Origin of the sequence: Hyphomonas sp. (genome assembly GCF_965284475.1) — a bacterium.
Taxonomy (GTDB): Bacteria; Pseudomonadota; Alphaproteobacteria; order Caulobacterales; family Hyphomonadaceae; genus Hyphomonas.
The window spans coordinates 115,343-346,028 of sequence record NZ_OZ260087.1; the positions used below are offsets into that span (position 1 = coordinate 115,343).

General features: G+C 59.9%; 182 protein-coding genes, 6 tRNA genes and 1 pseudogene (2 of these 189 cut by a window edge). 87 read left to right on the forward strand and 102 right to left on the reverse strand.

The window, feature by feature from the left end; all coding sequences use genetic code 11:
* The 5 genes from ACQ66M_RS00505 to mdoH all read left to right on the forward strand — a co-directional run.
* Window positions 1–470, forward strand: the 3' portion of a protein-coding gene (locus ACQ66M_RS00505; RefSeq protein ID WP_430401321.1) for a beta-ketoacyl synthase N-terminal-like domain-containing protein. Its footprint begins 3,457 nt before the window's first position; the window shows 470 of its 3,927 coding nt (coding positions 3,458–3,927); its start codon lies beyond the left edge, outside the window; the stop codon is at window positions 468–470.
* A gap of 209 nt (window positions 471–679) precedes the next feature.
* A complete protein-coding gene (locus ACQ66M_RS00510; protein WP_430401323.1) occupies window positions 680–1,924 on the forward strand; it encodes an SDR family NAD(P)-dependent oxidoreductase in 1,245 nt (414 codons plus the stop codon).
* On the forward strand, window positions 1,921–8,013 hold the full coding sequence (locus ACQ66M_RS00515; RefSeq protein ID WP_430401325.1) for a beta-ketoacyl synthase N-terminal-like domain-containing protein: 6,093 nt from the start codon (window positions 1,921–1,923) through the stop codon (window positions 8,011–8,013). Before ACQ66M_RS00510 ends, ACQ66M_RS00515 begins: the two co-directional genes overlap by 4 nt.
* A gap of 405 nt (window positions 8,014–8,418) precedes the next feature.
* Entirely contained in the window at window positions 8,419–10,140 is a 1,722-nt protein-coding gene (locus tag ACQ66M_RS00520) for a glucan biosynthesis protein G (RefSeq protein ID WP_430401327.1), read from the forward strand.
* The gene (gene mdoH, locus ACQ66M_RS00525; protein WP_430401329.1) at window positions 10,140–12,266 is read left to right on the forward strand and encodes a glucans biosynthesis glucosyltransferase MdoH; all 2,127 of its coding nucleotides are present in this window, start codon (window positions 10,140–10,142) and stop codon (window positions 12,264–12,266) included. The genes ACQ66M_RS00520 and mdoH overlap by 1 nt, the downstream gene beginning before the upstream one ends.
* Window positions 12,267–12,276: 10 nt before the next feature.
* Here mdoH and putP read toward each other — a convergent pair whose 3' ends face one another.
* Both putP and ACQ66M_RS00535 read right to left on the reverse strand, forming a co-directional pair.
* Window positions 12,277–13,821 carry a sodium/proline symporter PutP gene (gene putP, locus ACQ66M_RS00530; RefSeq protein WP_430401331.1) on the reverse strand — a complete coding sequence of 515 codons (1,545 nt, stop codon included), beginning with the start codon at window positions 13,819–13,821 and terminating at the stop codon, window positions 12,277–12,279.
* A gap of 74 nt (window positions 13,822–13,895) precedes the next feature.
* A complete protein-coding gene (locus ACQ66M_RS00535; protein WP_430401333.1) occupies window positions 13,896–14,675 on the reverse strand; it encodes a pyrroline-5-carboxylate reductase family protein in 780 nt (259 codons plus the stop codon).
* A gap of 285 nt (window positions 14,676–14,960) precedes the next feature.
* On the opposite strand from ACQ66M_RS00535, the gene proB (ACQ66M_RS00540) reads away from it, so the two are divergent.
* On the forward strand, window positions 14,961–16,121 hold the full coding sequence (gene proB, locus ACQ66M_RS00540; protein ID WP_430401335.1) for a glutamate 5-kinase: 1,161 nt from the start codon (window positions 14,961–14,963) through the stop codon (window positions 16,119–16,121).
* Here proB (ACQ66M_RS00540) and ACQ66M_RS00545 read toward each other — a convergent pair.
* Window positions 16,118–16,606, reverse strand: a complete 489-nt coding sequence (locus tag ACQ66M_RS00545; protein WP_430401337.1) for a MarR family winged helix-turn-helix transcriptional regulator — start codon at window positions 16,604–16,606, stop codon at window positions 16,118–16,120. The genes proB (ACQ66M_RS00540) and ACQ66M_RS00545 overlap by 4 nt on opposite strands.
* 220 nt (window positions 16,607–16,826) lie before the next feature.
* On the opposite strand from ACQ66M_RS00545, the gene ACQ66M_RS00550 reads away from it, so the two are divergent.
* The gene (locus ACQ66M_RS00550; protein WP_430401339.1) at window positions 16,827–19,175 is read left to right on the forward strand and encodes a TonB-dependent receptor; all 2,349 of its coding nucleotides are present in this window, start codon (window positions 16,827–16,829) and stop codon (window positions 19,173–19,175) included.
* Between the two features lie 61 nt (window positions 19,176–19,236).
* On the opposite strand, the gene ACQ66M_RS00555 is transcribed toward ACQ66M_RS00550, so the two are convergent.
* The gene (locus ACQ66M_RS00555) at window positions 19,237–19,884 is read right to left on the reverse strand and encodes a TetR/AcrR family transcriptional regulator (protein WP_430401341.1); all 648 of its coding nucleotides are present in this window, start codon (window positions 19,882–19,884) and stop codon (window positions 19,237–19,239) included.
* Window positions 19,885–20,140: 256 nt separating this feature from the next.
* Here ACQ66M_RS00555 and ACQ66M_RS00560 point away from each other — a divergent pair, with 256 nt between their 5' ends.
* The gene (locus ACQ66M_RS00560; RefSeq protein ID WP_430401343.1) at window positions 20,141–21,439 is read left to right on the forward strand and encodes a spinster family MFS transporter; all 1,299 of its coding nucleotides are present in this window, start codon (window positions 20,141–20,143) and stop codon (window positions 21,437–21,439) included.
* Window positions 21,440–21,446: 7 nt separating this feature from the next.
* Here the strand turns inward: ACQ66M_RS00560 and ACQ66M_RS00565 are convergent, their stop codons facing one another.
* The 3 genes from ACQ66M_RS00565 to ACQ66M_RS00575 are packed head-to-tail and all read right to left on the reverse strand — an operon-like array spanning window position 21,447 to window position 27,183.
* The gene (locus ACQ66M_RS00565) at window positions 21,447–22,847 is read right to left on the reverse strand and encodes an efflux transporter outer membrane subunit (protein ID WP_430401345.1); all 1,401 of its coding nucleotides are present in this window, start codon (window positions 22,845–22,847) and stop codon (window positions 21,447–21,449) included.
* Window positions 22,844–25,990, reverse strand: a complete 3,147-nt coding sequence (locus tag ACQ66M_RS00570) for an efflux RND transporter permease subunit (protein ID WP_430401347.1) — start codon at window positions 25,988–25,990, stop codon at window positions 22,844–22,846. Before ACQ66M_RS00570 ends, ACQ66M_RS00565 begins: the two co-directional genes overlap by 4 nt.
* 20 nt (window positions 25,991–26,010) lie before the next feature.
* The gene (locus ACQ66M_RS00575) at window positions 26,011–27,183 is read right to left on the reverse strand and encodes an efflux RND transporter periplasmic adaptor subunit (RefSeq protein WP_430401349.1); all 1,173 of its coding nucleotides are present in this window, start codon (window positions 27,181–27,183) and stop codon (window positions 26,011–26,013) included.
* Between the two features lie 149 nt (window positions 27,184–27,332).
* On the opposite strand from ACQ66M_RS00575, the gene ACQ66M_RS00580 reads away from it, so the two are divergent.
* Both ACQ66M_RS00580 and ACQ66M_RS00585 read left to right on the forward strand, forming a co-directional pair.
* Window positions 27,333–27,923, forward strand: a complete 591-nt coding sequence (locus ACQ66M_RS00580) for a TetR/AcrR family transcriptional regulator (RefSeq protein ID WP_430401351.1) — start codon at window positions 27,333–27,335, stop codon at window positions 27,921–27,923.
* A 55-nt stretch (window positions 27,924–27,978) separates the two neighbouring features.
* Entirely contained in the window at window positions 27,979–28,851 is an 873-nt protein-coding gene (locus ACQ66M_RS00585) for an alpha/beta fold hydrolase (RefSeq protein ID WP_350170986.1), read from the forward strand.
* Window positions 28,852–28,942: 91 nt separating this feature from the next.
* On the opposite strand, the gene ACQ66M_RS00590 is transcribed toward ACQ66M_RS00585, so the two are convergent.
* The 9 genes from ACQ66M_RS00590 to ACQ66M_RS00630 all read right to left on the reverse strand — a co-directional run bounded on the left by ACQ66M_RS00590 (window position 28,943) and on the right by ACQ66M_RS00630 (window position 41,824).
* On the reverse strand, window positions 28,943–29,734 hold the full coding sequence (locus ACQ66M_RS00590; protein WP_430401353.1) for an SDR family NAD(P)-dependent oxidoreductase: 792 nt from the start codon (window positions 29,732–29,734) through the stop codon (window positions 28,943–28,945).
* Between the two features lie 22 nt (window positions 29,735–29,756).
* A complete protein-coding gene (locus ACQ66M_RS00595; protein ID WP_350170930.1) occupies window positions 29,757–30,566 on the reverse strand; it encodes a crotonase/enoyl-CoA hydratase family protein in 810 nt (269 codons plus the stop codon).
* A gap of 83 nt (window positions 30,567–30,649) precedes the next feature.
* Complete coding sequence (locus tag ACQ66M_RS00600) at window positions 30,650–32,455, reverse strand: flavin-containing monooxygenase (protein WP_430401355.1); 1,806 nt, start codon at window positions 32,453–32,455, stop codon at window positions 30,650–30,652.
* A gap of 159 nt (window positions 32,456–32,614) precedes the next feature.
* Window positions 32,615–33,370 carry a TIGR00730 family Rossman fold protein gene (locus ACQ66M_RS00605; protein WP_350170928.1) on the reverse strand — a complete coding sequence of 252 codons (756 nt, stop codon included), beginning with the start codon at window positions 33,368–33,370 and terminating at the stop codon, window positions 32,615–32,617.
* A 67-nt stretch (window positions 33,371–33,437) separates the two neighbouring features.
* Window positions 33,438–35,642 (reverse strand): Tex family protein, encoded by a 2,205-nt coding sequence (locus tag ACQ66M_RS00610; RefSeq protein ID WP_430401357.1) that lies wholly within the window; start codon window positions 35,640–35,642, stop codon window positions 33,438–33,440.
* An 89-nt stretch (window positions 35,643–35,731) separates the two neighbouring features.
* Complete coding sequence (locus ACQ66M_RS00615) at window positions 35,732–36,628, reverse strand: SUMF1/EgtB/PvdO family nonheme iron enzyme (protein ID WP_430401359.1); 897 nt, start codon at window positions 36,626–36,628, stop codon at window positions 35,732–35,734.
* Between the two features lie 44 nt (window positions 36,629–36,672).
* Window positions 36,673–37,158 carry a MarR family winged helix-turn-helix transcriptional regulator gene (locus tag ACQ66M_RS00620; protein ID WP_350170925.1) on the reverse strand — a complete coding sequence of 162 codons (486 nt, stop codon included), beginning with the start codon at window positions 37,156–37,158 and terminating at the stop codon, window positions 36,673–36,675.
* Window positions 37,159–37,169: 11 nt separating this feature from the next.
* Entirely contained in the window at window positions 37,170–39,164 is a 1,995-nt protein-coding gene (locus ACQ66M_RS00625) for a sulfotransferase (RefSeq protein ID WP_430401361.1), read from the reverse strand.
* Window positions 39,165–39,244: 80 nt separating this feature from the next.
* Window positions 39,245–41,824 (reverse strand): TonB-dependent receptor, encoded by a 2,580-nt coding sequence (locus ACQ66M_RS00630; RefSeq protein WP_430401363.1) that lies wholly within the window; start codon window positions 41,822–41,824, stop codon window positions 39,245–39,247.
* A 265-nt stretch (window positions 41,825–42,089) separates the two neighbouring features.
* On the opposite strand from ACQ66M_RS00630, the gene ACQ66M_RS00635 reads away from it, so the two are divergent.
* A complete protein-coding gene (locus tag ACQ66M_RS00635; protein WP_350170922.1) occupies window positions 42,090–43,739 on the forward strand; it encodes a BCCT family transporter in 1,650 nt (549 codons plus the stop codon).
* 20 nt (window positions 43,740–43,759) lie between these two features.
* Here ACQ66M_RS00635 and ACQ66M_RS00640 read toward each other — a convergent pair whose 3' ends face one another.
* From ACQ66M_RS00640 to ACQ66M_RS00660, 5 genes are all read right to left on the reverse strand, one after another.
* On the reverse strand, window positions 43,760–44,197 hold the full coding sequence (locus ACQ66M_RS00640; RefSeq protein ID WP_350170921.1) for a host attachment family protein: 438 nt from the start codon (window positions 44,195–44,197) through the stop codon (window positions 43,760–43,762).
* A gap of 92 nt (window positions 44,198–44,289) precedes the next feature.
* Entirely contained in the window at window positions 44,290–45,579 is a 1,290-nt protein-coding gene (locus tag ACQ66M_RS00645; protein ID WP_430401365.1) for a 3-hydroxyacyl-CoA dehydrogenase NAD-binding domain-containing protein, read from the reverse strand.
* Between the two features lie 147 nt (window positions 45,580–45,726).
* Window positions 45,727–46,800 (reverse strand): GGDEF domain-containing protein, encoded by a 1,074-nt coding sequence (locus ACQ66M_RS00650; RefSeq protein WP_430401367.1) that lies wholly within the window; start codon window positions 46,798–46,800, stop codon window positions 45,727–45,729.
* Window positions 46,801–46,949: 149 nt separating this feature from the next.
* Window positions 46,950–48,920 carry a beta-galactosidase gene (locus ACQ66M_RS00655; protein ID WP_430401369.1) on the reverse strand — a complete coding sequence of 657 codons (1,971 nt, stop codon included), beginning with the start codon at window positions 48,918–48,920 and terminating at the stop codon, window positions 46,950–46,952.
* A complete protein-coding gene (locus tag ACQ66M_RS00660) occupies window positions 48,917–50,989 on the reverse strand; it encodes an alpha-galactosidase (RefSeq protein WP_430401371.1) in 2,073 nt (690 codons plus the stop codon). Before ACQ66M_RS00660 ends, ACQ66M_RS00655 begins: the two co-directional genes overlap by 4 nt.
* 118 nt (window positions 50,990–51,107) lie before the next feature.
* On the opposite strand from ACQ66M_RS00660, the gene ACQ66M_RS00665 reads away from it, so the two are divergent.
* The 3 genes from ACQ66M_RS00665 to ACQ66M_RS00675 are packed head-to-tail and all read left to right on the forward strand — an operon-like array spanning window position 51,108 to window position 54,112.
* Window positions 51,108–52,187, forward strand: coding sequence for a galactose-1-phosphate uridylyltransferase (locus ACQ66M_RS00665; RefSeq protein WP_430401373.1), 1,080 nt, complete (start codon window positions 51,108–51,110; stop codon window positions 52,185–52,187).
* Window positions 52,184–53,218, forward strand: a complete 1,035-nt coding sequence (gene galK / locus ACQ66M_RS00670; RefSeq protein ID WP_350170915.1) for a galactokinase — start codon at window positions 52,184–52,186, stop codon at window positions 53,216–53,218. The genes ACQ66M_RS00665 and galK overlap by 4 nt, the downstream gene beginning before the upstream one ends.
* Window positions 53,219–53,221: 3 nt before the next feature.
* Window positions 53,222–54,112 carry an aldose 1-epimerase gene (locus ACQ66M_RS00675; protein ID WP_350170914.1) on the forward strand — a complete coding sequence of 297 codons (891 nt, stop codon included), beginning with the start codon at window positions 53,222–53,224 and terminating at the stop codon, window positions 54,110–54,112.
* A gap of 113 nt (window positions 54,113–54,225) precedes the next feature.
* Here the strand turns inward: ACQ66M_RS00675 and ACQ66M_RS00680 are convergent, their stop codons facing one another.
* Window positions 54,226–55,473, reverse strand: coding sequence for a cytochrome P450 (locus ACQ66M_RS00680; RefSeq protein ID WP_350170913.1), 1,248 nt, complete (start codon window positions 55,471–55,473; stop codon window positions 54,226–54,228).
* A 224-nt stretch (window positions 55,474–55,697) separates the two neighbouring features.
* On the opposite strand from ACQ66M_RS00680, the gene ACQ66M_RS00685 reads away from it, so the two are divergent.
* Window positions 55,698–56,237 carry a MarR family winged helix-turn-helix transcriptional regulator gene (locus tag ACQ66M_RS00685; protein WP_350170912.1) on the forward strand — a complete coding sequence of 180 codons (540 nt, stop codon included), beginning with the start codon at window positions 55,698–55,700 and terminating at the stop codon, window positions 56,235–56,237.
* Between the two features lie 46 nt (window positions 56,238–56,283).
* On the opposite strand, the gene ACQ66M_RS00690 is transcribed toward ACQ66M_RS00685, so the two are convergent.
* A complete protein-coding gene (locus tag ACQ66M_RS00690; RefSeq protein WP_350170911.1) occupies window positions 56,284–56,700 on the reverse strand; it encodes a nuclear transport factor 2 family protein in 417 nt (138 codons plus the stop codon).
* Window positions 56,701–56,725: 25 nt separating this feature from the next.
* Window positions 56,726–59,173: a TonB-dependent receptor gene (locus ACQ66M_RS00695; protein WP_430401375.1), complete on the reverse strand. Its 2,448-nt coding sequence runs from the start codon at window positions 59,171–59,173 to the stop codon at window positions 56,726–56,728.
* Between the two features lie 289 nt (window positions 59,174–59,462).
* On the opposite strand from ACQ66M_RS00695, the gene ACQ66M_RS00700 reads away from it, so the two are divergent.
* The 3 genes from ACQ66M_RS00700 (at window position 59,463) to ACQ66M_RS00710 (ending at window position 62,186) form a co-directional block, all read left to right on the forward strand.
* Window positions 59,463–60,287: an enoyl-CoA hydratase-related protein gene (locus ACQ66M_RS00700; protein WP_430401377.1), complete on the forward strand. Its 825-nt coding sequence runs from the start codon at window positions 59,463–59,465 to the stop codon at window positions 60,285–60,287.
* A gap of 190 nt (window positions 60,288–60,477) precedes the next feature.
* On the forward strand, window positions 60,478–62,007 hold the full coding sequence (locus ACQ66M_RS00705; protein WP_430401379.1) for a cryptochrome/photolyase family protein: 1,530 nt from the start codon (window positions 60,478–60,480) through the stop codon (window positions 62,005–62,007).
* Window positions 62,004–62,186, forward strand: coding sequence for a DUF2256 domain-containing protein (locus tag ACQ66M_RS00710; protein WP_430401380.1), 183 nt, complete (start codon window positions 62,004–62,006; stop codon window positions 62,184–62,186). Before ACQ66M_RS00705 ends, ACQ66M_RS00710 begins: the two co-directional genes overlap by 4 nt.
* Window positions 62,187–62,732: 546 nt before the next feature.
* On the opposite strand, the gene ACQ66M_RS00715 is transcribed toward ACQ66M_RS00710, so the two are convergent.
* Window positions 62,733–62,879, reverse strand: a complete 147-nt coding sequence (locus tag ACQ66M_RS00715) for a hypothetical protein (RefSeq protein WP_430401381.1) — start codon at window positions 62,877–62,879, stop codon at window positions 62,733–62,735.
* 331 nt (window positions 62,880–63,210) lie between these two features.
* On the opposite strand from ACQ66M_RS00715, the gene ACQ66M_RS00720 reads away from it, so the two are divergent.
* Window positions 63,211–64,053 carry a helix-turn-helix domain-containing protein gene (locus ACQ66M_RS00720; RefSeq protein WP_430405104.1) on the forward strand — a complete coding sequence of 281 codons (843 nt, stop codon included), beginning with the start codon at window positions 63,211–63,213 and terminating at the stop codon, window positions 64,051–64,053.
* A 125-nt stretch (window positions 64,054–64,178) separates the two neighbouring features.
* Window positions 64,179–65,873 carry a hybrid sensor histidine kinase/response regulator gene (locus tag ACQ66M_RS00725; RefSeq protein ID WP_430401382.1) on the forward strand — a complete coding sequence of 565 codons (1,695 nt, stop codon included), beginning with the start codon at window positions 64,179–64,181 and terminating at the stop codon, window positions 65,871–65,873.
* Here ACQ66M_RS00725 and ACQ66M_RS00730 read toward each other — a convergent pair.
* The gene (locus tag ACQ66M_RS00730; protein WP_350170904.1) at window positions 65,847–66,506 is read right to left on the reverse strand and encodes a response regulator transcription factor; all 660 of its coding nucleotides are present in this window, start codon (window positions 66,504–66,506) and stop codon (window positions 65,847–65,849) included. The two genes, ACQ66M_RS00725 and ACQ66M_RS00730, sit on opposite strands and share 27 nt — an antisense overlap.
* 112 nt (window positions 66,507–66,618) lie before the next feature.
* Here ACQ66M_RS00730 and ACQ66M_RS00735 point away from each other — a divergent pair, with 112 nt between their 5' ends.
* Window positions 66,619–67,629 (forward strand): hypothetical protein, encoded by a 1,011-nt coding sequence (locus ACQ66M_RS00735; protein ID WP_430401383.1) that lies wholly within the window; start codon window positions 66,619–66,621, stop codon window positions 67,627–67,629.
* A 4-nt stretch (window positions 67,630–67,633) separates the two neighbouring features.
* On the opposite strand, the gene ACQ66M_RS00740 is transcribed toward ACQ66M_RS00735, so the two are convergent.
* Genes ACQ66M_RS00740 through ACQ66M_RS00750 form a run of 3 tightly spaced genes read right to left on the reverse strand, consistent with a single transcriptional unit; the run spans window position 67,634 to window position 70,258 of the window.
* On the reverse strand, window positions 67,634–68,581 hold the full coding sequence (locus ACQ66M_RS00740; protein ID WP_430401384.1) for a hypothetical protein: 948 nt from the start codon (window positions 68,579–68,581) through the stop codon (window positions 67,634–67,636).
* Window positions 68,568–69,635, reverse strand: a complete 1,068-nt coding sequence (locus tag ACQ66M_RS00745) for a hypothetical protein (RefSeq protein WP_430401385.1) — start codon at window positions 69,633–69,635, stop codon at window positions 68,568–68,570. The genes ACQ66M_RS00740 and ACQ66M_RS00745 overlap by 14 nt, the downstream gene beginning before the upstream one ends.
* Complete coding sequence (locus ACQ66M_RS00750) at window positions 69,632–70,258, reverse strand: hypothetical protein (RefSeq protein ID WP_430401386.1); 627 nt, start codon at window positions 70,256–70,258, stop codon at window positions 69,632–69,634. Before ACQ66M_RS00750 ends, ACQ66M_RS00745 begins: the two co-directional genes overlap by 4 nt.
* 153 nt (window positions 70,259–70,411) lie before the next feature.
* On the opposite strand from ACQ66M_RS00750, the gene ACQ66M_RS00755 reads away from it, so the two are divergent.
* Window positions 70,412–70,684: a hypothetical protein gene (locus ACQ66M_RS00755; RefSeq protein WP_350170898.1), complete on the forward strand. Its 273-nt coding sequence runs from the start codon at window positions 70,412–70,414 to the stop codon at window positions 70,682–70,684.
* An 11-nt stretch (window positions 70,685–70,695) separates the two neighbouring features.
* Window positions 70,696–71,208, forward strand: a complete 513-nt coding sequence (locus ACQ66M_RS00760) for a hypothetical protein (protein WP_350170897.1) — start codon at window positions 70,696–70,698, stop codon at window positions 71,206–71,208.
* 441 nt (window positions 71,209–71,649) lie between these two features.
* Here the strand turns inward: ACQ66M_RS00760 and ACQ66M_RS00765 are convergent, their stop codons facing one another.
* From ACQ66M_RS00765 to ACQ66M_RS00805, 9 genes are all read right to left on the reverse strand, one after another.
* Entirely contained in the window at window positions 71,650–73,023 is a 1,374-nt protein-coding gene (locus ACQ66M_RS00765) for a hypothetical protein (protein WP_430401387.1), read from the reverse strand.
* Between the two features lie 9 nt (window positions 73,024–73,032).
* Complete coding sequence (locus tag ACQ66M_RS00770; RefSeq protein WP_430401388.1) at window positions 73,033–73,350, reverse strand: hypothetical protein; 318 nt, start codon at window positions 73,348–73,350, stop codon at window positions 73,033–73,035.
* A gap of 240 nt (window positions 73,351–73,590) precedes the next feature.
* Window positions 73,591–74,082 carry a tellurite resistance TerB family protein gene (locus ACQ66M_RS00775; protein WP_350170894.1) on the reverse strand — a complete coding sequence of 164 codons (492 nt, stop codon included), beginning with the start codon at window positions 74,080–74,082 and terminating at the stop codon, window positions 73,591–73,593.
* Window positions 74,083–74,147: 65 nt separating this feature from the next.
* A complete protein-coding gene (locus ACQ66M_RS00780; protein WP_430401389.1) occupies window positions 74,148–74,768 on the reverse strand; it encodes a hypothetical protein in 621 nt (206 codons plus the stop codon).
* A 27-nt stretch (window positions 74,769–74,795) separates the two neighbouring features.
* Complete coding sequence (locus ACQ66M_RS00785) at window positions 74,796–76,922, reverse strand: hypothetical protein (protein ID WP_350170892.1); 2,127 nt, start codon at window positions 76,920–76,922, stop codon at window positions 74,796–74,798.
* Between the two features lie 330 nt (window positions 76,923–77,252).
* Complete coding sequence (locus ACQ66M_RS00790; protein WP_430401390.1) at window positions 77,253–78,008, reverse strand: helix-turn-helix domain-containing protein; 756 nt, start codon at window positions 78,006–78,008, stop codon at window positions 77,253–77,255.
* A gap of 189 nt (window positions 78,009–78,197) precedes the next feature.
* Entirely contained in the window at window positions 78,198–78,923 is a 726-nt protein-coding gene (locus ACQ66M_RS00795; RefSeq protein WP_430401391.1) for a hypothetical protein, read from the reverse strand.
* A 53-nt stretch (window positions 78,924–78,976) separates the two neighbouring features.
* A complete protein-coding gene (locus ACQ66M_RS00800; RefSeq protein ID WP_430401392.1) occupies window positions 78,977–82,147 on the reverse strand; it encodes an amidohydrolase family protein in 3,171 nt (1,056 codons plus the stop codon).
* Between the two features lie 143 nt (window positions 82,148–82,290).
* Window positions 82,291–84,471: a TonB-dependent siderophore receptor gene (locus ACQ66M_RS00805; RefSeq protein ID WP_430401393.1), complete on the reverse strand. Its 2,181-nt coding sequence runs from the start codon at window positions 84,469–84,471 to the stop codon at window positions 82,291–82,293.
* Between the two features lie 242 nt (window positions 84,472–84,713).
* On the opposite strand from ACQ66M_RS00805, the gene ACQ66M_RS00810 reads away from it, so the two are divergent.
* The 7 genes from ACQ66M_RS00810 to ACQ66M_RS00840 all read left to right on the forward strand — a co-directional run bounded on the left by ACQ66M_RS00810 (window position 84,714) and on the right by ACQ66M_RS00840 (window position 92,931).
* On the forward strand, window positions 84,714–85,913 hold the full coding sequence (locus tag ACQ66M_RS00810; protein ID WP_430401394.1) for a PepSY-associated TM helix domain-containing protein: 1,200 nt from the start codon (window positions 84,714–84,716) through the stop codon (window positions 85,911–85,913).
* A gap of 61 nt (window positions 85,914–85,974) precedes the next feature.
* Complete coding sequence (locus ACQ66M_RS00815; RefSeq protein WP_430401395.1) at window positions 85,975–86,934, forward strand: alpha/beta hydrolase; 960 nt, start codon at window positions 85,975–85,977, stop codon at window positions 86,932–86,934.
* Window positions 86,931–87,515 (forward strand): FMN-binding negative transcriptional regulator, encoded by a 585-nt coding sequence (locus ACQ66M_RS00820; protein WP_430401396.1) that lies wholly within the window; start codon window positions 86,931–86,933, stop codon window positions 87,513–87,515. Before ACQ66M_RS00815 ends, ACQ66M_RS00820 begins: the two co-directional genes overlap by 4 nt.
* A gap of 309 nt (window positions 87,516–87,824) precedes the next feature.
* Window positions 87,825–89,225 carry an alanine/glycine:cation symporter family protein gene (locus tag ACQ66M_RS00825; RefSeq protein WP_430405106.1) on the forward strand — a complete coding sequence of 467 codons (1,401 nt, stop codon included), beginning with the start codon at window positions 87,825–87,827 and terminating at the stop codon, window positions 89,223–89,225.
* Window positions 89,226–89,834: 609 nt separating this feature from the next.
* Entirely contained in the window at window positions 89,835–90,584 is a 750-nt protein-coding gene (locus ACQ66M_RS00830; protein ID WP_430401397.1) for a delta-class carbonic anhydrase, read from the forward strand.
* 151 nt (window positions 90,585–90,735) lie between these two features.
* Window positions 90,736–91,479: a hypothetical protein gene (locus tag ACQ66M_RS00835; protein ID WP_430401398.1), complete on the forward strand. Its 744-nt coding sequence runs from the start codon at window positions 90,736–90,738 to the stop codon at window positions 91,477–91,479.
* Between the two features lie 522 nt (window positions 91,480–92,001).
* On the forward strand, window positions 92,002–92,931 hold the full coding sequence (locus ACQ66M_RS00840; RefSeq protein ID WP_350170882.1) for a hydrogen peroxide-inducible genes activator: 930 nt from the start codon (window positions 92,002–92,004) through the stop codon (window positions 92,929–92,931).
* A 380-nt stretch (window positions 92,932–93,311) separates the two neighbouring features.
* On the opposite strand, the gene ACQ66M_RS00845 is transcribed toward ACQ66M_RS00840, so the two are convergent.
* From ACQ66M_RS00845 to ACQ66M_RS00860, 4 genes and pseudogenes are all read right to left on the reverse strand, one after another.
* Window positions 93,312–98,450 carry an SDR family NAD(P)-dependent oxidoreductase gene (locus ACQ66M_RS00845; RefSeq protein ID WP_430405108.1) on the reverse strand — a complete coding sequence of 1,713 codons (5,139 nt, stop codon included), beginning with the start codon at window positions 98,448–98,450 and terminating at the stop codon, window positions 93,312–93,314.
* 18 nt (window positions 98,451–98,468) lie between these two features.
* Window positions 98,469–99,575: pseudogene (locus tag ACQ66M_RS00850) on the reverse strand (beta-ketoacyl synthase N-terminal-like domain-containing protein); the annotation flags it as partial.
* 1 nt (window position 99,576) lies between these two features.
* Window positions 99,577–105,393, reverse strand: coding sequence for a MupA/Atu3671 family FMN-dependent luciferase-like monooxygenase (locus ACQ66M_RS00855; protein WP_430401399.1), 5,817 nt, complete (start codon window positions 105,391–105,393; stop codon window positions 99,577–99,579).
* Between the two features lie 230 nt (window positions 105,394–105,623).
* On the reverse strand, window positions 105,624–107,111 hold the full coding sequence (locus tag ACQ66M_RS00860) for a lipopolysaccharide biosynthesis protein (RefSeq protein ID WP_430401400.1): 1,488 nt from the start codon (window positions 107,109–107,111) through the stop codon (window positions 105,624–105,626).
* Between the two features lie 893 nt (window positions 107,112–108,004).
* On the opposite strand from ACQ66M_RS00860, the gene ACQ66M_RS00865 reads away from it, so the two are divergent.
* From ACQ66M_RS00865 to ACQ66M_RS00875, 3 genes are all read left to right on the forward strand, one after another.
* Window positions 108,005–108,409, forward strand: a complete 405-nt coding sequence (locus tag ACQ66M_RS00865; protein ID WP_350170878.1) for a YidH family protein — start codon at window positions 108,005–108,007, stop codon at window positions 108,407–108,409.
* A gap of 169 nt (window positions 108,410–108,578) precedes the next feature.
* On the forward strand, window positions 108,579–109,025 hold the full coding sequence (locus ACQ66M_RS00870; protein WP_350170877.1) for a hypothetical protein: 447 nt from the start codon (window positions 108,579–108,581) through the stop codon (window positions 109,023–109,025).
* A gap of 61 nt (window positions 109,026–109,086) precedes the next feature.
* A complete protein-coding gene (locus ACQ66M_RS00875) occupies window positions 109,087–109,803 on the forward strand; it encodes a hypothetical protein (RefSeq protein ID WP_430401401.1) in 717 nt (238 codons plus the stop codon).
* 13 nt (window positions 109,804–109,816) lie between these two features.
* On the opposite strand, the gene ACQ66M_RS00880 is transcribed toward ACQ66M_RS00875, so the two are convergent.
* From ACQ66M_RS00880 to ACQ66M_RS00910, 7 genes are all read right to left on the reverse strand, one after another.
* A complete protein-coding gene (locus ACQ66M_RS00880; protein WP_430401402.1) occupies window positions 109,817–112,192 on the reverse strand; it encodes a protein kinase domain-containing protein in 2,376 nt (791 codons plus the stop codon).
* A gap of 330 nt (window positions 112,193–112,522) precedes the next feature.
* Window positions 112,523–113,485, reverse strand: coding sequence for a C1 family peptidase (locus tag ACQ66M_RS00885; RefSeq protein WP_350170874.1), 963 nt, complete (start codon window positions 113,483–113,485; stop codon window positions 112,523–112,525).
* Between the two features lie 2 nt (window positions 113,486–113,487).
* Window positions 113,488–114,000, reverse strand: coding sequence for a hypothetical protein (locus ACQ66M_RS00890; RefSeq protein ID WP_430401403.1), 513 nt, complete (start codon window positions 113,998–114,000; stop codon window positions 113,488–113,490).
* Entirely contained in the window at window positions 113,997–115,547 is a 1,551-nt protein-coding gene (locus tag ACQ66M_RS00895) for a serine/threonine-protein kinase (protein ID WP_430401404.1), read from the reverse strand. The genes ACQ66M_RS00890 and ACQ66M_RS00895 overlap by 4 nt, the downstream gene beginning before the upstream one ends.
* Window positions 115,544–116,581: an FHA domain-containing protein gene (locus tag ACQ66M_RS00900; protein WP_430401405.1), complete on the reverse strand. Its 1,038-nt coding sequence runs from the start codon at window positions 116,579–116,581 to the stop codon at window positions 115,544–115,546. Before ACQ66M_RS00900 ends, ACQ66M_RS00895 begins: the two co-directional genes overlap by 4 nt.
* 116 nt (window positions 116,582–116,697) lie before the next feature.
* Window positions 116,698–118,323, reverse strand: a complete 1,626-nt coding sequence (locus ACQ66M_RS00905; protein ID WP_430401406.1) for a hypothetical protein — start codon at window positions 118,321–118,323, stop codon at window positions 116,698–116,700.
* A 2-nt stretch (window positions 118,324–118,325) separates the two neighbouring features.
* Window positions 118,326–118,877, reverse strand: coding sequence for a hypothetical protein (locus ACQ66M_RS00910; RefSeq protein WP_430401407.1), 552 nt, complete (start codon window positions 118,875–118,877; stop codon window positions 118,326–118,328).
* Between the two features lie 144 nt (window positions 118,878–119,021).
* Between ACQ66M_RS00910 and ACQ66M_RS00915 the strand changes: the two genes are divergently transcribed.
* On the forward strand, window positions 119,022–119,591 hold the full coding sequence (locus tag ACQ66M_RS00915) for an ECF-type sigma factor (RefSeq protein ID WP_430401408.1): 570 nt from the start codon (window positions 119,022–119,024) through the stop codon (window positions 119,589–119,591).
* Between the two features lie 148 nt (window positions 119,592–119,739).
* Here ACQ66M_RS00915 and ACQ66M_RS00920 read toward each other — a convergent pair whose 3' ends face one another.
* Window positions 119,740–120,033, reverse strand: coding sequence for a hypothetical protein (locus ACQ66M_RS00920; RefSeq protein ID WP_430401409.1), 294 nt, complete (start codon window positions 120,031–120,033; stop codon window positions 119,740–119,742).
* Window positions 120,034–120,455: 422 nt separating this feature from the next.
* Between ACQ66M_RS00920 and ACQ66M_RS00925 the strand changes: the two genes are divergently transcribed.
* A complete protein-coding gene (locus ACQ66M_RS00925) occupies window positions 120,456–121,691 on the forward strand; it encodes an APC family permease (protein ID WP_430401410.1) in 1,236 nt (411 codons plus the stop codon).
* 234 nt (window positions 121,692–121,925) lie between these two features.
* Here the strand turns inward: ACQ66M_RS00925 and ACQ66M_RS00930 are convergent, their stop codons facing one another.
* The 9 genes from ACQ66M_RS00930 to ACQ66M_RS00970 all read right to left on the reverse strand — a co-directional run bounded on the left by ACQ66M_RS00930 (window position 121,926) and on the right by ACQ66M_RS00970 (window position 130,890).
* Window positions 121,926–122,324 (reverse strand): Coq4 family protein, encoded by a 399-nt coding sequence (locus ACQ66M_RS00930; protein ID WP_430401411.1) that lies wholly within the window; start codon window positions 122,322–122,324, stop codon window positions 121,926–121,928.
* 24 nt (window positions 122,325–122,348) lie between these two features.
* On the reverse strand, window positions 122,349–122,654 hold the full coding sequence (locus tag ACQ66M_RS00935) for a DUF190 domain-containing protein (protein ID WP_430401412.1): 306 nt from the start codon (window positions 122,652–122,654) through the stop codon (window positions 122,349–122,351).
* A gap of 10 nt (window positions 122,655–122,664) precedes the next feature.
* Entirely contained in the window at window positions 122,665–123,642 is a 978-nt protein-coding gene (locus ACQ66M_RS00940) for a sodium-dependent bicarbonate transport family permease (protein WP_430401413.1), read from the reverse strand.
* Window positions 123,643–125,039: 1,397 nt separating this feature from the next.
* Window positions 125,040–125,558, reverse strand: coding sequence for a UGSC family (seleno)protein (locus ACQ66M_RS00945; RefSeq protein WP_430401414.1), 519 nt, complete (start codon window positions 125,556–125,558; stop codon window positions 125,040–125,042).
* A 57-nt stretch (window positions 125,559–125,615) separates the two neighbouring features.
* Window positions 125,616–127,205: a peroxiredoxin family protein gene (locus tag ACQ66M_RS00950; protein WP_430401415.1), complete on the reverse strand. Its 1,590-nt coding sequence runs from the start codon at window positions 127,203–127,205 to the stop codon at window positions 125,616–125,618.
* A 71-nt stretch (window positions 127,206–127,276) separates the two neighbouring features.
* Window positions 127,277–127,371, reverse strand: a tRNA-Sec gene (locus ACQ66M_RS00955).
* 35 nt (window positions 127,372–127,406) lie between these two features.
* A complete protein-coding gene (gene selB / locus ACQ66M_RS00960) occupies window positions 127,407–129,287 on the reverse strand; it encodes a selenocysteine-specific translation elongation factor (RefSeq protein ID WP_430401416.1) in 1,881 nt (626 codons plus the stop codon).
* Window positions 129,284–130,729, reverse strand: a complete 1,446-nt coding sequence (gene selA, locus ACQ66M_RS00965; RefSeq protein ID WP_430401417.1) for an L-seryl-tRNA(Sec) selenium transferase — start codon at window positions 130,727–130,729, stop codon at window positions 129,284–129,286. The genes selB and selA overlap by 4 nt, the downstream gene beginning before the upstream one ends.
* Window positions 130,730–130,800: 71 nt before the next feature.
* Window positions 130,801–130,890: transfer RNA gene (locus ACQ66M_RS00970), tRNA-Ser, on the reverse strand.
* A gap of 181 nt (window positions 130,891–131,071) precedes the next feature.
* Between ACQ66M_RS00970 and ACQ66M_RS00975 the strand changes: the two genes are divergently transcribed.
* The 8 genes from ACQ66M_RS00975 (at window position 131,072) to ACQ66M_RS01010 (ending at window position 137,114) form a co-directional block, all read left to right on the forward strand.
* Window positions 131,072–131,704: a 50S ribosomal protein L21 gene (locus ACQ66M_RS00975; protein ID WP_430401418.1), complete on the forward strand. Its 633-nt coding sequence runs from the start codon at window positions 131,072–131,074 to the stop codon at window positions 131,702–131,704.
* A gap of 39 nt (window positions 131,705–131,743) precedes the next feature.
* Complete coding sequence (gene rpmA, locus ACQ66M_RS00980) at window positions 131,744–132,013, forward strand: 50S ribosomal protein L27 (protein WP_045693686.1); 270 nt, start codon at window positions 131,744–131,746, stop codon at window positions 132,011–132,013.
* Window positions 132,014–132,141: 128 nt separating this feature from the next.
* Window positions 132,142–132,666: a GNAT family N-acetyltransferase gene (locus ACQ66M_RS00985; protein ID WP_350170289.1), complete on the forward strand. Its 525-nt coding sequence runs from the start codon at window positions 132,142–132,144 to the stop codon at window positions 132,664–132,666.
* Window positions 132,667–132,675: 9 nt separating this feature from the next.
* Window positions 132,676–133,716: a GTPase ObgE gene (obgE, locus tag ACQ66M_RS00990; protein ID WP_350170290.1), complete on the forward strand. Its 1,041-nt coding sequence runs from the start codon at window positions 132,676–132,678 to the stop codon at window positions 133,714–133,716.
* Window positions 133,704–134,060 (forward strand): hypothetical protein, encoded by a 357-nt coding sequence (locus ACQ66M_RS00995; RefSeq protein ID WP_430401419.1) that lies wholly within the window; start codon window positions 133,704–133,706, stop codon window positions 134,058–134,060. The genes obgE and ACQ66M_RS00995 overlap by 13 nt, the downstream gene beginning before the upstream one ends.
* Window positions 134,057–135,172, forward strand: a complete 1,116-nt coding sequence (proB, locus tag ACQ66M_RS01000) for a glutamate 5-kinase (protein ID WP_430401420.1) — start codon at window positions 134,057–134,059, stop codon at window positions 135,170–135,172. The genes ACQ66M_RS00995 and proB (ACQ66M_RS01000) overlap by 4 nt, the downstream gene beginning before the upstream one ends.
* Window positions 135,169–135,648, forward strand: coding sequence for a GNAT family N-acetyltransferase (locus ACQ66M_RS01005; protein WP_430401421.1), 480 nt, complete (start codon window positions 135,169–135,171; stop codon window positions 135,646–135,648). Before proB (ACQ66M_RS01000) ends, ACQ66M_RS01005 begins: the two co-directional genes overlap by 4 nt.
* Complete coding sequence (locus ACQ66M_RS01010) at window positions 135,645–137,114, forward strand: RimK family protein (protein ID WP_430401422.1); 1,470 nt, start codon at window positions 135,645–135,647, stop codon at window positions 137,112–137,114. Before ACQ66M_RS01005 ends, ACQ66M_RS01010 begins: the two co-directional genes overlap by 4 nt.
* Before the next feature lie 3 nt (window positions 137,115–137,117).
* Here ACQ66M_RS01010 and ACQ66M_RS01015 read toward each other — a convergent pair whose 3' ends face one another.
* Window positions 137,118–138,905 (reverse strand): long-chain-acyl-CoA synthetase, encoded by a 1,788-nt coding sequence (locus ACQ66M_RS01015; RefSeq protein ID WP_350170295.1) that lies wholly within the window; start codon window positions 138,903–138,905, stop codon window positions 137,118–137,120.
* 176 nt (window positions 138,906–139,081) lie between these two features.
* Between ACQ66M_RS01015 and tesB the strand changes: the two genes are divergently transcribed.
* The 4 genes from tesB to ACQ66M_RS01035 all read left to right on the forward strand — a co-directional run bounded on the left by tesB (window position 139,082) and on the right by ACQ66M_RS01035 (window position 140,587).
* A complete protein-coding gene (gene tesB / locus ACQ66M_RS01020; RefSeq protein WP_350170296.1) occupies window positions 139,082–139,951 on the forward strand; it encodes an acyl-CoA thioesterase II in 870 nt (289 codons plus the stop codon).
* 127 nt (window positions 139,952–140,078) lie between these two features.
* Window positions 140,079–140,155, forward strand: a tRNA-Pro gene (locus tag ACQ66M_RS01025).
* A 29-nt stretch (window positions 140,156–140,184) separates the two neighbouring features.
* Window positions 140,185–140,493 carry an ETC complex I subunit gene (locus ACQ66M_RS01030; protein WP_350170299.1) on the forward strand — a complete coding sequence of 103 codons (309 nt, stop codon included), beginning with the start codon at window positions 140,185–140,187 and terminating at the stop codon, window positions 140,491–140,493.
* Between the two features lie 17 nt (window positions 140,494–140,510).
* Window positions 140,511–140,587, forward strand: a tRNA-Arg gene (locus ACQ66M_RS01035).
* A 44-nt stretch (window positions 140,588–140,631) separates the two neighbouring features.
* On the opposite strand, the gene ACQ66M_RS01040 is transcribed toward ACQ66M_RS01035, so the two are convergent.
* The 3 genes from ACQ66M_RS01040 to ACQ66M_RS01050 form a co-directional block, all read right to left on the reverse strand.
* Window positions 140,632–143,760: an efflux RND transporter permease subunit gene (locus ACQ66M_RS01040; protein ID WP_430401423.1), complete on the reverse strand. Its 3,129-nt coding sequence runs from the start codon at window positions 143,758–143,760 to the stop codon at window positions 140,632–140,634.
* Between the two features lie 5 nt (window positions 143,761–143,765).
* On the reverse strand, window positions 143,766–144,851 hold the full coding sequence (locus ACQ66M_RS01045) for an efflux RND transporter periplasmic adaptor subunit (protein WP_430401424.1): 1,086 nt from the start codon (window positions 144,849–144,851) through the stop codon (window positions 143,766–143,768).
* Window positions 144,852–145,070: 219 nt separating this feature from the next.
* Complete coding sequence (locus ACQ66M_RS01050; RefSeq protein ID WP_430401425.1) at window positions 145,071–146,258, reverse strand: CaiB/BaiF CoA transferase family protein; 1,188 nt, start codon at window positions 146,256–146,258, stop codon at window positions 145,071–145,073.
* Between the two features lie 247 nt (window positions 146,259–146,505).
* On the opposite strand from ACQ66M_RS01050, the gene ACQ66M_RS01055 reads away from it, so the two are divergent.
* The 4 genes from ACQ66M_RS01055 to ACQ66M_RS01070 all read left to right on the forward strand — a co-directional run bounded on the left by ACQ66M_RS01055 (window position 146,506) and on the right by ACQ66M_RS01070 (window position 150,842).
* Window positions 146,506–147,486, forward strand: coding sequence for an LLM class flavin-dependent oxidoreductase (locus tag ACQ66M_RS01055; RefSeq protein ID WP_430401426.1), 981 nt, complete (start codon window positions 146,506–146,508; stop codon window positions 147,484–147,486).
* A 28-nt stretch (window positions 147,487–147,514) separates the two neighbouring features.
* Complete coding sequence (locus tag ACQ66M_RS01060) at window positions 147,515–148,255, forward strand: SDR family NAD(P)-dependent oxidoreductase (RefSeq protein WP_430401427.1); 741 nt, start codon at window positions 147,515–147,517, stop codon at window positions 148,253–148,255.
* Between the two features lie 234 nt (window positions 148,256–148,489).
* Window positions 148,490–149,980 carry a SulP family inorganic anion transporter gene (locus ACQ66M_RS01065; RefSeq protein ID WP_430401428.1) on the forward strand — a complete coding sequence of 497 codons (1,491 nt, stop codon included), beginning with the start codon at window positions 148,490–148,492 and terminating at the stop codon, window positions 149,978–149,980.
* Window positions 149,981–149,993: 13 nt separating this feature from the next.
* Window positions 149,994–150,842 carry a universal stress protein gene (locus ACQ66M_RS01070; protein WP_430401429.1) on the forward strand — a complete coding sequence of 283 codons (849 nt, stop codon included), beginning with the start codon at window positions 149,994–149,996 and terminating at the stop codon, window positions 150,840–150,842.
* Window positions 150,843–151,106: 264 nt separating this feature from the next.
* Here the strand turns inward: ACQ66M_RS01070 and ACQ66M_RS01075 are convergent, their stop codons facing one another.
* The 5 genes from ACQ66M_RS01075 to ACQ66M_RS01095 form a co-directional block, all read right to left on the reverse strand.
* On the reverse strand, window positions 151,107–151,493 hold the full coding sequence (locus tag ACQ66M_RS01075) for a type II toxin-antitoxin system VapC family toxin (RefSeq protein WP_430401430.1): 387 nt from the start codon (window positions 151,491–151,493) through the stop codon (window positions 151,107–151,109).
* Window positions 151,490–151,738 (reverse strand): type II toxin-antitoxin system Phd/YefM family antitoxin, encoded by a 249-nt coding sequence (locus ACQ66M_RS01080; protein WP_045695538.1) that lies wholly within the window; start codon window positions 151,736–151,738, stop codon window positions 151,490–151,492. Before ACQ66M_RS01080 ends, ACQ66M_RS01075 begins: the two co-directional genes overlap by 4 nt.
* Before the next feature lie 56 nt (window positions 151,739–151,794).
* Window positions 151,795–151,947 carry a hypothetical protein gene (locus ACQ66M_RS01085; protein ID WP_430405201.1) on the reverse strand — a complete coding sequence of 51 codons (153 nt, stop codon included), beginning with the start codon at window positions 151,945–151,947 and terminating at the stop codon, window positions 151,795–151,797.
* A 23-nt stretch (window positions 151,948–151,970) separates the two neighbouring features.
* Window positions 151,971–152,669, reverse strand: a complete 699-nt coding sequence (locus tag ACQ66M_RS01090; RefSeq protein ID WP_430405203.1) for a tyrosine-type recombinase/integrase — start codon at window positions 152,667–152,669, stop codon at window positions 151,971–151,973.
* A gap of 91 nt (window positions 152,670–152,760) precedes the next feature.
* Window positions 152,761–152,837: transfer RNA gene (locus ACQ66M_RS01095), tRNA-Asp, on the reverse strand.
* Between the two features lie 162 nt (window positions 152,838–152,999).
* Here ACQ66M_RS01095 and ACQ66M_RS01100 point away from each other — a divergent pair.
* Window positions 153,000–155,552, forward strand: a complete 2,553-nt coding sequence (locus tag ACQ66M_RS01100) for an AsmA family protein (protein WP_430401431.1) — start codon at window positions 153,000–153,002, stop codon at window positions 155,550–155,552.
* 15 nt (window positions 155,553–155,567) lie between these two features.
* Here the strand turns inward: ACQ66M_RS01100 and ACQ66M_RS01105 are convergent, their stop codons facing one another.
* Window positions 155,568–156,263, reverse strand: coding sequence for a DUF6134 family protein (locus tag ACQ66M_RS01105; protein WP_430401432.1), 696 nt, complete (start codon window positions 156,261–156,263; stop codon window positions 155,568–155,570).
* Window positions 156,260–156,787, reverse strand: a complete 528-nt coding sequence (locus ACQ66M_RS01110) for a cupin domain-containing protein (RefSeq protein WP_430401433.1) — start codon at window positions 156,785–156,787, stop codon at window positions 156,260–156,262. Before ACQ66M_RS01110 ends, ACQ66M_RS01105 begins: the two co-directional genes overlap by 4 nt.
* A 179-nt stretch (window positions 156,788–156,966) precedes the next feature.
* Here ACQ66M_RS01110 and ACQ66M_RS01115 point away from each other — a divergent pair, with 179 nt between their 5' ends.
* From ACQ66M_RS01115 to ACQ66M_RS01130, 4 genes are read left to right on the forward strand one after another with little or no spacing between them, the layout of a single operon-like run.
* Window positions 156,967–157,971, forward strand: a complete 1,005-nt coding sequence (locus ACQ66M_RS01115) for a cysteine synthase A (protein ID WP_430401434.1) — start codon at window positions 156,967–156,969, stop codon at window positions 157,969–157,971.
* Between the two features lie 4 nt (window positions 157,972–157,975).
* Complete coding sequence (locus tag ACQ66M_RS01120; protein ID WP_430401435.1) at window positions 157,976–158,818, forward strand: sulfurtransferase; 843 nt, start codon at window positions 157,976–157,978, stop codon at window positions 158,816–158,818.
* The gene (gene metC / locus ACQ66M_RS01125) at window positions 158,818–159,972 is read left to right on the forward strand and encodes a cystathionine beta-lyase (RefSeq protein WP_430401436.1); all 1,155 of its coding nucleotides are present in this window, start codon (window positions 158,818–158,820) and stop codon (window positions 159,970–159,972) included. The genes ACQ66M_RS01120 and metC overlap by 1 nt, the downstream gene beginning before the upstream one ends.
* A gap of 7 nt (window positions 159,973–159,979) precedes the next feature.
* Window positions 159,980–161,416 carry an SLC13 family permease gene (locus tag ACQ66M_RS01130; protein WP_430401437.1) on the forward strand — a complete coding sequence of 479 codons (1,437 nt, stop codon included), beginning with the start codon at window positions 159,980–159,982 and terminating at the stop codon, window positions 161,414–161,416.
* Window positions 161,417–161,677: 261 nt separating this feature from the next.
* Here ACQ66M_RS01130 and ACQ66M_RS01135 read toward each other — a convergent pair whose 3' ends face one another.
* Together ACQ66M_RS01135 and ACQ66M_RS01140 are read right to left on the reverse strand one after the other, a co-directional pair.
* Complete coding sequence (locus tag ACQ66M_RS01135; RefSeq protein WP_430405110.1) at window positions 161,678–162,691, reverse strand: NADP-dependent oxidoreductase; 1,014 nt, start codon at window positions 162,689–162,691, stop codon at window positions 161,678–161,680.
* A 49-nt stretch (window positions 162,692–162,740) separates the two neighbouring features.
* A complete protein-coding gene (locus tag ACQ66M_RS01140; RefSeq protein ID WP_430401438.1) occupies window positions 162,741–163,181 on the reverse strand; it encodes a hypothetical protein in 441 nt (146 codons plus the stop codon).
* A gap of 343 nt (window positions 163,182–163,524) precedes the next feature.
* On the opposite strand from ACQ66M_RS01140, the gene polA reads away from it, so the two are divergent.
* The 3 genes from polA to ACQ66M_RS01155 all read left to right on the forward strand — a co-directional run bounded on the left by polA (window position 163,525) and on the right by ACQ66M_RS01155 (window position 168,048).
* Window positions 163,525–166,314 carry a DNA polymerase I gene (polA, locus tag ACQ66M_RS01145; RefSeq protein ID WP_430401439.1) on the forward strand — a complete coding sequence of 930 codons (2,790 nt, stop codon included), beginning with the start codon at window positions 163,525–163,527 and terminating at the stop codon, window positions 166,312–166,314.
* A gap of 434 nt (window positions 166,315–166,748) precedes the next feature.
* The gene (locus ACQ66M_RS01150; protein ID WP_034738323.1) at window positions 166,749–167,441 is read left to right on the forward strand and encodes a response regulator transcription factor; all 693 of its coding nucleotides are present in this window, start codon (window positions 166,749–166,751) and stop codon (window positions 167,439–167,441) included.
* Window positions 167,442–167,547: 106 nt separating this feature from the next.
* On the forward strand, window positions 167,548–168,048 hold the full coding sequence (locus ACQ66M_RS01155) for a hypothetical protein (protein WP_430401440.1): 501 nt from the start codon (window positions 167,548–167,550) through the stop codon (window positions 168,046–168,048).
* Here the strand turns inward: ACQ66M_RS01155 and ACQ66M_RS01160 are convergent.
* Complete coding sequence (locus tag ACQ66M_RS01160; protein WP_430401441.1) at window positions 168,032–168,502, reverse strand: DUF3995 domain-containing protein; 471 nt, start codon at window positions 168,500–168,502, stop codon at window positions 168,032–168,034. The genes ACQ66M_RS01155 and ACQ66M_RS01160 overlap by 17 nt on opposite strands.
* A gap of 113 nt (window positions 168,503–168,615) precedes the next feature.
* Here ACQ66M_RS01160 and ACQ66M_RS01165 point away from each other — a divergent pair, with 113 nt between their 5' ends.
* Entirely contained in the window at window positions 168,616–169,080 is a 465-nt protein-coding gene (locus ACQ66M_RS01165) for a peptidylprolyl isomerase (protein ID WP_430401442.1), read from the forward strand.
* Window positions 169,081–169,161: 81 nt separating this feature from the next.
* Window positions 169,162–170,718, forward strand: a complete 1,557-nt coding sequence (locus ACQ66M_RS01170) for a stimulus-sensing domain-containing protein (RefSeq protein WP_430401443.1) — start codon at window positions 169,162–169,164, stop codon at window positions 170,716–170,718.
* On the opposite strand, the gene acs is transcribed toward ACQ66M_RS01170, so the two are convergent.
* From acs to ACQ66M_RS01185, 3 genes are all read right to left on the reverse strand, one after another.
* On the reverse strand, window positions 170,715–172,661 hold the full coding sequence (acs, locus tag ACQ66M_RS01175) for an acetate--CoA ligase (RefSeq protein ID WP_430401444.1): 1,947 nt from the start codon (window positions 172,659–172,661) through the stop codon (window positions 170,715–170,717). The two genes, ACQ66M_RS01170 and acs, sit on opposite strands and share 4 nt — an antisense overlap.
* Window positions 172,662–172,851: 190 nt before the next feature.
* Window positions 172,852–174,630, reverse strand: a complete 1,779-nt coding sequence (locus ACQ66M_RS01180; RefSeq protein WP_350174823.1) for a sodium:solute symporter family protein — start codon at window positions 174,628–174,630, stop codon at window positions 172,852–172,854.
* A gap of 9 nt (window positions 174,631–174,639) precedes the next feature.
* Window positions 174,640–174,906: a DUF4212 domain-containing protein gene (locus ACQ66M_RS01185; protein WP_430401445.1), complete on the reverse strand. Its 267-nt coding sequence runs from the start codon at window positions 174,904–174,906 to the stop codon at window positions 174,640–174,642.
* Window positions 174,907–175,119: 213 nt separating this feature from the next.
* On the opposite strand from ACQ66M_RS01185, the gene ACQ66M_RS01190 reads away from it, so the two are divergent.
* Together ACQ66M_RS01190 and pth are read left to right on the forward strand one after the other, a co-directional pair.
* The gene (locus ACQ66M_RS01190) at window positions 175,120–175,773 is read left to right on the forward strand and encodes a 50S ribosomal protein L25/general stress protein Ctc (protein ID WP_350174827.1); all 654 of its coding nucleotides are present in this window, start codon (window positions 175,120–175,122) and stop codon (window positions 175,771–175,773) included.
* 86 nt (window positions 175,774–175,859) lie between these two features.
* On the forward strand, window positions 175,860–176,474 hold the full coding sequence (gene pth, locus ACQ66M_RS01195; RefSeq protein WP_430401446.1) for an aminoacyl-tRNA hydrolase: 615 nt from the start codon (window positions 175,860–175,862) through the stop codon (window positions 176,472–176,474).
* A gap of 1 nt (window position 176,475) precedes the next feature.
* On the opposite strand, the gene ACQ66M_RS01200 is transcribed toward pth, so the two are convergent.
* Window positions 176,476–177,399, reverse strand: coding sequence for a Gfo/Idh/MocA family protein (locus tag ACQ66M_RS01200; RefSeq protein ID WP_350174831.1), 924 nt, complete (start codon window positions 177,397–177,399; stop codon window positions 176,476–176,478).
* Window positions 177,400–177,576: 177 nt separating this feature from the next.
* On the opposite strand from ACQ66M_RS01200, the gene ACQ66M_RS01205 reads away from it, so the two are divergent.
* The 3 genes from ACQ66M_RS01205 to ACQ66M_RS01215 all read left to right on the forward strand — a co-directional run bounded on the left by ACQ66M_RS01205 (window position 177,577) and on the right by ACQ66M_RS01215 (window position 179,934).
* Complete coding sequence (locus ACQ66M_RS01205) at window positions 177,577–178,599, forward strand: NADP-dependent oxidoreductase (RefSeq protein ID WP_350174833.1); 1,023 nt, start codon at window positions 177,577–177,579, stop codon at window positions 178,597–178,599.
* 57 nt (window positions 178,600–178,656) lie between these two features.
* Window positions 178,657–179,568, forward strand: coding sequence for a hypothetical protein (locus tag ACQ66M_RS01210; protein WP_350174835.1), 912 nt, complete (start codon window positions 178,657–178,659; stop codon window positions 179,566–179,568).
* Between the two features lie 99 nt (window positions 179,569–179,667).
* The gene (locus ACQ66M_RS01215; RefSeq protein ID WP_034738305.1) at window positions 179,668–179,934 is read left to right on the forward strand and encodes an HU family DNA-binding protein; all 267 of its coding nucleotides are present in this window, start codon (window positions 179,668–179,670) and stop codon (window positions 179,932–179,934) included.
* 36 nt (window positions 179,935–179,970) lie between these two features.
* Here ACQ66M_RS01215 and ACQ66M_RS01220 read toward each other — a convergent pair whose 3' ends face one another.
* Together ACQ66M_RS01220 and ACQ66M_RS01225 are read right to left on the reverse strand one after the other, a co-directional pair.
* Window positions 179,971–181,383, reverse strand: a complete 1,413-nt coding sequence (locus ACQ66M_RS01220; protein ID WP_350174837.1) for an MATE family efflux transporter — start codon at window positions 181,381–181,383, stop codon at window positions 179,971–179,973.
* 18 nt (window positions 181,384–181,401) lie between these two features.
* Window positions 181,402–182,781 carry a class II 3-deoxy-7-phosphoheptulonate synthase gene (locus tag ACQ66M_RS01225; protein WP_350174839.1) on the reverse strand — a complete coding sequence of 460 codons (1,380 nt, stop codon included), beginning with the start codon at window positions 182,779–182,781 and terminating at the stop codon, window positions 181,402–181,404.
* Between the two features lie 151 nt (window positions 182,782–182,932).
* Here ACQ66M_RS01225 and ACQ66M_RS01230 point away from each other — a divergent pair, with 151 nt between their 5' ends.
* Complete coding sequence (locus tag ACQ66M_RS01230; RefSeq protein ID WP_350174841.1) at window positions 182,933–184,231, forward strand: AAA family ATPase; 1,299 nt, start codon at window positions 182,933–182,935, stop codon at window positions 184,229–184,231.
* A gap of 10 nt (window positions 184,232–184,241) precedes the next feature.
* On the opposite strand, the gene gor is transcribed toward ACQ66M_RS01230, so the two are convergent.
* From gor to glmU, 3 genes are all read right to left on the reverse strand, one after another.
* Complete coding sequence (gene gor, locus ACQ66M_RS01235) at window positions 184,242–185,636, reverse strand: glutathione-disulfide reductase (protein ID WP_350174843.1); 1,395 nt, start codon at window positions 185,634–185,636, stop codon at window positions 184,242–184,244.
* 96 nt (window positions 185,637–185,732) lie between these two features.
* Window positions 185,733–186,434 (reverse strand): ribose-5-phosphate isomerase RpiA, encoded by a 702-nt coding sequence (rpiA, locus tag ACQ66M_RS01240; protein WP_350174845.1) that lies wholly within the window; start codon window positions 186,432–186,434, stop codon window positions 185,733–185,735.
* Between the two features lie 6 nt (window positions 186,435–186,440).
* Window positions 186,441–187,814 (reverse strand): bifunctional UDP-N-acetylglucosamine diphosphorylase/glucosamine-1-phosphate N-acetyltransferase GlmU, encoded by a 1,374-nt coding sequence (gene glmU / locus ACQ66M_RS01245; RefSeq protein ID WP_350174847.1) that lies wholly within the window; start codon window positions 187,812–187,814, stop codon window positions 186,441–186,443.
* Between the two features lie 86 nt (window positions 187,815–187,900).
* On the opposite strand from glmU, the gene gph reads away from it, so the two are divergent.
* Complete coding sequence (gph, locus tag ACQ66M_RS01250; protein ID WP_350174849.1) at window positions 187,901–188,581, forward strand: phosphoglycolate phosphatase; 681 nt, start codon at window positions 187,901–187,903, stop codon at window positions 188,579–188,581.
* Here gph and ACQ66M_RS01255 read toward each other — a convergent pair.
* Entirely contained in the window at window positions 188,578–188,820 is a 243-nt protein-coding gene (locus tag ACQ66M_RS01255) for a hypothetical protein (protein ID WP_350174851.1), read from the reverse strand. The two genes, gph and ACQ66M_RS01255, sit on opposite strands and share 4 nt — an antisense overlap.
* 484 nt (window positions 188,821–189,304) lie before the next feature.
* Between ACQ66M_RS01255 and ACQ66M_RS01260 the strand changes: the two genes are divergently transcribed.
* From ACQ66M_RS01260 to ACQ66M_RS01280, 5 genes are all read left to right on the forward strand, one after another.
* Window positions 189,305–189,379 (forward strand) — tRNA-Val (locus tag ACQ66M_RS01260).
* Between the two features lie 15 nt (window positions 189,380–189,394).
* A complete protein-coding gene (locus ACQ66M_RS01265; protein WP_430401447.1) occupies window positions 189,395–190,189 on the forward strand; it encodes a lysophospholipid acyltransferase family protein in 795 nt (264 codons plus the stop codon).
* Window positions 190,186–191,445 (forward strand): 3-deoxy-D-manno-octulosonic acid transferase, encoded by a 1,260-nt coding sequence (locus ACQ66M_RS01270; protein WP_430401448.1) that lies wholly within the window; start codon window positions 190,186–190,188, stop codon window positions 191,443–191,445. The genes ACQ66M_RS01265 and ACQ66M_RS01270 overlap by 4 nt, the downstream gene beginning before the upstream one ends.
* A 56-nt stretch (window positions 191,446–191,501) precedes the next feature.
* Complete coding sequence (lpxK, locus tag ACQ66M_RS01275) at window positions 191,502–192,437, forward strand: tetraacyldisaccharide 4'-kinase (protein WP_430401449.1); 936 nt, start codon at window positions 191,502–191,504, stop codon at window positions 192,435–192,437.
* Window positions 192,434–193,393, forward strand: a complete 960-nt coding sequence (locus ACQ66M_RS01280; protein ID WP_350174859.1) for a lysophospholipid acyltransferase family protein — start codon at window positions 192,434–192,436, stop codon at window positions 193,391–193,393. The genes lpxK and ACQ66M_RS01280 overlap by 4 nt, the downstream gene beginning before the upstream one ends.
* Window positions 193,394–193,452: 59 nt before the next feature.
* On the opposite strand, the gene ACQ66M_RS01285 is transcribed toward ACQ66M_RS01280, so the two are convergent.
* Window positions 193,453–194,667: a potassium/proton antiporter gene (locus ACQ66M_RS01285; protein WP_430401450.1), complete on the reverse strand. Its 1,215-nt coding sequence runs from the start codon at window positions 194,665–194,667 to the stop codon at window positions 193,453–193,455.
* Between the two features lie 222 nt (window positions 194,668–194,889).
* On the opposite strand from ACQ66M_RS01285, the gene ACQ66M_RS01290 reads away from it, so the two are divergent.
* The 6 genes from ACQ66M_RS01290 to ACQ66M_RS01315 are packed head-to-tail and all read left to right on the forward strand — an operon-like array spanning window position 194,890 to window position 200,844.
* Window positions 194,890–195,306 carry a hypothetical protein gene (locus ACQ66M_RS01290; protein ID WP_350174863.1) on the forward strand — a complete coding sequence of 139 codons (417 nt, stop codon included), beginning with the start codon at window positions 194,890–194,892 and terminating at the stop codon, window positions 195,304–195,306.
* Between the two features lie 34 nt (window positions 195,307–195,340).
* Window positions 195,341–196,330 carry a pseudouridine synthase gene (locus tag ACQ66M_RS01295; RefSeq protein WP_430401451.1) on the forward strand — a complete coding sequence of 330 codons (990 nt, stop codon included), beginning with the start codon at window positions 195,341–195,343 and terminating at the stop codon, window positions 196,328–196,330.
* A 14-nt stretch (window positions 196,331–196,344) separates the two neighbouring features.
* Window positions 196,345–197,679: a cytochrome P450 gene (locus ACQ66M_RS01300; protein WP_430401452.1), complete on the forward strand. Its 1,335-nt coding sequence runs from the start codon at window positions 196,345–196,347 to the stop codon at window positions 197,677–197,679.
* A 9-nt stretch (window positions 197,680–197,688) separates the two neighbouring features.
* A complete protein-coding gene (locus tag ACQ66M_RS01305) occupies window positions 197,689–199,026 on the forward strand; it encodes a cytochrome P450 (protein WP_430401453.1) in 1,338 nt (445 codons plus the stop codon).
* Window positions 199,023–199,763: an enoyl-CoA hydratase/isomerase family protein gene (locus ACQ66M_RS01310; protein WP_430401454.1), complete on the forward strand. Its 741-nt coding sequence runs from the start codon at window positions 199,023–199,025 to the stop codon at window positions 199,761–199,763. Before ACQ66M_RS01305 ends, ACQ66M_RS01310 begins: the two co-directional genes overlap by 4 nt.
* A 13-nt stretch (window positions 199,764–199,776) precedes the next feature.
* Window positions 199,777–200,844 (forward strand): DUF2855 family protein, encoded by a 1,068-nt coding sequence (locus ACQ66M_RS01315; RefSeq protein WP_430401455.1) that lies wholly within the window; start codon window positions 199,777–199,779, stop codon window positions 200,842–200,844.
* Window positions 200,845–200,847: 3 nt separating this feature from the next.
* On the opposite strand, the gene ACQ66M_RS01320 is transcribed toward ACQ66M_RS01315, so the two are convergent.
* The 6 genes from ACQ66M_RS01320 to ACQ66M_RS01345 all read right to left on the reverse strand — a co-directional run bounded on the left by ACQ66M_RS01320 (window position 200,848) and on the right by ACQ66M_RS01345 (window position 207,548).
* Window positions 200,848–201,717, reverse strand: coding sequence for an OmpA family protein (locus ACQ66M_RS01320; protein ID WP_430401456.1), 870 nt, complete (start codon window positions 201,715–201,717; stop codon window positions 200,848–200,850).
* Between the two features lie 148 nt (window positions 201,718–201,865).
* Window positions 201,866–203,158 (reverse strand): amidohydrolase family protein, encoded by a 1,293-nt coding sequence (locus ACQ66M_RS01325; protein WP_430401457.1) that lies wholly within the window; start codon window positions 203,156–203,158, stop codon window positions 201,866–201,868.
* A gap of 14 nt (window positions 203,159–203,172) precedes the next feature.
* A complete protein-coding gene (locus ACQ66M_RS01330) occupies window positions 203,173–204,210 on the reverse strand; it encodes an alcohol dehydrogenase family protein (protein ID WP_430401458.1) in 1,038 nt (345 codons plus the stop codon).
* A gap of 31 nt (window positions 204,211–204,241) precedes the next feature.
* The gene (locus ACQ66M_RS01335; RefSeq protein WP_430401459.1) at window positions 204,242–205,153 is read right to left on the reverse strand and encodes a hypothetical protein; all 912 of its coding nucleotides are present in this window, start codon (window positions 205,151–205,153) and stop codon (window positions 204,242–204,244) included.
* A gap of 72 nt (window positions 205,154–205,225) precedes the next feature.
* Window positions 205,226–206,425 carry a serine hydrolase domain-containing protein gene (locus tag ACQ66M_RS01340; RefSeq protein ID WP_430401460.1) on the reverse strand — a complete coding sequence of 400 codons (1,200 nt, stop codon included), beginning with the start codon at window positions 206,423–206,425 and terminating at the stop codon, window positions 205,226–205,228.
* A gap of 34 nt (window positions 206,426–206,459) precedes the next feature.
* Window positions 206,460–207,548 carry a phosphotransferase family protein gene (locus ACQ66M_RS01345; protein WP_430401461.1) on the reverse strand — a complete coding sequence of 363 codons (1,089 nt, stop codon included), beginning with the start codon at window positions 207,546–207,548 and terminating at the stop codon, window positions 206,460–206,462.
* A gap of 107 nt (window positions 207,549–207,655) precedes the next feature.
* Here ACQ66M_RS01345 and ACQ66M_RS01350 point away from each other — a divergent pair, with 107 nt between their 5' ends.
* Complete coding sequence (locus tag ACQ66M_RS01350) at window positions 207,656–208,243, forward strand: murein L,D-transpeptidase catalytic domain family protein (protein WP_430401462.1); 588 nt, start codon at window positions 207,656–207,658, stop codon at window positions 208,241–208,243.
* A gap of 5 nt (window positions 208,244–208,248) precedes the next feature.
* Here ACQ66M_RS01350 and purD read toward each other — a convergent pair whose 3' ends face one another.
* The gene (gene purD / locus ACQ66M_RS01355) at window positions 208,249–209,535 is read right to left on the reverse strand and encodes a phosphoribosylamine--glycine ligase (protein ID WP_430401463.1); all 1,287 of its coding nucleotides are present in this window, start codon (window positions 209,533–209,535) and stop codon (window positions 208,249–208,251) included.
* A gap of 47 nt (window positions 209,536–209,582) precedes the next feature.
* On the opposite strand from purD, the gene xseA reads away from it, so the two are divergent.
* Window positions 209,583–210,986 (forward strand): exodeoxyribonuclease VII large subunit, encoded by a 1,404-nt coding sequence (gene xseA / locus ACQ66M_RS01360; protein ID WP_430401464.1) that lies wholly within the window; start codon window positions 209,583–209,585, stop codon window positions 210,984–210,986.
* A gap of 13 nt (window positions 210,987–210,999) precedes the next feature.
* Here xseA and ACQ66M_RS01365 read toward each other — a convergent pair whose 3' ends face one another.
* The 5 genes from ACQ66M_RS01365 to ACQ66M_RS01385 all read right to left on the reverse strand — a co-directional run bounded on the left by ACQ66M_RS01365 (window position 211,000) and on the right by ACQ66M_RS01385 (window position 217,226).
* Complete coding sequence (locus ACQ66M_RS01365; protein ID WP_350174894.1) at window positions 211,000–211,212, reverse strand: DUF3126 family protein; 213 nt, start codon at window positions 211,210–211,212, stop codon at window positions 211,000–211,002.
* 98 nt (window positions 211,213–211,310) lie between these two features.
* Window positions 211,311–212,123, reverse strand: a complete 813-nt coding sequence (cysE, locus tag ACQ66M_RS01370; protein WP_430401465.1) for a serine O-acetyltransferase — start codon at window positions 212,121–212,123, stop codon at window positions 211,311–211,313.
* An 82-nt stretch (window positions 212,124–212,205) separates the two neighbouring features.
* The gene (locus tag ACQ66M_RS01375; RefSeq protein ID WP_430401466.1) at window positions 212,206–215,319 is read right to left on the reverse strand and encodes an efflux RND transporter permease subunit; all 3,114 of its coding nucleotides are present in this window, start codon (window positions 215,317–215,319) and stop codon (window positions 212,206–212,208) included.
* Between the two features lie 13 nt (window positions 215,320–215,332).
* Window positions 215,333–216,517: an efflux RND transporter periplasmic adaptor subunit gene (locus tag ACQ66M_RS01380; protein ID WP_350174900.1), complete on the reverse strand. Its 1,185-nt coding sequence runs from the start codon at window positions 216,515–216,517 to the stop codon at window positions 215,333–215,335.
* Window positions 216,518–216,521: 4 nt separating this feature from the next.
* Window positions 216,522–217,226 (reverse strand): TetR/AcrR family transcriptional regulator, encoded by a 705-nt coding sequence (locus ACQ66M_RS01385; protein ID WP_350174902.1) that lies wholly within the window; start codon window positions 217,224–217,226, stop codon window positions 216,522–216,524.
* Window positions 217,227–217,362: 136 nt separating this feature from the next.
* Between ACQ66M_RS01385 and ACQ66M_RS01390 the strand changes: the two genes are divergently transcribed.
* A complete protein-coding gene (locus ACQ66M_RS01390) occupies window positions 217,363–217,998 on the forward strand; it encodes a nitroreductase family protein (protein WP_350174904.1) in 636 nt (211 codons plus the stop codon).
* 2 nt (window positions 217,999–218,000) lie between these two features.
* Here the strand turns inward: ACQ66M_RS01390 and queF are convergent, their stop codons facing one another.
* Both queF and ACQ66M_RS01400 read right to left on the reverse strand, forming a co-directional pair.
* A complete protein-coding gene (queF, locus tag ACQ66M_RS01395) occupies window positions 218,001–218,468 on the reverse strand; it encodes a preQ(1) synthase (protein WP_430401467.1) in 468 nt (155 codons plus the stop codon).
* Window positions 218,461–219,480: a calcium/sodium antiporter gene (locus tag ACQ66M_RS01400; protein ID WP_430401468.1), complete on the reverse strand. Its 1,020-nt coding sequence runs from the start codon at window positions 219,478–219,480 to the stop codon at window positions 218,461–218,463. The genes queF and ACQ66M_RS01400 overlap by 8 nt, the downstream gene beginning before the upstream one ends.
* Window positions 219,481–219,815: 335 nt before the next feature.
* Here ACQ66M_RS01400 and ACQ66M_RS01405 point away from each other — a divergent pair, with 335 nt between their 5' ends.
* The 3 genes from ACQ66M_RS01405 to ACQ66M_RS01415 all read left to right on the forward strand — a co-directional run bounded on the left by ACQ66M_RS01405 (window position 219,816) and on the right by ACQ66M_RS01415 (window position 226,246).
* Window positions 219,816–221,570, forward strand: coding sequence for an autotransporter assembly complex protein TamA (locus ACQ66M_RS01405; RefSeq protein WP_430401469.1), 1,755 nt, complete (start codon window positions 219,816–219,818; stop codon window positions 221,568–221,570).
* 89 nt (window positions 221,571–221,659) lie between these two features.
* Window positions 221,660–225,676, forward strand: coding sequence for a translocation/assembly module TamB domain-containing protein (locus tag ACQ66M_RS01410; protein WP_430401470.1), 4,017 nt, complete (start codon window positions 221,660–221,662; stop codon window positions 225,674–225,676).
* 189 nt (window positions 225,677–225,865) lie between these two features.
* Entirely contained in the window at window positions 225,866–226,246 is a 381-nt protein-coding gene (locus tag ACQ66M_RS01415) for a helix-turn-helix domain-containing protein (protein WP_350174914.1), read from the forward strand.
* Here the strand turns inward: ACQ66M_RS01415 and ACQ66M_RS01420 are convergent.
* Entirely contained in the window at window positions 226,235–227,218 is a 984-nt protein-coding gene (locus ACQ66M_RS01420; RefSeq protein WP_430401471.1) for a LysR family transcriptional regulator, read from the reverse strand. The genes ACQ66M_RS01415 and ACQ66M_RS01420 overlap by 12 nt on opposite strands.
* A 128-nt stretch (window positions 227,219–227,346) precedes the next feature.
* The gene (locus ACQ66M_RS01425; RefSeq protein ID WP_430401472.1) at window positions 227,347–227,730 is read right to left on the reverse strand and encodes a hypothetical protein; all 384 of its coding nucleotides are present in this window, start codon (window positions 227,728–227,730) and stop codon (window positions 227,347–227,349) included.
* Between the two features lie 554 nt (window positions 227,731–228,284).
* Between ACQ66M_RS01425 and ACQ66M_RS01430 the strand changes: the two genes are divergently transcribed.
* Together ACQ66M_RS01430 and ACQ66M_RS01435 are read left to right on the forward strand one after the other, a co-directional pair.
* On the forward strand, window positions 228,285–228,527 hold the full coding sequence (locus ACQ66M_RS01430; protein ID WP_350216518.1) for a hypothetical protein: 243 nt from the start codon (window positions 228,285–228,287) through the stop codon (window positions 228,525–228,527).
* A 3-nt stretch (window positions 228,528–228,530) separates the two neighbouring features.
* Window positions 228,531–229,004 carry a universal stress protein gene (locus ACQ66M_RS01435; protein WP_430401473.1) on the forward strand — a complete coding sequence of 158 codons (474 nt, stop codon included), beginning with the start codon at window positions 228,531–228,533 and terminating at the stop codon, window positions 229,002–229,004.
* Between the two features lie 133 nt (window positions 229,005–229,137).
* On the opposite strand, the gene ACQ66M_RS01440 is transcribed toward ACQ66M_RS01435, so the two are convergent.
* Complete coding sequence (locus ACQ66M_RS01440; protein ID WP_350174922.1) at window positions 229,138–229,860, reverse strand: TetR/AcrR family transcriptional regulator; 723 nt, start codon at window positions 229,858–229,860, stop codon at window positions 229,138–229,140.
* Window positions 229,861–229,866: 6 nt separating this feature from the next.
* Window positions 229,867–230,686, reverse strand: the 3' portion of a protein-coding gene (locus ACQ66M_RS01445; RefSeq protein WP_430401474.1) for an NAD(P)/FAD-dependent oxidoreductase. Its footprint extends 689 nt past the window's final position; only the last 820 of its 1,509 coding nucleotides appear in the window; its start codon lies beyond the right edge, outside the window; the stop codon is at window positions 229,867–229,869.

A 230,686-nucleotide genomic window follows, 5' to 3' on the forward strand; every position in this document is an offset into this window, starting at 1 on the left:
TCGACTCGATCAAGCAGGTGGAAATCCTCTCCACCCTGCGTGAGCGCCTGCCGCACCTGCCGGAAATCGATCCCGAACATCTGGTTGAACTCCGCACAATCAACGCCATCGCCGCCATGATCAACGGATCCGCCCCACCGCCCGCAGCCGCCGCCCCAGCGCCTGCGCCGGTCGCAGCAGCGCCAGCCCCTGCCGCCCCACCTGCTGGCCTGACCGCCCCCGCACCTGCCGCAAATGGCGACGGCATCACGCCGGACGTGATCCGCGCCCTCGTCGCTGACAAAACCGGCTATCCGTCCGCCATGCTGGAAGACGACATGGACCTTGAAGGCGAACTCGGCGTCGACTCGATCAAGCAGGTGGAAATCCTCTCTGCCCTGCGCGACCAGCACCCCTCGCTGCCGGAAGTTGACCCGGAAGCCATCGCCGAACTCCGCACGATCCGGAAGATTGCCGATTTTTTCAGCTAGGGGCCGGTGAGGATACGTCCTCAGCTCACCGTCCCCCGCCCACGGATCAAGAGATCGCCGCCTATGGCAGCGATGTCCGCCCGGTCAGCCTTGGCGCACCCGTCGCGCTGCCGCCATGGTCCGGAAAAATTGATCTGGGCCGCGTCGAGATCACGCTGGCCGAGCCGGTACTAGCCGAAACCATCGCTGCGGCACTGAACGCGAACGGCGTGCACGCCACCAGCGTCGCCATCCCCACCGGATCGGCCCATACGGTGATCGTCACCGAAGGCCTCTCATCCGCTGCCCCCGCTGATCGCCACTGGCAGGCCCTCGCCCAGGCCCGCGCGGCGCGCGCACCCGGTGCCCGCATCATTCTGCTGCAGTCAGCCGCCCCCCAAAGCCATGCCGCAATCTCCGGCATGCCCGGCCTTTCCCGCACGCTACAAAAGGAATGGATCGATGCGACCATCGCCGCATGGTCACTCACCACGCCAGACGCCACCATCCGCGTACTCCACATCCTCTCCGCCCTCGGCGCCACGCTGGGCGACGCCGTCCTCACATCAGACGGACAGGCCCGGCAGACCCATGTCGCAGCCTCCCTCACCCCGCCCGCCACACGCGCAGCCTCTGGTCCTGCGCTCTGGCTCGTCACCGGCGGTGGACGCGGTGTCACCGCCACCTGCGCCATCGAACTCGCCCGGCGCACGGGCGGCACGTTCCTTCTCGCCGGCCGCTCCGCCCTCAGCCCGTGGCCGCATGGCATAGATCGCGCGACAGACCTCAGGATCCTCCGCGCCGCCCTCGCCCAGAATGCCGTCGCCAGCGGCCAGAAGGTCAAACCCGCCGATATTGACCGCACGGCCCGCGCCGCCCTCGCTGGACAGGAGATCGAACACACGCTCGCCGCCCTCGCCGCGACAGGCGCGACCGCTCATTATGTCCAGCTCGACCTCTCCGACACTGCCACGCTCGCTACAGCCATCGCTGCCATCCAGAGCCAGCACGGCGCCATTACCGGACTCGTGCACGGTGCCGGCGTTCTGGCTGACAGGCTGGCCATGGAGAAAACAGAAGCCGAAGTCCGCAAGGTCTTTGGCCCCAAGGTGAACGGCATCCTCGCTTTGCTCGGCGCCATCAATGTGAGTCAGCTGACCCATGTCGGCCTGTTCTCGTCGGCCTCAGCCCTGTTCGGCAATACCGGCCAGGCTGACTATGCGATGGCGAATGAAAGCCTCAACCAGCTCGCCCGCCAGCTGCATGCACAGCTTCCCCACGCGCAGGTCAAATCCTTCAACTGGGGCCCATGGGACGGCGGCATGGTCGATGCGGGCCTTGCCGCCCATTTCGCCCAGCAGGGCATCGCCCTCATCAATCAGGCCGATGGCGCACGCATCTTCACTGACCAGTTGCTCGACGGCGACCGCACCCTTGTCGAACTCCTCGTCGGGGATGAGTGGAGCGGCGAATGACACGCTTCGAACCGATTGCCATTGTCGGCCAGGGCTGCGTGCTGCCCGGCGCCCTCTCGCCCGATGCACTGTGGCAGGCCGTGGCCGGAAATGCCTGCCTCATAACTCCCCCGGCAAAAGGCGCCTTCGGCCTGACCGACGCCGAACAGGCCGCGCTGCCATACGTGTCGGGCTTCGTCTCCGATTTCGATGCCGTCTTCGACCCAAAGCGCGCTGCGCTTCCCGGCCTCAACATAGCGACGCTCGACCCGGTCTGCCAATGGCCCCTCCACGCCGCACTCGAAGCCTGGAACGAGGCCGGCAACGTCAGCATCCCATCAGACCGGCGCGGTGTCTTCCTCGCCAACCTCTCCTATCCGAGCCGCGCTAAATCCGCTTACGCAGCCGATATCTGGACCCGTGGAAAATCCGCGCGCCCCGCAACGGATGCCTTCAATTCCGGCTTCCCGGCCCACGTTCTCGCGCAGGCTATCGGCGCGACCGGGTCAGTCCTCGCGCTGGACGCCGCCTGCGCCTCTTCGCTCTACGCGCTCGAAATCGCCTGCCGGAAACTCCAGACACGGCAGATCGATGTCGCTCTAGTCGGCGCGGTCAACGCCGCTGACAACCTGATCCTCCATATCGGCTTCGATGCGCTGCAGGCGCTCAGCCCGTCCGGCCGCTCCCGTCCCTTCATCAAGGGGGCCGATGGCCTCGTGCCCGCCGAAGGTGCTGTCGCTGTCGTGCTGAAACGCCTGAGTGACGTAACAACCAAAGACATGGTCCACGGCGTTATTCGCGCTATCGGCCTGTCGAATGACGGCAAGCGAAAGGGCCTCCTTGCGCCTGACAGTGAAGGCCAGGCGGAGGCCATGCGCCGCGCCTATGTCGAGACGGGCCTCGCGCCGGATAGCATCGACTTCCTGGAATGCCACGCCACCGGCACATCCGTCGGCGACAGTGTCGAAATCACCGCTGCAGCAAGCGTGTTTGGCACAGACCGGCATCTTCCCATCGGGTCGCTCAAGGCCAATACCGGCCACCTGATCACAGCCGCAGGCCTCGCCAGCCTGCTCAAGCTGACGCAGGCCATGGCGCACGAAACCCTCCCCTCCATGCCGCTCGACGGTGACCTGATCGACGCGGTGAAATCACCCGCCCTTCATCCGCTCGCCAGACCTGCCGACTGGACATCCGGCGAAACGCCCCGCCGCGCCGCAATTAGCAATTTCGGCTTTGGCGGCAACAATGCCCACCTCATCCTTGATCAGCACCAGCCTGCAAAAGGCGCCGTACAGGTCAAACTCCCGGACACTTTCGAAGACGAGATCGTCATATGCAGCGCCCGCCTCCTGGGTGGAAGCGATCAGGGTGAACGCGACGTACTCCGTCGCCTGATGAATTCTCCTGTCAGCCCGGCCCGGCCTGCACAAACCATAGGCGCGGACCCCCGCTATGCCCGCACTCCGCCGAATGACCTGTTGCAGGCCGAAGCCCAGCAACTCGCGGTGCTCTCGCTCACACGCTCAGCCCTGGGCGGTATAACGCGGCCTGATGCCGAACGCTGCGGCGTCTTCGTCGGCATGGGCTGCGCCGCTGACTCCGCACGCTGGCTCTTGCGCGAACGCGTGGCAAAACGCTTCGGCCTGACGCCCGGCTCACCCGAACACGCCGCTGCGCAGGACGGCATCGCGCCGCCCCTGCAGGCTGCCACCGTGCTCGGTGCCATGGCCAACATGACGGCCAACCGCATCACCTCGGCGGAAGACCTGCGCGGACAGGGCTTTGCCATCTCTTCCGAAGGCGTCTCCAGTCTGGCGGCCCTCGATGTCGCCTGCGACGCCCTTCGCGCCGGGCGTCTCGATATGGCCATCGTCGCCGCCGCAGACTTCGCGACTGAACCGGTCGCCGCCGCTGCGCTCGCAGAACTCGGTACGCCTCACACAGGCGACTCGGCCGCCGCCCTCGTCCTCAAACGCCGCGCAGATGCCGAAGCGGCAGGTGACCCGATCCTCGCCTCCCTGGGCCGAGTGCAATGGGGCAGTACCGGTGAAGCCTCGCCCCTCTTCGTCAAAACTTACGGCGCCTCCCCGGCTGCCTCGCCTCTGTTTGAGCTTGCGGCAGCAGCGCTGCTCATGTCGCGCGACCAGGTCATCGCCGCAGACTGCGCAACCCCCAACCTGACAGGCGAATACGCCCGGCACACCGTCACCACTCCCGCCAATGCGCTGTCGAAAGGCGCGAGCGTTCAACTGACCGCCCACCCCGCCCAGCCAAGTCCCGATCCGCTCCGCCCGCCGCCTCACCTTTTCTGGGCGGCAGGCGCCAACCGTGCCTCCCTCGCCAAGAAGCTTAGCAGCGGCAAGACCGGTGGTAAGGGCAGATGCCGCATCGCCCTGACTGCGGCCAATGAAATAGCCTTCGCAGACCTCATCAACACCTCCGCCATGACGCTTGAACGCGACGCGGCACCCTCCGGCGATCATGTTTATTACGGCGAAGGCGCGCCCGAAGGTGAACTTGCTTTCGTCTTTACCGGTTCGGCGGCTGTCTATGCCCGCATGTCGCGCGGCCTCTTCATGGCCTTCCCTGAACTCGGCAAAGCCCTGTCCGGCATGTCGCGGGCAACGGACATGGCCCACCTGCTCACGCACTCAGATCTGTCCGAATACGAACAGCTCTGCGCCGGAACGCTGGTCAGCCAGGCCCATGCCATCCTGCTGCGCGATGTCCTTGGTGTCTCGCCCACTGCTGCCATCGGTCTCTCGCTCGGCGAAAGCAATGCCCTCTTCGCGTTCGGCTTCTGGAAAGACCCCGGCAAACTGCTCGACGAGATCGACGACGCGGCCATGTATGAACGCCACCTCGGTGGCGAGTTTGAAACGGCGCACGCGGCCTGGGGGCCGAACGTGCCGACTGACTGGGCCAACTGGCATATCAAGGCGCCCCTGGCACGGCTTCGCGCAGCAATGGCCAGCCACCCGAAGGTCGAAATCACGATCATCTATTCGCAGGAAGACTGTCTGATCGGCGGACCGGCATCGGCCTGCCGCGCCGTGGCCGAAACACTCGGCCCTGGCTCCGGCGCCGCCATGAACCAGCATCTCATCGTGCATGCCAAGGCCATGAAGCCCTTCGAGGACACCTGGCGTAAATTGCACACTCGCCCGGTCTCCAAAGTGCCTGGCATCCGACTCTACGCCAATGCCATCAATGCCAGCTATACGCCGACTAAAGCCAGCGTTGCTGACATGCTGACACGGCAAGCCGTCGACACGGTCGATTTCCCGGCAACGGTCCGTCAGGCCTATGAGGATGGCGTGCGCACCTTCGTCGAAGTCGGCCCCCGCGCCACGCTCTCGCGCGCCATTACGAGCGTGCTGGGCGACAAGCCGCATGTCGCCGTCGCCACCGACCGGATCGTCGCGTCCGATCTCGGCCAGATCGCCCACCTCACCGCCACGCTCTTTGCCGATGGCCGGGGCATCAATATTGCCTGCGTGGCGCACCGTCTGGACGCCGCCCGAAACAATCCCTGGACAGGAACCGACCCCATGCCCCTCACCAAGCCGGTTCACTACCCCACGCCCCGGATCCCCGAAGCGCGCACCGCTGGCGGCCTGTCACCCGCCCCGCACCTGCCACCCCCTCACTACACCCCCAGCCACGCAGCACCGACGCCTGCCGCCCCCCTCAAGCCAGCGGCCGTGGCGACGCCCCGCACCTCCACCCCGCCTCGCAAGGTCGTCGCGGGCGCCACACCGCTCATGCCGCGCGCGCCCAGCGGCCCCAACTGGACCCGCCTGGCCATAGAGGCGTCCACGCGCGGGCTGATGTCGAATTTCTTCGGCCCGGCCTTCACCGGACAGGACGGCTTTGACCGCCAGGTCCGGCTGCCAGCCCCGCCGCTCCTGCTGGTTGACCGCATCACCGGCATTGATGCCGAAGCCGGCGTCGAGAGCACCGGCGTCATCTGGACCGAAACCGATCTCAAGGCCGACGACTGGCACGTCCGAAACGGGCGTGTGCGCCCCGGCCCGCTGATCGAGTGCGGACAGGCCGATCTCACCCTGATCGGCTGGATGGGCGCAGACCTGAAAAACCGCAACGAACGCGTCTACCGTCTGCTCGGCTGTGAAATCACCTTCCACGATGGCGGCCTGCCCGGGCCGGGCGACACGCTCGCCTTCCAGATCGAAATTACGGGCCACGCCACCCTCGCGGGCGTGCGCATGTTCTTCTTCCAGTATGACTGCTTGGTCGCAGACCGGAAGGTCTTCTCGGTCCGCAACGGTCAGGCCGGCTTCTTCACCGATGATGAACTGGCTACCGGCAAGGGCGTCATCTGGGACGCCGCAACCGACGCCCCGCCTACATCCTCGCCGCACCCTTTCGACACCTCACGCGCCAGCGCCAAGCGCGCCTTTACCGCACCAGACGTCGCCGCCTTCCGCGCCGGGGATGCGCTCGCCTGCTTCGGCAAGGGCTTCGAGTTCTGCGCCGCCCATTCCCGCCCGGCCCACCTGCCTGATGACAAGTTGGCCTTCTTTGACGAAGTGGTCGCCTTCGACCCTGCCGGCGGCCCGTGGGGGCGTGGCTACCTGAAAGCCCGCGCCCATGTGCCGACCGATGCCTGGTTCTACTCAGGCCACTTCCACGAAGACCCCTGCATGCCCGGCACATTGATGGCCGAGGCCGCCGTGCAGGCCTTGGAATTCTACGCCGCCGCAGCAGGGCTCACCATCGAACGCGACGGCTATGTCTTCGAACCCATGCCCGGCGAAACTGCGAAATTCGTCTGCCGGGGCCAGGTCATCCCGGACCGTGATCACGAAGTGACCTATGAAGTCTTCATCGACGACATCATTGATGGCGAGAGCCCGGTCCTTTACGCCTCGCTGCTCGCCTGCTCCGACGGAAAGAAAGTGTTCCACTGCCCGCGCTTTGCCATCCGCCTGCGCAAGGACTGGCCAACACCTCACACAACGGACACCCCGCTCCGCGTCGGCCCGATGGGCGAAAGCCGGGGCGACCATGCCGCCCTGCTGAACTGCGCCGCCAGCGCCCCCTCCGCCGCCTTCGGAGACCTCTACCTCCCCTTCGATACGGCTGGCCGCGCCCCGCGCCTGCCCCAGCCGCCCTATCACATGATGACGCGCGTCATCCATGTCTCGACCCGTCCCGGCGTCAAGGAGACCGGCGCCCGTGTCACCGCCGAATACGATATCCCCGCTGACGCGTGGTACTTCCGCGACAATGCCAATGGCCACATGCCCTTTGCCGTGCTCTCCGAAATCGTGCTCCAGCCCTGCGGATGGCTCGCCAGCCATTGCGGCTTTGCCCTTGAAGGCGGCGAACGCTTCCGCAATCTCGATGGCGACGGTCAGGTCTTCATGGAAATCGGCCCGCACGATGGCACAATCACCGTCGACACCACGCTTTCCTCCTTCTCCAAGGTCGGCCCGATGACGATTGTCGCATTCGAGCTGAAGGCGACGCTCGCTGACGGCCGCCCGGTCATGACCCTCAAGACCCAGTTCGGATTCTTCCCGGCGGCCGCCCTCGTGCGTCAGGCTGGCCTCCCCACGAAGGATGAACACCGTGCTCTGCTCGCCCTCGCGCCAAACCGTTCCGGCACGACATTGCCAACAGCGCCCACCGCCACCGGCGACCTCGTCATGCTCGACCGCATCGACTATTTCGATCCAGCAGGCGGCTCTGCGGGCCTCGGCCTCGCGCGCGGGCGCCAGTTGGTCGATCCGCACGCCTGGTATTTCAAAGCACACTTCTTCCAGGATCCGGTCCAGCCCGGCTCGCTCGGCCTCGATGCCCTCGTCCAGCTCCTGTCGCACGCCGCCTGCCTGAAAGGCTTCGCCAACGGCATGGCCAACCCGCAATTTGAAACCATCGCCGCAGGCGCACCCGTCAAATGGGCTTATCGCGGCCAGGTGACGCCGGACAAGCAGGAAGTCACAACGGTCATGGAGATCATGGAAGTCGTCCAGTGCAGTGACCGGCTGCTCATTACGGGCAAGGGAACACTCTGGTGTGACGGCTTGCGTATCTACGAGGCAAGCCCGCTGACAATCGCCCTGTCGGACCGCACCTAAGCGCAGGTCACCCCTTGCACGTAAGGCATCGGGTTCGGGCCGAACGCAATCCCTGCCTATGAAGAGGATTGTTTTCCGGGCGATTTTTCCGGAAACGCGCCCAATTGCGGCTACCGGCTCATCGAGACAAAGCCGACATATTCGCGATCTGATACAACGCACTTGCAACATTTCATTTTCTACAGCATTCAGCGCAGATACGGGGTTTGGGTCAGGTTATTGCAGCTTGGTAATGCTGCGCCGCAAAATAACCTGATTTCTCAGCGAAACGACTGTGCTGGTGAGGCGTACTGGTCAGAACGAAGGCGCTTTTAGCGGTGCCGCGCGTCTGCGCAGTAATTTTGTTGCCTCGGGAAAATCTAAACGCTTTCAAAGACCGTGGCTTGATGGCTCGACGAGGTTGCATTGAAACTGACACAGCGCCCCTACTTCATTCCTGCCGCCGCGCTTGGCGCAGCGGCCGCCGCTTTCCTTGCCGGTGTCATCATCGTCGTTACCGGGTCGTCCGGCACGACCGAGGCCACCGTTGCAAGCGTGACTGGTGATGCGGACATCATCGTGGCTGACGTCGAACCAGCCCCCGTCCCGGTCGCACCGATCATAGAACCTCTCGACTCTGTTGCCGACTACACGCCGGAAGCATTGGAAACCGGCGATGCGGCGCCTGATGCGGTCACCCCTGACACTGCGACGCCGTCCAGGGCGCCATTTGCGTTCGATCAGGTGATCAACAAGGCGCAGGCGCTGTCAGAGCATGCATTTCAGGAATCGCGCCCGGTCCCTGCCGCCGCAGCGGCCTTCGATTACGATCAGTACCGCCGCCTCGAGTTCAAGCGCGAGTCCGCAGAGTGGACCGACGACACCTCGATCCCGTTCCGCGTCCACTATGATCCACGCGGCTACCTGTTCAACGAGGAGGTCAAGCTCAACATCATCGACAAAGGCGTATCAACGCCCAAAGCCTGGGCCGAGGCCGACTTCAACTTCTTCGACCTGCCGCTCTCGGAAGATGACAAGAAGGCCCTCGGCTATGCGGGCTTCCACGTCACCGCACCGCTGAACTCCTCCGGCAAGTTCGACGATCTCATCAGTTTCAAGGGCGCCAGCTTCTTCCGCGTGCTCAGCGCCGGCACGGTGTACGGCGCATCCGCCCGTGGCATGGCAATATCGACCGCGTCGCCTGCGGGTGAAGAGTTTCCGTCATTCCGCGAGTTCTGGCTCGTAAAGCCTGAACCCGGCGCCAAGTCGATGACTGTCTACGCCTTGCTGAACGGTATCAGCACGACCGGTGCCTTCCAGTTCGTCATCACGCCGGGATCGACGACGAATGTCGATGTCGAGGCCGTGTTTTTCCCGCGCCGCAAGCTGACTGAAGTCGGCGTCGCGCCGATCACATCCATGTACTATTTCTCGCCCCACAGCCTCAATCGTGGCAACCGCGACTACCGCGTCGCCGTGCACGATTCCGAAGGCCTGATGATGGAATTGCACAATGGCGAATGGGTATGGCGCCCCCTGGCCAACCCGAACCAGCTCGAAATCTCCAGCTTCGCGACCCAGCCGCCTCTCGGTTTCGGCCTGGTCCAGCGCAAGCGCGACTTCGAAGCCTATGATGATCTCGAAGCCAATTACGAACTCCGCCCAAACGTATGGATTGCTCCCAAGGATGGCTGGGGACCGGGCAATCTGACCCTCGTGGAAATTCCGACCACCAATGAATACAACGACAATATCGTTGTCTCCTGGCGTCCGGCCGACGCGTGGGAGGCCGGCAAGCCGGTTCGCCTCTCCTATGAGATGATCTGGAGCCTACCGCAGCCGGTCGTTGCACCTGTCGCCAAGGTGACCGCCACGAAGGTGGGCATTTCCCCCGCTACCAAGCGGCCAATGTTCATTATCGATTTTGACTCCGACAATGGCGAATTGCTGCGCGATGCCTTGCCGCAGGTCTCGACCTCGGCCGGCACGATTATCGCCCCTGTTGTCCAGCCCAATCCCAAGACAGGCGGCGTGCGTCTCAGCTTCGAGCTCGACACAAAGGATGCCGGCCTTTGCGAATTGCGGGCGTTGCTGACCAAGGCCGACCACTCCGTTTCTGAAACCTGGCTCTACCGCTGGAGATCATGATGATCACATCACGTGCCCGCCCTGCAGAATTGCCGATTTCGATGCCTGACCAGGCCTTCGACACCGGTCCGACTCAAAACGCCAGGGCTCCGAAATCCTTCCTGTGGCGCAAGATCATGGTCTTTTCGCTGGCGCTCGCCCTGGCCGCCTGGGCCACTGTCGAGATGTACCATGTGCTCAACGTTTCCGGCGTCACCACGCTGGAGAAAATGCTGCTCGGCGTTTTCAGCCTGAATATCAGCTGGATCGCCTACGCCTTCGTCAGCAGCACGATCGGCTTTCTTGCCGCGCTGACCGGCCTGTTCAATGCGCACCGCTCACGGCCAGTATCCGGCTCTGCACTGATTTCCGGCCGCACCGTTGTCGTCTTCCCGATCTATAATGAGGAAGTCGAGCGCGTGTTCGCCACCGTCGAATCGACAGCAAAATCGCTTGCCAACGCGCCCGGCCGCTTTGAATGCTTCATCCTCAGCGACACGAATGATCCCGAGGTTGCGCTTCAGGAAGAAGCCGCTTTTGAACGCCTGCGCTCCCGTCTCGCGCCCGGCACGGCCGTCCATTATCGCCGCCGCACGATGAACCTGCATCGCAAGGCCGGCAATATCCGCGATTTCATCTCGCGCTGGGGTGGCCGCTACGACTACATGATCGTGTTTGATGCCGACAGCTTCATGGAAAGCGACACGCTGATTGAACTGGCCCGCCGCATGGATGCATCGCCCGAAACCGGTCTCATCCAGACCATTCCGCAACTGGTGGGCGGGCGCACCCTGTTTGCCCGCACCCAGCAATTCGCCGCCGCGCTCTATGGCCCTGTCCTTGGCAGCGGTCTCGCCTGGTGGGCCCAGAACGAGGGCAACTTCTGGGGCCATAACGCCATCCTCCGCATCTCGGCGCTCGCCAACGCCGCCGGCCTGCCTGAAATTCCGGGCCGGGCACCTTTCGGCGGATCGATCCTCAGCCATGACTTTGTCGAGGCCGCCCTGCTCCGGCGCGCTGGCTGGAACGTCCAGATCGCCCCCGAACTCGGCGGCTCGTTCGAACAGGGCCCGCCATCCATCATCGACCTGTCCATCCGCGACCGTCGCTGGTGCCAGGGCAATATGCAGCACATGGCCGTCCTGCTTAAGACGCGCGGACTGACCTTCACCAGCCGCATGCACCTCATCATCGGCATTTTCTCCTATCTCGCATCGCCGCTCTGGCTGCTGTTCATCACGGTCGGCATGCTGCTATCGCTGCAGAACATGTTCCTGAAGCCCCAGTATTTCGGCGATGCAGCATCCCTCTTCCCGTCCTGGCCGGTCATCGACTCCGAACGCTCGCTGAACCTGTTCATCATCACGATGGCCATTCTGTTTGCGCCGAAACTCTACGGCCTCATCTATGGGCTCGCTGCGCCGCGCTGGCGCCGCACGGTCGGCCCGGTCAAGACCTTCATGAGCGTCCTCGCCGAAACGGTGATCTCGGTCCTGATCGCGCCCGTCATGCTGGTCGAACAGACGATAGCAGTTTACCGTGTGTTCTCGGGCCGTGACGGCGGCTGGAACCCGCAGGCGCGCGATTCGAACGAATACTCGCTACACGACACGTTCCGCCACCATGCCCCGGCCATCGTGCTCGGCACCGTGCTCAATGTCTCCGCTTTCGCCATCTCGCCCATTTTCGCCGCATGGCTTGCGCCTGCCACCATAGGCATGCTGCTCGCGGCAACCCTGTCCTACTGGACCGGCCGCACGAAAAGCGGCGACTTTGCCCGCCGGATGAACCTGCTCGAAAGTCCTGAGGAAATCGACCCGCCGCAATCCTATCTGGACTCTGTGGCCGATCGCGCCGCCTACGAAAACCTCGGCGCACCAAGCCTGAACCACCTGTTTACCGACCGCAACCTGCGCAACCGCCGCACGCATATCGTCGATACGCACTGGCCGCTGGCCCACAGCGAAGTCCACACGCCGCTCGCCCTTGCCCGCGCCCGTGCGAACCGCCTTGCGACAATTGACGAGTATCTCAGCGCGCTAGAGCCGAAGGAAAAGCTGGCCCTCCTCAACTCACCCGGCGACCTTGATGCGGTCATCGACCAGTACGGCATGCGCGGCCTGCACTTTTCCACGGGAACGACCTGAGGCTAGAGCTCTAGATCAGCGGCTGCTTCACCGCCGTCATGGCCTCAATCATCTCGTCGAACTCTTCCTGCACCTTCGGGTCAGGCGAACCGCGCATCAGGCTGACCAGAACGGTGACCACGAGGCTGAACACAAAGCCCGGCACGATGGCATAAATCGTGTCGGAGAGCGGCATGCCGCCAACCGTGATTGGCGCATAAAGCCATACCAGAACGGTCACCGCACCCGTGATCATGCCTGCGAGCGCACCATTGCGCGAAATGCCCCGCCAGAAAAGGCTCAGCAGGATCAGCGGACCGAACGCCGCACCGAAACCGGCCCACGCATAGCTGACCAGCGACAGGATATTGCTCGACCGGTCAAACGCCAGGAAAATGGCAACGAGCGACACGGCCAGCACTGACAGGCGCCCGATCAGCACCAGCTCTTTCTGGCTCGCTTCCTTGCGCAGGAACGTCTTGTAGAAATCTTCGGTGAGGGAGCTCGACGAGACAAGCAGCTGTGACGAGATCGTGCTCATGATCGCCGCCAGGATTGCCGCCAGAAGGAAGCCGCTTATCAGCGGATGGAACAGCACCTGCGAGAACAGGATGAAGATCGTTTCCGGGTCAGTCAGTTCGCTATTGAGATTGTTCCCGTTGACATAGGCAACCCCGGCAATACCGACAGCTACAGCGCCGGTAACCGTCACAATCATCCAGCTCATGCCGATATAGCGGGCCGCGGCGATGTCCTTGAGCGAGCGGATCGCCATGAACCGCACAATGATGTGTGGCTGGCCGAAATAGCCGAGGCCCCAGCTTGCGGCGGAGATGATCCCGATCAGCGTCATACCCTGGAACCAGCTGAAGAAATTCACGCGGCTCGGGGCGTCCGCCACGCTCGCCGGTGGCGACGCCATGACGGCAGAATGCGTGGCATCAAACCCGCCGAGTGACGTGATCGCAACGACCGGCACAAGGACCAGCGCGATGAACATGATGCACCCCTGCACGAAGTCGGTCAGGCTGACCGCCAGGAAGCCGCCGAACAGCGTATAGGCCACAACAACACCCGCGGTCACGAACAGGCCAAGCGTATAGTCCAGCCCGAACGAAGCCTCGAACAGCTTGCCTCCCGCAACGACACCGGACGACGTATAAAGCGTGAAGAAAATGACGATCACGACGGAAGACAGGATCCGCAGGGCTCGTGTCTTGTCCTTGAACCGCTTCTCGAAAAAGTCCGGAATGGTGATCGCATCCTCGGCAAGCTCGGTATAGACGCGCAGCCGGGGTGCCACGAGGCGGTAATTGAAGTACGCGCCGATCACCAGACCGACAGCAATCCACGCTGCGCTGAAGCCCGACACGAACACCGCGCCCGGCAGGCCCATCAGCATCCAGCCACTCATGTCTGACGCGCCTGCTGACAGGGCACCAACGGCGGGATGCAGATTGCGGCCGCCCAGCATGTATTCGGATACATCACTCGTCGATTTGCGATAGGCGTACAGCCCGATCAGCATCATGAGGATGAAATAGGCACCAAGCGAAACGAAGGCTGCTGTATTCATGTAATATTCTTCCCTGTCGTCTGTGTGTCCGTGAAGGATGTGTCGGCAGTCATGCCAGAAACGGCGCGAAACGCCTAACGCAGCTCCACGGCCCTGTCATAGGCCGCCTGTGTGGTTCGGCGCATCAGCTCGGTCAGGGTGCCATCTGCATTCAGGGCCTCGAGGCCTGCCTGCGTCGTGCCATTCTTGCTGGTCACCGAGTTGCGCAGGCTCTCGACGGGCTCATCCGATTGCCGCGCCATCTCCACTGCGCCCGCCATCGTGCCCAGCACGAGTTCGCGGGCCTGGCTATTGGTGAAACCCAGGTCTTCAGCCGCCGCGATATAGGTCCGCGCAATCTCGAAGACATAGCCAGGGCCGCTTCCCGCCACCGCCGTCACACGGTCCAGCGCGTCTTCATCATCCACCCAGACCGTCGTGCCGGCCCGCTGCATCAGGGCCTCCACGGCGGCTTTCTGGTCTGCCGAACAGTCAGGGCTCGCATACAGCCCGCTTACGCTTTGCGCTATCAGGGCTGGCAAGTTCGGCATGATGCGGATGACCGCTGATGCACCGGAAACGGCCTTCAGCCGGTCCACCGAACACCCTGCTGCGATTGAGGCGACAAGTCCGGAAGGCGCCAGAGTTTCCTGATAGGCAGGAATGATCTCGTCGATCATTTGCGGCTTTACGGCTACGATTATCAGGTCAAACAAGGATTTCGGCAGGCTGTCGCGATCCTTGAACAGGTTTACGCCATCAGGGACTGTCTCGGTGAACGGGTCGACAACGGTAAATGTCCAGTCTTCAGACTTGGCCCACTGCTCGAGCAGTGCGCCACCCATTTTTCCGCAACCAATCAAAAGTGCATCCATTGTGATATAAGCTTCCTTATGGGCGTGAGTTTCGGGAATCGCCGATATCCCTGTATGAGGCCTTGGTAGACATTTTTGCTTTGAGTTCAAATTTTTTTCCCAGAACACACACCTTGGGCTTTTCACTTATTTTTCAAGGCAAGCGCACAGGACTTTGCTTTTGTTACCATTATTCAGGCATGGTTCGCCTGCCAGACGAAAAACATCAGACGTTTTGTCCGCCAGTGAGTTGTTTCCGCCTCAAAACACTCCTAGTTCGGGCAATCAGATTAATGGAGTTGGAAATTGACGCAAACAAAACGCATCGTCGTGAAAGTCGGATCGAGCCTTCTGGCCAATCCTGACCTGCTCACCCCACGGTGGGCGTTCATACAGCGGCTCCTCGAAGATATCGCCCTGCTGCGCAACGAAGGCTATGAAGTCGTGCTGACCTCGTCCGGCGCCGTCGCGCTTGGCCTGAATACGCTCAAGGTGAAGCCGGAAGATGCCGGCCTGCGTGACAAGCAGGCAGCGGCAGCCTGTGGCATGCCCATCGTGCTGAACGCCTACAAGCAGGTCGCTCACGAATTCAATTTCGACATCGCGCAAGTGCTCGTTACGCGCGGCGACCTTGAAGAGCGCCGTCGCTTCCTCAATACAAAGAACACGGTCCACCGCCTGCTCAACGGCAATGTCATGCCGATCGTCAACGAGAATGACACGATCACGACCGAGGAAATCCGCGTCGGCGACAATGACCGGCTCGCTGCCCGCATTGCCCAGATGATCCAGGCCCAGCAACTGATCATCCTGACCAGTGTCGACGGCCTTTACGACAAGGACCCGTCAGAGCCCGGCGCCAAACTGGTCGAAGAACTTCACGATGTCTCCGAATACCTTTCCGTGACAGAGGGCACGAGCGCGCTCGGCAGTGGCGGCATGCTCACCAAGATGCAAGCGGCCAACATGGCCCAGCATGCAGGCTGCACCACGCTCATCGCCAATGGCGAAGCCGACAATCCGGTTTCCTCCGTGCTCAAGGGCCAGCGTGCTCACACCAAGTGTATTGCCAACACTGAGCCCGCCTCCGCCTGGGCCGCATGGCTTACCGACCGCCTCCAGATGGCTGGCAGCATCGTCATCACCCAGCAGGCGGCCGACCAGCTTGAAGCTGGCAAGCGCGGCGTCGAACGCGCTGATGTCATCTCGATCCACGGGCCCTATGTCCGCAGCGATGTCATCCATGTCTATGACGAGGAGGGCATCGAACGCGCCCGCGGCCTGTCGAACTTCTCATCTGAGGAAACCATGCTGCTCGCGCGCAACCTCGGCGATCCGACCACGAAGCTTCTCGGCTACCACACACAGGCCACGATCATTTCGCGTGACAACCTGGTCGTGCTCGACGAGCGTCACCTGCCGTGGGACAGCCCGGCCGAAGACCAGATGGAACAGGTCGAACGCTAGGCTGGGTCCGGCGCGCCGGGCGACAGATCGCCAATCTCCAGAATCGGTGCCGCCTCCAGCCCGTCGGCCTGCATCATCGCGGCAATGCGCTGCAGCGACGAGACAAGCAGCGTCTTCTCCCATTCATCCAGCGCGCCAAATCGCTTGAGGAAGTCGTGCTGCAGGGGCGCCGGCGCGTCCTTCAGGCGCGCCCGTCCGGCATCGGTCACGACAACTTCTATCACGCGCTTGTCCTCGGCATTGCGTTCACGGTCCACCAGTCCGGCCCGCGCCAGCCGGTCAACAATCGACGTAATCGTCCCCTGGGAGAGATTCACCGACCGCGCGATTTCCGATGGTTTCCGCCGGCCATGTACACTGACGGCCTGCAGGACAAGAAGCTGCGGCGAGGTTAACCCTGTCTCCTTCAGCAGGTGTCTGGAATACAGGTCGATCGCCTGCGTGATCTGCCTCAGCGATTTCAGAAGGTCATTGTGATCTGCCATGTGTCTGTCTCGTAAGGGCTGAATTGCAGGCTCGCAAGCAAGCGCCTCACAAGGCCCCCAACGGACGCACGCGATCAGCGTGACGATAAAGTCACGGCCACCGGGAAAGCGGCAAGTCCCAGTCAAAGCGATTGACAAAGCGTCCGATTTGAGGCGTTTTTCAACAAATGTTGAATTTGAGAGTCGAAGCATGTTGCATTCGACCCCATGGAGGAACGGCATGAATAAGCACACATCCCGCGTCGCGTTGATCGCCCTGGCCGCCAGCGCGCTGACGCCACTGACACCCGCTTTCGCGCAGGTTGACGATGAAACGGCCACACAGGCTGAACGCCGCTTTGGTGCCGTCGTGGTCACCGCCCAGCGCCGCGAACAGAACCTGATTGACGTTCCATTGTCCGTATCCGCCTTTGACGGCGAACTGCTCTCCCAGCTCGGCGTCTCCGACATTACCGAAGTCGCCAAAGTCGCGCCAAACGTGACCCTTGAAGTGTCGCGCGGCACCAACTCGACTCTCACTGCCTTCATCCGTGGCGTTGGCCAGCAGGATCCGGTCGCCGGTTTCGAAGCCGGTGTCGGCATCTATGTCGACGATGTCTATCTCAACCGTCCACAGTCCGCCGTTCTTGATGTCTTTGATGTGGAGCGCATCGAGGTCCTTCGCGGTCCGCAGGGCACGCTCTACGGTCGCAACACAATCGGCGGCGCAGTGAAATATGTCACCAGGTCACTCTCGAATGAGCCAACCCTGAATGCGCGTGCTGCACTTGGCACCTATGGTCAGCGGGAAGTCGTTGTGTCCGGCAGCGCGCCGCTGTCCGACACGTTCCGCGTCGGTGCCGCGGTTGCCGCCCTCTATCGCGACGGTTTCGGTGACAACATCATCACCGGCCAGGACAATTACAACAAGGACGTTGGCTCGGCCCGCCTGTCGGCAGAATGGGACGTAACGCCTGACTTCCAGCTGCGTTTCGCCGGCGACTTTACCCGCGACGAATCGAATGCTCGTCAGGGTCACCGTCTGATCCCGGACCAGTTCCCGCCATTTACCTACCCCGTTCTGGACGACGAGTATGACACGCGCGCCGGCCTCAATGTCGTCGGCCAGGAATCAGAAGCCTGGGGTGGTTCGATCACTGCTGAATACGTCGTGTCCGACACGATCACAATCAAGAACATCCTCGCCTACCGCGAAGACGACAGCACTTCGCCCATCGACTTTGACAGCCTTCCGGAAGCTGACCTCGACGTCCCCGCGAACTATGCGAACGACCAGTTGTCGGAAGAATTCCAGGTCCTGTATTCCGGTGATCGCTTGAATGGCATCGTCGGCGTCTACTATCTCGATGCCAACGCTTCGACGGTGTTTGACGTTCTGCTCGGCACCACTGGCGACCTGCTCTCCCTGCCCGGCCTGAACGCCCAGACCTTCGGCGATGTCGGCACCAAGACATGGTCAATCTTCGGCGACTTCACCTACGACCTGACCGATCAACTCAGCATCGCGCTTGGTGCGCGCTACACCGAAGACGAACGCAGCTCGCAAGTCCTGCGTCGCACCTATATCGGCGGCTTCTCCGAATATTTCGGCGGCAACCCGACACTCATCGCGACCACGTCGGACTTCAACGGTTCGGCCACGTTCGACGATTTCAGCCCGCGCGTTTCGATCAGCTACAAGCCGACCGATTCAAGCAATATCTACGCGACCTATTCCCAGGGCTTCAAAGGCGGCTCCTTTGACCCGCGCGGCCAGACATCGGCTGCGCCGGATCTTGACCTCGACGGCACGGTAACAGCAGACGAAGTCTTCGAATTCATGCAGTTCGATCCGGAAGAAGTCGACAGCTACGAAATCGGCTACAAGGGCAGCCAGAATGGCGGCGACCTTACCTACAGCATCGCTGGATTCTACTCTGACTATAAAGATATCCAGGTGCCAGGATCGATTGGTGTTGACACGGACAATGACGGCGTCAACGACACCTTCACCGGCGTAACGACCAATGCCGGCGCGGCCACCATCTGGGGCGTCGAATTCGAAGGCAACGCGATGCTCGCAGAGCAGGTCTTCAACCAGTCCGACCTCTTCAATTTCGGCTGGTCGATCGGCTATGTCGATGCGCAATATGATGAATACGTTGATGCCTTTGGCAATGACGTGTCCGACCAGCGCGTCATCCAGAACACGCCTGACTGGACCGCAAGTGGCCGCCTGTCCTATGACACGCCACTGACGATCCTCGAAAACAATGGCCGCCTTCTGGTCAACACCCTGATCTCGTACCGTGGCGACTCAAGCCAGTTCGAAGCCCCGAACCCATTCCTCGACCAGGAGGCCTTCACGCTGATTGATGCGGGCCTGCGCTGGGAGACGGAAGGCGGCCGCTGGGGCTTCAGCCTGAATGGCAAGAACCTCACCGACGAACGCTATATCGTCGCTGGCTACAATTTCGTCACGATCAACCCGAACGGCACGTTCACGCCAACGCTCGGTCTCGAAGGCACGCTGACGGCCTTTTATGGTGATCCGCGTACGGTCACGATGGGCGTAGACTACAAGTTCTAGTCTCCGGAAACTGCTTCTCATCAATGGCGGCGTGGCAACACGCCGCCATTTTTCTTGGACATCACTTGCACGGGCGGATCGACTCAAATCCCGCCGTGATGAAGCGCACGACATGCTCATACGCTCCGTCCAGGTCATCCGAACGGCAAAGCCCCTTGGACAGCTGGTCAATACGGCCGGTCTCGGCAAAGGTCAGCGTCAGGGCACCCGAGAAGCAATGGTATGACCAGAACAGGGCCTTCTCGTCGACATCACCAAGGCTCAGCCGCAGGGCATCGATGAACTGGTTGATCAGCGGGTCGAAGAACTGGGTCATCAGCTTGCCGCCCCATTCGGGCGAGTTGTTCACATAGGCGATCAGCGCATAATAATGCTTCCAGCCGGGCTCGCTTACGTGAGATCCTGTCAGCAGCGGGCGCAGATAGGCCCGCACGATCGCTTCGACACTCGCCGGATTGGGGCGCGCCTCCGACAGCGCATCTTCCAGGGCTTTCAGGCGCCACGCGTTCAGCACTTCAGCCCGGCGCATCAGCACGGCATCGAACAGATCGCGCTTTTTCCCGAAATGATAATTCGCAAGCGCAACGTCCACTCCGGCCTCGCGGGCAATTGCTCTCAGGTTCACGCCATCATAGCCGTGCTGGGCAAATTGCGCCTCGGCAGCATCAAGAATCGCGGTTCGGCGAAGGGGCTTTGAATCGTCGGGCATTACTCGGGCCATGTCTTGTTTCCGTTCGAGCGCATTCGCGCTGATTCATGGATACTACCGCCACAGACGCATTTGTCTTGCCCCTAGTGGAAAAGCAGGCCATATTTCAACACTTGTTGAAGTGGGGATCAACCTCGCTCGTTTCGCTTAAAGGGGAGCCGATAGCTGATCGTCGCGAGACTGTAAGTGTCTCCCATGCCTCCCCGGCTCTTCCTCTTCCTCCGCCAGCTGCGCGCCAGAATACAGGTTCCGACCCATGCCCACTGCTACGCCCCTCGTCCCTGTAAAAGCCGCCAATACGGGGCGTCTCTGGGTTCTGCTGGTTCTGACGCTGGTCTACACGTTCAACCATGTCGACCGGCAGATCCTCGTCATCCTGCTCGAGCCGATCAAGACGGAGCTCGGCCTCAAGGACAGCCAACTCGGCATGCTCACCGGAATTGCATTTGCCGCCTTCTACGCCACGCTGGGCATCCCGGTCGCCATGTGGGCCGACCGCGGCAACCGTCGCAACATCATCGCCCTCGCCCTGACCATCTGGTCGGGCATGACCGCCCTGTCCGGTCTGTCGCAATCCTATTGGCACCTCCTCGTCGCCCGCATGGGCGTTGGCGTTGGCGAGGCCGGCGGCACGCCCCCCGCCACCAGCATGATCGCAGACCTCTACCCCCCGCAAGAACGCGCCACAGCCCTCGGCGTCTACACCACAGGCATCGGCCTCGGCGTCATGCTCGGCTTCGCGCTCGGCGGCCTTGTCTACGAGGCCTATGGCTGGCGCATGGCCTTCTTCGTCGCTGGTGTGCCCGGACTGCTCCTGGCGCTGGTCGTGCGCTTCACGGTGCGCGAGCCTGTACGTGGCCAGTCCGAAGCGCGCCAGGATGATCGCGCCGCGCCCTCCCTGAAGGAAACCCTCTCCTTCATCTCCGGCCAGTCATCCTATCTCTGGCTGCTCGCGGGCTGCCTCCTCATCTGCATCTCGGCCAACGCCTTCCTCGTCTTCACCTCCAGCCACCTCCAGCGCACCTACGGCCTCAGCCCTGGCCAGGTCTCGTGGCCGCTCGGCATTCTCATTGGCGGCGTCGGCAGCGTCGGCGCCGTGGTCATCGGCCTCATTTGCGACCGCCTGTCGAAAAAGGATCTGCGCTGGCGTCCGCTCATCATCGCGCTCTGCGCTGCGATCTCCCTGCCCTTTGCCTTCATGTTCCTGCGCGCCGAGACCGTGGGCATGGCCTATGCCTGGAACGTGGTGCCAAGCTTTGTCGGCCTCATCTATGCCAGTATCGCCTACACGGCCTCACAGGAACTGGTCCAGCTGCGCATGCGGGCCTTCGCCTCGGCCTTCATGCTGTTCTGCCTCACGCTGATCGGCATTGGCTGCGGCCCGTGGATCGCCGGCATGCTCAGCGACTATTTCACTGCACAGGGCGAAGCCCAACCGCTCGCGCGCGCACTGGAACTGATCCTCATTTTCAACGCGGTCAGCATTCTCTGCCTGCTGATGTCCAGCCGCAACTACCGGGCCGACGCGCTGCGCGCCGCCCGGCTCGACAGCTAGCCGTTCGCTACTCGGTCTCACCACTCACCAGGCCGCCACCCAGCGCCCGGAACAGGGCCACCACGTTCAGCGCCCGGTCGCGTTCGGCATCGATCAGGGTCTGGCGCGACTGGTAATCATTGCGCTGGGCATCCAGCACCGAAAAATAGTCGTCGATGCCGACACGGAACCGCTCCTGCGACAGGTTCAGCGTCACCGACGTATCCTCGACCAGCCGCCGCAGCGCCCCAATCCGGTCATCCACCGTCTGCACCACGGCCAGCGCATCCGCGGTCTCGCGGAAGGCCGTCTGGATCGACTGCTCATACTGGGCCAGCGCCAGGTCGCGGTTCGCCTTTGACACACCGAGATTGGCCTTGCGGCTGCCGCCATCGAAGATCGGCAATGACACTTGCGGGCCAACGCTCCACGTCCCGCTGCCATCGAACAGATCGTCCAGGCCTGTGCTGCTGTATCCGGCGCTGCCGGTCAGCGAGATCACGGGGAAATACGCTGCGCGCGCAGCACCGATATTGGCATTGGCCGCCTGCAGCTGGCGCTCTGCCGCCAGAACATCCGGCCGCGACAGAAGGACATCCGACGAGGCCCCCACAGGCAGATGGTCCATCAGCGGAGACGGGCTGAGAGCCGCCGCCTCTGCGATGCCCGCCGGCAGGTCCGCGCCCACGACAAAACGCAGCGCGTTCAAGTCCTGCCGCACCAGCCCGGTAAACTGCGCCACCTGCGCCTTCGCCGTCTCCACGCTGGCTGAGGCCCGACGTACATCAATCTCCGTCACCACGCCGGAATCAAACAATTCCCGAGTCAGCGACAGCGACGCGCCCTGGCTCTCGACCGTCTCCTGCGCCAATCGCAGGCGCTCCCGGTCGGCCGCGAGGGTCAGCCAGGCCTGCGCAACGGACGAGATCAGTGAAATCTTCACGCTGCGCTCGCCTTCCACTGTCGAGAGGTAGGACTGCAGCGCCGCATCATTCAGACTCGCCACCCGTCCGAACAGGTCAAGCTCGTAGGCCGTCACGCCCAGTTGCGCCCGCGCACTATCCATCAGCAAGGGCGAACCATTGTCACCGTCGAATGATCCGGTCTCTGTCACCGACCCTGATGCTGACACGCCCGGCAGGCGCGCTGCCCGCGAAATGCCGTACTGCGCTTCGGCAATCGCGATGCGCGCCGTGGCCGCCCGCAAATCCCGGTTATTCTCCAACGCCAGCGCAATCAGGCCTTCAAGCGCCTCCGATTGCACGAGCGCCTGCCATCCGATCACAGGCGCGGCGACCGTTTCGGTGTCACTCACCGGCAAGGTGTCCGGCACAGGCGCTCCGGCACGTTCATAGGTCGGCGCCAAGTTGACACAGCCAGCCAGCGCTACTGACAGCATCAGCGGGGCAAAGCGTAGGGAAGGCGTCATGATACAGCTCCATCAACAGTGTTGCGCGCTTTCGGCGTGCGGGTCGTCAGCTTGCGGACCACGACATAGAAAAGCGGCGCCGCAAACACGCCAATAAATGTCACGGCGATCATCCCGCTCAGGACAATTGTCCCCAATGCCGCACGCGACGCTGCCCCCGCACTGGAACTCAGCACAAGCGGCGTAATGCCAAATCCGAAGGCTAGCGACGTCATCAGGATCGGCCGGAAACGCAGCCGCACCGATTCCATCGTTGCCTCGATCAGCTCCTTGCCTTCGGCCTCCAGGGCACGGGCAAACTCGACGATCAGGATGGCATTCTTCGACGCAAGGCCAACCGTGGTCAGCAGTCCCACCTGGAAGAAGACGTCATTGTCATATCCGCCCAGATGCGCGCCAATCACCGCACCAAGCATGCCGACAGGCGCCACCAGCAAGACGGATACTGGTACTGTCCAGCTCTCGTACAGTGCCGCAAGGCAGAGGAAGACGAACAGTCCGGACAAGAGGTACAGCAGCGTGCTCTGGTTACCGGAGCTGCGCTCCTGCGCACTGATGCCCGTCCATTCCAGGCTCGTGCCCCTTGGCAGCTGCGACACCAGTTCCTCCATCCTGTCCATGGCAACGCCGGAGCTTTCGCCCGACGAGGGCTGACCCTGGATGTTGAGCGCCGGTGAACCATTATAGCGCTGCAACAGGGACGCGCCGTAATTCCAGTCTGACGTAACGATTTCCGAAATCGGCGTCATGTCTCCTGTGGAATTGCGGACACGCCAGTCGCCAATGTCATCCGGCTGCATCCGGAACGGGGCATCGCCCTGCACATAGACGCGTTTGATCCGTCCCCGGTCGATAAAGTCATTCACATAGGTTCCGCCAAGGCCAACCGACAGCAGGCTCGTTGCGTCTGCCAGATTGATACCCAGCGCCTGCGCCTTCTGGTAGTCGAGGTTCAGCTTGAATTGCGGGCTGTCTTCCTGGCCATTAGGGCGCACACCCGTCAGGGCGGGTTCCTGCGCAGCCATGCCCAGCAACTGGTTGCGTGCGTTCACGAGGGCGTCATGGCCAATGCCGCCTGTATCCTTCAGAAAAAAGTCAAAGCCGCTCGCATTGCCCAGTTCCCGGATCGGCGGCGGGATGACAGCGAAGATCATGGCATCCGTGCGCTGGCTGAACGCGGCCGAGGCACGCCCCGCAATCGCCGATGATTCCTGCGCCTTGCCGGTCCGTTCCGTCCAGTCCTTGAGCGGGGTGAAGGACAGGCCAACATTCTGCCCCTGCCCGGCAAAGCCGAAACCGGCAATTGCCATCACACCCTCGACATTATCAGTCTCATTCTCGCGATAATGCAGCGAAACGGCATCCATCACTTCCGTCGTCCGCTCCAGCGACGCGCCTGTCGGCAGCTGGACAATCGTCATAACCGCGCCCTGGTCTTCATCCGGCAGGAAGGATGTCGGCAGGCTGCGGAAACCCAGTCCCAGCAGCACCAGCATCACCCCAAACACACCAACGAAAATCCAGCGGCGGCGCAGCACACGCGCCACCGTCGCAGCGTAGCCGTCCCGCAGGCGCGAGAACCCGCGCTCGAACAGGGCGCCGCCACGCTCCGCCAGGTTCTTCTTCTCGGACACGTTATGCCCGTTCGCCTTCAGCAGCGTCACACACAAGGCGGGCGACAGGATGATCGCCACGAGCACGGACAGGGTCATCGCCGTGACAATCGTGATCGAGAACTGGCGATAGATCACGCCCGCAGAACCCGGAAAAAAGGCCATCGGAATGAACACAGCTGACAGGACAACTGCGATGCCCACAAGCGCGCCGGTGATCTGCTGCATCGACTTGCGGGTCGCATCACGCGGCGACAGGCCCTCTTCCGCCATCACGCGTTCCACGTTCTCGACCACGACTATGGCATCATCGACCAGCAGGCCGATGGCCAGAACCATGGCGAACATGGTCAGCGTATTGATGGAATAGCCAAACATCAGCAGCACAGCGAACGTGCCGAGCAGAACCACCGGAACGGCAATCATCGGAATGAAGCTCGCCCGGAAACTTTGCAGGAAGACGAGGATCACGAGGAAGACCAGCACAACCGCCTCGATCAGCGTCTTCTGCACTTCGTGGATCGACGTACTGATGAACGGTGTGGAATCATAAGGATAGACAACCGAAATATCGTCGGGAAACTGTTCCGACAGTCGCTCCATCGCCCCACGGACACCTTCAGCCGTTTCCAGCGCGTTCGCGCCCGAAGCCAGCGAAACCGCCATGCCGGCGGCTGGCTGGCCATTATACTTGGCCACCGTCGAATAGTTCTCGGCGCCCATCTCGACCCGCGCAACATCGCCAAGGCGCACGGATGCCCCCTCGCCCGTCGTCAGGATCAAGAGGTCGCGGAACTCGTCAGGCGTCGACAGCAGCGTCTGCAGTGAAATCGTTGCCGTAATCTCCTGGCCTTCAATCGCTGGGCTGCCGCCCAGTGCACCGGTCGAAACCTGGGCGTTCTGGGCACGGATGGCGGCGATCACGTCACTCGGCATCAGGCGATACTGGTTCAGCTTGCCCGGATCGAGCCATATCCGCATCGCATAGGGCGAGCCGAACAGCTGCACGCTGCCCACGCCATCGACCCGGCTCAGCACATCGGTCACATTCGAGCGCGCATAGTCGCCCAGATCGGTCTGGTCAAAGGTACCGTTCGGCGAAATCAGCGCCGTCACCATCAGGAAGCCGGAAGACGCCTTGCTCACTGTCACGCCCTGACGTTGCACCTGCTCGGGCAGTAATGGGGTCGCCAGCGCCAGCTTGTTCTGCACCTGTACTTGTGCGATGTCCGGGTCCGTCCCGGTCTTGAAGGTCAGCGTGATTGAGGCTGCGCCCTGCGAGCTTGACGAGGACGAGATGTAATCGAGGCCATCCAGCCCCGTCATCTGCTGCTCGATCACCTGCGTGACTGTGTCCTCGACCGCCTTGGCGGACGCGCCCGGATAGACGGCATTGATCGACACGGTCGTCGGCGCAATGTCAGGGTACTGGGCAACCGGCAGGGTTCTCAGCGCGATTCCGCCTGCGATCATGACAATGATCGCCAGCACCCATGCAAAGATGGGCCGGTCAATGAAGAAATTAGCCATGGGGGTTCAGCTCGGTTGGATTACTGTTTGACGACGGGTGTCGCCCCGTCGTTAGGCTGGGCCGCCGCCGTCATCGGGGGAACAGGCGCCACGGGCGCGCCTGGGCGCACCATCTGAAGCCCGCCAATGATCAGCCTGTCACCGTCTTCGAGGCCCTCAGACACGATCCAGTCATTGCCGCTTGCCTCGATAATCGTCAGGTTGCGTACCTCAGCCGTGCCATTCGCGCCGACCACCATCGCCGTCGGGTCGCCCTTGACCGTCCGGGTGACAGCGCCCTGCGGCACGAGAAACACATTGTCATAAGTGCCCGCGCTGAAGCTTGCATTCACATACATGCCCGGCAGCAGGAAACCGTCAGGGTTGGGAACAACTGCGCGCAGGATCACCGATCCGGCACTCTCGTCCACGTTCACTTCGCTGAATTCCAGCCTGCCCGGCTCGGAATAGGTGCTGCCGTCTTCCAGCTTGATCGACACGTCCACGCTCTCGCCGTCCGCAGACTGGATGCGACCTGCTGCAATATCCCGTTTCCATCCGAGAATCTTCGAACTGCCCGCCGTCAGGTCCAGGTAGATCGGGTCCAGTTGCTGCACAATGGCCAACGCCGCGGCCTGGTTCTGCGTCACCAGCGCACCCGGCGTCACACTCGACCGGCCAATCTGGCCTTCGATAGGCGAGGTGACCTTCGTTCGTGCAAGGTCGATATTGGCGCGCTGCAGCGCCGCATTCTGAATGGCCACATCGGCCTCGGCCTGGCGCTGCGCAGCAACGGCCTGGTCATAGTCTTCGCGGCTCACCGCGTTGATTTCGGCGAGGCGCTCAAACCGGCCGGCCGTCTGGCGCGCCGCATCAGCTGTCGCCTCTGCGCGCTGAACGGCGGCTTTCGCGCTGTTCACAGCGGCGGCATATTCGGAAGCATCAATCTGGTAGAGCGCTTGTCCCTGGCTGACCAGTTCGCCTTCCGTGAACAGGCGCGACTTGACCAGCCCCGTCACCTGGGGGCGAATCTCGGCCTCCCGGAATGCGCGGGCACGGCCCGGCAATTCGCGTGTACTCTCGATCCGCGTCTTGTGCACGACCATAACGTCAACCGGCGCCGCGGCGGGCGCTGCTGCTACGGCCCCTGCAGGCGCGGCTGGCTCGGACGCCCCACACGCCGCTGCCGCGCCGATCAGGGTGCTGGCGATCAAAACTCTGAAACTGTTTGATATTCTTGGCATTAATGTCACCTTGATCAATCGCGCCTATGTGTGTTCAACAGGTTGAAAAGTTAGAATGAACGTTCGAAATAATGTTGCAGCGCAACAAATCAAGAGTGAAGAGCAGAAATTTTGAAAAAATGACCCCAGCGATTGAGAAAAATTCGCCCCGCGCCCGGGCACGGTGCGAGCAGATACTTGACGCAGCGACTGCCTGCTTTGTGGAACAGGGCTTTCATGGCACCGGCATGGCGCGCATCGCCGAACAGGCCGGCATGAGCGCCGGTCACATCTACCACTATTTTGATGGCAAGGACGCCATCATCGCCGCCATCGTTGACCGTGAAAACCGCCTCCAGACCGACAAACTGTCCAATTTCGAGGAATTTCCGTCGGACCAGTTGCTCAATGCGCTTGTCGAACGGGCAGAAGAAGGCGTGCGAAGCCTGACGGATCCGTTCAAGTCGGCCCTCAGCCTTGAAATCATCGCCGAAGCCCAGCGCAATCCCGCCATCGCCGAGCGTATGAGGGTCCATGACGCGAAAGTCCGGGCCCACTTCGCAAAGCTTCTGCGCGACAAGCTCCAGCTCGAAGACACTGATGGCCGCGTCGACATGCTGTTCACCCTGTTCGACGGGCTGGCCATCCGGATGCTCCGCCACCCCGATCTTGATCCGGTCACGATGCTGCCCTTCATGCGCGCCTCCATCATGTCCATCCTGGAAGCATGACACGCCGCCCTCACCGCTCTGGACAGCATGGGGCAAAGCCGGGCAAATCATGCGTATGACAAAATTCTCCGGCCCGACCTCGAACAGTTTCATCTCCCAGCGCCTGCGCCTCCATTATGTTGACTGGGGCAATCCGGATGCCCCCCCGCTCGTCCTTGTCCATGGCGGTCGCGATCATTGCCGCAGCTGGGACTGGGTGGCCGAGGAACTCAGCAAGGACTGGCACGTCGTCGCGCCGGACCTGCGCGGCCATGGCGACAGCGCCTGGTCGGAAGATGGCGAATATTCCGTCCGCGCCTGCGTCTACGATCTGGCCCAGCTGATCCACCAGCAGAAATTCGATCCCGTCACCCTCGTCTCCCATTCCTATGGCGGGGCGATATCCCTGCGATACGCCGGCATCTATCCCGAAACTGTCCGCAAGATTGTCGCCATTGAGGGGCTCGGCCCCTCACCGAAAGTCATCCGGGAGCGCTTCAGCGGCCCGCCCGGCGAACGGATGCGCGAATGGATCGAATCCAAGCGCGCCGCCGCCGGCCGCACCTCGAAAAAGTATGCCACGCTCGAAGACGCCTATACGCGCATGAAAACCGAGAACAGCTATCTCACGGACGAACAGGCCCGCCACCTCACCATTCACGGCATCAGCCAGAATGAAGACGGCACCTATTCCTGGAAATTCGACAATTATTTCCGCGTCATGACACCCTATGACATCCCCTATGAGGATATCGAGAAGCTGTGGGAAGCCATCACCTGCCCCACGCTCCTGCTGTATGGCGAAAAGAGTTGGGCTTCGAACCCGGCCGAGGACGGACGCCTCAAACATTTCCAGAATGCCGAAGTGAAACTGTACGAGAATGCCGGCCACTGGCTCCACCACGACCAATTCGACCGCTTCATGGCCGACATGAAAGCCTTCCTGTAGCGTCAGTCCTATCCCCCTTGAACGCCCGTCCTGAGCGAAGGCTTGTCCCTGCGGAGGCAGGGATCAAAGGACGCACGCGGGCGACACCTGCTCAGCTCAGCCCCAGCGCCTCCACCGCTTCGGCCACACCCCGCATGCGCGGCTGCATGTCGCCCGCAAGGTGCGCGTGCGTCGGAATATAGAACAGGCCCAGATCCAGGCCTTTCAGGGCAATCTCCGCGCAGCGTTCAGGCATGATCAGGTTGAGCTCCGGCGGGGCCTTGCTCGGGTCGGGCATATGCTTCGCGATCAGCGCCGTATAGACAGCGCCCGGCATCAGCACATGCACGTCCACCGGCACATTGCCCGCCTCGAATTCCAGCTTCATCCACTCGGCCATGACCAGCACGCCATGCTTGGTCGCCGCGTACAGGGCCAGCCCGCTGCCTCTCACGGCGGCAGGCACGCTGAGCGAATTTTCGGATCCGGTGATCATCAGCCGCCCCCGGCTGCCCTGCGCCTCCGTCCAGCGCGCATAGGCCTGTGCCATCCGCAGGTTCGCGAACAGGTTCACCTCGAACAACCGCTCGGCCCGCTCATCCAGTTCCTGCTTGATGACACGGCGGTTGAGGCCGATCCCGGCATTCGAGCACACCAGGTCCAGCCGCCCCTGCCAAGTGCCCGCATCATGCACCAGCGTCACCGCCACTTCATGATCGGCCATGTCGCACACGATGGGCAGCGCACGCTCGCCCAGGCCCGCCGCCGTCTCATGCACGCCGTCCGCATCAATATCCGCGCAGACCACTCTGGAACCCCGGGCAGCCAGCGCCTGCGCCAGCGCCCGTCCGATGCCGGATCCCGCGCCGGTCACCAGCGCCACCTTGCCATCATGGTCGATCATGTGCGCCCTCCTCAGGGGTCAGTCAGTCGACGAAATTGCCTGCCCGTTTCTGCAGGCCCGCCATCACCGCCTCGATCTGGTTCTTGCTGCCCATCAGTTCGTCCTGGAGAACGGATTCCGTCAGCAGCGCCTCACCATCATCCTTGTCGGCGATGTGATTGTACAGCTTCTTCGCGGTCTGCACCGCGCTCGGACTTTTCGATGCAATCTCGCGCGCCAGCGCCATCGCGTCCTCATACGGCGTTTCTGACAGGTGCGTCACGAAACCATATTCCTTGCCTTCTACGCCAGAGAACATTCGCCCGGTATATGTCAGCTCCCGAATGATATCTTCACGCACCAGCCGCCGCATGATCGCGGTCGAGCTCATGTCCGGCACAAGGCCCCACTTCACTTCGAGGATCGACAGTTTCGTGTCCGGGTGCACGATACGGATATCGGCGCCCAGCATCACCTGGAACCCGCCGCCCAACGCCACGCCGTGCACCGCCGCGATCACCGGCACGCGCAGGCTGCGCCAGCCCCAGACGGCCTGCTGCGCCCGGTTGGCAATGCCATAGGTCCGCTCTGCCAGCCCGCCGCCGGCAACGCTGTTCTCACTGCGCTTGCCGTCCGCCATCTTCGCGAAATTGCCCATGTCCAGGCCAGCGCAGAATGCCCGTCCCAGTCCCGACATCACAACACACCGGATGGATGTGTCCGCATTGATCTCCTCGGCCGCCGAGATCAACCGCGCAAACATCGCATCGTCCAGCGCGTTCATCTTGTCTTCGCGCACCAGGCGCACATCGGCGACGCCGTCTTCGACCTTGATTGTAATTCGCTCGCTCACTTGATCCGTCCTGTTCTGTGTTTCCTGAAAGTCACCCTAGGCGCAGCCCGCTCCGCGCTCAATATCAGCGCCCTGCGCTGGCCTCAGGCCTGGAATTCCAGGCCCTCCATCGCGCCCGCGCTGCGCCAGCCATCGAGGATCGCGAAATAGGCGTTCGACCCCGCCCCATAGGACGTGTTCTGCCGCGCCAGCCTGCTCAGCTTGCCCTCATTATTGTAATAGCCCGGCGTGCATTCCTCGAGGAATTTCTCACGCATCATCGCCTTGCTGATGATCTCGCTCACCCAGGCCGTCTCGGCCTCTTCAGTCACTTCGAACACCTTCGCCTGACGCTTCTCGGCCTCGGTCACCAGGTAGGCGATCTGCTTGGCCTGCTCGTCCAGAAGGTGCGGATAGTTCGCGGTGAAGCCCGCCTGCACCGTGCCCATCACGATCAGGTTCGGAAAGCCGTTCACCAGCATCCCGTGCAGGCTGCGATAGCCCTCGGCCCAGTGCTCGGACAGCTTGCGCCCGTCGCGCCCGCCCACATCATACCCGGCGCGCCGCGTGTATTCCGTGCCGACCTCGAATCCCGTGGCATAGATCAGGCAGTCGATCTCATAGGTCTTGCCATTGGCAATGATCGCATTCTCGGTAATCCGCTCCACGCCCTGTCCGTCGGTATGGACCAGTTCCACATTCGACCGGTTGAACGTAGGCAGATAGCCGTCATGGAAGCACGGCCGCTTGCAGAACTGGCGATACCAGGGCTTCAGCGCCTCAGCCGTCGCCTTGTCCGCGACGATCTCGTCCACCCGCGCACGCACCTGTTCCATCTTCTGGAAATCGGCAATCTCCGCCAGTTCGGCCAGGTGTTCCGGGCTGAGGTCCTTGTTGCCCTCCTGCTGTGCAATGAAAAGCAGGTTGCGGATGATATGCGTCCAGCCATCCATCACAAGGTCCTGCGCGGCAAAACCCCCGGACACCAGCGTATTGAAATTCTCCATACGGTCCTTGTGCCAGCCAGGCTCCAGGCTTTTCGCCCAGTCCGGATCGGTCGGCCGGTTGTCACGCACATCTATCGAGGATGGCGTGCGCTGGAACACATAGAGATGCTTGGCGGCTTCACCGATATGCGGTACGCACTGCACGGCCGTCGCGCCTGTCCCGATAATGCCGACCCGCTTGCCCTTCAGGCCCGTCAGCCCGCCCGAGGAATCCCCGCCCGTATAGTCATAGTCCCAGCGGCTCGTATGGAAGCTGTGCCCTTCGAAACTTTCCACCCCCGGAATGCCCGGCAGCTTTGGCCGATTCAGCGGCCCGTTCGACATCACGACATGGTCGGCCGTCATCCGGTCTCCCCGGTCCGTCTCGATCACCCAGACATTCGCGTCATCATCCCAGTTCAGTCCGGCAATCTCGGTCTGCAGGCAGGCCTTGTCATACAGGTTGTAATGCTCGGCAATCCGCCGGCTATGCGCCAGGATTTCCGGTGCGCGCGAATATTTTTCGACCGGCATGTAGCCCGTCTCTTCCAGCAGCGGCAGGTAGATATAGCTCTCAATATCGCAGGCCGCGCCGGGATAGCGGTTCCAGTACCAGGTGCCGCCAAAATCGCCGCCCTTCTCGATCACGCGGATATCCCTGACGCCCGCATCACGCAGCCGCGCGCCAGCCAACAGGCCGCCAAACCCTCCGCCAATGATGACAACATGCGTATGATCGGTCAGAGGCGCCCGCTCGACTCGCTTGATATAGGGGTCTTCAATATAGTGCGCGAACTCACCCACCATGTTGACATATTGTTCATTGCCGTCGCTGCGCAGGCGCTTGTCGCGCTCTTCACGATATTTCGACCGCAATTCATCGGGATCGAGTCCCAGCTCTTCAATTACGTCGCCTGAGGCCATTGCGTGTCACTCCCGTTATCAGCATAAGCAGGCATGATAGCCCGCGCACCTGCGGAGGCTTGCGCACACGGGCGTCCCCCTCTGGAAGAACAGTCTAGCTCGCTAATCGGTCCTGAAAATCTGTTCCCTTGCGGCACCTGCCCGGTAGAGGTCCATTGGCTAAGCGTCAGCAGGCCAGATTGCCAGTCCCCGCGACACCAGGCTTTCCCACACTTCCTCCGCGCTGTCGGCGAATTCGAAGATGCCGAGATCCTTTTCCGCAATCATGCCCGCCTCGAACAGGGCGTCGAAATTGATCACCTTTGACCAGAACGCCCGGCCGCAGAGCACGACCGGGATGGGCGGGGCCTTGCCGGTCTGGGTCAAAGTCAGCAGCTCGAACAGCTCATCCATCGTGCCGAAGCCGCCCGGATAGATGACCAGCGCCCGCGCACGCATCGCAAGGTGCATCTTGCGCATGGCGAAATAGTGAAACTGGAAACACAGGTCCGGCGTAATGTAAGGGTTCGGCTCCTGCTCGAACGGCAAGGCGATATTGAAGCCGATCGTCACCGCGCCAGCCTCCATCGCGCCCCGATTGGCGGCTTCCATGACGCCCGGCCCGCCACCGGTGGCGATGACGTTTTCCCGCAGGCCGCCATTATGGCAAAGCGCGCCGCCGCGCTCCGATGCGATCCGGCCGAACTCACGGGCGGACGCATAGATTGCTGCCTGCTTTTCGTCGCCGTCCTCGCGAACCCTTGCGCTGCCGAACACGACAATGGTCGAGACAATCTTCTTCGCCCGCAGATGCTCTTCGGCCTTGGAATATTCCATCATGAAGCGCGCGCCGCGCATCGAGTCGCCAAGGATGAAATCGGTATCCAGCGCCGCGAGCTTGTAGGTCTCTTCCCGGTCGTATTTTCCGTCAGGCATCATCGTCCCTCCTTCACATGGAGAACCGTGTTAACCCCGCATGCGCTCATCCGGCAATGCGCCGGGGTCACGTGCGCTCCGGGCGCTTCATGCTGAGGGCGATCCGCTTACGGCTGACATCAACCTCCTTGACCAGAACACGCACGACCTGACCGGCCTTCACCACGTCATGCGGGTCTTTGACAAATGTGTCGGCCAGCTCGGAAATGTGCACCAGCCCATCCTGATGAACGCCCACGTCCACGAAGGCGCCAAATGCAGTGACATTCGTGACCACGCCTTCCAGACGCATGCCCGGCTTCAGGTCAGATATTTCCTCAACCCCGTCCTGGAACGTGGCCGTCTTGAATTGCGGTCGCGGGTCACGCCCCGGCTTTTCCAGTTCGGCCAGGATGTCTGTGACGGTCGGCACACCGAAATCGGCATCCGCAAATGCCGCAGGCTTCAGCGTCGACAGGAACGCCTTGTCGCCAATGATGCCCTTCACCGGACGCCCGGTCTTTTCCGAAATGCGGGTCACGACCGGATAGGCTTCCGGGTGCACGGCCGAGGCATCCAGCGGGTTCGTGCCGTCCATGATGCGCAGGAATCCGGCGGCGAGTTCGTACGTCTTCGGCCCCATGCGCGGCACTTTCTTCAAGGCCGCCCGCGTCTTGAACGGGCCGTTCTTGTCGCGATAGGCGACGATATTGGCCGCAATCGTCGGATTGAGGCCCGACACGCGCGCCAGCAGCGGCGCCGACGCCGTATTGACGTCCACGCCGACGGCATTGACGCAATCCTCCACCACGGCATCCAGCGAGCGCGCAAGCGCCGCCTGGTCCACATCATGCTGATACTGGCCGACGCCAATCGCCTTCGGCTCGATCTTCACCAGTTCCGCCAGCGGGTCTTGAAGACGCCTTGCGATCGATACAGCGCCCCGCAGGCTGACATCCAGCCCAGGAAATTCCTTCGCCGCCAGTTCCGACGCCGAATACACCGACGCCCCGGCTTCGGACACCATGATCCGGGTCAGTTTGAGCTCCGGCATCCTGGCGGCGAGTTCAGCGACCAGCTTGTCCGTCTCGCGGCCCGCCGTACCGTTGCCAACGCTGACCAGTTCCACCTTGTGCCGCTTGCTCAACTCCGCCAGTTTCGCCATTGCGCCCTGCCAGTCCTTGCGCGGTTCGTGCGGGTAGATCGTCACGGTCTCCAGCAGCTTGCCCGTGGCATCGACCACCGCCACCTTGCAGCCGGTGCGAATGCCCGGATCAATCCCCATGACCACCCGTGGCCCCGCAGGCGCGGCCAGAAGCAGGTCATGCATGTTACGGGAAAACACGCGGATGGCCTCGGAATCGGCGCGCGCCTTCAGGCGAGCAATCAGGTCGCTCGCGCTGGACGCGGCCAGCTTGGCTTTCCACGCCATGCGGGCCGTATCGGCCAGCCAGTCATCCCCTGCCCGGCCCTTCTTCGCGATGCCGAATTCGGACATGATCATGCCCACAGCCGGGTGGTCGCCCTTGGGCTCATGCGGCACGTCCAGCTTGACCTTCAGCACGCCTTCCTTCTCGCCACGCAGCAGGGCCAGCGCCCGGTGCGACGGCATCTCCCTGATCGGTTCATCGAACTTGAAATAGTCGGCAAACTTGGCGCCTTCCGCCTCCTTCCCCTTGACCATGCTCGAGCCAAGCCGCCCCCCGGTCCAAACATTCTCGCGAATGGCGCCGACAAGGCGCGGGGTCTCGGCCATGCGCTCGATCAGTATCTGGCGCGCCCCTTCGAGCGCTGCCTCCGTATCGGCGACCCCCTTCTTGCCCGACACGAAGGCGCCCGCTTCCTTGCCCGGCACAAGCGCCGGATTGGCGAGTAAACGGTCGGCCAGCGGTTCAAGGCCGGCTTCACGGGCTATCATCGCCTTGGTCCGCCGCTTCGGCTTGTAGGGCGTGTAAATGTCCTCGAGCGCCACCTTGGTCTCCGCACCGGCAATCTGGCGTTCCAGGTCGGGCGTCAGCTTGCCTTGTTCTGTAATGGATTTGAGCACGGTCTGCCGGCGCTCATCCAGTTCACGCAGATAGGCCAGGCGCTCGGCGAGGTCGCGCAGCTGCGTATCGTCCAGCCCGCCCGTGCGCTCCTTGCGATACCGCGCAATGAACGGCACCGTCGCCCCCTCATCGATCAGCGCAATGGTCGCGACGACCTGCGCCTCTGCAACGCCCAGTTCACGGGCGATGATGCGGCTGATCGGGGCAGCTGAGATGGCTTTGGGACGCGCAGTGACAGTGGACATGTGAGGGCCTTGTGCAGTTTCGGAGGGGCATGGAACGGCGCGTAAAAACGCCAGACCTCCGTTTGCCCGCCAATTCCTTCACAGCGCGTTTACTTTACCGGTTCGCCCCCGATTTCGCTGTCATACGCGACCCGAAAGCCGATATGCGACGCGGAAAAGCCAACATCCTGCACCTGCCGCCCGAACGGATTGGCATTGCGGCAGAAATTCTCCGCGCAAAGGTAGGATCCGCCAACGAGCAGCCCCTTGCCCGCCCGGTCCCGGCGCGCATCGGGCTGCACCCATTCCCACGCATTCCCGCTCATGTCCCTCAGGCCATATCCGTTGGCGGGAAAGCAGCCGACCGGTGCCAGCCCGGGATAGCCATCGCGCGACAGGTTCTCCACAGGAAAAATACCCTGCCATGAGTTGGCATTGGATGCGTTGTGACGCCCTTCCGCCCCCACTTCAGGCGCCTCATCACCCCCATGCGCCGCATGTTCCCACTCCGCCTCCGTCGGCAACCGCCCTCCGGCCCACGCCGCAAAAGCCTCCGCATCGGCCTGCGCAATATGCGTCACCGGCTCCAGCGGCCCCGGCTCATGGTGTCCCGCCTCGCCGTCAGGGTCTTTCCAGCTGGCCGCGCCATCAAACACCCACCAGTTCATTGCCCCCACCGCAGCGGGCGGGCGGAACACGGCCGACCCGTTGCGCTGCCCATCCTCCAGCACCCGCTCAGCCATGGTGACATAGCCCGTTTCCGCAACAAATTCAGCAAACCGCGCCATCGTTACTTCGGTCACGTCCAGCCTGAAAGCGGCGATCTCATGCGTGTTCCCGCGCAGCGTCAGCGTCCCCGCCGGAACCTCCACAATGCCTGCCGCACTGTCGCACACATCGCTCGCACCTGCTGGCGCAGCAGTGATCACTTCACGCTGAGGCCCGGTGTCGGCATTCCCGCAAGCGGACAGGGCGACCAGCGCAAACGCCAGTAACGCAAATCCCAAACGCCCTGAGACGCAGCGCCTTCCAGCAGGGTTTCCCACCGGCTTCAACCGGTTACAGCCTCGTCGAGCTCGCCGATATCCAGCGCGGGCGCCGCATCGAGATCATCGGCATCCAGCAGGCCGGACACCTGCTCCAGCGCCGCCACGATCAGGGATTGCTGCCAGTCAGGCAAGTCATTGAAGCGGTCCGAAAAAGTCTCCTGAAGCAGATCAGGCGCGTCGGCCAGAATTGCGACACCCGCCGGCAAAAGCCGCAGCCAGACGCGCCGCCTGTCCTCATCACAGCGGCGCCGCGCAATCAACTCGCGCGCCTCCAGCTTGTCGGCCAGACTCGTAATCGTGGCCTGCTTCAGCAGCGTGGCTTCCGAAATCCGCCCTGATGACAATTCGCCCGACTTATCCAGCAATCGCAGCACAGCCAGTTGGGAGGGCGTCAGACCGGCGGTCGCCGCAAGGCGCCGGGAGGCAAGCTCGGTCACACGCTGTATCTTGCGCAAGGCAATGAGGGCATCGACTGACCGCTGGTTCACTGGACCTGACCTTATTCGGACGCGGGGCCTGCTGGCCCCAACGCAAGTTTCAACGCTGTCAGATGTGCCTCATAGGGCCGCCATTGTTCAAGCCCGTTCTTGTTGATCGGCTGGCGCACCTGTTCGGAACTGGCCGTCCGCACGGCGCGTCTTGTCTGGTGGAAGTCCACGCAGCGCTGGTCGAACGGCAGGCCGCAATAGTCCAGAATACGCCGTACCTGCCCTTCGATATCGTCCAGCACATCCTCGTGCTGGACACGCAGGATTCGCCCTTCCGGCAAGACGCTGTCCCAATGGTCCATCAGGTCAACATAGGCGCGATAATACTGCCCGATCGTATCAAGGCCGTAAGTGAACTCCTGGCCTTCCGCGAACAGCTGCTTGTAAGCGGACCAGCAGCAATCCATCGGATTGCGACGCGCATCAATGATCCGGGCATTCGGCAGGATCAGGTGAATCAGGCCGATATGCCGAAAATTGTTCGGCATCTTGTCCGTGAAAAAAGGTGCGGCCTGACGATGAATCCGCGTTGTCTCGATATATTCCTGCCCCAACGCTGACAGGTCCCCATCCGGCATCTCCTGCAGGACACGCGGATAGCGCTCGCGATCCGAAAGGTTCTGGCGTCCGCGCAGCCGGTGGGACAGGGCCAGGATGTTCGGCAGCTCAAGCGTGCCATCCACATCAGGATGCGAGGCGAGTATCTGTTCGATCAGCGTCGAACCGGCGCGTGGCAGCCCCACGATGAAGATCGGGTCCGGCGCGGCGCAGCCCTTCCCGCTACGTACATCGAACAGGTCTGACGTGCAGATGGACTTCTGCGCCGCGAACTCGTCCAGCATCTGCTCGGTCGTATAGCGCGTTGTCTGCTGCTTCAGCGCATTGCCCTCGGCAAAATGCGCGAAGGCTGCATCATATTCTTCCCTGTCCTCCAGCGCTTTTCCCAGGGCAAAGGCAATATGGATGCGGGACATGTGGTCCAGTTCGCCGGAAGCCACAGCAACCGACATGCTGTCCAGTTCACCATCGCTGAAACGGTATGTCTTCAGGTTGGCCAGCCCATACCACGCATCCCCCAGCTGAGGGGCCACGCGGGTCGCCGCCTGGTAGGATGCAATGGCCTCGGGCGTCTTGCCATAAGTCTTCAGGGCATGCCCGCGTGACGTCAAGGTCGCCGGGTCATCGGGAACCAGCACAAGGACTTTTTCGAATGTCTCAAGCGCCGTTTCATAATCTCCCGCCTGCATGCTCTCAATCGCCAAATGCGACAGGAAGACCGGGTTGTCCGGCTCCCTCGCCGTCAGCCAACGAGCCTGTTCAAGAGCGTCCGCGAACCTTTGCTGCTTTCTCAGCACCTGTATGAAATCGAGGCGCAGCTGGATGTTTTCCGGGTCGAGCTCAATGGCACTCTCCAGAAGGAAATGTGCATCCTCCTGCACGCCGAGCCGCCCGCCAATGTCCGCCAGCAGGCGCATGGCCTCGACATGGGTGGGGTGGCGCTTGAGGAATGCCCTGACCATTTCTTCCGCCCGGAAGGTGCGGCCCTCATGGATATGGTTCGTCACAGCCAGCAGTTCGCGCGGCAAGGCGCTGAGCCGCTGCGCCTGGGCACGGGCGGCCGTTGCGGCAGTGGCATGTCCCTGCGCTGCCAGAAGCTCAGCCTGCGCGTTCCAGCTTGCGATCAGGGCCGGATTGTATCGGGTCGCCCTCTGATAGGCTGCCAGGGCGGCAAGATTGTTCTCCGTCTTGCGCCGTAAATGTCCCTCTTCCTGATAGGCGCGGCCAAAGTCTGGAATGACCGCCTTCAGGCGCGCCAGATGGCGAAGCGCATCATCGTCGCGATTGTCATACCGGGCACATACGGCAGCGATGTAGAGCGCATCGCGATTGTCCGGATCCTGCGACAGTGCCACCTGAACCGCACCGGTCGCGCTGTCCAGATCCCCGGCCTGCAAGGCCTTCTGGGCCTGTTTGATCGTGTCGTCGATGTCAGCAAGACTGGGCATGAAGAATTCTGGTACTCCAAAAAAGACCGGCGCCCTGAAGGTGTCAGGGCGCCGGGATCAATTCAAGTCGGATCGTGTGCCTAGTATGAGAAGGACACGCGAACGCCGACCGTGCGTGGCCGCACGGGCGTCACCCGCTCGCGGTCAAACACGAAATTGTTCGCAAGTTCCGCGTACTCGTTCGTCAGGTTCGACCCGAACAGCTCTGCCGTCCACTTGTCGGCACTCACCCCGAGCGTTCCGCCCAGCGTCACCCAGCCATCGATCTCTGCCTTGTTGATTTCGATAATGTCGCTGAACGAACTGTCTGAGAACACGATCTGCGGCATAACATGCGCCCGCAGGGACGAACCCGCCAGGCGACGTTCCAGATCCCATTCATACCGTGCACGAAGATTGCCCTGATAGGCTGGTGCAAAGGCCAGTTCGGATCCAAGCAGGACGTCATCCGTCGGCGTAATGACTTCCGTCACCTCCGTGTCGAGGAACGAGAACGCACCAGCAAGCGTCAAGCCGTCGACCGACGCGGGAGCCCAGGTGAACTCACCCTCAAGGCCCTGGATTTCGGCATTCGCCGCATTGTCGGAGAAGAACAGGTTGACGATCGAAGGGTCGAAAATTGTCGTCTGCAGGTTTTCGATTTCGACAAAGAAGGCCGAACCGTTCAGCCGGAGAGAATTGTCGAACAGTTCGGTTTTCCAGCCGAGTTCATAATTCTTCACTTCATCAGTATCGAGGGCATAGGGGACCGTATATCCGTTCGGGCCGGGTGCGCCGCCTGGGCGGTTGAGCAAGCCGGGCCGGAAGCCTTCCGAATAGGTCGCAAAGAAAAGCATGTCGTCCGTTGGCGTCCATTCACCGGTGAGCTTGTAGATAAAGCCGTCTGTCGCGGCCTTGTCCGGCGCACCCACGGCATTGCCCGGAGCGAATTGCGCCGAGATGTTCGTGCCGAACGCCTGTGCGTCATCGGTCTGGCCGAGATTGAAGAAAGATGAGTTCGCGCTGCCTTCGAGGTCGACTTCGATATCGTACCAGCGCGCGCCCACCGTCAGTGCGAACTGGTCGGTTAGGTCAAATGTCGCTTCACCGAAGAGGCCGAGCTGCTTGTCCGTACGCTTCACGTCATTGCGGAAGATGACGCCCGCCGGAAACGGACCGGGTTCACTGAAATAGCCTGGTGATGCGTTCCCGACAGCCCCGGTGACCGCCGTGTTGGTCAGCGGATAGTTTGGAGCAAAGCCAACCTCACCGTTGAAGCCAAGGATCTGTGTCGAGCCAGGATAAGTGAAGTCATTCAGTTCGCGCAGTTCCAGGTCGCTGAAGAAGCCGCCAAAAGTCGCGCGGATGCGATACGCGTCCGGCGTGTTGAAACGGAGTTCATGCGTCTGAATTTCGGTTTCGGTGCTCGACTTCACGAACAGGTTCGGGGCGTAGCATGTACCGCTGGGCGCGGCCGCGCCCGGATAGCTGACAGAGCCGTCGCAGATATAGTATGGCAGGTATTGAGCGACGAACAGATAGTCGGAATAGTCGACAATCTGGTCCGTCGTCCGTTCCGTGTAGGCGCCGGTATAAACCGCCTCGAGCGCGCCCAGCCGGCCATCCAGTGTCCAGCTCGTATTGTGGTAGCTGTCCTCGATCTTGTCTTCGCTGAACCGTACGACATCATAATCGTCGAGCTCGGGATCGGCAAAGAAGACGCCGTCCGCATCAAGCCTCTGCTGCGCATGGGCCACATTGAGCCGCCAGTCGGCATTGAATTCATAGAGGCCGCTCAGGCGGAAACCCTGATAGCTGGTATCATTGATATTCTTGTCGGCAATCGACGCGTTGTTGGCCGAGATGAAGTTTACATCCGACAGGTCTGCGCCCGCCTGGAAGCCGGCACGATTGGGCTGAACAACCGTACCGTTTTCGCGGACCGTTCCGGCAGGCCGGAAGCGCGCCGACTGCGACGCGTCCAGCACGCCGCCGACATTGTCGATATAGCCCCCCTGATTGTCGGTATAGATGACGCCGCGCACGGCAAAATTATCCGTGACGGGCAGGTTCATGACCGCCTCGACACTGTTGCTCATGTCGCCACCTTCGGTGAACGAGGTCGACGCCTTCACCTTTGCCTCGAACCGGCCGAGCTGCGGCTTGTTCGTGATCAGGCGAACCGTGCCGGCCTGCGAGCTGGCACCGAACAGGGTGCCCTGAGGACCGGAAAGCACTTCGACGCGCTCAAGGTCTGCGGCATAGACGTCGAGATTGCGCCCGGGCTGCGAGACAGGCTGCTCGTCAAGGTACAGCGCCACATTGGGCGCCAGGCCGGCAACGCCTGCGGTGGTCAGGTTCGGCGTGGTTGATGCAATACCGCGAATATAGATCGTGCTCTGTCCCGGTCCGGAACCGCCCGCCGTGACGCCGGGAAGCTGGACGAGGTAATCGGTAAAGTTCTTGACCCCCAGATTGTCGAGCTCGGTTTCTCCCAGTGCGACCACAGCAACCGGAATGCTCTGGGCTGTCTCGCTGCGCTTTGTCGCCGTAACCGTGACCGCCTTGAGGCGGCGGGTTTCCTGTTTCGGCGCCTTTGGCGCGGGCTCTTGCGCAACGGCTATCGGGGTAAGAAGGCCGGCCATTGCGACCAGCGAAGCGCCATACATCAACTTGTTCATTTGTCGTCCTTTTAGGTCAGCTCCAGTCGTCACCCGCGCCATTTTGAGGCGCGCCACGTGAAACGACGACTGATCGATAGGTCTTTGGAGCTACCATAAACTTCGACAATAAAAAGGTTTTTGCCGTGCACTTGCCCGGAGAACCTGCGAACTGTTGCATTTTAGCCCCATTTTACAAAGAATTTCCGCCATGTGCGCTGGCGGGCGCTGTCATCCACGCAGCATTTTACTTTAATAATTGAATTTTTTCCTGCAAAACCCGGCCATGACCATCGAATCAACGACTCCAGAGCCTGATGCCCCGATCACCGGTGAAGAACCGCTGTTTGAGTATGAGACCAATTACGAAGTCGGCCAGGATAATGTCGCCGTGCTGGGCTTCGACATTCACAATCCCGTCTTCTTCCTCAGCGCCGGCCTTGTCCTGCTCTTCTCGGCGGCCACACTGATATTCCCCGAATCCTCCACCCAGACACTCATGGCGGCCAGGACGTGGACCCTGCAGAGCGCTGACTGGCTGTTCGCCATCACGCCCATCATTGTCCTTCTCTTTGTTGTCTCGCTTTGTGTGAGCCCCCTTGGACGCATTCGCCTAGGTGGCCCGGACGCCCGACCGGACTTCAAGATTCACTCATGGATCGCGATGCTCTTCGCATCAGGCGTCGGCATCGGCTTCATGTTTTACGGCGCCGCAGAACCCTTAGCCTATTACACTGACTGGTTTGGCACGCCGCTGGGCGTTGAACCCGGTACGCCCGCGGCCGAGCGCCTCGCCTTCAGCGCCACGATATTCCACTGGGGCCTCTTCCCCTGGGCCATCTACGCGACTGTCGGCCTGTCCCTCGGATTCTTCGCCCACAATAAGGGATTGCCACTGAGCATTCGCTCGACATTCTACCCCATACTGGGTGAGCGGGTCTGGGGCTGGCCCGGCCACATCATCGACCTGTTTGCGGTCGTGTCGACCATTTTCGGCCTCGCAACGACGATAGGGATCGGCGCGACGCAGGCGACGAGCGGCCTCGCCTACCTCTTTGGATTCGAGCCCAACACGGCGGTGCAGATCGCCCTGATCGCCGCCATGACCGGTCTGGCCGTCCTGTCTGTCCTGCGGGGGCTGGATGGCGGCGTGAAGCTGCTCAGCAACATAAACATGGGCCTGGCCTTTGCCTTGCTGATGTTTGTCATCATTGCCGGCCCAACCATCGCGATCTTCACGGGCATCGGCCAGAATTTCATGTCCTATGTCACCGACACACCGGCGCTGACCGGCTGGATCGACCGAACGGACATTCTCTGGTTCCACGACTGGACGATATTCTACTGGGCCTGGTGGATTTCCTGGTCGCCCTTTGTCGGCATGTTCATTGCCCGGATTTCCCGCGGCCGCACCGTCAGGCAGTATTTCGCAGTCGTCCTGCTCGCGCCGTTCACGATCTGCGTGATCTGGTTCTCCGCCTTCGGCAAAACAGCGCTGGCGCAGCACCAGTCCGGCACAGGTGAACTGGCAGGCGACATGACCAGCGCATCCCTCGTCCTGTTCGAAATGCTGGCGGGAATGCCATTCCCCGAAATCACCTCGGCCGTGGCCATCATGCTGCTGATTATATTCATCGTGACATCGGCTGACTCAGGTGCACTGGTCGTCGACACGATCACGAGCGGCGGCAAGACGGATTCGCCCGTCGGACAACGCGTATTCTGGGCCACGGCGCTTGGACTTACAGCCTCGGCATTGCTGTATGGCGGCGGCACGGATGTTCTCCAGTCACTCCAGGCCGGCACGATCACGGCAGCCCTGCCATTCACGGTCATCCTGCTCGTCTGCTGCCTCAGCCTCTATATGGGCATGCGGGACGACCACAAGCAGATGAATGCCAGCGCTCCGGACGAAGAAGTGGCGGAGCCTGCCTGATCCTGGCGTGGTACGCGCCCCTACGCTTTCGCGAGTGCCGCCTCGATGAAGTCTATGGTGCGATGTGCGTAGTCTTTCTGGACTTCCGCGAAAACGCGCGTCTTCACCTGGGCTGACAAGGCGCTGCGTAAAACGCCCAGTGTCCGACTGTCCGCCACGATGACAAGCCCGTCGAACCTGTCCTGGCTTGCCCATTGATCCAACCGATCCGCAAGATCTTCTGCAAACCGGGTTTCTCCGAGCGCATGCCAGTCGGTTTCCACAGTGCTGCCGCGTCGGTCCGAGGTCTTCTGGAACCTGCCCGGCCGGGCCGTTCCCTGCTCGCTCGTCTTGGGATTCTCCATTGCTTCATGGTCCACCACACGCAGGTCCATCACATCCTGATCGCCATTGTTCTCGAGCAGTAGGAACTTGCCGGCGTCGCAAACAATTACCCAGGTTCCGTTCTTGAGTTTCATCAATTCGTCCTCCCGCTTTCGGACAAATTATTTACGGGCAGCCGTAAGGCGTCACTACGTAATGCTCCGCAGACGCCCAAGGCCCTTGTCCGCTAGCCGGCCGGCACCTCGGTGAACCGCCCGCCATCCCGCGCCAGACGCTTCAGCGATTCTGCGGGCGCGAATCGGTCATCGTCTGCGCCCAGCCGTTCCATGGTCGCAAGCACCGTCTCGGCGCCCACCATGTCTCCATACAGCATCGGGCCGCCCTTGTCGGCAGGCCAGCCATAACCGTTGAGCCAGACAATATCGATGTCCGACGCGCGCTGGGCCTTTTTCTCTTCGAGGATTTTCAGCCCCTCATTGATCATCGGGTGTATGCAGGTCGCGATCATCGTCTCGACCGATGGCGCGGACGCGGAATCGACCCCTGTAATGTCGCGAATGATTTCGGCAGTGACGCTGGACGGGACGGGGTTCCGGCTCTCGTCATAATCGTAATAGCCCGCGCCGGTCTTCTGGCCGCGCCGGTCGATTTCGCACAAGGCATCCCGGATGGGATTGGCCGTCTTGGCGCCCTTTTTCCAGCCAATGTCGAGACCGGCCAGATCGGACATCTGGTAAGGCCCCATCCGGAAACCGAACGCGTTCAAAGCCGCATCCACATCCCAAGGCATGGCGCCCTTATAGACGAGCTTCTGAGCCTGTGCCTGCCGCGCGGCAAGGATCCGGTTCCCGACAAATCCGGGGCAAACCCCGACCAGAACCGCAACCTTGTTGATCTTTTTCGCAAGGTCCATGCAGGTTGCGATCACGTCATCCGCCGTGTGGTCGGCGCGAACGATTTCCAGTAGTTTCATCACATTGGCCGGCGAGAAGAAGTGTAGGCCGATCACGTCCTCCGGCCGCCTGGTGGCACTGGCAATGGCGTCAATATTCAGCGCGGACGTGTTCGTCGCGAGGATGGCGCCGGGCTTCATGATCCGGTCCAGGTCGGTGAAAATCTTCTTCTTCAGGTCCATGTCCTCAAACACGGCTTCGATGACGAGATCGCAGTCGGCAAATGATTCCATGTCGAGCGTTCCGGTAAGGAGGCCCATGCGAAGGTCAACGTCCTCTTGCGGGAAACGGCCCTTGTCGGCACTGCGCTGGTAGTGGCCGCGCACGACACTCAGCCCGCGATCAAGCGCCTCCTGCTTCGTTTCAAGGATGCGAACCGGAATGCCGGCGGTCGCAAAATTCATGGAGATGCCGCCGCCCATGGTCCCGGCACCGATCACGCCGACCGACCTGATCTCGCGCAGCGGTGTATCAGAAGGAAGGCCCGGAACCTTCCAGGCATCGCGCCCGGCCTGGGCAATATAGGCGGAAACCTGTTCCGGGGACATGGTGATTGATGGCATCGTCGCTGGCTTTCAGATTATTGTTCAACACGTTGGGGTGCGCATGAATTGCGCGGGCCGGCCCACGCTACGCGCCCCCGCCCCCGACCTCAAGAGTTGTAAATAATGCACCGCCGGAGCCATCGAGACGGCGACACCACCAGGCGGTTAGGCAAACCCGATCGCCTTCACACGATTGCGACCGGCCTTTTTTGCTTCGAACAGGTAAGTGTCAGCCTGATTGATCAGGTCGCTCACCGTCATGCCCATCTCGAAACGCGCAACGCCGAACGAAGCCGTCGACGTTGTAAACGTCCCCTCCTGATCGTCGACAGGCGTCTTCAACTCTTCAAACTGGTGCTTGATCTTCACAAGGAGATTGTAGGCTGACAGGACGCTGGTTTTCGGGAAGATTATCGCGAACTCTTCTCCACCATATCGCGCGACCATATCCTGGCCCTTGATATTGTCACCGATCAGTGACGCAAACCTGCGCAGCACGGTATCGCCGTGCTGGTGTCCGTATGTGTCATTCACGGCCTTGAACGCATCAAGGTCTGCCATGGCGAGGCACAATTGCTGGCCAGAAGCTTCGGCCTCCATAACCTCTTCTATGATCCGCTTGTCGAACGCCCTCCGGTTCCAGAGGGACGTGAGCGGATCACGCAGGCTTTGAATACGGGCGCTGGCCAGTTCCTGGTTCAATGTCTGGATCTGGCTTTGGGATGCGACGAGGCTATCGTTCATCTGCCGGGTCGCGTCGGCCATGCGCTGGTTTTCCTGCACAAGCTGCGACACGATTGCATCGAGGGCTTCGCTGGTCTTCGGCCCCGGCAGGCTCTTCTGAACATCGCTCAAAGTGTTGCTGAAACTGTCGCTTCGCTCGGCCCCCGCCGCGATGACCTTCAGTATGCCTTCAAGTTCCTCTTCGACGGCCTTCCCGACATTGTGGGCAGCATTTTCGCGGGCGCCCGGCGCCTCCAGCGACTGACAAAGCTGTTCGATATCATAGGGGTTCAAGCCGCCATTCTTCGCCAGAAATTCGTCGATCCGTTTGACCAGTTCGCTATCGAGGCCGGATACATAGGCGTACCAGAGGGCATAGGTTCCGGGAAAAGGCGGCGTCCGGTAGCGTTCAATCAAGCCGAATGCCTTGCCGGCATTCTTGTACACTTCGACAAAGTCGAGTGATGGCGTGCTGTGGGTGCTCATAACCTCGTCATCGCGCAATGCCGCCCGCATGAATCCACTCCAGTCCGTTACCATTTCATTTCCAATATAGAATCAAATACTGGAGCATGTTTTCCCACTCGTTAACGCTGCGGTATAGGCTTGCGCGCGGAGCTTTTCTTCGAAAGGTCACCGCACGCTCGGAGAGCTTTACGCGCCCATCACGGCTCGAGCCGATTCAGTGGCAGGCGCCATGCTGATACCCCCGCACACGGGATCTGCGCGCCGCCGATCAGGAAGGCGCCTTCATCGGCCGGGGCACATATCGACCTCAAATCGCATGCTTCCGGGCCATAATTGAAAGCAAACTGCACGTTTCCGGCGCGTCGCAGCCGAAGCCCCGGTCCAAGGTCGCATATCGACAGGCGAGCGTCCTCACACAGACGGCGCAGGACATGATCCAACAGGTCATCGCCGGGCCAGCATGCCAGGTAGTGACAGCGCTTATGCTGCAGCCATGCCGGTTCACCATCGGGAAAGTGCGCGCGCACATCTGCCGGACTGGTCACGGACTCGCGCCAGAGACGGGCATCGTACACCTTACCTTCCACCTCGACATCCAGCTGGATGAAAGGCGCAATGCTTTCGAACCGATCCACGCGCATGGGAATCAATTCCGCAAAGGTTCCCGGCGCCAGTCCATCGGGAATATGCCCCTCTCCGGTTCGCGAGCCGGTCAAGGAGGTTGCTAGCACGGTCGCACCGGACTCCGTTAGCCGTCTGACAAGATCCTCATTCATGATCGTCAGGCTCGGCAGCAGGATCAGTCTGTACCCTTCTAGGTCGGAACGCGGCGGCACGACATCCACGTCCAGTCCGAGACGACGACAGGCAGAATAGATGGCCCGGCTCATTTCGAGCACGGACCCTGCCCGCCCTTGCGGCTGAATCTCATGCTGCCACAGGCTCGGATAGTCGTGGAGGATCGCGACAGGCGCGCGCACCCGATCCTGCGCGCCGATCCGTTCCATTTCGTCTTTGACCTGCCGGATTTCGGCTATGACTGGCGTATCGCGGCGGTCGGGCATCAACAGGCCCGCATGTGTCTGCTCCTGTCCAAAAGGCGCCTGCCGCCAGCGGAAATAGCTGACGAAATCCGCGCCATGGGCAAAGGCCTCCCATGTCCACAAGCGGACCATGCCCTGCGCGGGCGCGCAATTGTGCGTGGCCCAGTTTACCGGTCCCGGTTGCTGTTCCATCACGCCCCATTTCGGCGAACAGTGGCGGACAACGTCGTGATTGAAGGCGGCAAAGTCCGGGTGACCATTGCGCAGCCAGCGGGCTTTGTCCGCATTGCTGTGATCGCCTTCGCTGAGCAGGCCGATGGGGTAGCTGTCCCAGGTAGCATAATCCAACGCCGCGCTGACATCATGATGGTCGAACAGCGTGAAGTCACCGATATAGTTGTGCGCGATGGGCCGCCCGGGACTGAGTTCGCGCAGGATATCGACTTGCATCTGATTGTACGCACAGATCTCGTCGCTGGAGAATCGCCGGTAGTCGAGCCGGTGCGACGGGTTGGCCTCTGTTACTGTGGCGTTGGGTGGGTCGATCTCATCGAACGAACGATATGTCTGCGACCAGAACGCCGTTCCCCACGCCGCATTAAGGGCGCTGATCGTCTTGTAACGATCCTCCAGCCACATGCGAAACGCCCGGGCTGCATCTGGCGAGAAGCTCTCATGCGTACCATGGTGGCCATACTCATTATCGGTCTGCCACATGATGACAGCCGGGTGGTCGCCATAGCGGCTGGCCAACGCAGTCACGATCCGCGCGCTCTCGCGCCGGTATGTCCCGGAGGAGAAGCAGTAGTGCCGGCGCGAGCCGAATTTCTTGGGGTGGCCATGCTTGTCGCAGGGCAGGATATCCGGATGCCGGTCTACCAGCCATTTTGGCGGCGTTGCGGTCGGCGTACAGAGAATGATGCCAAGGCCTTCGCCATGAAGCACTTCAATCGCCCGATCGAGCCAGGCCCAGTCAAACTGTCCGGGCGCTGGTTCCATTCTGCTCCAGGCGAATTCGCCGATCCGCACCCGGTCCAGGCCCAGGCGCTTCATGCGACGCGCATCGTCCGCCCAGTCCTCTTCGGGCCAGTGTTCCGGATAGTAGCAAACACCCAGACTCGTCATGCATGCTCCATGATGCGCTTGAGGTAAAACAGCCTGCCCTGGTTGGGTTTGACAGGGTCCATGGCAAGGCCGGTCCAGGCAAGCCCTTCGGCAGATGCGATCCCGAGGTCTGTATCGGCGCCTCCGTCGAACGAGACTTCCGAGACCGCGAATGATGCGCCCCGGTCCAGTCCCGGAACGGCGATTTTCGGATGCAGCGAATAGGGGGCCATATCTGTCCTGAGCACCCTGACAAGGGAATGGTCACCATCGGCGGAACCGATCAGAGTGATATCCAGATTCGAGTCTGCGTTGGAAATTGTCCGGACATGCCCCGAATGCATCCATGGCCGGAATCGCTTATGTACCGCGATCGCATGAGAGAGCGCTGTCCTGTCGGACGCTGACAGCTTGTCAGGGTCGAGTTCAAGACCGAAATGCCCGAACATGGCGACCAGCGCCCGGAAGCGGACTGAAAATACCCTGCCCGTGATCGGGTTGGGCGCCGGCCCGACATGGCAGCCGATCATCTCCATCGGAATATAGGTCGAGAGCGAACGCTGAATGCGTAACCGGTCGAGCGCGTCAGTTGCATCACTCGCCCAGAACCGCGTCACGCGCGGCAGTATCCCGAAGTCTATCCGGCCGCCACCGCTCGCACAGCTTTCGATCTCAAGCTGTGGATATCGCGCCTGAAGCCGGTCCATCAGACTGTAAACGCCCAGTACGTGACGCGTGGCGCGGGCAACGCCATCAACCGTAGCCGGATAGATCTCGCGGTTGCAGTCCCATTTCAAGTATTCGATGGGCGCAGCATCGAGGCAGGCGGATAACTGCGCGAACAAGTGATCCTGAACATTCCTGTTGGAAAGATCCAGAACCAGTTGGTTCCGTCCGGTCGGCGCATCAAAATCAGGGTAGCCCAGAACCCAGTCCGGGTGCTGCTGGTAAAGCCGGCTCTCGCGACTGACCATTTCAGGTTCGACCCACAGTCCGAACGACATGTCCAGCTCGCGTATCCTGTTGGCCAATGGCGCAAGGCCCTGCGGAAAGATGTCCGGGTCCGGCTCCCAGTCGCCAAGACTGGTCGTGTCATTCCGGCGCCCGACAAACCATCCATCGTCCAGCACGAAACGTTCCGCACCAAGCGCAGCCGCGCCTTTGGCCAGCGCGACAAGCGCGTCCTCGTTCAGGTCGAAATAGCGCGCTTCCCACGTATTGAAGTGGACCGGCCTGAAGACGTCTCTCGATTGCCTGCGTGCGAGGCGGTGCAGACGGGCGCGCAATTCATCAAACCCATGCGTTCCGATCACGACGATGAATTCGGGTGTCTCCAGTTGCTCCTTCGGCGCGAGCCTGATTTCGCCGGGCTCATACAGTGCTTCGGCGCAGATTTCGCCAGAGCCGTCAGGCAGGCGTTCCACGCTGAGGGAATGACTTCCGCTCCAGGCGAGGTGCAAGGCCATTGCGCGTCCACTGCGTGTGCCAGCGGCTCGTTCGCAAACAGTCAACGCGGGTGAACCATCAAAGCCGCTTCGCCCCAGACGCCCCACGCGTTGCACCCTTCCAGCCCCCAGCGAACGCCGTGACTCATGCCCTTCACGCGCCCATCCGCCATGCGTCATGACGACATCATCGGCCCAATCCGGCAAGGGGATCACGCCAGCAGCGCATCGGTGAACGTCGATTGCCTCGCTTCCTGCGTTTCGGACAATGGTGCGGACTTTCAGGACGCCGCCTTCGAGGCTAAGCGTGGTTTCCGCCTCGACACCGCAGGAGTCATCTCCGGCCTGCAGGACCAGTTCGGCTTCAGACACCAGCGTCATGCCCTTCGGCGACAGAATGATCCGCCGGGCCGATGGCTGGCAAACCGCGTCAATCAAGCCTGTCCCCGCATATCCGGCGCCCCTCGCCGCCATCAAGCTGGGACCGGGAACATGATCGGGGCTGGCAGGTAAAATGGCCGGCAGCACATTGTTCTGCAGGTCCGATCCGGCTGCCGGACCCAGATAGGCCAGTTTGAACCCGGATCCGGGAACAAGGGTGACTGTGCAGCTGACGCCGTCACCGCTGAGAGAATATGACTGCACCCCGTTTCCCTTTATCCCATGTGGCAATCCCCGCAAACGTGGCGCGGAGAATCCTGTCGCAATCCTTCCTGTATGCGTTAGGTACATGCAAATCAGAATTGCATAAGTGGTCTACGTCATGTCCGACGATTCATGTCCCGTGAAATTGCAGGGCCGGTCACGGCCTCTGTTCCGTCGCCAGCACACGAAAGCCGATGGACGCTCGGTCTCGCTCTACGGCTTCAAGCCGCATATGGGTCAAGCGGGCGTGGAGCTTGTCAGGACCGCAGGCCACCATTCGGAACTCCGGCGCGACCCGTTGCGCGGCACATGGGCGATTTACTCTCCCCATCGGCAGACACGCACGTTTCTTCCTTCGGCTGCGGCCGATCCGCTTGCGCCATTTCGCGATGGCGCAGCGCCGACTGAAATCGCCTTTTCGGATTTTGAACTGGCCGTGTTCGACAATCAGTTCTCCAGCCTTCAGCCCGAGACCGGACCGACGGGGCACAGCCAATGGGCCAGCGGCCCTGCGACCGGGCAGTGTGAAGTTGTCGTTTATTCGTCCGAACCGGAGGGCAGTCTTTACTCCGTCGGCCAGGATCGCCGCGTACTGCTTCTCGAAGCGCTGATTGATCGATACGAGACCCTGTTCCAGAAGGGAGCCGCCTACGTCCTGCCCTTTGAAAACAGGGGCGAGCAAGTAGGAGTCACGCTCGCCCATCCCCACGGCCAGATCTACGCCTTTCCCTTTGTCCCCGCGCCACAGGCGGCGGCGGCCAAGGCGTTCGAGGACGGCTATGATCTTGTTTCGGACCATGCGACCTGGGACGGGCACTTCAATGTTGCGACCGACGGAGGACTCACCGCTTTCTGTCCGCCCTTTGGGCGTTTTCCTTATGAAACTTGGATCATGCCGAAACGGCCCTGCCGCGGGCCATGGGACCTGAACGCTTCCGAAATCGAGGAATTGGCGAGACTGTTGGGCGATATCCCACGGCGACTGGATGCCCTTTTCGGCGCACCGATGCCCTACATGATGAGCTTTCAGGCGTCCCCTCGTGAGGCAGGCCCTGACTTCCAGTTTACCGTACAATTTTATCCCATCATGCGAGATGCCGGACGCCTCAAATACCTCGCCGGTGTCGAACAATTCACGAGTGTGTTCACGGTCGACATTGTGCCGGAGACGGCTGCTGAAAGGCTGCGCGGCCTATGACCAGTCCCCAGAATGCCATCATGCATTCCGCCACGGTGCCTTGCCGGGTCAACCTGATTGGCGAGTGGATCGACTTCAATGGCGGAACAGTCCTGCCCATGGCCCTGGCACCCTCGGTCACGGTCGACATCCAGGCCAACCAGACGACCAGCGATCGCATTTCCTCGGCCCAGTTTGAAGGCGCTCAGCACGTCGCCATTGATGCGCCCGCCACCCACCACTGGGCCGACTATGTTCGCGGCGCGCTTCAATATGCCCGCAAACAGGCATGGATATCGACCGGGCAGGATGTTCACGTCGAAAGCGCGATTCCGGTCGGCGCGGGGCTTTCCTCCTCAGCGGCGATCATCGTCGCCACACTCAAAGCGGTAAGACCTCCGTCCGCTTCTGTGACGGATACCGATCTGGCCTTTGCTGCCAAGGACATCGAGAACACGTTCATCGGAGTTCCGTGCGGCATCATGGATCAGATGGCAGTCGCGCTGGGAAAGCCTGGCACAGCCTTGGCGCTGGATACACGCGATTGCTCCTATGAACTTCTGGATATGCCTGCTTCGTGGACGATTGTTGTTGCTCATTCCGGTCTCCAGCGGGCCCTGTCGGATGGCCGCTATCGCATGCGACGGGATGAATGCCTGGAAGCGGCGCGCCAAATCGGAACCGAATTCCTTTGCGACGCGAACCCCGATAAGCTGGGCGGGCTGGATCAGGCACTCGCAAGCCGCGCCCGACATGTCATCAGTGAAGGGAAGAGATCTCAGGAAGCGGTCGTGGCTTTGCGCGCTGAAGATCGTGCCCGCTTTGGTCATTTGATGATTGAAAGCCATAACTCCCTGCGCGACGATATGGATGTATCCGTTCCCGGCATTGACCAGCTTGTGGCCGACGCAGTTGACCTCGGAGCAAACGGCGCGCGCATCACAGGCGCAGGTTTTGGCGGCTGTATTGTAGCCTTGGTTGATCCCGCGATTCTTGAGGAATGGTGGAGGGATCTGAAGGCCCGCCATCCGAAGATTGCACGCATTGCCTAAGTCATGAATACACCGCTTGTCGAAATCAATGCGCTCGGATGGCAGATAGGCTTCGATCCTGCGCGTGGCGGTCAAATCATCCGGTGTGACCTGGAAGGCGAGCCAATACTGAAGCCGGGTATTGCGGGACGCTGGCCGGAAATGCAAGATGCTGGCTGCTTTCCCCTGCTGCCGTTCTCGAACCGCATTTTCGATGGCGCCTTCGATTTTGCAGGCAAAAGTATCCGACTGACGGAACCTTATTTTGCGATGCCGTATGCCTTGCATGGCCATGGCTGGCGTCACGCCTGGCGTGTCGCGGAGTCACGTGCGGACGCGGTGAAAATGGTTCTGGATCACGATGCCGGGAACTGGTTCTGGACCTATCGTGCTGAGCAGTGCTTTTGCGTGGGGCCAGAAGGTTTAACGCTTTCACTCAGCGTGGAGAATTTGAGCGCGGACGCCATGCCGGTCGGCATCGGCTTTCATCCCTACTTTCCGCGCCGGAGCGACACACGCATCAACGCCGATTGCGAAGGCTACTGGATAGCGGACCCGACCGAACCAGGGCTTCCCGTCAGCTGGAGACCGATTTCACCGGCTGCGGGCTTCAGTAAATCCAGACCGGTTTTGGATGTCGACCTCGACAATTGTTTCACGGGCTGGAACCGACATCTCCAGATCGAATATCCGGACACATCCCTTTTGATTTCACTGCGCGCGAGTGAAACGCTCGGCAATCTGGTCATATACTGCCCTGCCATGCGCAGCGATATCCTTTGCCTTGAGCCCGTATCGCACGCGACGAATGCCATAAATCTGCAAGATCTGCCTGCAGGACAGGCCATGGATCAACTGGCACCGGGCGAGCGTATCAGCGGAGAGATTCTAATTTCAGCGCGATATACGCGTTGATATTCCGACAGGCGTGTCTTGCTGAAGGATGCGGGCGGGAACGGGGCTAGAGAAAATGGCGGCGAGAGCCGGGACGGCACGCCCTCACCCGTTCCCCAACCCGGCTGATACGTTCATTCAACCAGATTGATGGGGCATGTCTCCAGGCCATAGTTCAGCAGGCCGCCGCGCTGACGCACGCGCTCGCCGGCAGGCTCCAGGCGGCTGTACCGGTTGAGCAGGCTGTTGATCATTTGCGCCGCTTCATTGCGAGCGATCCCTGCCCCCATACAGTGATGGATACCATGCCCGAACGTGGCCTGCTTGATCATGTTGGGACGCTTGAGGATGAACGCGTTCGGGCGTTCAAAGACAGCGGGATCCCGGTTGGCAGAGGCATGGAAGATCGCAACCCAGTCGCCTTCCCTGATCAGCGCCCCGCCCAATTCATAATCCTGCGTGCAGACCCGGTGAAGCCGCTGGACAGGGCCGTCACGGCGCAGGCTCTCCTCAATAAAGGCGCGGACCAGCGACCGGTCGGCGCGCAGTGTTGCGTACATGTCGGGATCATCCGCCAGCACGTCAATGAGATTGCCGAGCAGATAGCCTGTTGTCTCGGCGCCGGCCACGACGAGTGTCAGGCAGAAGCGCACAACTTCGTCATTGGTCAGCCTGTTGCCCTCGGACTCGGCCTGGATGAAGGCCGACATGAGGTCATCCGGCACCGCCCTGCCCGAAGCAATGTCGGCGTAACGCTGATCGACCGCTGACTGGTAATAATGCCAGAGCTCGACATTACATTGCTGGCGTTCGGCAATGGTGAAATCAGACGTCACCATGAAGGCATTGGCCCATCGCCGGAGCCGGACATAGTCCTCTTCCGGTGTGCCGATCAGTTTGGTCATAACCAGGGCCGGCAGGTTGGGCGCGAGATCACGCATGAAATCCACTTTGCCGGCGCCAACCATGTCGAGCTGTGCCTCGACCGCGGCTTCCATCCAGGGAGCAACATCGCTCATCACCCGTTTCGGGGAAAAGGCCATCTGGGCGATCTTGCGAAGCTCGGCGTGGCGCGGATCGTCATGATTGACCAGCATCAGCGTCGGCGCTTCGGATTTTTCCTGCATGATGTCGCGCGACGAGAAGACGTCGGAACGGCGGCAGACCTCCTGCACGTCGGCGTGCCGCAGCACGACCCAGGCCGGGAACGGCTTGTCCATTCCGGGGATCGTGCCGGGCGGGTAGTCTTCAAGACCGAACTGGATAGGCTTGTCGCGCAGGTGATCGTAGTAGGGATACGGATTCGCCATGACATCCGGGGAATAGAGATCGCGGACATGGAAATCATCGGGAATATTCGGTTTGGCAGTGGTGAGTGTCATCAGTTCTTCTCCCGGGCGAAGTGGCCCAGCCTTGCGCTGGCAACCGGCATGAATGCTGGTGGTTTGGCGTCTGCAGGAATTTGTTGCTTTTGAATTATTGTGTCCTTAGGACCTTTTTGTCACATGGTGGATTTCCTACGTGTTTGGCTTGATGGATTATCGGTGTTTGAAGCCCGATCCGACTTCGCTTATTGTCGAGCGCGTAACAAAGAACCGGAGATCGAATGGACATCTCGAGGCGTAAACAGGCGAGTAATGACTTCCTCGACCTGTTCTTTCCGATCCACTATCTGGTGGGCATGCAGATTGAAGACGCCCTGAAATGCGGTGTGCTTACGCGGCAGCAGGCGTGCCTCCTGTGGACAATCCATACGCGCGGCGTCGATGGACGGAAAATGCGCCGCAAGGACATCGCCAGTGCGCTGGCCTCTTGGTACGAGGTGACGAGTTCGGCGATTTCGAAATCCCTCCGCGCCCTGTCCAAGGCGCCCCTGAACCTGATCACGATGACCGAAGACCCCGAGAATGGCCGGGAAAAATTCGTGACACTCACGCCTCGCGGCGTTCAGTTTGTCGAAAGCATGATGCGCAATGGCAGCGCCTTCCTGGATACGATGGTCGAGCGACTCAGCGATGAAGAGATCAAGGCCGGCGTTCACTTCCTGGCGCGCGTAACAGAAATCCATCACGAGCTGGCTGCAGAGGCGGCGGCCAGGCAGAAACCGAAGCCACGCCGCGCGGCCAAGCCGAAGGAACTGGCCTGAGAATCGGGAGCGGATATCGGCTGCTATTATCATGGCATGACGCTCCCTAGCGCTCAGGCGTGATAAGATTGAAGGCCACATGTGCGGCCTGGGCAGTGTCCTGGAAATCGCGGAACCTGACGACCTGGCCATCCCGAATGGTGAGGATGTGGGCATAGTCCGCAGCATAAAGCCGGCCGGTTGCCTTCAGCACCATGCGCAGGTGACCTGTGACTGCGACTTTGTCGCGCTCAGCGATGAACTCGTCCTGCCTGAATTCCTCGATGTCCACGTCATTGCCGACATGCCCGAAGAAGATCTTGCACTTCTCCTTACCGCGAAAGATTCCGGCAAACGGGATTACGTCCGGCCCGTAGAATTCAATCGTGCAATCATCCGCCATGACGCCGAACAATTTGTCGAAATCGCCTTCGTGCACACCGGCATACCAGGCCTGAGCCGTTTCCAGTGGTGTCCTTGTCATCCTTGATCTCCTCTGGCTGCCACCACTAGAACCGGGTCGACAATTCGATGCCGTATGTGCGCGGCGCCCCTAGGGAGCCGACGAACTCGGCGCCATAGGTCGTCCCGGTCAGGATCTGGTTAGTGAAATAGCTCTCGTCGGAAAGGTTTTCGCCGAACAGCGCGACCTGGTAGCGACCACCGGCAGGTGCATATGTTGCCCGTGCACGGACGACACCGTAGCTGTCCTGCGACGCCGCACTGATATTGAACACAGTGAAGAATATCTCGTCCTGCCAGGCGTAATCCGCCCGTAGCGTGACATCGCCGCCAAAGGCTGCAAAGTCCGCTTGCGCGCCGATATTCATTTTCCATTCCGGGGCGCGTGGCAGTCTCAGGCCAGCGAGGTTGCGCAGGACGGATCCAGGCGCCTGCGTCAGGGGCGCGGGACGGAGCGGCTCTGCCAGTTCGCCTTCGGTGAAGACCGCATCAAGATAGGTCACCGAGCCGTCGATCTGGAACATGTCGCTGAGCAGCGCCGCAAATTCGAGTTCGGCTCCTTTGACTTCTGCCTTGCCGACATTCCGAATGATCGGCTGGTTGGCGATCGAGTCTTGGGCCTGCAGGTTCGTGTAGTCATACATGAAGGCAGCCGCGTTGAGGCGGAAGCGGTTATCGAGCAGCCCGGCCTTGACGCCGCCTTCATAGGCCCAGATTTCCTCAGGCTCATAGGGCGTGCGCTGGCTGGACCCGATATTGTAGCCGCCGCTCTTGAACCCGCGTTGGGCACTGGCATAGAGAAGCAGATCGTCCGCAGGTGCCCATTCCAGCGCGACTTTTGGCGTGGTGGCGTCAAAGGTGGCTGGACCTTCAACCGGGGCGACCACAAAGCCGAACGGGTCTGGCTGAACGCCATCGCGGCTGTCGCTCACGGCATTCGGGAAGAACAGGATTTCCGGTGCGAAGCGTATGAGTGCGCCGCCCGGCATGGCCGGCAGGAAAGCAAGATCGAAGTTCTGGAACCCGTCGCGCTCTTCCTCTGAATAGCGCACACCGGCCTTCAGCGTCAGCGTGTCGGTCAGGTCGAAGCTGGTATCAATGAAGATGTTGAATGCTTCTGTTTCCTGACGTCCGTTCAGGTGAAGCTCGCAGCATAATGTGCTTTCCGGGATGTTCACCGGGAAAGGCGGCAGCACACCCGCCGTCTGCAGGTCCAGCAGGCCCTGGGTGAGGATCGGCTCCCAGAAATCGCCAAAGATATTGTTCTGGATGGCGTTTTCCTCGGAGAAATAGCCACCGCCGGCGATCCAGCTGAACCGGGCATTCGACGGGGAGGATATCTGGAAGTCGGCATTCCATTGCTCATGGTCTTCGGCACGATGGATGTAGGTGTTGAACGTGTCACCAAGATCAAAGGAGTTCTGGAAATCGGGATTGGAATTCTTGTAACCAGTGATGATCTGAACGTCATGGTCGCCAAGCGCCCAGTCAAGTCGGCCGGTCAGGCCCCACACGGTTGTGGTGTTGAAATAGTCAACAGCCGAATAGATGTCACGTGACCCGGGCGCCGAGACGCGGCCGCTGTTCTTGATGCCGAAATAGGGCAGAGTCTGAGAGCCCTCGCGCGAGGCGAGCCAGCCGGGCACTTCTTCCTGGTAGCCCAGACTAGCGAAGTGAAAGACATTCGCCCGGTCATCGGCTTCGTAATAGTCGCCTGTCAGCGTGAGCATAACGGTTGGCGCCAGATCGAATTCCACCGTGGCGCGGGCCGTGACGTCATGCTTGTCCTCGGCATCGAACGTGCGGTCCGGTTGCGATGGCGGCAGCGCACCGCGCGGCAGGTGGACCGTGGTGAAGCCGCTACTGTCTTCCTTCTGGACGGCGAGGCGCGCCCGGACAGCATCATTGAGCGGCCCACTTAGCGCGGCAAACACCTGCATACGGTCAAAATTGCCGACGATGAGGCGCGCATCGCCCGAAAATTCATCGGTTGGCCGCTTGGTGATGATGTTCACGGCGCCGCCGGTGGCGTTGCGCCCATAAAGCGTCCCTTGCGGCCCTCGCAGCACTTCGATCCGTTCCACGTCAAAAAAGCCGGGCCCTATGGCAGCAGCGCGCGACAGGTAGACCCCGTCGAGATAGGTTGCTGTGGAACTGTCGGCGCCGGCGACAATGACGGGAGTTCCAATACCGCGAATGAAGATGGATGTATCGCCCTGGTAACTGGAGACCTGAAGACCCGGAACCAGGTCTGCTACATCTTCAACGGACTGGACCGACCGCGCCCGAAGGGCATCATTGTCGAGCGCCGAAACGGACGCGCCGGTATCCTGAATGCTCTCCTCCCGGCGGGTGGCCGTGACCGTAACGGTATTCAGCATACGTGATTCCGACTCTGCTTCCGACGGAGCGGTCGCATCCTGCGCAGCAGCTGAATTCATGACCATGGCAAAGGCACACACCGACACGGTGGCGCAAAGAGCGCGTTTCAACATTATTTCCTCCCGTCCCCCGCGACGCAGGGGTTCATTATCATTGCGCTTAGTTGCCTTTCGTTGATAGTTGTCGTCAAGACCCTTTTTGGAGCGCCAGATTTTCCATTGCGAAAAACGTGAGGGACGGCACACCTGACCGGCATGTCGAACTGTGTTATTTACATTGTTTTTGTTATTTTTATTATCATTCGTCAGCGCCATCTATGCGCGCCAACCCGACCTGTTGCCAATTTGCCGATAATACTTAAAAGGGTCTTTGAGACCACTTTACTGCCAAAGGAACCAGATCATGTCGGGATATGCCATCAGCGTGAATGCCGGAATCGCCCATCTCGTGCTCACACGACCAGAGGCAGGCAACGCGCTTGTTGCCGAATTCTGGAACCGACTGGCTCCCGAAATTGCCGCACTCGACCGAACCGGAAATGTCCGGGCGATGGTTCTGTCATCAGAAGGATCCATTTTCTGCGCAGGTATGGACCTCGGCGAGTTTGCTGGCGGCATCCCCGATCCAGACTCCCCAGCCGCGCGCGAAAGCTTCTACCATCTCGCCTTGTCCCTTCAGGAGACTTTTTCCTGCCTAGAGCGCGCCCGCTTCCCCGTATTTGCAGCCATACAGGGTGCCTGCCTTGGCGCAGGCCTGGAACTCGCCGCAGCATGCGACCTGAGATATGCATCCAGCGATGCCTATTTCCGGATTGAGGAAGTCAATACCGGTATCATGGCCGATGTCGGCGCCTTGCAACGCCTTCCCAAGATCCTCCCAGAACCTGTCGTCAAGGAAATGGCCTTCCTTGGGCGCTCACTTGGGTCAATAGAGGCCGCAAAGCATGGTTTCGTAGCTGACGTAGCCGATGACGCTGCAGGTGCGCTTCATATGGCCATGACAGCAGCGCAACGAGTCTGCGAAATGGCGCCCGTCGCCATTGCAGGATCCAAGGCGGCCCTGCGATGGGCGCGCGACCATTCTGTTCCGGACGCGCTTGAATGGTCCGCCCGCACCCAATCAGCCCTCTGGAGCACGCAGGATATCGCCGCGTCGCTGCAGGCGCGACGATCAGGCACCTTACCTGAGCACGAACCCCTTTTGCCCAAAGCCAGTATCGGTTTGTGACGGACCGGAATCCCCGGCCCGAACAGATTCCGGGGCGTGACATCCTGCGCATCGACAGGCCTCTGAGCCACGCCTATGTACATAGCAAGCCCGAGACGAATGCCTGCCTGAACCGGATATAGTTACCCATGCCTTTGTCCACGAATCCTGACTCTGGCATGACGTTCGCGCCACTGGCTCCTGACCTGAAATGAGCGGCACCCGTCACCTCATTCTCGTTCTCGGCGACCAGCTCACGCCCACCTTGTCCAGCCTCGCCACCGGGGACCCAAAATACGACCGTGTGCTGATGGCAGAGCTTCATGACGAGGCAACCTATGTACGCCATCACAAGAAAAAGATCGCCTTTATCTTTTCCGCGATGCGCCATTTCGCTGAAGAGCTGCGCACAGCTGGCTGGACAGTCGACTATGTCAAGCTGGATGCGCGCGAGAGCCAGGGCAGCTTTTCAGCCCAGGTGACGCAGGCCGTTGCCGAACACCAGCCTGAGCGTATCATCGTCACCGAAGCCGCCGAGTGGCGCGTTTCGCAAGTACTGGCAGGCTGGCAGACGCAGCTATCTGTGCCGGTCGACATATTACCGGACGACCGCTTCCTTTGCACGCCGTCCGCATTCAGGGATTGGGCGGAGGGCCGCAAGCAACTACGCATGGAGTATTTCTACCGCGACATGCGTCGCAAGACCGGACTGCTGATGGATGGTGACAAGCCAGCGGGGGGCAAATGGAATTTCGATGCTGAAAACCGCAAGGCGGCAGATGCCAACCTGTTCATGCCCCGCCCCAGCGCTTTTCCGCCCGACGCGATCACACAGGATGTGCAGGCATTGACCGAAGCCCGCTTCGGCAATCATTTCGGCGACCTTGCGCCTTTCTGGTTCGCGGTCACCCGCACCGATGCCGAGGCGGCCTTTAAGGCATTCGTGGAACATGCCTTGCCGCATTTCGGGGATTACCAGGATGCGATGGTGGAGGGGGAACCCTTCCTCTATCATTCGGTCATTGCCCAGTACCTGAACTGCGGATTACTGGATCCGCTGCGCGTATGCCGCCAGGTCGAAGCCGCCTACCGCTCGGGCAAGGCGCCGCTTAACGCAGCCGAAGGGTTTATCCGTCAGGTCATTGGCTGGCGCGAATATGTGCGCGGTATCTACTGGCTAAAAATGCCCGGCTATGACCGCAGCAATTTCCTTGGCCACACACGGCCCCTCCCTGAATTCTACTGGACGGCTGAGACCGGCATGGCCTGCGTCAAAGCCGCTGTGACCCAGACGAGGGATGAGGCCTACGCCCACCATATCCAGCGCCTGATGATCACAGGCAATTTCGCGATGCTGGCCGGTATTGATCCGCATACGTTGCATAAATGGTATCTGAGCGTTTATGCCGACGCTTATGAATGGGTCGAGTTACCCAACACAGTGGGCATGAGCCAGTTTGCCGATGGCGGCCTGCTGGCCTCGAAACCTTATGCAGCCAGCGGCGCCTATATCAACCGCATGTCCAATTACTGCAAGTCCTGCCAGTATGACGTGAAGCAAAGAACCGGAAAGGATGCCTGTCCTTTCAATGCGCTCTATTGGGACTTCATTTCGCGCCATCGCGACAAGATCAGCACCAATCCACGGATGGCTCAGACTGTGCGCACCTATGACAAGTTCAACGCAGCGGAGCAGCAACGCATCCGTGACAGTGCTGCAGACTTTCTGGCAAGCCTGTGACAGACAAACGCCACTCCAAGTCGAATCTGCCTGAGAAGACCTGCGCGGCCTGCGGAAGGCCTTTTGCTTGGCGCAAGAAGTGGGCGCGAGACTGGGACAATGTCAAAACCTGCTCGGAACGCTGCAAAGGTGAGTTACGGCGAAAGACCCGTAAGGGCGAAGAACAGACATGGTCTTGAGGCATTTCAGGCTGGGACGCACCCAGGATTCCTTCAATTTTCGGATAACACGATAAAGCAGTGGCAGGCTGTGGACCCTTTCCAGCTTGGTATACAGGTAACACCGTGCGCACTGTCTATTGGTTCGCCAAAGTTGCGGGCATGCGATGCAAATTGTCCAATATCGATATACACAAACCTGTATGCGGATATGACGGGTTGCGCCGCTCGATAGATGCCGCAGGCGTTTCCTTGTGGGCGTGGAACGTCGATACCGATGATTTTGCCATGGACCCGCACGGCTTCAAGCTCTGGGATCTATCCCCTGGCCATGACATCACTTCGAGCGCCTGTCCGAAAAGATCCACCCCGCGGACCGGGACCGGGTGAGAGCCGCCGTCTCAGTCACCAGGGCGACTGTCGGCTCACATGAAATCGGCTTCCGCACCATGGTCGGACCGGACGTCAGGTGGATTTCCGTGCACGGATAATGAGATGATCCCGGAATGGGGAAAGGCGTGGTCCCGGGCATCTTTCCCGACATCACGGGCCGCAAGCAGGCGATTGTCAGGCCGAGCCGAGTTCCGTGCACAGCCGGCCATTGCCAGCCAAGCAGCCTGTATCGGCGCGGGATATTAGCTCCGCGTGGAACTCCTCAGGCGTCTTTGCTTTGGCGACGTTATTGTTCTTCTTGCGTTTCTTGCCGTCTGCCACCGAGAATTTCCTCGGCGGCTATCCTTTCGGCGTCCAGATAATCATGGGACCGTTCGCATGTATTATAGTCACTTTACTGCCGACCGGCAGCAATAACAGCCGTAGACTTAGCCCTTGCTGCCGGATTTGCAGCCATAAGCAAGACCACAAGCACAAAGCCGATTCTTGCCATAAATGCCTTCTGCCAACTCTCTCCGGCGTGCGTCCCGTCACTTCACTTGAAGTCCCACCCACAAGTTCAGCCACATTGTGTCGTCAGTTGGCGCGCAGGGATTGTATAAACTCGCCATTCCCGCCAAGCTGGCGGAAAATCGGGAGTATGTCGGCCGTGATGCAATTTCAGTATTTCCGCCCGAACGAAACGATCCGCTCGCTGGTCGGAAGCTATTACAACCTGACCATCATGAACGACCTGGCTGATGTCATGCGGGCTGAAATTGCGAATGTCCGGTTCATCATTCGCGGCAATGTTCACTCGGATTTGGGCGGTACCGAAGTGAAGGTTCCGGCTGGCAGCGCCGTATTGTGCGGACCGACCTTTCGCTGGAGCAACGTTCGCTTTGAAGCCGGCACTGTGATCTTCGGCGCGGCGATCACCCCCCTCGGGTGGTCGCGCATGCTGAAGGTTTCAGCAGAAACCTATGCTGATAAGCTTGTCCCGCTGGACAACCTTGTCGATAGCAACAACCGCGATCAGATCCGCGCAGTCACGCAAGCGCCTGACGCGGAATCCCGCGTCGTAGCGGCCAATCGCTTGTTCGCATCACTTAACGACCCTGACATATCGGTGAACGAGCGGTTCCTGATGCAAGCAACGCGCTGGATTGTGGATCCGGAACCGAACGAGCTTGACGACCTGCTGTCGGCAACAGACTTGTCAGCGCGCCAGGTTGAGCGGCTGTGCAAGATCTATTTTGGCAGTGCACCCAAGCGGCTTCACCGTAAATTCCGGGCCTTGCACTCGGCTAATCGCCTGACCTGGAAACAGCTCACCGACTGGCGCGACATCGCCACGACGGCCTATTTCGACCAGTCACACTTCATCCGCGAGTTCAGGCAGTTCAACGGGCGAACCCCCAGCGAGTTCATCAAGGGCGCGCATCTGCTCGTGCGCATGACGCTTCAGGAGCGCCTGCAGATTGATCATGAGTCGCCGTTCAGCCTCGTTGGATAGGGGCCATGACCACTGGCTGCAAGGTGGTCTGCTCCGGGATTAGCCTGTATTGAACACATAGCGTAAGACGAGACCCGGAGTCTGGGGGACGGGCCATGCAGGCAGATCAGTCACAACGAACTTTTGTGACCTATCACAGCAACGCACTGCTACTGAAGCTCGGCCGCTTCGTCTGGCAGATGCATATCCTGTCGGCCATATTGCTAACCTACGTCCTGAACTCCGTCGTCGTCCCGCAACTGCTTTGGCCATGGGCCGGCTGGATGACTGTGTTCGGGCTTGCGCAGGCCTATATATGTTTTCATGGCGCCGCGCGTGCCGATGCCAATGCGCCTCTCGACCGTATCTCTACCGCCTTTGATGCGACGGCGATACTGCTGGCGCTGGGCTGGGGCTGGTTGGGGTTTATGCTGTTGCCAACCGACGATACAGAACTGCGCACCTTTGTCGGTTTCATCATCAGCGGCGGCGTACTGACCGGAACGGGCACGCACAACATGCGCTACCCGATTCTTGTCCTTACCCTGAGTATTATCATGTTTGCGCAGGCAGCGCGGACCTATCTCGACAATCCGGATGGGCAAAGGGTGATTGCTGCCGGGATGCTGGTCCTGTTCCTACTCTTGATGTTGGGACTAGGCTGGGTGCTCCGGGGTTTCACACGCCGTGGCTTCGTGCTGCAATGGGAAAAGATGCAGCTTGCGGACGCACTCGAAACCGCGCGTGCCGAAGCCGAGAATGCGAATAGAGCCAAGTCGCGCTTCCTCGCACAAGCAAGTCACGATCTGCGCCAGCCCATTCATGCGATGGGACTTCTGCTTGCGTCGCAATCCGAAACGCAACTCACGCCTGAAACGCATCATGTTTTCGAACGGTTGAAACAGTCCGTCGAGATACTGTCAAAACTGTTCACTTCGCTACTCGACGTCACCCTGCTGGATACACAGCAAATTCGGCCTAACTTTCACACCTTCAGCCTGGGAGACCTGATCAACGACATCATCACGGAGTTTTCTCCGGCAGCCATTGCGGCCGGCTGTAGCCTGCGGGCGGAAGCTGGCAACACGATGATAGAAAGCGACCCGTTGATCGTGCGACGTATCCTGCAAAACCTTGTCTCCAACGCCATCCGTCACGGCGAAGGAACGGACATACTGGTGACTACGGAACAGTCTGGCAGGCAGTTCACCTTGCTGGTGCGCGACTGGGGGCCCGGCATCCACAAGGAGGAACAGGCCCGGATATTCGAGGCCTTCCAGAAAGGCAGTGAGCTAACCGATGCCAGCGAAGGCGTGGGACTCGGACTGGCTATTGTCCAGCGCCTCGCCGAGCTTGCAGGGGCACGCGTATCGGTTGCGTCAAAGGCGGGCGAAGGTGCCACTTTCCGGGTCGGGCCGTTTGATATGTCAGATCGTGCCGCAGCCGTGCCCGAGAGTGACCCGGAAAAGCTCAAGATGCAGGACCAGCCCGGCAGGGCGCTCATCATTGACGACGATCGCTCAACCCTGGAGGCGACAGGCGATTTATTGTCCAGCTGGGGCTGGAGCGTTGATCTACGCGACTCCCTGTCCAGCGACGAGATGGAGAGCCTGTTCAGGCCAGACCTGATCATCTGCGACTATGACCTGCGTCGCAATCAGACGGGGCTACAGCTAATCAAGGTCTTGCAGGAAAAGTTCCCGGGTACGCCTGCATTGATCATGACAGGCAGTTCGTCACCGGAGACAGCGAAACAGATCAGGCAGACCGGCCTGCTGGTTCTGCTGAAACCGGTCCGCCCGGTCCAGCTGAGGTCAGCGCTGATCAGTCTCGCGGGGTGAGTGAAGCGCACCGTGATTGAGGCCAAAGGTGGCAGCAGCGGTGCGGTTGGTCACACCGAGCTTCTGGAACAGGGCCGACACATGGGCCCGCACGGTGGACACGGAAAGGTCGAGCTCCTTGGCGATTTCCTTGTTGGACAGGCCGAGGCAAATCAGTTTCAGCACGTCACTCTGCCGCGGCGGAAGGGCATGAACGGGATCGTCCGCTGTCGAAATGGGTCGGCCAGGCCCGCTCGGCGGCAGATAGACAGGGCGTCCACCCTGCATGACTTCCCGGATGCCTTTCAGCATGCTGTCAGGTGGCGAACGCTTGGAGACAAAGCCATTGGCACCGGCCCGCATCAGCCGCTCGACGGCTCCGCGTTCCGTCAGCATGGATACGACGAGTATCGCCATCAGCGGATGCGCTAGACGAAACCTGCGAATGTCGCTTTCTGGTTCCAGCCCCGGGAAAAAGATATCGAGGATCAGCAGGTCTGCTGGTGCAGTGTCGAGTTCCCGCCTCAGAACCGTGGCCGTTCCTGCTTCCCGCAGCCGAGCATCTCCCAGAGCCGAGCGAACGATGCTCAAAATACCGGCCCTGAACACCGGATGATCGTCAGCGATTATCAGTTCAAGCGCATGCGTCCCCATGCCTGAAAGCTATACCGACACGCTGATGGGAAATAAACTAGGACATTCGTACTGGTTGATATTGTGCAGTATTTTCCTGAACATTGCGCCTCATCTTGAAGGGACGCACGCGATGAACAGGACCATTTTCGGATATGCGGCGACAGCGCTGGCGCTAACGTTCGCCTCTCAGGCTGGCGCGCAGGGGCTGGGCGGGTCACAAGCCGACAGGTTCGAACAGCGCATCAAGGATGCGGTGCAGCTAATTGAGCAGATGGACCCTCAGGAACTTGTCATGCCCGTGTCGGACGAGACGCGGCACTTTGCGATTTCCGATGGCGGCCTTGGCAAGATGGCGAAATCGCAGACTGATTCTCGTAGCTTCATGCTGGAAGCAACGAGTGGTGCAGCCCTGATCCAGAACTACAGCCCCGCAGGCGGACCCGACTGTGACCCTGAAACCGAAGAACCGCTGATCATCTATTATGGCTTCTTCGCGGATGCAGATGCGAGCGTGATGTCTATGAACGAAGCAGCCCGCCTCGGCGCCATCCTGGCCACCGGCCATGCCGTCAGGTACCGGCCCGGGCCCACTTTTTGCGAGGATCAAACTTATATCAGCGATCCGGAACAACCCGCATTTCTGCACGTGCCTTTCTCCCTCTTCGGCCAGAGCCCCCGGAATTTCCAGGCCATGCTGGCTGAACAGCGCGGATTGCCGGTACAGGCCATGTTCGGAACGTCCGGCTTGTCGGCACGCATGACGGGATATTCCGACGCTCGCAGTTTCGGGCAGTCATCCGCGATGAGCGAACTCGGCACTGGAGGCGCTCTTGGACAGTCCATGCTCAACGACGTGCTCGCGAATAATCCGGAAGCAGCTGCGGCACTGTCACAGATCCCGGGTGGGGTCGGGAGTGTTGGCGGAGACGGGTCGATCCAGATGGACCTGTCCACGAAACCCATGTCAGAAATCGGCGGTAATAATGCGGCCTACACCTACGCACAAATTCGATTCGCGCATCAGGGACACGCCCTCATACCGGGACGCTGGCTCGACGACCTTCAACAGGCAATCCGTATAGACGGCGCGATTGTCGACGGCGCACCCGCCACCCCGAACGGCGGGGCGCTGGAGGACTGACCTGTCAGTCCACAGCCCAACGGCTCATAAGTGTGCCCGCCTGGTCCAGATAGACAATCTGGCTCGCCGCGCCTTCAATTCCGATCACGACGGTGCGGCCATCAATCAACCACCAATCGACCTCTGCCAGAAAGTCGCTCGATAGCGGCGCGGAATCCGTCCCGGAAGTGAAACCCACCAATGTCAACGTCTTCTGCGCCTGCTGGCAGACCACAAGACCGGACTGATTGCCTTCCGGCCGGTCCACCAGCGCGACAAGATCATGGCGTCCGTCGCCGTCGAGGTCCGGCTCAAGCCAGGCCCGCTGGCGGGAACCGGGGCGCGGCATACGCCCGGACAACAACATCGTCTCGGGAAGGCCGCAATCCTCGAAAGCCGTGACGACCCAATCCGGGAAATTCGCGAGGTCTTCTGGTGTTGGATAATGAGATGTGACGGGTTCACGCGGCCCGTCATTCCATGCAACGCAGCCCTCGAAGGCCATATACACCTTGCGCGACGCCTCACCTTCCGCAAACGCCTGGTCTGTGACAGCAAGCCAGCCCTGCCCCTGCTTTCCCGGAGACGGCTCGACCGTCGCTGCATTATGCGGGTTGCCAGGCACGGTCAGTTCCCGATTGTGGGCCGGTTCAAACACATCTGGCCCAAAGATGAAGCTTTCCGTCGGATTGTTTTCGCCCCGGACCGGCGGAATACCGCGCGCAACGGGCCGAGACGGGATGACTTCACCGCCTTGACCCCTCATTTCGACATGCCAGCCCGACTCATCCGGTTGAAGCGTGAAGGAAAGCCCCTCTGCAAGTTCTGCGCGGAAAAGATTGGTGCCAAAGACAACACCTTCGATGGGCGTAGCGGTAAACATCCAGTCCGACTGGCACGCAGGCGCGGCGTAAGCGCTGTCTGCAAATGCGCAAACCGAGAAAACGACGAACAGGCCCCTAAGGCTCGACATGATGGTAGAGCCTCTCCATCTTCATTTGTCCGTATTGCCAGTAGACCAGCACCGCCTCCTTTTCGATCCGCTCGAGGACGAGCATATCTCCGTCTGCCTCGGGAAGGTCGTAGCCGGTAATGTGGAGCGGCACGCTCCCACCAGGCGATATCCATTGCCAGGCCTCGGCCTGACCAGCATATCCTGTCCGTACATCACCCCTCGGGGAGCTTTCGAAACCCAGGACCTCCAGCCTTGTGCCGGAGCGACAAATCGCTATCCCGCGCTGGTCGTCGGAGATGCGACGCACTTGTGCGGCTTCATCCAGCACGCCGTCGCTATCCAGATCTCCGCCCAGCGTGCGCGGCAGGAACCGGGCACTGAGATCGTATGTCTCAAGGTCGAGGCCGCAACTACCGAATGCCTCCTTCTCCTCATCGACAAAGTCGAGGCTCGCCCGGTCCACCAGGTGAGCTGCCTCATCATCTGTTCGCGGCCATGACAGACAGGCATCGAACTTCAACCAGTTCATGCTGGCTGGCGTGCCCGTCACGGGATTCGCCAGCCCGAAATCGATCACTTTCAACCAGCCAATACCGTCTTCAGGGCCAGGCATTTGCACACCATCCGACGCGCGCAACCCGGCGGTTCCCTGCAGGCCCGGCGAAATGACAAATGCGCGCAACTCTTGTGGCGCGTTGACATCGCCTGTGTTGGGCGCGGTATTAGCCTTGTTCCGGAAGTGCCAGCCCAGGATATCCCGAGGGTTTGCCGCACCGCGAAGGGGCGGGGTGAGAGATGTAAGATCAACAGCGGAACCGACAGGTTCTTTCTCATAGAGTCTTATCGACCAGCCGTTCTCAACCCGCATCAAAGCGAACACCCAGCCATTGCCAAGCGTCTGGTAAAAGCTCCTGTCGCCCGCCACTTCCGGAAAGTCCGCCACCGACGCGCCTTGCCTGTCCTGCCCAACGATCCGCACAGCATGACTTTCCGCAGTCGGTTCGCAGACCTGGCCGAAAGCGGGCAGCGAAGTCAAAATCGCTAGCAATAAAGCAAAGGCGAGCGGCCTCATCGGATCTCCTCCTCATACCATGTCTCGACGATCCGCGCCGACTGCGCAATCCAGGCTGCAGCCTGATCGCCACCTTCGCCTTCCAGCTGTTGCGTGAGTTTCAGTATGGCCTCGCCTGTGTACTCGATATAGTCCGGCCAAGTCTTGCCGCCCTCCGCAGGCCGTCCGGTTGCCGCGAGTTCAGCCAGCTTTGCGTCAATGACGGATATGACTGGCTCCTTGTCCAGACGCAGGGCGACTGCAGAAAATGCGTGGGGTGGATCTTTCATCCTGCTGAGTGTCTTGTAGGCAACCAGATAGGGTGGCAGCATTTCTATGTCGAAACCCTTTCGGGCCCCCTCTATCCAGAGTGTCAGCATCTCAGCGTCGCATTCTGTTTCAGCGACACGTTTCGCAGTCTCTGTCTTCAGTGATTCGACATGCGCCTGCGACCACCCTTCGCGATCCTGCAAGGCCATTGCCCGCAGGGACAGGCTTTCCCATTGACTTAAATGCCCACACTCAACACCACGCTGCGCGATCATTTCGATATAGGCACCGGAACGGACCTTCGATGGCAGCTGATCGGCCGAACCAGTCGCGCCAACCATGAAAGCAAGTGAAAGGCATGCCAGGTATTTCATGAATAGTTCCTCTTACCATCCCCAATCCAGTCCTCACACTACCACCTATTGACGAGGAAAATACTGGGTCATCTGTACCAGTTGACCATTGCCGCCGGCGACCGAATGCTTAAACTTGTCTGGGGACAGAAATAAACGTGAGGGCACGGATCAATGGCGCTAATCAAAATGCTCGCGGCTAGTGGAGTGCTTGCGGCTGGCCTTTGCCTTTCGGCCATTGCCGACGATGCGACACCACTGGATGACACGATCCTCATTCTTGATGCATCCGGTTCGATGTGGGGACAAATCGACGGTACCAACAAAATCGTCATTGCCAAGGATACTGTCGAGGGCCTTGTGCGCGGCCTGCACGAAGACCAACGCCACCGGCCTGCAGCATCAGGTATTGGCGCGCGATACGTTCACTGTTGTCGATTAGGATAAGGGAAAGACGAATGAAAACCGGAACAGGAATACTTGCCATCGCACTGGCGACTGGTCTCATGGCTGCATGCGGTGGAGGTGACAGCAACAGGAGCCAGGAGAAAGCGATGGAGGACGCCGCTGCCCGCCACGGGATCGATGCGGATGTCTCGCTGAATGGCGAAGGCGAAACTGAGCAGATCGTCATCAATGCGGGCGGCGGCCAGGTTGGACGCAACCTCGATCTGCCGTCAGGCTTTCCAGACGACATCGAGCTTCCTGCCGCCTGGGATATCATTGCCACAGGCTCCCCCCTGCCCGGTAGCCACAGTGTGCAGGCCCTGTCGGAATCTTCAAAAGAGGACATTATCTCAAATATCCGCGACCGTCTGACAGCGGATGGATGGACCGTGATGGATTCGGACTCATCAATGCCACACATGGCCCGGATCAGCTTGGAAAAGGACGACAGAATGGCGAGTTTCAGCGTCATGGAAAATGGCGATACGCGCGCCGTCCAGATACTCACCATGCCAAAGCCTTGAGATCACCAGGAAGGATCCATACGAAAGGTGGTGAAAGTGATCTGGGCATTGCATTTAGTTTCTTGTCCGCGCTGGGACTTAACACCTGGCCGCCTTGGCACTCAGGGTGGTCACGCAGGCATCAGAAGTGACTGAAGGCCAATGGCAGGTCTGGTCCCAGCGTACGCATAATGATCGTGGAGCGGATTCCCATGTAGCTATGTTGGAGTACCGCTTCTTGGCTATTTCGCCGCCAAGGACAGACCCCTTAGCCGATCACCGCCAATCGGTGTTGGTTCAGGAACGTCGAGGCCCCCAAGCGCAGCTCATGCCCTGAATGGATCCGGGAAGGGCAATCGATAAGTCCGTCTGAGGGAGTCTGGTGCTCTCACGGAATACAAGCTACCGGGGACGACCATCGCGGGTCCCTGAGAGCCGTGCGCCTGACGCACTAGTGACCTTCTAATCACACGCGACGACAAAGCCCTCGTGCTCACTCGAAATCAGAGCGCGCGCATTTTCGTAGACTTCCGGGGTCATCAATGCCCGCAATTCGCAGACATTGAAGCTTTCGGGTGCAAACATGGATACGTTTCGCCTGGCCTCGCGCGCCACATCCTCGTCTCCGACGGCTTCGGCCGACAGAGCGCGGACCAGCTCATTCCAGGCAAACAATCCTGTCTTTTCTATTTGCTTCGAGTGCGCCAATGCCCCTTGAAAGTCGCCGTCACGCAGGTAGGTGAAGCTAATGTTTTCAGCCGATCCGCTCTGCTGGTTTTCGGTCTGGCCGAGCGCAATTCTCAATGCGATCGCCTTGTCGAGGCAGGCGCGCGTGAGCTTCATCAAGGTCGATCCGTCTCCAGCATCGCCCGAACCGCATACCCGTTCTGCGAGCGCGCGGGCCGCGTCGACCTCTGCATCAGGCGGCAGGTCTGCGGTCGTGATCAAGACAGTGCCCAGACCGTGAAAGGCATTCATCTGGATCAGCTGTTCAGCAGGATCCGGTGCGTCTTCTGCTGCTGGATCCACCCGGTTGAGGGCGAGGGAATAGTCGCTGAGTGCTTCCCGCGTCCGCCCAAGCTTGCGGTTACACTGAGCTCGCCAGTAAAGCGGCTGGAGGCCAAGCGCATCGTCAGTTCCAATCTGCCCCACAGACGCGTCCACCGCCTGGCAGTCCGCCAACGCGTAACTCGAGCGCAGGGATGAGGCTTCCATGAAGCTGATCCAGGCGAGGCCCGTCTGCGCAAGTGATCGCAATGCCGGGTCAGTCAGGGCCGCATTGAAGGACTCCTGCGCGAGTTTGAGTTGCTCCGGCAATCCGGCGTCATCTTTCTTGATTTGCGCACCGCTGCGTTCCCAGCCCAGAAGACCGGCGGCGCCTTTCAGCAGGGCTCCCTCGGAGCCACCACCCGGTTTGGCTGACTGTATCTCGATCAATCGCTCATCGGCGAGAGAGTGACGCCCGCGTTCGAGGTAGTCTGCAACCACCGGCAGCGCCCGGTCGAGCGCCTGCTCCCCCACGGACCCCGCATACATCTGGCGCATTTCATCATACGCCCGGCGGATGGCGGCTTCCTGGGCGGCGACACGATTGTTCTGTTGATCGATATCGCGCCTCATCGTGAATGCATGCCGCTCGAGCCGGTCAGAGTCGGCCGTCAGGCGTTCTGATTTGACCGAAAGATCTTTGGCAACAACATAATAATAGACGCCAAGCCCCGCCGACATCATGACGACGAGAACAAGCGTCGTAATGCCGGCAACAAGTATATGCCTGAGGCCACGTTGCTCGCGCGATACGAGTTCGATCAATTGCCGATCAGCTGAGTCCGACATGGTTCCGTCCTATGCTACGATTGACCCAACCATGTCCAACAGGAGACTTCGCTTCTTCTTGCTCGCGCACTGGAGTTCACGGACAAAACCTTCGAAGAGCTTGTAGCGCTTAGCCTGCGCAGCATAGAGCGAGCGATCAATCGAGTTGATGCAATTGTGTGCCGCACACCAGCTGGCGAAAAAACCAATCATCGCAGCGGACAGCGGCGCGAGCACCTGCAGGATCATGGGAGAGGCCCGGTCATCTCCACCCGGCGTGCTGGCGATAAAGGAAAAACCAATAACGCCCATCGCGCAGAGCAGGAGCACAAAGCTGAAGACGAACATGCCAAAGCATAGCGACCGAATATGACAATGACCCTTGCGCTCCTGCTGAAGGATCGCTGCGAGGACTGCGATATCCCCTTCTTCCGCCTCTTGTCCATTCGACGCTGGTATCATCCTCGTTTACCCAATCAGATACACTTCATCCCGCTTCAGCCTCAAAACTTTAAGTCCAAATACTGGACAGAAAGCCTAATCTCTCTCCATGCTCAGTCCTGCCAACCCGGCGGCGCTGATGCTGCATCAATAACGGTTTTTCAGCATTATGACGGTTAGCACCTGCTTTGCCTTCTCGGCATCGAGGCGCATCAATGCCGTTACTTGATTGAGAAAGTCAGCCTCAGCCTGACGAAGTTCGCCATCCGCCAGCACAATGTCAACGCAGTGAGCGAATACAGACAGACGCATTTCGTTTGGCAGGGAACCGCAGGCTTCCTTGAGACCTTCTGGGCGAGCCTGCAACCGTTCATTCACGATCGCATTGACCTTCGCGAGTTCAGCCTGATCGAGGCGTTTCATTGTGCGCGAACGCATGACCAGCGCAGCGATTTCCTGACGCTCTTCAGGGGCTAATTCGCCATCGGCAAAGGCTGCCGACAGAATGAGGGCCATGTAGGCTTCCGGAATGCTCCAGTCGGTGTCCGGCGGGAACCCCTCGCCCCAGATGTCATTGAGATCAAGGGGCTTTTCCTTCTCTGTCGTTGTCGGCGCGAAGATGATTTGTACGTCGCTCATGTCGGTCTTCCTGGTTGTTGTATCTCAGCCGTCGCCAAGCTGCGACACACTGATTGGTCTGTATTCTATTGCGGCGTTCCGGAAATCGTACCCTCGACCGGCTTCGGCTTGACCGGGCGCGGGCCAATGACTTTTACCTTGTGTGCCCTGAGGGCGTCGACGTGTTTCTGAAGAATCTCGATGGCCGCATCGTCCCATGTTTCCGGGATCGTCTTCAACTCGGCAGGTATTGGTGCACCGCCCCTGCGCTGATCCGCCAGTAACTCTTCGATTTCCGTAATCAGCGCAGCACTCTCCCCTACGAGCCGGCCAATATTTTCATTAAACATTTCCTGGCTATCGCCAATTGTCTCGACCTCGACACGCAGTGCATCGCGGTCAGCGGTAAGCGCTGCGATCTGAGAGTTAAAGTCGGCCGTCATCGCCTCGCCGCTCTTCGCTTCGATCGTATCAAGCTGGGTCTGCAATTGTTGCACCTGGCCGGTACTCTGCCAAACAAGGTAGCCAAGCCCGGCGCAAGGCACGAGCATAAAGAGGAAAATCAGAATGGGTACGACAGACCCGCTCCGGTTCTTTGAAAACTGTGCATCAATGACCGGCGCCTGTGGCGGGGGGAAAAGTGTCCGCTCCTCGAACACTGTTGGCATGCTTCCACGTGGAAGCCCCTCAGACCTGACGATGTTCATTTTTGTTCACTCCTGAAATATCTTGCACTAACGCGTGCATGCTCCAACCTGGAAAAAATCAAACTGACTTGCAGCGGCATTCACATCGGCTGGCGGCAAAGCAAGGTTCACTGACGCGCCGTTGCACGCAATCGCCTTCGCCCTGCCAAACTCAAGCAAGGTCGCGATCGACATTGCTGTTGGCGCTCTGGGCCAATCGCTCTCGAAAACCGTTACAGGTGTACCAGCCGCAGGCTGGCCAATGAGGCCCTTGCCCTGAATGAATGCGCTCTGGGCTTCATCGCGCAAGGCGTTCCGCCGTGACATTGGTGCCGTTTGCGCGATCCGCAGATAATACATTCCAAGAAGAAACTGGCCATCCGCGCCGCCAATACCTGAACACCAGCTTGCATTGCCCGGATCTGCTGCAGTTGGCTTGAAGGTCACAATATAGGACAGGCACGCCGCCTTTTTGTAGCGAATCTCGGAACCATCCAGTGAAACTGCATCCCGGGCGTATTTGATGCCGGCTGCGCTGGTCTGCGCACGTGTGCCTGAGCTTGCTTTCAATGCCTCTGCGCGGCCAAGTTCGTAGAAGGCTTCGGCACGCTCTTTCTCGCGGCCAACGGATGGGGGGCCATTTGGCCCGCCAGTGGCGTTCACCACGTTCAGGAACGCCGTGTTTGCCCCCGCCCAGTTCGCGGGCGGTGCAAGATGAAGCCGCCCAGCTTTCAGCGAGGCCTCAATCAGCGACGGCTGGGCGGCCAGTGCCGCATTCAAAAGACTGAGCGCAATGTCCTTACGCAACCCGCTTGTCGCAGATCGCGTTTCGTAAAGAGCCATGATCGCCTCAGCGACGTTGCGCCGATCTTCCATCGTAGGCAGCGCATTCGTCTTCTGCAGAAACAGAGGCCCAACCGGCGACTGCCAGTCCGCAGCAATCCAGTCCGTATAGGCCAGCTTCATCGCGACATATTGCCGGTAAGCCTCGCTCGCCCGGTCAGGCTGGGTTGCTTTCAGTGCGTTCGCCAGCAGCAACTGCGCATTTGCATTACCACCGCTTCCACTTGCAGCCTGCGCGTAGGCGTCAACAGAGCCCTGTTTGTAGAGCAGTATGTTGCTGTCTCCCGGATTTACCTTGGCCAGTTCCGTAGCTGCCACAGAGAGCGATTCCCCAAGCCCAAGGAAGACAAGGGTCTGGTCCGCCCCAGTGAGCCCCTTGGCCGTCTCAAATGCGTTGCGCGCAGACAAGCAATCAGTCACTCGTTGCGCTGGCGTTGTCGTCGCATCACGGCAAAGCTGCAAATAGGATTGGCCCAGACCCATGTGCGCCCGCCCGCTGTCGGGCTTGGCGACAAGGGCAACAGTATAATATTTGACTGCCTGGGCGAGAGACATGCCGCCCCGCGCACGATTTTCATCTGCAATGCTCAGTGCCAGCGCTTCGAGCGCCGTTGCAGCATTTGCCTTGCGTTCAGCGCGTCGGCTGCTGAGCACCGTCTTGTAGTCTTCGATGGCCATATCGGTATCGGCCAATTGTCCCCGAGACTGATAAAGCGCGCCACGGCGGAAATAGAATTCATTGTACCGCCAGTCGCCCTGTGCAGACCCGCGGGAGGCGAAAGGCGCCGCAATGTCTTCGCTTGCCAGCTGCGTCAGTGCCTTGCTGCGGCAATCCTGCTGGCTTGAGCACACATTGGTCGCGATGAAAGGCACAGCATTTGCGAGCCCCTCCAGTGCGCTTGCATAGGCAAGCGACCGTTCAAAGCGAAACCCCGTAAGGGGCGCCTTTTGCCACTTCCTCCATTCCTTCTTGCTGAATCCCAGTGTCGCCCGGTCAGGGCTCAGCAGAGCTGCGTCAGTCAACCTGTTGAAGGACGTATTCAAAAGCTCAGCCGCTTTGGCGAAATGACTGGCGGAATTGCTCGCGCCGTGAGCCTGGCTCAGATAGGCACGCGCGGCATTGAATGACGCAATGCCCGCCTCATAACCCTTCAAACTGGGGCTCGCTGCCACCCCCTCGCACTGCAGGCTGATTGACGATTCAGGGGCAGCGATCTCGAGGCAACCTGCCGTTGACGGCGCAGCATAGGCAGGCATCGCAAGCGCGAACAAAAGTCCGAGCATCGCAATCCCGATATGCACTTGTCCCACGTCTCGTTCGCACTTGGTCACCGGAATTCCCCCTCTGGCTACCTTGCGCTAACCATAATGGCTGAGTGCGCACCAAGGTCAACGCAAAACTCCAAATGCGACAAAAACCAGCTCAGAATGCCTCTTCAGGGTCTATCCGAAGCAGGCTCGACTGATCCTGCTACGCTAATGTGACGCCATTTTTCGCCGCCAGCAGGCAATGGCGAGAAAGCCATCAAGCTGAAATTGACTGAATATCGTACGGTCTGGCGCGGCCTGAAGGGAGATAAAGAATTGCAAGCGAGAAGTACAAGTAACTCGTTCCCGACAATCGACGGCACGCGTTTGACCCGCCGCGCCAGACGTAGAGTTTCAGAACGAATACCGGCTAGGAGACACTCCAAAGGCCCTCTGGAACATCGCGCAGAATGCGCTCGCGCTATCATAGCCCACATCCATTGCGACACTGGTGACGCTAGCCCCTGTCGAGAGCAGTGACAACGCCTCGAGCAGACGCACCTGCTGGCGCCAAAGCGCCACGCCCATGCCCGTTTCCCGTTTGAAGGCGCGCGTGAAGCTGCGCCGGCTCATGCCCGCAATATCAGCCCATTGGTCAATGTCGCGCTGGTCAGCTGGATGCTCGATGATCTCCCTGCATACCCGGACGAGGCGCGGGTCCATCGGCATTGGTGCCGCATAAGGGACTTTTGGGGACGCCAACAGCTCGCTGAAAAGGAGACTGACAATCTGCCCCTCCCGGCCGTGAAGGTCGTACTCATGTTCGAACTGGGTAACCTCAAGGATCAGGGCCCGGAGCAGCTGGCCAACCTCAACAATATGACAGTCCGGATCGTCTCGCTCGTACCTTGGATCAATATAGAGCGTGCGCAGCGATACCGCCCCACGGCAGGATACTTCATGCTCCACCAGGCTTGGAATCCACACGGCGCGTTGAGGCGGAATGACGAAGCTCGTCTTGTCCGTGACAACAGACATCACACCAGAGCACGCATAGAGCAGCTGAATACGCTCGTGAGAATGCGCCGCATCGACGAATCCAGACGGATATTCATCCGCCAGGGCCACAACGGGACGACGGCCGAGATCGAGCTGATGGGTGCTTTTCATCCTGTCCTTTCGGGACTGCATAACACCCGTTGATGATGTCACCGTCCCTTCCTGTGACAAGATTATGACTGATTTAGTGGCCCAAATCAGCAAAAATATGACCTGCATGAACGCCGTGGGCCAATATTAAGGCAGCCAATGCTCGAAGCCTGACCGAAACGATCACCCCAGCGGTGTGAAACGATACCGTCAGTGGGTCAATGAGAAGCTGACCCCTGCCGCAATCCCTGAAGTGGTGAAGGAGGTGACACTACCGCGCTCGATGCGGCGCGCGAAGGCGTCTTCATCCGCAACATCCGCACGCGCGAACAATCCCAATTCAATAAAGTTCGACACCGGACGCGTAGCGCCGAGCTCAACCCCGCCATAGGAGCGATGGGCAGACCCGTCACCCGGATGAACAAAACCCGCGCGGCCAATCGCGTAGAGGCTCCATGAACCAGCATCCCATTCGGGTCCTGCGGACAATTCCAGCCCCCGGTCTTCGATGTCGACGTCATAAAAGCCAATCAGTGTGGGTACCAATGGCACATCAAGTGTCACAGCACCCGCGAGCTCCACGCTCGACTCGGCATCTTCCCCCGGAAATGTCAGCAAATTGACCGAAGCATCAGCGCTATAACCGCGCCCCTCCCAGGCAACGCCCAGTGTATAGTCTGCTTCGTCATCAAAAGCTTCCTGTTCACCGCCAAAGGGAAGCAAACGATAGAACGCGCCGTAAACAGTCGCTTCCTGCACGTCCATCTCAACGCCAGCACCAAATTCCAGAACCTCACGCCCGATCTGCTCACCCCGATCATGCAGCGCCGAAACGGTGCCCACATCCACAAACACACGTCTCTCGCTTGCTTCGGCGACGAGCGGCGGAAAAGTCAGGAGGGTCGTCGCAGACAATAGGGTTCGTGTAAGGGTCACTTTCGTTACTCCTGAAGGCATTTGTTGAAATTTCATTTGCGGTGGCAACCGCGTTACTGGCTCGCCGCCCCATCCGCTTCAGCGAGTGTCTCTGGCTGATAAAGCCGTCCGTTTTTCATTACATACCGGATATCGAGCGTGTTCCTTATATCCGCCAACGGATTTGTATTGAGGATCACGAGATCGGCGAATTTTCCTGTTTCGAGACTGCCAAGTGCGGTATCGCGCGCAATCGTCCTGGCGCTGCCCATGGTCGCCGCCCAGAGAGCTTCGCCAGGCGTCCACCCGCTCTCAACGTAGGCCTGAATCTCCCATTGAGTGCCCAGGCCGGGAACGTCTCCATGCGCGCCAAGACCGACCAGCCCACCGGCGCGATGAACCGTCAGGCTGCTGGCACCTACTTTGCCGAACGTATAGTCACAGAGCGGCGCCGCCGGTACATTCCGGAACCGCATCTCACGAAACCATTCGGGAACAAAACTGGCATACTTTTCATTATTAAATGCATCTTCGCGCGCGATGAAAACACGGTCTGCTGGCAACCCGCCATGCGTGATCATCAGTGTCAGGGTACTGCTGGTTCCGCTCCGGGCCAGAAGTTCCACGAAATCCCTGTGCTGGTCTATCGGCGGAATACCGTGTTCAACGCCCGAAAACCCATCCAGAATAGCCGTCAGGCCAAACCGGTAGGAAAGCGCGCCTTCTGTTGTTGCTGAAAGCCCAATTTCATTGGCCGCCTCAGCCACCCACTGGCGCACCCGGCGATTGCCTGTGCGATACTGTTTGAGATTCGAAACCCGGTAATAGTCACGGTAGCGGCGAAGGACCGCGACAACTTCATCCTTTGACCGGAAGTCGTTGAAGTCAAAGATCGCAGGGCCGGTTGTAAAGAGACGCGATCCAACTACATCACCGGCCTCAATCAGATCCTGATAGGTAAGCATGTCGATAGAAAGCGACGAAGGATCAAACAAGGTCGTCACCCCGAAAGCCAGATTGGCCTTCAATCCCCATACATCGAAATCGAGAACATCCCGGCGAATGTCCGCGACATGGTAATGCGCGTCGATCAAACCTGGAATGACATAAGCGCCAGATACATCGACGACCAGGACATTATCCTCAGCCCCAATCTCTCCGGCCTGCGCGATCCTGGCGATGCGGCCATTCTCGATGAGGATGTCATGATTTACCAGGACTGTTCCGGGTGCCGCGCGGTCACTCATCGGCACGACATTTGCGCCGATCAGAAGCACGCGGCCCTTCGGCCGATCGCGCTCTGCCATTATCGCAATATCGACGCGGCTGGCCCCCGTCTCCGCGCTACCTCGCTCAAAAGCTACATCCTCCAGGCGTATGCGGCGCAGCGTAGCGCCAAGCGACCAGTAGATGTCCTGCCCGTCTTCACTCCATCCAAAATAATCCGCACCGATATTCGTCAACTGAACATGCATCCCGGTAGGGTTAGACAGGTCAAACACCTCTCCGGGGATGGCGATGCGATAGAGATGCAGCTGCTGGGCAATCTGCGCCAGTGCCCACTGACCATCGGGTGAAACACGCAGATCATCGGCGGCCGCTGATCCTTCAGAAAAGTACCAGCCCGGCCCGACAGCTTGCGTCACCACACGGCGCGCGCCATCAGCCAAAGAAATGGCCTCAACACCGTCGCCAGTGTTGATCAGAACCTCATCGGGATTTGAAGCGAAATGCGGCGTACCACCCATACGGCCAGTGGCAAACACGCGCGCCCCCGATCCATCGAGCGGCATCAGCACCAACTCGGCCTCGCGCCACTGACCATATTCCATATAGGTCCGCCGTCGCGTTTCAGCTGGCGAGCGCACGACCACAATCGAACGCCCATCAGGCGTGAAAACAGGGTGCGTATAAAAGGCAGAATCGGAACTTAGCGTGCGCGCGAAACGTCCATCAGGTGTCGCGATCCAGACATCGCCACCGGCTTCCTTCGACCAGCTCACAAAGGCGAGCGCAGACCCATCCTCAGACCAGGAAGGATGGTAGCCTGTGACGCCTGGCGGACGCACAGGCTGCGGCTGGCCGCCATCGAGCGCCTTCAAGAACAACCGCCCCAGCGCGGTGAAGGCGAGGGTCTTGCCATCAGGCGAGAGTTCCGGCGACTGGATCAGTCGCGCGCGGACTGGCCCTTCTTCGATGATTGCCGGATGCCGCCCCAGCGGCCCGAGCTTCTGCGATACATCGGCCGTGAACGGAACTGTTTGAGCCTCTCCGCTCTTCAGCATCACACGGTCAATTCGCCCCTGCCGGTTGACATATATGGCCTTCCCGTCTGACGAAAAATCATAACGCGCAATGGCATCATTCGTCAGCCCCGCAAGGATCATGTCCGGGTCAATTTCAGCGAGCGTACGCAACACACTGCTTCCCAGATGCTTCACTTTGAGCTGAGTCACGCCCTCGCGGCGCTCTCCAAACACGAGATATTGGCCATCCGGTGAGATGGCCGGCCGGAAGTTCGGCACTGTGCTTTCACCTTCCACGCCTGCAGGCACGATAACCGTCTCTTCACCCGTCTCCGGATCAAACCGTGTAATGCCCCAGGCCGATAGTGCATTGAATTCCGGGTCACCCTCAGAAAGCGAGGCCAGATAAATGGTGTTTCCATCCGGTGAAAATCGAGCACCCAGCGAGTTAATACTCGTATCGCTGCCGTTCTCGGCCCGCGTAGAGCGCAGAACTTCGCCCATATCGCCAACTATGGGCAGGAACTGCCACAACTCATAGGCATTTCGATCCGCCCAATAGCGCGTAACGATGATGCTTTGCCCATCCGGTGCCCATTCCGGTGATATGAATACAGGATTGTCGTCATACAGACTTATCTGGCGACGATTGTTGCCATCCGCGTCCATAAGCCAGAGATTCTCAGCGCCGGAGCGGTCACTGACAAACAGGATCGTCTCACCATCGGGCGACCAGACCGGCTGGCCATCGAACGCCATGCCCGAAGTAAGCCTCATCGACTTGCCACCCGTCACTGGCAGCGTGTAGATATCCCCCAGCATATCGAACACCAGCATGTCGCCCTTTGGAGACACATCCAGTGACAACAGAGAGCCTTCATCTGTGTCGAAGGAGATCGCGCGCACCGGCTGCATCGGCAGCGCCTGACCGGGCTTACCCAAAAGCTTGTCCCGTTTGCCTGTGATGCCAGCTGTAGCAGAAGGAGCGTCTTCAAACATCGGATCTGCCTCCTGCGTCGGCGTAGCGCAGGAGGACAGACCTATGAAGAGTGCCGCAGCCATCAGGCTCGCACGGAACGAAGCGACGCTTCGGCACCCTCCTGGCTTTATACGAAACATTCGGTATCCATACCGTTTGCAGATCAAAACTTGCGCGTTACCGTCGCAATAACCTGGCGACCGGCACCATAGGTGCAACCAGCCGGGCCAGAGCAACGCGCCACATACTCTTCATCGAAAATGTTCGAGCCGTTGATAGCAAAGCGCCAATCCTGAGTGTCATAGCGGATGATTGCATCGAACAGCGTCGACGCTTCGCCCGTATAGATCACCGGCGCGAACGGGCCGGGCAAACCACCCTGGCTTTCGCTTGTGTAGCGCACGCCACCGCCAATACCGAAGCCGGCAAACATGCCGCTCTTGACTGTGTAATCCACAAAGAGCGAGGCTTTCTGCTCAGGTGTCACTGGCAGTTCGGCCCCCACTTCCTGAGGCGTGGAGCTTTCGACCACTTCGCTATCGGTGAGGCTGAGCGACGCATTGATCGAGAGCTGGTCATTGATCCGGCTGACGAGCTCAAACTCGACCCCATTGACCTCGACCTCGCCCGTCTGCGTACCAAACACAGGCGTGACAGAAGGCGCCGTGCTGACGACATTCTGCTGCTTGATCTGGTAGGCTGCTGCCGTAAGGAACAGTTTGTAACCATCCGGCAGACCGCGCGCGTCATACTTTACACCCGCCTCGACCTGTTCGCCTTCGCTCGGCTCAAATTCCTGACTGGTGACCGAGTCGATGCCCAGAACAGGCTCGAACGATGTCGCATAGCTGATATAGGGCGCGACGCCATTGTCAAAAATGTAATTGCCGCCAATCCGGTAGGTTAGCGCATCCTGTTCCTGCTCCGCACTCGTCGTGTTATTCTCAACGGTTACCCAATCCTGCCGCGCACTGGCGGTCAGGAAGAATTTCCCAAAGCCAATATGGTCCTGAACGTAGATGCCCGTCTGCTTCAAGGTCTGGTTGTTGAAGGCAGACGGATATCCAGGCTCCAGCGTCGCCTGTACCGGATAGACAGGATTGAACAGATCGATCTGACCCGCAAAGATAAACCCGAAATCCGCCTTGTTCTCCACACGCCGGTAATCAATACCGCCAATGATATCATGCGTAATGCCGCCTGAATCGAGCGAAATGTCGAACCGGTTGTCCGTCGTCAGGCTTTCAACCGATTCCCTGTAGGAGAAGTTGTACTGCTGAACCGTGCGGTAGTCGTCCGGGGTGCCATCGAAATCAGCATCGACCAGCCCGCCGCCACCATAAATTCCGGTGGGGGTCTCTTCTTCATACTCGCTGACTTTCAGGTTCGAGATGAAAGTCACCCCATCAGAGAGCGCGTGAGAAAATTCGTAGCCCGCACCCCATTGATCACGCTCGAAAAGGTTGTTCGGGTCGCCAAGATTGGTCGAAGGGTCAATCTTTCCCAGAGGGTTGGGCAGCAATGTACCGTAAACGGGCAAGAAGCCGTTGGTGTCACCCCGGACTTCATCAGACTGGAAATAGCCAAGCCCGGTCAGCTTGGTCGCCGGGCTAATCTCCCAGGCGACCGCCGGGGCCACGAGAAGGCGTTCGGCAGACACATCATCGCGCTCCGCACCGCGATCAAGATACAACCCGGTCAGCGAGTAGCTTACCGTTTCACTCAGCGGACCATGAACCGTTCCTGCGACCTGCTTGTAATCTTCTGTACCGAGTTTCGCCTGCACTTCACCGCCAAACGCGTCACTCGGGCGCCGAGAAATCTGGTTATAGAGGCCGCCTGGAGGAGAGCTACCATATAGCGCTGAAGCTGGCCCTTTGAGCACATCAAAGGAGTCAAAGGCGTAAAGGTCGAGACCAACGCTCTGGATGGAGGTCGAAACAGGTGCAGCCAGACCATCAATATACTGTTTCGGCGTAAAGCCGCGCACGGTCACGAAGTCAAAGCGCAGGTCCGGGCCATAATTCTCGCCGAATGCCCCTGCGGTGTAGCGCACCGCCTGCTGGGCATCGATGAAGGCCAGCAGGTCTATCTGGTCGCGCGTGATGATGGACACCGACTGGGGTGTCTCGATCAGCGGAATGTTGGCTTTATTGGCCGTCCCACCATCTTCCGCAACATATTCAGGCGCAATAACAATGATGGTTTCCTGAATACTCGCTGCATCTTCATCTGCTTCCTGGGCAAGCGCCGTGGGCGCAAGTGCCGAGAGGCTTGCTGCCGCGCCGAGAAGCGTGGCCTTGAAAAATTTTCCATTTGCCGATTGGCGTTGTCTTGGCACCATGACTTGCACCCCTGCTGCGTCTTGGTTCGCCCAATGCGAACCATGTATCGAATAGCATTTCATGGAAAGTTTGTATTTCGGCTTTGGGTCTGGAACTGTCCCTAATTGGCCAAACTGTGCCTTCCAGCAGTTCAAATAGCGCTGGCGGACCCGATTGAGGCAATTTTAGACCCGGCACGTTATGGCTGTTTCCCGCAGACCCACCTATCGTCCCTATTGGAAGAGTGCGGGAGAGGCTACCCATGGCGAGCGTGGCAACCAAGAATACGTGGCTGATACTGCATCGCTGGTTCGGCATTATAACGGCGCTGTTCCTCTTCGTCGCCGCCGTTACTGGCAGCGTGCTAACCGCGCGCGCCACAATTGACCGGTGGGCCAATGACGACCTTTTCACCTACACTGGCGAGGCCTCAGACCGTCTCGCCCCCATCGATGCGGTCGCCCTCTATGAAGCGGCTAACCCTGGCATCCAGGTCACGGGTTTCCCACTGAGTTCTGATGACACGGAAAACATTGTCATCACCGTCGCTCCCAAGCCGGGGGAAGCCGCGCTGGCCTATGACGAAGTGTTTTTGAACCCGGCCAGCGGCGAGGCTACCGGCACGCGAAGCACTGATCCCGGCCTATCGAATCGCCAGATCATTCCCTTGATACTTGAACTCCATTATAACCTTCTGGTCGGTGATGTCGGCCGCATATTCATGGGCTTTGTGGCTATCGGCTGGCTGATCAGCTCGGGTATCGGCCTCTATCTCACTCTTCCCCGCAAAGGTCCCTTCTTCAAGAATTGGCGGCCAGCATGGACCTACAGCCCAAAGCGCAGCCTTGCGCGCCAGATGCTCGACATCCACCGCGCCAGCGCGCTCTGGCTATTCCCGTTCCTGTTCATCCTCGCCTTTACATCCGTAACATTGAACTTCTTCAGCGAATTCTGGGACCCGTTCGCCACCACGATCGCTCCGCTTGAAAAGTCGTTGTTCCATCTTGATGCGCCCTATCCGGAAGGCGCTGTTCCCGTGCTGACTTATGCCGATGCCTTGGCCCTCGCCGAATCGCAAGCAGCTGCCGTGGGCAGCGAGTGGAAACCCGCAACCATGCTGTATTACCAGAACTGGAACCTCTACGGCACGACCTTCAGTGATACGGGGGACCTGAACTACAAGTATCTTGGACCGATTTATCATTACTTCGACGCCGTCAGTGGCGACTGGGTTCATGAAGTCAATCCCTATACGGATAGTGCGGGCCTGGTCATGATCCGGTCCGTCTATCCGCTTCACTCCGGTGAAATCGGCGGCTGGCTCACTGTCTTTTTTGTGTTTGTTCTCGGTCTTGCGACGGCAGAGCAGTGCTTCACGGGCATCTGGCTCTGGCTAAAGAGGCGCGGACCGCGTGTGGCAGCCAAAAAGAAAACTCACAGCTCCGCCTCGGGCAAAGCCTGATCCGCCTTTCATCCTGGGCGGGAACGCCCAGCAGCCTACATCCACAGAAGAGCATTTTCATATGAGCGTTTCGCCTTTGTCCCGCGCAGATGACATAGATCCCGACGTGCGCAGCTTTATCGAGCGCACGAGCGCGGACTTTGCTGCCCTGTCCACTGTCGCCCCGCCCACCAACATTACCCGCCAGCGGGAAATTGCCGAACAAGTGCGTGCTCCATGGGCGAGCGGAGGACCGGACATGGCGGAAACCCGCATGGTTCAGGTCGCCCCCGATGGCGTGCGCGCCCGCATTTACATTCCGGCCGCTGGTGCGGGCAAAGGCACGCTGATCTACCTTCATGGAGGCGGCTGGACCTTGTTCAGTATCGACACCCATGACCGGCTGATGCGCGAATATGCCGAGCGAATAGGCTGCGCTGTTGTCGGGCTTGATTACTCCCTCTCACCCGAACACCGCTTTCCTCGTGCGCTGGACGATGTTGATGCCTGTATCCACTGGCTACGCAGAAATGGCACCGTGTACGGCCTCTCGGTTGACCGCATAGCGATCGGCGGGGATTCTGCGGGCGGAAACCTCGCGCTTTCGACCGCGCTGCGTCTGCGGGATCGCGGCGAGAATCTCCCTGCCGCCCTTCTCCTCAATTATGCCGCCCTAGATACCGAACCGCGTCCGTCCTACACGCGCTATGATGGCGAACCCTACATGCTCAACATTGATGAGATGCTCGACTTCTGGATCAATTATCTTGGTAAGCCGACGATTGACGATCCTTATGCTCGCCCTCTGCTGGCTGATTTCACAGGCCTTCCGCCGGTGCATCTCTGCGTTGCTGAATGCGATATTCTCGCCGACCAGAACATCGAACTCGCTGATCGCCTCAAAACTGCCGGAGTCGAGGTTTCCTCCGTCGTTTACCGGGGGGCAACCCATTCCTTCCTCGAAGCTGTCAGTATTTCGGAATGCGCAAGCCGCGCGATCCAGGATGCGTCCGACTGGCTGGCAAGATTCCTTCGCGCATGAGCGCTCGGTTCGCAGACGTCCCTAACGCTGACATCCTCCGCTTCACGGCAGAGAACCCGCTCGCATGGATCGTACCCCATTCAGAGCCGGCCGACGCGATCCTGATGCCGCTTCTGGTGGAGACAGACAGTGCGGACCTGCCCAAGACACTGCTTGGTCACCTGCCGCGCTCAGGCCGCCTGGTCTCTCAGCTTTCAAAAGACCCGCGCACCACCTGCCTTTTTCTCGGGCCCCACGCTTACATTCCTCCCGGCTGGATATCCAAATCGGGATGGGCGCCCACCTGGAATTTCGTCTCCCTGAAGATTACCGGCACGACTGTCCTCGACGACACCCTCACCGAAGACGCTGTCCGAGCGCTTGTCGCGCATATGGAAACCTCCTCCGGATCAAGATGGACCGTCGACCGGGTCGGTCCGCGTTTCGAAACGCTCCTTCAGGGCATCATCGGTTTTCGAATCCAGATTGACACGCTCGTGCCTCGCTTCAAGACCGCACAGGACGAGTCCGATACATCCCGGACCGAAATCCACGCCCGCCTAGAAGGCCACCCCCTCCAATCCTGGATGGACAATATTTGACCTGGCACGTGCAATGGATTGCTCCCAATTGTCCCTGCCTGTCCGGACACAGAAGCTAATTTGGCCCAATCACGCAACTCACCGTCCCTGCATGGATCGCCTGTCGCCGCAATCGCTGCTAGTCTCCTCTGAGAAGAGGGAGACACCCATGACCCTTCCCAAGACGCTGTTTGACGATGGAATTGTCCACTGCTCGCTCGAAGACAACGCAGGTGGCACGTCGGGCCTATTGTGCTGGTCTCCCTCATGTACAGCGACGCAGATTAGCTTTCCGCCTGCGCGCCACACCCAACCGCACCCGACAATATGATGGACGCCCTCCGCGATGTCCTTTCGATTTTTGGAGAGTGGCTGATCGGCGTGGTCTTCACTGCGATCCCTGTCTTCGGGGTCGAGGTAAACCTGATCGTCCTCTGGCTATTTGCGGGCATGGTGTTCTTCACGCTCCGGCTAGGCTTCCTCAACCTGCGCGGCTTTGGCACATCCCTCTCCATTCTCCGGGGCCGGAATTACGACCCCACTGCGCCGGGTGAAATGACGCCTTTCCAGGCGCTCTCCACGGCGCTTTCAGGCACGGTTGGTCTCGGCAACATAGCGGGCGTTGCTATTGCAATCGCCATGGGCGGGCCTGGCGCGGCCTTCTGGATGGTCGTGGTCGGCTTCTTCGCCATGAGCCTCAAATTCGCGGAAGTCGTCCTTGCCGTGCGCTATCGCACAATCGACGAGACAGGGCGCGTTTCAGGTGGCCCGATGTGGTATCTTAGCCGCGGCCTTGCCGAGAAAGGTCTGCCTCGCCTCGGCAAGGTACTTGGCACGCTCTATGCCGTCTTTGCCCTGGTCGCTTTCATCCAGATCGTGCAGGTCAACCAGTCCTATTCCCAGGTCAGCACTGTGCTTGGCCTGGAGCAAAATACGTCCGCCGCTCTCGGCTATGGCGTGCTGATTGCGTTCCTTGCGGCCATTGTCCTCCTTGGCGGCGCTGCCTCCCTGGCGCGGATCACTTCAAGGCTAACGCCCCTTATGTGCGGGCTCTATCTCGCCGGTGCGCTCATCGTGCTGGCGGCCAACCTCACCGCCATACCAGCTGCACTGGAAACGATTATAATCGAGGCCTTCACGCCTGATGCTGCTGTTGGCGGCCTGATGGGGGCCTTCGTCGCGGGCATGCGCCGCGCAGTCTTCTCAAATGAGGCCGGCATCGGCGCCGCCTCTATCGCCCACGCCGCCGCCAGGACACGCCACCCAGCATCGGAGGGATTCGTCGCCCTGCTGGAGCCCTTCATCGACACGGTGATCGTCTGCTCCGCCACCGCACTCGTTATCGTCACTACCGGCGTCTGGCAGGATGGCCACACGGATATTGCCATGACTTCGGCAGCCTTCGGCACGGTGTCACCCTGGTTCCCGGTGATTCTCGCTGTCGCCGTTTGCCTCTTTGCTTTTTCCACCATACTGGCTGTCGGCTATTACGGCCTTCAGATCTGTGCCTATCTCTTCGGCCCGCGCCCGCTCATCCGTCGGATCTACCTCACCCTATTCTGCGTCCTACTGCCTCTCGGCACGATCGCAGACGTCACGACGGTGCTCAACATCATTGATAGCCTTTTCTTCCTCCTCTCGGTGCCAAACCTCATCGGGCTCTACATCCTCTCTGGTGTTGTCTGCGCTGAGCTGCGCGCCTTTCGCGAGGCACAGTTGGCGAACCGTTGACACAGTACGGTTCCTGGTCGGCACCCCTGTCTATCTGCGCAAAGAAGAAGCGAAACTATAATCCGTACACTTGTCTCCAAGTCAGGTCTCATGATCTCTCGCGAGATTGCTTTTCAAGCTGCTGACCAGACTTTGAACAATGGTCGAGGCCAAATGCCTCACCTGTTCTACGCCACCGGACCGCCTGAGCATATGACTTGCAAAGCTGGAGCGATAACCTGCTCTATCGACCGATTGGCACTCTGAATAAGGCACATGCTGCCCGATTCTGCGAGGTCGCTTCGCTGCAAATTTTGCCTGCACATCCGGAGAAATCCGAATGCAATTGCGCGCTGAAATCATGGCTATAGCATAGTTTTTTTATATCAATATGATTGAATTATACGATTGGAACTATAGCGGCCCCGCATCCAGATCTTGACGATCAATAACGAGCGGCTCGACCGCTCATAAAGGGTAGTTCCAATGATTTCTTCGACACCTCGTTCAATCTATCTGGCGGGAGCTGCGAGCCTTATTGCGCTATCAGCGGCTGGCTGCACGACACCAGATCCTCAGAGCGCGGATACGCCAAGACCCGAGGCGGCCGAAGCGGGCGCTCAGACGGTCATGGCCGATAATTATTCTCCAAAGCCGGATCTGTGCGTTGGGTCGGGGCCGCAAACGCCTCGAGACATTTCGAGCGCCGACGGTCTCAACCCAATCAAGTTCGCAATCGCGCCGGAGCCGGAAACGCTCAATCTCTGCAATATTCACTCTCACACAAATGCCGAACACAAGGCACCAGGCTTTAGCGTTTACGCCGGTGACGGAGCATATGGTGGCTACCAATGCAATGAAACCGCCGAACTGACTGAAGCCGAACTGGCCGATCCAGCCAATGGTGAAGGCGCCTTCAAGGGCGTCAAGCCAGGTGACACGATCGAAGTGCACTGGGTCTACTCGTCATGTGATGTTTCGCCGGGAGAGGGACTCGGTTCCTGCCTGAATGATGCGTGCGAAAATCCGACGCTGCGTGTCGAAGCACAAGCATTTCTCGTGGTGAATGACACTTCGGCGATCAATTTCAATGACTATGTGTACGAGAATACCGTCATCAATGGAGTACACCAGCCAAAGGCCTTGCCGTCAGGAACCGGAACACCCGTGGTCTTCCGCGGATCGACGACCGGTCCAAGTTTTGACCAGTCAACATGTTCACCACTGCAGGTGACCTGGAGCGTTCGGCCCATGTGTGCCCGTCTCGACATAAACTCTCTCAATGAGTGGGCGGCCAATGGCAACACATTCAATGAAACGACCTCTTATGGCGTACGCGCACTCGTGACAGCACCGGAGCTGTTGTCGCCCATAGAATAGGCGCCCTCATCATCGACCAATCACGGACAGGTCGTTTGACCTGTCCGCACATTTTCTTGGCGTAAAGCCGCGGGGTGAGCCAGGTGACGGTTCAGAACCGATCGCCTGGCGAAGGCAGCAGGCCCTGTTTCAAAGGAATGAGATTCAAATAATGTCCCTTGCACCGAAACTGATCTTTTGTTGTTCCTCAATTGTCGTGATGACTGGAATTGCAAGCGCACAGTCCCTCACGGGCAATGTCGGCTCAGCAGGCGTGACTTCGGGCGAACAGGCCGCCGAGTTCCGCGTTGGTATTGATGACACAGGTCTGGCACAGAGCCGAATTCACTACGAACAGGCTTTTTCTGATTGGTACCAGTTGCGAGCAATTGTGTTGCTCAGGCGAGATGACGGCGAAGCATGGGATTATTCTGGATTCACAGTCGAAAACTGGTTCCAATGGGCTGAGGAACAAAGTGATGGAGCAGGCTTTCATGGCGGCCTGCGTCTTGCCTACACATTCGCCGATGGCACCGCCGACGACGAGTTCAATGTTCGCCTGGCGCTGACTGACCGGTTCGCAAGCAGCTGGGAGTGGCGGGCAAACATCATCGCGGGGTTTGAGACAGGTAATCAGAGAACTGACGGAGCGGACCTTCAAAGCCGTCTCCAGATTACAAAGGCTGTGCCACTTACGCTATTCAACGCCGACAAGTGGCGATTTGGAGCAGAGCTGTTCAGTGAATATGGAAACTCCGAAAACTTCCTGAGCCTGGAAGACCAGGCGCACCAGATTGGTCCTGTCGTCAAGACGACATGGCGCAACGGCATCTACATGCAAGTTGGATTCAGATCTGGTCTCACCGATGGATCCGACGATTACATGGGAAAATTTTTTGTCGGCCGCGAATTCTAGTTCACCCTCGCGATCCAAGTCACAAAGGAGCCCCCGCCCGGCAGCACATTAAGCGAACGCCAGGCGGGGGGAGGTAGAGATCGCTGCACCTAACGATGCAGGGTCCCGTGCGATCGCGCAGGCGCATGCTGTGAAACAGCGTTGGACCGGGTCTGGGGGAGCTTGGCCCTGCGCTGCGGTTTCGCTTGAGGGAGACAGGGAAACAACATCACAAAGTCTGCGGCAGAAATCATGAGACTATTCTTACACGCAAAGCTGCTTGGCGTACCGCCGGTCTCGCCTCTTGCGCCATTGACGCCGATCAGCGACTTTCGGGCAGTCTTCATTTCTGGCGAGCGCTGAGTTCATAAGAAAATTCTCAGTGTGGCCACCTTGCCCATTCATCCGGGATGGAGGCACTCGGGTTGTCATTTCAGTCTCCTTTTTAACGAGCCATTCATCTGGCTCAGACTTGAAATACATCCAGAGATGCCATAGTTCCAATATTCATATTATCTCAAAACCATAGAAAAAAACTATTTCATGAGACCGACACTCAGACAGATGCAGTACCTGGTGGCGATTGCTGATACAGGAAAATTTGGCGAAGCCGCCAAGGTGACGAATGTCAGCCAACCGAGCATGTCGGCACAGATCGCCGAGATGGAGGCGCAGCTTGGCGCCGTGCTGATCGAGCGCGGTCGCCAACGGGCATTTTTGACACCCATTGGTGAAGAAGTGGTCCGCCGAGCCCGTCTGATCTTGAGGGATGCAGAAGACCTCAAAGCTGTGGTACGCGCCGACGCGCAAGACTTGACGGGCCGTATCACGCTAGGGGTTCTGCCGACAATTGGTGCATATCTTCTTCCCTCTGTCACGCGTCACCTTCATTTGGATCATCCGGACTTGCGGCTGATCGTGCGGGAAGAGCGCACGATCGATCTTGAGCGCCATCTTCACGATGGACTTTTCGATACGGTTATCTCCACAATTGAAGATCACGCTGATGTAGACCATGAATTTCTGTTCCAGGAAGACCTTTGGATCTGCGCTGCTCCCGATGATCCACTGGCACAGAAGGTGGGCGATATCTCACTGGCTGACCTGCGTGAGCGGACTCTTCTTACACTGGGCTATGGGCATCGCCTCAATCTTATTATCCAGTCGCTGGCTGAGGTATCAGGCGCTTATGTGAATTCCGAATATGAAGGCACAAGCCTGGACGCAATCCGACAGATGGCCGAGATGGGTGTTGGAATTGCCGTATTTCCAAGCCTGTATGCCCTGACGGAAGCACGACGGGATCCTGATCTCATTGTCAGACGCATCAACGATCCTCGCGCAAGTCGTCAAATTTCCCTGATCTGGCGCTCCACATCCCCCTTGTCGGCCCGGTTGCGTTTACTGGCTACGGAACTTCGCGAGACCGCAGGAACCATACTCCATAAGGTAGACGCTCGGCCTAAACGCTAGAGAATTGCCAGCTGCGCAAGGGACGTTCGGCTCCGGAAAAAGATAGCCTGACCGGATCGATATCCGGCAGACTGTGAATTTGAGATGATCGCATGCGCGCGCTAGCCTGATGGGGAGCAAAAGCAATGACTGAAATGAGTATGTTGCTCGACATGCTTTCGGAAATTTCGGATGCGATATCGGACAATGCCAAGAGACAGGCTTCCCAGACCATCCGGTCAGACGCACGACGGTAATGGATGCATGACGACGACACCTTGTCCACAATATCCAGGAACTCGAAATCGCGCAGCCGCCGGCAATCTGACTTTCTTGATTGGGACTCATTCCACCTACCGCTCATGTTGAAATGGCGGGTATGCAATCGGGATCGTCCTTGCTTATTCTGACAAGACCAACCGGACTTTTTCTGCCATGTCGGACACAGCTGGTTCATCGAAAATGGTGGCATGGGTCGCATCAACCTCCATTTCGATGAAGGGTTTGGAGAGATGCTGTTCCCAACCGAGAGACCGGCCGAGCTGAAGGAAACGCAGATTGGTCCGGCGTGCACGCACAATAACAAGCTGACCATCGTAGGGCTGCGGGAAATAAGCGTCTTGCGCCCGGTGATAGGCATCGCTTACGCGCCAGCTGGCAGCTTCGAGCTCGGTTTCCTCGTGCAGTGGCCCGCTATGCTTTGGAATCAGGGATCCAATCACCGGCAGCTTCTCAAGGCGGGTTTCGATTGCCTCCCGAACGATGCTGGGATGCAGGCGTGGAAGGTTCTTCAAACGGTCTGACAGGCGGAAAGGAATATCGCCCGCGCGCGGGTGGATCGTATCAAACATAATCACCAGGTCAGCGGTCTCGCCTGCTTGTTTGAGCTGTTGCGCCATCTCAAACGCAATTACACCGCCGCCTGAGTAGCCTGCCAATGTGTAGGGGCCGTTCGATTGAACGGTCTTGATGATTTCGACATAACGCCGGGCCATCTCAGGGATCGAATCCAGCGGTTGCTGAACGCCGTCCGTACCATACGCCTGAATTCCATAGACCGGACGGGTGTCCGGCAAACGGTCTGACAGGGACTTGAACTTCATGATGTTTCCCTGCGCGCCATGAATGGCGAAAATACCACGCAGGCCCGGCAAGCCTTTTTTCATCGGCACCAGAGGCGACCATTCCGTCGGTACCACCGAACTAGTGGCCTGGTCAGCGGCTGATAGAGACTCACCTATCCCGCGCTGAGCCAGCAGGGATGAAAGCTCTCGAATGGTTGGTGTTTCAAACAGGGTCGCGAGTGGCAAGGACAGGCCATGCTTCCTGCGAATTGCCGCGAATAGCCGGACCCCGATCAGGGAGTTGCCGCCCAGATCAAAGAAGTCGTCTCTGATGCCGACCTTTTTCACACCGAGCAATTCTGACCAGATTGCTGCCAGCTCGATTTCAGCAGGAGACTGAGGGGCCTCGAAATCAGCGGAGAGCTGTGGACGCTCGAAAGTGTCCGGCGTGTCGTCATTACCAGATTCATTCTTGCGTTCATCATCGAGCTGGCAGCGCCAGAGCCTGGCATCGACCGAGGAAGCGATGGTTTGCACAAGTCCCTCTTGCGCCATGATACGGTTAAATGCTTCGACGCCCTCATGCGGAAGTATGGCTTGCTCAAGAATTGCATCCAGCCTGCCTGCCCGCAACGCGTGAGCCGCGCCATGCGATGGCTTTGCCTCAGAGGCAAAGGCATCGTCTGATGCCAGTCGCTTCATCGTAAAGCGTGCGATTTCCGCGAAAACGATGCCGGAACCATCCGTCAAGGTGATGTTGAAATAGGCTAAACCATCACCACTCCCAGGCAAGCACTTCACATGGCTAAAGACGTGCGCGGGCATCTGGCCATAAATCTGTACGCTGTCATAGCTCAACGGCACATAAAATTCCCTGGATAGGTCTACGCCGGGAATGAGTTTTTGAACTCCGCCAGTTGCCATGTCGAGCAACGCCGGATGCAAGCCGTATGTATCGAGGTCACTGGAAAATTGTGAATGCAATTCCAGTTCCACCAGAGCTTCCCCCTGACCAAACGCAGCGCATTTCATGTTTGCCCAGCGTTGCCCGAAATCCATGAAGTCCTGCTCAAGGAAGCCGTCAGGCGAATGCCATCTGTCCTGATCACATCGTGCAGCAACCTGCGAGAGATCAAGGTGTTCAGGCGGTTTTGTTCTGAGCATGGCAGCATCGCAAATCACAAGGGGCGTGCTGTCGAGATTCGATCCATCGCGGATTGCGATTTGGATACTGCCGTGACCATTTGGTATCGTCTGGAGGCTGAGACGGCGGGGATTATCATCTGCCACAATGAATGGCGCGAGGAATGTGAGGTTGGAGAGCTTGATGGGTTCTCCGGGGTAAAGATCAGCAAAGGCGGCACGGGCGAGCTCAAGCATGCTTGTGCCCGACAGGAGCGCCTGCCCGTTCTTGACCACATGCTCATTCAGGACCCAGTCATCAGCCCGCTTGAAATCGCGAACATAAAGCCGGTTGGTCCCGATTTCGGTGTAGCCATCCCAGACTGGGCTGGCGCTCGGCATGCTGGCAAGCGCCTCGCCTGTCTGACGAAGGTGGACGGCCGCAGCCATGCCGACATTGCGCCAGGCATTCCAGTTGATCACGATCGAGCGACCGGCCGCGCGTTGGTTGCGGGCGTGAGCAAACGCATCAAGAAAGGCATTCGCTGCCGTGTAGTCCACCTGCCCAGGCAGGCCGAGGAAAGAGGCCACAGAAGAGAAGAGCACAAAGACATCCAGCTGCTCCTGGATGATGTTGTCCAGATTGATTGTCCCAATCACTTTGGGCCCGAGCAGTCGACGCATCATTGCGGTGTCTTTTGACATGACTGGGGCATCATCCATTTCGCCCGCAGCGTGGATCACGCCGTTGAGAGGACCAAATGCCGATCTTATCTCACCGATAGCCGCCGAAAGACTTCTGGTATCGGTGACATCGCCAGCCAAGACCATCACGTCCGCGCCAGCGGACCGGAGGGCACGGACAGCTTTGATCCGCTGCGCAGTCTGGCTCTCGATTTTTGCAGAAACAATCTCGTCCCAGGCGCTCTCAGGTGGCAGGCCAGTCCGTGCAAGCAAGGCGAGTTTTACTGGCTTCAGGGAAGCCAGGTGCTGCGCCATTTGCAAGCCGATGCCACCGAGACCGCCCGTAATCAGATAAGCCCCGTTCTCACGCAGCCAGTCTGCAGGCGTCATGTCCTGGTCTTCTGGTCCTGCGATCGGACTAGGTGCGATGTCGCGCACCCAACGCCCCGTCGAACGGAGCAGTACAACTGGGTCTTCAGCCTCGCACAGCAGCTCGTCTTTCAGTCGATCGAGGACAGAACGATCCCATCTCCCAAGCCGTGACTGTCGGGGCAAGTCAATGCAACGCGCATAGAGATGCGTGAGCTCTCGTGGGGCGGCAAGTACAGGTCCGAGGGCAAGCGATTGATAAGGGTCAATTTTCTCACCGCAGATGCTCGCAAGCCCTGTGGTTACAATAGACACTTGCACTGGGTTCGAAGACCCACCAAGAGCCTGAAGCAGATAGGTGGGCTGCATGAATAGCCGGTCCTGTCGCGCCGAGTGACTGCGCGCATTCCTGCGATTATCCTGCGCCAGGAAGACAATATGCTCGGGCGGTCCGCCCTGCTCGTCGATGTCTTGCAAAAGGCTGGTATACTGTTCTGGATCGTTGAAATCGAAAACCCACTCGCGGTCGGCCGTGCATCTGAGCGATCGGCCGGGAGTGGCCACAATCACATCTTCGTCAGCGAGTTCGCGTTTGATCTCGCTAGCGAGCGATGGCGTATGACTGAGAACAAGCCATCTGCGCGGGAGACCCGTTTGACGGCGGCGCACAAGGGGCGATTCCCGGTAAGTGAGCTGCGCGAACCAGTCGGTTACGTCCTCACGCTTGAGCAACTCCCGCGAAGAAGGATCCTTGCTGGTTCGTCCTGGTTCAACCCAATAGGAGTCACGCGCAAAGGGATAGGTTGGCAATGGAATACGATTGCGCAACTGCGCACTGTAGAATTCCGGCCAGTCAACTTGTGCGCCGGCAGCCCAGATCTTGCCAAAGCTGGTAAGTGCATATTCCAGATCACGTGCCGGTTCCTGTGGATGGCGAACGGTATTGAAAGCGCTGCGATAGGGTTTTTCCTGCGCCTTCGCCAACATGGAGAGGGTGCGCCCCGGACCCATTTCAACCAGGATCGGCTCCCCGAGCGCACGAAGCGTAGCCAGTCCATCTGCGAACCGTACTGTCGAACGCAAATGATTGACCCAGTATTCTGGATCGCACGCCTGATCCGGCCTGATCCAGTCGCCTGTCAGATTGGAAACGAAGGGCAGCCTTGGCGGCTGGAAACGGATCGTTCGACAGGCCTGCCTGAACCGGTCAAGGATCGGGTCCAGCATGCGCGAATGGGCAGCCACATCAATCCGGATCGGTGTGAAGTCGATTTCGCGCTCCGTCAGTGTTTGTTGAAACGCGGCAATCTCGTCTCGCGGGCCGGATGCGACACACAGATCGGGTGCGTTGACAGCTGCGATATCGAGTGCCGCAGGGGCGAGCGCGCGAACGTCTTGCTCTGATAGTGGAACACTTAGCATGCTGCCCTGGTCGATGCACTCAAACAGCTCACCGCGCAGCATCACAAGTGTGAGCGCCTCTTCCAGCGTAAAGACCCCGGCTTTACATGCGGCGACATACTCTCCCATGCTGTGCCCAATGAAGGCGTCTGGCTGCAGCCCCCAGGATTCATAGAGGCATGAGAGCGCATAGGATGTCGTAAAGAGCGCAGGGAGCGTCAGGGATGGCTGCTCAAGTATGCGGGTCGCCTTCTCGACATCATCTGCCTGCGGATACAAAAGCTGTTCGAACTCGCGGCCAAGCTTTGGCGTTATAATGTCCAGGCATTGCTTTACCGCATCGCGATAGACCTCTTCCTGCATGTAAAGGTCATGCCCCATGCCAGCATACTGCGCGCCGCCACCGGGAAACATGAAAACAACATTGGGTCGGTTATCATCTGCCCTGGCGGTGGCAGTGAGCTTGTGTTGGGTGTCGCGCAAGCGGGCAATGGCGTCCTCGCGGTCACCTGCGACAACAATGCGCCTATGTGGCATCTCGCGGCGCCCTACAGCGAGTGTGTAGGCGGCATCGGCAAGCTCTATATCGGGGGCCTGCTCCAAGGCCATTGCCAGATTACCGGCCGCTTCCTGTAGCGCTGTTTCAGTCTTGGCCGAGAGGACAAAAAGCTGCTGGCTTCGTTCATTTTCGCCGGGTAGGGCAAGCGGTGCCTCCTGCAATATGACGTGACAATTGGTACCGCCGGCGCCGAGCGCGGTGACGCCGCATCGCCGAGGGCCGTCCGTTTGCCAATCCTGCAGTGTGTCATTCACATAGAAGGGGCTGTCCTCCAGGTTCATGGCTGGATTGGGAGCTTCAAACCCCAGGCTGGGTGGTAATTGACGGTTCTTGAGCGCCATTATGGCTTTGATCAGCGCTGCAACCGCCGCCGTCTCTCCGAGATGGCCAATATTGGATTTAACCGAGCCGATGCCGCAATAGCCGCGCTTGTTGGTGTGGCGACTATAGGCCTCGTTGAGAGCCTCCACTTCGATCGGATCACCAACAAGGGTCCCGGTCCCATGTGTTTCTATATAAGTTATACTTTCAGCCGAGACATTCGCGGCTACAAGGGCAGCGGAGATCACATCAGCCTGCCCTTCAACGCCCGGGGCAAGATAGCCGACCTTCATTGCACCATCATTATTGATGGCCGACCCCTTCACAACGGCATGAATTGTATCGCCATCATCAAGCGCGTCGTCCAGACGTTTCAGAATAAGTGCGCCTGCGCCGCTACCAAACACTGTTCCGGCGCTGTTGGCATCGAAGGGACGACAATGGCCATCAGGTGAGAGAATCTCACCTTCCTTGTACAAATATCCCTGGCCATGTGGGACAAGAATTGTAGAGCCCCCGATCAGGGCCATGTCACATTCTTTCTGGTTCAGGCTCTGGGCTGCCATATGCAACGCGACAAGCGCCGATGAACAGGCGGTCTGAATATTTATACTCGGACCCCGCAGGTCCATTTCATAGGACACGCGTGTCGCCAGAAAGTTCATGTCGTTGCCAGTATGGCGGAGGAGAAAATCGCCCATGGAGCGCACCAGATCCGGACGGGTCTTGACATTTTCCATCAGGTAGAGCGGCGCGCCTGACGTGGCCCAGACCCCGACCGAACCATCTCCTGGCAAAGCCGAATAGCCGGCATTCTCAAACGCCGCCCAGGCGATTTCCAGAAATATGCGATGCGCAGGGTCCATGACCGAAGCTTCGCGCGGATTAAAGCCAAAGAACCCCGCATCAAACTTGTCGATGTCATCGAGGAGTGGGCAGACCTTTACATAGTCAGGATCATTTATCTCGGCCCGGCTCACACCCGCTGCAAGCAGCGTCTCATCATCCAAACTGACAATGGACTCCACGCCGTCACGGACATTCCGCCAAAACGCCTCCACGTTCGGTGCGCCCGGCAAGCGCGCGGCCATACCAATTATCGCGATGTCGTTCGAACAAACAGATGCAGTCGTGGTATCCGGCATCTCAGTTCACTTTCTCTTCGCGAAGCGCCCGACGTCTCGCGGCAGCTTCCTCGCGCCGATTAACACGCTGCTCAGGTTCATCCGTCGCAGGAGAGCCGACTTGAAACGCTGCGCCAAGATGGGCAGCCAGTGTTTCCACAGTCGGGTAGCGGAACATGGAAACCAGCGAGACTCGCTTGCCGAGTTTTTTGGACAAACGCTGGTTGGCTTGTGCCGTCAAAAGTGAATTGGCACCGATATCAAAGATCCTGTCGGTACGCCCGACCTGCGGGATGTTGAGGATCTCCTTCCAGACGTCTGCGATAGTCTCTTCAAGGGCGCTGGTTGGTGGCACATAGGCAGTTGTCACCGGCAGGGAGACTTGCTTGGGAGCAGGAAGTGCCTTGCGGTCGATCTTGCCATTGGGAGTGAGCGGGAAGGATTCCAAGGCGACAAAGGCCGATGGAATCATGTATTCCGGCAGGTGTTCACGCAAATGCGTGCGCAGCTCCTCAATCAGTTGGCTCTGGTCCTTCCCCTGCCCTGCTGGTGAATTTGCGTAGGCGTTTGCCGGTTTGAGAGAGGTCCGATCCGGATACGGCAAGATACCAACGGGCGCACGACTCTTGTGACGGAAAACAACATCGAAGGTCGATGGTTCTTCAGAGCCGGAATATGTCACATCGGCGCGATAATCCGGGTGAATGTCGAACAGGGCACCGGGATTGATGCCGTCTGCCGCCTCGGCCTCGATCAATGAACGAAGTGTGCTGACGTCGGCGTCTCCTGCCCCGGACAGGGCCTCACGAACCTTGTAAACATTGGCAAGCCGTGCATTTTTGATCCCCCGAAGGTAGACCATATCTTCTCCGGTCTTCAGCAGGGATGAGATTTCATCCAGGGTTTCAGCAGTCTTTGGCGCGGGCAGTGTAATCGTCGCTGGCTGCGCTTGCCCCACATGCAGGACGACATCGTAGCGGAATGCCGTCATCTCATTGGTGTGCAGGCCGCGTTTCAAACTGATGCTCACGCCGTTCAGCTTTGGTATGTCGCAAACCAGCGCCTGAAAATATTCCTCGGCCAGCACCAGTTCGCTATCGCGAGCAGTGCGCGCATCAATTCGGCTGTTGAGGGCGAGTTTCTCGACATGACCGGGCGCCTGATTTAGTTCCACCATGGTGTGGAAAGCTACAAGCTGATCCAGGCTGCGCACATCACCCACAAAAATCTGTCCGCCATCAGCGACCAACTCGCTGGCTGATCTCAGGACGCCCGTTAAATATTCTGCACTCGGAAAATATTGCGCGACAGAGTTGATGATAACAGTATCGAAGGCGCCCTTTTCGAAATCCTCAATTAGATGGGCAGGACGTTGAAGCAATGTAACCTTCTGCTTCTCGTCTGCGGTAAGTTCGCTGTCGATTTGTTCGAGAGCGCTGGGCGATATATCTGTGCCGGTATAGTGCTCGACCTCCGGAGCAACAGAAAACAAAACCATGCCGGTGCCGCACCCGATCTCAAGTACTCGGCGTGGATTAAGGTCAAGAATATTGCGCTGCGTTGCATCGCGCCATTCGCGCATGTGTTCTTCAGGAATGGGCGCGCCGGTATAGCTGTCATTCCAGCCAGAAAAATTGAATCGCGGATCGATATCGCTTTCACTCTGCTTGTAGGCCGCATCCCAAAGAACTTTCCACTGATCAACAACGTCAGTGCTGTCAGACTGACCATGGGATGAATTGTAGTAAGCGACGAGCTGGGAAATGCCATTCTCGGTATAGGTTGAAACGACGCTCTGCCAGACATCAGGATGGCGGCTGAGTTGGGTTTCAATCTCGCCAAGCTCGATGCGGTAGCCATTGATTTTGACCTGTTGGTCAAGGCGGCCGAGAAACTCAATCTCTCCGGATTCCGTGTAGCGAGCCAGATCGCCGGTCTTATACAGGCGTTCACCAGGCGCAAATGGATCGAGTATAAACCGTTCGGCGGTTAAGTCATCGCGACCAAGGTAACCTGGCACGACGCCGTCACCACCAATGCACAGTTCTCCAGCCGCGCCTTGCGCTACCAGTTGATGGTTCCGATCCAGCAAACGAATGGTGGTATTGGCGATCGGTCGCCCGATGGTGATCGGCTCGCCTTTGCGGATTGCTGAAGTGGTCGACCAGATTGTTGTTTCCGTCGGGCCGTACATATTGGTGAATTGACCAGTCAGGTGCTTGTGCAAGGTGTCAGCGAGGTCATGCGCAAGGGCTTCCCCCCCGAGCATGAGATGCTTGAGCCTGCCCAAATGACCCAACACATCGGGATCATCGATCAGCATACGCGCCATGGACGGTGTACACTGCAAGTGGGTGACCGCGTGCGCCTTCAATGTTTCTGAGACTGTATGATCGTCATTCTCTTCCTGTGTGGTTGTGCTGGCCGAATTGGCAAGTTCCCGCAGGCGATTGAGATGAGCCAGGTTTTCAAGCACGACGCCCGAATCAATTCCGAAATCGACAAGACAGGCGATCTCATTGACGCCGATCAGCTTTAGCTTTTCGACCATGCCGATGGCATGCTCTGGCGAGCCGAACAGTCCTCCGGTCTCAAAATACCGGTCAAACGCATATTCCAGGAGCGCAGCAAGGTCTTCGTCAGTAAACTGCGTTGTATCGAGTTGCGCGTCGTCGCCGTCCAGTGACGGACGCTTGAAAGCCGGAAACATCCAGGGCGCGGCTTTGACCAGGTCAAAGGAGCTTTTCAGATAGTTGCAGAAAGGCTCGCGGGCGATCTCGCGTGCCGCTTCTGTATCATCGCATACAAAGGTGTGCAGCATGAGCGAGACATGACCCGGTCCCTCATGGCCGCTTTGTGTGCGGGCTTCGCGATAAGCAGAAAGCTTGGTGCGCAGGTCATCAATATCCTGGCCGAGCATATTGGTGAGGACATTGGCCCCGAGCCGGCCGGCCGCCCTGAACGTCTCAATATTCCCGGCGGACGCAATCCAGATTGGCGGACGCTTCTGGATCGGGCGCGGAAAGGATTTTACCTTGATCGTCTGGCCTTCGCCATTTTCGACATCAATTTCTTCGCCAGCCCAGAGTTTGAACACCGTCTCAATATTCTCGACCATCAGCTCGCGGCGACGTTCATAATTTTGTGGCATCAGAGCGAAATCGTTTGCGTGCCAGCCTGAGGCAAAGGAGAGCCCCACACGGCCATTTGAGAGCTGGTCGATAACCGACCAGTCTTCAGCAACACGCACAGGATTGTGCAAAGGCAGCACGACACTGCCGGCGCGCAGATCGACGTTTTTGGTGATGGTTGCAATCGCAGCTGTCGTGACTGCCGGGTTGGGATAGATTCCGCCAAATTCATGAAAGTGACGCTCTGGCGTCCAGACTGACTGGAAGCCGTTCGCGTCGGCAAACTTCGCCCCTTCGATCAGTAGCTTGTAGGTCTCGCCGGGCCGCGTGTCGCCTTGCGATGCGGAGAAATAGAACAAGCCAAAATCCATCGGGGTGCTGGAAACTTCTACCCTATCGGTAGCGGCCAGCGAGGTGCGATCGCTCTCGCCCTGGATAATCACCTCGAATCCGCGCGACAGGGTCCAGAAAATCTCCAGAACAGAAATGTCAAAGCTCATGCTGGTCACCGCAAGCCAGACCCCTGGATCAGTACCAATCACATCGTCCATGCCAGCAAAAAAGTTAGAGACATTGCGATGGGCGACTTTCACCCCCTTGGGGCGCCCCGTCGAGCCGGACGTAAATATGACGTAAGCAAGGTTGTCTGCAGTCACATCACTCTTTGCCGGCGTTTGCGGTCCATCTCGATCGATCGACTCCAGGGTGAGGATGTCGGCACCCTCCAAAGCGAGGGCTTCCGCAAGCGCAGTCTGGGTCAGCAATACCTTTGCGTTTGAATCTTCAAACATGATTCCCAATCGGTCACGCGGATAGACAGGATCCATCGGAACATAGGCGCCCCCGGCCTTCATGACCCCGAGAAGGGCTGCGACAAGCTCTGTTGACCGCTTCAGACATACGGCAACGAAATCACCCGGGCCGACGCCCCTGGCGACCAGTCTGTGTGCGATCTGATTGGCTCGAGCGTCCAGCTCGCGATAGGTGAGCTTCTGGTTGCGAAAGACCAGTGCGGTTGCGTCCGGTGTGCGGCGGACTTGCGCTTCAAAGTGCTGGTGAACGCATAAATCGCTGGCATAGGACTTCACTGGCCCCTGAGCGAGTTCCAGCAAGCTGCGCTTTTTGGCCTCGGAGAGCAGGTTGATGGCCGCGACGGGGAGGCCGGAACGTTCATTGGCATCCGCCAAGAGTGTTTCCATCCGCTCAGAAATGTCCTCGACTGCGACTTGCGACATCGCATTCTTGTCGTAGCTCAGGACGTATTCGTCGGAAGCCTCATCAACAAAAAGGGTAACGGCAGTGCCGGGAACAAGTCCAGCCTCACCGCCCAGCGCCAGACCGATCGGAAGCTTGCTGGCGTTTGGCGCGGCGCTGCGCAATGCGCTATAGCGGGTCACGATATCGCTTGCATACGTGCCGCGCCTGGCCTGTTCAGAGAGTTCGCGCTCAACAGCCATCAACAGGGTGGCAAATGGAGCGTCAAGATCAACCGATATCCGCATGGGAGCTGCCGACGCGTAGATGCCTGCACCTTCGACCGGAAGGGACTTCGCGAGCGCCAGGTCAAAAGGCTCATTCTCGCCGGAACGGGCGATAGAGGCTGCAAGCGCTGCTATGTAGGCAGCGGCAGGATAATTGCGCTCATGACGCACAAAGCTGACCTCAGCGTCGCCCCCATGCGCATAAATCTGCCCAAGGGCGGGGCCGCGTTGGCTAGACAGCCTGCGCACCCAGAATCTCTCATGTTTGGTCAGCTTGGCATCCAGGGCACCAAGAGCCACGCTCGTTTCTGCCGAGGAGGGGACAAAATCGCCGACTTTCATCCCCAGGCGAACGGGATCAATGTGTGCGCCGTCAGCAGTTGCCAGCCGACCAAAACGCACCACCCCGTCAGAAGCTGCTATGTCGATACGATCGGCATCAACAGCCATAACCTGCCCCGGCATGCCGGGGTTGGCGTCTACAAGTAGCTCTGCCTGCTCCACCAGGAAGGCTTTATCCCCAATGAGCAATTTGGGCCGGCACATCCAGTTGTCTTCGTTTCCCAGATCAAGACCGCGTACCAGGCGGTCAATCTGTGATGCGGAATGTTGGAAATCGATCAGCCCTGGACCTGGGCGATCCGAACGCAGATGAAACTGATCTGTCGGACCTTGCGGCGTTACCGATATGGGGACACCGCTTTCCGCTTCTGATTCAAATGCGGCCAGCAGCTCAACAAAGGTTTCCCGGCAAGCCGAAGCGCATTTCACGCCGACCGAAAAACCAGTATCTTCTGACGATATTTCGAATGTCTTTTGTAGTAGAATGTCACCGGAATCGACATTTCCGGTCATGCTGTGCCAGGTCACACCGTGCACCGCTTCGCCGCCCATAATGGCCCAGGAGGTCGCATTGAACCCTGCATATTTAGGGAGGGCTGAGTCATGGAAATTGACAGCGCGCCTGGTTGGAAGGGTTAGAACCTCATCCGGCAGGATTGCGTGATTAACAATTGAAAAGAGATAGTCGAAAACCTTGCCGTTCAAATGTCCTGCGAGGTCACCTTTAGCCGACACGACCGGACAGTTGGAGATGGCTGCCCATTCGCCTACTTCCGGGCAGTCACTGATGATCGATACCAGCTTGTGTCCCGCATCAACCCAATGCTGCATGCACCCGACAAGAATCTGACCCTTGCCAACAAAAATGCCTTTAAATTGCGTCATGCGCATATCCCCCCAACCCTTTAATATTAATGAACTCTTGCGCGTCTTCCGGCAAGCTCACCTATCCCGACCATTGAAAAAGCAAGAATCGTTCCAGACGCGAATTCCATTCAGACATCGTCGTCCTATGACCGGTAACGCGGAACTCTTGCAGGTTTTTCCTAGCGTCATGGAAACACCAGGACAGTTAACAAAGGGGTTAACCCATGCAGCGCGCGACGGGCTGCAGCTTAGGCATTTGTTGACGCGGCAGGGCGGTCTTTGGACCGAAGGGCATGAAAATCATTCAATATTCCCCGAACGAATCGACGGAAAAACAGACCCATGGACAGCGCATACGCCGCAGCCCCAATGGACACCAGTATCAGCAACTGGAGTGGACTCGGCAGTGCTTGCAGGCCAGGAACCACCGCCCCGACACTCAGCAGGCCACCTGACATGATGAGGGTTGATACGAATTGTGGGGCAAGGGATTTCAGGAAGCGTAACGCAGACAGGTTCAGCTCCTTCAACACCCCAAGCTGGAAGGGAACCAGCAAGACGATGTTCGCAATCAGATAGGCCGTGGCCATTGCAGTAAGCTCGCCGAAATAGATGCCTATTGAAAAGGCTGTCACGAAACCAACGGTACGGATCATCGCCCATCGCAACAAGAGTCCGGAACGACCTCTGGCTTTCCATATATCGTTGGCAACAGAGCCAACACATTGGAGCAGGCCAACGAAAGCAAGAATTTGCACGATAGGCGCAACAGGTCCCCATTGTGCCCCGAACAAGACATCAATGAATGGCACCGCGACAATCGCAAGTCCCGTCAACATGGGAAACACGATGACGCTCAGCATTGAAACCGCTCTGACGTATGCTCGCCCCAATCTGGCCGTATCTGTGTTAACGGCCGACAGAGCCGGATAAAGCGCAAAGCTTAGCCCTCCGCCAAGTGTCGTCACAGGTATCATCATCACTTGGTAGGCGCGGGAGTAGAATCCCAGGGCATCAGCCCCGAGATACCGACCAATCAGCAGATTGTCCGTATTGCGGTTGATGAACCCGACGAAAGCCGTGCCCGTCAGTCCCATTGAGAAAGAGAAGACCTGTTTGATTTCCTCAATGTCGAAAGTGACTTTCAAAGGGGCTTTGTGAGCGAGCAACCCTGCAAGGGCCTTCACGGCATACATGATTATCTGCTGCCAGACCAAGGCCCACACGCCATAACCGTTGAGCGCAAGAACGACAGCCGCAACTGACGAGAGAACGATCCCAGACAGATCGATTATAGCAATGGTTTGAAACTTGTAGTTCCGCTGCAGCCACGCCATCGGAACCAGAAATGCGCAATGCAGAAGCAATATGATAGACAAGGCCCGAACCAGGTCCGCAGCGACAGGTTCCTTGAAAAAGGCGGCAACAAGGGGTGCGGTAAAGTAGGCCAGCAGCGTAAGGGAAATGCCGAACGCCAGATTGATCCAGAAGGCACTTGACCAGAACGCGGCTGAGGGCTTCTCCGCGCGAACCAAAGCTGCCGAAATGCCGAGATCATTGAACATCGTGAAGAAGCCGACAAACGTCATCGCCATCGCCACCTGTCCGAATTGTTCAGGTGTGAGGATCCGAGCCAGGATGGGAATGATGATAAGGAACTGACCGACATTCTTCGCGACGGTCACACCGATGTTCATCGCAGCTCCACCAGCCGTCTTTTTTGCCAGCTGGCTCATTCAGCCCCCCGTTCCTTGGTTCGACGCCCACTCTGGAGGCACTTTGACAGTCATACAGATATCAAATTTCACGAGCTCGCGTACCGTTCGCACTCAGTCAACGCTCGAGTCAAGCTGAACCACCCGCCCGAGCACGCCGCCATGTGCGGACAAGGCCAATCATACAAAAAGAGTGCCAACAGACGAGAGCAAACGAGGTGCTCAGGCAATCGACAGGGAGCTGGTCACTCTCACAGCAGATGGGCATAACTCGCTCATGAAGAGATTCTTGCCCATTTCGAAGCGAGATCTGAAGCCGAAAATGTAGCCTCAAGTCTGGTTCCAAGTGAGAACAGTTCAGTCCCGCACCTGCCCGGCCGGTGTGAGACAGCAGCCATGGCGCGAGCGATCGCTTCTGCACGGCGCCGAAGACGCGCTGACGGATTCGATGATAATGTTTCGTATGAGACTGAAGAGCGACAAGCGGCTGATGGCGCTGACTGTCAGCCCGACTGGCTCTACGAGGGCGACCGCAGCCGATTTGTTGCGCAGGAATGAGACTCTCCCTGCCCGGGCGATGTGCAACTCCACCTTTTTGGCACAGCAACGCTCAGCATTGCCGACGGGATCGAGACGAGACAGAGTGACACGATCGAGATTGAGGCGCTCTTTTTTTTAGCCTCCCCTCAGAAACCGGATGGCGACCCTCGCCGCCCGCGGAAAGGCCTGCAAAGCAATTTTTCCAGCCACTGGCGACAGACCAAAGCACAGATGCAAAATTCTCAAGCGGCGCGAAGGGTTGGTGAGCCAGCGCGCGAGGTCAGGCCTTCAAAAGGGTCACGAGAGACGTGGCTTCTTTAAGGATCCTAGCTCCTCACAAGGAACTTTCGCTGAACCAGCCGCGTTTGAACAGAATGCCAAAGACACCGGATGGAACAGGCCGAAATGGCGACAATAGCGGTTCGACGAACGCGCTCGCGGAAGATCGTACCGACTGGGCGGAAGACAGAACCCTTCTGGCGAACGAGCGCACGTTTGCCAGCTGGATGCGAACGGGCCTCACATCTGCCGCATTGGGGCTCGGCTTTCATGCAGTTTTCAAGGCTGTAGATCCCACATGGCTGGCCAGATCCGTAGCCACGCTCTTTGTCATCACCGCACTCATTATCTACGCGCTTGCTTATCAAAAAGCGCGAAGCGTTGGGCAGCGTATGAATTGCCATTCAGTGGAACCACTCAGCCAGCGATCACTTCTAGCCATCGCCCTCATTCTCAGTGCGGCAACAACCGCGCTCGGCCTTGTTCTCTGGATTGTTTAGCGGCGCCAGCCTGACCGCGCACCTTGAGGCGACGTACCGCCCCCCCGGCCGCCTCAAGGTCGGCTCAGGTGATGCTGTCTGACAGTTAGATTGACCCGTTTCGTCTGAAGTTTGCGCTTGTTCCAGTGACCATAATGATCTGCCGATCAGAGAGACGAGGACGTTCGCCATGAGAAAACTCTTCACCGCAATGCCATTGATGTTTGTTCCGATACTTCTCTACACGAGTGTGGCCATTACCACGGGCAGACCAGAGGATGCATCGGCCGCGCCGATTATGAGCGCGCTAAGTACAACAATCTTCCAGATGCCAATGGTGTCCGGCGGCAAATGGGTTTTTGAAACGGGCGACGGCATCCTGTTTGCAGGTATGATCATGTTGTTCATCGAAATCATCAAGTCGACTAACTCAAAGACATTCTCCCTGATCAATCATGGCTTGTCGATGGCGATTTTTGTGCTGTCGCTTGTCGCTTTCCTGTTGGTCAGGAATTTTGCGACGTCGGTTTTCTTCTTGTTGTTATTGATGATGCTGCTTGATGTCATTGCCGGATTCCTGGTGACGATCGTAACTGCCCGTCGCGATTTCGGCGTCGGATCGGGACTGCTCGATTAATTCAGATGAGCCTTAGTCAGCAGGAAGCGATTTTCCCGGCGAACAAGCGAGCAAGGCACAAATGGAAAACACGGTTGATGGAAAGACAGTGCTTTGCCGGTCTCATACCGGCAGGCCCAGGAGGCCCATCTTAGCGCTTTGCCTGTATTTGCTCGCGTTCAGCCTTACCATTCTTTCGGCTGCGTTTGTGTTTTTTGACGGCCTGCGACTGGGGCTCATTGTCTTTGTTCTGGCGGTATGCATCTTTCTTCTTGGAAGGTTTACTTGGCGTAATTACCAGTCCGCGCGTCGCTGGCGAATCGAAATTGAGCCCGGCGAAATACTCATAGACTTACCCGTTGAGCGGTCAGTGACTGAGCCGCAGCAACGTATTCGGCAGTTGATGGAGTTATCGCATATCGCATGTGTTGAGACGCGTCTGGAAGTCTATCAATCCTTCGGCGTGACAAACATGCAGCGAAGCTACGCATTTCGCATGAGGTCTGGCGAATTGATTATGCTTGGCAAGGACCGGGCGCTGACAACGCCACCGGTTGATCACACGATGGGCCAGACCGTGGAAACGATTAGTCTCAAGACCGGGTTGGCGTTACGTGACCTTGGTATGGTCGCAAGCAAGGCTGGACTCTTGGGTGGCTTATTCACTGCGATACCGCCATGGGATTCTCACGATACTCGAATAATGCGCACGGTCGACTTGTGGCGTGGGGCGGTACTGACAGTCGGAACGACGGGAATTGCCATAATCATCGGATTGATCCTGGCCGCAATGTTCTGAACACTTCGTCACACTACTCTTTGCAAAGGGGATATTGCTCAAGATAGGCAGCTATTTCAGGACGATCGCTTTCTAGCATTGTGCCTGAGGACTCCATGATGTCGGCATAGCGCTTGATTTCCTCAAGGTGGCCACAACGCTTGGATTCATCAGTGCCCCAGCCTTTGTAGAACTCGTGTAGCTGGACGTGCTGAACTAGCATATTGCGCTGGTAAGCGCCGCGCTCAGGCGACCGTTCGTAGCGCTCACGAAACCATTGGGTCGCCGAAAGAAGGCTCTGCTCGGCTTCGTCCATACGCTTAAGATCAAGCAGGGCGTAGGCCATTTCTCCGTTATATGTTGCCCTGTTCTGTCGGGCATCCTCATCATCGGCGTCGAGCGCAATACGCCGTTCGGAGATTTCCAGTGCGTCCTTGTAGTCCGCAACAGCCAATTCAGGTTCGCTGATTTTATAGTATGCATAAGCACGACGCCACAGGCTGAAGCTGCGCGCGCGCCAGAATGAGACGGTCTCTGCTGGAATAAGATGGCGGATCTTCTCGAGCGTCACCAGTGAGGCAGTGGCTGCAGCGACGCCTTCGGTCGCACGATTAGAATTTGTGAGGACTTCCGACTGAATGCGCTGGGTCCTCGCAAGACCGTATAGAAGGTCGACGCTGTCGGGATATGCAGCGAGCAGTGGTTCGAAAGCTGCGAGCACACCACCAAGTGTTTTGAGCGACGCCTCCCTGTCATTGTTGCGAAATTCCATGATTCCCTGGTTGCCCTGCATGGCGAGGAGCTGAAAGCGCTGATGCAGATCATCCTGATGACGCTCAATGTAAGAGGAATAATAAGCCTGTGCCTTGGCGTTCTGAGCAAACGCTTTTTCCATGTCGACATCGACATAGAGGGAAGCATCGGCCAATTCAGCATAGAGATCCCCAAGGGCGATGAGTAGTTCGCTGGACTTTGGTTCGACGTCTTCAAGCGGCTGGAGTATGCCTTTGGCGCGTACAAGGTTGTCTTCGGCCAGACCGACTTCCTGCAAAGAGCTGAATCCCGGTGTGCCCTGAATTTCGCTAAGGCGAACAAGACCTCGGCCAGTTTCGATACGCAGTTCGTCGGAGGCGCGCGCATCGCTGGCCAGAGAGTCGAGATAGGCCTGGGCAGCCTCAGCGAGTTCGACCTTGGCACGGGTAGAACCCGGCACGAGATCGATCTTGTCGTAGACATCGAACATGAGTGAATTGGCGAGTGTGCGGACCTGCTGGAAGCGGTAGTCACTTTCCATTCGGGCCGCCTCAGCGCGCTGGTATTGCCAGAAGGTTATGGTGAGCGCAGTGGCGAGGCCGACAAAGGCCAGGCTTGTGCCGACCACGACGAAGCGCCGCCGCTTCATGAATTTACTCAGGAGGTAGAGGGAGCCGCCTTCACGAGCGTCGACTGGTTTGTCCGCACGGAGATTGTTTATGTCGTCCATCAGCGCATCGACGGACGCATATCGCTTTTCCGGCTCTATCATCGTGGCTCGGGCAATGATTGCGGAAATATCGTCAGAATGCGGCAAATCTTCGGTCAGGGCGTCAAGCAGCTTGCCGAGTGAGTAAATGTCGGACAGCGTGTTCGTGCCAACCCCTTGGGCGCGTTCCGGCGCGGCGAAACCTGGCGTGAAGCTGAGGCTGACGAGTGAGCTGGAGCTGGATTCTTCCGGGGAGACGTCAATGTCGTTCGGCTTTGCAATGCCAAAATCAATCAGTTTTACCTGCCCAGCCTGCGTAACCAGGACATTGGAGGGAGTGATGTCGCGGTGGACGATCAGGTTCTGGTGTGCAAAGCGCACGGCACTGCAGGCATCGGTAAAAAGCCAGAGCCGGTCGTCGAGTCCGAGTCCGTGTTGGTCGGCCCAGACCGTCATTGGCTGGCCGTCGATATATTCCATAATGATATAGGGCGACCCGTCATCGAGTTCTCCGCCGTCAAGCAGGCGAGCAATATGGGCGTGGCCAAGATCGGCGAGTATTTGCCGTTCACGGCGGAAACGCGCGATCAGGGCGTCAGACAGGACACCCGGTCGTATGATCTTGATCGCGACCTTGTGCGCAAAGTCGCCAGAATCCCGCTCGCCTTTGAAGACGGCACCCATGCCTCCCTGACCGATCAGGCCGGTGATGCGGTAAGCGCCAATCCTCTCAGGGGCGGGATGCGGGATGGTGTCGGCGCTCGCTCCACCGGTCTTGAGCGAATTGCTATCCGACCCATCTGCGGCAAGCAGTTCGAGCGCCCGCCTGCGCAGGGAAAGATTGTCGCCGGCTTGCTGTTCGATCCACTCCCGACGCGTTTCGGACGGCTGATCAAGTGCATCGGAAAAAAGCTCAACCGCGAGTTTTTCAAGGTCCGGCGTATCCATTGACATGTCCCCACATGTGCGATGTCCAGCCTTCAGCCATGCAACATATGCGCCGAACCTGCGCGGTCGCCTTCCGGTGGCTGAATGGATGTGGACCCGTTTCTGATGCAAGTGTGGCCGATCCAGCGGTGAGGATCAACGGTCCACGCAAAATTGAAATTTATTTGGGCCGGTGTGACCCCGATCACACGAACTCTGCGCCTTTCCTAATGAAGCCCCAACGAAACTGTCAGGGCTTCCTTTGCCGGGTGGGGGACGCCCGCGAGGACTGCCACCCAGATTTCCAAACGGGCGCTGGGTGGCGGTCCGTTTCCGTTTGGGTGCCTCAAGTCAATATCCGCCACCCGCACCCGGACCGCGCAGGCGTTCACGGATACCTCGCTTTGACTGTTCCAGGCTCGATTCCAGATCAGCGCCTAGATTACGCTTGAGGCGAGAGAGTGCACTGCTCATCTGAGCTGGCGCCTCGGCCCGAACGGCCGAGAGGGCCTGCTGCTGGGACGGTCCACTCACCGCGAGGTTTGCTTTGCTCTCAATCGCGCCGATGGTCCAGAAGGCGTGCGGGTGACTGTAGCGCTCCATCACGTCATAGGCGATCCAGAGGTGCCCGCCCTCGCCCCACTCCGGTCCCCAGGAGTTGCGAACAAGCCATGCACCGCGGGCATCATCATAGCCGACGATCAGCATGGCATGGCCACCCGACGGCTGAGGCCAGCCCCCGCGCGGACTGGCAATTTGGCCGGTGTCGCGCGCCTCGATCATTAGCATTTCGTGGGGAAGACTTGTTCCGAAAACGACCGGCAAACCGTTAGCAACGGCGGCCTTGGAGCCAAGACCGACCCCGGTGCGCGCATAGGAGATCGCCCCGAATTGCTCGGCCCCCTGGTAGCATGCCTTGATTGGCTCGGTAGGCCACATGGCCTGCTGGTAGGGCCACATGCGCTCAGGGCATGCACCGAATGCCATTACAGAGGCCATGACATGGTGAATGAATGTGCCGCTGTCGGTGTCAGTCGTACCACCAATCTTGCGAGCGTTGTAATACACAAAGAGCCGCGACAGATCGGTCACGGCCTGCCCAGAGAGGCGTTGATGATATTCCAGAGCCCCAACGACCGCATTGGCTGCGCAGGAGCCGACAACGCCCTGGTCCTCGACCGGTGAGCACAGGCCGCGCAGGTCTATCCGATCCGGCAATTGTCCTGCATGGTCGGCTTTCAGCGTCGGGGCCGCGCTGGGTGTTTCTTCCAGCAGGCAGCCATCGGTCCGATACTTCGAATAATCCTGGGCCATTCTCAGTTTCCTTCTGTGCGTGTGTCGGGGGCATCGGCCTGCGGGCGCAGGTCAATGGGCTGGCCTGCAGCAACGAAGGCCGGGTGATTGAAATGGAGCAGCCCATGGGCGTTGAGCGAGCCGTCCATGTTCCGGGTCTCAAACAGAGCGTGGGCGTCATCGAGGAGCCGGGCACCGCCGGTGGCGATGGGGGGATTGGCCGGTGGGGCGATTTCATAGGACAGCATGGAATCCTGAATGGCGCCGACCATCACCAGGCCTGTCATGGGACCAGACGTGAGCGGGCCGGTCAGGCTGTCGCCAGATACGCTGATGTCCCAAGTATTGCCAAGACCATCCTCCCAGCTACCGGAAGGGAAATACAGCGGTTGAGGGGCTGGCGTGCCTGCGTCTGGCACAGAGGCGTCCCCGCCGAGCAGTTCTTCCTTGTGGCTGCCGGGACCGAACACGGCGCTGGGCTTGCAGCCGGTCAATGCGAGTACGAGTGCAGCAATCAGCAGAGGGCGCAGTTTCATGGGCATGGCGCTCCGGGTTCATGATTGACGTGGAAAGTTCCCGAAAGGTTGATGTTCCCGTAGACATCGAATGTCTGGAAGTTGAAGTGACACTGGTCGGTCTGCATGCCCCGCCCGCTGGCCACGTCATTGCCCCGCACATTGAGAACGTATTGGAGGTTTTGCCCACTGATGCCGCCGCGGATATTGAGGGGCGTGCCATCGGCCCCGCGGCCGGAACCGGTAAAGGCGCCGTTGCGGTTGAACTGTAGGTTGTAATAGCCGCCTATGCCGTCTGCCCATGTACCGGAATAATAGGCGAAAGGGGATGGAGGAGCCTTTGGCGTCGGTGTAACGGGCTCTTCGAGATCGTCCAGGACATCATAGCCATCGTTGTCATACGGGAAGGGATCGTCAATTTTCGGCGGATCATAAGTGCCGCCGGTATCCATAGTGCCAATGGCGACCCCGGCGATCACGAGCGTTACAAAGGCGGCCGATCCTGCGGCGATCCAGATGAGGGGCTTTGCGGAGACTTTCGGCGTGTCGCTATCCACGTTGCCGCCGTTCACCGGGAGGCGGTTGACGGCGCCGATCAGGGACTGGCGATACTCCGCCGCCGATTGCGGGCGGGAGTTGCGATTGTCCGACAGGCCCTTGAGAATGAGGGCGTCGACTTCGGGCGGCACGTCTGAGCGCCCTCCCGAGGGCGGCTGCCAGTGGCGGCCAGGGACGACGCCGACGAGGAGTTCGTAGAGCATGACCGATATGGAATAAAGATCAGCTGACGGACCGGCGGCATCCGGATTGGTGCGCTGTTCGGGCGCCATGTAATCCGGCGTGCCGAGACCTGTGCCGCTGGAGGCGCTGGCGAGGTTGCCGGCCGCGCGGGCAATGCCGAAGTCGAGCAGTTTCAGCGGCGCGGACCTGTCGGTGGGCTCGTGCAAGAGAATGATGTTCTCGGGCTTGAGGTCGCGGTGGATGACGCCGGCATCATGCGCGGCGCGCAGGCCATCGAGTATTTCGACCACGATGCGGGCCGCGACGCGCAGCGGGACGGATTCGCCGCGCTGCACAATGCGGCCATGCCAGCTGCGCAGGGAAATGCCGTCGAGATACTCCATCGCGACAAAGGGCTGGCCGGCCGCAAGGCCGACATCATAGACGGCGACGACATTCGGGTGACGGATGTCGCGTGCGGTGACGCCCTCCTCGATCAGGCGCTTGACAGCGCGTTCCCCGCCGAGATGGGCGGCGTTGATGAGCTTGAGCGCGACGGGCTTGGCTGAGACCGTGTCAGTGGACTTGTAAACCACACCCATGCCGCCGCGCCCGATGACGCTGTCGATCGTGTAGCGGCCAGCGAAGACCTGGCCTGGGGCGAGGGTGGGCGAGGATTTCGATTCCATGCTGGTCGGATTGTCGGGATCCGGCGTGATCAGCCCGGTCATTGGCGTGACCTGGTCGACGGCGCCCGATGGATCGCTATCGTGCACCGGCTTGCCACATTCGGTGCAGAAGGCGGAATCCCCTGGCAGCTCTGCGCTGCATTTGTCACAGGTTATCATGGCTTTTCTCCCACCAGACGCGTGAAGATGATCCGGTCGACTTCATCGTGCCGGGTTTCGAACTGGACTTTGAGGGCGATCAGGCCGGGATTGCGCACGAGGGGCGCGATCAGGTCACCCTCATTGAGCGCCACCATCTTGCCGCGACGCAGGGCGGTGTCGTTCACCAGGAGGCCATTCTGGCTCTCTACGCGAAGCATGAGACGATCATTTTCTATGAATAGCTGGAAGTGGCGCCGGGAGATGTGAACAGACGCCTCCTCATCCAACTTGCCCTTGCGCGTGATCAGCAGGCGCACGTCATTGAGGCCGCCTTCGGGCGCATTGGAGGCGCGGCCAAAGCCAAGCACGCCGGCATGGGTACGGATCGGGCCATCAAGCGGGGCGTGGCCCTTGTCGAAGCCTTGCCAAACAAGAGACGTGGACTTGGTGACCGCAAGATTGCCTGTGTAACCGCGATGGCCAAGCGTACGCTCCAGCGTATCGGCGCGCCGCAGCGTGAGACGGATCGGTTCGGCATGGGTGGCGATGCCGGCCTCGCGTTCCTTCTGGATGCGCGTGGGGTTGTAGATGGTCATGCCAGCGCCGATGGCATCAGCCTGGATATTGTAGTTCTGCACGATTTCCGACGGGCCTTCCGGATCGACCGGAATGGCGATGGCGGTGGTGAAGACGTAGCGCTCTTCACGCCAGAGATACCGTGTAGCGACCGTGATGTGCACATCGAACCGGTGAAGACCGGCAGTTTCGAGCACGCCGGTATGCAGGCCGACTTCGGCGGAGGCGGCCGAGTTCAGACGCTGGAAGGTGAGGTCTACCTGGCGAGACTCGCCATCGCCGCCGCGTATCCACATTTCCTCCACGAAAAGCGGGCGGCCAACAGGCGAATTGTTCGACACGACCAGCGGCAGAGCAAGTGTACCACCGACCTTGATGCTGGAGGCCGAGCCCGCATCAAGGCTCAGCTCCGGCGCGACACAGACCGGGCAGCAGCCGGCCGCATCGAGCAGGCCCCCACACTCGTCAGTGGCCATACAGCGCTGCAGCGGCAAGCCGCATTCGTCGCAAAAGGTCGCATCACGGTCTAGCGATGCCCGAAAACAGCACTTGCCCGGATGGGACATGGTAGATGGAGACGGAGCCATCAGCGTCATGTCCGCAGCTTGTGACCGCACTGCTTGCAAAAGTTTGCCTTGGCAAGGTTTACGGCGGAGCACTTGGCACATTCGACGCTGGCGGTTGCTGCAGCTGCGGGGGTGGTACCGCCAGGCGCGCCGCCTTCCTTGCCGCCCGCACCATGGGCGACGCCAACCGCGCCGTCCATGCCCATGCGGAACATGTCGCGCGCCTGCTCCTCTGACCGGATCTGGGCGGCGGTGGCGGCTTCGACCATGTCGCGCATGGCCTGCATGGTTTCACCAGAGGAGCTGCCCTTGGCACGAGCCTGCTCGGCCAGCACCATGGCAACATCGCTGGAGAGCCCCGCATTGATCGCGAGAATCTGTTCCGGTGACATGGTCTTGAAGGCATTGATCTCATTGGCCTTGGCCCGCGCCTTGGCGTCGAGGAGGGAGATTTCGTTACCCGCTTTCGAGTCGGCGAGCCGAATGGCGAGATTGGCTTCGGCCTCATTCGCCTGAATTTCGATTTGCTGCAGGCGGGCGATGTGATCAGCCTGCTGCTTTTGCACGGCGGCAGTGATCTCCACATCCGTGAAGGCACCGGACTTGCGCATCTGGTCAGCCTGGCTCTGCTGGACAAGTGCGATGTCGCGTTCGACACCGGCCTGGCGCTTGCGGATTTCAAGCAGCTCCACATCGTTGCGCGCGGTGGCAAGCGAGTCGTCGAACCGTGCCTTGCGCTCGATTTCAAGCGTGTTGATTTCATGGCCCAGCGCTTCCAGTTCCTGACGGCGCTTGGCGCCTTCGCGCGCATCAAGAAACTCAATCTCGCTATTAAGTGCCATGTGCTTCAGTTCATCTTCCGAAGCGCTTTGCAGCTTGGCCTGATCGACTTGGGATTTCAGCGTGATTTCTGTTGCGTCATTCTCGCGTTCGATTTCGCGCTTGATGAGTTCGAGCTGGTGGTCGAGCGCGTCCTGCCTCCGGTCGGCATCTGCGCGTTCCATGGCTGCGACTTCCTCGGTATTGATCGCCCATTCGATAGACACAGCCCGGACGATGAGGCCGAGATCACCAACAATGCGCTCGACCTCAAGCATGATGTCGGCCTGGACCTTGTCCTGCAGGGCGGTCTCACCGCGAATCTCTGCGGCGTTCATGCGTCCGATGGCAGATTCGAAGACGCGGTCTGTCAGATGGGGGCGGATGCGGTCCAGAACATCGGCCTTCGAGAGCGCCTTTCGACCGGGTGTTTCGGGATCACTGCCAGAGCGCGTGACACCGTGCATCATGCCGAGAATATTGGATGGCTTGTCGGGGTCGACCTGCAGTTCGAGTGTGGCGACGCCAACGATCTCCACCTTGTCCTTAGACATCGCCTTGAGGGTTGTCTGAACCGAGAAGGGTTTCAGGTCCGCGATCATCATTCCGATATGCGTGGAGCCGCCAACTAACCCCTTGATCTTGTCGACAACGCCGCCAACCGAAAAATGACCGCCCTTGAAGGCATCGATCAGCTGGCCGTTCTTGAACAGGAGGGCTGCATAGTCCGGCGGAACGGCGAAGCGCTTCTCGAAGAACGCCTTGAATTCGGACTGGCGCATGAATTCGGCGAGCATGCGTGGATCGCTGAGAATGACAGGTTCGGATGCCATGGCTATTTCTCCTCCCATTTACGGTTGGTGACGAAGGTGACGAGGTTGTAGAGAATGACGAGGACCGTGACGCCGACGCCGATCGGATGGGCGGTGACAACGCCCCAGAGACGTTCGCTTGCGGAATACTGCTCCATGATCCGCCCCATGAAGGTGACCTGAAACACGGTTCCGGAAATCATCGTGGCAAGCGAAAAGAGGGCCATGAACAGTGAGATAAGCCGGGCGACGCGACTGATACGCGTTTCCTTGGAGCGGGCTATGCGGCGAGCGTGCTGTTCCTCTTCGCGCTCGCGCTTGTCAAGTTCCTTGTCGAAACTCTCGCCGCGTTTGATCGCCTGCTCGCGGGCTTTCCGGTCAACGGAAAGGAAGTCCGGCTGTGCCTTTCGATTGGGGCTGCTCGAACTGGCCGTCGTGAGGTTGGATGCCGATCGGCGCCAGAGCACGAACACTGTCCAGGCCAGCCAGACGGCTGTAACCACGCAGGTGGCATTGAAGAGGATGTCGATCAGGGGCCATGCTTCGGCCGGTATTGATTGCAGGGTCTCGTCCATGGCTTGCTCCTTGCATCGGGGTTCCAATTACAGAGGCGCAGGACTTGGGCGTTTCGGTTCAGGCCGAGCATAAATATTTTTTGCTGGGTGTCGTTTGACCTTCTTTTGTGATCCTATTCTCAAGGGATTATACAGGATCAGGGTGTGGCGGATACAGACGGAACAGAAGCCAAGCAATTGCTGGACGCGTGGCGTGCAGGAGACACGCTCGCGCGTGATAGGCTCTTTACGCTTCTGTACAGCGAGTTGCGACAGGTGTCGGCGGCTCTGCTCCGGGCAGAGCGTAACAGTTCATTGTCGACGGGAGATCTCGTGAACGAGGCGGTTATGCGTCTGGTACAGCTGGATCAGATAGAATGGGCCGACAAATCCCATTTTCTCGCATTGTCGGCGCGCGCCATGCGGCGCATTCTGATCGACAATGCCCGGAAAAAGCGATCCGATAAGCGCCACCATCACAAGGTAACCCTGGTCACTCGCCTCTCCGGAATGCCAAGTGATCGCATCGATCTTGATGTACTTGAAAAGGCATTGATCCGCCTGGCTGCGATTGACAAGGAGAAAGCTGAGATTGTCGAAATGCGCTACTTTGGCGGGATGAGCCATCAGGAGATTGCGGAAGTCACCGGCACATCGGAATCCACCGTCAAGCGCGGCTGGCGGACCGCCAGGGCCTGGTTGTTGAGCGCGTTAAGCGAGGAGCGCGCAGAGTGAACAATGGCGCCTGCCGCAGCGCGCTGTCAATTGTGTGCGAACGCTTTGTCCCAGCTCTCGAACCTGCTTGTGCTTGCATGAAATTGCCGGGGCGACAAGGACCCCGGCGACCATAGTACTAGCCCGCAATCCTGTTACGGGCATGTGCTCACTTCCTGACCATCGCCAGAGCAGCACCGGCACCAAAAGCGACGCCAAACGCGATACCGACCGACGAAAGCGGATTGTTCCTGACGCGAGTGGTCAGCTTGGCGCGGGCGTCTTTTGCCTGCGCGCCTGCGACTGTCGCAAGCTGCCTGCCTTTATCGAGGGCGGTTTTGGCCGCTTCTGTCGCACCGTCCGCGACGCGGGAGGTTGTGTTCTCAGGTTCCTGGTTGAACGAATTTTTCTCAAATCCAGATTGTGTCCGGCCAGAGGAGTTCTGTGTTGCGATATCGGTCATTCTCATGTGTTCCTTTCACGGTTACGCATAAGGTTAAGACGCTGCGCCAACGCGGACGTTCCCAGCATGCTGCATGAAGTTTGCGCAACCTCCGTGTAATATCAGCCATTCAGCGAGGCACCTGGCTACAAGCGTTTAGTCAGGTGTCTCGCTGAATTTGTACAGATCTACATACCTGACATTTCCACTGTTTTTTCTAAGACGGCTAAAGTGAAGGTCGACTGATGAATGGCTCGAAACGAATTTCGGCAGGCTTCGCATACGCCAGAATCGAGACATCGTCCGCTCTCGCCTCCGGCACGGCAAGTTAGCGTCCTCAGACCGATGAATGAGATGCTTTCCGTGTCAGGAAGTGCGTCAGAAATCCAGGGGAGGCAGCCGTTTCCACGCAACTTCTTCATCACTCAGTCGTTGCAGGGTGCATGACGGCGGGCTCAGACCAATCTAAAAAAAGGCTTACACGGACAATTTCCTTACCAAGCCTCGTGTTCTACGGCGTTGGCACCATTCTCGGCGCCGGGGTCTTCGTCGTTATCGGCGAGGTCATTGGCGAAGCCGGTCGGCTTGCACCCTTGGCTTACATATTTGCGGGTCTCGTGGCGTTAGCGACGGCCCTTTCCTACGCAGAAATCGCCGCTAGGGTCCCCACCGCTGGTGGGCCTATTGATTACGTCGAAATCGCCACTGGAAATCGACATGCCGGGTCTATGGCCGGATGGATGCTGATGACCGCCAATACGGTCTCAGCCGCGACGATTGTCAGCGGTTTCATCGGTTACCTTAGTGTTTTCGCTGAACTTCCAGATTGGGTTGTGGCGATAAGCATTGTTTTCTTACTCGGTCTGATTGCTGCTGTAGGCATGAAGATGAGCACGGGCTTCATGACTGTGACGACATCCATCGGCATCTTCACCCTCCTGGCTGTGCTCTGGGCCGCGCGCCACGGACTGGCAGTCACGCCGGAGCAGACTGTAAACGGGCTTGCCAGTCTATCAACGGTGACAGCTGCGGGTCTCTTCGCGGGGTCTTTTCTTGCGCTCTATTCGTTTATCGGCTTTGGCGACATGGCACTGACAGCGGAGGAAGTGAAAGATGTCGAAAAGACAATGCCACGTGCGATTATCATCGCCTTCATCATCGTTTTTGCGTTCTACGCACTCGTTTCTGCAGCTGTCGTCGGCGCAGGATCCACTGGTCACATCGCCGAGGCCGACGCACCTCTGGTCGCAGCCGTGGTGCGTGAAGGCTGGCCAGCCTGGCCCGTGGGTCTGGCCAGCCTCGGTGTGATCGTAAATGGCGCGCTGACGCAGACGATTGGAGCCTCACGTTTGCTCATGGATATAGGGCGAGATGGCCGGGGCGCTCCTCAAGTTTTCGGACGGATCAACGACACGACCGGGACACCGCTTGCCGCGACAGGGATCATTGCAATGACGGTCATGGTTCTCGCCACACTGGTTTCTCTGAAATTCCTGGCCGAAGCCACCAGCCTCATTATCCTCCTCGTCTTCGTGGCCGTAAATACATCACTGGTATTCCTGAAACGGAAAAGTCAGCCAGCCGATGTTCCCAATATGTGGATTGGCGTTCCGGTCATTGGCGCCGTCACGTGCACAGCCGCCGCATGTGCGCAAGTCGCCCGATGGGTCGCAGGCTAAGCTGACCTGCGATTAGACAATACCATGTATCGAGGACGATAATGGGACGCTCTGCGACGCGAAGCGCGAGCATGGCGGTTTGGTTGTGTTTCCAATCCGGCTTTTCAAGCGGCTTCGCGGTTAAACGTCCCTGATAGCCCGCCTCCAAGGCGCCGGAAGATGCCGGTCAGCAACTGGCCCCATTGATTAATGGTCTGGCTGCGTTCGATGAGGGCTGTTATACGACTCAAGCTGTTATGTATTGCGGCTTGTCTGTACGGGCTGATGCCATACATTTTCCCATGAAATGAGCATCAGGGTCGGCGATTGGCGGCCAATGATCCAGGCGCTGGTAATCGTATCCATCAGAACGCGGTAAGCTTGTCCGGGTGCCGCAGCGCCAAGCACAGCCGTGATCGAGAGAAACGAGGCAGAATAGTTGTGGCCGAACTGAGCCATCTGGAAAGCCGAGTTGGCTATCTCGCGAAGCGCAATCGTCTCATAGCCGGCCGTGATGTGCCAGAGATCATGGGCCTGCAGCAGGAAACCACTCGGCCGGCCTGCGAGAATCACCTGTAGCAGCAGGTGCGGTTCGATGACTTCACCAGGGAATGCAACACAGAAGTATTCCGCTCGCAAAAATGTCTGCGTCAAACCGGCACCCGGAGCAGAAGCCGTCTAAAAGCGATCAGGCCTCAGGACCTCAACCCGAGATGTATTCAGGATGCCGATATGCTGATCGAGCAGTTCGTGAAGTTCCAACAAGACATTCCGGATCGGTGATTCATCGCTAATGGAAATGATCACGACCATGTCCTGACTGGCCGACAAATCCCTGTCACGTTGCCATCGGCTTCCTCGGCCATAACCGGAAAGTGCTGGCAGCACAGTATAACCAGAGACGCCTGCCGTTTCGAGAATGCGGCAAGCTCGCTTCAGCGCCATGCGCTCTATGATCAATTCCAGTCGGATTTTTTCGTGCACGTTTTCATCCTCAACCTTGAATCAGATTCGCGAAATAGAGGTAGAGCGGTATCCCGACCGCCAGATTGAATGGAAAGGTCACCCCAAGCGACAGTGTAAGATAAATCGATGGTTTGGCCTTGGGCATCGCAAGCCGCATCGCGGCCGGAACCGCGATATAGGACGCAGAGGCCGCGAGCACCATGAGCAGCGCCGTGTCGCCGGCCTGTATTCCGAGGCTCCAGGCGATCGCTCCGCCAAGGGCCGCTGACACAAGTGGCATATACAAACCGAATGCAACTGCGCTGAAATCCAACTGGCGCCAGCCCTGCCGCAGTCCTCTGCCTGCAGACAGCCCCATGTCCAGAAGGAAGAGGCAGAGAACGCCCTGAAAGGGATCAACAAAGAAGGGTGAAATCCGCTCCATGCCTGAGTCTCCCGTAACCCATCCTATGGCCAGCGCACCAACCAGAACCACAATAGACGCATTGAGGAGGACTTCACGATAAAGCTCGCCCGATTCCGAGCCCGCCACCGACGGCGCCTTCTTCTGGCCCCGCTGCGCCAGAATCAACGCTGTGATGATCGCGGGCGCCTCCATGAGTGCAGCAACTGCAACCATGTACCCCGAACTCTCGAGCCCCGCAGACCTGATAAATTGTGTCGCCGCGACAAACGTGACGATCGAAATGGACCCATAATGAGCAGCGGTTGCAGCAGCATCAATCCTGTCCATCCTGCTGGTCCGGCGCAAGAACGCAAAGGCAATGACAGGCAAGCAGAAGGACAGGATTATGCCCGCAGCCAGGACGGCCCAAACCTGAAGAGAGAAGTCGCTCCTTGACATCTCTACGCCTCCTTTGAGGCCAATCGCCATCATCAGATAGATCGCCAGCCCCTTTGCAAAGGCTTCAGGAATTGTCATCTGTGATCGGAGCAGGGCTGCTGAAAGCCCTAGCACAAAGAACAGCACCATTGGCGACAGCAAGGTAGCCAGAATCAGGTCCATTGGGTTTTCATGCTCCAGTGTGCGCTTGAAAAATGACCTCGCCTGGCAGCGCGCCAAGTGAGGCCAATGACTCTTTTCAAGTTGGGTGTTTCGTGTCCCTGTCTCGGGTCTGCATTCATTCTTACCCTGCAGGTGCTCATATCAGGTTAGATCGGAGTCGACCTCGTGCGACGGTCTCAGAATATGTACAAATCTGTCAGGCGGGCGACAGAAACAAGAATGATGCGAACAAGACTTTCCCATTCGGCCTCAGGACCGAAACACCTGAACCTGCAAGCCTCCAGTCAATGGTCGCGCGCATCTACATAACGACTCTGAAATAGCGGTGAGTTCGAACGGACCCCAGCTTATCGACGACCCGATATGATACTGCAGGGCCTCGTTGGAGCCGTCCCACGCGGCAATCATGTCCCGTACGTTGGAGCCCCCAAGCCGATCGACTCTCACGCGGCAGCTCCTTTTTAATCCGGACCGGCCGCGCTCCTGATCACGGACGTCCCGGATCGGAAACCTAACGGGGCGCGGACCCGGCGAGGCCTGGCAAGCTGCTCTTGCGGAGGCAACTGGAATACATCTGTAGCAAGTATCGTCATGAATGGATCTCCTGTTCGACTCCCTCAGCGAACAGGATATCCAGAAATACCGATAACAATATTCGAATTATAGTGTGGCCTTCATAGGTTTTTCTTATATCAGTGTGGCGCATTTGGGCTACCAACCTCCAGAACAAACGTTTGTGCACCGTTCTCCGGATCGCGCAGCACAGGAATAATATTCTCACCCGGCAATATTGCGTTTCAACAATTTCAACACGGCAACATCTCGCAGTGCCCGAGGCAGATGCAAATTGCTGTTCGGTTTTTCGCGCGAATACCACTTCATGTCGCACCGAACGCAGGACACCTTTTTCCTATCAGCTCGAGATATTTATCCAATTTGAAAAATGGTTTCGTCGCCCTCAACTCAATTTGGTAATCGCCATCGGAGGAGCAGATGTCCCGCTTTGAAAAGCAACGTGAATCAAGCCGATTTCTACAGACCTGGATCGGTGGCTTCCGCGTACCGGGCCTTGTCGTACAGCTCAACGCAAAGCCTCAGAATCCACCAGCAACTTTTGCAAATCCGAAACGCGATCTCGCACAATGCCGCGAAACGGGTTCTTGACCCTTTCTTGAGTCTAAACTCCCCTGCCCTGCGCCCCAAGGCCAGTTGCCCCGACACTGCCAGCGTACCCGTATTCATCGTTTGCCATTGAGCGATTCCTTGGTTGGTAGATCAGATGCGCGCGAGTGGGGATCAAGCAGCGAAACGGCTTTTGCGTTAACCGCCTGAACTAATCACCGCCATCTCGGTTCACCTTTAAAATGCCGCTCAGAGTGCGTTTCCAGCCCACTTTGTTACTTTGTGAGCGCGTCGATGATGCTGGTGAGCGCATTTTTTGCTTTGGTTCGCATTTCATCATCCGTAGCATCCTGAATAGGATGTGGGACGAGGACAAAGCGTGCGTCTTCCATGCCAAGAGCACTTCGCTGAAAATTGGCAGCTTCCTCGAACTCGGACGAAGCGATGGAGACCGATGGGATTCCCTGGATTTCAAACCAGACTGTGTCGTGCAGACTGCACGTCGTACAGGAACCTCAATCGGCCAGTGCCTCGACCAGATAGTCCACTTCGCTTGCAATTTCGCGCCGCAGGTCATCCGGACACGGCTTGGTGAAGGTTGGCTTCGAATAGCGCTTCACCGTAATGCCGGTCACGGTCGTCGTAAGCTGGCGCTCAAGCTCATCGAGCAAGACATTGCCGCGGGGCTTGCGGATGTCGAGCAGACCGACCGTACCGGTGAGCACCCCAGCTCTCGGCGTGACCTGGCGCACGACCGGCTTGCGCTCGTCAGTGGGATCAAGAATTGTTGTCATTTTCAGTCCTTCTTCTGCTCGCTTGTCTATTGAGCATAGCTGTTTGGGAGTCTGTTTCTAACCTAAATCGATCTTGCGCGACACAGATTGCGAACCGATTTCGCCGGTCGCCCACCCATGGAAAGCAGAGCTGAACTTGCCTGCATCAGATCCCGCCACAACAATATGGATATATTCCGGACCCGCGAATTTCGGCACTTCAGTCTTGAGCTTCCCCCCGCCCATTTTTTCGGCGGTTGCCTTGGGGATTCCTGCGCCTGACATTTCGTCGGCAACCATCTCGCTCAAGGGGCGCCGGGTCACTTCCTGGATTCGGGCGCGTAGCCGATCCTTGGTGTAATCTCCTTCACTCATCAGCGTGTCGATGTGCTCCGGGCAGACAACGAGAAGTGCGTCTATTGGCAGGTTTCTCAATTTCGGCAGAAACACCCCCTCCAGTCCCAATCCGATAGATCCGGCGACCTGTTCGGGCTTGCGCGATTCCTGGTCAACGATATGGACCGGGCCGCCTGTCATGGCGAAGACCGTAACGACCGAATCCTCTTTCTTGAACCCGCGCTCAACGTGAAGCGGCGGCCACGGAGAGCGTTCTTCGTTTTCTGCAAAGCACATCGTGTATTTCATCGGATTGCCAAGCGTAGAACGCTCGACACCACCGGGCTTTCCGCCACCCACATTGCCGACGATGAGGCGCAAGGCACGGCCGATCGTTGCGTTGGCGCGATTGCCAGACCCGAGCGCACCCAGACCCTTGTTCATGCCGATCCTGTCACGGATGGGACCATTGACCACGATCACTGGCGCTGCGCCCATGGTGGTGGCCGTGACACCATGAATATTGAAGGCATCGGTACAGACGGCCTCCAGGGCGGCGATGATAACGGGCATGTATTCCGGCTTGCATCCCGCCATGACCGCATTGATGGCAATCTTTTCGACGGTCGCTTCACCCATATTGGGAGGGACGGTGGCGACAAGGTCTTGCGCAGGGCGATGCGTGCCCTCGAGCATTCGCAGGACCCGTTCGGGTGTTGGCGGCACGAGCGGCAGACCATCGGAAAATCCTTGGTCGAACATGAACTCGTTTACGTCGTCCGCAGGGGCAATATCGATACGTCGCGCCTGAATCACACTTCCCTCTGCGCTTGCGCGGAGCTTGTCGTAAACTTCAGGATAAAGATGTCTGGAACCACATCCGGGACGCCACGCCGGGAGGCTTGCCCAGTCGATCTGGGCTTGCGGCACATCCAGGCTCCGGGCCAGGTCTGCACTGAGGCGTTCCCATTCTTCACGAACGAAACCCTCGAATTGCGACCTCACCCTGCCATTAGCGTCTATCCAGAACACCGAAGGCACGATCTCGATGTCCCAGTCGAAGGAGGCCTTGCAGGATGTGTCATCGAGGATCGGGAACATGAGACCGTGCCGTTCCTTGAGGGTAGCGTTGTCAGCGCCCGATTGCCCCGGCATCAATACGCGCAGCTGTTCACCGTAAGCCTTGTGAAAGGCTTCCACGACAGGCGCGGCCGTGTTGCACGTTTCACAGTCTTCCTTAACGAACACAACGAGGTGCGGGCCGTCGCCCGGAAACGTATGAGTGTCGCCGGATAGAGACTTCAGAGAGAAACTCGGTTTGGTTTCCGTCACGGGCTGACTCCTCATTGCTACATGCCATACTGGGGAGGAGAGACAAGTTTTGTCTAGGGTGACGCCGGGGCTGGCGGAGGTGGATGGGAATCGAACCCACCACACGTCTTGTCGACGCGTCCATGGTTTTGAAGACCAGGGAAGCCACCAGACTCCAGTCACCTCCACGAACAGCAGACAGTAGCTGCAGCCAGCTGTACGTCAAACGTCAGCCATATATCGCGTGTCGCCAGTACGGACTGTCGTGCCTCGTGAATCGAGATGCTCAAGAATGGGTACAATAAACTTGCGGGTTGTGTTCAGGGTCGAACGCGCCTCCCCGGTCGTAAAGGAGGTCTGCCCCGGATAGGCGGACCTGAGTGTTCTGGCCGCAGCGGCAATGGCGTCAGCGTGAAACGCGAGAGATTGCCTTAGTGAGACATTGTTCAGGCGAATGGCCGTTCCTTCGTGAATGAGCAGGGCAAGGAGGTCGGCGTCGTCAGGGCCTGTAATGAATGAATCTGGCGAAGGAGGCGCAAGACCCGATTCCTTCAGTTTTGCGGCCATGCAGGCCATGCGCTCTTGTTGCTGCACTGTCAGGTAGTGGAGGGGAGCGTGAGTTGGCAAAGCCACATCAGTACCGGAAATAACCAGCTTTCCCTCCAAGACGAGCATCGCCTCGACAAGCTCGATCAGCGCCTGTGCTGTGTGCGGGACATGCATGTGAGCACGCGGTGCGAGTGGCTTGAGCAGGCACGTCGCATGATAGGATTGAAGTCGCGCAATATATGCTTCTTTGACCTCTTCAACAGTGGATGACTCCGCGACAAGAGTGTCCGTGACGTCTATAAACATCGCTGCCAACTCCTCGCGCACGCTTGCAGCAGGACTGCGTGCAAGGCGGCAGATGTCGGCGATACGCGCAATCCCCATATGTTCTCGAGCGAGAGCTGCCGCGATCCCACGAGTGTCGCCAAGCTGTGCCGCTTTCAGGGTCTCGAGCCGTTGCTTTTTGCTGGCCTTGTTCGAGGCCGCAAAGGGATCGAGTATTATCGCTCCGCCGATCGTCTCAGCTGGTGAAAGGCAGCGGATGATTGCATGCTGGCCGGCAAAGTTGGTGATGGCCGCAGGGAAGCGAAGCCGGGCAAAGGCCGATGCGCCTGGGCTTAATTGCTCTCCCTCAAAGAGGCGGAGGCTCGCGACAGAATGGGCGGTGCCATGCATGACCCGGACCTGCTGCATGTGCTTGAGGGGACGGCGGGCGCTGGGGGACAGGCTGATAGAAACATCACATTGACTGGAAGGAGCGAATGTGTCCGGGGCATGCACAATGTCACCGGGCTTGATTTCAATGGCCGCGATGCCTCGCAGGTTAAGCGCGACGCGCTCGCCGGGATTGGCCTGAGATGTTTCCTGACCGCGCACCTGTATCCCGCGGATGGTTGTGGATCGCTGTTTGGAGGCAAGGACAAGGGCATCATCTACCCGTATCGATCCACCACGCAGCGTCCCCGTGACAACGGTGCCACGCCCTTGCGCAACGAAGACACGGTCGACAGGAAGAAAGGCCGCAGAAACTGGTTCGGTGCCGGTTGGCCCGAGGCCAAGGTGGCCCAGTGCATCGCCAAGCGCTCCTATTCCCTGCCCCGTTGTGGACGAGCAGAAAATGATTTGTGCGTCGTGATATCGAGTGCCTGACAACGCGGCGCGCAGCTCGGCTTCCCGGGTAGCGTGTTCAGTATTGGGCACCCGATCTGACTTGGTGACGGCAACAATTGCCTCATGGATGCCGAGCGATTCCACAATTTGAAGGTGCTCCAGAGTTTGTGCCTGGACGCCATCTGCTGCGGATATGACAAGAAGCGCTGCGCGGGCACCAGATGCGCCGGAGACCATGGCGCGGACGAAGTCTTCATGACCGGGGGCGTCGATGAAGTCGACCATGACATCGCCGCACTGTCGGTAGGCAAAGCCTGGCGTGATCGAGAGCCCACGTGCCTTTTCCTCCGGCAACCTGTCGGTTTCCATACCCGTAAGCGCGCGCACCAATGAGGTTTTCCCGTGATCAACGTGCCCTATGACAATGACCGGACAAGTCTTCATCGTGCGCGGACACCGCGAAACGCATGCATGACAATGGGCAGATCTTCATCGTTGAGGGTGCGGGCGTCCATCACGAAGCGGTCACCCCTGATGAGACCTATGATTGGAATTTCGTTGGAGCGCAGGGCAGCAACAAGCGCATCCGCGGTATAAGACGGTGCAGACAGAGAGACGGCATAGCTTTCCAGATCTTGCTGGGGGAGAGAACCTCCGCCGACATAGGCTGCGCTCTTGGCAACGGTTACGTCTTCCAGACCAGACGCGATGAGCGCGTCGGCAAGCCAGTCGGCTCGCGCGCGAACTTCACCGACGGTTTGTGCGATGGCCCGAAGGACAGGCACGCTTTGGAGAGGATTGTGAGGTTCCCGGTAGAGCCGGAGTGTTGCCTCGAGCGCCGCGAGCGAGAGCTTGTCAATTCGCACAGCCCGGCAGAGCGGGTGAGCCTTCAGGCTACCCACCAGATCGGCGCGTCCGGCAATAATACCTGACTGGGGACCGCCGAGCAGTTTGTCACCCGAAAACATGACAAGATCGACCCCCGACCTCAGGATGTCAGACACGACAGGTTCATCGCGCAAACCATAGGCGGACAGGTCGATCAGGACGCCACTGCCGAGGTCTTCCATGAGGATGGTGTCTGTATTGCGCGCAAGCAGGGCGAGATCTTCTCGCTTGGGTGCTGACGTAAATCCGACGACGCGGAAATTACTCGTGTGACTTTTTAGGATGACAGCCGTCTCGCTGTCTATGGCGCGCTCATAGTCCGAGGCACGGGTTTTATTTGTCGAGCCGACTTCTTTGAGGATCGCACCACTTTGCTCGATGACGTCAGGCAGCCGAAAAGCACCACCAATTTCGATCAGTTCACCACGTGACGCGATGACTTTCTTACCCTGCGCAGTTGCCATCAGGCTGAGCAAAACAGCCGCAGCGCAATTGTTCACGACGAGGGCGGCTTCAGCACCCGTCAGGTCGCAGATGAGATCTTCGACATGGGCGTAGCGGGAGCCTCGCTTTCCGGTATTGAGGTCGACCTCAAGGTTTGAATAGTTTGCCCCAACTTCCTGCATAGCGGCTATCGCTTCAGGCGCGAGACGCGCCCGGCCGAGATTGGTATGGATGATAATGCCCGTCGCATTGATGACCGAGCGCATACTCGGCCGACGCCGCGCTTCGATCGAACTGGCAAGGCTGGTGGCAAAGGTTTCGCTCTCGAAATCAGGGAGGCTGGTCCTGGCGCCCGACCGCACGCTGCCACGCAGGGCTTCAAGCATAGAACGAAGAGCCCGCGTAACCTCCGGGCGTGTGTAAGTCTGAAGTAACGCCCGGATGTGCGCTTTTTCCAGGAGCGCTTGCATCTGCGGCAATTGTCTCAATAGATTATCCAAGTGTTTTGACCCTATCGCCTCGCGCCAGTGTAGGCATGCACTGAGGCCGTTCAAGTTGAAACACCAGGTGCGAATCCTGGGACATTGCCAATGAGATGCTGTGTCCGGGTCGGACAAAGACTGGCTGGCGGAGAGACAGGGATTCGAACCCTGGGTACCCTTGCGAGCACATTAGTTTTCGAGACTAACCTATTCAACCACTCTAGCACCTCTCCGCGCCCCGGTGGGAAGGGAGGTGACCTATACTGACTGCAAGAAGATTTCAACCACCTGAAATCGCCTGAAGATGACATTTGACAGCAGGTCCGGTTTGGTGTTTACCCCCCGCTTCAGGCGCGGACCGGCAACGGTTTCGCGCGTATTCCATTTTGATTTCATGCCGGAAGGATGAGACCCATGTTCGCGGTCATCAAGACAGGTGGCAAGCAGTACAAAGTTTCCGAGGGCGACACGATCGTCATTGAGAAACTGGATACTGAAGCCGGTAAAGACGTGACGTTCGACAACGTCCTGATGCTCGGAAGCGGTGAGTCCGTTACGGTTGGCGCGCCTCTCGTGGCTGGCGCGACTGTTTCCGGCGAAATCGCAGAGCACATGCGCGGTCCCAAGCTGATCACGCGCAAGAAGCGCCAGCGCCAGACTTATCGCCGCACAATCGGCCACAAGCAGCACCTGACGACCGTGACGATCACGTCGATCAATGCTGACGGCGCCAAGCCTGCGAAAAAGCCTGCTGCCAAGAAAGAAGCCGCCCCAAAGGCTGAAACGGCCGCCGCTGAGGCTCCGAAGCCTGCAGCAGCAGGCGCGCCGGCCGCAGAAGGCACTTCCGCCGACAATCTGAAAAAGATGACCGGTGTCGGCCCCGCGCTCGAGAAAAAGCTGAACGCTGCCGGAATTACGACATTCTCGCAGATCGCTGCCCTCACCGAGCCGCAGATTGCCGAACTCGAAGAACAGCTGAGCCTGACTGGCCGTTTTGAAAAAGACGGCTGGGTCGCACAGGCTCAAGAATTCGCCAAGGACGCATAAGGGCGCTATAAGCCCCTTCAGACAGGACAGGAGCAGAGTATGGCTCACAAAAAATCAGGCGGCTCGTCACGTAACGGTCGCGATTCGAACCCGAAATACCTTGGCGTCAAGAAGTATGGCGGCGAGCACGTCGTTCCGGGAAATATCATCGTGCGCCAGCGCGGTACGCAGAAATATCCGGGCAAGGGCGTCGGCATGGGCCGCGACCACACCCTGTTTGCGCTGACCGAAGGCAAGATCGAGTTTGCCAAGAAGACCGGCGGCCGCATGTACGTAAATATTGTACCGCTCGCGAACGCAGCAGAATAGCGGCTGACAGCGCGGCCGCGGGAACGTGGCCGGATCGCGAAAGTCGATCATTCCGAAGGGGAGGCAGGCCACTGCTTCCCCTTTTTCTTTGCCCTCCCCTGCCCTTGTCCTGCCCTGAGGAGGCGAAGATGAGTGACGAAATGAGGACGCAGCGGCTGCTGTTAAGGCCGGTCGGGCCTGTTGATGCCGGCCCGATCACGCAGGTGGTGCAGAATCCCGGCGTCTACCGCATGCTTGCCAGCGTGGCGCCTGGCCAGTGCAAGGCCCAGACACTGGGCTGGATTGCCGGTCATGGCGCCGCCGCAACGTCAGACCGTGAACATGTCAGGGCGATGATCCTGGACGGCGAACTTGTCGGGGTCATTGGGGCGAACCGGAAGGTGGCCGGCTTGCCTTTCACGATCGGCTACTGGCTCTCGCCCTCAGCTTGGGGCAAGGGCCTGACCACGGAAGCGGCAGCGGCCCTGCTCTCATGGCTGGAACGGCGGGGCGAGACTGCCTTTCTGTCGGGCCACTTTGCGGACAATCCGGCATCAGGGCGGGTCTTGCAAAAGCTCGGCTTCATGCGGGCCGGCCGCAGCAAACTGTTTTCCCTCGGCAGGGGCGAAGCGGTTGATCACTTCGACATGGCGCGGATCGCGCGAAACGCGTAAGAGGACCCGATGAAATTTCTTGATCAGGCCAAAGTCTATATCAAATCCGGCGGCGGCGGAGCGGGGTGCGTCTCGTTCCGGCGCGAGAAGTATGTCGAGTATGGCGGTCCTGACGGGGGCGATGGGGGGCGTGGAGGTGATGTGTGGGCCGAGGCAGTCGACGGCCTCAACACGCTGATCGACTATCGCTATCAGCAACATCACAAGGCCAAGCGTGGCGGTCACGGCATGGGCAAGCAGCGCACCGGCGCCAAGGGTGATGACGTCACGCTGAAACTGCCGATCGGGACCCAGATTTTCGAGGATGACCAGGAAACGCTGATTGCAGACCTGACGGAAGTGGGACAGCGTGTCCTGCTGGCCACCGGCGGCAATGGCGGCTGGGGCAATCTTCGCTTCAAGTCATCGACAAACCAGGCGCCGCGCCGGGCCAATGCCGGCGAAGAAGGCGAGGAGCGCTGGTTGTGGCTGCGCCTGAAACTGATCGCAGACGCCGGGCTTGTCGGACTGCCGAATGCCGGCAAATCGACCTTCCTGAGCGCCGTAACGGCCGCAAATCCCAAGATCGCCGACTATCCTTTCACCACGCTTGATCCTGGCCTGGGCGTGGTCGACCTTGGTCCGAACACGCGTTTCGTGCTGGCAGATATTCCGGGCCTGATCGAAGGCGCCGCCGAAGGCGCCGGTCTCGGCCATCGTTTTCTCGGGCATATCGAGCGCTGCAAGGTGCTGCTGCATCTGATCGACTGCACCCAGGACAACCCGGCTGAGGCATATCGCACGATCCGCAAGGAGCTGGAGGATTACAGCCCGGAACTGGCCGAGCGACCCGAAATCGTCGGCCTGAACAAGATTGATGCGCTGAACCCGGAACTTGTCGCCGAGCAGGTCAAGCAGCTTAAGAAAGCCTATAAGGGCAAGCCGCTTCTTATCTCAGGTGTCACCGGGACCGGCGTTCGCGAGGCGCTCTTTGCGATTGTAAAACATCTGGGACTGCAGGCTGAAGCTGAGGCAGATGGCGCGGACGAGGACGGGTCATGGTCCCCCTGAGCGCCGCGCGGCGCGCGCTAGTGATGATGATGGTGCGGCTCTGTATTGAGGCGCCCGCACTTGCCGCATTTGATCACAACGCCATGCGCGTCGTGATGGCCGACATTCACAAGAAGCGTGGTCTTGCAGGATCCGCAGCGATAGGTCTCGTCGCCGCCGCCTTCACGCACGGGGCTGCCAGCGGTGTGCTCAAGGATATCCGCTCCGGCAGCAGCCTCAGGCGTGAGAAGAATCATGTCGAATTGGGGCATCGGTTCGGCCTTGTCGAAAGTGGATCGGGATTAGCAGTCCACACAGCACAGGGCTGGCCAAATTTCCAGTACCGGATGAGTGTTTGCACATGACACGGGATGTGTTCCAGAATGCAAAGCGGATCGTTGTAAAGACAGGCTCCGCACTGATGGCCGACCGCGGGGCTGCGCGTACCGACTGGCTGGCGCGACTGGCAACCGACATTGCTGATCTGCGCGCACGGGGCAAGGAGGTTATCCTTGTGTCGTCTGGCGCAGTGGCGCTGGGACGGGTTGACCTCGGTTCACCCTCCCCTGCCCGATTGGACCAGAAACAGGCGGCAGCGGCGATCGGGCAGCCGCGCCTGATGGCTGCGCTTGCAGGGGCCTTCGCCCCGCATGGCGTGACCGTCGGACAGGCGCTGCTCACATTGAGCGACACCGAAATACGCCGGCGCTGGCTGAATGCTCGGGCAACGCTGGATACGTTGCTCGACGCGGGCATTGTGCCGGTGATCAATGAGAATGACACGGTTGCGACGGATGAAATCCGTTATGGAGACAATGACCGTCTGGCGGCGCGGGTGGCGCAGATGATGGGCGCGGATCTGCTGGTCCTCTTGTCTGACATTGACGGATTGTACACGGCAGACCCGAATACGGACCCGAACGCGACACACATCCCTGTTCTTAAAGAACTTTCTGCCGAGCACGATGCCATGGCAACGGGCGCCAATGTGGCGTCTGGTGTGGGGTCTGGCGGCATGGTAACCAAGCTGGCAGCGGCCAGGATAGCGCATGCTGCGGGGTGTTCGACGATTATCACGCGGGGCAACCGGGACCAGCCGCTCCGAGCCATCGAGAACGGCGCGCTGTCGACGCTGATTGTCGCCAACATTACACCAGCCACGGCACGCGAAGCCTGGTTGATGGGCCATTTGAAGCCCGAAGGCACGCTGATCGTGGACGCGGGCGCTGCACGGGCCCTGCAGGCGGGAGCGAGCCTGCTGGCCGTGGGGGTGACGGGGGTGGACGGGGTGTTCGAGCGGGGAGCTGCAGTGGCGGTCAGGTTGGCTGACGGCAAGACGATCGCCAAGGGCGTGACATCCTATGGTTCAGCCGACATCCTGCGCATACTCGGCCTGCAAAGCGACGAAGTTGAAGCCGCCCTCGGCTATCGCGGCCGCCCCGCCATTATTCACCGGGATGACATGGTGCGCGCATGAGCGATGCCGGCGCGGTGCAAATTCGACTGGCTTCGGCAGCTGATCTGGATGCGCTGGTCGGCATTGAAGACTCCTTTCCTGACGAAGACCGCTTCGCGAAACGGACCTGGAAACGCCTTCTGATTGGACACACGGTCGCGCATGTCGCGGTTCTGGACGGAACCGTCGTGGGGGCAGCCGTGTTGCTTTTTCGACGAGGCAGCCGGGCGGCACGACTGTACACACTGTCTGTCGCGCCGGAATTGCGGGGCAAGGGTATTGCCCGGCAGCTCCTGGCGGCTGGCGAGGCTGCGGCCAAACAAAAAGGATGCGAACGCATGCGTCTGGAAGCGCGCGAATCAAACCAGAATGCTATTCTGCTTTACGAGCGCAGCGGTTATCGCGTAATTGCGCGCGTGCCTGGCTATTACCCGAATGGAGAGACCGCGGTGCGGATGGAGAAGCCTCTGGGCAGTTCCGAAAGTTCGAGCCGATGACCGACTGGGTGATCCTCGTCGAATCAGCGAGCGATATTTCACAAGCCGAAACACCTCACAAGGTTCTGCGGGTCAGTGACTACATCTCCAAACCGGCTTTGTTCGCCGGACGCCGACCCTATGTCCTGAACCTGTCGCGGTCATACGCCTACCAGTCGGAAGGTTATTATGCGTCCCTCTTAGGCGAAGCCCGCGGGCACCGCGTCAGTCCCAGTGTGCAGACCATGGTCGAACTGTCGGCCAAGGGACTCTATGCCCACGCCCTGCCCGACCTGGGCGAGCGGGTGCGCGAGGCCCGGGCCAAGGGCGCGCCTGAAATTTCCAGCCTGTTTGTGGCCTTCTCGAAATCGGAAGTTCCCGGTTACGAAAAGCTTGCCAGGGAAGTGTCAGACTGGTTCCGGACGCCTGCGTTGGAAGTCGAGTTCGACGAGAGTGCACCAAGCGGCATTGCTCGGGTTCGCATGATGTCACCGCACAAATTGAAGGACGCAAGGCGCACCTTTTTCCTCGAGGCGATGGCGACCTATACGAGCGGCCGGATCAGCGCGCCAAAAACCCGCACGCCGGCCAAGTGGTCGCTGGCCGTTCTGGTCGATCCGAAGGAACAGCATGCGCCGTCCAAGCCCGCCTCTATCAAGCGCCTCGCCGATGTCGCCGCCAAGATGGGCGTGGAAGTCGAGCTGATCGAGCCGTCGGACCTGACCAGCCTGGCCGAATTTGACGCGCTGTTCATTCGCGCGACGACCTCCATCGACAATTTCACTTATCGGTTCGCGCGCCGAGCCGAGCAGGAAGGCATGCCGGTTATCGACGATACGCATTCGATGATCCGCTGCACCAACAAAGTCTACCTGAAGGAAATCCTGGAGAAGGCGGGCCTGCCAATTCCCCGGACCGAAATCCTTGACGAGAAGTCAGACCTGGCCGCCGCGTTTGCCGTGCTTGGATCCCCCGTCATCCTGAAGACACCGGACGGGTCGTTCGGGAACCATATGGTCAAGGCGACGACGCTGGAGGAACTGAAAACGGCCGTCAAAGGCATGTTCAACGACACCGCGCTGGTGATTGCCCAGGAATTCATGCCGACCAAGTTCGACTGGCGTATCGGCGTACTGAACGGCGAACCGCTCTATGCCTGCCAGTACCGGATGGCCCGTGGCCACTGGCAGATCGTCAAGCACGCCCCCGGCGGCAAGACAACCGAAGGCGGCTTCACGACGATGCCGGTCGAGGATGCCCCGCCGGATGTTGTCGACGTCGCTGTGCGTGCGGCGCGCCTGATCGGCGACGGCCTTTACGGCGTGGACCTGAAAGAAACCGACAAGGGCGTCGTGATCATTGAGATCAATGACAATCCGAGCATCGACCATGATGTCGAAGGCGCCGTGATGAAGGACGAGATCTGGCGCCGGATCATCTCGTGGTTTTCAACGCGCCTGGAACAGCGGATGGCGCGTTCAGGCTAGACGCTAGAACTTGAAGGCGCCGGACCGGAGCGAGTCAAAGCGATCTTGCGTGAACGGCACATATTCCTTGCGTTCAGGATGATACATCCAGATCGGATCTGTCACGTCATCCACGTTGAAGCCGTCCTGGACCAGCTCCACCTTGCGATACTTGAACGTGCCGGTCGTCTCGGCATCACGCTGGATCCGGATGAAGATTGGGATGGCATAGGGCGGCAGCTTCTCGTCCAGCGCCTTGTAGAGCCCTTCAAAATCAACGTCGTCATCCGTCGTCACAGCCGCCATGCCCGCCTTGCCGTCATAGCCCGGAAGCGGAACCCCATAGACATTGGCCGTGGCGATGCCCGGAATGCTGGATAGCGCTTCACCGACCTCATTCGTGGAAACGTTCTCGCCCTTCCACCGGAACGTGTCCCCGATCCGGTCGACAAAGTAGATATAACCATCCTTGTCCTTGCGCATGAGGTCGCCGGTGCGGAACCACATGTCGCCCTTCTCGAACACGTCCTTGAGGATCTTCTTCTTGGTGGCCTGTTCGTCATTATAGCCTTCGAAACGGTGGCGGACATCTTCTCCGATGAGGCCGAGCGCCTCGCCAGCCTCATCGACATCCGTGCGGATGCAAAAGCCTTCAGCATTGCGCACAGGCTCTTCTGTCTCGATGTCAAACTTCACAAAGGCAATATTCGCGAACTGCTTCTCCAGCCAGCCCGGAATGCGGCCCACTGCGCCGACCTTGCCGTCAAAGTTGAGGAAGCTGACATTGCCTTCGGTCGAACCATAGAATTCGCAAAGGTGAGGGATCTTGAAGCGTTCGAGAAACTCCGCCCAGACTTCCGGTCGCAGGCCGTTGCCGAAACCGGTGCGGATCTTGTGCGCCCGCTCCTTCGGGTGCGGCGACTGGTTCAGCAGGTAGCGGCACAACTCGCCGATATAGACGATGGACGTGGCGCCCTGGTCGGTTGCCTCGTCCCAGAAGGCACTCGCCGAAAACTTGCGGCGAAGGATGATCGACGCTCCGGTCATCACCGCCTGGCCAACACCGCAGAGGCCACCCGTGCCATGATAGAGCGGCAGTGTCAGATAGATGCGATCCCGCTCGGTGATGTTGCAGGGCGCAATGAAGCTGCGCATCATGCCTTGCGTGCGGGCATAGGTAAGCTTGGCGGCTTTCGGCAGGCCCGTCGTGCCGGATGTATAGACATAGAGGCAGAGGTCGCGGCCAAAAAGCGCCGCGCGGTGTTCGCGGGACGGCCGCGCGGCGGAGACGCCCGCCATCGCGGCCTCAAGGTCAGCCCCCTCGGTCCCGCCAAGTGTCCAGACCGGTGGGCTGGCGGTGAACAGGCCCTGCGAACCGCGGATCACATTGTCTTGCTCGGTTCCGGTGATGACATGCTTTGCTCCGGAAATATTGATGCAGTGCGCGAGCGAATCGCCCTCGAGATTCGAGTTGATCAGCGCGGTGACGACGCCGATCTTGGACATGCCGTACCATACCGCGACATAGTCGGGCCGGTTTTCCATGAACAGGGCAACGCAGTCTCCCGCCTTGAGCCCCTGCTCCAGCGCCCAGTTGGCGATACGGTTGGCGCGCGCGTCGAACTCGTCATACGTGGTCAGCGTCCCTTCGAAGCGGAACGCGACATTGGCCCCATGCCTGTCGACCACGCCCTCGATGTCATCGGGGACAAGGTTTTGCGAATCCGGGCTGATATCACCGGTCCATTTCGTGAGGGCACGTACTGAGAGGAAGTATTTGACTTCGCGGACAAGAATGGAAACGAAATTCATATAGACATTATCCTGCAGGCGGACGGGCGCATTTCGGCCCGAAATCACTATTCTCGACAAGGTGAACGCGGGATTGGCTGAATTGTCAAAGGGGTGCAGCCATCGGCCCGCAATGACGGGTTTGCAGGCGCAGGCGTCTCTGATAGGTCCGGTCGATGCGAAACGGAGTGCGCGCGATGTCTGATCCTGTCGGAAACCTCTTGGAATTGCTGGATATCGAGCGGCTGGAGCTCGACCTCTTTCGCGGCCAGAGCCCGGACGAGCGTGCCAACCAGCGCGTGTTCGGCGGTCAGGTGATTGCGCAAGCGCTTGTCGCTGCCCAGCGCACGGTAACTGACCGGATGTGCCACTCCCTCCACGCCTATTTCATCCGGCCTGGCGACCCGAAAGTTCCGATCATCTACCAGGTCGACCACGCGCGGGACGGCGGCAGCTTCACCACGCGGCGGGTCGTTGCGATTCAGCACGGCAAGCAGATATTCAACCTCGCGGCCAGCTTCCAGGTGGCCGAAGACAGCTGGGAACACCAGCACGACATGCCCGACGTGCCGCCCCCTGAGTCGCTCAAGGAACTGCGCGAGCGGCGCCTGGAAATTGTCGACAAGGTGCCGGACCGCCTGCGTGAGGAATTCACGCGCGAACGCGATATCGAAATGCGCGATGTTTCGCCGCTCGACCTGTTCCATCCGGAACCGTCAAGCGACGTGCATCAGGTCTGGTTCCGGGTGGCCCGTGAGGTGGGCGACGATCCGGCACTTCACCAGTGCCTGCTCGCCTATGCCTCCGACATGAGCCTGCTTGGCACAGGCAACCGGCCGCACGGACTGACCTGGTTTGATCCGAAGCTGATGTCTGCGAGCCTCGACCATGCCATCTGGTTCCATGCACCGGTTACATTCTCCGACTGGCACCTATACGCGATGGACAGCCCGTTTGCCGGCAGCGGCCGCAGTTTCAACCGGGGCAGCATATATAACCGACAGGGCAAGCTGGTTGCCAGTGTTGCGCAAGAGGGCCTGATGCGCATGAAGAAGCCCAAGACCTGACCTTCTTCAGCCGAACAGCGTGAATAGAGCCTTGTTTGGCCGGATTTTTTCAGCTGTCCGCAAAACTGTTGAAAATAACAGACAAAAGGGGCTTGCGCGCGCCAGCACGCTCATTATTACGGGACTCCGGAGCGTAGCGCAGCCTGGTAGCGCATCTGGTTTGGGACCAGAGGGTCGGAGGTTCGAATCCTCTCGCTCCGACCAAAACCTTCTCGAAGACATGAGGCTGGCAGATGGAAGCGCGGATCTACAGACCCACCAAGAGCGCGATGACGTCCGGCCGGGGAAAGACCAGGGCCTGGGTGCTAGAATTCGTCAAACCCGGTGTCCGCCGCAGCGCAGATCCGCTGATGGGATGGACCAGCATCGACGATACGTCGGGCCAGGTTCGCCTCGAATTCGACACGCAGGAACAAGCCGTTGAATACGCCCAGCGCGAAGGCATGACATTCCGGGTTGAAGAAGCCCGCGAGCGCAAGCGGCTGGTCAAGACGTACAGCGAGAATTTCTCGTTTGACCGCAAGCAGCCCTGGACGCACTAAGGGCGCGTCACTGACCCGACCCCTTAGCTCAACTGGATAGAGCACCGGACTTCTAATCCGACGGTTGCAGGTTCAAGTCCTGCAGGGGTCGCCATCAGTTTGCCCGCTTTATCGTGCCGACTCCAGCTGAAAAGCCCCCTATTCGGCAGGAGCGCCAGCAAGATCAGCCTCTTCCGCTTCCTGCTCAAGCTTGCGTGCGACATCGCCGGGCGAGCCGGACCGGCGCGCAAGGAGCGCATAGGTGGTCGGCACGAACAGGACGGTGATGACGACCGCCGTGATGACGCCAAACAGGATGACGACACCGATCGCCTGACGGGTTTCCGCGCCAGCGCCGGCAGACAGGATGAGTGGAAGCGAACCGGCGGCCGTCGTCAGGCCGGTCATCACGATGGGCCGGAACCGTGCCAGTGCGGCCTCACGCAGCGCCTTGTCGAATTCCATGCCCTGGTCACGCAACTGGTTGGCAAACTCCACGATGAGAATGCCATTCTTGGCTGACAGGCCGACCAGCATGATGAGGCCGATCTGCGTATAGATGTTGATCGTGTTACCTGTCAGCCAGAGGCCAAGCAGGCCCCCTGCAATGGTCGCAGGCACGCAGAGCATGATGATGATGGGGTGTCGGTAGCTTTCGAACTGGGCGGCCAGCACAAGAAAGACGATCACCAGTCCGATCGCAAACACGAACATGATCGAGCTGCCGGATTCCCTGAATTCCAGTGACTGTCCCTTGAAGTCAATCTGCGCCTCGGCAGGCAGCACGTCCCGGGCGATGCGCTCCATGCCATCCAGCGCCTCGCCAAGCGATACGCCGGGCGCGAGCCCTGCTTCGATCGTGATCGACCTTACCCTGTTATAGCGATTGAGACTGGGGCTGTCGGCAATCGACTGGATCGTGGTCAGGCTGGACAGCGGTATCAACTCGCCGGATCGCGTTGACCGCACATAGATGTTCTGAATGTCGGTCGGAGAGTTCTGTTCGGAGCGCAGCCCTTCGAGGATGACATCATATTCTTCGCCATTGTCGGTATACGTCGTGACGCGGCGTGAGCCGAGCATGGTCTGCAATGTCGTACCAACCTCCGCCACGGTGACGCCGAGATCAGCGGCGCGTTCATAGTCGATGGCCACGCGGAACTGGGGCTGGGTCTCCTTGTAGTCCCAGTCGATATCGACCAGCCCGGGATTGTCGGCCTCCAGCGCCGCAACCAGCGTATCGCGCCATTCGGTCAACTGGTCATAGGACGGCCCGCCTATCACGAACTGGATTGGCTTTCCGCTGCCGCCTCCCAGCCCCTGCCGCATGATCGCAAAGGCGCGTATGCCTGGCAGATCCGAGAGATTTCCATTGATCTCGTTGATGATCGTGTCAGCCGGGCGCCGTTCGGCCCAGTCATTCAGCACAACGATGACAAAGCCCTCATTGAACCCGGCTGAGCCAAAGCCGGGCGCGCGGACGAGAAGGCGCTGCGCCTCACCCGACTCCGCATAGGGCAGCAACCTGCGCTCAATCTCGTCCATATAGGTGGACATGTATTCAAAGGACGCGCCCTCTTCACCCCTCACACTGATGAAGAAGCTGCCGCGATCCTCTCGCGGCACGTATTCCTCATTGATGTTCTGGAACAGCACGACTGCACCGCCAAATATGCCGATAAGGAAGACCGATACCAGGATCGGCCGATAGATGAGCCGGTCAAGTATCCACCCGTAGCCGGCCTTCAGGCGGGAAAACGCGCCGTCGATCACATAGGGCACGATCCGCAGGATGCCGGACGTCGCCTTTGGCTTGAGAAGCTTGGACGACAGCATTGGCACGAGCGTCAGCGACAGAAGACTCGAGAAGGCGACGGCCGCTGACATGGTCAGGGCAAACTCGGTGAACAGGCGCCCGACATTGCCCTCAAGGAATGTGATGGGGATGAAGACCGAGATCAGGACGAGCGTCGTCGCGATGACGGCAAAGCCGACCTGGCGCGCACCGCGATAGGACGCGACCAGAGGGGACTCGCCCAGCTCGTCCATGCGCCGATAGATATTCTCCAGAACCACAATGGCGTCATCGACCACCAGACCGATGGCGAGGACGAGGGCCAACAGGGTTAAAAGGTTGATCGAAAGACCGAGCGCAAACAGGACGATGAACGTCGAAAAGATGGAGATCGGAACGGTAATGGCCGGAACGATCGTCGAACGCAGGCTGCCGAGGAACAGGAAGATCACAAGCGTCACCAGCCCAACGGCGATGAACAGCGTATTGAAAACCTCGCGAATGGACGCGTCAATAAAGACGGATGAATCATAGCTGCGCGCGATGACCATTCCTTCGGGCAGCGTCTCGTTCAATCGGTCTGCGAGTTCGCGTGCCGCCTGCGCGACATCGACCGTATTCGCCGTTGACTGCTTGCTGATGCCCATCCCGACCATGGGAACACCATTGCCACGGAAAATATTGCGGTCTTCAGCGGTGCCCCGCTCCACGCGCGCAACATCCCCCAGCCGCACGAGGTAGCCGTCATCGCCCTGCGCGATGACCAGTCCGGCAAAATCCTGTGGTGTCCGGAAGGCCCGTTCAATGCGCACCGTATAGGTGCGCGTGTCTGATTCCAGGCTGCCGGCCGGGGCCTCGATATTCTCACTTCGCAAGGCGCGCTCGATGTCACTGATCGCGAGATTGCGCGATGCCAGGGCGCGCCGGTTGATCCAGACGCGCAATGCATAGTCGCGCGAACCGCCAACACGCACCCGCGCAACACCGTCGAGCGCCGAGAACCTGTCCACGAGATACCGGTCAGCATAATCCGAGAGTTCAGGCGTGGTCATATTTTCGCTGGCAAGATTCAGCCAGATGATAACGTCATCATTGGCATCCGCCTTCTCGATCTCGGGCGGGTCAGCTTCGGGAGGTAACTGATCGAGAACCCCGGAAACCCGGTCGCGAATGTCATTGGCTGCGGAATCAATATCCTGATCGATGCTGAATTCGATGCTGATACGTGATCGCCCATCGGTCGAATTGGAGTTTATGAACCTGATGCCTGAGACGCCGGCGATACGGTCCTCGATGACACGGGTGATGCGGCTCTCGATAACGTCAGCCGAGGCGCCGGGGTAACGCGTGTCGACGGACACGATTGGCGCGTCAATATCGGGATATTCCCGCAGGGGCAGGCGCTCATAAGCGACCAGCCCGAAAATGATCAGGATCAGGGACAGGACCGAAGCGAAGACTGGCCGCTTTACCGAGATGTCAGATAGCAGCATCCGGGCTACTGTGCATTCGCTGCGGCGCCGTTGCCGGATGATCCGCGCAACACGGCCGAGCGGTCACGCACGATCACCTCGGCCCCCTCGCGCACGCGAATGGCACCTTCGGTAATAATGCGGTCACCAGCCTGGAGGCCCGACAGGACCTCAACGCTGGCGTTCTGGCGAAGGCCGATCTGGATCTTGTGCTGGCGCGCAACAATCTTGCCGCCTTCCTCTTCCGCCAGGAACACGAAATTATCGGGGCCTAATGGCTGGATGGCGCCTTCAGGAATGGCCAGCGCCGTACGCGGATCGGCCATAATGGTCACCCGCATGAACATGCCCGCTTTCAGGGTCTGGTCGGGATTCGGCAGGATTGCGCGCACACGAACCGACCGCGTGACGGGGTCGATCGTATTGTCGACGCTGTCGATGACACCGGAGAAGGTCATGCCCTCGATGTCTGCGGTTGACGCCGTGACTTTGACGCCCGGTTTCAGCGAAGCCAGGAATGTCGATGGCACCGAAAAGTCGAGTTTCATTTCACTGTCATCGACCAGGGTGGCAACAACGTCTCCCGGGCGCACATAGGTGCCGACGCTGACCATGCGAAAGCCAAGGACACCTGCAAATGGCGCGATGAGAACGCGGTCTTTCTGGCGAACCTGAACAGCCCGCAACTGGGCCGTGGCATTGTCGAGATCGCGCCGTGCCGCATCAAGCACCGTCTGCGCGACGGCATCCTGCGCTGAAAGCTGCTGTGCGCGCTCAAACTGGCGCCGGGCCTCATCGGCATTGGCTTCGGCCGCTTCGACCAAGGCCACCTGTTCACGCTGCGCCAGCGACAGAAGCGTCTTGCCGGCAGGCACACGCTCACCATCATCAAAATAGATGGCGGTCACCCTGTCGGCGACATTCAGCGTCAGTTCGACGCGTTCATTGGCCATGAGTGTGCCGAGGGCTTCGATGCGCATTGCGAAATCCTGTTCGGCGACCTCGGCGACAAACACGCTCGCAGGCGCCCGGCCCTGCGCTGCAGACGGCAAAGCGACGCCCAGCATGGCTGCCAGCCCGGCGACCAAGGCGAGAAGTCGGAAACGTTTCAAGCCTGTCGCAGGATTTGCCATACAAGAGCCTTCTGGTGTTACGGAAACACCCGTTCAACCAAGACGAATGCCGTGCCGATGCGTGTCAGGAAATAACCCTGCTTTTCCAGATAGGTCGGTTTGCAGGAAAGCCAATTCTGATCTCAGGCGCAAGTATAGCAAGAAAATGCCAACGCCCTTATAACGATGACGATAAGTTTACCTGAAAATTGGTGCGGATCAGGCCTTTTGGCCGGATCTGGTCATGCTGGGCAGGCCCAGTTCCGCAAGAACCGCGTCGGTTTGCTCTCCTATGAGCGGCGCGGGGGATATTGCGCGAGCATCCTGGCCTCGAAATATGACGGGCGGTTGTGTTTCCCAATAGTCGCCTTCCGTCGGATGCGTTCGCTTCTGAAAGAAACCGACGGCCTGAAGATGGGGATCGTCGCGCAATTCACCGATATCGTTGACACGCGCAGCGGGAATGTCTGCCTCGGTGAAGGCATCCAGCCAGAATTGGGTCGGCTTCCGGACCAGATAGGCCTGAACGCGCTCCATCATATAGGGCATGTTGTGATAGCGGCCACGACGGTCGTTCAAACGCTCATCCTGCAGCTCCTGCGGGGCTTCCAGCACGTCGAAAAGCCGAATCCAGCGCGCATCGACATAAGGTGCAATGGTCATCCAGCCATCGGCCGTCTGCAGGGGCTGCCGGGATGGATCAACCTGGCGCTGGTAGCAGACTGGGCCGTTGGGCGGATCGAAAGTCTCACCGTAAAGATGCTCTTCGAGCAGGAAGTGCGTGACGCATTCCAGCATGGGCACTTCCACATGCACGGCCTCACCCGTCCGGTCGCGCTGGCGCAAGGCTGCCAGTGTCGCGTACACGGCATGCAGGCCTGACACCTTGTCCGCGATCGCCATGGGCAGGAAACGCGGCGCAGGATTTCCATCCACACGCGGCAGCAGGCTGGCTGTGCCGGACAGACCCTGGATCAGATCATCATAGGCTGGCCGACCGGCATAGGGGCCACCGGACCCGAAGCCCGTGCAGTGGACGTAGACAATGTCAGGCTTGATCGCCTTGACCTCGTCAAAGGTAAGACCGATGCGGGCGACGGCATCTTCCCGCACATTATGAATAAAGACGTCACTTTTCTGAATCAGCTTTGTGATGGCCGTCTTGCCCTCATCTGTTTTCAGGTCCCATACGACCGACCGCTTGCCCCGGTTGATCGTCAGGTGGCACGGGCCCATGCCGCGCGTGTTCACAGGCTTGCCGACATTGCGGAAATCATCGCCTGCCGCAGGCTCAACCTTGATGACATCGGCCCCCATGTCCGCAAGCGTTTGCGTGCAATAGGGACCAAAAATCACCGTCGTCATGTCGGCGATACGGATGTCGGAAAGCACGTTTGTGCCGGGCATGGCGGGCTCCGCTTCATTAGCTCTTGTGGCGCCTCGCAAGGCAGAATGGCCCTTTGGTAAGGGGTTCCAAAATTCATATCAATGTGAATTGGCGGCGTCCCGACGTTGGCCCCGCGTCAACAAAGAAGGTTCCGCAGGGTCAATTTACCGGGGCTTTTGACTTCGCCTGAATTGATGCCCAAGTGGTAAGAGAGCGTGCACCCGAACCGAACATGCGGATCGCGGCCACGCAGCCCTGGAGCCGCACATGCCATTATTGTCCATTCTCGATCTTGTCCGCGTCACACAGGACGCGGATGCGCGCACGGCCATGGACAATGCGCGTGACCTGGCCGCCCATGCCGAAACCTGGGACTATAATCGCATCTGGATTGCCGAGCACCACAACATGGCCGGCATCGCCAGCGCCGCGACATCACTGGTGATCGCCCACATTGCGGCGGGATCGAAAAAGATCCGGGTCGGCGCCGGCGGCATCATGTTGCCCAACCATTCCCCCATCGTGATTGCCGAGCAGTTCGGAACCCTGGAGCGGCTGTTTCCCGGAAGGATCGACCTCGGGCTCGGCCGTGCGCCCGGCACGGACCAGATCACCATCCGCGCGCTGCGGACAACGGCCGAGGCCTCCGAACGGTTTCCGCAGGACGTCATGGAGCTTCAGGCTTTCCTTGGCCCTCTCCAGCCCGGCCAGCGTGTCCAGGCCGTGCCGGCTGCCGGTACAAATGTGCCGCTATGGATTCTCGGCTCCAGCCATTTTGGCGCGATGCTCGCGGCTGAACTGGGCCTGCCCTACGCGTTCGCTTCGCATTTCGCCCCGGCTCACCTGATGTCGGCGCTGCAGATCTATCGCAGCCGGTTCAAGCCATCGGAGCAATTGACAAAGCCTTACGCGATGGTCGGCGTGAACATCATCGCAGCGGATACGGACGCAGAAGCCGAAAGGCTGGCGACGACGCAGAAGATGTCCTTTGCCAATCTGCTGCGCGGCACACGCATGCTCAGCCAGCCACCCATTGACGATATCGACACCTATTGGAGCGCTTCGGAAAAAGCGCAGGCACAGAACATGCTGGCCCGGTCGATTGTCGGATCACCGGACACCGTACGCGCCGGGATCGCGGCCCTGACGGAAGAAACCGGGGCCGACGAACTGATCATTGTGTCTGATGTCTATGATCACAAGGCACGGCTTCGCTCGTTCGAGCTCATAGCCTCAACGCAACACTAGCAAAACAAGAACAAGATGAGGGAACAGGATGGCACAGAATGATACCGACTTCAGCGGGAAACGCGTCCTGGTGGTCGGCGGATCCAGCGGCATCGGCAATGGCATCGCCCATGGGTTCCGCACGCGCGGAGCTGAGGTGCATGTCTGGGGCACACGCGCCAAGGCGAGCGACTATGACCCAGCAGATGGCAGCGACCTCGACGGCCTGACATACCAGCAAGTGGATGTCGGCGACCCGGACGCCATCGCGGCGGCACACGCCGGCTTCGACGCGCTCGACACGCTCGTGCTCTGCCAGGGTACGGTTGTCTACAAACGTGGTGAGTTCGAGCGCGAAGGCTGGGACCGCGTGATGGCCGTCAATCTCGACAGCCTGATGCACTGTGCCCGGAGGATGAAGCCGATGCTCGCAAAGGCTCAGGGGTCCGTCATCATCGTCAGTTCGATTTCGGGATATTCGGCCAATGTCGGCAATCCGGCCTATGCCGCATCAAAAGCAGGCGCCATCAGCCTGACCAAGACGCTCGGCCAGGCCTGGGCGTCGGAAGGCATTCGCGTGAACGGTCTCGCACCAGGACTGGTCGACACCAAGCTGACAAAGGTGACGACGGAGAACCCCAAGCGGCTGGAAGGCGCGCTGCGGGCGATTCCGGTCGGACGCATGGGCCTGCCCGGCGATATGGCCGGTGCCGCAATCTTCCTGGCGAGCCCTCTGGCGTCCTATGTATGCGGGCAGACACTCATCGTGGACGGCGGCCTCTCGCTTTAGGCCCGCGCCGGGAAAACCTGTCTTACGCAGGCTGGCCAGAGCGGCCTCCTTGCGGACCAGCCATGCCGCATGTTTTGCCTTGCCATCTGCGGCAGCCCACATTACCACGCCCTCGTGCTGCGCTGCAGCATGCTGCTGGACGTGTCCGGTCTAATTCACCGAAAACTGGTTGTGTTTACAGGCGAGGCGCGTCGAGCGGGCCGCGGACACGCATTGCACGAGGATCCTGTCGCGATGGCGATTCCAACACTGACATCCTTGCGAGAGACCTGGGCCTTCAACATCCGTGGCGACCTGCTCGCCGGACTTGTCGTCGCGCTTGCGCTCATCCCCGAAGCGATTGCTTTCTCGATCATTGCGGGCGTCGACCCCAAGGTCGGGCTCTATGCTTCCTTCTCCATTGCTGTCATCACAGCGTTCGCTGGCGGCCGGCCGGGCATGATCTCGGCGGCGACCGCAGCAACCGCCGTTCTGATGGTCACCCTGGTCAAGGATCATGGCCTGCAATACCTGCTGGCAACGACGGTTCTGGCGGGCCTTTTACAGATCGGCGCGGGCTATCTGAAACTCGGACGGCTGATGCGCTTTGTGTCGCGCTCGGTGCTGACAGGTTTCGTCAACGCGCTCGCCATCCTGATCTTCATGGCGCAGATACCGGAACTGATCGGCGTGCCCTGGCTCACCTATCCGATGGTCGCTGCGGGCCTCGCAATCATCTACCTATTCCCTTACATCACGAAGGCCATCCCATCGCCACTGATCTGCATCATTGCACTGACAGCCGTGGCCATTGGCTTCGGGCTTGATGTTCGAACGGTCGGCGACATGGGCGCGCTGCCCGATACGCTGCCGGTCTTTCTCCTGCCCGACATTCCGCTGACCTTTGAAACCCTGCAGATCATTTTCCCCTATGCGCTGGCTGTCGCCATCGTCGGTCTGCTTGAATCGCTGATGACGGCGTCGATTGTTGACGAACTCACCGACACGCCGAGCGACCGCAACCGTGAATGCATCGGCCAGGGTGTCGCCAATACCGTCACGGGCTTCTTCGGCGGCATGGCAGGCTGCGCGATGATCGGCCAGTCGATCATCAACATCAAGTCCGGTGGACGCGGACGCCTGTCGACCCTGTCGGCCGGCGTCTTCCTGCTGGCAATGATCCTTCTGATCGGTGACTGGGTGAGCCGCATCCCGATGGCCGCGCTCGTCGCGATCATGATCATGGTGTCAATCGGCACATTCAGCTGGTCGTCGATCAAGGCGCTGCGCGTGCATCCGCGTAGTTCCTCGCTTGTCATGCTGGCAACCGTTGCCGGCGTGATCATCAGCCACAATCTCGCCATCGGCGTCCTGATCGGGGTCCTGCTCTCGGGTGTTTTCTTTGCCGGAAAGATCTCGCAGATTTTCCGGATCACATCCGAGCTCACGGAGGATGGCCGCAAGCGCATCTACCGGATCGAAGGCCAGCTGTTCTTTGCATCCGTGGAAGCGTTCAATGCAGCCTTTGACCTGAAAGAGGCACTTGATGAGGTCGTGATCGATGTCAGCGCCGCCCATATCTGGGATATATCCAGTGTGGCCGCGCTCGACATGATCGTGCTGAAGTTCCGACGGGAAGGTGCCAGGGTCGAACTCATCGGCCTCAACGAGGCGAGCGAGACCATCGTTGACAAGCTTGCCCTGCATGACAAGCCGGGCGCACTCGACAAATTGCTGTCGCATTAGGGAGACTGACCAGATGACCCATATACTCGCCCTGATCGACGGATCGGTCTACACGCACAGCGTTTGCGACCATGCTGCCTGGGCAGCCCGCCAGTATGGCGGCGACATCGAATTGCTTCACGTCCTCAGCCAGAAGAGATCAGGCTCACTGCCGTCTGACCTGTCCGGCGCGATCGGCCTTGGTGCGCGCTCGACGTTGCTGGCAGACCTCGCCAGCCATGATGCGGCGACTGCACGCCTGGCCAAGGAACGCGGCCGCGCCATTCTGGATGCCGCGCAGTCACGCCTGGAAGAAGAGGGCATCACCGATGTCAGCCTCGCCCTGCGCCACGGGGAAATCGCCGAAACGCTGACCAAGCGCGCGGGCGATCTCGTCATCATGGGCAAGCGTGGTGAAGGCGCCGATTTCGACAGGCTGCACCTCGGCTCGAACCTCGAACGCGTCGTCCGCTCGGTCAACCGCCCGGTCCTCGTGGCAAGCCGCGCCTTCAAGCCCATCGAGACCGCTGTCTTCGCCTTCGATGATGGCGTCAGCGCACGCAAGGCCCTGGCCAGCCTGACCACGAATCCCCTGACGGATCGTCTGAAAATAATCGTCCTGACAATTGGTGCGGAAGAGTCCGAACACGCCGGCGCTGCCCAGAAGGCCGCAGACGCCCTTGTCGCGGCTGGCTACAAGGCTGAGACACGGATCCGGCAGGGGCACGCCGAAAAGGTCATTACAGAGGAAGTCGAGTCATCGGGCGCAGACCTGCTCATCATGGGCGCCTATGGCCATTCCCGCATCCGCTCCATGATCATCGGGTCGACCACCACGTCGATGATCCGGTCCTGCCTGATCCCGCTATTGCTGTTCCGGTAATACGATCTGGGGCTGTTCGGTTGAGGTCCTGCAGCGAAGCTGGTTACCTTTAGCGATTCAAAATCATTGGTCGAGGCTTCCACCGAAGGAATGATCCTGACCGGCTGTTTAGGGGGCGAATCCTTTCTTTCCGCCGGCCGAAAGTTGAGTTCTGGCCAGCCCGAAGGCGCGCCTTTTGAGGCGCGATCGATAATTTCTATGAAGGACGGCGTGCAAATCCGCTCGGTCTGGATCTGAAAAAAATAAGCCCCGCCGGGATGCGCTCTAGACCTTCCGGACCGATCCGGGATAGGAGGCGACGAAATCGTCCGATGTCAGGAGCAATAGCCCTTCTTCGTTCGCCTGCGCCACAAGAAGGCGGTCGAAGGGGTCCTTGTGGATCGCTGGCAAGGCCGCGACAGCAATCGCATGGTCGCTGGTGATAACGAGTTCGTGCCAATCATTGTCGAGGAGCCCGCGGCGCAGCAAGCGCGGGTCAACGATGAAGTCGTCGCGCCCCAGAGAGCCCTTGATCGTAATCTCCCACAGGCTCGCAGCGCTGAAATAAACGGTGTTTTTCTCGTCTTCCAGATAGCGCCGCGCATCCGGAGAGAGCCGGTCTGGCTCCCCCGCAGCCCACAGAATCAGATGGGTGTCGACAAGCAGGTTCATTGCGCGCCGCCGAAGAGGGTTTCAATCTCTTCCCGGCCCATGTCGTCGAAATCGTCAGGAACCTTGATGGCGCCCGACAGGAATCCAAGCCGCTTCCGGTCTGCGCCAAGCGGTGCATCGAGCGCAACCACCTTGACCAGAGCCTTGCCTGCTTTGGCGATGATGAAACTTTCGCCTTTAGCGGCGGCGTCGACAAGCCGCGACAGATGCGTCTTGGCTTCGTGAATATTCACAGTTACGGTCATTTTTCACCAATCCTATAGACTTAGTTTACAGAACTTAGTCTATCGTTCGCCGATATTCAAGCAGAATCCTTCCACGGATCAGCCTTTTCCGTCTGCGCCCGCCAGAGTTCGGCGATCCAGCTCCGATCGAGACCGCGCTCGCCAAAGAGGGCGTCGCACAGCCTTCGCCATCTTGCCCGTGAGGGCGTCTCTTTGAATTCGCCGGCCATGGATGCATTTTGGGATTGGCGCGTCACTCAATGTCTTGCGCCCCAGGCTGACGCTGGAGGTTGTGTATACAGCCTCCGGAACCCAGCCATAATGTGGCAATGCGGTTTCGAACGACACATAGCTCTCCGGCATGAGGGCCTGCCCGTCTGGCCGCCTCAAGAGAGATGCCCACCAGGGGGATATCCCGCTCAGACGTATCCGCTTTCACTTCCCGGTCCGTGCGGGCCCTGATCGAGATGTAGGGCACGGGCCCGTCGATATGGAAGTCTTCGACACGCAGGTTGATGATCTCGCTGGGCCTGCACCCTGTCTCGATCAGCATCATTGTGATGAGCTGCAATTCCGGGCGCCATTTGCGTGTTGCCCCAGGCGCAATAACTTTTGTCCTGACCCATTCACTTGAATAGGGTGGCACTTCGGTGCGCGCCTTTGCTTTGAAATGCATGTTCCGGAATGGATTTGACCGCTCCTCTTCTCCAACATGTTTGAAATAGTCGGCATAAAGCGAGCGGATGTTTCCGATGTGGCGATTGGCCGTGTTGGGCGCGACGGGCGAGACGTTCCCGTCTCTGGGTTTGACCTGCTTTGCCCAGTGCTGCTGGTATTTCAGCGCGATCTCGCGCGTGATGTCTTCCAGGGCGATGTCGCCGGCAAAATCGATGAAGTACTGGATCGATGTCCGCTTGGTCTTCTCCCACAAATTGGTCCCAATCTGGTCCACAATTTCCGGCCATTTCAGGCAAAGAAAAGCAAGCGAATCCGAAAAATTCGTTTGTTTTCAATGTCTTGTGTGAAGTCCATTTCATAGGAAATGGCGCGAGTGACGGGACTTGAACCCGCGACCTCCGGCGTGACAGGCCGGCACTCTAACCGACTGAGCTACACCCGCGTATTTCTTCTGCCGCATCGCGGCGAGCCGTCTCCTTAGTCAAGCGGACAAAGGCGGTCAAGCGAGGAACGTCAGGCCAGACGCGATTATATGCTTTTCAAGCGTCATTCATCGGTCACAATGTCGAATTACGAGTGGAATCGACGGAATCTGGACCATCTCATGAAACGCATACTTCTCATCCTCGCTGGTATCTTTGGCTTGCTCGTGGTGGCGGCACTGGTCGTGCCCTTCCTCGTGCCCAAGGATGTCTACAAGGCCCAGATCGAGAAGGCCGCAACCGGGGCCCTACAGCGAGACGTGACACTCACCGGTGCAGTGAAGATTTCCGTGTTTCCCCGCATTGCAGCGAGCGTCGGCGGCGTGACCGTGGCCAATCCTGAAGGGTTTGACCGACCTTACATGATAGAGGCCGGTGAATTGCGCGGATCGGTCAAATGGCTGCCGCTGCTGTCAGGGCGCGTCGACGTGCAGGAAATTTCCTTCGTTGATGCAAAGGTTGACCTGCACAAGCTGGCCGATGGCACGTCGAACTGGGAATTTGGCGCGAAGAAGTCGGAGCCTGATGCGGATACAGGCGAGGCTGGCGTCGGCTTTGATGCGGGTGTCGCGTCTGCAAGGCTGAGGAATGCCAGCCTGACCTATCGCGATGACGCCTCGGGCGCGTCTTATGACCTCAAGGAACTGGACATGCAGGCGTCCCTGCAGTCGCTTGACCAGCCTCTGGATCTGGAAGCATCCGGCCTGATTCAGGGTGAGACCTTCGACATGGTTCTTCGGCTTGATTCACCCAATGCCCTGTCCGCTGGCGCACCAGCCAATGCGAATTTCGCGCTGGAATCATCGCTCGGCGATGCCAGCTATGAAGGCGGCGTGACGCTGGGTGACGCACCCTCCCTCTCCGGCGCGTTTACGGCGGGGTCAGACGCCCTCGGGAAATTGGTGGCGTTCACTGGCACTGAGCTGGCAATGGACGTCACCCAGCTCGGCAAACTGGACACCAGGGGCACCGTCTCCGGTGATCTGACAGCACCCGCAATCACATTCGAGACGCTGACGCTGAAGGGCGCTTTGATCGACGCCAATTATACCGGCGGCGTAAAGATCGGCGAGGCGATCAGCCTAGACGGCAGTTTTGCGGCGACCCTTCCGCTGGCGGGTGACCTGGCAACACAGTTGGGCATCGACCTCCCGGCCAGTGACGCGCTGGAACGCGTGGAAATCAAGGGCGCGCTGAACGGTGCACTGGACGCCTTGAAACTCAGCGCACTCGACGTGAAACACACGGGCGCGCTGCTGAACGCGACATATGCCGGTGAGGTTGGGCTTGGCGGTGACGGGCGCGTCAATGGCCGTCTGACGGCCTCCAGCGATGAACTGCGCGCCTTGCTGAAGGCAGCAGATGTCGAAATGGCGCCCGGCGAAACGCTCAAGGCATTCGACGTCAAAAGCGCAGTTGCCGGCAGCTTCAAGACGCTGTCCCTGACTGACCTGACGATGACCCTGGACGGCATCACCGGCGCGGGTACAGCCGGCGTGGACCTTTCGGGCGAGCGACCAAAGCTGACGGGAAACCTTGCAATGGGCCCGCTCGACCTGTCGCCATTCCTTGGCGAAGGCAACCAGGCCGAAAAACCGAAACAGGCGGGCACGGGCTGGAGCAAGGAACCACTTGATCTTGGCGGCCTGAACGCCCTCGACGCCGATGTGCAGATCACGACCAGCGCTCTGACAATCGGCAAGGTGAAGCTCACAGATGCGGCCTTGTCGACCCGGCTGGACAAGGGCGTTCTTGCGGCGGACCTGTCACGTTTCAAGGCGTTCGGAGGCGATTGGAACGGCAAGCTGGGTGTCAATGCGCGAGGCGAGACGCCTGCCCTGGATTTCACGATGAATGGCAGCGGGGTGGGCATGTCGAGCCTGCTGGGCACGCTTGCCGGTTTTGACAAGCTCACCGGCACAGGTGGTTTCACGGTGACGGGTGCCGCGTCGGGCAACTCAATGAATGACATCATGAATGCACTGGACGGCAAGGTGACGACGAACCTGTCCGATGGCGCGCTGAAAGGGCTGAACGTGGCGCAGCTGGTCCGGAGCGCGTCGTCTCTCCAGCAGGCGCTGACATCCGGAAATCTGGCCAGCCTCGATGTCTCGCAGGCCCTGTCGCCATCGGCAGAAACCGACTTTTCGCGTTTCGACACGGTTCTCACCATTACTGATGGTGTGGCCAATGTGGACCTGATGAAGCTGATCAACCCGGTGCTGGGCATTGACGGTTCGGGCAAGATCAATCTCGGCGGTCAGGCGCTGGACCTCCGGCTGGCAACCAGTATCGACAAGGCTGGCACAGGGTCGGGAAGCGTTGTTCAATTGAACGGAATCCCGGTACCGGTGCGTGTTTCGGGGACGTGGAGCAATCTGAAAGTGTCGCCGGATACGTCAGGTATTCAGGCCGCGCTGAAGGCCGAACTGGGCAACAAGCTGAAGGACCAGCTTGGTGGTGAAGCCGGCGCCATTCTCGGGAATGTGCTGGGTGTTCCAGCGACACCGGACAAGACGGGCGCGCCGGACAGTGCGGACCCTGCGACCGCGCAGCCGGAGGAGACGGCACCCGTCACGCTGGAGGATGCAGCCGAGGAAGCCGCCCGCAATGCGCTCGGCGACCTGTTTGGCAACAAGAAGAAGAAAGAACCGGCGCCCGCCGAACCGGAATAGAGCCGGGAACGCCCCCTAGTAGTATTGGGTTAGCGCGTATTCGATCTGCTGGCCGCGGGCCTCGAAGGCGAGTTTGACCCAGCGCCCCTGGTCATCGTACCAGAGGTCTACATCTATATCCGAATCCATCATATAGCGGCGGGCATCGACTGCCTGGCCGCCAACCATGACTGTGTCAGCGCCCTTGTCCTCGACATTGACCTTGATCAATTCACCATCCTCGGTGGAGAGCAATTGCGTCGCTTCCGTCTGGGCAATGTTCCAGTGGCTGGATGGCAGTATGCCCAGGGGCACGGCGCCTGAATATTCGGTCCCCTTTACCTGAAGCGTCTCGCCATCGCGCGACGCCTCAACGGATCCGTCCTTGCCGCTATCATCGACAGCGCCTGTCAGGCCAACCAGCTGGCCCTGTTTCCAGGTTTCAGTGGCATCCAGCTCATACTTGAACACGGTGATTGGCCCCAGGCCGGCCTTCAATCGCACGCCGGTCGTCGCGGTCAGCGTGCCGTCTGCGGCGAGATCGAATGCTACGGAATGGCTGCCAAAAGGTTTGCCATTGCGCAGGACATCGAAGCGGATCTCGTCACCGTCTTTCGGTGTCCAGACCGGCGGCGGCGGCGCAGAGGCAGCATTTGGGGTCGGCGCCGTATCGGCAAGCGCCGGAATGGCGAGAAGGGCCAGCGAGAGGGTTGTCAGCGTGTGGCGGATCATCGGAACAGGTTCCAGAGTGGGTGGCTGGTTTCAGCGACGAAACAGATACAGGTCTCATCACCAACGGCGGCTGGCTTGTGGCGCTTGCCGGGCTCTCCCAGAACGATATCACCGCGGGAATACACGCCATGTCCATCACTGAAACGCCCCTGGAGCACAACGGTTGCCTCCAGTGCACCGTGACCGTGGGCGGGGGCGGACTGCCCGGGGTCCAGACGCATGAATTTTGCCCCGCGCGTCCGGGTGTTTGCGTAGGAAACGCCCGAGATCCCCCGCTTCCAGTCAATCGCGCCATCCGCCATCGAGACCAGGTCCTCGGCAGTCTCCTTCAACCGTTCCTGCCGGCGACGCCGGGCAACACGGGCGCTGACTGTTGCGACCTGTCGCGGGTCACGCTCAAGGAACGCACCGCCGACAATCGACCATATCTGGTCTTGTTCTGCCCCTGAAGGGCTGAGCATCAGGTGCATGTCTGCTGCCAGCGCCAGCGCGTCCGCGTGGTTGCCGGCGGCATGGTCCATCATGAAGGATGCGTAGGATTCCTGCCTATTCAAACGGTGATTCCAGTTCGGTCTTCGTGTTACATCACCTCGTCTACGGTTCACGGTTTCATCTGGATCACTTTGGATGTGGCTGTTGTGCATTGGCGCGCCGCACCCTAGCTTGGCCTGATCCGCTCCCCCAACTGAACCGGACTGACTGCATGACCATTCACCGCTCCGTCATTGACCTGATCGGCAATACTCCCCTCCTCCGCCTCAACGCCATATCGGATGAAACCGGATGTGAAATCCTCGGCAAGTGCGAGTTCCTGAACCCCGGACAGTCGGTCAAGGACCGGCCAGCCCTGGGCATTGTGCGCGATGCCGAGGCCGCAGGCCTGCTGAAGCCGGGCGGCACGATTGTCGAGGGCACGGCGGGCAATACGGGGATCGGCCTGGCCCTTGTCGGCGCCGCGCTTGGCTATCGCGTGGTCATCGTCATGCCGCGCACACAGAGCCCGGAGAAGAAGGACGCCATCCGCCTGCTGGGCGCAGAGCTGATCGAAGTTGACGCGGTGCCCTACGCCAATTCCAACAATTACATCAAGTTTTCCGGTCGCCTCGCGGAAGACCTCGCCAAGTCGGAAGCGAATGGCGCGATCTGGGCGAACCAGTTCGACAATACGTCAAACCGCAAGGCCCATTTTGATACGACCGGACAGGAAATCTGGAACCAGACGGATGGCAAGCTGGACGGTTTCATTTGCGCTGTCGGGTCGGGCGGCACGCTCGGGGGCGTTTCGATGGCCCTGAAGGAAAAGCGCAAATCCATTCAGATCGGTCTCGCTGACCCCGGCGGCGCCGCGATGTACGAATACTTCAAGAATGGTGAATTGAAATCAGAGGGCACGTCGATCACCGAAGGCATCGGACAGGGACGCATTACGGCGAACCTTGAGGGCATCGAGGTCGACCGTGCCTATCGGTGCACCGATACCGAAGCGCTCAATGTCCTGTTCGACCTCGTCCAGAAGGAAGGCCTCTGTCTTGGCGGATCGGCCGGGATCAATGTGGCTGGCGCCGCCAAGATGGCACGCGACATGGGGCCGGGCCACACAATCGTGACGATTCTGTGCGATTATGGCAATCGTTACCAATCGAAACTGTACAATCCGGAATTCCTGAAATCGAAGGATCTGCCGGTGCCGCCGTGGATGGAGACATAACCAGATGGAATCGGGTGACCCGCTCGTCAGTGCAGACTGGCTGATCAACAATATCGTCGCGCCGGATGTCCGCATCCTGGATGCGACCTATTTTGCCGATTTCACCAATCCGCCGGAAACCGGTCGCCAGGCATGGTCGCGCGGCCACATTCCCGGCGCCGTGCATTTCGATATCGACGAGATCGCAGATACGTCCTCTGACCTGCCGCACATGCTGCCGGACTCCGTCAAGTTCTCGGCCCGTATCCGCAAGCTGGGCGTGGGGGATGGCAACCGGATCATCGTATATGACCAGAACCGGTTTTTCGCGTCGGCCCGCGTCTGGTGGATGCTGCGAGTGATGGGACATACCGACGTGCGCGTGCTCGATGGCGGGCTGCATGCCTGGGTCGCGGCCGGCGGAGAGCTGGAAGACCTGCCGCCGGTGGTGAGCGAGCGCCACTTCACGCCGCGGGTGCGCACCGATCTGGTCATGGATGCCGACGGACTGGAAAAGCTGGTCGGAACGGCGCGTATGACTATCGTGGATTCCCGGCCTGATGGACGCTTTTTCGGCCGTGATCCCGAACCGCGCAAAGGGCTGGCGTCGGGGCATATACCCGGCAGCGTCAACCTGCCGGGCAGTGCATTGATCACGGAAGACGGCCACATGAAAACTGCCGACAAGCTGGCCCGGCTGTTCAAGGATCCGAAAGCCCCAACCGTGACGACGTGCGGCTCTGGCGTCACCGCAGCGATTGCGGCGCTGGCGCTGGCGCGCCTCGGCAACTGGGACGTGGCAGTCTATGACGGCTCGTGGACCGAATGGGCGTCCGATCCATCCCGCCCGGTTGCGACGAGCGCCTGATGAAACAGAAGGAAACCCGCCTGATTCATACCCGCAAGGAGCGGCTTGGACGGGTGACGGTGAACCCACCGGTTGAACGTGCATCCACCGTGCTGTTTTCGACCGAAGAAGCGCTCTACGGCCCGAAGCCGACCTATGGCCGGATGGGACTGACGGTACACCGCGAGCTGGAAGCGGCCATGTGCGAGCTGGAGGGCGCGACCTATACGCGCCTCGCGGCCAATGGGCTGCAGGCCTGCGCGCTGGCCATCGCAAGCACGGTGCGCGCGGGCGACCATTTGCTGTTCCCCGACTGTTCGTATGGCCCCACGGCCCGGTTCTGCGAGCGGCGGCTGCCGGCGATGGGGGTCAAGACATCGCGCTTTGATCCGCGCATCGGCGCAGGCATTGGGGACCTGGTTCAGGACAATACGAAAGCCATCTTCCTGGAATCGCCCGGCTCTCTCACATTCGAAGTCTGCGACACACCGGCCATTGTTGAGATTGCAAAGGCGCGCGGCATTCACACGATCATGGACAATACCTGGGGTGCGGGCCTGCATCACCAGCCGCTGGCGCTTGGCGTTGACCTGTCCGTGCAGGCGCTGACGAAATATGTATCGGGGCATTCCGATGCGTTTGGCGGCGCGGTGATGACCGGCACGCCGGGCATGGCCGGGCGTCTTGAGGCTGTGTCCGAAGACTGGGGCATCGGCCTGTCTCCGGACGATGCCTTTCTGTGCCTGCGCGGCCTGCGGACCCTGAAGACCAGGCTAAAGGCGCACGAAGCGGCAGGGCTGGCCGTGTCGGAATGGCTGGCGGCGCGGGACGAAGTGGCCGAGGTGCTGAACCCGGCTTTGCCCACCCATCCGGACCACGCACTGTGGGCGCGCGACTTCAGCGGATCGAACGGCTTGTTCGGTATCGTGCTCAATCCTGTGGATGATGAAGCCTTCGCGCGCTTTCTGGACGCATTGCACCTTTTTGCCATGGGCTTTTCCTGGGGCGGCTTTGAAAGCCTGATCATTCCATGCGACCCGCAGCTGACGCGCACGAAGGGCAGCTGGACCGACAGCAAGGCGGGCCGCCTGTTGCGCGTGCATGTGGGACTGGAGGCGGTGGACGATCTTGTTGCCGATCTCGCGAACGGGTTTGCGGCCATGACGGGGAAATGAACGAAGCATGGGGGTGAAACAAGTCGGACTGGTTCTGGGCCCTGCCCTGGCGGGACTCATGCTGCTGGTCGGTGTGCCGGACGGATTAAGCTTCGCCGCCTGGGCCACCGGGGCGCTGATGGTGCTGATGGCGACCTGGTGGGCGACCGAGGCGATACCGATCCCGGCCACATCGCTGCTGCCGCTGGTCGTGCTGCCCCTCATCGACGCCGGTACACCGCGACAGGTCGGCGCAGACTATGCGAACTATATCGTCCTGCTTCTGCTGGGCGGCTTCATCATCGCGATGGGGATCGAACGCTGGGACCTGCACAAGCGTATCGCGCTGAATGTGATTTCCCGCGTGGGTGCGCAGCCGAAGGCGCTGATCTTCGGCTTCATGCTGGCCACCGCCCTTCTGTCCATGTGGATTTCGAATTCCGCAACGACCCTGATGATGATGCCGATTGCCTTGTCGGCCGCCCAGACGCTGGACGACAGGAGCGGGCGCTTTGCGACCGCGCTGCTGCTGGGCATCTGTTACGCCGCATCCATTGGCGGTGTGGCAACGCCGATCGGAACGCCGACCAACCTGATCGCGATCAACTGGTTGCAGGTCGAGGCTGGCGGCAATATCGGCTTCCCGCAATGGATGGCCTTTGGTGTGCCGGCCGCGGCCGTCCTGGTGCCGGTGGCCTGGTGGTCACTCACGCGCACCTTGCCGAAAATGGGTGGCGGACAGGATGTGCTCGATCGGGTGCGGCATGACAAGCACGCGCTGGGCCGCATGACGCCGCCGGAAAAGCGGGCCGCAATCGTGTTCGGATGCGTCGCCCTGCTCTGGGTTTCGCGGCTGTGGACGGTGGACCTGCTGGAAAGCGCAGGCTGGGGAACGCTTGGCGCGTATGGCGGCGCCGAGGTGGATATGATGATTGCCATGGCGGGCGCGGTCGTGATGTTCCTGGTGCCCGCTGGCGGCGGCGAGAAGCGCATGCTGCTGACATGGGACGAGGCCGAGCGGCTGCCCTGGGGCGTTCTGGTGCTGTTTGGTGGCGGCATCGCGCTGGGCAATGCCATTTCGCGCACGGGCCTGTCGGAATGGCTGGGGCAGCAATTGTCAATCCTGTCGACCTTCCCGCCGATCCTGTTCATTGCCGTGGTTGCGGCACTGGTGATTTTCCTGACCGAGCTGACCAGCAATGTCGCAACCATGACGACACTTGCCCCCATTCTGGGCGCACTGGCGGTCGCGGTGGGCATGGCACCTGAAAGCCTGCTCGGGCCGGCAGCCGTGGCAGCCTCCTGCGCATTCATGCTGCCCGTAGCGACCGCGCCGAACGCGATTGTTTATTCGACGGGGCACGTGCCGATCCAGGACATGATCCGCCGCGGCCTGCGGGTGAACCTTATCGGCATCGTTGTGATTACGCTGATCGGCTACTTCATCGCACCTCTGGTGCTCTGACCGCGCGCAGTCCCCCCACTCGAGGGGTGAGAAGAGTGGGGGGACACCGCTGCGGGCCAGGGGGAGGGTTTGGAGGTACCAACAGCGGGAACGCAAACAGTCCGTGATGCCGGACAGGCGGGAAGTCCTGACCGGAATCACTTGGGTTCAACGCGCATCTGGGCATGACCCGTCGCGGAACAAGCGATGTTTAGGATGACATTTTCGTCATTTACCAGCCGCCGCGTCCTGCTGCGGCTGCAACAGGACGCGGCGAGAAGCTCAGTTCGGCTCGTCCGAGACCTGGACGACCAGCTTTCCGAGATTCTTGCCTTCGAACAGGCGCGACAGGCTGGAGGGCGCGTTCTCGAGGCCGCGCACCACGTCTGTCTCGAACTTCAGCTTTCCCTCCATCAGCCACTGGGCCATCTGCTGGATGCCTTCGGCAAAGCGTGGGTAATAGTCGATGACGATGAAGCCCTTCACCAGTGTCCGGCGCATCAGCAGATTGTCGAAATTGTACGGCCCCGGCACAGGCTCTGTGGCGTTATAGGTCGAGATCAGTCCGCATAGCGGCATGCGCGAGAAATCGTTCAGGCGGGCGATGACGGTGTCCATGATCTTGCCGCCAACGTTTTCAAAGTTGATGTCGATACCGTCGGGGCAATGCCTGTCGAGCGCGGCGCCGAGATCTTCGGTCTTGTAATTGATGGCCGCATCAAAGCCGGCCGTCTCGACCAGCCATTTGCACTTCTCGTCCGAGCCAGCAATGCCGACGACGCGGCAGCCCTGGATCTTGGCGATCTGGCCGACCATGGAACCGACGGCACCAGCGGCAGCGGACACGACGACGGTTTCGCCCGCCTTCGGCTTGGCAATGTCCATCAGGCCGAAATAGGCCGTCATGCCGGTTGCCCCGAGGGGGCCCATGAAAGCAGTGAGGGGTACGCCGGGAAGCTGGGGCATCTTTGCGAGGCTCGCGCCGGGCAGCGTATTGTAGAGCGACCAGTGGGCGAGGCCGGTATTGACGATATCGCCGGCCGCAAGCCCGTCAAAGCGGCTTTCGGTCACGAGGCTGAGGCCGCCGCCCCGCATGGGTTCGCCAAGGCCGACCGGCGGGAGATAGGCATCCTTGTCGCTCATCCATATCCGGTTGGTCGGGTCGAGCGAGAGATAGATGGTGCGTGCGCGCACCTCGCCATCCTTCAGGGGCGCGAGCGGCGCCTCGACCAGTTCAAGGTCGCTCTCTTTCACATCTCCGACGGGCCGCGCGCGCAGCACCCAGGTCTTGTTCATCTCTGTCATCGCTTTCTCCCGTTTTCAAGGAAGCTACGACGAAACAGGTTCAGCGCAAGACATCCCGCCGCGACATCCACCCGGCGTAGACCGCCAGCAGCAGTGCGATCAGGATGATAATGGCGCTCATAACGCCGGCGCCTTCCATGCGGGGGGCGTCGGCGTCGAGCATTCCGACAAGCATGCTGATTGCGGCGGCAAGGAAGGATGCGCCGAACAGCGGGACTGCGAGTTTCCTGCGGAGCAACAAGAGGACGCTGCCGAAGAATCCGCCGAACACGCCAATCACCCACAGCGCCCAGACCCACATTGGCATGGCGAACCAGTAATCGAGCATTTCCTGCGGATAGGGCTCAAGATAGGCGGCATTGCGGGTGGCCGTCATCGTGAAGTCGAAACAGCCAAACCCGTTCCAGAGCAGGCTGAGGACGCCAACCACCCACAGGTGCCAGGGCGTTTTTGTTTGGGTTTGGTCTGAAGTGTCTGTCATGTCTGAGCCCTCCCAAGCTTCGCTTGGGCGAGAATACTCCAAAATGGGACACGGGGGAACGCCTGCACCGGAAACAGGATCGCGGGGGGGGACGCGTCCGGTTGCCTTTACGGATCGGGCGGGCAGGAAGCAGACCGCGTTGACATGGGCTGGTGTAACAGGGTTTGGGGTCGCGATTACCCGTCCTGCCCGAAAGCCTGCGCCGCGCATGCTGGCCATGACTCTTCGCCACTATTCAGACGACCGGCATATAATTCACCGGTTTGACCTGTGTCGGATAAGCAGCGGGTGACGGGCCCGCCGCGAGGCGCTAAACCTGCGGCCTGCAAAGGATTCCCTGCTCATGGCCACTGCCCCCGTTACCAAGGACAGCCACCTCTATCTGGTGGACGCGAGCGCCTATATCTTCCGCGCCTTCCATGCCCTGCCCCCGCTTACGCGCGCGTCTGACGGCCTGCCCATCGGCGCCGTGTCCGGCTTCTGCAACATGCTGTTCAAGCTGCTGGAGGAAGTAAAGGGGCCCCAACGGCCGACGCATTTTGCCTGCATCTTCGACGCGTCGTCCCACACGTTCCGCAATGAGATGTACGACCTCTACAAGGCGAACCGGTCCGAGCCGCCCGAAGAGCTGCGCCCACAATTTCCACTGGTGCGGCGCGCCGCGATTGCCTTTGCCGCCCATGCGCTGGAGCTGGAGGGCTATGAGGCCGATGACCTTATCGCCACCTATGCGCGCCAGGCCGAGGCCAAGGGCGCGCGCGTGACCATCGTTTCGTCGGACAAGGACCTGATGCAGCTCGTGTCGGACCGCGTCGTGATGCTCGACACGATGAAGAACAAGACAATGGGCATAGACGCGGTGTTCGAGAAGTTCGGCGTGGCACCTGACCGCGTGGTCGACGTGCAGTCACTCGCCGGTGACAGCGTCGACAATGTGCCGGGCGCGCCGGGCATCGGCATCAAGACAGCCGCGCAGCTGATCAATGAGTATGGCGACGTCGAAACGCTGCTGGAACGCGCGGGCGAGATCAAGCAGCCGAAGCGGCGCGAGAGCCTGATCGAAAATGCCGATCAGGTGCGCCTGTCGAAACAGCTGGTGATGCTGAAGGATGATGTGCCAGTGACGCTGGAACTGGAAGGGCTGGCCGTGGCCGATCCGGACCCGGACACGCTGATCGCCTTCCTTGAGGAAATGGAGTTCCGGACGATTACGCGGCGTGTGCGAGAAATGATGGAACTTGAAGGCGCCATTGAGGCCGCCTCGCCCGCCGAAGCGCCGATTGACCGGACGCAATATGAGTGCGTTCGCGATTTCGAGCGGCTGGAGGAATGGGTCGCGCGGGCCACGGCGCAGGGCCATGTCGCGGTGGATACCGAGACCGACAGCCTCGATTCCGTGGCCGCCAATCTTGTCGGCGTTTCGCTGGCACTTTCGCCCGGCGAGGCGTGCTACATTCCGCTGGCGCATAAAGACCCGAACGGCGCGGGCGATGGCGACATGTTCGGCGCCGATCCGCCACGCCAGATACGGATGAAGGATGCGATGCGCGCGCTGAAGCCGATGCTGGAGGATCCGTCGGTCCTCAAGATCGGCCAGAACATCAAGTATGATGACAGTGTCTTCGCAACGCAGGGCATTCGCGTGACGCCGATTGATGACACGATGCTGCTGTCCTATGTGCTGAATGCCGGCAGGCATGGCCATGGCATGGACACGCTGTCGGAGCGCTATCTCGGCCATTCGCCGATTGCGTTCAAGGAGGTCGCCGGCACCGGCAAGCAACAGGTCAGCTTTGACCGCGTGGCGCTGGACAAGGCCACCGAGTATGCTGCCGAAGACGCCGATGTGACACTGCGCCTGTGGCAGACATTCAAGCCAAAACTGCATGCGGAGAAAGTGACGACCGTTTATGAAACGCTGGAGCGGCCACTGGTGCCTGTTCTGGCCGAGATGGAGCGGCACGGCATCAAGGTGGACCGGGACCAGCTCTCGCGCCTGTCGGCAGACTTCTCGCAACGCATGGCCGCGCTGGAATCCGAGGCCGAGGAACAGGCGGGGCGCGCCTTCAATATCGGGAGCCCGAAACAGCTTGGCGAGATCCTGTTCGACGAGATGGCCCTGCCCGGCGGCAAGAAGACCAAGACCGGCGCCTGGGTGACCGACGCCGATGTGCTGGAAGGCCTAGCGGCGGAAGGCCACCCGCTGCCCCGCACGATTGTCGACTGGCGCACGCTGTCCAAGCTACGGTCGACCTATACCGAGGCGCTCCAGGCGGCGATCAACCCGAAGACGGGCCGCGTTCACACGAGCTTTGCCATGGCTGTCGCGCAGACGGGGCGGCTCTCATCATCCGACCCGAACCTGCAGAACATCCCGGTGCGGACGGAAGAGGGCCGCAAGATAAGGCAGGCCTTCATTGCCGACGAAGGCAATGTTCTGGTGAGTGCGGACTATAGCCAGATCGAGCTGCGCATCCTGGCGCACATTGCCGATATTCCGGCGCTGAAAGAAGCGTTCCGCGAGGGCCTCGACATTCACGCCATGACGGCCAGCGAGATGTTCGGCGTGCCGATCGAGGGCATGGACCCGATGGTCCGCCGGCAGGCCAAGGCGATCAATTTCGGCATCATCTATGGCATTTCCGGCTTCGGCCTCGCGCGCCAGCTCGGCATCCCGCAGGGCGAGGCATCCGAGTATATCAAGACCTATTTCAAGCGCTTTCCCGGCATCCGCGCCTATATGGACGCGACCAAGGATTTCGCGAAGGAAACCGGCTACGTGCAGACCGCGTTCGGGCGGAAGATCCATCTCGAAGCGATCAAGTCCAAGGGTCCGGCCAAGGCCTTTGCCGAGCGCCAGGCGATCAATGCGCCGATCCAGGGTAGCGCGGCGGACGTGATCAAGCGTGCAATGATCCGCATGCCGGAGGCGCTGGCCAGGACGGGCCTGAAGGCGCGCATGCTGCTGCAGGTGCATGACGAACTTGTGTTCGAATGCCCGGAGGCCGAGGCCGATACACTGATCAGGGTGGCGCAGGACACGATGCAGGGCGCGGCCATGCCGGCCCTGAACCTGTCTGTGCCGCTGGTGGTGGAGGCGCGCGCGGCGAAGAACTGGGCCGAGGCGCACTAGGGCAGGTCGGGGTGGTCCCTGCGAAGCGATAACCCACTACAAGCCCTCGCCCCACACACCGAACTCATGCTGTGCGAGGTCGAAGGATGGAGGAGGCAGCACACGCCCGGCCCGCCCGCGACCGTATTTCGACTTCGCTTAGCATGAGCGCTCCAAAAGGTCCGGGCGCCGGGCAGGACGCACTTCTGCGGGATCCAGAGGCAACCCGCCCGCCCGCTACGGAAATGTCAGACCGTCTTTCGTAATCATGGCCACCCGCCATCTTGTTTCCTTAAATCGCCGTAATGTGAGCGTTTGCTTGCCCTAGTCTGCTGTTTTCATTGGGACAGCACCGAAGGAGGGCTTTTGTCATGTCGCGAACCGTGGTTGAACACCATTATGCAAAACGGCCAGACCCCGCGCTGGGGTACACTCTGGTTGAGAAGGATCGAGCGATGACGACTTTGGCACTGGTGGATGACGACGAGAACATCGTCGCCTCGCTGAAAATGTTCTTTGAGGCGGAGGGCTATAATGTCCGCACCTATCATGATGGCGAGTCCGCGCTGCCGGCCCTGACCGAAACGCCGCCGGACATTGCCATTCTCGACGTGAAGATGCCCAAGATGGACGGCATGGAACTGCTTCGCCGCCTGCGCCAGACCAGCGAGCTGCCGGTGATCTTCCTGACCTCGAAGGACGAAGAGATCGACGAGGTGATCGGCTTCAATATCGGCGCCGACGATTTCGTGCGCAAGCCCTGTTCCAACCGGCTGCTGGCCGAGCGCGTGAAGGCCGTGCTGCGGCGCGCGCGCGGCGGCGTGGCGGGGCCGGAAGAGGGCGACCACAAGCCGATCGTTCGCGGCAAGCTGACGCTGGACCCGAACCGCCATGCCTGTACTTGGGATGGCCACCCCGTGCGCCTGACGGTTACCGAATTCCTGATCCTGCAGGCGCTGGCCTCGCGCCCCGGATATGTGAAGAGCCGCGACCAGTTGATGGACGCGGCCTATGATGACCAGATCTATGTCGACGACCGGACCATTGACAGCCACATCAAGCGGCTGCGCAAGAAGTTCCGCGAAGTGACGGACGAGTTCGATGCGATCGAAACACTCTATGGCGTCGGCTACCGCTATACCGAGTAGACATTCGCCCGACAGCCGGGGCGTTGCCGAGATCTATATCGGCGGCGCCGCGGACGGGCAGTCGCGGATTGTCGCAAGCTTCGCACAGGCACGCCGACGCGCGATCATGAGCAGCCACGAGCCGCGCGACCGGACGGCTGACTGGTTTGCCCATTATGACACTGATGCCGCCGCCGCGCATTGCCAGACAGCCCTGACCACGGGCCGGGAACTGGTTCTGATTGGCCATAGCTGGGGCAGCGACGCGGCGCTGCGCGTTACCCATCAGTTGAACGGGCCTGTTGCCTTGCTGGCAGGTGTCGATCCTGTGATGCGGCCGGGAAGCGCGTTTTCGCGGGTCAGCCACAGGCCCGGCAACGCTGTTCTGGTGGTGCATGTGGATGCCCGCCCGCGACGGATGGATCGTTCCGACCTGGTCAAGGCGACGGGCGTGATGCTGGGCGGCGGCGCGGCGCAGGCCTATCGGCGCGCAGACGTAACGATCCGGGCGGAACTGAACCACTGGGCCTTTGCTGACATGATGGCCGCGCCGGGCAGGGATGGCGTATCGCTGAACGACCACATCCGGAACACCGGCCGGCCCCGGCCAACTAGCCAAACAGGCTGAGGCGCCAGCTCCAGTTCGGCATCATCAGAGTGAGGCCGAAGAACGCTAAGCCGATGAAAACACAGAGCGGCGAATAGAAAATGCGGTTGAGGCGGAGGAATGGCTGCTCGGGCAAGGCCCGCTCAAAAGTGGGCAGAACGCCGATCACACCGCGGATCAGGAATACGGCCGCAAGGACCAGGCCGCCCGGGGCGATCAGCCAGTCTGACACCGGCGCCTCCACAAGACGTCCGAGCAGGAGCGCCCATAGCGATGCCGCAAACAGGCAGAGCGCCACGAAGCCCGACGCCGCCATTGACGGCATGCGCGTAATGCCCCGGCGCCCGACGACGGCGCGCGCGAGCGCCTGCTGATTGGCGTAGGGAAATGTGCTGCCGAAGGCCCAGGCCAGATGTACCAGACCTGCAATGCCCAGTACGGAAGACAGCAGGATCGAGAGGAAATGCGCAATCATGAGCTGACGTGTCCTGATGTGAGACAAGCATGATAACATGCCTGTTGGGCTTGCCGCCATCGCCTTCATTCAATAGCCAGTCATAAACTCGCGCCACACATAAGGACATTTCCATGAGCGACCTTGAAAATACACTCCTTCTCGAAACCTCCAAAGGATCCGTGAAGATCGAACTGCGCCCTGATCTTGCGCCCGGACACGTTGAGCGCATCAAGGAACTGGCCCGTGAGGAATTTTATGACGGGATCGTCTTCCACCGCGTGATCGACGGTTTCATGGCGCAGGTCGGTTGCCCGAAGGGCAATGGCACTGGCGGCTCCAGCAAGCCTGACATCAAGGCAGAGTTCAATGCCGAGCCCCATGTGCGCGGCACCTGCTCGATGGCGCGGACCGCCGCGCCGAACTCCGCCAACAGCCAGTTCTTCATCTGCTTCGATGATGCCAGCTTCCTGAACCGCCAATATACCGTGTGGGGCAAGGTGACCGAGGGCATGGATGTGATCGACCAGCTTGCGAAAGGCGAGCCGCCGCGCAATCCTGACAAGATTGTAACCATGCGCGTTGCGGCCGACGCCTAAGATTCGCCGCAGCCCGGAATCAGGGTGAACGGGATGGGCGATTCAAAACGCATCAGATTGCCAGGCTCAAGGCGCGGATCCATGTTTCTGGGTTCGCGCATTGCCCGGCTGATCTTTGCGTCCAACCTCGCCGGTCTCGCCATCCTGATTATCGGCGCGATGGTTCTGAACGAAATGCGCGCCGGTTTCGTCGTGTCGAAAAAGCAGGACCTGGTCGCGCAGGCGCAGATTTTCACCAGCTTGCTGGGCGAAGATGCCACGACGCCTGAGCCGAGCCTGGATGTCGATGCGGCGCGGCAGACCATTGTTCGCCTGAACCTGCCAGAGCGCGTTCGCGCGCGCATCTATTCTCCGGACGGTGAACTGATTGGCGACAGCTTCTACCTGTCGGAACGGGTCGATATTGACGCCCTGCCTCCCCTGAAAGAACCGAGCCGCATCGCTCGCACCGGGGCGGCCCTTTCGGAATGGGCTGGCCGCGTGTTCGGACCCATCATGCCCCGGCGCAGCTCCGAAGCAGTACGTACACAAAGCTTCGATGAGGAGTTCGACAGCGCCGTTCTGGGTGATATTGCCGCCAGCCAGCGTTTCTCTGATCGCGGCCAGCGCATTATCTCCGTATCGATGCCTATACAGCGGGTCTCTGCCGTCGTCGGCGTGCTGACGCTGGAGGCCAGCGACATTGACGAAATCATCCAGTCGGAACGCGCCGCGCTCGTGCCCTTCATCGGCGTGGCCGTGATGGTGGCGTTTATCACGTCATTCCTGCTGACGCTGGGCATTGCCCGCCCAATGCGGCGGCTGTCGCTGGCGGCGGACCGCATCCGTTCCGGGGCCTCCGACAGGATCGACATTCCGGCGCTCACCCGCCGCAAGGACGAGATCGGCAATCTAGCCTCCTCCATGCAGGGCATGACCGAGGCGCTGCTGGAGCGGATCGAGGCGAACGAACAGTTTGCAGCGGATGTCGCGCACGAACTGAAGAACCCGCTGACATCGATCCGCTCGGCCATTGAAACGGCTGAACGTGTTCAGGATGACCCGGTTGCCAGCGAACGCCTGCGGGCCGTCATCGCATCCGATGTGAAGCGGCTCGATCGTCTCATCACGGATATTTCGAACGCCTCGCGGATCGAAGCTGAGATGACCCGTGTTCCAAGCGAGCAAATCGATATTGCACGTTTTGCGCGCGACGTGGTGCGCACCTATGAATCGATGAGTAACGGCGAAGAGGCGGTCACGGTCGTGTTCGAAGACGCGACGATGGGCGCCCGGCTGCTGGTGCGCGCGCGTGAAGGCCCGCTTGGGCAGGTGATCCGCAACCTTGTCGACAATGCCCGCTCCTTCTCGCCGCCGGGCAGCAGTGTGCATGTGACGCTGGAGCAGACCAATAGCGGTCCGCAGACAGTGGCCCGGCTGCGCGTTGAGGATTCCGGTCCCGGCATCCCGACCGACAAGCTGGAAGAGATTTTCAACCGCTTCTATACTGACCGCCCGAAGGGTACGGCCTTTGGCAACAATTCCGGCCTGGGCCTCTCCATCGTGAAACAGATCATTGCCACGCATCGCGGCATTGTGTTTGCCGAAAACCGCGAAGAGGGCGGTGCCCGGTTCATCGTGGACCTGCCCGCGATCTAGCGGTTCTGGCGGTTTTCGATCAGGTCGTGCACGACTTCCGGTTCTGCCAGCGTGCTCGTGTCTCCCAGATTGGAAAACTCGTTCTCGGCGATCTTGCGCAGGATGCGGCGCATGATCTTGCCGGAGCGCGTCTTGGGCAGGCCGGGAGAGAACTGGATCAGGTCTGGCGAGGCAATCGGTCCGATCTCATTGCGCACATGCTGGACAAGATTCTTGCGCAGCGCGTCGTCCACCTCAACGCCCTGGCGGAGCGTGACATAGGCATAGATGCCCTGCCCCTTGATATCGTGGGGATAGCCGACGACGGCGGCCTCTGCGACGGCATCGTGGCTGACCAGCGCGCTTTCAACTTCGGCCGTTCCCATGCGGTGGCCTGATACGTTGATCACATCATCCACGCGGCCGGTGATCCAATAGAAGCCCTCCTCGTCGCGGCGGCATCCGTCGCCGGTGAAGTAATTGCCCGGATAGGCAGTGAAATAGGTGTCCACGAAACGCTGATGGTCGCCATAGACGGTGCGCATCTGGCCCGGCCAGCTATCGGTGATCAGCAGGTTGCCGTCGGCCGCGCCTTCAAGGATCTGGCCTTCCGCATCGACCAGCGCCGGCTTCACGCCAAAGAAGGGGTGGCTGCCAGCGCCGGGTTTCATGTCGGTTGTGCCAGGAAGCGGCACAATCATCGTGCCGCCGGTTTCGGTCTGCCACCATGTGTCGATGATCGGGCAACGCCCCTCGCCGACAGTGTGATAATACCATTCCCAGGCTTCGGGGTTGATCGGCTCTCCGACGGTACCGAGGAGGCGGATGGATTTGCGGGACGTCTTGTTCACCGGGCCTTCGCCCTCGCGCATCAGGGCGCGGATGGCCGTGGGCGCGGTGTAGAATATGGTGACCTTGTGCTCGTCGCAGGCCTGCCAGAAGCGGCTGGCATCAGGATAGGTCGGGATGCCCTCGAACACGACACTCGTGGCCCCGTTCGCAAGCGGGCCATACACGATGTAGGTGTGGCCGGTCACCCAACCGACATCCGCCGAACACCAGAAGACATCGTCTTCCTTCAGGTCGAAAACGTATTCATGCGTCATGGACGCCCAGACGAGATAGCCGCCGGTCGTGTGCAGCACGCCCTTCGGCTTGCCGGTGGACCCGGACGTATAGAGGATGAAGAGCGGGTCTTCGGCATTCATCGGTTCAGGCGGGCAATCTGCCGACACGCTGGCGCCGATCTCGTGGAGCCAATGGTCCCGGCCCTCGGTCATGCTGACTTCAGAGCCTGTCCGGCGGACGACCAGCATCTTCTTGACCATGCCATTAGCGATCTTCGCGGCCGCATCGGCATTCACTTTCAGCGGCACCTTGCGCCCGCCGCGCACGCCCTCATCAGCGGTAATCAGCACTTCGGATTCACAATCGACGATGCGACCCGCAAGCGCCTCGGGCGAGAACCCGCCAAACACGATCGAATGTACCGCGCCGATGCGGGCACACGCGAGCATGGCATAGGTCGCCTCCAGGATCATGGGCATGTAGATCGTGACGCGATCACCCTTCTTGACGCCAAGTTCCTTCAGGACGTTCGCAAACTTGCTGACGGCAACATGGAGCTGCTTGTAGGTTACCGTGAAGGAATCGTTCGGGTCATCGCCTTCCCAGATAAAGGCCGCCTTGTCGCCGCGCGTCGCAAGATGGCGGTCGATACAATTGGCCGACACGTTCAGCACGCCGTCCGAATACCATTTCACATGCAGGTCGCCGGTTTCCCACGACACATCCTTCACAACGGAATAAGGCGTCATCCAGTCGAGGCGCTTGCCATGTTCGCCCCAGAAGGCATCTGGGTCGGCAATCGAGGCCGCATACATTTCCCGGTACTTTTCAGGCGTCAGGTTTGCCTTCGCCGCAAAATCGGCTGGAACGGGATATGTCTTGGTGGCGTCGCTCATGTCGGGCCTCTCCTTTGGATCGTTTCTGACTGTTGCTTATAGGGAAGTCCGCAACTTGAGAAGTTTTCTAGCCAATTACCGGCCGGATTAAAGAAAGTGCAGCGGTTCGGCACAAACCTGACCCATTGGACTGTATCAGAAACGAGACAGTCCGATGGGGCAAATTCGGGCTCGGATAACCATCAAGACCTCAATCAACAGGCAGCATGCCCGCGTCCGCCACGCCATGCGGCGATCGCGTGCCTGGCACCCGTATATCCTCGACCAGATCCTGAATGTCCTGTGGCGGCGCCTTGGTCATCAGCGAGACGATGATGCCGATGACGAGGGCCACGAACATGAAGACAAATCCGATGCCTTCCGGCGATACGCCAAGGAACCAGTCCGACGCGGTCGATGCCTTCCCGGCGCCAAGCTTGAAGTGCCAGATATAGGCGAAGGTCGGCACGAGGCCCGTCAGCATCGCGGCGATGGCGCCTTCACGGTTCATGCGTTTCCAGAAGATGCCGAGGAATATGACCGGAAATAGCGAGGCCGCCGCAAGGCCGAACGCGAAGGCGACGACCTGCGCCACAAAGGCGAGCTTGGCCGAATAGATGCCCATGAAGCCGGCGGCGACAACCGCCCCCGCCGCCGCAACCCGGGCGATGCGCAGCTCTGTCGTATCAGACATGCCCTTGAAGAAGGTGCGCCGGCAAAGGTCATGGCTGATCGCGGACGAGATGACCATTAGCAGGCCTGCCGCCGTGGACAGGGCCGCCGCGAGGCCGCCCGCGACAACGAGGCCGATCACCCAGTCCGGCAGCCGTGCGATTTCCGGGTTCGCCAGAACATAGATGTCATTGTTGATGGTCACTTCATTTGCGAGACCATCCGGCGCGGCCGGGCCACGTATCTGCATGCGGCCGTCGCCATTGATGTCGTCAAAGCCGACAAGACCGGTCTTTTCCCAGTTTGCAAACCAGGCCGGGCTGGGCGTGTCGCCGCGCTCGGTGATCGCCGCCGCTTCGTCGTCATAAGCGGCAGCGGGCACATAGGTCGTCTCATTGACCGAACTGATGACGTTGAGGCGCGCGAAAGACCCGACGGCTGGGGCAACCGTGTAGAGCAGCGCGATGAAGACGAGCGCCCAGCCAGCCGAGAGGCGGGCATCGGCCGCGCGCGGCACGGTAAAAAAGCGCACGATGACATGCGGCAGTCCCGCCGTGCCAAACATCAAGGCCGCCGTGATGCAGAAGATATCGAACATGGTCTTGTTGGTGCTGGTATATTCCGCAAAGCCGAGACCGGTGACCGTCTCGTTCAGCTTCTGAAGCATCGAGACGCCTTCACCCTTGATGTCGGAGATGAAACCGAGCTGGGGCACGGGATTGCCTGTCAGCATCAGCGAGATGAAGATGGCGGGCACGGTATAGGCGAAGATCAGCACGCAATACTGAGCTACCTGCGTATAGGTGACGCCCTTCATGCCGCCCAGAACGGCATAGACGAACACAATGCCCATGCCGACGAAAATGCCCGTATTGAAATCGACGCCCAGGAAGCGCGAGAAGGCAAGGCCGACACCGGACATCTGGCCTGCAATGTAGGTGAACGACACGAACAGGGCGCAGATCACGGCGACGACGCGGGCGGCGTCACTGTAGTAACGGTCACCGACAAAATCCGGCACCGTGAATTTGCCGAACTCGCGCAGGAAGGGTGCGAGCAGGAGCGCGAGAAGCACATAGCCGCCGGTCCAGCCCATCAAATAGACAGATCCGCCATAGCCAAGCCCGGCAATCAGGCCCGCCATGGACAGGAAGGAGGCCGCTGACATCCAGTCCGCTGCCGTGGCCATGCCATTGACGACCGGATGGACGCCGTGCCCCGCAACATAGAAATCATTGGTCGAGCCGGCGCGGGCCCAGACTGCGATGCCGATATAGAGCGCGAAGGTCGCGAAGACCCATGCAAGTGTCCAGTCCATGGTCCGCTCCTAGCCCTTCACGCCGAATTTGCGTTCGAGACGCCGCATAGCGACGCAATAATAGAAGATCAGGCCGACAAAGACGTAGATGGACCCCTGCTGGGCAAACCAGAAACCGAGAGGCGCCCCCCCGATGTGAAACTGGTCCAGCCAGTCCCGCAGCAGTATGCCCGCGCCGAACGACACCGCAAACCAGATGACCAGCAAGCTGATTGTCAGGCGTATAACCGCCTTCCAATAGGCCTTTGCGTCAATTCCAACCGTCTTTTCCGTCATTGTCGCGCACGCTCCCCGTCGTTTTTGTTTTCCCAGTCATCCCGCAGAACCGCGCGATAGGCAAACAGGACTTGCGAAGGCTGCCGGCCCTGCTTGCCAGCTGATGCCTGATCGCCTATAGGCGCCGACTGGAAACGACGGCGCAAGGCCGTACGTGTCAGGCTGTCACCGTCCGGGCGTCCGGCGGCGGACTTCAGGGCGAAAGGAAAACACATGTCCAAGAAACAGATTTCATTCAATGTCGAAGTGCGTGAGCGCACCGGCACCGGCGGCGCACGTGAAGCACGCAACAATGGCTTCGTACCCGGCGTCCTGTATGGCGGCGACGACAAGCCGGTTGCCATCAACCTGCGCCTCGCAGAAGTGCTGAAAGCCATTGAAACCGGCCACTTCCTGTCTTCGACAGCGACGCTGGTCCACAAGGGTGAGAAGCAGCTCGTGATCCCGCAGGCGATCCAGATGCACCCGATCACCGACCGCCCGGTCCACGTCGACCTGTTCCGCGTCACCGCCAACCAGAAGATCAAGGTCGAAGTGCCTGTGCACTTCAAGGGCGAAGACGTCTCGCCAGGCCTGAAAAAGGGCGGCACGCTCAACGTCGTGCGCCACACGGTGGAGCTGCTTGTGCCAGCCGGCCATATCCCGGAATACCTCGAAGCCGACGTTTCGGCGCTCGAAGTGGGCGACAATATCAAGATTTCCGACATCAAGCTGCCATCGGACGCTGAACCCACGATCAATGATCGCGACTTCACGATCGCAACGATTGCCGGCCGTGTGGCTGTTGCCGACACGGAAGAAACCGGAGACGAAGATGCTGCTGAAGCCGAAGGCGAAGAGGCAGCTGAAGAAGGCGGTGAAGACTGATCCGTTCGGTCTGGCGCAGCGTGCTTGGCCTGTTCGGGCCAGGCACGCGGCCATCCCCTGCCCGGTCGCACGAGGGAGACTGCCCCATGCTGATCCTCGCGGGACAAGGTAATCCAGGCGCAAAATATGAGGGCAATCGCCACAATGCCGGGTTCATGATTCTGGACCGGATTCATACAGAATTCGGTTTCCAGCCGTGGCGCTCCAAATTCGAGAGCCAGATTTCCGAAGGCACGATTGAAACCTCCGCCGGCCGGATCAAGACGCTACTGGTGAAGCCCGAAACCTTTTACAATGAATCAGGCCGGGCCCTGTCCAAGGCAGCGAGCTTTTACAAACTGCCTGCCGAGGACGTGGTCGTGTTTCACGACGAGATCGACCTGGCACCCGGCCGCGTGCGCATGAAACAGGGCGGCGGCCATTCTGGCAATAATGGCATCCGGTCGATGATTGCGCATCTGGGCGAGAATGTCCGGCGCGTGCGCGTTGGTGTCGGCCATCCTGGCGACAAGTCGCAGGTCATGCCTTATGTCCTGTCGGACTTTTCCAAGGCGGACCAGGACTGGTTCGAGCCGCTGCTGAAGGCGGTTACGGGCGCCCTGCCTTTTCTCGCGGCGGGAGATGACGAGCGCTTCCAGACGGAAGTCATGCGCCTGGCACCCGCTCCGAAGAACGATCCCAAGCAATCGCAACGCAGCTAGGTCAGGCGTCCAGCTTGGCCAGTGCAGCGGCTTCGGCGGCCTCTGCCATTGCGACCGCCGCGACGGCCCCGTGGGCTGGCACCGGACTGCGAGCCAGACCGAGACAGGCCGCGTAGAAACCCTCATCAGCCGCGCCGAGCGGGTCTGGCAGGTCAGCCGCAATATCCACGCGCACTTCATAGGGTGTCGAATTGTCGAGCTTGCGCGTAAGAAAGTCGATCGCGATTTCGCCTGACGGGTAGACCACCCGCATGGTGCGTTCGCGCTCTTCAGCAGCCCGGCTGGCACGCAGCCGCGCCACACCGCCACTCGCATAGGTAAACTGGGCGCTGGCCTCGTCAAGATGTGGTGAATGCACCCGTTTGCCCGTAGCCATGACGCCGGTGAATTCCGTACCAAGCATCATAGCCGCCAGGTCGAGATCGTGGATCATGAGATCCCAGATCACCGAGACATCACCCGCCCGGTTTTCCGGTGCAGGCGGCCCGGCGCGAACCGATTCGATCAGCAAGGGTGTTTCCTCAATCGAGAGGACGCCCATAGCGCGCGCCACAAAGCGCTCCTGATGGCCAACCTGGAGGATTCGGCCACGGGCGGCCGCTTCGTCTGCAAGGCTGCGGGCAGATTTGCCTGATAGCGCCAGCGGCTTCTCGACCAGCACATGACAATGCGCCTCAATGGCTTCGCGCGCCAGCGGTTCGTGGAAGGTCGCCGGAACGGCAATCACGATGGCATCGCACATCTCGAGAAAGGCGCGATAGTCCGACATGCCGGGCGCACCGAAAGTGCTTGCCACGCGTTCGGCCCGCGCCTTGTCGATATCGTACACACCCATGAAATCGGTCCGCGCCGACGCCGCAGCCTTTTGCGCGTGGTAATTTCCGAACACGCCCGCGCCCGCGACGCCCACTTTCAATTTGCTCATCTATCAGGCCCTCGTTCCAGGGGACATGACACCGCATCGCGTCCTGCTGCAAGGGCTGCGGGCAGCATAGATTGCCACATGCCACAACAGGCGTGACCGAAGATAATCGGCGCGCCCCCCTTCACAGCCGCTGTGTCACGCGCCACTTAAGCGGCAACGAAACAGGAGGAAATCACAATGGCTAAACTGAATTCAACGGAATGGGCCCTCGCATCTCGCCCCGAAGGCATGCCCAAGCCTGCCAACTTCGCGAAAAAGACCGTCGAGATTGCCGAACCGAAGGATGGCGAAATCCAGGTCCAGAATGAATGGATGTCGGTTGACCCCTACATGCGTGGCCGCATGTATGACCGCGAGAGCTATGTGCCGCCCTTCCAGATCGGCGAAACCATGCAGGGCGGCGCTGTCGGTCGTGTGACCGCGTCTGCGCACCCCGACTACAAGGCCGGCGACCTGGTCTCCTCCATGCTTGGCTGGCGCACGGCCTGGGTGGCGAAGCCCGAAGCGGCCATGGTGCAGAAACTGCCGGACGTGGGCCTGCCCGAAAGCGCCTTCCTCGGCGTTGCCGGTATGCCCGGCCTGACGGCCTATGCTGGCCTTCTGCGCGTCGCAGAGCTGAAGGAAGGCGATGTGGTTTTCGTCTCCGGCGCGGCGGGCGCCGTCGGCTCGACCGTGGTCCAGATCGCCAAGAATAAGGGTTGCACCGTGATCGGCTCTGCCGGCGGACCCGACAAGTGCGCCTTCGTGAAATCGATCGGGGCCGATCATGTCATTGACTACAAGAAGGCCGATGGTTTCGAAGGCCTTGTAAAGGCGCTCAAGGAGGCATCGCCCAAGGGGATTGACGTGTATTTCGACAATGTCGGCGGCGATCACCTGACCGCGGCAATCGAAGCGGCACGTCCGATGGCACGCATGGCGCTGTGCGGAATGATCGCGCAGTATAACGAAACCGGCACGCCCGTGGGACCGCACAACCTGATCCAGGCGGTTGGCAAGCAACTCAAACTGCAGGGCTTCATCGTGTCGACGCATGCCGACATGCAGCCGGCATTCTTTGCGGACATGGCGAAGTGGATACCGGCCGGAAAGATGAAGTTCGAGCAAACTGTGATGGAAGGGATCGACAAGGCGCCCGAAGCCTTTATGGGCCTCTTCACAGGCGCCAACACCGGCAAGATGTTGGTCAAACTTACCTAACTCAAATACGCCGCATCGCGTCCAACGGGCCGCGGTGCGGCCACGGAGACGCAAAAAATGGCACGGCTGTTCGATGCCTATATCATGGTCGACTGGAGCGCGGCGACGAAGCCGACGCTCGGTGCGAATTCAATCTGGATCGGTATCCTGGCAAAGGATGCCCGGCTGAAGCTGCAGTTCAAGGCGGTCAATATCGACACACGCCTGAAGGCGCGCGAATTCCTGGAGGACATGGTGGCCAAGCTGACGCGGCGCGGCGACCGTGTCCTGCTGGGCTTTGACTTTTCGCTCGGCTATCCGGCCGGCACGGCTGAGGCACTTGGACTCGATGTGGCGTCGCAGCCAGCCTGGGCCGCAATGCACGCGCACCTCGCGAAAAAGCTGAAGGACAAGCCGGACAATTCGAACGCGCGCTACGCCATCGCCGCCGGGATGAATTACGCGATTTCGAAAGGCCCCTACCCGTTCTGGGGCGCTCCGGCGCGTGACGTTGTTTCGACACTGTCATCGACGAAGCCGGACTATGCAGCACAGCCTTTGCCCGAATTCCGCATTGTCGAATCCTATCTTCGCGACAACAAGCTGGGCCAGCCCAAGTCTGTCTGGCAACTTGCCTATACCGGAAGCGTCGGCAGCCAGTCGCTGACAGGCATTCCACATGTTCACGCGTTGAGAGCGACCTGGACGAACGCGCGGATCTGGCCTTTTGAAACCGGAGCGGGTGAAATGACCGCGCAAGACCTCGAGGGTATCGAGGTCGTCATGGCGGAGATTTATCCTTCGCAGGTCAAGGTAAAAGCCGAAAAAGGCGAGACTCTCGACGAGGCGCAGGTTCGCGAGATCGCCCGTCATTATTCGCAACTTGACGAAAAAGGTCTACTTGGAGGTGCGTTTTCCACAGGCAAATCGCTTGACGCGGGAAAAATTGAGCAGATTCAGGCCGAAGAGGGCTGGATTCTAGGCATATAGCCCGTGTTTACTGGCGTTTCGGCGTATTCACATAAAACGAATCGTGGGCATGTCGACGCAACGGCGGGGGATCGCCGTTTAACTTAGAGGAGAACCCCTATGAACAAGGGTGAACTTACAAAGGCAGTTGCTGCCGAATCCGGCCTCTCGCAAAGCGAAGCTGGCAAGGCTGTTGACGCTGTTTTCGACACAATCGCTGCTGCAGCGAAGTCGCGTCAGCAAGTTGCAATCGCCGGCTTTGGTACGTTTGCGGCGAAGACCCGCAACGCGCGTGAAGGCCGTAACCCGGCAACTGGTGACAAGATCAAGATCCCGGAAAAGACGTCCCTGGCTTTCAAACCAGCCACGGCTCTGAAAGACCTCTAGGGCTTCGGCCTCCTTTACGGAGGCCAGCCTCGACATTCAGGCGGCGCGTTTGCTTTGCAGGCGCGCCGTTTTAAATTCCAGAAGCAATGTCTGACTGACGCCGGCAACCGCCATGCCGATGAACGCACCTTCCATCATGCCCTGCGCCCCCCTGCCTGCCACAAGTCCGAGCATGTAGCAGGCCGGGATCATCACGATGAAAAATGAGCCAATATGGATGATGCCGGGCGACCAGACGATTTCCTGCGCCCGCAGCGCCATGGACGCCGTTGCCTGAAGCCCGTCGAATATTGAAGCCGCCGCTGCGAGAAAGAGGAGGCTTGCGATAGCCGGTGCCAGGACAATGCCGTTCAGCACAGCGTCCGGCCGCACCAGGATGCGTGAAATCGGCCCGTGGAAAAGCACGAGAATAATCCCGAGGATGATGCCCATAATGATCGTCGCCGCGACGCCAAGGCGGCTGGCATTGCGGATCTGGTCAGCATTGCCACGTCCGAACGCCTCTGCCACCCGCACGCTCGTGGCCGACCCAATGCCCAGATAGAACATGAAGCAGAGACCGACGATCTGGATCGCATAGCCATAGATCGAGTTGGCCGCGAGGCTGATCCATGTCGCGATGATATAGGTCATGTTGAAGCCGCCCCATTCAGCAACATTGCTTATGGCGGTGCCGATGCCGACATTGAACTGGCGGCGCGCCTCGCCCAGCGGCCCCGCGACCGACTTGCGGAATGCTGGCGTCATCACGACGACGAGGATAAACATTGCGATTGTCAGCAGCCAGCGTGAGCCTGTCGTCGCCCAGGCGACGCCTTCAGCCCCCATCGGGGTGACGCCCCACCAGCCGCCGACAAAAGCCAGGTCCAGCACGAGGTTGATCACCACGCCGACATACATCACCACCGTAACGAGCAGCGGCCGGCGCAGGGCTTCGAGATAGAAGCTGCACACCTGCGACACCATGAAGGCCAGCAGGCCGCTGGAGAGGATGCGCGTCACCTTGGCGGTTTCTGTCGCGATGAATTCAGGCGCCAGCTTGTCAGCGGCGTCAGACACGGGCGCGATGGTCACGAATATCCAGTGAAACAGCGGTTCTGCACCGTAAAAGACCAATGCGGTCAAGACGACACCGAGCCCGAGCGCTACCCACAATCCCCGCCGGAATATCCTGCCCGTCTCAGCCTTGTGTCCTATGCCCAGCAATTCGGATGTCAGCACCTGCGTGCCGAGCAGCAGCCCCATGCCAAAGCCGAGGGAGACACCCATCGGCAGCCAGGAATTCAGGATGAAGGGCAACTCTCCGGGCGCATACTGGCCAAGCACAATCGCATCGGTGATGCCCATCAGCATCATCGACATGCGCGAAATCGCAATCGGTACGGACAGCCGAAGCAAATCCGAAATGTCGGAGGCCCGCGCCCAGGCGGGCCAGCCTGCGCGAGCCATTGGTTGTTTCGTCCCTGATTATCCGGCCTTCAGGGAAACATTCGTCTCCCCCCGGCTTACTCCCTGCAGCTTTTCGGCGATCATGAACGCGAGTTCAAGCGCCTGTTCGCCATTCAGGCGAGGATCACAGTGAGTGTGGTATCGAGACGACAGGTCCCCTTCCGAGATTGCCTGAGCACCACCGATGCATTCGGTAACATTCTGGCCGGTCATCTCGAAATGAACGCCGCCGGGATAGCAGCCTTCCGTCGACAGGACATCGATAAACTGGCGCACTTCCGACAGGATACGGTCAACAGGACGCGTCTTGAAACCGCTCTCTGTTTTCAGCGTGTTGCCATGCATCGGATCACACGACCAGACGACCGTGCGGCCACTCTTCTTGATGGCGCGTGCCAGCGGCGGGAGACCCTTTTCAACGCCTTCGGAGCCGAAGCGCGAGATCAGGGTAATGCGACCCGCCTCGTCCGTCGGGTTGAGCGCATCAATGAGGCGCAACAGCTCATCGGTTTCCATGCCAGGACCGCACTTGATGCCGATCGGGTTTTTGACGCCCTTGCAGAAATTGACATGGGCGTGATCGACCTGACGCGTGCGGTGGCCAATCCAGAGCATATGGGCAGACGTGTCGTACCAGTCTCCGGACGTGGAATCGATACGGGTCATCGCTTCTTCGTAGCCGAGAAGCAGCGCTTCGTGGCTGGTGTAGAATTCGACCTGCGCCATTTGCGGCACGCTGTTCGACGTCACACCGCACGCCGCCATGAAGTCCATTGATTTGGTGATCTGGTCGGCCAGGGCTTCATACCGCTCGCCCTGGGGGCTGCGATCGACGAAGCCGAGCATCCAGCGGTGGACGTTGGACAGGTCAGCATACCCGCCCTGGCTGAAGGCCCGCAGCAGGTTCAGCGTGGCGGCCGATTGCGAATAGGCCTGCATCAGCCGCTCCGGATCGGGGATGCGCGCTTCGGCGGTGAAATCCATGCCGTTGATGTTGTCGCCCCGGTAGGATGGCAGCGTGACCCCATCAATGGTTTCGATGGGTTCCGAGCGCGGCTTGGCGAACTGGCCCGCTATGCGGCCCACTTTGACGACCGGTTTGGCCGCCGCGAAGGTCAGCACGACCGCCATCTGCAGGATGACGCGGAACGTGTCGCGGATATTGTCCGGGTGGAACTCCTTGAAGCTCTCGGCGCAATCGCCGCCCTGAAGCAGGAATGCCTCGCCCGCAGCAACCTCTGCGAGGCGCTTTTTCAGGCGCCGCGCTTCGCCGGCAAATACGAGCGGTGGATAGCCTTTCAGGCGCGTCTCAACTGCAGTAAGGGCTGCAGCGTCGGGATAGTCCGACGGGATGTGCTTGGCAGGCAATTTCCGCCAATCTGAAGGTGTCCAGGTCATGTTCCATTGCTCCGTTGGAATGCTGCATAAATCACATGGACGTCCCTTGCTCAAGTTTCACCACAATTTCACAGCACAAAGGTGGCGGAATCAGCGCTAAGCCCTTTAGAAACGGGATCACAGCCGCCACCTGAAGGACCGTTCAAACCGCATGTCGCATGTCTACATTAGCCATTCATCCCAGGATCTGGACGCGCTGCTCGAAATTCACGAAGCGCTGCGCATGGCCGCGATTCCTGATTGGTACGCGCCAAACGAGAGCCAGGACCGCCCGAAAGCCGACCAGGCCATCGATGACGCCTTCGCGATGATCGTTCTGGTCTCGGCCAGCGCCGTCAGGTCGAAGTCCGTTCGCCAGGATGTGGAACGCGCCAAGGCGCGCAATGTGCGGCTCATTCCCTATCAGATCGACAAGGCGCGCCTGAACGGCTTTTTCAAGCACGAAGTCCTGCCGCACCTGAAACTGTCTTCCACGCTGGCCGACGGGACCGTGCAACTCGTGAATGAGGTGCAGAAGGCCTACAAGCGCAAATGCCCCGTTCTGGCGGTAATGAACCTGAAGGGCGGCGTCGGCAAGACCACGGTGACGAGCCAGGTATTCGGCGCGTGGCAGGGGGCGCTGGGCGGACGCGTGCTGCTCGTCGATCTAGATCCGCAATACAATCTGACGCAGACATTCTTTGACATGGAATATGCCGATGCGAGCGCGGCGGCGGACCGGTCCGTGATTTCCCTGTTCGAACGGTCGCGCCTGCATTCAAAGGACGCCGTCAGCCCGGGCGAGAGCTGGCTGACATTGTCGACCGAACCGTTCGCGGCTGCGCCGCGCAAGGATCTCGTCCACGACCTGATGGGCGAAGGCAGCCCCGGTGGCAGGCTGGACCTTATTTCCGGTCAGTTCGAGATTTCGAAATACGCGTTCGCGAATGATTCCGAGGCGCTCTTGAAGGTGAAGTCCCAGTTCCTTCGCATGGTCGACAACTATCGCAGCGAGTATGACCTGATCGTCTTCGACACCAATCCGAATGCAACTTTCCTGACGCGTTGCGCCCTGGAAGTCGCTGACCGGGTGCTGGCGCCCATGCACGCTGATGTCTATTCGCTTCGCGGCGTGCGCCTGCTGAACCAGGTGATTTCCGAACAGGTTGAAGAGAGCCGTCGGCCGGCGCTTTCCGTCTTGTTCAATGCAGTCGGGCGCAGCGAGCAATCGACGTTCGAAGCCGATGCGCGCAATGGGGCATTCGATGCGAAAGCCGGTTTCCCGCTGTCCAGGGCACTGCTGAAGTCAGCCCTGCCCCGCTCTGGCCACCTTGTGGTGAAGGCGCCGAAGGACGGCCAGCCACCCTGGCGGCAACTGCTGATCCACTCCGGCAGGGGCGGCGGATTGAAATCAGTCCGCGAGAGCCTGAAGACCGTGGGCATGGAGTTGCAGGCCCTGCTTGAGAGTTAAGTGGGCGAAGTCAGGCGGTCACTTCGGGCACCCATTTCTGGCGCATTGTGACCAGCTCCTCGGCGACGCTCGGATGAAGGGCGCATGTCCGGTCGAAGTCAGGCTTGGTGACGCCCATCTTGATCGCGATGCCGATGGCCTGGATCATTTCGGCCGCATCATCGCCGACGATATGGACGCCAAGGACGCGCTCGTCGTCCGGTTTGACGACCAGTTTCATGAGCACGCGGCTGGTGTCACCATTGAGCATGTTTTTCATCGGCCGGAACCGGGTCTTGTAGATGTCGACATTCCCGTACTTTTTTCGCGCATCGGCCTCTGACATTCCCACGGTTCCGACTTCGGGCTGCGTGAATACGGCCGTCGGGATATCTGAATGGTCGAAGTGCCAGGGCTTGTCGTAGAATTCGGTCTCGGCGAAGGCGTGGCCTTCCCGAATGGCGACAGGTGTCAGCGCGACACGATCGGTCACGTCGCCGACAGCCCAGACGCTCGGGACATTCGTCTTCGACCATTCATCCACAATGACAGCGCCATTATCGTCAAGCGCTATACCGGCCGCTTCACAGCCGAGCCCGTCCGTATTCGGGTATCGTCCAACGGCCATCATGATGACGTCCGCCTCCAGGTGGTGACCATTCTTGAGCTGGATATGAAGCGGAAGCTCGCCGTCAGTCTTTTCGATTTTCTCGAACACTGTCTGCGTAATGACGCGCACGCCAGCCTCTTTCAGACCTTCATGCACTGCCATGCGAACGTCTTCATCAAACCCGCGCAGCACTGTATCGCCGCGATAGACGAGGCATGTCTTCACGCCCAGCCCGGCGAAGACGTGAGCGAACTCTACGGCGATATAGCCGCCGCCCGCGATGACGAGGTGTTTGGGCAGGGTTTCGAGATGGAAGATCTCGTTCGAGGTGATGGCGTGCTCGACGCCCGGCAGCTCCTCAGCCGGAGGCATCCACGGACGGCCACCAACGGCAATCAGGATCTTGCGGGCCGTCACCGTCGTTCCGCTGGCCTTCAGGCGCAGCGTGTTGGCATCGATAAATTCCGCGCGCTCTTCGATGACTTCAACGCCCGCATTCACAAGGTTTCGGTGATAGATGCCGGACAAGCGGTCGACTTCGGCATGCATCGCTGTCGCGAAGACCTCGTGGTCGTAGGACACTTGGCCGACGCTCCAGCCATACCCCTCGGCATGCTTGATGTGCTTTCCGTAGCCGCTGGCATAGACCATGAACTTCTTCGGCACGCAGCCACGGATGACGCACGTGCCACCCATCCGGTATTCCTCCGCCACTGCGACTTTGGCCCCTGAGAGCGCAGCCAGGCGCGCGGCGCGCACGCCGCCGGAACCGCCTCCGATGACAAATAGATCAAAGTCGTAGGTCGTGTCGGCCATCGGGCAGTCCTTGTGTGCGGCCCGTATGGTTCGACGCACCTTGTGGCGCGGCTGCGGGCAATCCGTTGATTCTTCTGCAGATGTAAGAGGCGCAGCCTAGAATTCAAACACGGTTGCGCCGTTTTCGTTACCGATGATCACGGTGCGCGCGATATTGATGAACAGGCCATGCTCGACTACGCCGGGCACATTGGAGAGGCGCGCAGCCAGCGCTTCGGCGTCCGGAATCCGGCCGCAATGGCAGTCGAGAATGTGGTTGCCGCCATCGGTGACCAGGAGATCCAAACTGCCCGCCTGCTTGCGCAATTCGACCCTTGGGCGGTCGATACCCGCAGCGCACAGGACGTCATAAACCTTCTTGGCGGTGATCGTGTATCCGAACGGCGTGACTTCGACCGGCAAGGGAAAAGCGCCAAGTCGCTCGACCTGTTTCGAAGGGTCGGCGATCACCACCATGTGATCGCTGGCGCTGGCAATGATTTTCTCGCGCAGGAGCGCTGCTCCGCCGCCCTTGATGAGATAGCCATTGCTGTCGACCTCGTCGGCGCCGTCCACGGTCAGGTGGATACGGTCGACCTGCTCGAACGGAACCAGCGGTACGCCGAGGCTGGTCGCGAGGGCCCGCGTCTGCTCGCTTGTCTCGATGCAGCGAACGAGCAAGCCATCCGCAACCTCGTCTGCCAGCATCTCGACAAAGTATTTCGCCGTTGAACCGGTGCCGAGACCAATGGTCATGCCATCTTCGACATACTCCATCGCCGCCTGCGCCGCGTTTTCCTTCTCATGCTCGTTTGCCATCGTGGCCTAGTCCTTCTTGCCAGCTGCGGCCTTTTCGGCGCTCTTACGGGTTCGGAAACTGATCGCCCAGCCCTCGCGCTGGACGAGGTGTCCGCGCGCGACGGCGAGCGCATCGGCTTCGACATTTTTGGTGATGACACTGCCGGATCCGACAATCGCGCCCTTGCCGATATCGACCGGTGCGACGAGCGCGGAATTAGAGCCGATGAAGGCCTGTTCCCCCACATTTGTCATGTGTTTCATGAAGCCATCATAATTGCAGAAAATGGTTCCGGCACCGATATTCGCCTGCGCTCCAATGCGGCCATCCCCAAGATAGGCCAGATGGTTTGCCTTGGCCCCTTCGCCCATATGCGTATTCTTGGTTTCGACGAAGTTGCCGACATGAACACCCGCTTCGAGAACCGTGCCGGGGCGGAGCCTTGCATAAGGGCCAATCTCGCATCCCGCGGCGACAATGGCGCCCTCAAGGTGGCTGAACGCCCGGATGCGCGCGCCCGTTTTGACCTGAACGCCCGGGCCGAAGACGACGTTGGGCTCCACCAGCACATCGGCCTCCAGAACGGTGTCGTGACAGAAGTACACAGTTTCCGGCGCAACCAGCGTGACGCCCGATGCCATGGCATCGGCGCGTCGGCGTGACTGGAAAATGGCTTCAGCCTCGGCAAGGTCTGACTTGCTGTCGCAACCGATCAGGTCTGTTTCGGCGCAGCGCACGGCCTTGCAGATGGCGCCCTCGGCGCGCGCGAACCCGACCAGGTCTGTCAGGTAATACTCCCCTTTGGCGTTCTGGTTGGTCACGTTTCCAAGAAGCCGGAACATGGTTTCGGCGCGGCCCGCCATGACGCCTGAATTGCAAAGGTGAACGGCAAGCTGTTCAGGAGTAGCTTCGCGCGCTTCGATGATGGCATCAAGGTCGCCATCGTGCGCGAGAATCAGACGCCCATAGAGACCGGGTTCAGCCGCCTCGAAACCCAGAACGCCAAGCGCAGCGCCGGTTTCGAGCGCGGCAAAGAGGTCTTCAATGGCGCTGGCCGGCACAAGGGGACTGTCGCCATAAAGGACGACAAGGTCGCCATCAAACCCGTCGAGCGCGGCTTGCGCACATCGGACAGCGTGACCCGTGCCCTGGGGCGGATCCTGAAAGGCAATCGCATCGCGGCCCAGACTGGCGGTAACATGGTCGATAAGGACGGTTTGCGATGGATGGGCGATGACGACAATACGCGCGCAACCGACCTCATGCGCGAGGTTGATCGACCAGTCGATCATCGGGCGGCCGCCCACAGCATGCATGACCTTTGGCAGGTCGGACTTCATGCGCGTGCCCTTGCCAGCGGCAAGGATAATGGCAGCGCGGTCTCTGGCGATGTTTGTCACGGGCGGGCCCTCTCGCTTTCCCCAGACCTTTCGCCTAGACCAAAGGCCGATTCAAGGCGAGTGGCGAGAAAGGAATTCATAGAGGGATGAATGGCGTGTTTGACGGCTGGACGATTGTTTTCGATCTCGACGGGACGCTCGTGGATACGGCGCCGGACCTGTTGGGGGCGCTGAACCATGTTCTGGTCGAGGCAGGATTACAGCCTGTCGGGCTTGGGACGATTGCTACAATGATCGGCCACGGGGCCAAGGCGATGATCATCAAGGGCATGGCCGCGCAGGGCGTGGAGCCCGAAAGCCACCGGATGGACGGCCTGTTCAATCAGTTCCTGGCCTATTATGAGGCCAATATCGCGCTGGGATCGCGCCCTTTCCAGAATATGGTCCCGGCCCTGGACGCGCTGGCGGCGGCGGGTGCGACGCTGGCCGTGTGCACGAACAAGCGACAGAGTTCGACCGACCGGCTGCTGGCGGCGCTTGAACTGACAGACCGGTTCGCGGCGATTGTCGGTGCAGACAGTGTGCCCGACCGCAAGCCGCATGGGGACCACATCCTGCTCACGGTGGACCGCGCAGGCGGCGACCGGTCGCGCGCCATCATGGTGGGCGACAGCCGCACGGACGAAAGGGCAGCCCGGAATGCCGGGCTGCCCTTCATTTTCGTTCCGTTTGGATACGAGACCGAAACTCAAGAAGAAATCGGTGCCGACGCAGTTGTCAGCAACTATTCAGAACTGGTTTCGGTTTTACTTGGATTTGTCAGCTAAGCTGACGCCTCGGCGCGCGGACGATAGCTGGGGCGTGCTGCACCAGCTTCACCTGCCGCACGGCGGCGAGGCATTCCGTTTACCATATTGCTGCGAACATCCGTGCGGGCACTGCGCATTGCGGGGACGAAGCCTGCGTCGATCAGGTCGACATCAACTTCATAGCCACGCTCGGCCCAGTACGCATTGATCTTCTCACAGAGGCGCTTTGCGCCGTCTTCGTCACACCAGTCTTTCATTGTCTCTCTCTCCAGGCTTCTTGTCTATATTGGCGAATTACTTCGCCAAGGCCTGTCCTTCTTAAAATCAACACCGCGAACTGCTCTTCAGTTCATCGTTTATGACATGAAGATGACTATGTTTGGCATGTTTCTCAAGGGCGAATTCGAATGAAAATCGCGTAACAATACAACATGAACAACCGTTCATTATGAACAGTTGTTCATCCAGCTTTTCCGTAGACCTGATCCAGCCCGCAAATCGTGCAATCCTTTGCACAACAAGCAACCATTGCCGTGTTCTAGCCCCTTGAAGGAAACATGATCGTATGGAAGCGAAAATAAGGCAACACGGCTAATGCATACAAAATAGCTTGGCGACGGGATACTGCTTTGCATTTTTGCATAAACAAATTGTCCGCCAAAAGGCCCCGCGGCCCCGCGATGGTCTTCCCGGCTTGACGTAAACGGGCCATCGGATTACGGACGCGCTTTCCCGGAAACGGGGCGATTAGCTCAGTGGTAGAGCACTGCCTTCACACGGCAGGGGTCGCAAGTTCGAACCTTGCATCGCCCACCATCCTAAACAAATCAGTTGTCATTGCCAGCAGTCGTGGCGCAAGGCGCAAAGCGAAGTATAAGCGACGCGATGAAGTCCCTGTTCCGCTCCAAGCCTGTCACTATCCTGCTGGGTTTCCTTATATGGTCCTGGATGGCCATGATTGGCCGCACTGTGCGCTGGACTGTCGAGGGCGCAACAGAGGCCAGGGCATCATGGGTCTCTTCACCAGGTATCATCATCGCCATATGGCATTCCCGGATCATGCTTATCCCGTCGGGCTGGACACGGCTGATCCGTTTCTGGCCCGGGCGGACGGCAGATGTATCCATGCTGATCTCCATGTCGGGCGATGGCGAACCGGTCGCACGCGCGATGCGCCACTTTGGCGTCGGAACGATTCGCGGCTCTGCTGGCAACAAGAAGAAGGTCAGGAAGGACAAGGGCGGCGCACGCGCCATCATTGATGCGGTCAAGCTGCTCAAATCCGGCGGCGCGCTCTGCATCACACCCGACGGCCCCCGCGGGCCGCGCGAGCAGGCCGGCCTGGGAGCTATCCTGATCGCGCAGCGGGCAGGCGCGCCCATCCTGCCCTATGCCGTAACTACCCGGCCTGCCAAAAGGCTGAACAGCTGGGATGGGTTCTTCATCCCCTTTCCTTTTACAAAAGGCGCCATCGTGTTCGGTGAATTGCTGCAGGCACCGCGTGATGCCGACCCGGAAATGTTGCGCGCGGAATTGCAGCGGCGTCTTGATACAGCCACACGGCGTTCTGAAAGCCTTGCGGGATATGAGACATCACACACTGAGGTGGAGCCGACGAGAGAATGACGCCAGCCTTTCATCTCTATCGTATTGCCGGACGGATCGCATCACCGTTGTTGCCGGGATTGTTGCGGCGCCGCGGACGGGCCGGCAAGGAAGACTTTGGCCGGCTGAACGAGCGGCTGGCGCGCTACATGCCAAATCGTCGTCCCGGACGGCTGGTCTGGCTGCATGGTGCAAGTGTGGGGGAAAGCCGCCTGCTGCTTGAGCTCGGCCACCGGCTGGTGGAGGAACGGCCCGACCTGATGCTGCTCTTCACCAGCCAGACGCTGACATCGGCGCGCCTGCTGGGCCCTGCCCTGCCGGACGCGGCGATCCACCTGATGGCACCATTGGATACGCCTGCTATTGCAAGGCGCTTCATCAGGCATTGGCAGCCTGACCTGTGTGTATTCGGCGAAGGCGAGATCTGGCCGAACCTGATTTTCGAAGCGGAACGCAGCGGGGCGAAACGTGCGCTGGTGAACGCACGGATGACTCAGGGCTCGGCAGACGGCTGGCGCAAGGCCAGGAAGCTGTTCCAGAAACTTGTGGGCCGATTTGATGTTGTACTGTCGGCAGACACGGACACGGCCCAGCGGCTGGGAAGCTTGCTGGGACGCAATGTGCGGTCAGCCGGAAACCTGAAATCTGCCCTGCCTGGCCCCGAGGCGAGCGACCTTGAAATCAAGCGGATCCAGGACGGATTCATCGGCGGGCGCCGCTGCCTCGTGGCCGCATCGACACATGCTGGCGAAGAGGAACTGTTTCTTGATGCCGTGTCTGACATGCCGGATACAGCGATCATCATTGCGCCGCGCCACCCCGAGCGCGGTGATGACGTGGAAGCCGTGATCAAGGCGCGCGGCTTGCCGCATGCGCGCCGGTCCAAGGGACAGGTGGCCAATACGCGCACCCGCGTGCTGCTGGCGGATACGATGGGCGAAATGGGTCTGTGGCTTCGCCTGGCAGATGCTGTCTATCTGGGAGGGGGACACGCCGAGGGGGTTGGCGGACACAACCCACTGGAGCCGGTCAGATTTGCCAAGCCGGTTGTTACCGGTCCGCACGTGTTCAACTTTGCCCCCATGATGGCTGACCTTGAAACGCGCGGCCTTGTCAGGATTGCAAAGGATGCAGCAGGCGTGGCCGACGCGCTGATGAACGGCGCGCCGCCGTCACAGGCGGCGATTGACGCATTGGCGGAACATGCGGATGCGCCGATGGTGGAGACACTTGCCGCGCTGCTGCCGCTGATACCCGAACCCGGACTGTTGCAATGAAGGCGCCGCATTTCTGGTCAGCCGGACTGGACCCGCGATCGCGGGAAGCCGCGCCAATGACCCGTCTTTTGCTGACGCCGCTGGCCTTTGCCTACCGGCTGGGCGTGCAGCGCAAGCTGAAGAAGGCCATACCGGTCAGCGTGGACATTCCGGTGATTTGCGTTGGAAACCTGACCGTTGGCGGCGTAGGCAAGACGCCTGTCGTAGCCGCGATACGGGGCGTGCTGGCGGCCCGCGGGATGCGGGCGGCGACCCTTTCGAGGGGGTATGGAGGGGGCGCGAAGGGTGTGGTCAGGGTGCAACCGGGTACACACACGACGGCTGACGTTGGCGACGAGCCGCTGATGCTGGCCGCAAGTGGTGAGAGCTGGATCGGCCGGGACCGTGTGGCCGCTGCCCGCGAGATGCAGGCAGACGGCGTGCAGGTGATTGTCATGGATGATGGTCACCAGAACCCGTCACTGCACAAGGACCTGTCTTTCGTGGTGATTGATGCAACCGCACCGTTCGGGAACGGGCACTTGCTGCCCAAGGGCCCGCTGCGTGAACCCGTCATTGACGGGCTGGCGCGGGCGCAAGGCGTTATCCTGATGGGTGAGGGCGACGTTCCGGCGCCAGTCATGCGTGCGGCGTCCCCTGTCCTGCGGGGAGCTGTCGAGCCCGTCGACGCCATGCCGGAGGGCCCGCTGGTGGCGTTCGCCGGCATTGGCCGGCCGCTCAAATTCTTTGACGCGCTGAAGGCCGCAGGCGCGGACCTGCGTGAAGCGGTGGGCTATGGCGACCATCATGTCTATTCCGAGGGCGAGCTGAAATTCCTGCACAAGCTTGCGAGCCACCATAGCGCCCGGCTGATCACGACGACCAAGGACCATGTGCGCCTTTCACAGCCGGAACAGCAGCGCGTGCTTGCCTTTCCGGTCGTCGCCCGCTTTGAAGATGCGAGCGCGCTTGATGCGCTGCTGGCCCCGATCATCACCTCTGCGAGCAAATGAGCGAAACGCCTTCCACCTATGTCCGCCCGAAGGACATCGACAACCGCGCCTCGTTTGGCCAGCGGGTACAGTGGCGGCTGGAGACAATTGCCTGGGATGTCATCTATTGGTGGCCAATGAAACTGCTGGGGCCGGACAAGGCATCTGACTTCGGTGGCTGGGTGATGAAGAAGATCGGGCCCCGCCTGTCGCAGCACAAGACAACACGGCGCAACCTGAAGCTCGCCTTTCCCGGCTGGAGCGATGCCGAGATAGACCGCACCGCGCTGGCAGCCTGGGAAAGCGCCGGACGTACGGCGGGCGAGATGCCCCACCTGCCCGCAATTGACCCGTATTCGAGCGGCCGCGTGGAGGTAGTCGGCGTTGAACGCCTAGATGCCATCAATGTCAGCGGCAAGGGCGCGGTGTTCATATCCGGCCACTTCGCGAATTGGGAAATCATGCCTGCGGCCATCTGCAAGCGCATCCCGCATGCCGTGATGACCTACCGCGCACTGAATAATCCGCATATAGACCGGCGTATCAACAAGTTGCGTCATGACTATGGCACGGGCACGGCCGCGCCCAAGGGCATCGGCACGCGCGAACTGATGCGGGCGCTGGCACGCGGTGCGCCGGTTGCGCTGATGAATGACCAGAAGTTTCGCGAAGGCATTGCCGTGCCCCTGTTCGGGCATGACGCGATGACCGCGCAGGGGCCAACCCGGCTGGCACTGAAATATGGCGTGCCGATTGTACCGGTGTCGACTGTGCGCACTGGTCCGGCACGGTTTCGCGTGGAAATCCATGAGCCTTTTGTTCCTGAAGACACAGGCAATACGGAGGCGGACATCCTCGCCTCGGTGACGCGGATAAACCAGTTCCTTGAAGCCTGTATCCGCGCCGAACCCGGCCAGTGGTTCTGGCAGCACCGGCGCTGGCCAAAGGACGCCTGGCGCAAGGCAGGCGTGATCTGATCGCGGTCAGGCAGCGCAGGCTGGCTCTGGCAGCAAGCGATCCATGCTATTTGGGCTCGTCAGGTCTCAATGTCTGCCTCCAGCGCGACGTCCTTCTCCTTGAGCTTGAGAAGGTTTGCCAGCGGTGCGATGGTCCACCCTTGCGCGACGAGTGACACGACGACGATGACGAAGACACTGTTGAAGAACTGGATGGTGATTGGTCCGGGCGTGACGACGGGATAAATCGCCAAAAGGACCGGCACGGCGCCGCGCAAGCCGACCCAGCTCAGGAATACGTTTTCCCGGACCGAGAAGCCCATCCAGCCGATACTGACCATGACGGCGAGCGGCCGGGCCACGAACATGAGCACTGCTGCTACGGCAAGTGCAGGTCCGATATCCTCAAGGAGCTGGCTGGGTGCCACCAGCAGTCCCAGCATGAGGAACAGCGCCATCTGGCTGATCCACTGAAGCGCCTCATTGAAGTTCAGGATATTGTCGAGGGGGCGCCTGAGCCGGTTCCGGATGATTATGCCGACAATGTAGACTGCGAGGAAGCCGCTGCCTCCCAGCAAGGCAACAAAGGCATATATGGCCAGTGCTCCAGATAGTGCCATGGCAGGATAGGTGCCATTGGGAAGCGTCATCCGGTCGACAATGAATGTCAGGGCGCGCCCGCCCAGAATACCACCAGCCAGGCCGAAGCCTATCTGTGTACCGAGGAAGATCAAAAACCCGCCGACCTCCTGCAAGGATTCCGGCGGCCCGCCATTCACGATAGCCGTCAGGGATACAACGAGGAAAATGGCCATTGGGTCGTTGAGGCCGGATTCCAGCACTAGCGTGTTCTTGACGCGATCACTGATGCCCGCCTTGCTTTGCTGGATCAGCAGGAAGGTTGCAGCCGCATCGGTTGACGCCACTGTTGCGCCGAGCAGCAGGCCGACAATCGGAGGCAGGCCGATGACGACACTTGCGAACAGACCCACAACCAGCGCCGTCACGAGGACACCGAGGGTGGCCATCATGACGGACGAACCGCGCGCATTGTGGAAAATGCCGCGCTCTGTCTCCAGGCCACCTGCGAACAGGATGATGGCGAGCGCAATGCTGCCGAGATCAAAGCCGGTCTGGAAACTGTAGAACCGGATGCCTCCCGGACCATCGACGCCGAGCAGCATGCCGATGCCGAGCACGATGAGCAGGATGGGCGCGCCGGACCGGCGGGCGAGCGGCATGAGCGTGAATGTCGCGAACACGACCACGCTGGACAGAAAGATCGCCAATTCCATTTCCGTTCCTTCAAGGACAGGTCGAGCAGTTTGGTGCAGGCATCATGTTCCCGGCGCGACCGGCGACCAGAGTCCACGACCAAGCGGACAGGTTCGCGCAGGAATGATGCCTCCCATTGCCGCCGGGAGAGGAAGCGACAGCGAGACATCTGCCAAATTGATGCTACTCCTACGCTTTCAGCACAAATGCTCTAGGTTGGGAACAAGATGGAGGATGGCAGAATGCACTATGGAGAAATCATTTCACTGCTGGCACTGGGCTTTGGCGCCATTCTGGGTGTCATGGCACTGATCTCACCCAATTGGGCATCCGGCGTTGTCCGATTGATTGAAGACCCCGATCCAGACAAGCCGGGCGGCTATTCCGAGTTCCGGGCGACGTTTGGCGGCTTTTTCATGCTGTCCCACATGATGACAGCGGCCCTGCTGCTGACTGTTTCCGCGAGCGAGGTCAACCTGCTGAGTGTGCTTGTGGTGCTGCCGGTGGCGGCGGCGTGGATCGGTGCATCCTTCGGGCGGACGGTTTCCCTGCTGGTCGATGGCAGCAAGAACCGGTCGAACGGCATGATCCCGGTGTGGATTCCGATGGAATTTCTTGTCGGACTTGCTATTGCGGCCCCTCTCCTGCAATTCCTGTAGGAAGCCCGCAGGGGCCAAAACGAAAGATATTGATATGACGGAGCGTCGCGAGACGGGCCGCTCGCGCCAGGAAAAGCCTGGTTCGCGCCCCCAGAAAACCCGCACAGGTGCGGTCAAGAACAGCCCGGACACAGCACGTAAAAAGCCCGGACACAGCCCGAAAACGCTGGCCGAGCCCGACTGGAGCGAAGGCGAGCGCATCGCTAAATATCTCGCGCGCGCTGGCGTCGCCTCGCGCCGCGAGGTCGAGCGTATGATCGAGGCTGGCGAGGTGATCGTGAACGGCGTGAAGCTGACATCGCCAGCCTTCAAGGTGACGGGTCGCGAAACGATCAAGGTCGGCCGCAAGACGATCAGCGCGCCGGAACCGACGCGCCTGTGGCGCTATCACAAGCCATCCGGCCTGATCAGCACAAACAGTGATCCGGAAGGGCGCCGGACCATTTTCGACGAATTCCCGAAATCACTGCCCCGCGTGGTGACTGTCGGCCGGCTCGACCTGACAACCGAGGGCCTGTTGCTGCTGACCAATGATGGCGAGTTGGCGCGGGCGCTGGAATTGCCGAAAAACGCGCTTGAGCGGACCTATCGCGTACGGGCGCAGGGCACGGTGACCGACTTCAAGATCGCCGATCTTGCCGCCGGAATCACGGTGGACGGGGTGGACTACGCCCCCATCACGGCGGTTTTCGACCGCGAGAATGGCGCAAATTCCTGGCTGACCGTGACCCTGACCGAGGGCAAGAAGCGCGAGGTGCGCCGTGCGCTGGAAGCGGTGAACCTGAAGGTGAACCGACTGATCCGTATCAATTACGGCCCCTATGAGCTGGGCGACCTGCGCCCCGGCGCGGTGGAGGAAATCCCCTCCGAACTGATGCTTGAAACGGTCGGCCACATGATTGCCGAGGCCAACAAGCCGCTCGGGGAGGCCCCGAAACGTGACGCACCTGCCGCCAAGTCACGGCTTGGCACGCGGCCCGGTTCCACTAGACTTGCCGACAGGAAACGTCGACCCAGGAAATAGTAACGGAGAGCACCATGGCCGATACCGCGCTTGCCACCCCACCCGAGACCAAAATGGATCCGGGCCGGACAATGAGCGCGGCGGCGGCCGCGACGTGCAACCAGATCGTTGATCCGGCAGTCTATGCGAACCAGCCTGTGCTGGACGCGGCATTTGCCCGGCTGCGGGCGGAAGACCCGCTGGCCTGGTGCGAGCCGGAGCATTTCCGCCCCTTCTGGGCCGTGACCAAACATGCCGACATCATGGAGATCAGCCGCCAGAACCAGCTGTTCACCAATGGCGAACGGGAAATGCTGTCCTACAGGCAGGCCGAAGAAGGCGTTTATGCGCAATTCGGCCAGCCGCACCTGCTGAAGACGCTGGTCCAGCTGGACGACCCCCTTCACTTTAAATTGCGCCACCTGACCCAGGAATGGTTCATGCCGCAGAACGTGAAGAAGCGCGAAGATGGCGTGCGCGCTATTGCCAAACAGTTTGTCGACCGGATGGAAGACCTGGGCGGCGAATGCGACTTCCAGCGCGATATTGCCCTGCACTATCCGCTGCGTGTGATCATGCAGATCCTGGGCGTACCGGAATCCGACGAGCCGATGATGTTGAAGCTGACACAGGAGATCTTTGGCGCGCAGGATGAAGACCTGAACCGCAACAAGAAAAGCCTGGAAGACCGGGACGTCGAAGGCGGCCTGGCTTCCATCCAGGCCACGCTGGCCGAGTTTTTCATGTACTTCACCGCGATCACCGCAGACCGCCGCGCCAATCCGCGCGACGATGTTTCCACCGTGATTGCCAATGGCATGGTGGACGGTGAGCCGATCGGCCAGCTGGAAGCGATGAGCTATTACATCATCACCGCCGCAGCCGGCCATGACACGACAAGCGCCTCAACCGGCGGCGGCGTGCTGGCCATGCTGCAGGACCCGGCGCAGCTGAAGAAGATGATCGATGATCCGAAAGGCATGGCCCGCACCGCGGTTGACGAGGCCATCCGGTGGACAACGCCGGTGAAGCATTTCATGCGCACGGCCCATGCCGACTATGACCTGCGCGGAAAGACCGTGAAGGAAGGTGAGAGTCTGCTGCTGTGCTATCCGTCGGGCAACCGCGACGAGGATGTCTTCGAAGACCCGTTCAAGTTCAGGGTGGATCGCAGCCCCAACAAGCTGATCTCGTTCGGTCATGGCGGGCATATGTGTCTGGGCATGCACCTCGCGCGCCTTGAAATGCAGATCATCTATGAAGAGCTTTTCAGCCGTATCAAGTCGATCGAGCTGGCGGGCGATCCGACCTTCATCAAGGCAAACTTCGTCGGTGGTCCAAAGTCCATTCCAGTCCGCTACAAATTCTAGGAGACGATCATGGGCCTTCAGAACGTCACGGACACCTATCAGGTTGAACACGCGCCCACACAGCCCCGCCATGCGCCTGTGTTTGACCTTACACCGCCGGTCGACCTGACCTCGCCGACCGTCTTCTCGGACAATGGCGGCTATACGTTCGACGCCTTTGCGACCATGCGCGAACGGGCACCCGTGATGTGGCATCCGGAAGAGTATGGCGCCGGCTTCTGGGCCGTCACATCCTATGATCTGGTCAAGAAGATCGAACTCGACCCGGAGACCTATTCCTCCCAGAAGGGTGGGATACTGATGAATTACGGCATGGAGGGAACACCGCGCCACCCCTTGCTGCACTCGTCTTCGCTGAACTCGCTAATCAATCTGGACCGCCCCTACCATACGCCTCTGCGCATGGAGCATATGGCCTATTTTCGCGCTGACTTTGTGGCCGAACTTCGCAAGCGCGTAGCCGCGCATGTTGACGTATTGCTCGACAATATGGTGGCGCAGGGCCAGGTGGTCGACATGGTGGAACTCTTTTCTGCAGAGCTGCCACTGTTCACACTGTGCGAAATCCTCGGCGTGCCGCCCGCTGACCGGCCGAAGCTGGTCCACTGGATGCACTTCCTTGAGACATCGCAATACCAGGCGCAGCAGGAAGGCCTTGGCAATGTGAGCATGGAACAGATCACCGCCTTCATGAACGAAATCCAGGCGATGTTCGACTATGGCCGTTCCCTGCTGGCAGAACGCCGGAAGAATCCACAACCGGACCTGCTGAGCGCCATCGCGAACGTGGAGATTGACGGCAAGCCGCTGTCACCGGAATTCCTTGATGGCTCATGGCTGTTGATCGTGTTTGCAGGCAATGACACGACGCGCAACTCGCTGTCTGGCACAATGAAACTGTTGACGCAGAACCCGGACCAGAAGGCGAAACTGATGGCCGACGACAGCCTATTTCCGAACTTCGTGCACGAGTCGATCCGCATGGTCAGCCCCGTGACCTACATGCGCCGGACGGCGACGAAGGTTACAGAGCTTGGCGGCCAAGCCATTGCCGAGGGTGAAAAGCTGGTCATGTATTATGCCGCGGCCAATCGCGACCCGGCAAAATTCGATAATCCGGATACGTATGACATTACCCGCGCCAATGCGAAGGAGCATTTGGCATTCGGGCACGGGCCGCATGTTTGCCTTGGCCAGCGCGTGGCCAACATGCAGCTGGACGCAGCCTATCGCCAGATCCTCAGCCGCTTCCCCGACATTGCCTGGACAGGAGAGCAGGAGATTGCGCCGAACAATTTTGTTCACGCGATTTCAAAGCTGATGGTGGATATGGGCAAGCCCGCATGAGCGCGCTGGTCACGCGGGAAGACATAGACGGGCTGGCGCTGCTGACGCTAAACCGGCCGGACAAGCTGAACTCGCTGACCGTCGGCATGTTTCGCGAACTGCGCACGCATGTGATCGCCCTGAAGAAAGATGACACGATTGGGTGCGTGGTGCTGCGCGGCGCGGGGCGTTGCTTCTCGGCGGGGCATGACCTTGGCGACATTGCCGAAGGCGAGAAGGTGCCCTCCCCCGGATGGCATTCCGAAACGCTGCGCATGCTGGAAACCCTGCCCCAGCCCGTGATCGCCGCCGTGCATGGGCATTGCTATACCGGCGCTCTGGAAGTGGCGCTGGCGGCTGATTTCATTATCGCCGCTGACACTGCAAAGTTTGGCGACACGCACGCGAAATGGGCACTGACCCCGATCTGGGGCATGAGCCAGCGCCTGCCGCGGCGCGTGGGCGTGGCGACTGCGAAGCGTCTGATGTTCACGGCGGAAATGATCGATGCGGCAGAGGCCCTGCGGATCGGGCTGGCCGAACAGGTGGTGGCAGCTGACGGGTTTGACGCGGCGATCGACGCACTTGCGCGCCAGATCCTTGCGAACTCTCCCTTCTCCCATGCCGCCAACAAGCGGTTGCTTGAAGCCACAGACGCGCGCGATATGGATTCCGGCCTTCAATGGGAAATTCTCAGGAATGAAGGTGTCGGACCTGACATGCAGGCGCGAATCGGCGCCTTCATGCGCAAAGACTAAGGGGACGCAAACCATGGACTACCTGATCAGGCGCGATGACCTTCGCGATTGCCACTGGGCCGATGCGCCGATGACCGGCCTGGCCGACGGCATGGCGCGGCTGCGTGTGGACGCATTTGCGCTGACCGCCAACAATGTGACCTACGCCACGTTCGGCGAAGCGATGGAATACTGGAAATTCTTTCCGGCAGACTCGCCCAAGTTCGGGCGTGTGCCGGTCTGGGGCTTTGCGACGGTGATTGAGTCAAAGGCGGCCGGTGTGGATGTCGGCAGCCGGGTCTATGGCTACCTGCCAATCTCTGACACGTTTGAGGTTCAGCCCGCGCGTGTCGGCAGGGAGAGCTTCCTTGACGGCGCGGCGCACCGGCAGGGCCTGGCGCCGATATACAATACTTATGTGCTGACCGCAGCGGACCCGACCTATGACCCGGCCTTCGAAGCGCAGCAGATGCTGTTCCGGCCATTGTTCACAACCGGCTGGATGATTGATGACTGCCTGATGGAAACGGGCGATCCCGTGCCGGAGACGGTCGTGATTTCGAGCGCGTCATCGAAGACCGCGATGGCGCTGGCGCATTGCCTGAAGGCACGCGGCGTCGTCGAGGCGGTGGCGCTGACATCGCCGGGCAATGTGAAATATGTTGAAAACACGGGGCTTTATGCGCGCACACAGACCTATGATGAGGTCGACAGCATGCATGCGCGCGGCCTGACGGCCTTTGTCGATTTCCTCGGACGGCCAGCCCTGACGGCAGACGTGCACAATGCGTTGAAAGACCGGCTCGTGCGCAGCCTCGTGATTGGCGTGACCGACTGGGAGGGCAATCGCGCGCCGATCAGCCTGCCTGACCCGCAGCCGGAATTCTTCTTCGTGCCGACCTATGCCGCGCAGCGGGCAAAGGATCTGGGCGCCGATGTGCTGAACCAGAAGCTGGGCACGTCGCTGATGGCCTTCTACCGCGCATCATCTGCATTCGTGACACCGCAGGAAGAGGCAGGAATGGATGCCATTGATGCGGCATGGCACGACACGCTGGAAGGCAAGGTCAGCCCCGCGACGGGACGCATCCTCACCTTCTGAGGCCTATTCGGGGCGGCGGGAAATCCTGAATTCGGTCCGCACGTTGCGCTCACGGGATTCCGGCGTATCAGCCTTGTCCAGCGGCATGCTTTCACCAAAGCCGATGGCGGTAAGCTGGTCGATCGCCACGCCCTTTTCCAGCAGGTATTGCCGGATCGCATCGGCGCGCTTCTGCGACAGGACGAGATTGTATTCATCCGACCCGCGCGAATCGGTGTGGGAGCCGATTTCGATGGCATAGGCGTCACACAGCATGGAAATGCCGGCGACGGCATCAAGCAGGCCGGTGCTGACAGGCGAGATGTCACTGCGATTGGTCGGGAAGTAAACCTTCTGGCCTTCCATGGTCTGGTTCAGGGCCTGCTGGCAGGTTGTTTCGGAAATCCCGCCCTGGGCAAGTGCTGCGAGACTTTCGCCCACGCCCCGCACGCCACTTTCAACGCCGATCCCGTCGACGATGAGTGTGATCTCAGCCGAACCGATTGGGTCAGACTCCAGCGCCGACGTGCCGATTTCGACAGCGCGGCGTTTGGCGTCAGGATCGGGGGCCAGGCCGGTAAGCGTCGCCACGTTTTCGCGTGCCACGATACCCATCCAGGGATAGCCAGCCGCCGCAAGGGCCCTTTCGATCTCGCCAACCCAACCGGTCGACGCACGCGTCACCCGCTCAACCACTTGCGGCGCAGGCGCAGCAGCTGCGGTGAATTTGCCATTTTCGAACACATACAGACCTTCGGCAATGGAGACGCATTCAGCGTCATTGCCCGCTGGGCTTGCGATGACTTCGTCCGCCTTTTCGCCGCCGCAGGCCGCAAGGCCCATCAGGGCGAAAGAGGCGACGATCCGGGCCAGTTTTCGGTCGCGATGAACCATGGCCGACCCTTTTCCGGCAATGGCCCGAGGTGCTGAGGCTGGTAAATTATGCATACCCAACTTTCATTCCTTTGCCGCGCATTGTCAAAATGCTTCGCGGATTAGGCGAAAGCTTTGCACATTTCGGGCCAGAAGTGTCTGGGAGGCGCTAATTCAGATCCTTGTAAACGATACCGTCCTTCATCACGAAGTCGACCGATTCAAGTTCCGTGATCTTCTTCAGCGGATCAGCCGTCACTGCGATGAGATCGGCGTACTTGCCTGCCTCCAGTGTGCCGATGTCAGCCGCCATCTCCAGATGCTTCGACGCGGTCACCGTCGCGGAGCGGATCGCCTCCTCGGGCGTGAAGCCCGCCTCGACCATGAGTGCGAATTCGCGGGCGTTCTCACCATGGCGCGAGACACCCGTATCGGTCCCGAAGGCTACATTCACGCCGCCTGCGTGGGCCCGGCGCAGCATGTCAAGCATGAGCGGTCCGACGATTGCGGCTTTCTTGCGCGAGGCTTCCGGAAGCCAGGGCTCATTGGTCCAGCCCGTGACAGTTGCACCGGCAAGCACCGTCGGCACGAGGGTCGCATCGTGCTCCATGAACAGCGCAATCGACTCATCGTCGAGGTAAGAGCCGTGCTCGATGGAATCGACGCCGGCGCGAAGCGCGGCATTCACGCCGCCCTTGCCGTGAGCATGAGCGGTCACCTGTCGCCCCATCGCATGTGCCGCCTCGACAATGGCGACAAGCTCGTCCTGCGTAAATTGCTGCTCCAGTCCGGCGGACGTGTTCGACAGGACACCGCCGGTTGCCGTGATCTTGATCACATCAGCCCCTTCCTTGACCTGCTGGCGGACAGCGCGACGACAATCATCCGCGCCGTTGCAGACATTCGTCCCCGTAAACAGTTTCATGACAGGCGAAGAATAGCCGTTCACGTCGCCATGACCGCCCGTGACTGAGATCGACTGTCCCGCTGCGCGCATCCGCGGACCAGTGACCGCACCGCGGGCAATGGCATCGCGCAGGCCGAAGACGGAGTCATTGATCCCGCCAACATCCTGAACGGTGGTGAATCCGGCTTCCAGTGTGGTCCTGGCGAAGGCGGCGCCGTCAAAGGCGGTATCCACGGCGGAGTCCGTGAAGCCCTTGATGCGATCATCCGGGCCATTCTCGCCGGTGATGTGGACATGGCTGTCGATGAGACCGGGAAGGACATAGGCGTTCTTGAGGTCAATGACCGGTACGCCCTTCGCGCCGGACTTGTAGCCAGGCTGGATGGACACGATGCGCCCTTCCTTGACGGTGATTGTCTGCTGGGTGAGGTAGCCCTCGCCCGGAACCGCCAGCACGTGGCCTGCGTACACGACGGCGTCCTGTGCGCTGGCAGGACCTGTCGCCACGATGCAGGCAGCAGAGAGGGCGAGAGATTTCAAAAGTGCGTTCTTCATCGGATTGGTCTTTCTCAGGGCATCAGGATCATTTTCATCGCGCCATTTTCGCGAGCGTCGAACATTCGGTAGGCTTCGGCCCCTTCAGACAGGGGCATGTGATGGGTGATGGTTCGCTCGGGACGCAGTTTTCCCGCCTGAACAAGCGGGATGAGCTGTGGCCACTGGGCCGGCACCGAGCAGGTTCCAGTCCGGAAGGTGAGGCCCTTTATGAAGGCCAGCGCCATGGGAAACTTGAAGTCCATTGTCTGGTTAACACCGATGCAGGATACCGTGCCTGCATTGCGCGTGAGCTTCATGGACAGGTGGATGGCGGCATCTGCGCCAACGCATTCGACGACGCTGTCACACATGTGGCCTGACGTAAGCTCGGCAATCTGTTCCCGGGCCTCGGCCGCGTCAAAGGCAATCGCGCCTATCTCTTCTGCCAGCTGGCGACGCTCAGGCACCAGATCCACGGCAAAAACACGGGCCGCGCCCAGCAGGAACGCGCCTTCGACCGCCATCAGCCCGATCGGGCCACACCCGACAATTGCGACGGTACTGCCGGGCTGTATGTCGGCGTTCCTGAGGCCAAACCATGCGGTCGGGAGATTGTCGGTCAGCAAGACAGCCTGGTCTTCGCTGATGCCGTCCGGAATCCTGGCGAGGCCAAAGTCGGCAACCGGCACCATCGCGTACTCAGCCTGGACACCTTGCAATCTGGGGCCGAGCCCGTAGCACCGTGCGCCGATGGTTTCACACTGCGTGACATTGCCCGCCATGCAGGAGGGGCAGGCCCCGCAGCCGACTGCCGCAGAGATCATCACCCTGTCGCCCGCCTTGAAGCGGGACACGGCGCTACCGGTTTCAATGACTTCGCCGACGGCTTCATGGCCGACGCAATAGCCATCCGTTTCGGAAAACCCGTGGCCCTGATAGATATGAAGATCGGAGCCGCAAATGCCGCATGCCGTGATTTTCACAATGGCGCTGCGGATGTCTTCCGGCTGTGGTTCCGGCGCGTCGTCAAACAGGATGTCCCGTGCACCGCGATAGAGGAGACCCTTCATGAGGCGTGTGTCCTTGATGCTGGTTCGGGATTCAGGCTGGCAGCTTGTCGGCCGGGTAGTGCGGATAGCTGGCCTTCAGAACACCGTGATTGAGGAGGGTTTCCGCGACCTGCCTTGTGCCGGTCGAATCGAAAATGCGTGTACGGATCCAGTAATTCTCGGCCCGGCGGCTGGCCGACAGTGCGACGACCTCTCGGCGGAGGATATAGTCTTCACCGACAAAGAGCGGCCCGTCGATCATGCGCATTTCAAGGTCGGCAAACAGGCCGATGGACGGATGCTTGACCGGCCAGTTGGCCATGCCGCCTGTATAATTGGCGAGGACACTGACCATTTCCAGCGGAATGACAGGGCGCCCCCATGGAGACATTTCAGCATCGCTGTACCAGCCGCTTGGCTCAGTGATGACAGCGAGTTTCTGGTTCAGGCTGAACGGGTAGAGGTTTCCCATATGCTGGTCGGCGTCCATTCGGACCGGTTCGTCTTTCGTGGTCGTCAGGCCGACCTTCATGTCGGCGAGGATGACAAGATCATCGGCCGGACGCAGTTTCGCCATGCGGGCCTCAAGCAGGGTTTCGCCATGGTCAGGGCCAAGCGTGGCGCTAGCCTCCAGGACCGGCGTGCCATCCTCCTTTTCGGCCCAGCATCTGGTCCGGGTGTCACCAAACGCCGGGCGTTCGACAAAGGCGCGGACCTTCTCGCCCTCGAACACCATGTTCAGGAAGTGGGTAGAGAGGCAGCCGCGCTCGAACCAGTCCCTGCCCCAGATATCGTAGAGCATCGGCACGAATTGCTGGAAGTGTGTCGGACCTTCAATCGGGCCGGCCTTGATTCCCAGCCGTTCGGCCTCCGCATCGTCGTGGAGCGACTTGTGGCCGCCATAGGATTGCTCCTGCAGCATTTGCGCGGGCGCACGAAGCGGGCCTTTGAGGATGTCGGTCATGTCTTCTCCCTCTTTTAGCGGACAGTGCCACCTTCCTGCTTTCGCGTCACCTGCGGACGCGGCGCGGCATATCTATTGCGTGTCTGAATCGATGGCGCGCTGCACTGCCTTGTAAAAGGCCTTGCGGGCCTCGAACTCACCGTCGCGGTCGCCCAGCGCCGATGTCCAGCTGCTATTGGATGCAATCACCAGATCGCGCGACGGATCAATGAAGATGCCCTGCCCGAAAATACCGTCTGCCTGGAACGAACCGTCATCCCATGTCCACCATTGGTATCCGTAACCTTCACCCGGCACACCATAGCCGACCTGCGCTTGGGTGGCTTTGCTTAGCCATCCATCCGGCAATACTGGCCCGTTGGCCGTTGTGCCGCCGTCAAGGATGAACTGGCCGAAGCGAGCGAAGTCACGCACCGATGCCTGGATGCAGCAGCCGCTGATCTCCTGCCCGTCCGTACCCAGCAACCAGGAAGCGTCCTGCTGCATGCCATAGGGTTTCCAGATCTTTTCCGACAGGTAGTCAGCCAGTGACTTTCCCGTAGCGCGACTGACCAGCACGCCGATCAGATTGGTCTCGCCGGTGGAATAGTGCCAGACCCGCCCTGCCGGATGTGCGCGATCCAGCGAGGCCATATAGGTCGCAATCGCGCTCTGGCCAGGCTCGACCGCCAGCGTGTTGAACCGCGCCACGTCTGAATTGGGATCGTCGTAATCCTCGTTCCAGGCAACGCCCGATGTCATCGTCAGCAATTGCAAGACTGTGACGTCATCATAGGCCGATCCGCGCAATTCCTCGATATAGTTCGCAACCGGATCATCGATGCTGGCAATTGCGCCGTCTGCGACGGCCGCGCCGACCAGCGTCGACGTCATCGACTTGGCGACAGAGAAGCTGGTCCACCGGCCATCGGCCTTGAAGTTGAGGCTGTAGCGCTCCAGCCGCACCTTTCCGCCGTGGAGGACAACCAATCCCGATGTCCGGTTATCATAAATATAATCGCCAACATTGATATCCAGAACGAGCGGATCACCCGCCGACAGGGGATGGACATCTGTACCCGATGCAATCTCCCGGGATTCGGCGATGAGCGGCATCTGGTCGATCATGCGGAATCCCGCATCCCGCTGCCCCTGATCCCAGAACAGGATATCCTTGTCATACGGCTGATCACCGAGAAGAGTACGCCCTTCAGCACCGGTGGCCGCGCAGCCAGTTGCCGAAACAGCGGCAATAGCTGCCAGGCCGATACCGAAAAGCCGCAGAAAATTCATACGTTTACCTGTTACCTGAAATTGCCCGGAGGCATCACCCGGCCATACCGGCCTTGCGCGCGTAACTGGCCGCAAACTGTGCAAGCGGCACAACGCGTTCGGCATTGGATTCAGCATTCGCGCTGTTTGCCGTGCCGTCACGCACACGTCCGACAATGCCCTGCAGAATGCCCGCGAGCCGGAAGGCATTATAGGCGAAGTAATAGTCAAGCTCCGGTAAACCATCGCGGCCCGTGTGCGCGCAGTACATCTCGACATATTCTTCCATGGTCGGGATGCCCCAGGCCTTGAGGTCCGGAATGGCCGACAGGGAGCCACGGCTCGAATCGCCGGGTGGCATGACCCAGTTCATCAGGTGGTACGAGAAATCGGCCAGAGGATCGCCCAGTGTCGACAGCTCCCAGTCGAGCACGGCGATCACTTTCGGCTCAGTGGGGTGGAGCACCATATTGTCGAGACGATAATCGCCATGAACGATCGTTGTCTTGTCGCCCGGTGGAATATTCTTCGGAAGCCACTCGATCAGCTGTTCCATTTCCGGAATGTGCATCGTTTCCGATGCCTTGTACTGTTTGGTCCAGCGATGGACCTGGCGGGCAACATAATCCCCTTCCTTGCCAAACCCTTCGAGCCCCGCCTTCTTCCAGTCCACATTGTGCAGGTCGGCGAAGGTCTTCAGCTTGGATTCATAGATCTTGCGGCGCATCGCGGGCTCATAATCGGGGAGCGTACCGTCCCAGAGGATGCGGCCCTCAACCATGTCCATTACGTAGAAGATCGTGCCGACGACATCTTCGTCCATGCAAAGGCCATAAGGCCGCGCAACCGGATAACCGAGAGGATACAGCGCATTGATAACGCGGAATTCACGGTCGACGGCGTGCGCGCTCGGCAGGAGATTGCCGGGCGGCTTGCGGCGCATGACATATTTCTTGCTGGGCGTGACCAATTGGTAGGTCGGGTTGGACTGGCCGCCCTTGAACTGGCGCACCTCCAGCGGGCCTTCATAGCCTTCAACATTGGCCTCCATCCAGGTAGCCAGACTGGCCTCGTTGAACTTGTGTGACTCAACAACGGATTTGGTGCCGCTGAACAGGTCCTGTGCCGTTTCTGTCTCTGCCATGGGGGTACTCTCATTTCTGACGTTTCCTCGAGGGCACCATAACGGACCACTGCGCGGTGCCAAGACCTGCCGTAAGGTCGCCGCATTTGGCGGGAAATGTGCCACCCATGATACGCTCGCTCAATGCCCTCGCCTTCTTCGCTTTTACGGCGCTCGGTGCGCAAGCTGTAACCCTTGACCCGCAAGGCCAGATCAGGCCCGACCTGCTGGGAAAGGCCCTCGCTGCGCACGAATCCCACAAGGCAAGCACGCGCGAGACGGGCCGCCTCGTCGTGGTCGACTATTCGCGGCATTCGCGTGAGGCGCGACTTTATATCGTGAACCTGCAGACCGGCCACGTGGTCAGTTTCCGGGCCGCCCATGGCAAGGGCTCCGACGCAGACCATGACGGCCATCTTGACCATTTTTCAAATGAGTCAGGCTCCAGCGCCAGCCCCGAGGGGGCCTTCATCACCGCCGAGGAATACGTTGGAAAGCATGGCCGCAGCCTGCGCCTCGACGGGCTGGATACGGCCAACAGCGCGTCACGCGACCGGGCGATCGTGATCCATGCTGCCGATTATGCCGAGCCCGCCTTCCTGGCGCAGCATGGCAAGCTCGGCCGTTCCAATGGCTGCATCGTGTTCTCGAAGGCAGACCTGAAGACATTCCTCACCGATGTGCCGCAAGGCACGCTGATCTTCGTGGGCAAGTAGACCCGCTAGAGCGCCCGCCAGCCGATGTCGCGGCGGCAGAAGCCACCGGGCCAGTCGATGCGGTCGACACCTGCATAGGCGCGCGAAATCGCCTCTTCGAGGGTCGCGCCGGAAGCGGTGACGTTCAGGACCCGCCCGCCCATGGCAACGATGGCCCCTTCAGAATCCCTGTCGGTTCCCGCGTGGAACACGGTGACACCTGGCAGATTGTTCGCCTCGGCCAGGCCATTGATCACCGATCCCTTGGCGTAGCTGCCGGGATAGCCTTCAGAGGCCAGCACCACGGTCGCGGCCGGATCAAAGCGTTCGAGTTCCAGCAGGGATTCGAAGGCATCCTCGTTTCCGTCGAGCCCGCCGGTCGCGGCGGCGAGAATGGCCGGGACGATGTCACCAGCGAGCCCTTTCATCAGGACCTGGCATTCCGGATCGCCGAAACGGGCATTGAACTCGACAACTTTTGGCCCGTCACCGGTCACCATGACGCCGACATAAAGCACGCCCTGATAGGGCATGCCGTCTTTCGCCATGCCGTCCAGCATGGGCCGGACAATCCCGGATTTGATGCGATCCATGACGGCCTGTGTAACGACGGGCGCGGGAGCGTAAGCGCCCATGCCGCCCGTGTTCGGACCGGTATCACCGTCACCAACGCGCTTGTGATCCTGCGCGGCAGGCAGGTAGACAGCGCCATGGCCGTCGGTGATCACGAAAATGCTGGCTTCCTCACCCTGCATGAACTCCTCGATGATCAACGTAGCAGAGGCCTCACCAAACTTGCCGGAGAGCATCTCGTCGACTTCGGCGTCAGCCTGCTCAAGCGTTTCGGCGATGACGACGCCCTTGCCCCCGGCAAGGCCATCCGCCTTGAGCACGAAAGGCGCCTCCATCGTGCGCAGGAAGTCCTTGGCGAGCGCAGGCGTCGTGAACTCGCCATAGGCGGCCGTGGGCACGCCATAGGCCATCATCCGCGCCTTGGAGAATGACTTGGAGGATTCCAGTTGCGCAGCGAGGCGACTGGGACCGAACACATCGAACCCGCGGGCCCGCAGGATGTCGGCAAGCCCGAGCGCGAGGGGGGCTTCCGGGCCGATGACGACGAGGTCTGGCTCCACCTGCAGGGTCAGTTTTACGAGATTGTCGATATCGTCAGCGGCAACGTCGAAGCACGGGCCGATCACGTCCATACCGGGATTGCCGGGTGTTGAGTGGACCACGTCCACCAGGGGCGACTGGTCGATCTTCCAGGCCAACGCATGTTCGCGCCCGCCGGATCCGATGAGGAGGATGTTCATGGGATTTGGCCCCTCGCCTGCAGCTTTCCAGCCGCTATAAAGGCTGGATGCCCGACTCGCCAGTACCCAATGACCATGCTGTTTCCGTCTCGGAGCTCGCCGCGAGCCTGAAGCGGACGATTGAATCGAATTTCGACCATGTGGTCGTGCGCGGCGAGCTTGGCCGGGTGACGATTGCCCGGTCAGGTCACATGTATGCCGACATCAAGGATGAGAAGGCGGTCCTGAACACGATCATGTGGAAAGGACAGGTCGACAAGCTGCCTTTCCGGCCCGAGGAGGGGCTCGAAGTGATCGCCACAGGGCGATTGTCAATCTATGAGGGGCGGTCAAACTACCAGCTGATCGCAAGCTCGATGCGCCCTGCCGGCGCTGGGGCGCTGATGGCACTGCTGGAAGAGCGCAAGAAGAAGCTGGCCGCAGAAGGCCTGTTTGACGCCAGTCACAAGAAGAAACTACCATACCTGCCGCACACGATCGGCGTGATCACGAGCCCGACAGGCGCAGTAATCCGCGATATCCTGCACCGCATCCAGGACCGCTTTCCTGTGCGCGTGATCGTCTGGCCTGCCCTTGTGCAGGGCGATGCAGCTGCGGCGCAGGTGACCGCTGGCATCAAGGGTTTCAACGCCATGACCGGGACTGACAGGCCCGACGTGCTGATCGTGGCGCGCGGTGGAGGCTCAATCGAGGATCTCTGGCCTTTCAATGAGGAGATCGTTGTACGCGCGGCCTTTGACAGCGAAATCCCGCTGATCTCCGCGGTCGGCCATGAGACCGATACAACCCTGATCGACTATGTCTCCGATGCCCGCGCACCCACGCCCACGGGCGCTGCAGAGATTGCCGTGCCCGTACGTAGCGAGCTTTTGCTGAGCATTGAGGAAAGCGGGGCCCGCCTGAAGCGGGCGCTGGCGCGGCGGACGGCACGGTCCCGCGATGCCCTGCGTGCGGCGCGCATGCCCCGGCCTGAAACGCTGCTGCAGTCGAAACGCCAGAGGCTGGACTATGCGGCGGCCAACCTGCCCCGCGCGACCCGCGCCCTGATCGAGCGCAGCCGGTCACGGCTGGCCGCAGCGCAGGTCAGCCCGGCCGGGCTGAAGGCAGATATCCGCCGGTCGCGCCAGAGCCTGCGCGAGACGGCCGTTCGCGCTAGACCGGCCCTGATGCGCCTGATCGAGCGGCGCAGCGTGGCGCTGGAATCCCAGGGCAAGCTGCTGGAAACGCTCTCTTACCATGCCACCCTCAGCCGGGGGTATGCCATCATCCGGGGAGAGGATGGCAAACTCATTCGGTCGTCCGGCATTGCTGAAAAGTCGTCGACCCTTCGCCTCAGCTTCTCGGATGGCGATGTCTTGGCCGCGCCTCTGGCCGGCCCTGCCCCATCGCCACCGGCGGCTCCCAAAGCGAAAAAAGCCCCAGCCAAAGGTGGCCAGGGCTCTCTGTTCTGAGCGGCGGGCGCGATCAGCTACCCGAGAGGTCTTCCTGCAGGACCGTCATCTGGAACTGGTAGGACGTCTCGCCTTCGTCGATATCCTTGTAAACTAGGGCAATGAATTCGGCGCCGAGATAGACCTCGACGGAATCATCCGTCTTGTCGCGCGCCAGCAGGCGCAGGCCCGGGTGCAGCTTTTCTTTCAGGTACGCCTCAAGACGCAGTGTTTCTTCACGTTCCATGACGCGTACTCCTTCGTAATTCAGCGGCGCAACCTAGTCTTTTTCTTTTGCGGCGCAACAGGGGCGCCTGCAAACAGATGTGAGCAGGCTCGCTTGACTTACTTGGCCATTTCGTCCGGGATGTTCTGATCCATCGTCCTGGCCGGTTGGCAACAGAGGGGTTTGCCGACAATCTTCGCCGGTACGCCAGCCACTGTGGAATGCGCTGGCACATGCTTGAGCACCACGCTGCCGGCAGCCACTTTGGCCTCATCGCCAATCGTGATGTTGCCCAGAACCTTTGCACCAACGGACACGAGGACGCCCTTGCCAATCTTCGGGTGACGATCGCCGACTTCCTTGCCCGTTCCGCCAAGCGTTACGCCTTGCATGATCGAGCAACCATCGCCGACAACTGTGGTTTCGCCAATTGTTATGCCGGTGGCATGATCGAGCATGACGCCTGTTCCGATGCGCGCGGCGGGGTGGATATCGACACCGAACAATTCTGATGCAACGCCCTGGAAATGGAAGGCGAGCGATTCACGGCCCTGCCGCCACAGGACATGGGCGACCCGGTGCGTCTGCAGCGCCAGGAAACCCTTGAAGAACAGGAATGGTTGCAGCATGCCCCGGCATGCCGGGTCGCGCTCAAGCACCGCCTGCATGTCTGCCTCCGCCGCCTCAAGCAGCGAGTGATCGGAATCATAGGCAGTGGAAAGGATGTGGCGCACCTGAAGCGTGCCCATGACAGGACCGCCCAGTTTTTCGGCCAAATGATAAGACAGGGCCTGACAGAGCGTGGAATGCGCAAGGATCGCCGCATTGATATAGCTCGCGAGCGTCGGCTCTTCAGCCGCTGCAGCAGCGGCCTCGAAACGCAGCCGGCGCCATGCGGGCGGTGGGGCACCGATATCAGGGTTTTCGACCATTCAGGCCTCCGTCAAAAATCGCTTCTTAGGCACATGGGCAAAGATTGCGCCCGTATCAAGTTCTCCGGCTTTCCCAGTTCACTCATTCAGCCGGCATCTGGCGCCGGCCAAACAGGTATGTCAGCGTCTTTCGCATGGGTTTCAGCGTCATGATCCGGAACACGGCCGGGGTGAAATAAAGCGCCAGCAGCGCTGAACCGGCGACACCGCCGGAAATGCCGGCGGCAAGCGGCATCCAGAACGAGTCGCCCGTCAGAAGGATCGGAATGAAGCCGCCCATCGTCGTGAGCGTGGTGGCAACAATGTGCCGGGTCGCATCCACGACAATCTCGCGCTGGGCGATGATGTCATCGGCCATGGCTGCGGGGCTGGCGGTCAGCAATGACAACACGACAATTGAGCCATTGATCGCAATCCCGAGCAGGCCAAGACCGCCGATGATGGCATTGAAACCAAATGGCAGATTGAACAGCCAGACACCAAAGAAGGCGAGACCCAGGGACAGGAATCCTGTCGTCAGGATCAGCAGCATCATCCGGAACGAGTTGAACACCAGCATGATCGCACCGGCCATGACGAGGACCAGCGGAATACCCACACCTGCCAGATTTCCGATCGCCTCGCCCGAATTCTCCGCTTCGCCACCGATGCGGATAGTGTAGCCCGGCGGCAGTCGGAAGCCGCTGGCATCGAGACGTGCCTGAAAATCAGCAAAGACCGGTGCCGGCAGGGTGTAGGGATCAAGAAAGGCGAGAATCTGATTCATGCGCTGGCCATCACGGCGCGACACCACAGCTGTCTTGGCCTCGAGCGTCATTTCACCCAGCGCAGAAATCGGTGTGCCGTCGCCGACCGTCATGGCGCGCAGGTCTGTCAGTGTACCGCGCCGGCTCTCCGGGCCGATAATGATAACGGGCAGTTCTTCGGTGCCCTCAACAATGGAACCGGCGCGAACACCTTCCAGTTCGGCATTCATGGCCGAGGCCAGTTCGGTCAGGCGCTGCCCGGCCAGTGCCGAGGCGGATTCATCTGCCTTAAGACTGACGGTCGGAGCGCCAAGTTCGAGCGACGCGACAGTATAAGTGACACCGGGCGTTTGTGCCAGAATGGTTCGGGCTTCGTCACCGAGGCGGCCGAGCGTTTCAAAATCATTGCCCATGATCGTGAAATCGATGGGTGCATCGGCAGGAGGCCCTTGCTCGAAGGGCAAAGCGAGGAACCGAGCGCCGGGAAATGCGTCGCGCATTTCGTGCTGCACTTTGGCAACAATTTCATGCGTCCGCTGGTTGCCGTCCAGCTGGACCCAACCGGCGGCGAAGCCTTCCACGCCCTCGGTATTGTCGATCATGTTGTAGTAGACGCGCGGCGACGGCTCGCCCAGCACCCAGGTGACTGACTGCACGCCTTCCATTGATTCGATCAGTTCGCTCGCTCGCTGTGTCGACGCAATCGTATCTGAGAGATTGGCTTCGGGCGGCAGCTGCAACGAAATCTGGAACTGGTCTCGCTCCGTTTGCGGAAAGAATTGCGAAGGCAATTGACCGACCAGATAGAAACCAAGAATGGCCGGCGCGACACTCAAGGCGATACCCAAGGGCGGGAAACGCAGAACAGCTTCGATTGTTGCCCGGTATCCATCCGCGATGAAGTCGACCGTGACGCCGTCCCGCCACCAGCGGCGGGGCCTTCTGGCGATGCCCGTTTCCCAGCCACGTGTTCGGTCGAACCAGCCCGCCATTGCCGGGATCAGGGTCATCGAGACGATGAATGAAGCAGTGATAGAGAAGACAACCGACAGGCCAATCATGCCAATGAATTCACCCGCGCCGCCCGGCAGCAGAGCGATCGGCGCGAAGGCCAGCGCGGTGGTCAGAGTCGAGGCCGCGAGAGGGGCAAACAGGTGGCGCAGGCTCTTGTCGATGGCCTGCAGCCGAGACGAACCGCGGGCGCGCATCTGATCGAAATCGTCAACGACAACAATGGCATTGTCGATGAGCAGACCCAGCGAAATGACAAGCCCGGTTACCGACATCTGGTGCAGTGGGTGTCCGAACACCTTGAACAGGATGAGCACGAGCGCGACCGTCAATGGAATGGCTGACCCCACGACCAGTGCCGACCGCCAGCCCATTGTGAAGAACAGAACCACGAACACGATGCAGGCCGACATTAGCAGGTTTCTGGCGAGGCCATTCAGGCGCGCATTGGTATATTTGCTCTGGTCGAAAACCGTTTCGATACGCAGCCCCGGCGGGGCGTTCTGAGCGAAATCTTGGACGACCTGCTGCGCGGTCGCGGCCCACTTGTCCACGCGCTGGTCCTCGGAAATGAACGCGCCCACGAAAATGGACCGTTTTCCGTTTTCAAGCGCCATGCGGACTGGTGGATCTTCGAACCCTTTCTGGACGGTTGCGATGTCACTCACCCGCACTTCGGAACCATCCGGGCGCTGTACCAGGGGAACGGAACGAATGCGGGAAATGTTTTCGAACTCGCCGCCGACTTCGAGGCCCACATTGCCACCGTCCGAACGCAGGCGACCGGCGGGGGTCTTGCTGTCTGCCGATGCGACCAGCGAAGCTGCCTGGCGCACTGTCAGACCGGCAGCGGACAAGGCCTCAGGGTCAACGACGATGCGGATTTCTTCAGCGGGCACGCCATAGAGGTCGGTCAGTTCGGTTCCGGGCAGGCGCTGGAACCGGTCCTGCAGGTCAAGCGCCATGCGCCGCATCACGGCGAGCGGGGGAGCCTCCTCGCCCTCCCAAACCAGCCCGACGACCAGAGTCGCCGCGCCGACATATTGCCGATTGATTTCCGGCGTGTTTGTGCCCGCCGGAAACTGTGACTCCGCAAACGCGACCTTCTGGCGGATCAGCGTCCAGGCATCATCGACTTCAGCCTCGGTGAGGTCCTCCCGCACCTGCAGGCCAACTTGCGACACGCCCGGCCGCGATACGGACTGGATTTCATCGACCTCAGGCAGCTCCATCAGGGCTGCCTCGATCGGCTGCGTAACGAGCGCTTCCATGCGTTCGGCGTCAGCGCCGGGTAATGTGGTCAGGATGAAACCATACCGCTCGATCAGCGTCGGGTCTTCCTGCCGGCCCAGCGAAAACATCGCACCGATGCCGCCAATCAGGATCACCATCATGGTGAGGATCGCGAGGCGCGGGAGACGGAAGAAGATGGTGCGCATGGCGGACCGGTCCTCAGCCTTCGTTCGGCGCGTCGGCGCTGGTCGCGTCGCGCGGCATCACCGGCATGCCGGGGGCAATCCGCTGCAGGCCGTCAACGATCACGCGGTCGCCTTCCTGCACAGGCCCGCGAACGAACCCGCGGCCGCCTTCGGAATGCACCATCTCCACGGGTCGCGGCTCGGCGCGCCAGCCCGTATCGGATGGCGCCGCCACGAACACCGTCCACAGCCCCCGCGAACCGGTCGACATGGCTTTGACCGGAACCCAGAAGCCCGGCTCGTTAATCTCGCGCTCCATGGACAGCCGCACGACAGCCCCCGCCGGAAGCTCGCCCGGATTTTCGATATCGAAGACGGCTGTCACCGTGCGCCGGTCGGCATCGATGACACCTGTAACTGTGCGCAGAATGGCATCCACAGTGCCCGTATCGGCGATGAGTTTATAGGTGTCGCCGGTCTTCAACCGCGCCGCACTGACAGCCGGAAGGCCAATCTTGGCTTCCAGATGCCCCGCCTCGACCAGCTCGAGGATCAAAGTGCCGGGCCCGGCAATCGCCCCCTCATCCACCATCCGGGATGTCACCACCCCGTCGAATGGTGCAGTGATACGGGCAAGATCTATCTGGACACGCAATGTGTCGGCCTGGGCCCGGGCAGCTTCAATACGCGCCATGGACGTGTTTGCCTGCGCTTCTGCCTCATCGACCCTTTGCTGGGAGACGTGCCCCTGAAGTTTCAGTGTCCGTTGGCGCTCAACCGTATTCAAAGCGAGTGAATGGGCGGCGCGGGCTTCCTGGACAACCGCCTGGGAGGAAGCCAGCTGCGCAGCGAGACTGCGCGTATCGAGCCGCGCGAGGGTTGCCCCCTCTTTGACACGGTCGCCGACATCAGCACTCATCAAATCAATTCGGCCACCGCTTGAAAATCCGAGCTGGCTCTTGCGGCGGGCTTCAGCGAGCCCGCTGAACGTCTCATCGATACGGAACTCACTGGCCAGACGCACGGGCATGACCGAAACGGTGAGCGGATCGGGCGTGACGGAGGCAACTTTAGGCCCCTCCGCGCTGCGCAGTTGCGTCGCCGCATACATCAGGCCAGCCGCCGCAATGCAAAGGATCACGAGGAAGATGATGCCCTTCAGGAAGGTCGGGCGCTTCTCGCGGGTCTCGTCGCCCTGATAGTCATCGGAAGGCGTCATGGTCTCAGTCCTCGAGAGTCAGATCAGTTTGCCGCGCCAGGGCAGGTGTTTGCAATCCCCGAAACACCAGGTCGGCGTGAAAGGCGATAAATGAGCTGGCCGAGACGGGCGTATTCGACGCCAGCAATGGAGAAATATTCGGCATGTGCGTAATCAGCTGCGCCAGGCCGTGGGAAGAAGCCCAAACCGACTTGGCAGATAGGAACGGGTCCAATCCGGGATCGAACACATTCAGTGACTGCCCCTCGCGAACCATGTCGACGAGAATGTTGAAGGCCCGTCCCTTGTAGGTCTTTTCGAATTCTTCCCATTTCCGTGGCGGCGTCTGCGTATCTGGATCGGCCGCAAGGGGGCCGGAAAAAGCCGCAGCATAATGATGCGGGCGCTCCAGGGCGGTTTCGATATAGGTCGAGACGCAGGCCCGTCCGCGTTGCGAGAACGGCGCATCAGTGCAGGATATCCTGTCAACGCGCGCCAGAAGACGCTCAAAGAAAGCCTCCTTCAGTTCGTCAATCAGCTCCTCCTTGGAGCCGAAATACTTGTAGATTGCGGACGGTGAGTAATCGATTTCTTCGGCCAGCCGCCGAATGGAAAGGCCGGTCTCGCCCTCCGACGCAAAAACGCGCTCGGCCGCGTCGATAATGGCGCCGCGCACTTTCAGGCGCCGGCGCTCGGCCGGTGTGGGCTCAAGGGACAGGTCAGAAGGCATGAAGCGCAGTCTATTACAGATGAATGTTCAAAAAGTGAACGCTGTTCTCTAACCTAGTCTTCTCCTCCATGTACGACAAGAAGAAACATGGAACCCTGCTCTTTCGGGAGCCATACAGGCCCGCTATGTAGCGTCCATGTCACACCTATTCCCCCCTGCACCTCCTGTCGGCACCACGATGCTGCCCGCACGCCCCAGCGCAGACGCCCGCGCCCTGCTCGCGCTGCGCCGATCCGCCAGCAAGCATCACCTTGCTGAGCCGGGCCCATCACCCGATGCGCTGGACGAATTGCTGAAAGTTGCTGCCCGGGTACCCGACCACCGCAAACTGGCTCCGTGGCGCTTTATCGTCTTCGAAGGCGATGCCCGAACGGCATTCGGCGAACAGCTGGCCCGCATCCATGATGCGAATAAGCCAGATGCGGAATCCAGCGACATTCTGGACGCTGCGGGCCTGCCCCTGCGCGCGCCTGTGATGGTCGCAGTCATTTCATCGCCCGACCCGACGCACAAAACACCCGTGTGGGAGCAGGAATTGTCAGCCGGTGCGGTGTGTCAAAACCTGCTGCTCGCCGCAAATGCTGCTGGCTGGGGCGGTGTCTGGTTGTCCGAATGGATGGCATTCGATCCGGACGTGGCAAAACTGCTTGGCCTGACTGATGACGAACGCGTCGCAGGGTTCATCTATCTTGGAACGGCCACGATGGGCTGCCCGGAACGGCCGCGGCCAGATATGCGCGAAAAGATCACACGGTGGACAGCGCCAGCGTAAAGTCAGCCCCGGCCGCGATAGCTCGCGACGCCCGTATCCGGAACGTACAGGCCTGCGGGCACATCGCCGGACTGCCAGAACACATCGATCGGTATCCCCCCGCGCGGATACCAGTAGGCTGATATGCGGAGCCATTTAGCCTCGGTAAACTCATGAATGCGCTTGCCGATCGCGACTGAGCAATCCTCATGGAATGCGCCATGGTTGCGGAAGCTCGTCAGGTAGAGTTTGAGACTCTTGCTTTCGACCAGCCATTCTCCTGGCGCATAGTCGATCACGATATGCGCAAAGTCCGGCTGACCCGTAACCGGGCAAAGCGAGGTAAACTCAGGCGCCACAAAACGCGTGAGGTAGAACGTGCCCGCATGGGGGTTGGGGACGCGTTCGAGGCGGGCTGCTTCTGGTGTTTGGGGCGCGCTGGTTTGCTGGCCGAGCTGGCCGAGCCCCTGATAGATCGGATTGTCAGCCATAAGGTATGATTCCCGGGACAGGGATTAAGTCGAACAAGAGACCGAAATAGAGGCCATAGGCGAGCAGGAGTACCGCACCTTCCCACCGTGCGATGCGTTTTCCCGTCATCGCGAAAAGCATGAGCAGGAAGACTGACAGGATGAGCGCACCGATGTCGGTGGATGAAATGATGCTCGAAGCGCGCCCCTGTGACATCGCTTCAGCTGCGATATCGCCGCGCAGCGTGAAAGGATGGACGACTGCCGTGATGCCAAGAATGCCGAGCACGTTGAAAATGTTGGAACCGATTATGTTGCCAAGAGCCACATCCGATTTGCCACGATAGGCCGCCACGACAGAGGTCACAAGCTCAGGCAGGCTGGTGCCCACAGCCACAATTGTGAGGCCGATGACCGTTTCGCTGATCCCCAGGTCCCGTGCGATGACCACGCCGCCATCGACCAGCAACCGGGCACCAAGTATGACACCGACCAACCCGCCCAGCGCAATGAGCAACCCGACAACCAAGCCATAATTCGCCTCGACCACTTCACCTTCAGCGGCGTGCATAGCGGCCGCATCACTATCGCGGCGCTGGTCGGCGATGAAGGAATATGCCAGGTACGCAAGCAGCAGGCCGAGCAGGCCCACGCCCATCGGCCGCGTAAACATGTCGAACCAGATCAGCGCACAGAGCAGCGCCGTCACGCCCAGCATGATCATGCCATCACGGGCCAGGGCCCGCGGATTGGTCAGAATGGGGCGGATCACTGCCGCCAAGCCGAGCACGAGCAGGATATTGGCGATGTTCGACCCGACCACGTTGCCAACCGCAATCCCGACGGCATCTTGCCCGATCGCCCGCAGGCTGGTGACCAGTTCCGGAACGGACGTGCCGAAACCGACAAGCGTCAGGCCGATGACCAATTCCGAAATGTTGAGCCTGCGCGCGACACTGACCGATCCGCGCACAAGCGCCTCGCCGCCAATGAAAAGCAGGATAAGGCCGCCCAGGACCATAAGGTAAGTCATTCATTGCCCCGCTAAGATTCAGTTTGCCAATCATACGGGGTATCCAGGCAAGCTGGCAAACGGAGAGTGCTGTGCGTACTGCTGTCTCCCGCACGAGGCAGAAGCGCATGTCTTTCCTGCAGAATCCCGGATTAACCTGCAGTGTTTGGGGCGAAAATGGCCGTAATATCGCCTATCTTCAGGTCAAACGAGCCAGTTCAGCCTTCATTTAGGAAAACTGGCGCAATCCTCGCATTCAGATCTGGATGGTGAATTCTTCGATGGCACAACGGCTGACGCGCCTTACAACAGTGGCCGGGAGCGTCCTGACGCACCCGGTTACGGGCGTGTGCCTTATGGGTGCGGTAACCGCCTGCGCCGGCTTTCCCGGAAGCAATGCAAACGGCATTGGCAGCACCGCTCGCCAAGTGCCTGTCGAGATCGATGGTGTGCCGGCCGGCCTGGAGGCCAGGGCCAAGACCGTACTCGAAACCGATCATGCTGCGCCGCGCAGCGTCCTGGAGGCGCGCAACCGGGCAAGCATGTCCGCAGACACGCTGGAGGAGTTTCTCGCGTCCGAAGGATATCTCGCTGCAGACGTTTCACCTGAACTTGTCGAACGGGTCGAAAAGAAGCCCCGACTGGATGTGTCAGCGGGCGACCTGTTCCGCATCGCTTCCGTGAGTGTAACGCTCGCCACGCCGGTCAGCGATACGCTGCAGGCCAGACTTGATGCGGAGAAGCAAAAGCTTTCCCCGGGAGCGCCCGCGCGGACTTCAGATATCGAAGATCTCGACCGCAGGCTGGTGCGCACCTTGCGAGATCGTGGTCATGCCTTTGCCGAAAGCGATGGCATCGATGTACTGGCATCGCGCAAGGATAAGACCGTCGAACTGACTTACGCTTTGCGTCCAGGCCCGTTCGTGCGCCTGGGTGACATGGTGATGACGGAGACCGGCGGCACGGATGCCGATGCGATCCGCGTCTTCCGCACCTGGACGCCGGGCGACCCCTATTCTGCCGAGAAGATTGATCAACTTCGCCTCCGGCTGCGCAGCAGCGGCCTGTTTGACGGGATCGGCGTAGAGGTGTCTGAGACACCAGACGACAATGGCCTTTACCCCGTGAACCTCACCTTGAGCGAGGCCAAGCAGCGCTCGATCGGCGCGGGCGTCACGGCATCAACCACGGACGGCGTCGGCGCCGACGCCTTCTGGGAACGCCGGAACATAACGGGCGCCGGAGACACGCTCCGTGTGCAGGCCGAAGTCGCGACGCTCGCGCGTGAGCTCGCCACAACCTATACCCGCCCCAATATCGGCCGATACGGACGCACGCTGACTGCGGAGGCGGGTGTACGCGGCGAAGAGACGGATGCCTACGATCTGCAGGGTATCAAGTTTGGTGCCGCGCTCTCACAGCCGTTCAACAAGAATTTCACGCTGTCGGCCGGTGCGTCGCTCGATGCCACCCGCACCAAGGAACTGCGTCTTCGCGCCCTTCTCGAGCCCCGGGAACTCTACACGCTTTCCTTCCCGCTTGCAGCGACCTACTCTACCGTGAAGAAGCCACTCGATCCGCAAGAGGGGGTCCGGGCATTCCTGGGGGTTGAACCCGGCCTGTCGCTCGGCGATGCAACCGCAGGCTATACGCGGATGCTACTGTCGGGATCGACCTATCGCAAGATCGCTGACGGCCCCTTCGTTGCCGCACTGAGAGGCGAACTTGGTGCGTTCCTTGGATCGGACTCTGTGCCGCTGGACCGCCTGTTCTTTGCCGGTGGGGGCGGATCGGTTCGCGGGTTCGAATACCAGAGCCTGTCGCCCCGCGATTCAACCGGCGCACTGATCGGCGGACGAAGCCTGTTCGACATGTCAGCTGAACTGCGCTGGCGTCGGAGCGACAGGCTTGGATACGTTCTGTTCGTCGATAGTGGTGCAGCGGCAGGCAGCGTCGAAGACGTCTTCGGTGATCTGCGCACTGCCGTGGGTGTCGGCGTGCGCTATTATCCGGGCTTCGGTCCAATTCGCGTTGACATCGCCACTCCGCTCGACCGGCGCGACGGGGAAGACCCTGTCCAGTTCTATGTCTCGATTGGTCAATCCTTCTGATGACCAGGGTCCGCTCCACGCTTGACATGATACGCCGCCATCCGTTCGTTTCCGGGGCGCTGGCAATCATATTTCTCATTCTGGCCGTCATGTTGGGCCTTCGCTTGTGGATCAACAGCGACGGCGGTCGCGCCTATGTCCTGTCGCAGATTGACGGCCGCGAGATCGGCAGTCTTGGGCGCATCTCTGCGTCTGGCCTGACAGGGGATCCCCTGACGCAGATGCACCTGGAACAATTGTCGATCGCGGACGCAGACGGCATTTGGCTCGATACACGGGACCTCAGCCTGAAATGGACCCCGCGCGCGCTTCTGTCCCGAACGGTCGATCTCAATCTGGCCAGCGCGGAGGAGATTTCGGTCCTCAGGCGGCCAGAGATGCCATCAGGCGAGAGCGAAGGTGGCAGCAGCTGGGCGGTCGAATTGGACGATCTCAGCATCGCCAAACTGTCGCTGGCCGAGGGCGTGGCTGGCCCCGCCGCTGCGTTCAGCGTTTCAGGCGCATTCAACACGGACCGCAGTGGCGGCATAAGCACCCGACTGGATGTCGCGCCGCTGGAGGGCCTTGGCGACCGCCTCAAGATTGACGCGCGCCGTGATTCCGCAGGCCATATTAAGCTTGTCGCAGACGGCACGGCACCAGCGGGCGGAACTTTCGCGACATTGATTCGCCTGCCAGATAATCAGGATGCTGATTTTACAGCATCAGCCGATGGCACGCTGGAAGAAGGCGACGGATACTTCCTGCTGAAAGTGTCTGGCAGAAATGCCGCGTCGATGACTGCAAAGATTGTCGACGGGCGCCTGACGGCGAATGCCGACCTTGATGGCACGCTCCTGCCCTTGCCGGATGTCGCAAAAGAGATGTTGGGGGCAAACGCCCGCTTTGTTCTGGATGCAGGTATCGGTAAGCGTGAGACGGTATTCGACTTGTCGGCGACACTGGCATCGGGTGCATTGACGGCCAAAGGCACCGCCGACACCGATACCAGGGCGCTGATGGGACCAGTCGCCGTCAATCTCGACTTCACGGGCTTTTCTGATCTCACCGGCATTTCCGCAAACCTGAAACTGGATGGCGCGGTCGATATTGCCGATGATTTGCCCACCTACACGGGCGCTGCGGAGCTCGTGGCACATGAAGGCGCTGACCTGCCCTTCTCGCGTCTTGCCGGCCCGGTTTCTGCCTCGCTGACACCTGAGCGAATTCCATTCAAGGCGGACCTGACGGGCGAAGGCGTCTTCGCCGGGAATGACAGCTTGGCTGGCCTGATCGGCAAGCAGCCACACCTTGTCACCAGCGGGGTGTACGCGCGCGAAACAGGCGTTCTGACCCTGAAGCCTTCCGCGCTCGATTTGCCCAATGGAATGGTAACCGCATCAGGCACTGTGGGAACAGGTGACCGTATCCTGGGCCTGCGCGGCACGATCGAACAGGCCCTGAAAAGCCTGCCAGGCGACTTTGAAGGGCGCGCGTCAGGTACATTTCGCTTGTCAGGCACATTCAGCAAACCGCAAATTGAAACCAATTTGTCCGTCGCTGATTTCTCAGGGCTTCCCGATAGTGTCGCTCCGCTGATTGGCTCGGCGCCAGATGTCAGCGCATCGCTCGCAATCGACGGCAAGGCAATACGAATCAGCAAAGCTGCCGTGAAAGGCGACGGGGTCAGGTTTGATGGCAGCGGCAACTACCAGATTGATGGCGTCAGTTCCCTGCAATTTGACTTTTCGCAATCGGAACCACTTTCCATCAGCGGCAACAGTTTCGACCTTCATGCCGGCACCGTCTCCGTGTCCGGACCATCTGGTGCACATGAGATTGGCATCACGTCCTCCGATGGCGTGTTCAACATCGCCTCCCGCGACCTCTCCAGTGTCACGACGGGCGCCACATTGACCCTCACCGAGGGACAGGTGTCCGGGCCTCTCTCGCTGACCGGTCAATTTGCCGGAGAGGCCTTGGAACTGACGGCAAAACTGACCCGCGCAGACAGCGCAACTCTCATAGAGGCAATTTCCGGATCCTATGGCCCACTCGCGCTTTCGGGCCGGGCCGAGATTGGTAATTCGGGTGACCTGGTCGTGGCGCTGAATGCCGATGGCGATGGCCTGAAGACGGATGACGTCCAGGTCGAGAGCCTGAGAGCCGTCATCAGCATCCTGAAGGAAGGTCAGAACCCGATCGCAATCGTCGCCCATGCTGAAGGGACCGGTGCCAGACTGCCCGCCGCCATCCAACTTGATTCCTTCTCGGCTGACATCAAGAACAACAGGGACGGGTACGACTTCAAAGTCAGCCTCAGAAGCGATGCGCCGACCCGACCGTTCAACTTCACATTTTCCGGTCAGGCCGACCTCTCGGGCGAGGCGCCCAACGGAACCTTCAGTCTATCGGGGTCCGCCCTTGGCGAACTACTGAGCACGCCCGAACCGGCACGCTGGCGCCTCGGCGAAAGCCCGGACCTGAATGGGCGTCTCTCCATCCTCGGCGGCGAAGTGAAGGCCGAGCTATCCGGCGCTGGTGAGACTGCCCTTCTCGCCGTTGACGTCAACGCCGTCGATTTCGGCGCCTTGTTCGCAATGGCCAATCTCGGCGAGGTCGACGCGCAGTTGAATGGCCGGGGCGAATTCCGGCCGATCGGCCTGTCACCCACCGGCTCATTTGCCTTTTCGGCGACAAGTCCGATTCCGGGTCTGGAGACATCACTGACGCTGGACCTGACCGGGCGCCTTGATGCCAGCGCAATGAAGGTCAATGCCAGAAGCAATTATGGAAACGACCTCGTTCTCGTTGCGGATGTCGCCCTGCCGATCATACCATCGGCAGACTCCCTTGCGAGCCTTGATCGCGAAAAGCCCCTTACAGGCCGCGCAACATTGAACGGAGACCTGGGCGCCCTTCACTCGGCCGCCCTCGCCTATGGTCACGATATCGGCGGACGGGTTGATGCGAGCGCGACCCTTTCCGGAACACTGGCCAAGCCGGTCGCCGCGGGTGATGCGAACGTTTCAAATGGCATCTACGAGTTTGGCGCAACCGGCCTGCGGCTGACCGGGATAGCGCTCAATTCCTCCTATGCTGACCGGACTTTGAGCCTCAATGGATCCGGCGGCAGCGCAGGTAATGGAACGATTACGCTGGACGGCACGCTCGGCCAGGATGAAGGACGGCTGAGCGCAGATCTGTCTCGCCTTCTGGTCTATGAGCGCAATGGTGACATCGCGCGCCTGAGCGGAAAAGTTGCGTTTTCCCAGGACAAGGAGGGCCGCCTGTTATCGGGCAAGCTCTTCGTGGATGAAGCACGCGTTTCACTCGACAACCTGCCATCTGCCGGGCCCAAGGCCATCGACGTCCGCTGGAGTGAAGGTGACGATCCGACGAATACCCCCAGTGAGCTGCGGCAATCACTGAAGCTCGATCTTGATCTCGATGCGACACGCCGCGTTTATGTTACCGGTCGCGGACTGGACAGTGAATGGGCCCTGGACCTGACCGCGACCGGGACCGCCTCCGATGTCAACCTCAATGGCACGGCGACCATGCTGCGTGGAGACCTTGATCTTGCGGGCCGGCCTTTTGTCTTCGACACGGGCGCAATCACATTCAATGGCGCGCTGGACACAGCCCGCATCAACATTTCGGCCAATCGGTCCGTGAATGGTTTTGTGGCGCGTGTTGAAGTCTCGGGCAAGCCGACCCAGCCTGTATTCGAGCTGTCGAGCACACCCGACCTTCCGCAGGATGAAATCCTGTCCCGACTCCTGTTCGGGCGTTCATCGATTGACCTGTCCCCGGTGGAGGCTGCGCAGCTGGCCTCCTCAATTGCCCGCCTGAGCGGCCGGAACGCGGGGTTCGACCCCGCCGCTGAGTTGCAAGCCGTACTTGGCGTGGATCGCCTGTCCATCGGCGCGAATGACGCTGGTAATGCCGAACTGGGTGTTGGCCAGTACCTGGCCGAAGACGTCTACCTCCAACTGAACGCCGCCGGCGCCGATGGCAGCTCTGTGGAAGTCGAATGGGAACCTGTTGACCAAGTCTCGGTCACTTCCGAAACGACATCAACTGGCGAGAACAAACTCTCCATTAGGTGGAAAAAAGACTATTAGTCGCGATCTTCGTGAAATCTGCCATTTGAAACCAAAGGTATGAATATTGGGGCTTGTTTCCCTCTCAAGTAGCAGGTCCAACGGCATGAGGGATACAAACGCACCTCATGTTTCATTTTTTTTACAAGTGCAGCTGTTGCCTAAACACCCGTAGCGCGAAATGCATTGGTCAAATTGAAGGGGTTTATTGTGAAGCACGAGCCAAGACAGTCCAGTTCCCGCGCGCCAACCAAGGTTGATCAACGTGTCGGGGGGAAGATACGTACCCTTCGAATCGCCCAGAACCGGACCCTGGCAGAGCTCGGGACAGAGCTCGGTATCAGCCACCAGCAATTGCAAAAATATGAGACCGGAACGAACCGTCTTAGCGCAGGAATGCTGTCCGTCGTGGCAGAGGCATTGCGCGTTCCGATTGCCGACCTTTTTGAAGATGAGAATGACGACGCCATAAGCCCGCTGGATCCGGCAGTAAAAGTGCGCGCTGAATGTCATGACTGGATCGAGCGGACCAAATCGACTGAAAAACTCGAAACCATGGCGCGCGTACTGAAGGCCCTGTCAGCCGGCTGAATGTGGGGGTGGCGTAAAGGGCTTCAGAGCTTCCTCACGATTCGCTGCCCGGTTGGGATGGATGAAATGTTCTGAAAACCAGAACGCATCCTCCGCTTCAAAAATGGCTCTGAGCCATTCTAGCACAATCTTTCCCTGTGGCTGACGCCAGACTCTTTCGGTGTACGTCATCCAGAATTCTATCGGTGCGACTTCAGGCAATTCGAGCGGGACCAGCGTCGGCGCGACGCCCCCGATATAAGACGGCAAAAGCGCAATCCCGCCACCATTCTTGCAAACCTCGATCATTGAACTGGCCGAGTTGGTGACAAAGGCATAGTTGATCATCTTCTTGAGTTCCGACATCTTCGGCGCCCAGCGTTCGATCTGGTTTACGTAGGATTGATGAAGGATGCACTTATGCCGAAAGTATTCGAAAATGCTGGCCGGCTCGCCTTGCTTCTCGAGATACTCGCGCGATGCAAAGCTGATATAGTGTAGAGTGCCCAATCGCCGCGAAATGATGTCATGGCTCTTCGGCTCGGTGAACTGGATACCGATGTCGGCCTCGCCGGATTCGACATCAGGCACACCCGAAACAATATTCATCTTGATCTGGATGCGCGGATTTTCAGCATGGAATGCCGGAAGGCGCGGCGCGATCCAGTACGGCCCCAGACCGTCGCCGGTCGCCATCGTAATCATGCCTTCCGTCGGCTGACTTTTGCCCGACGCCTCATCGTCGATCAGTCTGGCCGCTTCGGCCATGGCATGCGCATGCCCGAGTGCAATCTTGCCCGCATCTGTCAGTTCGACACCGCGGGTCGAACGGATCAACAATCGTGTATTAAGCGCCTTTTCAAGATCATCAATCTTGCGGCCAATCGTTGGGGGTGACTCGCTCAGACGCGTGGCAGCCGCGCTCATGCTGCCAAGTTCAGCAACGATCCTGAAGACCCGCAGATTATCCCAATCAAAGCGCTCTGACGACATTGCCGGTTCCTTGCCCTGCGCGAACGGCCGCGCGTACTGTCAGGCACGGTATATATAGTGGGCACCCAATGGCGTCATCACATCAAGTGGGCGAGTATTCGAACCGCAACTCGCCCGAAGGCCGCGCTTCATGCTGCGCGATGCAAAGTGATGAATCCCGGCTCCGCCAGGACAGATTGACACGTGATCTTGAGCACCCAGTCGCAAATGCGGCCCGGACCACCAAGAAACAGTCGTCCCTCACGCCGCGCGATGGGCAGCGGACGTGCCAATACTGCGCCGATGCTTGAGGCCCCACGCATGCATTGCGCTTCACACCACTCCCACCGGTCGTGGACTGTGGCACACTTGAAATCTCCAACCTCTACCGGCTTGCGCAGAATGAACACATCCCGGCCATCGACGACGAGGTGTGAGACTGCCGTATCGAAGTATGTCGGGGCGCGCCCGCCAAATGTCTCGGGATCTGTCAGGAAGCGAACCGTTTCGACCTGGGATTCCGGGATCGTCATGCCTGGCGAGTTATGTCGCGGTATTGATGCAAGGCGGGCAGGTACGTCTGGGTAAAACATCGGGAGGCTCCAATCACGACGAACACAAATGCCCCGCCATCCATGATGGCAGAATAGGTCGTCGATGATACCGTCACCAGTTACGATCACGCCATGTGACGATATTTTAAGGTTGGCCGGCCCTGCGCGTTCACGCATTCAGACAGAGCCATGCATGATGACTGGCGGTGCCCAACCCATCACCAGCAGGCGCACGCCCCAATCAGTCCGGAAATCACAAGGCCCCGTTCCCGCCTGTCAGGATGAACCGCGCCTCTGTGACTTTTCCTGGCCTCGGGCCTCGACAGGCCGCCGAATACCCCTCCCACAACTTCAAGATCTCGCCTGCATTCGTTTCCTGCAGCCCGGTAAAAACCGTAGACGTACTAATTCATCGACCAAGCGGAACGCTCCATTTCGGTTGAAAAATGATGCCTCATCCCCATATCAACCGGGAAGTCGGAGTCTCTGCACCTGTGCGCCAATAAGTCCGGCTTCGGAAAGAAGAAGGAGAGATGGAAAACGATTATGTAGACAAGCGAATTCTTACGCCGCAGACATACTATGAGAATCCTGAACACGTGCTCGCAGACGCCAGACTAACACACGATGAGAAAAGACGCGTTTTGCGCTCGATGAAAACGGACGCAGAGCTGCTTTCCAGAGCCACAGCCGAAAGCATGGATGGCGGGAAGAGGCCCAACCTTCAGGCTATCGAGATCGCTTTGCAGGATCTAGAGCAGAACAAGGGGGCGTAATTGATGGCTCGACTGTTCAATAAAATTCTTGTCGCCTTGCCCAATGACGGTGAAGAAGCGGCCAACATAGCCAGAGCCGGATTGGCCATTGCAAAGGTCCACGAGGCTGAAGCGCGCATACTGAACGTGATCACGCCGGTCCTTGAACCGTCGTCTCCGGCCATTCGGTTTGCAGCGGCTGACACGCCGATCATGAGTGTTGCGCAGGTATCGGAACCGACCATCCAGAGCCGCAAGGCAATGATTGACGACATCCTGAAGCAGTATTCACCCGAGATGAAGGCAGACCAGACTGTGCGGGCCGGGCACCCGGCAATGGAAATCGTCTCTGAGTCCGAGAGCTGGGGAGCTGATCTGATTGTACTTGGCTCACGCGACAGAAACTGGCTGGAAAGGGTGCTTGATCCATCGGTCAGCCGAGAGGTCGTTAAAAAGGCCGGCTGCGCGGTTCTGATATTGCCGGACAAGAGCAGATAGAATGCAAGGGCGTTTGCGGTTGCCTCATCAATCGCTCCCTGACTGGCGGCGAACCACAATGGTCGGCACGTAAAAGTCACGGCGGCCTTCTCATCGCCAAACCCGTATCCCTGCGCGAGCATTCGAGGCCGGTTTACGTGAGACTGAAAGCCTCGCATGGAAGTGCATCTGATCCTTCCAGCATATCCTGAAGCCCGTGGATCCTGCCTGCCAGGATGGCCATGCCCTTCGGGGTGGCAGCCCCGCGCAGCGCCAGGGCGTAGCCAAGTGCCCCGGATGGCAAAAGCTTGTCAGTTGCAAGCGTTCCCATCGACCAGGACAGCATCACGCCATTGGAAAAAAATGCCAGCGTATGTTCCAGCATGCTTGCCGGGAAGGCCGGGTCCAGCAAGCCATCAGCCTGAGCGTCATGGATGAGTGCTTCCCACGCCCGGCTGTTGCGCGCGAGCCGCTCGGGCGTCGCCAGCCCCGTATCGTTGGCCCCCTGAACATCCAGAAGCGCCTTCCAGAGCGGGCGGTAGAAGTCCGGGTCTTCCGTGAAATAGCTGGTTGCCAATGCATGGGCATCGAAAAGGCGGTCGATGGCATTGTCCGCCTTCAACTTTCCAAAACGTTCGGCGAAGTCGCGTTCGTCCTCAAACACGGCCAGCACGACCGCATGCTTGGATCCAAACAGATTGTAAGGCGTGGCCAGGCTCACGTCCGCCCGCTTGGCGATCATGCGCATGGAAAGGTTTGTGTCGCCCGTCTCCCTGATCAGGTCTCGCGCAGCCCGCACAATCCGAGAGCGGCGCTCAGCTTTTGCCTGCTCGCGCTTGCCGGGTTCGTCTGTCAGAACTGTTCTGGTGTCCGCCATCCTGGCTCACGCTCCCTGCGCGATACGGTCAATGTCGGACTGGAAGTTCACTGACAATGCTTTCAGCATCTCGGTGCGCTCAGGCCCAGGCTTGGGTGGGTAGGCCGCTGCATTTCGCTTCTTCCCCCGCGCCCAATAGTAAAAGACCCGGGCAAGGTTGCGCGGCCGCCCCAGCCACTTGTTGGGATGCTCGAGCATGTGGAAACCCCGCATCGCGTCGCGCAGCAGATCGACGTCATTGCGCACCGCAATCGCCACCCCATCCTCAAAGAAGCTTTCAATAAGCCTTGCGCGGAAACTCTTCTTGTATCCGGGCGTCAGCGCCTGGCGGGCGCGCTTGATCGCTGAACGGTCCTGTGTACGCTGGTTGATGTAGTAGGGGCGCAGCTCTTCATGCAACCGTTTGTGATAGGCCAGTGACCTGGCCGTCCGATCCGCCGACTCCTCGAGCGTTGATCTGAGAAGCTGCGCACTCGCCGCCGCAAAGGAACAGCCGCGCCCATACAGCGGATTCGTGCGGACAAGCGTGTCGCCCAAAGCAAAGTAGCCGCGCGCCGCAGGCTTGCCGTCGACAACGACATCCCGCCACCGGCTGATAAGGTCCCCCATGCCGTGCACGCGCCCGACAGGCTCTGACCGGTCGGCATTGGTCCACGGCACCAGTCCCGGCAATTGCAGGGTCAGATTGTGGAAAAAGTCTGGATCGAGGATGGCCTTGCGAAGCTCCATCTCCACGTCCGGAACCGCGATAGTGATCGAGAAACAGCCATTGTCACCGGGAAAGGCACCAAACTTCAGGAAGCCGAGATCACCCGTCGCCGGCGGG

Bases quoted from the DNA above. Each gene is read 5' to 3' on its own strand.
- ACQ66M_RS00765 (WP_430401387.1), bottom strand. From the start codon at position 73,023: ATGTCGGACTCAGCTGATCGGCAATTGATCGAACTCGTATCGCGCGAG.
- ACQ66M_RS00835 (WP_430401398.1), top strand. From the start codon at position 90,736: ATGTCCCTTGCACCGAAACTGATCTTTTGTTGTTCCTCAATTGTCGTG.
- tesB (WP_350170296.1), top strand. From the start codon at position 139,082: ATGTCTGATCCTGTCGGAAACCTCTTGGAATTGCTGGATATCGAGCGG.
- ACQ66M_RS00925 (WP_430401410.1), top strand. From the start codon at position 120,456: ATGACGGCGGGCTCAGACCAATCTAAAAAAAGGCTTACACGGACAATT.
- rpiA (WP_350174845.1), bottom strand. From the start codon at position 186,434: ATGGCAAACGAGCATGAGAAGGAAAACGCGGCGCAGGCGGCGATGGAG.
- ACQ66M_RS00825 (WP_430405106.1), top strand. From the start codon at position 87,825: ATGGACGCCCTCCGCGATGTCCTTTCGATTTTTGGAGAGTGGCTGATC.
- xseA (WP_430401464.1), top strand. From the start codon at position 209,583: ATGCCCGACTCGCCAGTACCCAATGACCATGCTGTTTCCGTCTCGGAG.
- ACQ66M_RS00985 (WP_350170289.1), top strand. From the start codon at position 132,142: ATGAGTGACGAAATGAGGACGCAGCGGCTGCTGTTAAGGCCGGTCGGG.
- ACQ66M_RS01405 (WP_430401469.1), top strand. From the start codon at position 219,816: ATGGGTGCGGTAACCGCCTGCGCCGGCTTTCCCGGAAGCAATGCAAAC.
- ACQ66M_RS01105 (WP_430401432.1), bottom strand. From the start codon at position 156,263: ATGATCCGCCACACGCTGACAACCCTCTCGCTGGCCCTTCTCGCCATT.
- ACQ66M_RS01170 (WP_430401443.1), top strand. From the start codon at position 169,162: ATGTTTCTGGGTTCGCGCATTGCCCGGCTGATCTTTGCGTCCAACCTC.
- ACQ66M_RS01040 (WP_430401423.1), bottom strand. From the start codon at position 143,760: ATGCTGCTATCTGACATCTCGGTAAAGCGGCCAGTCTTCGCTTCGGTC.
- ACQ66M_RS01270 (WP_430401448.1), top strand. From the start codon at position 190,186: ATGACGCCAGCCTTTCATCTCTATCGTATTGCCGGACGGATCGCATCA.
- ACQ66M_RS00905 (WP_430401406.1), bottom strand. From the start codon at position 118,323: ATGGCATCCGAACCTGTCATTCTCAGCGATCCACGCATGCTCGCCGAA.
- ACQ66M_RS00655 (WP_430401369.1), bottom strand. From the start codon at position 48,920: ATGACGAGTCTGGGTGTTTGCTACTATCCGGAACACTGGCCCGAAGAG.
- ACQ66M_RS01100 (WP_430401431.1), top strand. From the start codon at position 153,000: ATGAAACGCATACTTCTCATCCTCGCTGGTATCTTTGGCTTGCTCGTG.
- ACQ66M_RS01210 (WP_350174835.1), top strand. From the start codon at position 178,657: ATGGCACGGCTGTTCGATGCCTATATCATGGTCGACTGGAGCGCGGCG.
- pth (WP_430401446.1), top strand. From the start codon at position 175,860: ATGCTGATCCTCGCGGGACAAGGTAATCCAGGCGCAAAATATGAGGGC.
- ACQ66M_RS01135 (WP_430405110.1), bottom strand. From the start codon at position 162,691: ATGAACAAGACCTGGGTGCTGCGCGCGCGGCCCGTCGGAGATGTGAAA.
- ACQ66M_RS01065 (WP_430401428.1), top strand. From the start codon at position 148,490: ATGGCGATTCCAACACTGACATCCTTGCGAGAGACCTGGGCCTTCAAC.
- ACQ66M_RS01255 (WP_350174851.1), bottom strand. From the start codon at position 188,820: ATGAAAGACTGGTGTGACGAAGACGGCGCAAAGCGCCTCTGTGAGAAG.
- gph (WP_350174849.1), top strand. From the start codon at position 187,901: ATGAATGGCGTGTTTGACGGCTGGACGATTGTTTTCGATCTCGACGGG.
- ACQ66M_RS01425 (WP_430401472.1), bottom strand. From the start codon at position 227,730: ATGACGATCCCGGAATCCCAGGTCGAAACGGTTCGCTTCCTGACAGAT.
- ACQ66M_RS01390 (WP_350174904.1), top strand. From the start codon at position 217,363: ATGTCACACCTATTCCCCCCTGCACCTCCTGTCGGCACCACGATGCTG.
- ACQ66M_RS00815 (WP_430401395.1), top strand. From the start codon at position 85,975: ATGAGCGTTTCGCCTTTGTCCCGCGCAGATGACATAGATCCCGACGTG.
- ACQ66M_RS00695 (WP_430401375.1), bottom strand. From the start codon at position 59,173: ATGTTGAAACGCGCTCTTTGCGCCACCGTGTCGGTGTGTGCCTTTGCC.
- ACQ66M_RS00900 (WP_430401405.1), bottom strand. From the start codon at position 116,581: ATGGCCACTGACGAGTGTGGGGGCCTGCTCGATGCGGCCGGCTGCTGC.
- ACQ66M_RS00705 (WP_430401379.1), top strand. From the start codon at position 60,478: ATGAGCGGCACCCGTCACCTCATTCTCGTTCTCGGCGACCAGCTCACG.
- ACQ66M_RS01435 (WP_430401473.1), top strand. From the start codon at position 228,531: ATGGCTCGACTGTTCAATAAAATTCTTGTCGCCTTGCCCAATGACGGT.
- ACQ66M_RS00975 (WP_430401418.1), top strand. From the start codon at position 131,072: ATGTTCGCGGTCATCAAGACAGGTGGCAAGCAGTACAAAGTTTCCGAG.
- ACQ66M_RS01080 (WP_045695538.1), bottom strand. From the start codon at position 151,738: ATGACCGTAACTGTGAATATTCACGAAGCCAAGACGCATCTGTCGCGG.
- ACQ66M_RS01140 (WP_430401438.1), bottom strand. From the start codon at position 163,181: ATGACAGACACTTCAGACCAAACCCAAACAAAAACGCCCTGGCACCTG.
- ACQ66M_RS01220 (WP_350174837.1), bottom strand. From the start codon at position 181,383: ATGGCTCGCGCAGGCTGGCCCGCCTGGGCGCGGGCCTCCGACATTTCG.
- ACQ66M_RS01350 (WP_430401462.1), top strand. From the start codon at position 207,656: ATGATACGCTCGCTCAATGCCCTCGCCTTCTTCGCTTTTACGGCGCTC.
- ACQ66M_RS01400 (WP_430401468.1), bottom strand. From the start codon at position 219,480: ATGACTTACCTTATGGTCCTGGGCGGCCTTATCCTGCTTTTCATTGGC.
- ACQ66M_RS00600 (WP_430401355.1), bottom strand. From the start codon at position 32,455: ATGGCCTCAGGCGACGTAATTGAAGAGCTGGGACTCGATCCCGATGAA.
- ACQ66M_RS00640 (WP_350170921.1), bottom strand. From the start codon at position 44,197: ATGAAACTCAAGAACGGAACCTGGGTAATTGTTTGCGACGCCGGCAAG.
- gor (WP_350174843.1), bottom strand. From the start codon at position 185,636: ATGGCCGACACGACCTACGACTTTGATCTATTTGTCATCGGAGGCGGT.
- selB (WP_430401416.1), bottom strand. From the start codon at position 129,287: ATGAAGACTTGTCCGGTCATTGTCATAGGGCACGTTGATCACGGGAAA.
- ACQ66M_RS00855 (WP_430401399.1), bottom strand. From the start codon at position 105,393: ATGACGCAATTTAAAGGCATTTTTGTTGGCAAGGGTCAGATTCTTGTC.
- ACQ66M_RS00770 (WP_430401388.1), bottom strand. From the start codon at position 73,350: ATGTTCGTCTTCAGCTTTGTGCTCCTGCTCTGCGCGATGGGCGTTATT.
- ACQ66M_RS00555 (WP_430401341.1), bottom strand. From the start codon at position 19,884: ATGCCCGACGATTCAAAGCCCCTTCGCCGAACCGCGATTCTTGATGCT.
- ACQ66M_RS01155 (WP_430401440.1), top strand. From the start codon at position 167,548: ATGAGCAGCCACGAGCCGCGCGACCGGACGGCTGACTGGTTTGCCCAT.
- ACQ66M_RS01300 (WP_430401452.1), top strand. From the start codon at position 196,345: ATGGCCGATACCGCGCTTGCCACCCCACCCGAGACCAAAATGGATCCG.
- ACQ66M_RS00920 (WP_430401409.1), bottom strand. From the start codon at position 120,033: ATGACCGATATCGCAACACAGAACTCCTCTGGCCGGACACAATCTGGA.
- ACQ66M_RS01335 (WP_430401459.1), bottom strand. From the start codon at position 205,153: ATGACCGACATCCTCAAAGGCCCGCTTCGTGCGCCCGCGCAAATGCTG.
- ACQ66M_RS00860 (WP_430401400.1), bottom strand. From the start codon at position 107,111: ATGAGCCAGCTGGCAAAAAAGACGGCTGGTGGAGCTGCGATGAACATC.
- metC (WP_430401436.1), top strand. From the start codon at position 158,818: ATGAAACAGAAGGAAACCCGCCTGATTCATACCCGCAAGGAGCGGCTT.
- ACQ66M_RS00680 (WP_350170913.1), bottom strand. From the start codon at position 55,473: ATGACACTCACCACTGCCAAACCGAATATTCCCGATGATTTCCATGTC.
- ACQ66M_RS00895 (WP_430401404.1), bottom strand. From the start codon at position 115,547: ATGATAACCTGTGACAAATGCAGCGCAGAGCTGCCAGGGGATTCCGCC.
- ACQ66M_RS01290 (WP_350174863.1), top strand. From the start codon at position 194,890: ATGCACTATGGAGAAATCATTTCACTGCTGGCACTGGGCTTTGGCGCC.
- ACQ66M_RS01440 (WP_350174922.1), bottom strand. From the start codon at position 229,860: ATGGCGGACACCAGAACAGTTCTGACAGACGAACCCGGCAAGCGCGAG.
- ACQ66M_RS01385 (WP_350174902.1), bottom strand. From the start codon at position 217,226: ATGCCTTCTGACCTGTCCCTTGAGCCCACACCGGCCGAGCGCCGGCGC.
- ACQ66M_RS00790 (WP_430401390.1), bottom strand. From the start codon at position 78,008: ATGAAAAGCACCCATCAGCTCGATCTCGGCCGTCGTCCCGTTGTGGCC.
- ACQ66M_RS01310 (WP_430401454.1), top strand. From the start codon at position 199,023: ATGAGCGCGCTGGTCACGCGGGAAGACATAGACGGGCTGGCGCTGCTG.
- ACQ66M_RS00910 (WP_430401407.1), bottom strand. From the start codon at position 118,877: ATGGACGAGACCCTGCAATCAATACCGGCCGAAGCATGGCCCCTGATC.
- acs (WP_430401444.1), bottom strand. From the start codon at position 172,661: ATGAGCGACGCCACCAAGACATATCCCGTTCCAGCCGATTTTGCGGCG.
- ACQ66M_RS01285 (WP_430401450.1), bottom strand. From the start codon at position 194,667: ATGGAATTGGCGATCTTTCTGTCCAGCGTGGTCGTGTTCGCGACATTC.
- rpmA (WP_045693686.1), top strand. From the start codon at position 131,744: ATGGCTCACAAAAAATCAGGCGGCTCGTCACGTAACGGTCGCGATTCG.
- ACQ66M_RS01305 (WP_430401453.1), top strand. From the start codon at position 197,689: ATGGGCCTTCAGAACGTCACGGACACCTATCAGGTTGAACACGCGCCC.
- ACQ66M_RS00675 (WP_350170914.1), top strand. From the start codon at position 53,222: ATGAATACACCGCTTGTCGAAATCAATGCGCTCGGATGGCAGATAGGC.
- ACQ66M_RS00760 (WP_350170897.1), top strand. From the start codon at position 70,696: ATGAAAACCGGAACAGGAATACTTGCCATCGCACTGGCGACTGGTCTC.
- ACQ66M_RS01200 (WP_350174831.1), bottom strand. From the start codon at position 177,399: ATGAGCAAATTGAAAGTGGGCGTCGCGGGCGCGGGCGTGTTCGGAAAT.
- ACQ66M_RS00565 (WP_430401345.1), bottom strand. From the start codon at position 22,847: ATGACGCCTTCCCTACGCTTTGCCCCGCTGATGCTGTCAGTAGCGCTG.
- ACQ66M_RS01055 (WP_430401426.1), top strand. From the start codon at position 146,506: ATGCCATTATTGTCCATTCTCGATCTTGTCCGCGTCACACAGGACGCG.
- ACQ66M_RS01430 (WP_350216518.1), top strand. From the start codon at position 228,285: ATGGAAAACGATTATGTAGACAAGCGAATTCTTACGCCGCAGACATAC.
- ACQ66M_RS01315 (WP_430401455.1), top strand. From the start codon at position 199,777: ATGGACTACCTGATCAGGCGCGATGACCTTCGCGATTGCCACTGGGCC.
- ACQ66M_RS00845 (WP_430405108.1), bottom strand. From the start codon at position 98,450: ATGGCGCTCAAGAACCGTCAATTACCACCCAGCCTGGGGTTTGAAGCT.
- lpxK (WP_430401449.1), top strand. From the start codon at position 191,502: ATGACCCGTCTTTTGCTGACGCCGCTGGCCTTTGCCTACCGGCTGGGC.
- ACQ66M_RS00870 (WP_350170877.1), top strand. From the start codon at position 108,579: ATGAGAAAACTCTTCACCGCAATGCCATTGATGTTTGTTCCGATACTT.
- cysE (WP_430401465.1), bottom strand. From the start codon at position 212,123: ATGGTCGAAAACCCTGATATCGGTGCCCCACCGCCCGCATGGCGCCGG.
- ACQ66M_RS00750 (WP_430401386.1), bottom strand. From the start codon at position 70,258: ATGAAATACCTGGCATGCCTTTCACTTGCTTTCATGGTTGGCGCGACT.
- proB (WP_430401420.1), top strand. From the start codon at position 134,057: ATGACACGGGATGTGTTCCAGAATGCAAAGCGGATCGTTGTAAAGACA.
- ACQ66M_RS00650 (WP_430401367.1), bottom strand. From the start codon at position 46,800: ATGCGGGCGGCATTGCGCGATGACGAGGTTATGAGCACCCACAGCACG.
- ACQ66M_RS01160 (WP_430401441.1), bottom strand. From the start codon at position 168,502: ATGATTGCGCATTTCCTCTCGATCCTGCTGTCTTCCGTACTGGGCATT.
- ACQ66M_RS01325 (WP_430401457.1), bottom strand. From the start codon at position 203,158: ATGAAGAACGCACTTTTGAAATCTCTCGCCCTCTCTGCTGCCTGCATC.
- ACQ66M_RS01150 (WP_034738323.1), top strand. From the start codon at position 166,749: ATGACGACTTTGGCACTGGTGGATGACGACGAGAACATCGTCGCCTCG.
- ACQ66M_RS01130 (WP_430401437.1), top strand. From the start codon at position 159,980: ATGGGGGTGAAACAAGTCGGACTGGTTCTGGGCCCTGCCCTGGCGGGA.
- ACQ66M_RS00635 (WP_350170922.1), top strand. From the start codon at position 42,090: ATGACCATCGAATCAACGACTCCAGAGCCTGATGCCCCGATCACCGGT.
- ACQ66M_RS00700 (WP_430401377.1), top strand. From the start codon at position 59,463: ATGTCGGGATATGCCATCAGCGTGAATGCCGGAATCGCCCATCTCGTG.
- ACQ66M_RS01225 (WP_350174839.1), bottom strand. From the start codon at position 182,781: ATGACCTGGACACCTTCAGATTGGCGGAAATTGCCTGCCAAGCACATC.
- ACQ66M_RS01165 (WP_430401442.1), top strand. From the start codon at position 168,616: ATGAGCGACCTTGAAAATACACTCCTTCTCGAAACCTCCAAAGGATCC.
- galK (WP_350170915.1), top strand. From the start codon at position 52,184: ATGACCAGTCCCCAGAATGCCATCATGCATTCCGCCACGGTGCCTTGC.
- ACQ66M_RS00690 (WP_350170911.1), bottom strand. From the start codon at position 56,700: ATGACAAGGACACCACTGGAAACGGCTCAGGCCTGGTATGCCGGTGTG.
- ACQ66M_RS01205 (WP_350174833.1), top strand. From the start codon at position 177,577: ATGGCTAAACTGAATTCAACGGAATGGGCCCTCGCATCTCGCCCCGAA.
- ACQ66M_RS00880 (WP_430401402.1), bottom strand. From the start codon at position 112,192: ATGGATACGCCGGACCTTGAAAAACTCGCGGTTGAGCTTTTTTCCGAT.
- ACQ66M_RS00585 (WP_350170986.1), top strand. From the start codon at position 27,979: ATGACAAAATTCTCCGGCCCGACCTCGAACAGTTTCATCTCCCAGCGC.
- ACQ66M_RS01380 (WP_350174900.1), bottom strand. From the start codon at position 216,517: ATGACGCCTTCCGATGACTATCAGGGCGACGAGACCCGCGAGAAGCGC.
- ACQ66M_RS01295 (WP_430401451.1), top strand. From the start codon at position 195,341: ATGACGGAGCGTCGCGAGACGGGCCGCTCGCGCCAGGAAAAGCCTGGT.
- ACQ66M_RS01280 (WP_350174859.1), top strand. From the start codon at position 192,434: ATGAGCGAAACGCCTTCCACCTATGTCCGCCCGAAGGACATCGACAAC.
- ACQ66M_RS01070 (WP_430401429.1), top strand. From the start codon at position 149,994: ATGACCCATATACTCGCCCTGATCGACGGATCGGTCTACACGCACAGC.
- ACQ66M_RS00780 (WP_430401389.1), bottom strand. From the start codon at position 74,768: ATGAACATCGTCAGGTCTGAGGGGCTTCCACGTGGAAGCATGCCAACA.
- ACQ66M_RS00535 (WP_430401333.1), bottom strand. From the start codon at position 14,675: ATGGATGCACTTTTGATTGGTTGCGGAAAAATGGGTGGCGCACTGCTC.
- ACQ66M_RS00865 (WP_350170878.1), top strand. From the start codon at position 108,005: ATGCCAAAGACACCGGATGGAACAGGCCGAAATGGCGACAATAGCGGT.
- ACQ66M_RS00830 (WP_430401397.1), top strand. From the start codon at position 89,835: ATGGCCGATAATTATTCTCCAAAGCCGGATCTGTGCGTTGGGTCGGGG.
- queF (WP_430401467.1), bottom strand. From the start codon at position 218,468: ATGGCTGACAATCCGATCTATCAGGGGCTCGGCCAGCTCGGCCAGCAA.
- ACQ66M_RS01365 (WP_350174894.1), bottom strand. From the start codon at position 211,212: ATGGAACGTGAAGAAACACTGCGTCTTGAGGCGTACCTGAAAGAAAAG.
- ACQ66M_RS00805 (WP_430401393.1), bottom strand. From the start codon at position 84,471: ATGGTGCCAAGACAACGCCAATCGGCAAATGGAAAATTTTTCAAGGCC.
- ACQ66M_RS01085 (WP_430405201.1), bottom strand. From the start codon at position 151,947: ATGGCCGGCGAATTCAAAGAGACGCCCTCACGGGCAAGATGGCGAAGG.
- ACQ66M_RS00515 (WP_430401325.1), top strand. From the start codon at position 1,921: ATGACACGCTTCGAACCGATTGCCATTGTCGGCCAGGGCTGCGTGCTG.
- ACQ66M_RS00545 (WP_430401337.1), bottom strand. From the start codon at position 16,606: ATGGCAGATCACAATGACCTTCTGAAATCGCTGAGGCAGATCACGCAG.
- ACQ66M_RS01410 (WP_430401470.1), top strand. From the start codon at position 221,660: ATGTTGGGCCTTCGCTTGTGGATCAACAGCGACGGCGGTCGCGCCTAT.
- ACQ66M_RS01185 (WP_430401445.1), bottom strand. From the start codon at position 174,906: ATGACGGAAAAGACGGTTGGAATTGACGCAAAGGCCTATTGGAAGGCG.
- ACQ66M_RS01005 (WP_430401421.1), top strand. From the start codon at position 135,169: ATGAGCGATGCCGGCGCGGTGCAAATTCGACTGGCTTCGGCAGCTGAT.
- ACQ66M_RS00800 (WP_430401392.1), bottom strand. From the start codon at position 82,147: ATGTTTGAAGACGCTCCTTCTGCTACAGCTGGCATCACAGGCAAACGG.
- ACQ66M_RS01115 (WP_430401434.1), top strand. From the start codon at position 156,967: ATGACCATTCACCGCTCCGTCATTGACCTGATCGGCAATACTCCCCTC.
- ACQ66M_RS01015 (WP_350170295.1), bottom strand. From the start codon at position 138,905: ATGAATTTCGTTTCCATTCTTGTCCGCGAAGTCAAATACTTCCTCTCA.
- ACQ66M_RS00810 (WP_430401394.1), top strand. From the start codon at position 84,714: ATGGCGAGCGTGGCAACCAAGAATACGTGGCTGATACTGCATCGCTGG.
- ACQ66M_RS01330 (WP_430401458.1), bottom strand. From the start codon at position 204,210: ATGAAGGGTCTCCTCTATCGCGGTGCACGGGACATCCTGTTTGACGAC.
- ACQ66M_RS00720 (WP_430405104.1), top strand. From the start codon at position 63,211: ATGCAATTTCAGTATTTCCGCCCGAACGAAACGATCCGCTCGCTGGTC.
- ACQ66M_RS00730 (WP_350170904.1), bottom strand. From the start codon at position 66,506: ATGGGGACGCATGCGCTTGAACTGATAATCGCTGACGATCATCCGGTG.
- putP (WP_430401331.1), bottom strand. From the start codon at position 13,821: ATGAATACAGCAGCCTTCGTTTCGCTTGGTGCCTATTTCATCCTCATG.
- ACQ66M_RS01180 (WP_350174823.1), bottom strand. From the start codon at position 174,630: ATGGACTGGACACTTGCATGGGTCTTCGCGACCTTCGCGCTCTATATC.
- ACQ66M_RS01215 (WP_034738305.1), top strand. From the start codon at position 179,668: ATGAACAAGGGTGAACTTACAAAGGCAGTTGCTGCCGAATCCGGCCTC.
- ACQ66M_RS00940 (WP_430401413.1), bottom strand. From the start codon at position 123,642: ATGGACCTGATTCTGGCTACCTTGCTGTCGCCAATGGTGCTGTTCTTT.
- ACQ66M_RS01030 (WP_350170299.1), top strand. From the start codon at position 140,185: ATGGAAGCGCGGATCTACAGACCCACCAAGAGCGCGATGACGTCCGGC.
- ACQ66M_RS00570 (WP_430401347.1), bottom strand. From the start codon at position 25,990: ATGGCTAATTTCTTCATTGACCGGCCCATCTTTGCATGGGTGCTGGCG.
- obgE (WP_350170290.1), top strand. From the start codon at position 132,676: ATGAAATTTCTTGATCAGGCCAAAGTCTATATCAAATCCGGCGGCGGC.
- ACQ66M_RS01420 (WP_430401471.1), bottom strand. From the start codon at position 227,218: ATGTCGTCAGAGCGCTTTGATTGGGATAATCTGCGGGTCTTCAGGATC.
- ACQ66M_RS00610 (WP_430401357.1), bottom strand. From the start codon at position 35,642: ATGTCCACTGTCACTGCGCGTCCCAAAGCCATCTCAGCTGCCCCGATC.
- ACQ66M_RS00550 (WP_430401339.1), top strand. From the start codon at position 16,827: ATGAATAAGCACACATCCCGCGTCGCGTTGATCGCCCTGGCCGCCAGC.
- ACQ66M_RS01190 (WP_350174827.1), top strand. From the start codon at position 175,120: ATGTCCAAGAAACAGATTTCATTCAATGTCGAAGTGCGTGAGCGCACC.
- ACQ66M_RS00885 (WP_350170874.1), bottom strand. From the start codon at position 113,485: ATGGCCCAGGATTATTCGAAGTATCGGACCGATGGCTGCCTGCTGGAA.
- ACQ66M_RS00755 (WP_350170898.1), top strand. From the start codon at position 70,412: ATGGCGCTAATCAAAATGCTCGCGGCTAGTGGAGTGCTTGCGGCTGGC.
- ACQ66M_RS01060 (WP_430401427.1), top strand. From the start codon at position 147,515: ATGGCACAGAATGATACCGACTTCAGCGGGAAACGCGTCCTGGTGGTC.
- ACQ66M_RS01010 (WP_430401422.1), top strand. From the start codon at position 135,645: ATGACCGACTGGGTGATCCTCGTCGAATCAGCGAGCGATATTTCACAA.
- ACQ66M_RS00890 (WP_430401403.1), bottom strand. From the start codon at position 114,000: ATGAAACTGCGCCCTCTGCTGATTGCTGCACTCGTACTCGCATTGACC.
- ACQ66M_RS00740 (WP_430401384.1), bottom strand. From the start codon at position 68,581: ATGTCGAGCCTTAGGGGCCTGTTCGTCGTTTTCTCGGTTTGCGCATTT.
- ACQ66M_RS01075 (WP_430401430.1), bottom strand. From the start codon at position 151,493: ATGAACCTGCTTGTCGACACCCATCTGATTCTGTGGGCTGCGGGGGAG.
- polA (WP_430401439.1), top strand. From the start codon at position 163,525: ATGGCCACTGCCCCCGTTACCAAGGACAGCCACCTCTATCTGGTGGAC.
- ACQ66M_RS00875 (WP_430401401.1), top strand. From the start codon at position 109,087: ATGGAAAACACGGTTGATGGAAAGACAGTGCTTTGCCGGTCTCATACC.
- ACQ66M_RS00580 (WP_430401351.1), top strand. From the start codon at position 27,333: ATGACCCCAGCGATTGAGAAAAATTCGCCCCGCGCCCGGGCACGGTGC.
- ACQ66M_RS00665 (WP_430401373.1), top strand. From the start codon at position 51,108: ATGTCCGACGATTCATGTCCCGTGAAATTGCAGGGCCGGTCACGGCCT.
- ACQ66M_RS00625 (WP_430401361.1), bottom strand. From the start codon at position 39,164: ATGCCCAGTCTTGCTGACATCGACGACACGATCAAACAGGCCCAGAAG.
- ACQ66M_RS00560 (WP_430401343.1), top strand. From the start codon at position 20,141: ATGCCCACTGCTACGCCCCTCGTCCCTGTAAAAGCCGCCAATACGGGG.
- ACQ66M_RS01375 (WP_430401466.1), bottom strand. From the start codon at position 215,319: ATGCGCACCATCTTCTTCCGTCTCCCGCGCCTCGCGATCCTCACCATG.
- ACQ66M_RS01110 (WP_430401433.1), bottom strand. From the start codon at position 156,787: ATGATGGACCATGCCGCCGGCAACCACGCGGACGCGCTGGCGCTGGCA.
- ACQ66M_RS00630 (WP_430401363.1), bottom strand. From the start codon at position 41,824: ATGAACAAGTTGATGTATGGCGCTTCGCTGGTCGCAATGGCCGGCCTT.
- ACQ66M_RS01345 (WP_430401461.1), bottom strand. From the start codon at position 207,548: ATGGCAGAGACAGAAACGGCACAGGACCTGTTCAGCGGCACCAAATCC.
- ACQ66M_RS00735 (WP_430401383.1), top strand. From the start codon at position 66,619: ATGAACAGGACCATTTTCGGATATGCGGCGACAGCGCTGGCGCTAACG.
- purD (WP_430401463.1), bottom strand. From the start codon at position 209,535: ATGAACATCCTCCTCATCGGATCCGGCGGGCGCGAACATGCGTTGGCC.
- ACQ66M_RS00590 (WP_430401353.1), bottom strand. From the start codon at position 29,734: ATGATCGACCATGATGGCAAGGTGGCGCTGGTGACCGGCGCGGGATCC.
- ACQ66M_RS00775 (WP_350170894.1), bottom strand. From the start codon at position 74,082: ATGAGCGACGTACAAATCATCTTCGCGCCGACAACGACAGAGAAGGAA.
- ACQ66M_RS00820 (WP_430401396.1), top strand. From the start codon at position 86,931: ATGAGCGCTCGGTTCGCAGACGTCCCTAACGCTGACATCCTCCGCTTC.
- ACQ66M_RS01230 (WP_350174841.1), top strand. From the start codon at position 182,933: ATGTCGCATGTCTACATTAGCCATTCATCCCAGGATCTGGACGCGCTG.
- ACQ66M_RS00645 (WP_430401365.1), bottom strand. From the start codon at position 45,579: ATGCCATCAATCACCATGTCCCCGGAACAGGTTTCCGCCTATATTGCC.
- ACQ66M_RS00605 (WP_350170928.1), bottom strand. From the start codon at position 33,370: ATGCCTGACGGAAAATACGACCGGGAAGAGACCTACAAGCTCGCGGCG.
- ACQ66M_RS01340 (WP_430401460.1), bottom strand. From the start codon at position 206,425: ATGAATTTTCTGCGGCTTTTCGGTATCGGCCTGGCAGCTATTGCCGCT.
- ACQ66M_RS01120 (WP_430401435.1), top strand. From the start codon at position 157,976: ATGGAATCGGGTGACCCGCTCGTCAGTGCAGACTGGCTGATCAACAAT.
- ACQ66M_RS00745 (WP_430401385.1), bottom strand. From the start codon at position 69,635: ATGAGGCCGCTCGCCTTTGCTTTATTGCTAGCGATTTTGACTTCGCTG.
- ACQ66M_RS00840 (WP_350170882.1), top strand. From the start codon at position 92,002: ATGAGACCGACACTCAGACAGATGCAGTACCTGGTGGCGATTGCTGAT.
- mdoH (WP_430401329.1), top strand. From the start codon at position 10,140: ATGATCACATCACGTGCCCGCCCTGCAGAATTGCCGATTTCGATGCCT.
- ACQ66M_RS00685 (WP_350170912.1), top strand. From the start codon at position 55,698: ATGGACATCTCGAGGCGTAAACAGGCGAGTAATGACTTCCTCGACCTG.
- ACQ66M_RS01050 (WP_430401425.1), bottom strand. From the start codon at position 146,258: ATGCCCGGCACAAACGTGCTTTCCGACATCCGTATCGCCGACATGACG.
- ACQ66M_RS01320 (WP_430401456.1), bottom strand. From the start codon at position 201,717: ATGGTTCATCGCGACCGAAAACTGGCCCGGATCGTCGCCTCTTTCGCC.
- ACQ66M_RS00995 (WP_430401419.1), top strand. From the start codon at position 133,704: ATGGTCCCCCTGAGCGCCGCGCGGCGCGCGCTAGTGATGATGATGGTG.